General features: G+C 71.9%; 178 protein-coding genes, 3 pseudogenes and 2 riboswitches (1 of these 183 cut by a window edge). Of the genes and pseudogenes, 110 read left to right on the top strand and 71 right to left on the bottom strand.

Annotated features, from left to right (window positions below):
- Both ABT008_RS16305 and ABT008_RS16300 read left to right on the top strand, forming a co-directional pair.
- On the top strand, positions 1-48 hold the end of the coding sequence (locus tag ABT008_RS16305; RefSeq protein ID WP_350697035.1) for an LLM class flavin-dependent oxidoreductase. The gene continues 951 nt to the left of window position 1, outside the view; the window shows 48 of its 999 coding nt (coding positions 952-999); its start codon lies beyond the left edge, outside the window; it ends in the stop codon at positions 46-48.
- A gap of 10 nt (positions 49-58) precedes the next feature.
- The gene (locus ABT008_RS16300; protein ID WP_350697034.1) at positions 59-1,150 is read left to right on the top strand and encodes an alpha/beta hydrolase family protein; all 1,092 of its coding nucleotides are present in this window, start codon (positions 59-61) and stop codon (positions 1,148-1,150) included.
- A gap of 58 nt (positions 1,151-1,208) precedes the next feature.
- Here the strand turns inward: ABT008_RS16300 and ABT008_RS16295 are convergent, their stop codons facing one another.
- The 12 genes from ABT008_RS16295 to ABT008_RS16240 form a co-directional block, all read right to left on the bottom strand.
- The gene (locus ABT008_RS16295) at positions 1,209-1,853 is read right to left on the bottom strand and encodes a helix-turn-helix domain-containing protein (RefSeq protein ID WP_176093722.1); all 645 of its coding nucleotides are present in this window, start codon (positions 1,851-1,853) and stop codon (positions 1,209-1,211) included.
- Positions 1,854-1,904: 51 nt separating this feature from the next.
- Positions 1,905-2,528: a GNAT family N-acetyltransferase gene (locus tag ABT008_RS16290; protein ID WP_350697033.1), complete on the bottom strand. Its 624-nt coding sequence runs from the start codon at positions 2,526-2,528 to the stop codon at positions 1,905-1,907.
- Entirely contained in the window at positions 2,525-4,072 is a 1,548-nt protein-coding gene (locus tag ABT008_RS16285) for an ABC transporter ATP-binding protein (protein WP_350697032.1), read from the bottom strand. Before ABT008_RS16285 ends, ABT008_RS16290 begins: the two co-directional genes overlap by 4 nt.
- Positions 4,069-4,902, bottom strand: coding sequence for an ABC transporter permease (locus tag ABT008_RS16280; protein ID WP_350697031.1), 834 nt, complete (start codon positions 4,900-4,902; stop codon positions 4,069-4,071). The genes ABT008_RS16285 and ABT008_RS16280 overlap by 4 nt, the downstream gene beginning before the upstream one ends.
- Complete coding sequence (locus tag ABT008_RS16275) at positions 4,899-5,843, bottom strand: ABC transporter permease (protein ID WP_350697030.1); 945 nt, start codon at positions 5,841-5,843, stop codon at positions 4,899-4,901. The genes ABT008_RS16280 and ABT008_RS16275 overlap by 4 nt, the downstream gene beginning before the upstream one ends.
- Positions 5,840-7,387, bottom strand: coding sequence for an ABC transporter substrate-binding protein (locus tag ABT008_RS16270; RefSeq protein ID WP_350697029.1), 1,548 nt, complete (start codon positions 7,385-7,387; stop codon positions 5,840-5,842). The genes ABT008_RS16275 and ABT008_RS16270 overlap by 4 nt, the downstream gene beginning before the upstream one ends.
- Positions 7,388-7,416: 29 nt before the next feature.
- Positions 7,417-8,721 carry an MFS transporter gene (locus tag ABT008_RS16265; protein WP_350697028.1) on the bottom strand — a complete coding sequence of 435 codons (1,305 nt, stop codon included), beginning with the start codon at positions 8,719-8,721 and terminating at the stop codon, positions 7,417-7,419.
- Positions 8,718-9,746 (bottom strand): dipeptide epimerase, encoded by a 1,029-nt coding sequence (locus ABT008_RS16260; protein ID WP_350697027.1) that lies wholly within the window; start codon positions 9,744-9,746, stop codon positions 8,718-8,720. The genes ABT008_RS16265 and ABT008_RS16260 overlap by 4 nt, the downstream gene beginning before the upstream one ends.
- A complete protein-coding gene (locus ABT008_RS16255) occupies positions 9,743-10,798 on the bottom strand; it encodes a PLP-dependent cysteine synthase family protein (protein ID WP_350697026.1) in 1,056 nt (351 codons plus the stop codon). The genes ABT008_RS16260 and ABT008_RS16255 overlap by 4 nt, the downstream gene beginning before the upstream one ends.
- Positions 10,795-11,622, bottom strand: coding sequence for a Rossmann-like domain-containing protein (locus ABT008_RS16250; protein WP_350697025.1), 828 nt, complete (start codon positions 11,620-11,622; stop codon positions 10,795-10,797). The genes ABT008_RS16255 and ABT008_RS16250 overlap by 4 nt, the downstream gene beginning before the upstream one ends.
- On the bottom strand, positions 11,619-12,917 hold the full coding sequence (locus tag ABT008_RS16245) for an ATP-grasp domain-containing protein (RefSeq protein WP_350697024.1): 1,299 nt from the start codon (positions 12,915-12,917) through the stop codon (positions 11,619-11,621). The genes ABT008_RS16250 and ABT008_RS16245 overlap by 4 nt, the downstream gene beginning before the upstream one ends.
- A gap of 837 nt (positions 12,918-13,754) precedes the next feature.
- Positions 13,755-14,423 (bottom strand): hypothetical protein, encoded by a 669-nt coding sequence (locus tag ABT008_RS16240; protein WP_350697023.1) that lies wholly within the window; start codon positions 14,421-14,423, stop codon positions 13,755-13,757.
- 229 nt (positions 14,424-14,652) lie between these two features.
- Between ABT008_RS16240 and ABT008_RS16235 the strand changes: the two genes are divergently transcribed.
- The 6 genes from ABT008_RS16235 to ABT008_RS16210 all read left to right on the top strand — a co-directional run bounded on the left by ABT008_RS16235 (position 14,653) and on the right by ABT008_RS16210 (position 21,610).
- A complete protein-coding gene (locus ABT008_RS16235; protein WP_350697022.1) occupies positions 14,653-16,713 on the top strand; it encodes a hypothetical protein in 2,061 nt (686 codons plus the stop codon).
- The gene (locus ABT008_RS16230; RefSeq protein WP_350697021.1) at positions 16,710-17,279 is read left to right on the top strand and encodes a hypothetical protein; all 570 of its coding nucleotides are present in this window, start codon (positions 16,710-16,712) and stop codon (positions 17,277-17,279) included. The genes ABT008_RS16235 and ABT008_RS16230 overlap by 4 nt, the downstream gene beginning before the upstream one ends.
- A gap of 169 nt (positions 17,280-17,448) precedes the next feature.
- Positions 17,449-18,594: a helix-turn-helix domain-containing protein gene (locus tag ABT008_RS16225; protein WP_350697109.1), complete on the top strand. Its 1,146-nt coding sequence runs from the start codon at positions 17,449-17,451 to the stop codon at positions 18,592-18,594.
- A 225-nt stretch (positions 18,595-18,819) separates the two neighbouring features.
- Positions 18,820-20,049 carry a helix-turn-helix domain-containing protein gene (locus tag ABT008_RS16220; protein ID WP_350697020.1) on the top strand — a complete coding sequence of 410 codons (1,230 nt, stop codon included), beginning with the start codon at positions 18,820-18,822 and terminating at the stop codon, positions 20,047-20,049.
- 213 nt (positions 20,050-20,262) lie between these two features.
- Positions 20,263-20,430: a hypothetical protein gene (locus tag ABT008_RS16215; protein WP_236145651.1), complete on the top strand. Its 168-nt coding sequence runs from the start codon at positions 20,263-20,265 to the stop codon at positions 20,428-20,430.
- Positions 20,420-21,610 (top strand): helix-turn-helix domain-containing protein, encoded by a 1,191-nt coding sequence (locus tag ABT008_RS16210; protein ID WP_350697019.1) that lies wholly within the window; start codon positions 20,420-20,422, stop codon positions 21,608-21,610. The genes ABT008_RS16215 and ABT008_RS16210 overlap by 11 nt, the downstream gene beginning before the upstream one ends.
- 81 nt (positions 21,611-21,691) lie before the next feature.
- Here ABT008_RS16210 and ABT008_RS16205 read toward each other — a convergent pair whose 3' ends face one another.
- Positions 21,692-22,153 (bottom strand): GNAT family N-acetyltransferase, encoded by a 462-nt coding sequence (locus ABT008_RS16205; RefSeq protein WP_350697018.1) that lies wholly within the window; start codon positions 22,151-22,153, stop codon positions 21,692-21,694.
- A gap of 308 nt (positions 22,154-22,461) precedes the next feature.
- Between ABT008_RS16205 and ABT008_RS16200 the strand changes: the two genes are divergently transcribed.
- Positions 22,462-23,847 (top strand): RICIN domain-containing protein, encoded by a 1,386-nt coding sequence (locus tag ABT008_RS16200; RefSeq protein WP_350697017.1) that lies wholly within the window; start codon positions 22,462-22,464, stop codon positions 23,845-23,847.
- A gap of 84 nt (positions 23,848-23,931) precedes the next feature.
- Here ABT008_RS16200 and ABT008_RS16195 read toward each other — a convergent pair whose 3' ends face one another.
- Positions 23,932-24,702: a FadR/GntR family transcriptional regulator gene (locus ABT008_RS16195; RefSeq protein WP_350697016.1), complete on the bottom strand. Its 771-nt coding sequence runs from the start codon at positions 24,700-24,702 to the stop codon at positions 23,932-23,934.
- Positions 24,703-24,849: 147 nt separating this feature from the next.
- Between ABT008_RS16195 and ABT008_RS16190 the strand changes: the two genes are divergently transcribed.
- The 4 genes from ABT008_RS16190 to ABT008_RS16175 are packed head-to-tail and all read left to right on the top strand — an operon-like array spanning position 24,850 to position 29,173.
- On the top strand, positions 24,850-26,115 hold the full coding sequence (locus ABT008_RS16190) for an ABC transporter substrate-binding protein (RefSeq protein WP_350697015.1): 1,266 nt from the start codon (positions 24,850-24,852) through the stop codon (positions 26,113-26,115).
- Between the two features lie 4 nt (positions 26,116-26,119).
- Positions 26,120-27,082: a carbohydrate ABC transporter permease gene (locus ABT008_RS16185; RefSeq protein WP_350697014.1), complete on the top strand. Its 963-nt coding sequence runs from the start codon at positions 26,120-26,122 to the stop codon at positions 27,080-27,082.
- A complete protein-coding gene (locus ABT008_RS16180) occupies positions 27,082-27,909 on the top strand; it encodes a carbohydrate ABC transporter permease (protein ID WP_350697013.1) in 828 nt (275 codons plus the stop codon). The genes ABT008_RS16185 and ABT008_RS16180 overlap by 1 nt, the downstream gene beginning before the upstream one ends.
- 1 nt (position 27,910) lies before the next feature.
- Positions 27,911-29,173: a mandelate racemase/muconate lactonizing enzyme family protein gene (locus ABT008_RS16175; protein ID WP_350697012.1), complete on the top strand. Its 1,263-nt coding sequence runs from the start codon at positions 27,911-27,913 to the stop codon at positions 29,171-29,173.
- Between the two features lie 190 nt (positions 29,174-29,363).
- On the opposite strand, the gene ABT008_RS16170 is transcribed toward ABT008_RS16175, so the two are convergent.
- Positions 29,364-32,909 (bottom strand): ThuA domain-containing protein, encoded by a 3,546-nt coding sequence (locus ABT008_RS16170; RefSeq protein ID WP_350697011.1) that lies wholly within the window; start codon positions 32,907-32,909, stop codon positions 29,364-29,366.
- A gap of 437 nt (positions 32,910-33,346) precedes the next feature.
- Between ABT008_RS16170 and ABT008_RS16165 the strand changes: the two genes are divergently transcribed.
- The 6 genes from ABT008_RS16165 (at position 33,347) to ABT008_RS16140 (ending at position 41,321) form a co-directional block, all read left to right on the top strand.
- Complete coding sequence (locus ABT008_RS16165) at positions 33,347-34,858, top strand: sugar ABC transporter ATP-binding protein (RefSeq protein WP_350697010.1); 1,512 nt, start codon at positions 33,347-33,349, stop codon at positions 34,856-34,858.
- Positions 34,855-35,829 (top strand): ABC transporter permease, encoded by a 975-nt coding sequence (locus ABT008_RS16160; protein WP_350697009.1) that lies wholly within the window; start codon positions 34,855-34,857, stop codon positions 35,827-35,829. Before ABT008_RS16165 ends, ABT008_RS16160 begins: the two co-directional genes overlap by 4 nt.
- Positions 35,826-36,809 carry an ABC transporter permease gene (locus ABT008_RS16155; RefSeq protein ID WP_350697008.1) on the top strand — a complete coding sequence of 328 codons (984 nt, stop codon included), beginning with the start codon at positions 35,826-35,828 and terminating at the stop codon, positions 36,807-36,809. Before ABT008_RS16160 ends, ABT008_RS16155 begins: the two co-directional genes overlap by 4 nt.
- Positions 36,810-36,819: 10 nt before the next feature.
- Complete coding sequence (locus ABT008_RS16150; protein ID WP_350697007.1) at positions 36,820-38,004, top strand: substrate-binding domain-containing protein; 1,185 nt, start codon at positions 36,820-36,822, stop codon at positions 38,002-38,004.
- A 5-nt stretch (positions 38,005-38,009) separates the two neighbouring features.
- The gene (locus ABT008_RS16145; protein WP_350697006.1) at positions 38,010-38,861 is read left to right on the top strand and encodes a sugar phosphate isomerase/epimerase family protein; all 852 of its coding nucleotides are present in this window, start codon (positions 38,010-38,012) and stop codon (positions 38,859-38,861) included.
- 66 nt (positions 38,862-38,927) lie between these two features.
- Complete coding sequence (locus tag ABT008_RS16140) at positions 38,928-41,321, top strand: RICIN domain-containing protein (protein WP_350697005.1); 2,394 nt, start codon at positions 38,928-38,930, stop codon at positions 41,319-41,321.
- Positions 41,322-41,402: 81 nt separating this feature from the next.
- Here the strand turns inward: ABT008_RS16140 and sodN are convergent, their stop codons facing one another.
- Complete coding sequence (gene sodN, locus ABT008_RS16135; protein WP_350697004.1) at positions 41,403-41,807, bottom strand: superoxide dismutase, Ni; 405 nt, start codon at positions 41,805-41,807, stop codon at positions 41,403-41,405.
- A gap of 244 nt (positions 41,808-42,051) precedes the next feature.
- On the opposite strand from sodN, the gene ABT008_RS16130 reads away from it, so the two are divergent.
- Together ABT008_RS16130 and ABT008_RS16125 are read left to right on the top strand one after the other, a co-directional pair.
- Positions 42,052-42,966, top strand: coding sequence for a CDP-diacylglycerol diphosphatase (locus ABT008_RS16130; protein WP_350697003.1), 915 nt, complete (start codon positions 42,052-42,054; stop codon positions 42,964-42,966).
- A 345-nt stretch (positions 42,967-43,311) separates the two neighbouring features.
- A complete protein-coding gene (locus ABT008_RS16125; protein ID WP_350697002.1) occupies positions 43,312-44,073 on the top strand; it encodes a Crp/Fnr family transcriptional regulator in 762 nt (253 codons plus the stop codon).
- A 97-nt stretch (positions 44,074-44,170) separates the two neighbouring features.
- Here the strand turns inward: ABT008_RS16125 and ABT008_RS16120 are convergent, their stop codons facing one another.
- Positions 44,171-45,478: a hypothetical protein gene (locus ABT008_RS16120; RefSeq protein ID WP_350697001.1), complete on the bottom strand. Its 1,308-nt coding sequence runs from the start codon at positions 45,476-45,478 to the stop codon at positions 44,171-44,173.
- 375 nt (positions 45,479-45,853) lie between these two features.
- A complete protein-coding gene (locus ABT008_RS16115) occupies positions 45,854-46,393 on the bottom strand; it encodes a DUF4240 domain-containing protein (RefSeq protein ID WP_350697000.1) in 540 nt (179 codons plus the stop codon).
- Between the two features lie 102 nt (positions 46,394-46,495).
- Here ABT008_RS16115 and ABT008_RS16110 point away from each other — a divergent pair.
- From ABT008_RS16110 to ABT008_RS16030, 17 genes and pseudogenes are all read left to right on the top strand, one after another.
- Positions 46,496-47,434 (top strand): annotated as a pseudogene (locus ABT008_RS16110) (ATP-binding cassette domain-containing protein); the annotation flags it as partial.
- Complete coding sequence (locus ABT008_RS16105) at positions 47,434-48,348, top strand: ECF transporter S component (protein WP_350696999.1); 915 nt, start codon at positions 47,434-47,436, stop codon at positions 48,346-48,348. The pseudogene ABT008_RS16110 and the gene ABT008_RS16105, both read left to right, overlap by 1 nt.
- A 365-nt stretch (positions 48,349-48,713) precedes the next feature.
- Positions 48,714-49,670 (top strand): ABC transporter permease, encoded by a 957-nt coding sequence (locus ABT008_RS16100; RefSeq protein ID WP_350696998.1) that lies wholly within the window; start codon positions 48,714-48,716, stop codon positions 49,668-49,670.
- Between the two features lie 38 nt (positions 49,671-49,708).
- On the top strand, positions 49,709-50,500 hold the full coding sequence (locus ABT008_RS16095; protein ID WP_350696997.1) for an ABC transporter ATP-binding protein: 792 nt from the start codon (positions 49,709-49,711) through the stop codon (positions 50,498-50,500).
- Positions 50,497-51,318: an ABC transporter permease gene (locus tag ABT008_RS16090; protein ID WP_350696996.1), complete on the top strand. Its 822-nt coding sequence runs from the start codon at positions 50,497-50,499 to the stop codon at positions 51,316-51,318. Before ABT008_RS16095 ends, ABT008_RS16090 begins: the two co-directional genes overlap by 4 nt.
- Positions 51,319-51,351: 33 nt before the next feature.
- Positions 51,352-52,515 (top strand): ABC transporter substrate-binding protein, encoded by a 1,164-nt coding sequence (locus ABT008_RS16085; protein ID WP_350696995.1) that lies wholly within the window; start codon positions 51,352-51,354, stop codon positions 52,513-52,515.
- 112 nt (positions 52,516-52,627) lie between these two features.
- Complete coding sequence (locus ABT008_RS16080; RefSeq protein WP_161594958.1) at positions 52,628-53,419, top strand: IclR family transcriptional regulator; 792 nt, start codon at positions 52,628-52,630, stop codon at positions 53,417-53,419.
- Between the two features lie 51 nt (positions 53,420-53,470).
- Positions 53,471-54,955: an NAD-dependent succinate-semialdehyde dehydrogenase gene (locus tag ABT008_RS16075; protein WP_350696994.1), complete on the top strand. Its 1,485-nt coding sequence runs from the start codon at positions 53,471-53,473 to the stop codon at positions 54,953-54,955.
- A complete protein-coding gene (locus ABT008_RS16070; RefSeq protein ID WP_350696993.1) occupies positions 54,949-55,842 on the top strand; it encodes a nitrilase family protein in 894 nt (297 codons plus the stop codon). Before ABT008_RS16075 ends, ABT008_RS16070 begins: the two co-directional genes overlap by 7 nt.
- A gap of 106 nt (positions 55,843-55,948) precedes the next feature.
- The gene (locus ABT008_RS16065) at positions 55,949-56,512 is read left to right on the top strand and encodes an amino acid synthesis family protein (RefSeq protein ID WP_199489138.1); all 564 of its coding nucleotides are present in this window, start codon (positions 55,949-55,951) and stop codon (positions 56,510-56,512) included.
- Positions 56,513-56,542: 30 nt separating this feature from the next.
- Positions 56,543-57,904: an aminotransferase class III-fold pyridoxal phosphate-dependent enzyme gene (locus ABT008_RS16060; protein WP_350696992.1), complete on the top strand. Its 1,362-nt coding sequence runs from the start codon at positions 56,543-56,545 to the stop codon at positions 57,902-57,904.
- A 47-nt stretch (positions 57,905-57,951) separates the two neighbouring features.
- Positions 57,952-59,367, top strand: a complete 1,416-nt coding sequence (hydA, locus tag ABT008_RS16055; RefSeq protein WP_350696991.1) for a dihydropyrimidinase — start codon at positions 57,952-57,954, stop codon at positions 59,365-59,367.
- A 42-nt stretch (positions 59,368-59,409) separates the two neighbouring features.
- The gene (locus ABT008_RS16050; protein WP_350696990.1) at positions 59,410-60,417 is read left to right on the top strand and encodes an LLM class flavin-dependent oxidoreductase; all 1,008 of its coding nucleotides are present in this window, start codon (positions 59,410-59,412) and stop codon (positions 60,415-60,417) included.
- A gap of 4 nt (positions 60,418-60,421) precedes the next feature.
- Positions 60,422-61,117, top strand: a complete 696-nt coding sequence (gene npdG, locus ABT008_RS16045) for an NADPH-dependent F420 reductase (RefSeq protein ID WP_350696989.1) — start codon at positions 60,422-60,424, stop codon at positions 61,115-61,117.
- Positions 61,114-61,944 carry a nitrilase-related carbon-nitrogen hydrolase gene (locus tag ABT008_RS16040; protein ID WP_131053162.1) on the top strand — a complete coding sequence of 277 codons (831 nt, stop codon included), beginning with the start codon at positions 61,114-61,116 and terminating at the stop codon, positions 61,942-61,944. Before npdG ends, ABT008_RS16040 begins: the two co-directional genes overlap by 4 nt.
- Complete coding sequence (cofC, locus tag ABT008_RS16035; RefSeq protein ID WP_350696988.1) at positions 61,941-62,639, top strand: 2-phospho-L-lactate guanylyltransferase; 699 nt, start codon at positions 61,941-61,943, stop codon at positions 62,637-62,639. The genes ABT008_RS16040 and cofC overlap by 4 nt, the downstream gene beginning before the upstream one ends.
- A gap of 69 nt (positions 62,640-62,708) precedes the next feature.
- The gene (locus tag ABT008_RS16030) at positions 62,709-63,692 is read left to right on the top strand and encodes a DMT family transporter (protein WP_350696987.1); all 984 of its coding nucleotides are present in this window, start codon (positions 62,709-62,711) and stop codon (positions 63,690-63,692) included.
- On the opposite strand, the gene ABT008_RS16025 is transcribed toward ABT008_RS16030, so the two are convergent.
- Positions 63,638-75,970 (bottom strand): non-ribosomal peptide synthetase/type I polyketide synthase, encoded by a 12,333-nt coding sequence (locus ABT008_RS16025; RefSeq protein ID WP_350696986.1) that lies wholly within the window; start codon positions 75,968-75,970, stop codon positions 63,638-63,640. The two genes, ABT008_RS16030 and ABT008_RS16025, sit on opposite strands and share 55 nt — an antisense overlap.
- A 120-nt stretch (positions 75,971-76,090) precedes the next feature.
- Positions 76,091-76,298: riboswitch (cobalamin riboswitch) on the top strand.
- A gap of 136 nt (positions 76,299-76,434) precedes the next feature.
- Between ABT008_RS16025 and ABT008_RS16020 the strand changes: the two genes are divergently transcribed.
- The 10 genes from ABT008_RS16020 to ABT008_RS15975 all read left to right on the top strand — a co-directional run bounded on the left by ABT008_RS16020 (position 76,435) and on the right by ABT008_RS15975 (position 89,709).
- Complete coding sequence (locus ABT008_RS16020; RefSeq protein ID WP_350696985.1) at positions 76,435-78,810, top strand: ribonucleoside-diphosphate reductase subunit alpha; 2,376 nt, start codon at positions 76,435-76,437, stop codon at positions 78,808-78,810.
- Entirely contained in the window at positions 78,801-79,856 is a 1,056-nt protein-coding gene (locus tag ABT008_RS16015) for a ribonucleotide-diphosphate reductase subunit beta (protein ID WP_350696984.1), read from the top strand. The genes ABT008_RS16020 and ABT008_RS16015 overlap by 10 nt, the downstream gene beginning before the upstream one ends.
- Positions 79,857-80,976: 1,120 nt before the next feature.
- On the top strand, positions 80,977-81,660 hold the full coding sequence (locus tag ABT008_RS16010) for a GntR family transcriptional regulator (RefSeq protein WP_350696983.1): 684 nt from the start codon (positions 80,977-80,979) through the stop codon (positions 81,658-81,660).
- On the top strand, positions 81,657-82,622 hold the full coding sequence (locus ABT008_RS16005) for a tripartite tricarboxylate transporter substrate binding protein (RefSeq protein WP_350696982.1): 966 nt from the start codon (positions 81,657-81,659) through the stop codon (positions 82,620-82,622). Before ABT008_RS16010 ends, ABT008_RS16005 begins: the two co-directional genes overlap by 4 nt.
- The gene (locus ABT008_RS16000; protein ID WP_350696981.1) at positions 82,622-83,116 is read left to right on the top strand and encodes a tripartite tricarboxylate transporter TctB family protein; all 495 of its coding nucleotides are present in this window, start codon (positions 82,622-82,624) and stop codon (positions 83,114-83,116) included. Before ABT008_RS16005 ends, ABT008_RS16000 begins: the two co-directional genes overlap by 1 nt.
- Complete coding sequence (locus ABT008_RS15995) at positions 83,113-84,645, top strand: tripartite tricarboxylate transporter permease (protein WP_350696980.1); 1,533 nt, start codon at positions 83,113-83,115, stop codon at positions 84,643-84,645. The genes ABT008_RS16000 and ABT008_RS15995 overlap by 4 nt, the downstream gene beginning before the upstream one ends.
- The gene (locus ABT008_RS15990; protein WP_350696979.1) at positions 84,642-85,664 is read left to right on the top strand and encodes a sialidase family protein; all 1,023 of its coding nucleotides are present in this window, start codon (positions 84,642-84,644) and stop codon (positions 85,662-85,664) included. The genes ABT008_RS15995 and ABT008_RS15990 overlap by 4 nt, the downstream gene beginning before the upstream one ends.
- Positions 85,661-86,542 (top strand): dihydrodipicolinate synthase family protein, encoded by an 882-nt coding sequence (locus tag ABT008_RS15985; protein ID WP_350696978.1) that lies wholly within the window; start codon positions 85,661-85,663, stop codon positions 86,540-86,542. Before ABT008_RS15990 ends, ABT008_RS15985 begins: the two co-directional genes overlap by 4 nt.
- A gap of 35 nt (positions 86,543-86,577) precedes the next feature.
- Positions 86,578-88,212, top strand: a complete 1,635-nt coding sequence (locus ABT008_RS15980) for a fucose isomerase (protein WP_350696977.1) — start codon at positions 86,578-86,580, stop codon at positions 88,210-88,212.
- Entirely contained in the window at positions 88,213-89,709 is a 1,497-nt protein-coding gene (locus ABT008_RS15975; RefSeq protein ID WP_350696976.1) for an FGGY-family carbohydrate kinase, read from the top strand. It begins immediately after the preceding gene.
- Positions 89,710-89,792: 83 nt separating this feature from the next.
- On the opposite strand, the gene ABT008_RS15970 is transcribed toward ABT008_RS15975, so the two are convergent.
- From ABT008_RS15970 to ABT008_RS15960, 3 genes are all read right to left on the bottom strand, one after another.
- Positions 89,793-90,914: a M14 family zinc carboxypeptidase gene (locus tag ABT008_RS15970; RefSeq protein WP_350696975.1), complete on the bottom strand. Its 1,122-nt coding sequence runs from the start codon at positions 90,912-90,914 to the stop codon at positions 89,793-89,795.
- A gap of 343 nt (positions 90,915-91,257) precedes the next feature.
- A complete protein-coding gene (locus ABT008_RS15965; protein WP_350696974.1) occupies positions 91,258-94,542 on the bottom strand; it encodes an endo-1,4-beta-xylanase in 3,285 nt (1,094 codons plus the stop codon).
- A gap of 322 nt (positions 94,543-94,864) precedes the next feature.
- Positions 94,865-95,530 carry a Crp/Fnr family transcriptional regulator gene (locus ABT008_RS15960; protein ID WP_350696973.1) on the bottom strand — a complete coding sequence of 222 codons (666 nt, stop codon included), beginning with the start codon at positions 95,528-95,530 and terminating at the stop codon, positions 94,865-94,867.
- Positions 95,531-95,589: 59 nt separating this feature from the next.
- On the opposite strand from ABT008_RS15960, the gene ABT008_RS15955 reads away from it, so the two are divergent.
- On the top strand, positions 95,590-95,868 hold the full coding sequence (locus ABT008_RS15955) for a YciI family protein (RefSeq protein WP_350696972.1): 279 nt from the start codon (positions 95,590-95,592) through the stop codon (positions 95,866-95,868).
- 54 nt (positions 95,869-95,922) lie between these two features.
- Here the strand turns inward: ABT008_RS15955 and ABT008_RS15950 are convergent, their stop codons facing one another.
- Together ABT008_RS15950 and ABT008_RS15945 are read right to left on the bottom strand one after the other, a co-directional pair.
- Positions 95,923-96,507, bottom strand: coding sequence for a hypothetical protein (locus ABT008_RS15950; protein ID WP_350696971.1), 585 nt, complete (start codon positions 96,505-96,507; stop codon positions 95,923-95,925).
- Between the two features lie 376 nt (positions 96,508-96,883).
- On the bottom strand, positions 96,884-97,459 hold the full coding sequence (locus ABT008_RS15945) for a hypothetical protein (protein ID WP_350696970.1): 576 nt from the start codon (positions 97,457-97,459) through the stop codon (positions 96,884-96,886).
- A 342-nt stretch (positions 97,460-97,801) separates the two neighbouring features.
- On the opposite strand from ABT008_RS15945, the gene ABT008_RS15940 reads away from it, so the two are divergent.
- The gene (locus tag ABT008_RS15940; protein WP_350696969.1) at positions 97,802-100,594 is read left to right on the top strand and encodes an AfsR/SARP family transcriptional regulator; all 2,793 of its coding nucleotides are present in this window, start codon (positions 97,802-97,804) and stop codon (positions 100,592-100,594) included.
- Positions 100,595-100,968: 374 nt separating this feature from the next.
- On the opposite strand, the gene ABT008_RS15935 is transcribed toward ABT008_RS15940, so the two are convergent.
- Positions 100,969-101,247: a hypothetical protein gene (locus ABT008_RS15935; protein ID WP_350697112.1), complete on the bottom strand. Its 279-nt coding sequence runs from the start codon at positions 101,245-101,247 to the stop codon at positions 100,969-100,971.
- On the opposite strand from ABT008_RS15935, the gene ABT008_RS15930 reads away from it, so the two are divergent.
- From ABT008_RS15930 to deoC, 8 genes are all read left to right on the top strand, one after another.
- A complete protein-coding gene (locus tag ABT008_RS15930; RefSeq protein ID WP_350696968.1) occupies positions 101,144-102,136 on the top strand; it encodes a glycoside hydrolase family 11 protein in 993 nt (330 codons plus the stop codon). The genes ABT008_RS15935 and ABT008_RS15930 overlap by 104 nt on opposite strands.
- 197 nt (positions 102,137-102,333) lie before the next feature.
- Positions 102,334-103,116: a GntR family transcriptional regulator gene (locus ABT008_RS15925; RefSeq protein ID WP_350696967.1), complete on the top strand. Its 783-nt coding sequence runs from the start codon at positions 102,334-102,336 to the stop codon at positions 103,114-103,116.
- 103 nt (positions 103,117-103,219) lie between these two features.
- Positions 103,220-104,596, top strand: coding sequence for an ABC transporter substrate-binding protein (locus tag ABT008_RS15920; RefSeq protein ID WP_350696966.1), 1,377 nt, complete (start codon positions 103,220-103,222; stop codon positions 104,594-104,596).
- Between the two features lie 64 nt (positions 104,597-104,660).
- The gene (locus tag ABT008_RS15915) at positions 104,661-105,632 is read left to right on the top strand and encodes a carbohydrate ABC transporter permease (RefSeq protein WP_350696965.1); all 972 of its coding nucleotides are present in this window, start codon (positions 104,661-104,663) and stop codon (positions 105,630-105,632) included.
- Positions 105,632-106,456, top strand: coding sequence for a carbohydrate ABC transporter permease (locus ABT008_RS15910; protein ID WP_350696964.1), 825 nt, complete (start codon positions 105,632-105,634; stop codon positions 106,454-106,456). Before ABT008_RS15915 ends, ABT008_RS15910 begins: the two co-directional genes overlap by 1 nt.
- Complete coding sequence (locus tag ABT008_RS15905; protein ID WP_350696963.1) at positions 106,453-107,928, top strand: xylulokinase; 1,476 nt, start codon at positions 106,453-106,455, stop codon at positions 107,926-107,928. The genes ABT008_RS15910 and ABT008_RS15905 overlap by 4 nt, the downstream gene beginning before the upstream one ends.
- A 56-nt stretch (positions 107,929-107,984) precedes the next feature.
- Positions 107,985-109,001: a zinc-binding dehydrogenase gene (locus ABT008_RS15900; RefSeq protein ID WP_350696962.1), complete on the top strand. Its 1,017-nt coding sequence runs from the start codon at positions 107,985-107,987 to the stop codon at positions 108,999-109,001.
- A 128-nt stretch (positions 109,002-109,129) separates the two neighbouring features.
- The gene (deoC, locus tag ABT008_RS15895; RefSeq protein WP_350696961.1) at positions 109,130-109,840 is read left to right on the top strand and encodes a deoxyribose-phosphate aldolase; all 711 of its coding nucleotides are present in this window, start codon (positions 109,130-109,132) and stop codon (positions 109,838-109,840) included.
- Between the two features lie 106 nt (positions 109,841-109,946).
- On the opposite strand, the gene cobF is transcribed toward deoC, so the two are convergent.
- From cobF to cbiE, 3 genes are read right to left on the bottom strand one after another with little or no spacing between them, the layout of a single operon-like run.
- Positions 109,947-110,717 (bottom strand): precorrin-6A synthase (deacetylating), encoded by a 771-nt coding sequence (gene cobF / locus ABT008_RS15890; protein WP_350696960.1) that lies wholly within the window; start codon positions 110,715-110,717, stop codon positions 109,947-109,949.
- 14 nt (positions 110,718-110,731) lie between these two features.
- Positions 110,732-111,502, bottom strand: a complete 771-nt coding sequence (gene cobM / locus ABT008_RS15885) for a precorrin-4 C(11)-methyltransferase (RefSeq protein WP_350696959.1) — start codon at positions 111,500-111,502, stop codon at positions 110,732-110,734.
- Entirely contained in the window at positions 111,499-112,710 is a 1,212-nt protein-coding gene (cbiE, locus tag ABT008_RS15880) for a precorrin-6y C5,15-methyltransferase (decarboxylating) subunit CbiE (protein WP_350697108.1), read from the bottom strand. Before cbiE ends, cobM begins: the two co-directional genes overlap by 4 nt.
- Before the next feature lie 312 nt (positions 112,711-113,022).
- Here cbiE and ABT008_RS15875 point away from each other — a divergent pair, with 312 nt between their 5' ends.
- From ABT008_RS15875 to cobA, 4 genes and pseudogenes are all read left to right on the top strand, one after another.
- The gene (locus ABT008_RS15875; RefSeq protein WP_350697107.1) at positions 113,023-115,035 is read left to right on the top strand and encodes a magnesium chelatase subunit D family protein; all 2,013 of its coding nucleotides are present in this window, start codon (positions 113,023-113,025) and stop codon (positions 115,033-115,035) included.
- Positions 115,035-115,649 carry a cob(I)yrinic acid a,c-diamide adenosyltransferase gene (gene cobO, locus ABT008_RS15870; RefSeq protein ID WP_350696958.1) on the top strand — a complete coding sequence of 205 codons (615 nt, stop codon included), beginning with the start codon at positions 115,035-115,037 and terminating at the stop codon, positions 115,647-115,649. The genes ABT008_RS15875 and cobO overlap by 1 nt, the downstream gene beginning before the upstream one ends.
- A pseudogene (locus ABT008_RS15865) lies at positions 115,643-117,025 on the top strand (cobyrinic acid a,c-diamide synthase CobB); the annotation flags it as partial. The gene cobO and the pseudogene ABT008_RS15865, both read left to right, overlap by 7 nt.
- Positions 117,026-117,103: 78 nt before the next feature.
- The gene (gene cobA, locus ABT008_RS15860; RefSeq protein WP_350697106.1) at positions 117,104-117,949 is read left to right on the top strand and encodes a uroporphyrinogen-III C-methyltransferase; all 846 of its coding nucleotides are present in this window, start codon (positions 117,104-117,106) and stop codon (positions 117,947-117,949) included.
- A 68-nt stretch (positions 117,950-118,017) separates the two neighbouring features.
- Here the strand turns inward: cobA and cobN are convergent, their stop codons facing one another.
- Entirely contained in the window at positions 118,018-121,671 is a 3,654-nt protein-coding gene (gene cobN / locus ABT008_RS15855) for a cobaltochelatase subunit CobN (RefSeq protein WP_350696957.1), read from the bottom strand.
- A 51-nt stretch (positions 121,672-121,722) separates the two neighbouring features.
- Positions 121,723-121,801: riboswitch (cobalamin riboswitch) on the bottom strand.
- 66 nt (positions 121,802-121,867) lie between these two features.
- Here cobN and ABT008_RS15850 point away from each other — a divergent pair.
- The 3 genes from ABT008_RS15850 to ABT008_RS15840 are packed head-to-tail and all read left to right on the top strand — an operon-like array spanning position 121,868 to position 125,231.
- Positions 121,868-123,088 carry a ferredoxin-like domain-containing protein gene (locus ABT008_RS15850; protein WP_350696956.1) on the top strand — a complete coding sequence of 407 codons (1,221 nt, stop codon included), beginning with the start codon at positions 121,868-121,870 and terminating at the stop codon, positions 123,086-123,088.
- Positions 123,085-123,714, top strand: coding sequence for a precorrin-8X methylmutase (locus tag ABT008_RS15845; protein ID WP_350696955.1), 630 nt, complete (start codon positions 123,085-123,087; stop codon positions 123,712-123,714). Before ABT008_RS15850 ends, ABT008_RS15845 begins: the two co-directional genes overlap by 4 nt.
- Positions 123,715-123,716: 2 nt before the next feature.
- Positions 123,717-125,231, top strand: a complete 1,515-nt coding sequence (locus tag ABT008_RS15840) for a precorrin-2 C(20)-methyltransferase (protein ID WP_350696954.1) — start codon at positions 123,717-123,719, stop codon at positions 125,229-125,231.
- Here ABT008_RS15840 and ABT008_RS15835 read toward each other — a convergent pair.
- From ABT008_RS15835 to ABT008_RS15815, 5 genes are all read right to left on the bottom strand, one after another.
- Complete coding sequence (locus ABT008_RS15835) at positions 125,219-125,968, bottom strand: cobalt-precorrin-6A reductase (RefSeq protein ID WP_350696953.1); 750 nt, start codon at positions 125,966-125,968, stop codon at positions 125,219-125,221. The genes ABT008_RS15840 and ABT008_RS15835 overlap by 13 nt on opposite strands.
- 159 nt (positions 125,969-126,127) lie before the next feature.
- Positions 126,128-126,613: an SRPBCC family protein gene (locus ABT008_RS15830; RefSeq protein WP_350696952.1), complete on the bottom strand. Its 486-nt coding sequence runs from the start codon at positions 126,611-126,613 to the stop codon at positions 126,128-126,130.
- A 3-nt stretch (positions 126,614-126,616) separates the two neighbouring features.
- On the bottom strand, positions 126,617-126,958 hold the full coding sequence (locus tag ABT008_RS15825) for an ArsR/SmtB family transcription factor (protein WP_350696951.1): 342 nt from the start codon (positions 126,956-126,958) through the stop codon (positions 126,617-126,619).
- 779 nt (positions 126,959-127,737) lie between these two features.
- Positions 127,738-128,280, bottom strand: a complete 543-nt coding sequence (locus tag ABT008_RS15820; RefSeq protein WP_350696950.1) for a hypothetical protein — start codon at positions 128,278-128,280, stop codon at positions 127,738-127,740.
- 235 nt (positions 128,281-128,515) lie between these two features.
- Positions 128,516-129,817 (bottom strand): aspartate aminotransferase family protein, encoded by a 1,302-nt coding sequence (locus tag ABT008_RS15815; RefSeq protein WP_350696949.1) that lies wholly within the window; start codon positions 129,815-129,817, stop codon positions 128,516-128,518.
- Positions 129,818-129,941: 124 nt separating this feature from the next.
- On the opposite strand from ABT008_RS15815, the gene ABT008_RS15810 reads away from it, so the two are divergent.
- Positions 129,942-130,862, top strand: coding sequence for a LysR family transcriptional regulator (locus ABT008_RS15810; protein WP_350696948.1), 921 nt, complete (start codon positions 129,942-129,944; stop codon positions 130,860-130,862).
- Positions 130,863-130,983: 121 nt separating this feature from the next.
- Here the strand turns inward: ABT008_RS15810 and ABT008_RS15805 are convergent, their stop codons facing one another.
- The 3 genes from ABT008_RS15805 to ABT008_RS15795 all read right to left on the bottom strand — a co-directional run bounded on the left by ABT008_RS15805 (position 130,984) and on the right by ABT008_RS15795 (position 133,841).
- Positions 130,984-132,210 carry an epoxide hydrolase family protein gene (locus tag ABT008_RS15805; RefSeq protein WP_350696947.1) on the bottom strand — a complete coding sequence of 409 codons (1,227 nt, stop codon included), beginning with the start codon at positions 132,208-132,210 and terminating at the stop codon, positions 130,984-130,986.
- A 51-nt stretch (positions 132,211-132,261) separates the two neighbouring features.
- Entirely contained in the window at positions 132,262-132,714 is a 453-nt protein-coding gene (gene msrB, locus ABT008_RS15800) for a peptide-methionine (R)-S-oxide reductase MsrB (protein WP_502890439.1), read from the bottom strand.
- Between the two features lie 95 nt (positions 132,715-132,809).
- A complete protein-coding gene (locus ABT008_RS15795; RefSeq protein ID WP_350696945.1) occupies positions 132,810-133,841 on the bottom strand; it encodes a fatty acid desaturase family protein in 1,032 nt (343 codons plus the stop codon).
- A gap of 109 nt (positions 133,842-133,950) precedes the next feature.
- Here ABT008_RS15795 and ABT008_RS15790 point away from each other — a divergent pair, with 109 nt between their 5' ends.
- The 3 genes from ABT008_RS15790 (at position 133,951) to ABT008_RS15780 (ending at position 138,175) form a co-directional block, all read left to right on the top strand.
- A complete protein-coding gene (locus ABT008_RS15790; RefSeq protein WP_350696944.1) occupies positions 133,951-135,258 on the top strand; it encodes a sensor histidine kinase in 1,308 nt (435 codons plus the stop codon).
- Positions 135,210-135,845, top strand: a complete 636-nt coding sequence (locus ABT008_RS15785) for a LuxR C-terminal-related transcriptional regulator (RefSeq protein ID WP_350696943.1) — start codon at positions 135,210-135,212, stop codon at positions 135,843-135,845. The genes ABT008_RS15790 and ABT008_RS15785 overlap by 49 nt, the downstream gene beginning before the upstream one ends.
- Positions 135,846-136,048: 203 nt before the next feature.
- Positions 136,049-138,175 (top strand): Xaa-Pro dipeptidyl-peptidase, encoded by a 2,127-nt coding sequence (locus tag ABT008_RS15780; RefSeq protein WP_350696942.1) that lies wholly within the window; start codon positions 136,049-136,051, stop codon positions 138,173-138,175.
- Positions 138,176-138,295: 120 nt separating this feature from the next.
- On the opposite strand, the gene ABT008_RS15775 is transcribed toward ABT008_RS15780, so the two are convergent.
- From ABT008_RS15775 to ABT008_RS15760, 4 genes are all read right to left on the bottom strand, one after another.
- On the bottom strand, positions 138,296-139,921 hold the full coding sequence (locus ABT008_RS15775) for a cellulase family glycosylhydrolase (RefSeq protein ID WP_350696941.1): 1,626 nt from the start codon (positions 139,919-139,921) through the stop codon (positions 138,296-138,298).
- Between the two features lie 111 nt (positions 139,922-140,032).
- Complete coding sequence (gene ybiA, locus ABT008_RS15770; RefSeq protein WP_350696940.1) at positions 140,033-140,593, bottom strand: riboflavin biosynthesis intermediates N-glycosidase; 561 nt, start codon at positions 140,591-140,593, stop codon at positions 140,033-140,035.
- A 227-nt stretch (positions 140,594-140,820) separates the two neighbouring features.
- Complete coding sequence (locus ABT008_RS15765; protein WP_350696939.1) at positions 140,821-142,005, bottom strand: M14 family zinc carboxypeptidase; 1,185 nt, start codon at positions 142,003-142,005, stop codon at positions 140,821-140,823.
- A gap of 366 nt (positions 142,006-142,371) precedes the next feature.
- Positions 142,372-143,844: a hypothetical protein gene (locus tag ABT008_RS15760; RefSeq protein ID WP_350696938.1), complete on the bottom strand. Its 1,473-nt coding sequence runs from the start codon at positions 143,842-143,844 to the stop codon at positions 142,372-142,374.
- 258 nt (positions 143,845-144,102) lie between these two features.
- On the opposite strand from ABT008_RS15760, the gene ABT008_RS15755 reads away from it, so the two are divergent.
- The 3 genes from ABT008_RS15755 to ABT008_RS15745 all read left to right on the top strand — a co-directional run bounded on the left by ABT008_RS15755 (position 144,103) and on the right by ABT008_RS15745 (position 147,499).
- Positions 144,103-145,062: a TIGR03557 family F420-dependent LLM class oxidoreductase gene (locus ABT008_RS15755; RefSeq protein ID WP_350696937.1), complete on the top strand. Its 960-nt coding sequence runs from the start codon at positions 144,103-144,105 to the stop codon at positions 145,060-145,062.
- 162 nt (positions 145,063-145,224) lie between these two features.
- Positions 145,225-146,271: an NAD(P)-dependent alcohol dehydrogenase gene (locus ABT008_RS15750; protein ID WP_350696936.1), complete on the top strand. Its 1,047-nt coding sequence runs from the start codon at positions 145,225-145,227 to the stop codon at positions 146,269-146,271.
- Positions 146,272-146,380: 109 nt separating this feature from the next.
- A complete protein-coding gene (locus ABT008_RS15745) occupies positions 146,381-147,499 on the top strand; it encodes a PQQ-dependent sugar dehydrogenase (protein WP_350696935.1) in 1,119 nt (372 codons plus the stop codon).
- A 43-nt stretch (positions 147,500-147,542) separates the two neighbouring features.
- Here ABT008_RS15745 and ABT008_RS15740 read toward each other — a convergent pair whose 3' ends face one another.
- Both ABT008_RS15740 and ABT008_RS15735 read right to left on the bottom strand, forming a co-directional pair.
- Positions 147,543-149,000, bottom strand: a complete 1,458-nt coding sequence (locus ABT008_RS15740; RefSeq protein WP_350696934.1) for a pentapeptide repeat-containing protein — start codon at positions 148,998-149,000, stop codon at positions 147,543-147,545.
- 68 nt (positions 149,001-149,068) lie between these two features.
- Positions 149,069-149,929 carry a LysR substrate-binding domain-containing protein gene (locus tag ABT008_RS15735; RefSeq protein ID WP_350696933.1) on the bottom strand — a complete coding sequence of 287 codons (861 nt, stop codon included), beginning with the start codon at positions 149,927-149,929 and terminating at the stop codon, positions 149,069-149,071.
- A 134-nt stretch (positions 149,930-150,063) separates the two neighbouring features.
- Here ABT008_RS15735 and ABT008_RS15730 point away from each other — a divergent pair, with 134 nt between their 5' ends.
- Positions 150,064-151,029, top strand: coding sequence for a bile acid:sodium symporter family protein (locus ABT008_RS15730; protein WP_350696932.1), 966 nt, complete (start codon positions 150,064-150,066; stop codon positions 151,027-151,029).
- A 53-nt stretch (positions 151,030-151,082) separates the two neighbouring features.
- Here the strand turns inward: ABT008_RS15730 and ABT008_RS15725 are convergent, their stop codons facing one another.
- Positions 151,083-153,515, bottom strand: coding sequence for a glycogen debranching N-terminal domain-containing protein (locus ABT008_RS15725; RefSeq protein ID WP_350696931.1), 2,433 nt, complete (start codon positions 153,513-153,515; stop codon positions 151,083-151,085).
- Positions 153,516-153,642: 127 nt separating this feature from the next.
- On the opposite strand from ABT008_RS15725, the gene ABT008_RS15720 reads away from it, so the two are divergent.
- Both ABT008_RS15720 and ABT008_RS15715 read left to right on the top strand, forming a co-directional pair.
- On the top strand, positions 153,643-154,425 hold the full coding sequence (locus ABT008_RS15720) for an alpha/beta fold hydrolase (RefSeq protein WP_350696930.1): 783 nt from the start codon (positions 153,643-153,645) through the stop codon (positions 154,423-154,425).
- A gap of 102 nt (positions 154,426-154,527) precedes the next feature.
- On the top strand, positions 154,528-154,914 hold the full coding sequence (locus ABT008_RS15715; RefSeq protein ID WP_350696929.1) for a DUF7144 family membrane protein: 387 nt from the start codon (positions 154,528-154,530) through the stop codon (positions 154,912-154,914).
- Between the two features lie 21 nt (positions 154,915-154,935).
- Here the strand turns inward: ABT008_RS15715 and ABT008_RS15710 are convergent, their stop codons facing one another.
- The 5 genes from ABT008_RS15710 to ABT008_RS15690 form a co-directional block, all read right to left on the bottom strand.
- The gene (locus ABT008_RS15710) at positions 154,936-156,567 is read right to left on the bottom strand and encodes a hypothetical protein (RefSeq protein WP_350696928.1); all 1,632 of its coding nucleotides are present in this window, start codon (positions 156,565-156,567) and stop codon (positions 154,936-154,938) included.
- Positions 156,568-156,712: 145 nt separating this feature from the next.
- Positions 156,713-160,102 (bottom strand): beta-L-arabinofuranosidase domain-containing protein, encoded by a 3,390-nt coding sequence (locus tag ABT008_RS15705; protein ID WP_350696927.1) that lies wholly within the window; start codon positions 160,100-160,102, stop codon positions 156,713-156,715.
- Positions 160,103-160,306: 204 nt separating this feature from the next.
- Positions 160,307-161,773, bottom strand: a complete 1,467-nt coding sequence (locus ABT008_RS15700) for an FAD-dependent oxidoreductase (RefSeq protein WP_350696926.1) — start codon at positions 161,771-161,773, stop codon at positions 160,307-160,309.
- Positions 161,770-162,039, bottom strand: coding sequence for a (2Fe-2S)-binding protein (locus ABT008_RS15695; protein ID WP_350696925.1), 270 nt, complete (start codon positions 162,037-162,039; stop codon positions 161,770-161,772). Before ABT008_RS15695 ends, ABT008_RS15700 begins: the two co-directional genes overlap by 4 nt.
- Positions 162,036-163,211, bottom strand: a complete 1,176-nt coding sequence (locus tag ABT008_RS15690; protein WP_350696924.1) for an NAD(P)/FAD-dependent oxidoreductase — start codon at positions 163,209-163,211, stop codon at positions 162,036-162,038. The genes ABT008_RS15695 and ABT008_RS15690 overlap by 4 nt, the downstream gene beginning before the upstream one ends.
- A 138-nt stretch (positions 163,212-163,349) precedes the next feature.
- On the opposite strand from ABT008_RS15690, the gene ABT008_RS15685 reads away from it, so the two are divergent.
- The 4 genes from ABT008_RS15685 (at position 163,350) to ABT008_RS15670 (ending at position 167,425) form a co-directional block, all read left to right on the top strand.
- Complete coding sequence (locus ABT008_RS15685; RefSeq protein WP_350696923.1) at positions 163,350-164,246, top strand: dihydrodipicolinate synthase family protein; 897 nt, start codon at positions 163,350-163,352, stop codon at positions 164,244-164,246.
- A gap of 19 nt (positions 164,247-164,265) precedes the next feature.
- The gene (locus ABT008_RS15680) at positions 164,266-165,276 is read left to right on the top strand and encodes a proline racemase family protein (RefSeq protein ID WP_350696922.1); all 1,011 of its coding nucleotides are present in this window, start codon (positions 164,266-164,268) and stop codon (positions 165,274-165,276) included.
- A 17-nt stretch (positions 165,277-165,293) separates the two neighbouring features.
- The gene (locus tag ABT008_RS15675) at positions 165,294-166,673 is read left to right on the top strand and encodes an aldehyde dehydrogenase family protein (protein WP_350696921.1); all 1,380 of its coding nucleotides are present in this window, start codon (positions 165,294-165,296) and stop codon (positions 166,671-166,673) included.
- Between the two features lie 71 nt (positions 166,674-166,744).
- A complete protein-coding gene (locus ABT008_RS15670; RefSeq protein ID WP_350696920.1) occupies positions 166,745-167,425 on the top strand; it encodes a GntR family transcriptional regulator in 681 nt (226 codons plus the stop codon).
- 58 nt (positions 167,426-167,483) lie between these two features.
- Here the strand turns inward: ABT008_RS15670 and ABT008_RS15665 are convergent, their stop codons facing one another.
- The 11 genes from ABT008_RS15665 to ABT008_RS15615 form a co-directional block, all read right to left on the bottom strand.
- Positions 167,484-169,226, bottom strand: coding sequence for an ABC transporter ATP-binding protein (locus ABT008_RS15665; RefSeq protein ID WP_350696919.1), 1,743 nt, complete (start codon positions 169,224-169,226; stop codon positions 167,484-167,486).
- Positions 169,223-170,911, bottom strand: a complete 1,689-nt coding sequence (locus ABT008_RS15660) for an ABC transporter ATP-binding protein (protein ID WP_350696918.1) — start codon at positions 170,909-170,911, stop codon at positions 169,223-169,225. Before ABT008_RS15660 ends, ABT008_RS15665 begins: the two co-directional genes overlap by 4 nt.
- Before the next feature lie 133 nt (positions 170,912-171,044).
- Positions 171,045-171,962, bottom strand: coding sequence for an ROK family protein (locus tag ABT008_RS15655; protein WP_350696917.1), 918 nt, complete (start codon positions 171,960-171,962; stop codon positions 171,045-171,047).
- Positions 171,959-173,419, bottom strand: a complete 1,461-nt coding sequence (locus tag ABT008_RS15650) for an argininosuccinate lyase (RefSeq protein ID WP_350696916.1) — start codon at positions 173,417-173,419, stop codon at positions 171,959-171,961. The genes ABT008_RS15655 and ABT008_RS15650 overlap by 4 nt, the downstream gene beginning before the upstream one ends.
- A gap of 65 nt (positions 173,420-173,484) precedes the next feature.
- Positions 173,485-174,432, bottom strand: a complete 948-nt coding sequence (locus ABT008_RS15645; protein ID WP_350696915.1) for an amidohydrolase family protein — start codon at positions 174,430-174,432, stop codon at positions 173,485-173,487.
- Positions 174,433-174,434: 2 nt separating this feature from the next.
- On the bottom strand, positions 174,435-175,313 hold the full coding sequence (locus ABT008_RS15640; protein ID WP_350696914.1) for a creatininase family protein: 879 nt from the start codon (positions 175,311-175,313) through the stop codon (positions 174,435-174,437).
- The gene (locus ABT008_RS15635; protein ID WP_350696913.1) at positions 175,310-177,097 is read right to left on the bottom strand and encodes an ABC transporter permease; all 1,788 of its coding nucleotides are present in this window, start codon (positions 177,095-177,097) and stop codon (positions 175,310-175,312) included. Before ABT008_RS15635 ends, ABT008_RS15640 begins: the two co-directional genes overlap by 4 nt.
- Complete coding sequence (locus tag ABT008_RS15630; RefSeq protein WP_350696912.1) at positions 177,094-178,167, bottom strand: ABC transporter ATP-binding protein; 1,074 nt, start codon at positions 178,165-178,167, stop codon at positions 177,094-177,096. Before ABT008_RS15630 ends, ABT008_RS15635 begins: the two co-directional genes overlap by 4 nt.
- 172 nt (positions 178,168-178,339) lie before the next feature.
- The gene (locus ABT008_RS15625) at positions 178,340-179,383 is read right to left on the bottom strand and encodes an extracellular solute-binding protein (RefSeq protein WP_131052148.1); all 1,044 of its coding nucleotides are present in this window, start codon (positions 179,381-179,383) and stop codon (positions 178,340-178,342) included.
- Between the two features lie 22 nt (positions 179,384-179,405).
- Positions 179,406-180,569, bottom strand: a complete 1,164-nt coding sequence (locus tag ABT008_RS15620) for an ROK family protein (protein ID WP_350696911.1) — start codon at positions 180,567-180,569, stop codon at positions 179,406-179,408.
- 298 nt (positions 180,570-180,867) lie between these two features.
- On the bottom strand, positions 180,868-181,761 hold the full coding sequence (locus ABT008_RS15615; protein ID WP_350696910.1) for a LysR family transcriptional regulator: 894 nt from the start codon (positions 181,759-181,761) through the stop codon (positions 180,868-180,870).
- 135 nt (positions 181,762-181,896) lie between these two features.
- Here ABT008_RS15615 and ABT008_RS15610 point away from each other — a divergent pair, with 135 nt between their 5' ends.
- Together ABT008_RS15610 and ABT008_RS15605 are read left to right on the top strand one after the other, a co-directional pair.
- On the top strand, positions 181,897-182,757 hold the full coding sequence (locus tag ABT008_RS15610; protein ID WP_350696909.1) for an aldo/keto reductase: 861 nt from the start codon (positions 181,897-181,899) through the stop codon (positions 182,755-182,757).
- 123 nt (positions 182,758-182,880) lie between these two features.
- Entirely contained in the window at positions 182,881-184,773 is a 1,893-nt protein-coding gene (locus tag ABT008_RS15605; protein WP_350696908.1) for a glycoside hydrolase family 5 protein, read from the top strand.
- Between the two features lie 16 nt (positions 184,774-184,789).
- Here ABT008_RS15605 and ABT008_RS15600 read toward each other — a convergent pair whose 3' ends face one another.
- A complete protein-coding gene (locus tag ABT008_RS15600) occupies positions 184,790-186,010 on the bottom strand; it encodes a helix-turn-helix domain-containing protein (protein ID WP_350696907.1) in 1,221 nt (406 codons plus the stop codon).
- Positions 186,011-186,491: 481 nt separating this feature from the next.
- Between ABT008_RS15600 and ABT008_RS15595 the strand changes: the two genes are divergently transcribed.
- Entirely contained in the window at positions 186,492-186,728 is a 237-nt protein-coding gene (locus tag ABT008_RS15595) for a GntR family transcriptional regulator (protein WP_350696906.1), read from the top strand.
- Positions 186,729-186,956: 228 nt separating this feature from the next.
- Here ABT008_RS15595 and ABT008_RS15590 read toward each other — a convergent pair whose 3' ends face one another.
- Complete coding sequence (locus tag ABT008_RS15590) at positions 186,957-187,532, bottom strand: DUF5872 domain-containing protein (protein ID WP_350696905.1); 576 nt, start codon at positions 187,530-187,532, stop codon at positions 186,957-186,959.
- 99 nt (positions 187,533-187,631) lie between these two features.
- Between ABT008_RS15590 and ABT008_RS15585 the strand changes: the two genes are divergently transcribed.
- The 13 genes from ABT008_RS15585 (at position 187,632) to ABT008_RS15525 (ending at position 200,739) form a co-directional block, all read left to right on the top strand.
- Positions 187,632-188,270, top strand: coding sequence for a M23 family metallopeptidase (locus ABT008_RS15585; RefSeq protein ID WP_350696904.1), 639 nt, complete (start codon positions 187,632-187,634; stop codon positions 188,268-188,270).
- Positions 188,271-188,318: 48 nt separating this feature from the next.
- Positions 188,319-188,780, top strand: coding sequence for a hypothetical protein (locus ABT008_RS15580; RefSeq protein WP_350696903.1), 462 nt, complete (start codon positions 188,319-188,321; stop codon positions 188,778-188,780).
- Between the two features lie 98 nt (positions 188,781-188,878).
- Positions 188,879-190,414, top strand: coding sequence for an ABC transporter substrate-binding protein (locus ABT008_RS15575; RefSeq protein WP_350696902.1), 1,536 nt, complete (start codon positions 188,879-188,881; stop codon positions 190,412-190,414).
- Positions 190,415-190,432: 18 nt separating this feature from the next.
- Positions 190,433-191,377: an ABC transporter permease gene (locus tag ABT008_RS15570; protein ID WP_350696901.1), complete on the top strand. Its 945-nt coding sequence runs from the start codon at positions 190,433-190,435 to the stop codon at positions 191,375-191,377.
- Entirely contained in the window at positions 191,374-192,303 is a 930-nt protein-coding gene (locus ABT008_RS15565) for an ABC transporter permease (protein ID WP_350696900.1), read from the top strand. The genes ABT008_RS15570 and ABT008_RS15565 overlap by 4 nt, the downstream gene beginning before the upstream one ends.
- Before the next feature lie 156 nt (positions 192,304-192,459).
- Complete coding sequence (locus tag ABT008_RS15560; protein WP_350696899.1) at positions 192,460-193,473, top strand: ABC transporter ATP-binding protein; 1,014 nt, start codon at positions 192,460-192,462, stop codon at positions 193,471-193,473.
- Positions 193,470-194,504 (top strand): ABC transporter ATP-binding protein, encoded by a 1,035-nt coding sequence (locus tag ABT008_RS15555; RefSeq protein WP_350696898.1) that lies wholly within the window; start codon positions 193,470-193,472, stop codon positions 194,502-194,504. Before ABT008_RS15560 ends, ABT008_RS15555 begins: the two co-directional genes overlap by 4 nt.
- A gap of 90 nt (positions 194,505-194,594) precedes the next feature.
- Positions 194,595-195,041, top strand: a complete 447-nt coding sequence (locus ABT008_RS15550; protein WP_350696897.1) for an RrF2 family transcriptional regulator — start codon at positions 194,595-194,597, stop codon at positions 195,039-195,041.
- Between the two features lie 290 nt (positions 195,042-195,331).
- Complete coding sequence (locus ABT008_RS15545; RefSeq protein WP_350696896.1) at positions 195,332-196,354, top strand: sulfate ABC transporter substrate-binding protein; 1,023 nt, start codon at positions 195,332-195,334, stop codon at positions 196,352-196,354.
- Complete coding sequence (gene cysT, locus ABT008_RS15540; RefSeq protein WP_131052162.1) at positions 196,351-197,199, top strand: sulfate ABC transporter permease subunit CysT; 849 nt, start codon at positions 196,351-196,353, stop codon at positions 197,197-197,199. Before ABT008_RS15545 ends, cysT begins: the two co-directional genes overlap by 4 nt.
- Positions 197,192-198,028, top strand: a complete 837-nt coding sequence (locus ABT008_RS15535; protein WP_350696895.1) for a sulfate ABC transporter permease — start codon at positions 197,192-197,194, stop codon at positions 198,026-198,028. Before cysT ends, ABT008_RS15535 begins: the two co-directional genes overlap by 8 nt.
- The gene (locus ABT008_RS15530; RefSeq protein WP_350696894.1) at positions 198,025-199,035 is read left to right on the top strand and encodes a sulfate/molybdate ABC transporter ATP-binding protein; all 1,011 of its coding nucleotides are present in this window, start codon (positions 198,025-198,027) and stop codon (positions 199,033-199,035) included. The genes ABT008_RS15535 and ABT008_RS15530 overlap by 4 nt, the downstream gene beginning before the upstream one ends.
- A gap of 378 nt (positions 199,036-199,413) precedes the next feature.
- Positions 199,414-200,739, top strand: a complete 1,326-nt coding sequence (locus ABT008_RS15525; RefSeq protein WP_350696893.1) for an acyl-CoA dehydrogenase family protein — start codon at positions 199,414-199,416, stop codon at positions 200,737-200,739.
- A gap of 49 nt (positions 200,740-200,788) precedes the next feature.
- Here the strand turns inward: ABT008_RS15525 and ABT008_RS15520 are convergent, their stop codons facing one another.
- The 3 genes from ABT008_RS15520 to ABT008_RS15510 are packed head-to-tail and all read right to left on the bottom strand — an operon-like array spanning position 200,789 to position 203,444.
- Positions 200,789-201,634: an ABC transporter permease gene (locus ABT008_RS15520; RefSeq protein ID WP_350696892.1), complete on the bottom strand. Its 846-nt coding sequence runs from the start codon at positions 201,632-201,634 to the stop codon at positions 200,789-200,791.
- Positions 201,631-202,623, bottom strand: coding sequence for an aliphatic sulfonate ABC transporter substrate-binding protein (locus ABT008_RS15515; protein ID WP_350696891.1), 993 nt, complete (start codon positions 202,621-202,623; stop codon positions 201,631-201,633). The genes ABT008_RS15520 and ABT008_RS15515 overlap by 4 nt, the downstream gene beginning before the upstream one ends.
- Positions 202,620-203,444 (bottom strand): ABC transporter ATP-binding protein, encoded by an 825-nt coding sequence (locus ABT008_RS15510; protein WP_350696890.1) that lies wholly within the window; start codon positions 203,442-203,444, stop codon positions 202,620-202,622. The genes ABT008_RS15515 and ABT008_RS15510 overlap by 4 nt, the downstream gene beginning before the upstream one ends.
- Positions 203,445-203,791: 347 nt before the next feature.
- Between ABT008_RS15510 and ABT008_RS15505 the strand changes: the two genes are divergently transcribed.
- From ABT008_RS15505 to ABT008_RS15495, 3 genes are all read left to right on the top strand, one after another.
- The gene (locus ABT008_RS15505; RefSeq protein ID WP_350696889.1) at positions 203,792-204,694 is read left to right on the top strand and encodes a DUF1684 domain-containing protein; all 903 of its coding nucleotides are present in this window, start codon (positions 203,792-203,794) and stop codon (positions 204,692-204,694) included.
- Positions 204,691-205,230: a flavin reductase family protein gene (locus ABT008_RS15500; RefSeq protein WP_350696888.1), complete on the top strand. Its 540-nt coding sequence runs from the start codon at positions 204,691-204,693 to the stop codon at positions 205,228-205,230. Before ABT008_RS15505 ends, ABT008_RS15500 begins: the two co-directional genes overlap by 4 nt.
- A 179-nt stretch (positions 205,231-205,409) precedes the next feature.
- Positions 205,410-206,375 (top strand): AraC-like ligand-binding domain-containing protein, encoded by a 966-nt coding sequence (locus tag ABT008_RS15495; RefSeq protein WP_350696887.1) that lies wholly within the window; start codon positions 205,410-205,412, stop codon positions 206,373-206,375.
- A 28-nt stretch (positions 206,376-206,403) separates the two neighbouring features.
- Here the strand turns inward: ABT008_RS15495 and ABT008_RS15490 are convergent, their stop codons facing one another.
- From ABT008_RS15490 to ABT008_RS15480, 3 genes and pseudogenes are all read right to left on the bottom strand, one after another.
- Positions 206,404-207,381 carry a carbohydrate kinase family protein gene (locus tag ABT008_RS15490; RefSeq protein WP_350696886.1) on the bottom strand — a complete coding sequence of 326 codons (978 nt, stop codon included), beginning with the start codon at positions 207,379-207,381 and terminating at the stop codon, positions 206,404-206,406.
- A gap of 1 nt (position 207,382) precedes the next feature.
- Positions 207,383-208,342 (bottom strand): annotated as a pseudogene (locus ABT008_RS15485) (glycoside hydrolase family 68 protein); the annotation flags it as partial.
- A 10-nt stretch (positions 208,343-208,352) separates the two neighbouring features.
- Positions 208,353-209,438, bottom strand: a complete 1,086-nt coding sequence (locus tag ABT008_RS15480) for a LacI family DNA-binding transcriptional regulator (protein ID WP_350696884.1) — start codon at positions 209,436-209,438, stop codon at positions 208,353-208,355.
- Between the two features lie 372 nt (positions 209,439-209,810).
- On the opposite strand from ABT008_RS15480, the gene ABT008_RS15475 reads away from it, so the two are divergent.
- The 4 genes from ABT008_RS15475 to ABT008_RS15460 are packed head-to-tail and all read left to right on the top strand — an operon-like array spanning position 209,811 to position 214,117.
- Entirely contained in the window at positions 209,811-211,172 is a 1,362-nt protein-coding gene (locus tag ABT008_RS15475; protein WP_350696883.1) for an ABC transporter substrate-binding protein, read from the top strand.
- Positions 211,169-212,140, top strand: coding sequence for a carbohydrate ABC transporter permease (locus ABT008_RS15470; protein WP_350696882.1), 972 nt, complete (start codon positions 211,169-211,171; stop codon positions 212,138-212,140). Before ABT008_RS15475 ends, ABT008_RS15470 begins: the two co-directional genes overlap by 4 nt.
- Positions 212,137-212,964: a carbohydrate ABC transporter permease gene (locus ABT008_RS15465; protein WP_350696881.1), complete on the top strand. Its 828-nt coding sequence runs from the start codon at positions 212,137-212,139 to the stop codon at positions 212,962-212,964. Before ABT008_RS15470 ends, ABT008_RS15465 begins: the two co-directional genes overlap by 4 nt.
- Positions 212,965-212,968: 4 nt before the next feature.
- Positions 212,969-214,117 carry a serine hydrolase domain-containing protein gene (locus ABT008_RS15460; protein WP_350696880.1) on the top strand — a complete coding sequence of 383 codons (1,149 nt, stop codon included), beginning with the start codon at positions 212,969-212,971 and terminating at the stop codon, positions 214,115-214,117.
- A gap of 50 nt (positions 214,118-214,167) precedes the next feature.
- On the opposite strand, the gene ABT008_RS15455 is transcribed toward ABT008_RS15460, so the two are convergent.
- Positions 214,168-214,782, bottom strand: coding sequence for a DUF998 domain-containing protein (locus ABT008_RS15455; RefSeq protein WP_350696879.1), 615 nt, complete (start codon positions 214,780-214,782; stop codon positions 214,168-214,170).
- Positions 214,783-215,108: 326 nt separating this feature from the next.
- Positions 215,109-216,422, bottom strand: a complete 1,314-nt coding sequence (locus ABT008_RS15450) for a hypothetical protein (protein WP_350696878.1) — start codon at positions 216,420-216,422, stop codon at positions 215,109-215,111.
- Positions 216,423-217,052: 630 nt separating this feature from the next.
- On the opposite strand from ABT008_RS15450, the gene chvE reads away from it, so the two are divergent.
- The 4 genes from chvE to ABT008_RS15430 all read left to right on the top strand — a co-directional run bounded on the left by chvE (position 217,053) and on the right by ABT008_RS15430 (position 222,478).
- Entirely contained in the window at positions 217,053-218,189 is a 1,137-nt protein-coding gene (gene chvE, locus ABT008_RS15445) for a multiple monosaccharide ABC transporter substrate-binding protein (protein WP_350696877.1), read from the top strand.
- A gap of 96 nt (positions 218,190-218,285) precedes the next feature.
- Entirely contained in the window at positions 218,286-219,824 is a 1,539-nt protein-coding gene (mmsA, locus tag ABT008_RS15440) for a multiple monosaccharide ABC transporter ATP-binding protein (RefSeq protein WP_350696876.1), read from the top strand.
- Complete coding sequence (gene mmsB, locus ABT008_RS15435) at positions 219,821-221,071, top strand: multiple monosaccharide ABC transporter permease (protein ID WP_350696875.1); 1,251 nt, start codon at positions 219,821-219,823, stop codon at positions 221,069-221,071. Before mmsA ends, mmsB begins: the two co-directional genes overlap by 4 nt.
- A 141-nt stretch (positions 221,072-221,212) precedes the next feature.
- The gene (locus ABT008_RS15430) at positions 221,213-222,478 is read left to right on the top strand and encodes an ROK family protein (protein ID WP_350696874.1); all 1,266 of its coding nucleotides are present in this window, start codon (positions 221,213-221,215) and stop codon (positions 222,476-222,478) included.
- Between the two features lie 159 nt (positions 222,479-222,637).
- Here ABT008_RS15430 and ABT008_RS15425 read toward each other — a convergent pair whose 3' ends face one another.
- A complete protein-coding gene (locus ABT008_RS15425; protein ID WP_350696873.1) occupies positions 222,638-224,281 on the bottom strand; it encodes a glycoside hydrolase family 27 protein in 1,644 nt (547 codons plus the stop codon).
- Positions 224,282-225,285: 1,004 nt separating this feature from the next.
- Between ABT008_RS15425 and araB the strand changes: the two genes are divergently transcribed.
- From araB to ABT008_RS15405, 4 genes are all read left to right on the top strand, one after another.
- Positions 225,286-226,968, top strand: coding sequence for a ribulokinase (gene araB / locus ABT008_RS15420; RefSeq protein WP_350696872.1), 1,683 nt, complete (start codon positions 225,286-225,288; stop codon positions 226,966-226,968).
- Positions 226,965-227,657 carry an L-ribulose-5-phosphate 4-epimerase gene (locus tag ABT008_RS15415; RefSeq protein WP_350696871.1) on the top strand — a complete coding sequence of 231 codons (693 nt, stop codon included), beginning with the start codon at positions 226,965-226,967 and terminating at the stop codon, positions 227,655-227,657. Before araB ends, ABT008_RS15415 begins: the two co-directional genes overlap by 4 nt.
- Before the next feature lie 127 nt (positions 227,658-227,784).
- Entirely contained in the window at positions 227,785-228,789 is a 1,005-nt protein-coding gene (locus tag ABT008_RS15410; protein WP_350696870.1) for an ABC transporter substrate-binding protein, read from the top strand.
- Between the two features lie 185 nt (positions 228,790-228,974).
- Positions 228,975-230,516, top strand: a complete 1,542-nt coding sequence (locus ABT008_RS15405) for a sugar ABC transporter ATP-binding protein (protein ID WP_350696869.1) — start codon at positions 228,975-228,977, stop codon at positions 230,514-230,516.
- Positions 230,517-230,686: the final 170 nt, after the last annotated feature.

Here is a 230,686-nt window from a genome sequence, read left to right as displayed (position 1 = left end):
GGCGTCGACCTGCTCGGCACCGCCGTCCTACCCCTGCTGCGTCGCTGAGGAGAGCCGCATGGACGTCACCGTGCTGGTCGGCCCGGAACTCACCGCCGATCTCGCCCTGCTGGAGTCGCTCACCACGGCCACCGCCGCCGAACTCGGCGGCACCGGTCGCCTGGTGGCCGCCGACTCCGCCGCCGCGCTGGAATCGGCGCTGGCGGGCACCGCCGCTCCGGTGGTGGTGCTGCCCGGCCCGACCGCGTCCGCCCGGGCACTGATGACCGGGTCAGCACCGCACGTCGTCTGGTACGACCTCACCGTGTCCACCGCTGTCGCCGGTGCCCGTCACCTCTCCGGCCGGGGCGTGTGGGGGTTGGCCTGGGCGATCCGCCACGCGGTGCACCAGCACCGGTCTCCGGCGGTGCGCGTCGCCTACGGCGCGCACGCCGACCAGTGGGGTGAGCTGCGACTGCCCACGGCGGACACGGCCCGCCCGGTGCCGGTCGCGGTGCTGCTGCACGGCGGCTTCTGGCGGTCGTACTGGGGAGCCGACCTGATGGACGCGCTCGCCGTGGACCTGGCCGAGCGCGGCTACGCGGCGTGGAACGTGGAGTACCGGCGGCCGGACCTGCACGGCTGGGACGCCACCACCGCCGACGTGGCGGCGGCACTGGCGGTGCTGCCCGTCGTGACCGACGCCGGTGCGCTGGACCTGGACCAGATCGTCGTTCTCGGCCACTCGGCCGGTGGGCAACTGGCGCTGCGGGCGGCGGCGGACCTGGCCGACCCCGCCTCGGCGCCACGGGTCGCCCTGGCGGTGTCGCTGGCCGGTGTGCTGGACCTTGCCGAGGCGGACGGCCGTCAGCTCGGTGACGGTGCGGTCAGCGCCGCCCTCGGCGGCACCCCGACGACCGTGCCCGAACGCTACGCGGCCGGCGACCCGATGGCGCGACTGCCGATCGGGGTGCCCACGCTGCTGGTGCAGGGGGCCGGCGACAGCCCGGACCTGGTCGACATCAACCGCCGGTACGCGGTGGCGGCCCGGGCGGCCGGTGACGAGCTGACCCACCTCGAACTGCCCGGCGACCACTTCGACGTGATCGGTCCGGGCTCGGCGATCTGGCAGGCCACCATGGAGCAGGTGGGGCGCCGCCTAGGGCGCTGAGCCCGCCCGGAGTTGCCGGCTTGTTTCATCAGAGTGAACAAGCCGGGGCGGTCCGCCGTCAGAACAGTCGGGGTGTGACGACCGAGACCACGGTGGTCACCGCGTCGGTGTCGTTGTACATCGTGTGCGGCACCGTGGAGCGCAGGTGCACGCTGTCTCCCGGATGCAGCCGGTGCTCGACGCCGTTGACCTCGTAGAGCAGCTCGCCGGAGATGACGTAGGCGAACTCCTCGCCCGCGTGGCCGTACGCGTTCTCCCGCCGGCCGCCGGGGGCGATGTGCACCAGCATCGGTTCGAGCAGCAGGTCCGGTCCGCGTTCGGAGAGCATCCGGTAGGTCTGCTGACCCGAGACGTACTGCGTGGCGGTGGTCTCCGCCCTGGTCAGCGAGAAGTGGTGGGGCAGCGTGGTGACGGTGCCCCCGACCGGAGCGGTGCTGGCGTCGAAGAAGTCGCCCACCGTCCGGTCCAGCGCCTTGGCCACGCTGCCGAGCGCGGTCAGCCCGATGGACGAGATGCCGCGCTCGACCTGGGACAGGAAGCCGATCGACAGCCCGGAGCGGGACGCGAGGCCGCGCAGGGTCAGCCCGCGTTCCTTGCGGTACTGGCGGATCCGGGCACCGACCAGGTCGGCCGGGGTGTGGCCGTTGCTCCCGCCGTCGGGGCGGGCCTGCTCCGGGACCGGATGACTGCCCGTGGACCGCATGGGGACCTCCTGTCGCGCTGGCCGGAACCCGTCCGACCCCCGTGTTCGATGCTATCGAACGGAGGTGGCCCTTGGGGAAGCCCCCGACCGTGCCGAATCGGCGGCGATCTGGTCCCCGTGCGCCGGTCTGCGGCCGGGGAGCGGGATCTCGAAGTGGACGGTGGGGGAGGCGTGTGGATCACCATCGCGCGGGTCGTGCACCAGGTCGGCCACCCCGCGCCAGAACGCCTCCGCACCGGGCACCCGGGTGTCGGTGTGCAGATAGACCACCCGGTAGTCGGGTTGATCGGCGGCGAACGCGACGGCCCGCCGCACGAGGGCCCGGGCGAGCCCGTTGCGCCGGTGCTCCGGACGGACGTAGACCCGGAACAGTTGCGCCGTGCTCGCCGCCGGGTAGCGCTCCGCCAGCCAGCGCGGATGCGGCGGGCTGTTCGGTGCGGCGGCGCGTACGGCGGTGGTGGCGACCACCTCGTCACCCTTGGTGGCGACGAACAGGGCGTGCCGCTCCGGGCGCAGGTAGGTGTCGGCCAGGTCGATGACGTCGGCGTGCCAGCGCGGCTGGTAGCCGTACCCGAAGACCTGATAGAAGGTGTCGAGCATGACGCTGCGGGCGCCGTCGAGGTGCTCTGGCCCGGCGGTGCGGATGTCGTACGGTCCGGTCGTCTCGTCGGTCATGTCCTGCTCATCTCCTCGGTGTCGGGTGTGGTTGCGGGTAGCGTGATCGTCGGATCCAGCAGCGCGCGGGTCAGCGGCGACCGGGCAGCGGCGGGGAGCTCGGCGGCCCGACCGTGCTCGACGACCCGACCGTGGTCGAGCACGACGACGCGGTCGGCGAGCCGGACGACGACCTCCGGGTCGTGCGTGATGACCAGCAACGCCAGGCGGTGCGCCTGCCGCAGCTCGTCCAGCAGGGTGAGGATCCGGTCCCGGTTGACGCCGTCCAGCCCGGAGGTGATCTCGTCGCAGACGAGCAGACGCGGCCGGGTCAGCAGGGCCCGGACCAGGGCGGCACGTTGCAGTTCGCCCCCGGAGAGCCGGTCCGGCCGACGGGTGACCAGGTCCCGGTCGAGGCCGACCTGCTCCAGCAGGGCACGCGCCGCCGGTAGCACGTCGGCGGGTCCCTGCCGCCGTAGCCGTACGGCGGGCCGGGTCACCTGCGCCAGCACCGGCGCGTACGGGTGGAAGCTGGCCCGGGGGTCCTGGAAGACGTACTGCACGGCGGCGAGGTCGGCCGGGTCCCGCCGGTCGAGGGAGGCGGCCAGCCGTCGGCCGTCGAGGGTGACGGTGCCGGTGCCCGGCCGGTGCAACCCGGCCAGGCAGCGGGCGAGGGTGGTCTTCCCGCTGCCGGAGCGGCCGATCAGCGCGACACACTGCGCGTCGCCCAGTGTCACGTCGACGCCGTGCAGGACGGTGGCGCCCCGGTGCGCCGCGGTCAGCCCCTCGGCCCGCAGCAGCGCCTCGACCTGCGGCGACCCGGCGGCGGGACGGGCCGCCGCAGCGGACCGGGCGGGCTCCCCGACGACCCTGTGCGACGGACCGGCGGCGACCACCACCCCCCGGTCCAGGACGATCGCGTCGTCGGCGATCGCGCGCACCAGATGCAGGTCGTGACTGAGCAGGACGACGGTGACCCCGGTGGCGGCCAGGCGGTGCAGCTCGGCGGCCACCTCGCGGCGGTTGAGGCCGTCCTGCCCGGTGGTCGGCTCGTCGGCGACCAGGACGCGGGCCCCGGCCAGCAGGGCGTGCGCGACGACCAGCCGTTGCTGCTGCCCACCGGAGAGCTGGTGCGGATAGCGCCGCAGCGTGCCGGCGTCGGCGGGCAGCCCCACCCGGGTCAACACCGCCCGGACCGCCTCCCGGACGGCGACGCGGCGGGCCCGACGACCGGAGACCGGGCTGTGTCGGCGGGCGATCTCGTGCAGCACGGGACCGATGCGGCGCACCGGGGTGAGCGCGGCCGAGGGCTGCTGCGGGACGTACCCGACGAGCCCACCGGGCGCCGGGTTCCCGGGACCGACCACGCGACCGTCGATCTCGACCCGGCCGGTGAGGCGTACGCCGGGGCCGACCTCGCCGAGCAGCGCCCGCCCGAGGGTGGACTTGCCGCTGCCGGACGGACCGACGACGGCGAGCACCCCACCGGCCGGCACCGCGAACGACACCTCCCGCAGCAGCCGGTGTCCGTCGGCGACGGCACCCAGCCCGTCGACCCGGATCATCGGACCTCCTCCCGGATACGCGCGCCGTCCGGTTCCGCCGTCGACTCCCGGCCGGTCAACAGCGCGTCGGTGACCAGGTTGACGCCGACGGCGAGCGCGACGAGCAGCGCGGCGGGTACGACGACCGCCCACGGTTGCAGGAAGATCCCGCCCCGGTTGCGGTCGACCATGACCGCCCAGTCGGCGGCGTCCGGGGCGACCCCGATGCCGAGGAAGCTTGCCGTCGCGACGAGGTAGACGGCGCCGATGAACCGCACCCCGGCGTCGGCGAGCAGGACCCGGCGGATGCCCCGCGCGACGTAGCCCATCGCCCGCCGCCACCAGGTCTCCCGGTAGAGCCGCATCGCCTCCATCACGGTGCCGTGGGCCAGCGGCAACGCGGCGGCGCGGGTGATCCGCGCGACCTCCGGCAGGGTGACCACCGCGACGATCACCACCAGGGTCAGCGGCCCCCGTGGCGCGGTGGCGGCCAGCAGGATGAGCAGCAGCAACGACGGGATGGCGAGCAGCAGGTCCAGCGGGCGCATCAGCGCCTCGTCGAGCCGACGGTGCCGGGTGAGGGCGGCGACCAGGCCGAGCGGCACGCCCAGCAGATAGGCCAGGGCGGTGGCGGCGACCGCGACCGCGACCACGGACCACCCGCCGAGCAACACCTGCCCGACCACGTCCCGGCCGACGAAGTCGGTGCCGAGCAACCCCGCGCCGTCGAACGGTCGGGTCCGCGCGTCGGACTCGGCGACCAGCACCGGTCCGGCGACCGCGAGCAGCAGCGGCACGGCGAGCACCACGATCCCGACGACCGTCCGGGGTCTCCGCCGCCGGGCCGTCACCGGACACCGACCGTACGCGGCGCGAGCCGGAACGCCACCAGGTCCGCGACCAGGTTGACCACCACGGTGGTGACCGCCACGACCACGCAGAGCCCCTGGATGGTGGGTACGTCCCGGGCGGCGACCGCGTCGACCAGGGCGGTGCCCAGCCCGGGGATGACGAAGACCGCCTCGACCACGATGACGCCGCCGAGCAGCCAGTCGGTGGTGCGGGCGACCTGTTGCACGACCGGCGCGGCGGCGGTCGGCAGCGCGTGCGCCAGCCACCGTCGCCGGGTGGAGAGACCGAGGCGGCGGGCGTGCTGGACGTACTCCGCACGCAGGGCGTCCACCATGCCGGCGCGGGTCAGCCGACTGATCGAGCAGATCGGCCGGGCCAGCAGCACCAGCAGCGGCAGCACCAGCACACCCGGCTGGGCGAGCAGGTCGGCGCCGACGGCGGTGGGCGGGAACCAGCCCAGCCGGACGCCGAAGACCGCCACCAACAGGATGGCCAGGGCGAACTCGGGCACCGCGTACAGTCCGACCGCGAGGGTGGTGAGTGTCCGGTCGAGTCGGCCCCCCTCGCGGCGGGCGGCGAGCATGCCGAGCCCGACGGCGAGCGGCACCAGCAGCACCAGCGTGGCGACCGCGAGCAGCAGCGTCGCGGCGGCCCCGCCGACGATCAGGTCCAGCACCGGCCGCTGCGAGACCAGCGAGGCACCGAGATCGCCGTGCAGCAGCCCGACCAACCAGTCCAGGAATCGTCGCCAGGCCGGTTGGTCGAGGTCGAGCTGCGCGCGGATCAGCGCGATCCGCTCCGGGTCGGGATGGTCACCGGCGATCACCACGGCCGCGTCCCCGGGCAGCGCCTCGGTGAGGACGAACACGACGGTGGTGATGCCGGCGACCTGCCCGACGCCGAGCAGCAGCCGCTGCACGGTGTAGCGGGTCAGACTCAAGCCAGCCACACCTTGTCGAAGCGGGCCCAGTCCAGGGTGTTCGCGGGTGCCTCGGTGGACACTCCGCGCACCGTCGGGGCGGTGGCCACCAGGAAGTCGGCGAACCCCCACACCAGCAGCCCACCCTCGGCGTGCAGCATCCGCTGCATGTCCCCGTACGCGCGGCGGCGACCCGCCTCGTCGGGGGTGGAGACGGCGGTGCCGTAGAGCGCGTCGAACTCGGGCCGCATCCAGCGGGTGGCGTTCGTGGTGGAGGTGGTCAGTAGCCGCTGCGAGATGTGCGTCTCGATCGGCATGGCACCGCTGCGGAAGGTGGCCAGCACCCCGCCGTCGAGCACGTCCCGCCAGTAGGTGTCCTTGTTGCGTTGCACCGGCTCGACGGTGAGCCCGACCTGACGGGCCTGGTCGGCGAAGACGCTGGCGGCCTCCACGAAACCGGCGGCGACCGGTGCGGTGTCCAACGGGATGCGCAGCCCGCGCGCACCGGCCCGGTCCACCAGCGCACGGGCTCGGTCGAGGTCACGGGTGCGCTGCGGGATGTCGTCGGCGTAGTACTGGAAGCCCTTGCCGAACAGGTCGTTGCCGACCTGCCCGGTGCCGGACAGCACCGTCTCGACGAGCTGCTCCCGGTCGGTGAGCAGGAACATCGCCTCGCGCAGGTCCCGGTTGTCGAACGGGGGGCGGTCCACCTTCATCGTGAAGCCCAGCAGGTTGCTGTTCGGCATCCGGGTGATGGCGACGCGGTCGTTGCCGGTGTGCGTCCGCGCGGTGGTCGGGCTGACGTCGTGCGCGTAGTCGACCTGCCCGCCGAGCAGGGCGTTGATCCGGGCCGACTCCTCGTTGGCGATCACGTACTCCAACTCGTCGAGGTGCGCGGCACCCTCCCAGTAGTCCGGGTAGCGGGCCAGCAGCAGCGACCGGCCGGGGGTGAAGCTGCTGACGGTGAACGGGCCGGAGCCGATCGGCCGGTCGAACGACTCGGCACCCTCCGGCACGATGTACGCGCCGAACGCGGCGAGGACGTTGCCGAACTCGGCGAACGGCCGGGTCAGGGCGAACTCGACGGTGCGATCGTCCACCGCCCGGCTGGCCCGCAGGTCGATCAGGGCGAGGCTGGCCCTTGCCCGGAACGCGCGGTCCGGGTCGACGATGCGGGCGTAGCTGGCCAGTACGTCGGCGGCGCGTACCGGTCGGCCGTCGTGGAAGGTGGCCTCGCGCAACGCCACCCGCCAACGGGTCAGGTCCGCGTTCGGTTCCCAGCTCAGCGCCAGCCGGGGCTGGATCGACACGTCGGGGCCGTAGTCGGCCAGCTTGTCGAAGATGGCCTTGGCCCGCGACGCCTCGTTGAACAGGTTCGCCAGGTGCGGGTCGAGCGTCTCGGTGGCACCGCCACCGGCGAACGCGACCCGCAACCGGCCGCCCTGTTTCGGGGTGTCACCGGCACCGGGGCCGCCGGTGGAGTCGCCGCCGCAGCCGGTGAGCAGGGCGGTGGCCAGGGCGGCCCCGCCGCCGAGCAGCGTACGGCGGGACAGGTGGATCGACATGGGGTTTCCTCTCGAAGGTGTTGCGGTGTTCAGGCCGCGCCGGGGCGGTGAGGGGTGACGGCGGGTAGCCGCGCGTCGCCCGGGACGGTGTCCGGTGTGGTGTCGGCGACCGGTCGGGGGCCGAGCAGGTCCCGGCGGTGCAGCACCCGCACCGCCGCGGCCGAGGCCAGTCCGAGGGCGGCGCAGAGCAGCCACGCCCCGGCCGGGACCCGCTCGGCCGCGCCGTCCGATCCGGTCTGCATGAGTCCGCCGACGGCGGTGGTGGCGAGCGCCGCCACCACGCCCGAGGCGAGATAGAAGACGCCGAAGTAGGTGCCGGTCAGCCCGGTGCGGGCGAATCCGGGCAGCAGTTCCAGCACGAACGGCTGCGCCACCATCACCCCCACCGCCAGCGCCAGCGTGGTGACGAGCACCGGCAGGACGCGGACCGCCGGGGGACCGTCCAGCGGCAGCAGCGGCACCAGGAACCCGGCACCGGTCATCGCCATCCCGGCGGCGATCGCGGTGCCTCGGTCGACACGGCGACGCAGCCGCGCGGTGATGCGGACCTGCCCCGCCACGGTGACCACGGTGGAGACGACGAAGAGTGCCGCGACCGCCAGCGGCGTGCCGGTGACCGCCTCCGCCTGCACCGGCAGCACCAGATAGAGCTGGGTCTGCAACGCGAAGAGCGCGCTCAACGCCACCGTGAACGCCAGGAACCGGCCGTCGGTCAGCGACTCCCGCCAGTCCCGGCCGACGCTCTGCCCGCTGGCCGTCACCGGCTGGGCCGGCAGCACCAGCGCCTGCGCCACGGTCAACGCGGCGAACACCAGCGCGGCCCCGGCCGCCGCCGCCCGGAAGTCGACCAGCAGCAGCGCGCTGCCGACCAGCGGCCCGATCAGCGCCCCCGCGCTGGCGAACACGTTGAACAGGGCGAACGCCTCGGCCCGCCGGTCCGGGGCGGCCTGGGCCAGATAGGCGCGCACGGCCGGGTTGAACAGGGCACCGGCCAGACCGGTCAGCACCGAGGCGACCAGCAGCGCCGCCAGCGAACCGCCGACCGCGAACACCGCGAAGCCGACCGCCCGCAGCCCGCACCCGACGATGATCACCCCGCGCGGGCCGAGCCGGTCCGCCGCCGAGCCACCCAGCAGGAACAGTCCCTGCTGGCTCAGGTTGCGTACCCCGAGGACCAGGCCGACCAGGGCGGCCGAGAGCCCGATCTGGTCGGTGAGATACCCGGCCAGGAAGGGCAGCAGCATGTAGAACCCGACGTTGACGCCGAGCTGGTTGACCACCAGCAGCCGGATCGGCACCGGGAAGCCGCGCCACGACGCCCAGGTGGCCCTCACCGGGGTGCCTCCGCCGCCGGTGCCACCCCGAGCCCGGCCGCCCCCGACAGGCGCAGCACACCGTCCCGACCGCCGATGCCGGTCCACGGATCGTCGGCGAGCAGCAGATGACCGTCCAGGTCCACCCAGCGGGCCAGACCGGCCAGGTGCACCGCCGGGGCGATGCCGAGCGAACTGGCCACCAGGCAGCCGAGCATCACGTCCAGGTCCCGTTGCCGGGCCGCCTCGATCATGTCCCCGGCAGCGGTGATGCCGCCGCACCGGGCCAGCTTCACGTTCACCCCGGCGACCGCGCCCGCCAGCCGGTCCAGGTCGGCCGGACCGGCGGCGTCCTCGTCGGCGATCACGGGCGTGCCGCTGCGGGCACCCACCCAGGCCAGCAGGTCGGGGCGGCCCGGCGGGATGGGCTGTTCCACCGCGTCCAGCTTGTGCGGCGCGAGCGCGTCGAGCTGTCGCACGGCCTGTTCGGCGGACCAGCCGCCGTTCGGGTCGAGTAGCAGCCGGGCGTGCGGCGCGGCGGCCCGGACCGCCGCCACCCGGGCCAGGTCGTCCGCGTCGCCGGCCTTCACCTTGAGCACCGAGAACCCGGCGGCGACCAGGCGTCGGGCGGTCGCCGCCGCCTCCGGCACCGGCACCAGCCCGATGGTGTACGCGGTGGCCACCGGCGTCGGCGGCGGCGCTCCCACCAGCCGGTGCACGGGTACGCCCCGGGCGTGCCCGAGCAGGTCGTGCACGGCCGCGTCGAGCGCCCCGCGTACCCCCGGCGGCCCCGGGTACGCGCCCAGCTCGCCACGGAGCGTCTCCGGGTCCGGGCAGCCGGCCACCCGCTCCGCCCACCCGGCGCAACACGCCTCGATCGCCGCCCGGTCGAGTCCGAGATAGTGGCTGGTGACAACCTCGCCGTGCCCGGTGACACCGTCGTGCGTCACGGTCAGCCGCACCGCCTCCCGACTGGCCATCACCGACCGGGAGATGCGCAGCGGCTCCCGCAGCACCAGCGGGTACGCCTGCCAGGTCAGCCTCATGCCGGCACCCGCCCCCGGTCAGCAACCGGATCGGTCACCGTCCGGCACCGGCTCCACCGGGTGACCTCCACCGCGCCGGGGTGCGGGATCTCCACCGGATACCCGTGGCCCGAGCCGAGCAGCCCGTGCCGGGCGCACCAGCCGTCGTCGAAGATGCTGTCGAGATAGCGGTGCGGGCCGTCCGGGAAGACCGTCACCACCCGGGCGTCCGGCCGGGTACGGGAGGCCCAGGCGGCGACCCGGGCCACCGCCCCGGTGCTCCACCCGCCGGTGACGAAGCCGGTACGCGCCAACCGCCGGCAACTGTCTACTGCCTCCGCCGGACCGACCCAGTGCACCTCGTCGAAGGCCGGATAGTCCACGTTGTCCGGATGGATGCTGCTGCCCAGGCCGCGCATCAGCCGGGGACGGGCCGGCTGACCGAAGATCGTCGACCCGACCGTGTCCACGCCGATCAGCCGCAGGTGGGGCCAGGACCGCCGCAACGCCCGCGCCAGCCCGGCGCTGTGCCCGCCGGTGCCCACACTGCACACCAGCACGTCCACCGCGTCGACCTGGGCGGCGATCTCGTCACCGAGGCTCGCGTACCCGGCCACGTTGTCGGGGTTGTGGTATTGATCAGGCCAGTACGCCCCCGGCAGCGCCGCGAGCAGCTCGGTCAACCGGTCCCGGCGGGCCTGCTGCCACCCGCCGGTCGGATGCGGCCGGTCGACCACCTCCAGCCGGGCCCCGTACGCGCGCAGCAGCGCCCGCATCGACGGCTCCAACTCGCGGTCCACCACCAGCACCACCGGGTGCCCGAAGGCGTGCCCGGCGAACGCCAGCCCGATCCCCAACGTGCCGCTCGTCGACTCCACCACCGGCGCGCCGTCACGCAACTCGCCCCGACGCCGCGCCCCGGCCAGCATGGTGACCGCCGCGCGGGCCTTCATGCCACCCGGCGCGGCACACTCGACCTTCGCCCAGAAGCCGCCGTGCGGGTGCGGCAACGGCGCGTCGACGTACACCAGCGGGGTGTGTCCGACCAGGTTCAGCAGTTGCGGCGCGCTCACCCGGACACCCCGTAGCGGTAGAGGGTCGTCGGCCCGCCGTCGAGCCAGAAGAACGGGTACGGCTCGGCCGACACGGCGGTCAGCCCGGCGCCCAGGAACCACGGCAGCACCGCGCTGCCGGTCTGCGCGAACGCCACGAAGGGCTTCCGCTCGGCGGCGGCGTGCGCCAGCAGCGGCGCGAACGTGTCGTTGCCGAGCGTCATGCCGGAGGCCAGGATCGCGTCGCAGCGGTCCAGCACCGCCGTCGCGTCGGGCAGGTGCGGCTCGTCCCACTCGGTGCGACCCCCGGCCAGGTCGCACGGCAGATACCGGCGACCGGTCGCCCGCAGCCGCTCCAACAGCGAGTTGACCACCCCGACGACCAGCACCGTGCGGCTGCTCGCGGGCAGCAGGTCCACCACCGCCTCGGCGCGCGCCCGTGACTTGGCCAGCGACCCGCCGCCCGGCACGGTGACCGTCGCGTCCGCCGCCTCGGCGTGCGGACGCACCGACATCAGGTACGCGTCCAGCGCGGCCACCCGCACCGGCAGCAGCGGGTGGGCGAGCAGCTCCGCCACGGACGCGCCGACGCAGTCGTACGCGGTCTCGTCGGGCAGCGCACCCGGCTCGATCGCGCACGACCCGACCGCCGCGTCGACCCGCAGACTCAGCACGTGGTTGCGGTAGCCGTGCGCCCGCGAGGCGTGCCGCACGCCCTGCCGGGTGACGAACCCGACGCTGACCGTGGCCCGCGCCGGATCGGCCCCGAGCCGTCCCGCACGCACCGCCTCCACCAGCGCCGACATCGACCGGTACGCTGGTCGGGCCGGCGAGGCGGCGGTCACGCCCCGACCCCGACCCGGGCGTCGGAATCGGCCAAAGTGCTCTCGTCGAGGTATCCGACCCGGGCCTGCCCCGCCAGCCGGTCGGCGATCGTCCGCGCACCGGCACCGGCGGTGTCCACCACCATCACGTGACCCAGGTAGTCGTTGTTGCTGCTGGCGTCCCCGGCTCGGTGGCCGTCCGGCTTCACCGACCAGTCGACCACCCGGGGTTCCGTCGACCAGGTCCCGGTGCCGTCGATCCGGGCCACGACACCGGGTCGCGGCGGCAGCACGAACGCGATCGCGGCACTGCGTACGCCGGTGTCGGCCGGGGTGAGGTCCGGGTGTTCGCCGAGCGCGAGCTGCGCGTACACCATCGGCAGGTCCACGCCGGAGACCCGGCGCACCAGCTCGGTGATCTGGTTTCCGGCGGGCCGGGGGTTGACCTCCACCACGCGCGGCCCGGTGGGCGTCAGCCGCAGCTCGGTGTGCCCGACCGCGCGGTCCAACCCGACCGCCTCCAGGGCGGCCACCGCCACCTCGCCGATCCGCCGGTGGGTCGCCGGGTCCAGCACCGCCGGGAACATGTGGCCGGTCTCGACGAACCCGGAAGCACCGCCGAGACTCTTGTCGGTGATCCCGACGACCGTGGTCACGCCGTCGACGGTGACCGTCTCCACGCTCACCTCCGGCCCGGTCAGCAGCTCCTCCAGCAGCACCACCGGCACCCTCGGCTGCCGCCGGGCGTTGACCGGGAACGCGGCGAGGGCGTCGAACGCGGCGCGCAGCTCGGCCGGGTCCGCCACCTGCCGCACGTACATGCCGGCGCACAGGTCCACCGGCTTCAGCACCAGCGGATACCCCAGCTCGCGGGCGGCCTGCGCGGTGGCCGCCCAGCCGTCCGCGAGCGCGAACCGGGGCTGCGGCACCCCGGCGCGGGCCATCGCCGTCCGGGCCAGATCCTTGCGGTACGCCCGCCGCACCGCCGCCGGGTCCGCACCGGGCAGCCCGAGATGCGCGGCCACCTGGGCGACCGTATCCAGGTAGTAGTCGCACGAGGTGAGCACCCCGTCGAAGCGCAACGCCGCGTGCAGCCGCCCGGCCTGCTCCAACAGCGCGGGTACGTCGTTGGTGTCGACGGTCAACACGTTCTGCGCGGCCAGCAGCGGATGTGTGCCGCCGGGCGGCGCACCGCGCAGGTAGTGGTGCAGGTCCCGGGTCAGGAACGAGAACCGGTGACCGGCCTCCAACACCGCTCGCGGCAGGAGGTGGCTCATCGCCCCGACCCAGCTCTCCACCAACAACACGTGCGCCATCGGCGCCTCCCCACTCGGCAACAGGCGATGGCAATGGTAACGGTTTTCATTTGCCGGAGGAAGGAGGGGTGGCGTGGCGTGTCGGTAGGGTGACGCCCGTGACGACAGTCGGGTGACCGGCGACCGAGGGTGACCTGACGGCGCTGCGGGGTCTGTACGCCGAGCTGCACCTGGACGACCCAGTGGGTCTACCCCGGAGAGATCCCTTGTTCGGTCCCGATATCACCACGGATAGTCCCTGGACCTGGGGAAACAAGAGTCTGTGGTTGGCGGTACGCGAACCGCCTCGGCCAAATGTGCGGAGGGCTGGGGGGATAGTCTTCTTGCGGTGGCGGCCGGCCCCGCTCCGTCAGTGGCAAATGAGGATGCGTCACTGGACATTTTCATCGTCGGCGTCATATCGCCCGTGATATAGAGCGGGCCATAATGTGCGTTGGTGGCAGGACTGAGGCCATCGACTGAGAAGAGCGTGGTCGTGACACGATAGTTGGACAACGCGACGAGCCCGCGTACGCACGCTGGAGTGGGGCAGAATTCGGTCGGAATGCGGTGTTCGCCCAGATGCTCCACAAGGCGGCTGTCGGTCAGGCGCGATGCGCCGTTGACCAAAGCGTTCTGCCCCGATAGTCGCCTGGCAACGAGCGTGTGGGCCGGATCAGTCCCATCCGCACCGCACGCCGGTCCTGGCCGACCGCCTCAGCGGCACGACCCATGTCGAGCCAGAAACGCACCTGCCGCGCGGCGGCCAGGCCCGCCGGCTCCGCGCCTGACGCCGTCTGCAACCGAACCGGCTAAGCGGAGACCTCCGTCGATCGTGAGTAGTTACGGGAATCGAACTTACGGCTCATCGAGGACGAGCGTCCGCAGATGGTGAAGCACGGCATTAATAGGATGAACGAAAAGACTGCGGAAATGATCGGAATCAGCGTAGGGCCCCACGAACTCAGCGAGTTTCGGAAACGCAGAATACGCGATTTCCGTATCATTACGGATCGTCGGCATCAGCGACTCGTACTCAGCGATTAAAGATCTCAGATACTCTTCGGCTGACCGTAGATTCCGAATGAGAGTGGGGTCTGCCGGAAAAATCTCGTCGTCGGCTCGGACCAGATGGGCAAATCCCTCGAGCCATAGCTGGGCGTCGAGGATAACCTGCATGAACTCGTCATACTTGGCGACCACTACCCGAATGTCGGGTTTGCCGAAAGGGCTGGTCAGCGCATGGGCCCGGATCATTCTCCTGGACCTTTTCACCACGTGATATTGCTCGATCAACTCACGCAGGTGCCGCTGACGCGTCTCGCGAACAACTAGGGCGCGCTCTTCCTCGCGGCGAGCTTGCAGCAGTCGGAGGTCGGCGTCACGGTTCGTGGCCTGGTAGATCAGTGCGACGGCGCCGCCCAGCACGACGACGAGTACAAACTGGAGAAGTATCTTGTAGGTTTCAGCCCCGACGGATCGACTGACGTCGTCACTGCGGGCGATGAGCGCCCCAGCCACGGTCAAGCCGATGACGCTACTAGCCACTGTAGATCGAGTCAGTTGCTGTCGGATGTCCGCCTGCACGGTCTTTTGATCAGATGTCCGGCAGGTGAACCCAGGGCGGACCCAACGCGGCGCAGATCGGACGACGTGGACCCTGAACCGCGAAGATCGAATCAGGTTCAGTATCTTACCCCCGAGCTCGAGCCAGATAACCACCTCGCACATCGATGCTACAGCGTAGGGGGACAACATGGCGATGTCCGCGACCGAGGACGGTCCGACGTTCGACACGGAGGCGGCAGCGGCCGTGCGTGCCTGGTCCTCCCGCACCGGCGCCACCCTCATTCCCCTCGCCGAACTTAGCGGCGGGACCGACGCGCGAGTGTACGTCGCGGCGCTTGATTGGCCCTCTGGCGGCTATCACGAAGTAATCGCCAAGCGCTGTTTTGCCCGCAAGGACGGACAGTTCGAATCCGAACGCCTTGTGAAGGCAAGGAGTTCGAATCGCGATTTCGCGGCCGATCATATGACCGAACTGGCCGCAGATCCCCTAGCGGTTGGCGAAGGCGGCACCCTACTGCTGCAACGGATCGCTGGAGATGCCGAGGCAGGCGAAGGGAGTCCGCGGGTGCAGACTCTGGCTGATGCACTTCGTGATCCGGCGGATTGGCAACGCTGGCCGGAGAATATTGAGGCCATCGCCGGAGCACTTCTCGGCACATGGAACCGAGACGTGGAGCGGCCTACCGCCATCGACGCGAAGACTCTGATCCGTTCGGTCCTGGGAGACTATCGCCTCGGCCCGGACGGTCCGATTGCAGCCATGGTGAAAGAGCAGCAACCCGGGGCCCTGAACGTGGCGGAGGAGTGGCTGTCAGTCGAGGGCGAACGCGCGCCTCAGGCAAACCCGTGGACACTGTGTTCGACCGCGTCACAATTCGGAACCACGCCGGTCCTGCAAAACTGGGCCGGGCGGATCCATGGTGATCTCCATCCGGGGAACATCATGGTTCCCACGAGCCCTAGTCTACGAGGCAAGTTCTGGCTGATAGATTTGAGCCGCTTTCGCAACGATCGGCCTCTGGCACTGGATCAGACCTATCTGTGCCTCACTATACTTGCCGGTCGCCTCATGAAAGCCGATGCCGACGAGCAAGCGGAGCTGATAGATCTTCTGGTCGATCCGGATGCTGCACCGAGAGTGCTGGCACCGGACGTGACGAACATCGTTTTAGCGTTTCGGAGGGCAGCCCGGCATCGCTTCCGAGGCCGTGGCATCAGTGGGGCCTGGGAGAACCTCAACCGCTTAACGCTCTGCGCGAACGGTCTCATTCTCGCGTCGCGCACGTCGACCCCGGCGCCCCTGCGGAGATGGTACTGGCGCCTGGCATGTCGCGCTGCCGGTGAGCTGATGGACGGTCCCGGCCGAGGCCAAACGCCCTCCCATCGGAAATCCTTGCCTCATCCCGTTCACCAGAGCGAGCAGCCGGCCGGCTCGGCTGTTCCCTTGACTACCATCGAGCAACCCCGGCCGACGCGGGTCAGCCGGTTTTTTCTACGGCGGTCGATCGCGGCCGCGGCAGTGGTCCTCTGCTTGTCCAGTGTCGGAATCGGCGCGCTGACCCATCGTCTTCAGTCCGGGGGTGAACCCGGCGGCTTCGAGCTACACGTCGACGCGAACGTCGACACACTCGTAATCAACGAGCGGTACGCGAAGCCCGGTGGCAGCTACGTCACCGAACTCCGGCCCACGGACGTGCCTGACCCTCCCGACCGGATCAACTCGTGCCTGAATCGCTACCTGTGGGCCCGCGCTTCTGCCATCGGAGGCGTGGACGCTGATACGACCCTCGCTCGCATATCCATAAAGGCGCACTCGAAGGAATTGTGGGTCACCAACGCGGCGGTACACCGCGACAGCGGTCTCCTGCAACCGATGCGTGGAACCCTTCTCAGCTGCCCCAGCAGAGGAGGAAACCGACCTCCTCACATCATTGATGTCGACCTCGACTCAGGAGGTATCGTCTTCTATCCGGAAGAATCACCAGAACCCGCTACCATGAACGTCCGAATAGGACCCGGCGAAACCGAAACTTTCCTGATGAGCGCACACGTCGCGCAGGCTCACCTCACTTGGCGGCTGACCCTGACGATCAAGGACGGTTCCGACCTCCCAGTGACAATCGGACCCGAGGGCCATGTCATCGGCACCGGCGCGGAACACCCTGAGCAGAGCAAGTTCGAAACCACGGCCGGTGTCGACTCCACTACCTATCACTTCATAAACGGCGATTGGCGACCCATCCGATGAATCGCAACCTAATCCTAGCCCTTGCGCTGACGGCGTCGACGCTATCGATTGCCGGGTGCAGCGAACGCGGGGAACCCGCGGCGCCGGCTTCCGTCGCCGCTCCATCCCCATCCGTCGTTCCGTGGGGTTCAGCGGAAACTGGCCTCGTTACCCCGGCCTGCCGTCTGGTCACGAAGGCTGATGTCGAACGTGCCGGAGCCGTCTGGGGCGAACCGCAGGGGAACATCACCGACCAGGTGGAGGCGGACGGCTTCCGCGTACGGGATGATCGATGCGTCATCGGCTCACAGGTTCAGATAGAGATCCTCGAGGCCCCGACGGAGAAGGATGCGCGAACCCTTTTCGATTCGATTGTCCGAAGCGCTAACCAGGGTGTGGCGCCGTTGGCTACCCCGGACCCGGTACCGGATCTCGGTGAACAGGCTAGCCAGCTTCCCGGCTGGGTGTTCATCCGGAAGGGCAAGACAGTACTGGCTGTGAACGTCACCTACGTTCCACCCGCAGGGTTTGCTCCGCCGACTAATGTCCTGAACCTGGCCCGTGCCGCGAATGTGAATCTCTCGTAAGGTAGCAGCAGTAACACCTTAAGAATTTGATCAATCAGTGGCGCTGCTCGGTGCAGAGCGGGTCGGGTCGCAGCACGCCCTGGCAGCCTGCCGGGGATGATCGGTAGGGGTTCTCGTATGACTGGGAGTGCCGCTGATGGCACGTCGGCCGATACCTGTTGATCCGTCGATTGGTGATCGTATTCGTGCTCGTCGGGAGTTGCGTGGTTGGAGTGTGCGCTACGCGGCCAGTCGAGCGGGCATCTCTCACACCTCGTGGTCGCGGATCGAGCGTGGCCAGCAGCGCACCGACCGGTACATGGTGGTGGATCTGGCGGCGGCTCTTGAATGCTCGGTAGTGGACCTGACCGGGCAGGCGTACACGCCGGCTGATCGGCAGCTCGACGCGGCCCGTATCGACGCGGAGCGGGTGTGGCGGATCATGATGGACACGCCGATGTCCAAGCGTTCCGATGCGGTGACGACGGTCGATCAGGTGCGCCGAGAGGCGGCGCTCGTGCGTGGTCTGTACGGGCGGTGTGACTACGCGGGTGCGTTGCGGCGGCTTGTCGACCTGGTGCCGGCGATGCATGGCCTCACCGATCGGCGAGTGGCGTTGGCGGAGATGGTGCCGGTGTACGGCGTGGCGATGGGGTCGTTGCTGAACGTCAGCTACCCGGCGCATGCGTGGTTGGCGGCGGAGCGGTGTGCCGAGGCGGCCGGGATGCTTGATGACCCGGTGGCGGCCGGGGTCGCGGCGGCGAACCGGGCGCGGGTGTCGGCCTATTCGGGGGCGTACGGTCCGGCGCGGGCGCTGTGTGACGTCGCGGCTGCCGATCTTTCGGGCAGCAGCGCTGATGGGGCGCTGGACGTGACGGGATTCCTGCACCTGGCACGGGCGCATCACCTCGCCGGGCTGCGGGATCAGGCGGGTGCGGAGGAGCACCTTGCCGAAGCGGGGCAGATCGCGGCGCACACCGGGGAGACCGACAGTTGGGACCTCGCCTGGGGGCCACGGAACGTGGCGCTGTGGCTGATGGCGTTCCTGCTCGACACGGGTCGTCCGGAGGCGGCGTTGCAGACGGCATCGGGCGTGGAGCTGGCGGGCCTGCCAGCGGTGCGGCAGGTGTATTTCTGGCTCGACATGGGCCGTGCCGCCGAGGCGGTCGGCCGGGACCGGGACGCGGTGCGGATGCTGCTCGCTGCCGAACGGGTCGGATCGCAACACGCCCGCTCGTCGGTGTCGGCGCGGGAGACGGCACGGTCGCTGCTGCGTAAGGGCGCGACATCGCCGGAGTTGCGGGGGCTGTGCGAGCGGATGAGCCTGGCCGCGTAGTAGTTGGCTGTGATCGGCTCGACTGCCACCTTGTCGCACGTGGCTGCAACTTTCGCTTCAACGCCTGGCCCTTGGTCTACCCATGCCGTCAGACTGCGCGTGGGCTGGCGTCCGGGCCGGTTGCTCGGTGTCATGCACGCGGGTTGATGCGGTGTACCGTCCGGAGTGGTGGCCCGTCGGACGGTCGGCGGGCGCGGGCTCAGTCGGTTCTCTTGGGAGGCTGCCATGCTCACGACGATCGGTGATCACCTCCGCAGGCTGCGCAGCGAGTCCACTCTCACTCAGGAGCGGCTGGCGGAGCGGGCGGGCGTCAGTGTGGAGACGATTCGGAAGCTGGAGCAGAACGAGCGGACCAGCGCCCGCATGTCGACGTTGAACAAGTTGGCGACTGCGCTCGGCGTTCCGACGTCCGCGTTGATGGGTTCTGCTGCGCAGGCGCAGGCAATGCGTGAGCCTGATGCCGCGCCGCTGGGCCTTGTTGACGTCCGCCGCGCTCTGACGCCGGTCTCGGGTCTCGATGGGCGTTCCGTGGTGGACGACCCCGAGATCGGCCCACCGACTGCCGCTGACGTGCGGCGGTCGATCAAGGCGGCGAACACGATCTATCACGCCAATGACTACGCGGCAGCTCTCACGTTGATCCCCGGCCTGCTCGATGAGGCGCGGACGTTTGTCGACGTCGCCGACGGTGATGAGCGGTTGGCCGCGCATGCGCTGGCGTCGCAGGCTCACCAGTTGGCGGGTCGGCTCCTCATCCAGCTACGCCGGGTTGACCTTGCGCATGTCGCTCTTACAGCCGCACTGGATCACGCCCGTCGTAGCGGGGATCAGATCATCGGTGCCGCAGCGGTGGCACCGATGTGTTGGCTGTTGCTGCGGCAGGCCCGGTTCGAGGAGGCTGAGGTGCTGGCGGTACGGACCGCCGATCAGGTGGAGCCGAAGCTGTCCACCGCCTCACCTGCCCACCTGTCCGCCTGGGGCTTCCTGCTGATCAAGGGTGCGTCAGCGGCGGTGCGGGATGCCCGGCACGACGACGCCCGGGACATGCTCGACCTGGCGGCGGCCGGTGCGCACCGGCTCGGTGACCGGCCGCACCCGGACGCCGACGTCATCGGCAACGACTACTCGGCCGAGGGTGTGCACCTGATGCGGGTGGAGTCGGCGGTTATCGCGGGCCGACCCGACGAGGCGTTGGCTCTCGCGCAGCAGGTGCACCGGTCTCCGCAGGTGACCCCGTCGTCGAGGCAGCGGCACTACCTGGACGTCGCGTGGTCCCACGCCCAGACGGGTGCGTACGCGGACGCGACCGGGGTGCTGATGGACCTCCGGGATCGGGCACCGGCGTGGTTGCGGCAGCAGCGGTACGCCCGGGACATCGTCCAGTCGATCGCCGAGAAGCGTCGGCGGGCGATGACCAAGGAGTTGGCCGAGTTGGCGTCTCTGGTCGGGGCGTAGTCGCACAACACGTACCACCTTTCCCGCAGGTCGCATGGCGTGGCCTGCCGTGTACCTGTCCACCCTCATTGCGCCCCGTGAACATGGCATTACGGGGTGCGACCGGCGCGTGAGGTGCCGCCACCAGTTCTCAGGTGAGCCGCGCCCCTTCTGTCAGCACAGCAAAGGTCGTCTTTCGAGCGCACCTTGCCGTGCCTTTCGAGGAGGTAGCGGGTGGACGGCGTACAGCGCGAGCCGGTGCAGAGTCGAGGCGAGCAGGCGGAAGCGGCGGAGCGGGAGGCCGCGAAGCAACGCATCCTGGCGCAGGCTGAGGCGGAGCGGATACCGGTCGAGGAGACGACCCGGGCGGTGCCGGATCGGCGGTGGCGTCGTGCCCGGTGACCCGGTACCGATCGGGCGGCGGGTCGCCTACCTGCGGGCGCGGCGGAATCTGTCGCAGCAGACGTTCGCCGACCGGTTGGGTAAGTCGAAGAGTTGGGTGGACAAGGTCGAACGCGGCGTACGGTCGTTGGAGCGCCTGTCGGTCATCCGGGACATCGCCACCGTGCTGCGGGTGGATGCGGCGACTCTGCTCGGTCGTGACGTCGAGCCTGCCGATGCGGTCGAGCGTCATGAGGGTGTCGCTCGGATCAGGGCGGCGATGTCGACGTACGAGATGGCCCTCGGCCGACCGTCCACGCGCGGCGAGGTGATGCCGCCGGAGCGGGTGGCGCGGGAGGTCGCGCACGCGTGGACCACCTACCAGCACGCCCGATACCCGCACCTGATCGACCTGCTGCCGAGGCTGTTGACCACCGTGCACCGGGCGTGCGCCCAGGACCCGGAGGTGGGTCGGGCGTTGGTGGTGGAGGCGTACCGGGTCACCACGGCGTTGTTGGTCAAGCTGGACGAGCATCAGCTTGCCTGGCTGGCCGCCGACCGGGCCATGTCCGCCGCCACCGGCGACCGCCTGTTGCTGGCGTGCGCGTCGGTGCAACTCGGGCAGGTGCTCCGGACCTCGGCGCGGGCGAGGTCGGTGATGTTGGCCGCCGCCTACCAGATCGCCCCACCCGACCCCGACACCGGCGATCCGCCGGAGGTGTCGCTCTGCGGCAGCCTGCTCGTGCAGGCCGCCCTGATCGCCGCGACCTGCGGCAACGACCGCGCCGCCGCTGATCTGCTGGACGAAGCCGCCGAGATGGCCGCCCGGGTCGGCGAGGGACACGACCACCACCGCACGGCCTTCGGCCCGACCGCCGTCGAACTGGCCCGGGTCACCGCCGCCATTGAACTCGGCGACACCTCGGACGCCGTCGCGCGGCACGAGAAGGCGATCGGGCGCGACGAGTGGCGGTGGCTACCCGTCGAGCATCGCGCCGCGCATCTCGTCGACGCCGCCCGCGCCTACCTGGACACCGACGACGCCACCAACGCGGCCCGGGTCCTGATCCAGGCCGACACCACCGCGCCCGCCGAGATCCGGCACCGACCGGCGGTACGAGAGATGGTCGCCCACGTGGCCCGCGACCAGGACGCGTCGACGACGATCACCCAACTCGCCATCAGCCTCGGGCTGGTCTGACCACGCCATTCCTGTCCCGGAGCCCGACGCGCCACCCGTCTCCCTGGACCGGGGCGAGGCAGGTGACGACGGGAGGGCGGCTCAGGTCGCCGGTTCGCGGGCGTACTCGGCGATCCGGAGGCCGGGGATGACCTCGCGCTCACCGATCAGGCGGAAGTCGAGACGCTCGTAGAGCCGGCGGGCCGGGAGGTTCGCCGCGCCCGTGGCGACCACGGTCCGCCGGTCGCCGGCCGAGGCGAGGAGCGTCCGCACCAGGGCGGTGCCGGTGCCGCGACGGTGGGCCGCCGGGTCCACCACGAGCCGGTCGATGTCCAGCTCGGCGGCGTTCTCCGACCAGGCCACCGCACCGACCAGCCGTCCGTCGTGGTGGGCGCCGAGCCAGCGCAGCGGCGCGGCGCGCAGCGCGTCGAGCGTCTCGTGCAGGGGTGGGATCCGGTCGTCGCCGATGAGCGACGCCTCCACCGCGTACGCCGCGTGCTGGATCGACAGCAGCGTTCGGGCCAGTGTCTCGTCTGCGCCGGGGTCGATCTCGGTGATCCGCACCGCGCCATTCTGGTCCCCGGCGAGGCGTAGTGCAGCCACTTTCCGGTCAGCCCTACATCTGTCGTTTGACGTATGACGTTTGCATCGTTAGATTTCGATGAGCGAGCGGTCCGGTCGTCCGGCGTCGACACCACGCCCCGACCTGGTGGACCGCTCCCTCGTGGGCTCGTGTCGCCGGATCGGGCGCCGCCGTCCGGGCATCCCCACGACACACCGACGTGCTGACGCCACCACCCGACGCCGGCACCCCCAGCCGGGCGCGCGCGGGCGGTTCCGCCCGCAGGCGACCCCGACCGAAGGAGTGGACCATGACAGTCATCGGCGAGGCCCGTCCCGCCTCCCCGCCGAGACGCGGTCGACGATCCGGACTGGCCGCCGCGCTCGCCGTGGTCATGACGGCCGGCACGGTCGTGGCGGTGAGCGCCACGCCCGCGTCCGCCGCGACGGTCGACACCACCGCCTGGTACGTCCTGGTGAACCGGACCAGCGGCAAGGCGCTGGACCTGTACGCCTCGGCCACCAACGACGGCGCGCGGATCAGTCAGTGGACGCGGAACAACGGTGCCAACCAGCAGTGGCAGTTCGTCGACTCCGGCGGCGGCTTCTATCGGCTCAAGTCCCGGCACTCCGGCAAGGTCCTCGACGTGCAGAACCAGTCCACCGCCGACGGTGCTCCGATCGTCGCCTGGTCGGACAACAACGGGGCCAACCAGCAGTTCCGGTTGGCCGACTCGGACGGCGGCCACGTCCGGCTGGTCAGCCGGCACAGCGGCAAGGTCGTCGAGGTCCAGGGCGCGTCGACCGCCGACGGGGCGAACATCGTCCAGTACGCGGACTGGAACGGCAGCAACCAGCAGTGGCAGCTCGTCCGCGTCGACGGGAGCAACCCCAACCCGCCGGGCGGCACCGGATGCGGCCGTACGCCCACCCTGACCAGCGGCACCCACACGATCCAGAGCGGCGGCAAGAGCCGGTCGTTCATCCTGCGCGTACCCGCCAACTACCAGCCGAACAACCCGTACCGGCTGATCTTCGCCTTCCACTGGCGTGGCGGCACCATGCAGGAGATCTCCAACGGCGGCACCAGCGGGACCGCCTGGTCGTACTACGGCCAGCAGGAGCAGTCCAACAACAGTGCGATCCTGGTCGCGCCGCAGGGGCTCGGCAACGGCTGGGGCAACGCCGGTGGCGAGGACGTCACGTTCGTGGACGACATGATCCGGCGGATCGAGGCCGACCTCTGCGTCAACCCGAGGCAGCGCTTCGCCACCGGCTTCAGTTGGGGCGGCGGCATGAGCTACGCCCTGGCCTGCGCGCGGGCCGACGTGTTCCGGGCCGTCGCGGTGATCGCCGGTGCCCAGATCAGCGGCTGCTCCGGCGGCACGCAGCCGATCGCGTACTTCGGGCTGCACGGCATCTCGGACAACGTGCTCAACATCGGTCAGGGGCGCGCGCTGCGCGACACGTTCGTCCGCAACAACGGGTGCGCGGCGCAGAACCCGCCCGAGCCCGGTGGCGGCAGTCGCACCCACATCACCACCGTGTACTCCGGCTGCCGGTCGGGTTACCCGGTGCAGTGGGCGGCCTTCGACAACGGGCACATGCCCGGCCCAGTCGACGGGACGTACGGCGAGAGCGGCATCACGACCTGGACCAAGGGTGAGATCTGGCGGTTCTTCGCGCAGTTCTCCTGACCCGACAGGACAACGGGATCACCACGGCAGCCGTCACCGGTCGACGACCGGTGACGGCTGCCGGCGGCGAGTGGAGAGGCGGTGTCAGCGTTGCAGTCGGGTCGGCTTGCCGGAGCCCTTGCGGCGGACCAGCCACGCCTCGGTGATGTGGGTGAACATCGCGTCGGCGGCACCGGCCGGGTCGCGGGCGGCGATCCGCTCGTAGATGCGGCGGTGTCCCCGGTTGGACGCCACGCAGAGCGAGCGCTGGGTGCGACCCATGTACCGGGCGGTGTTGGCGACCTGGCTCTCCAACGAGCGGACCACCCCACGGGCGATCCGGTTGCCGGACGCCTGCATCACCGTGTCGTGGAAGGCCCGGTCGTGCTCGTGGTAGGCGACAGTGTCGTCGACGAGTTCGTCCATCCGGTCGACCAGCGCCCGCAGGCGCTCGATGGTCTCGGCGTCGGCCTGTCGGGCGGCGACGTGCGCCATGTCCGATTCGAGCAGCCGTCTGGTGACCACCAGGTCGTCCAGGATGGCGAGGCTGTCGTCCTCGGCGATGGTGGCGGCGAGGACGAGTTCGTCGAGCATGTCCCAGTTCGAGGGCTCGGTGACCGTGGTGCCGGCGCCCTGGCGTACCTGCACCAGGCCCTTCTCCTGGAGGACCTTGACCGCTTCGCGGACCACGGTCCTGCTGACCGAGAAGGTCTCGCAGAGCACGGGCTCGGGGGGCAGGGGAGACCCGGACGGATGTATCCCGCGCACGATCCGCTGCACCAGCTCGGCGGTGACGGCGCGCGCGAGGTTCTGCGGCCGGCGGGTCCAGGCCGGGGCGGCCGTGGCGTCCACGGTCGTCTCCTGCGATGGCGTCATGTCCCCTCCGATTTGCTTGCCGTGGCACGACGTCCGGTGGTCAGTGTACGTCCGACCGTTGACGTCAGACGTCATACGAGTTACGTTTTCGCACATTGTTGGCCTGCGGTGGAGCCGTCGGCCATTCCCGTTCAGAGGTGAACAACGATGAAACGCGCACTCTGGTCCGCCGTCCTCGTTGTGGGACTGGTAGCGACGGCCGGCTGTGGAAGCGCCACCGGATCGGGCGGGTCCGCCGGTGGCGCGGACGGCAAGCTGGTGGTGTGGGACTGGAAGTCCGGTGAGGCGTCCGCCGCCCCGTACCTCGACAAGGCCAAGGCGGATTTCGCCGCGAAGCACCCGGACGTCACGGTCGAGTTCGTCGCGCAGCCGTTCGACCAGTACTACACGCTGCTGGGCGCGGCGATCCAGGCCGGCAAGGGCCCGGACGTCATGCTCTTCAACGGCGGCGGCCAGATCCGGGACCGGGTCGACGCGCTGGTGCCGCTGGACGAGTATCTCGCCGAGGACCGGGAGCGCCTGGCCGGCTGGGACGCCTTCACCGAGGAGGGCCGCACCTACGCCGGTCCGGTGACGTTGCAGGGCCACCCCATCTACTACAACAAGGCGGTGTACGAGAAGGCCGGGCTCGACCCCGCCGCCCCGGCGACGACCTGGACCGAGTTCCTCAGCGACTGCGCCGCCATCGCCAAGGCCGGTGCCAAGTGCTTCGCGCTCGGCAACAAGGAAGGCGCGGGCATCCAGTTCTGGCTCTCCGCACTGGGCTCCGCCACGCTCACCGCGCAGGAGTACGACGACTGGATCGCCGGCAAGCGCGACTGGAACTCACCCCACGTCAAGCGGGTGTTCCAGCTCTGGCAGGAGGCCGGCGACGCCGGGCTGAACACCGACGGTGCCAACTCGACCGCGATGTTCAACGACGGGTTCGCCCTCTTCCAGTCCGGCAAGGCCGCCCACGTCATCGGGCTGATGTCGGACGTCGGGCACTGGAAGGACTTCAACGAGTTCCTGACGCCGGAGAAGCTCGGCGTGATGAACGCCCCGGTGGTCACCGAGGGCACCACCCCGAGCCTGCCCTACGACGGTGGGATCGGCTACGGGGTGGCGAAGTGGACCAAGGATCCGAAGGTCGCCGCCGATCTGGTCCGCTCGCTCACCTCGACCGAGGCGCTCAAGGCCTTCTACGCGGACGCGGGAGCGATCGCCGCCGACACCACGATCGACGTGTCGCAGGGCGGCCCGGCGGTGGCCGGCATCGTGGCCGAGACCGAGGACGGCAAGCCGGCGCTGCACGTGGCGCTCTCCTCGAAGACCCTGGACCTGATGGGCCGACTGTCCCAGCAACTGCTCAGCGGCTCGGCCGACGTCGACGAGGTGGTGCGGCAACTGGCCGCCTCCGACCAGGCGGGCTGAGTTCGTGCCGATCGGAAACGCGCAAGCCTCGGTCCGTCCGGCTCCGGCCGGACGGACCGACGCGGCGACCGACCGTCGCCGGGGTGCGACGCGGGCCGCCGGCCGTCTGCGCTCCGAGCGCCTCGCACCGTACGTCCTGGTCGCCCCCGCCGTGCTGATCATCGTGGTGCTGCGGCTGTATCCGCTGCTGCTCGGCGTGAACTTCTCGTTCACCGGGGACGGGGCCCGCGACGGCACGGCGGTGGGTGTCGACAACTACCGGGAACTGCTGGCCGACCCGCTGTTCCGGACCGCGCTGGGCAACGTCGGCTGGCTGGTGTTGCTGCTGCCGGTGGCGGTGGCGATCCCCGGCCTGCTGGCGACCTTCATCTACCTGCGGGTTCCCGGGCATCGGCTCTACCGCAGCGTCTACTTCTTTCCCGCCGTGCTCTCCCCGGTCATCGTCGGAGCGATCTTCAACCTGCTGCTCGCGGTGGACGGCCCGCTCAACTCCCTCCTCGGCCCGGCCGGTGTCGGGCCGATCGACTGGCTCGGCGACCCGGACATCGCGATGTTCGTGGTGGTCGGCGTGCACGTCTGGGCCACCTTCGGGATGTCCCTGGTGGTCTTCCTCGCCGGGTTCGCGACCCTCGACGCCGCCCTGCTGGACGCCGCCCGGGTGGACGGTGCCTCGCTGCCCCAGGTCATCCGGCACGTGATCGTCCCGGGGCTGTCCCGGACCATCCAGTTCGTCTTCGTGACCACGATGATCGGGATGTTGACCTCGATGTTCGGGCTGCTGTTCGTGATGACCAGCGGCGGCCCGGAGGGGTCCACCTACCTGCCGGAGTACTACATCTGGATCCAGCAGGGCCAGATGAACCGGCCCGCCCTCGCCTCGGCCGCCTCGACGGTCCTCTTCGTGATCATGCTCGTGGTGGGGCTGGTGCAGATCAAGCTGCTCAGCCGGGCCGGAAGGGAGAACTGATGTCCCGCCTGCGGCCGGGGCGGTGGTTGATCGCCGTCCCGATGCTGGTGCTCGCCCTGGCGACGATCTACCCCCTGCTGTTCACCGCGAACGTCGCGATGAAGACCCGGCGCGACTACATCCTCGACCGCTTCGCCCTGACCGACAAGCTGCGCTGGGACAACATCGAGACGGCGTGGAGCAGCGTCGGCATGAGCCGATACTTCGTCAACTCGGTGATCGTGGTGTCGTCGTCGGTGCTGCTGCTCCTGCTGCTCGGTTCGATGGCCGGCTTCGCCCTCAGCCAGATACGGTTCCGTGGGTCGCGGGCGCTGTTCCTCGGCTGCCTCGCGGGTCTCTTCGTACCGTTCCAAGTGATCATGGTGCCGCTGGCCCGGATCATGGCCGACACCGCGCTCATCGACACGTACCCCGGGTTGATCCTCGTCTACGTCGCCCAGTTCCTGCCCTTCACCGTCTTCCTGATGACCAGCTACTACCGGTCGATACCGCCGGAGATCATCGACGCGGCCCGGATCGACGGCAACAGCCTCTACGGCGTGTACCGGCGGATCATGCTTCCGCTGGGCACTCCGGCGCTGCTCTCCGTCGGCATCCTCAACGCCCTGTTCTGCTGGAACGACGTCCTGATGTCGCTGGTCATGATGCCCTCGGCCGACCAGCGCACCCTGATGGTGGGCGTGACCTCGCTGCGCGGGCAGTACTCCGACGACATCCCGACCTTCGCCTCCGGGGTGCTGATCGCCGCGCTCCCCGTCCTGCTGGTCTACCTCTTCCTCCAGCGCCAGATCGCCGACGGCGTCGCCGCCGGCTCCACGAAGGGCTGACATGCGGATCACCGGATATCGGACGCTCACCACGGTGCAGGAATGGGGACGCCCCGTCGGTGACGCCAACGGCGTCTTCGCCGACGGGGTGGTGCCGGTGTCGATCGTCGTCGTCGACACCGACGAGGGGATCTCCGGAGTCGGCCTCGGCCCGCACGTGGAGATCGAACGGATCTTCGCGGCCGTCGACGGCGAGGACCCGCGCGCCGTCACGACGCTCTACGACCGGATGCTGCGCCACAGCTTCAAGGCCGGACACGGGGGCACCGTCTTCGGCACCATCGGCGCGCTCGACACCGCCCTCTGGGACATCAAGGCGCAGGCCGCCGGCCAGCCACTCTGGCGACTGCTGGGCGGACGCGACCGGCGGGTGCCCGCGTACGCCTCCGGCCTCGACATCGGCCTGACCGACGACGAGCTGGTCGACACCTACCGCGCGTACGCCGCGCACGGGTTGCGTGCCGCGAAGCTCAAGGGCGGTCTGGACATCGCCCGCGACCGGCATCGCCTGGGCCTGGTCGAACAGGTGCTGACCGAGGCCGGGCACGGACGGCGACCCGGTCTCATGCTCGACGTCAACGAGGCGTGGACCCGCAAGCAGGCGGTCCGCCACGTCGGCGAACTCGAACGCACCCTCGATCTCATCTGGATCGAGGAGCCCGTCCGCCGCTGGGACGCCGAGGGCCTCGCCGCCGTCGGCCGGGGGGTGCGTGCCTCCGTCGCCACCGGTGAGAACCTGACCGGGCTGGAGCAGTACCGCCCGCTGATCGCCGCCGGGGCGGTCGACATCGTCCAAACGGCGGCCGTCTGGGGAGTCACCCACTTCCTGCGGACGTCGGCCCTGGCGCACGCCCACGACCTGCCGGTCAGTCCGATCGGCAACAGTCCGGTCGGGCTGCTGCACGCGGCGACGTCGGTGCCCAACCACCTGACCAGCGAGTTGCAGGACCTGCGTCCACCGCTCGGTGTCACGCTCGACCTGCACGTCGAGGACGGTGCCTTCGTCCTCGGCGACGCACCGGGCCTCGGCGTCCGCGTCGACGAGCGGACGATCCGCGCTTCCGTCCGCCCTCCGGCGGCCCGCAGCACCGAGGGGCCCGACGTCCGGCCCGGGTCGGCGGGACGACGGCTGCTGCCGGAGTACGGCGATCCGGCACCGACCCGGACGGCGTACCTGCCGACCGGTGCCACGGTCGGCGGCGCCGCCCTGAACGGCCACGGTGGGCGTGCCGGCGCACCGCTGGCCGAGTCCGACGGCCGCTGAGCCGTCCGGGTCCGCGCACGCCGTCCGGGTCCGCACAGGCCGTCCCGGGTCCGCACACGTCGCCCCAGGTCCGCGCACGCTGGTCGGGTCCGCGCACGCTGGTCGGGTCCGCGCACGACGATCGGGACCGGCTCCCGTGGTGCGGGGGCCGGTCCCGACCGGTGTCATCGGCGGATCAGCGTCGCGGTCGTCAGGCCGCGCCGAACCGCCACTGCTGGTTGGTGCCGCCGTGGCAGGTCCACTGCACCAGCCGCGCGCCGTCGGTGGTGGCCGCGCCGTTGACGTCCAGGCAGAGGCCGCTCAGCACGCTCCGGACCGTGTAGACGCCGCTGGTGCCGGTCGCCGTGACGGTGAACTTCTGCTGGTTGCCGGTGCCGCAGGTGGCCTGCTGGAGGAAGGCACCCGCGCTGGTGGACGAGCCGACGATCTCCGCGCACTTGCCGCTGTGCACCGCCTTGAGAGTGACGGCACCGTTGCCGGCGTCGACCGCCTGCCACTTCTGGTTGTTCCCGCCGCTGGCGGCCCACTGGTGGATCTGGGCGCCGTCGGCGGTGGAGACCCCGTTGACGTCCATCACCTTGCCGCTGTGCTGCGCGGTGAGGGTCCAGGTCCGCCCGGCCACCCCACCGGTGCCGCCGACACCGACCCCCGCACCGCCGAAGGTGTGCGAGTCGAGGTCGAACCAGTTGTTGCCGCTGCCCTTGAAGACCAGGTACAGGGTGTGCGTACCGGCCAGGGCGGTGACGTTCACCGGTGGTGTCGACTGGTAGTTGTCCCAGCCGCCGGTGGCCGGCACCGGCGTGGTGGCCAGCAGCGTGCCGGTGGGGGAGCCGGCCCGCAGCTCGATCGTGCCGCCGCCGGACGGTGACGACAGCCGGTAGCTGACCGTGGTGATGCCGGAGAGGCTCATCGGGGTGAAGGCCACCCAGTCGTTGTTGGAGATGTCGCCGACCCGCTTGCCGCTCTCCGCGCCGGCCTGGTCGACCACCCGGGTGCCGGACTGGCTGCTGTAGTACTCGGCCTGCTTGTGCTTGGGCTGGAGGATCACCTGTGCGTGCCCGGTCAGCGGTGCGGCCCCGCCCGCCCCGCCGTTGTCGGTGTAGCGCGCGTTGAGCACGTAGAACAGGTTCGCGCCGTCCGGATGCCCGCCGAGCAGGTCGGTGGGGATGGTGCCGGAGCAGCCGGGCAGGTCGGTGGTCTCGTGCGCGTGGTCGTCGTGCCCGAGCGCCGGGTTGAGGATCACCTTGGCGCAGTCGATCGCCGCCCCACCCGGGTCGGAGACGCTGATCTGGTAGGAGACCCGGTCACCGAAGGTGAGCATGCCGCCATGCGCCGGGGTGGTGATGGTGACCACCGGAGCGGTGTTGCCGACCGTGATCGCCACGTTGGCGAAGCCGGTCTTCCCGGTGCTGTCGGTGACCTTGAGCTGGGCGGTGTAGTTGCCGTTCGCGGTGTAGACGTGCGACGGGTTGGCCGCCGTCGACGTGGTGCCGTCACCGAAGGTCCACTGGTAGCTGATCGTGTCACCGGGGTCGGGGTCCGCCGACCCGGCGCTGGAGAACTGCACGGTCAGCGGGGCGTTGCCGCTGGTGGGCGTACCGGCGGCCTTGGCGATCGGGGACCGTCCACCCTGCACGTAGTCGATGCGGTAGAGACCGGAGTCGCTGTTGCCGCCGCCGAAGTTGGTGCCCCACTCCAGCAGGTAGAGCGATCCGTCCGGGCCGAACTCCATGTCCATCGGCTTGTTGAACCGGGTGGTGGGCAGGAAGGCGTTGGTCCGGGTGACCGCCGTCGCCGAGTCGAAGTGCACCTCCTTGAGGTAGCTGCGCGACCACTCGTAGAAGAAGTGGACCCCGTCGTAGTACGGCGGGAACTTCGTCTGCGACGGGTTCGCCGCGTTGTAGCGGTAGACCGGGCCGCCCATCGGCCCCGAGCCGCCGGAGCCCAGCTCCGGGAAGGTGGTCGAGGTGCCGTAGCCGTACCACATGTTCGGCGCGACCACCGGGCGCAGGCTGGTCAGGCCGGTGTTGTTGGGCGAGTTGTTCACCGGGTTGGCGCAGTTGAACTTGGCCCCGACCGCACCGGTGTCCGGGTTGTACGGCGCGTACGGCTGGTTGTCGCCGTGGCAGAACGGCCAGCCGTAGTTGCCCGGCGTCTTGATCACGTTCAGCTCGACGAGACCCTCGGGGCCACGGTTGGTGGTCGGCGGGTTCCGGTCCGGCCCGTAGTCGGCCAGGTAGACCCAGCCGTTGGTCGGGTCGATCGAGAAGCGGAACGGGTTGCGGAAGCCCATCGCGTAGATCTCGGGCCGGGTCTGCGCCGTCCCCTGTGGATAGAGGTTGCCCGACGGGATGGTGTAACCGCCGCTCGCCGAGGGCCGGATGCGCAGCAGCTTGCCCCGCAGGTCGTTGGTGTTGCCGGCGGTGCGGGCGGCGTCGAGCATGTGCTTGCCCGAGCGCCAGTCCAGCGGCGCGTAGCCCTGCCAGTTGGGGTCGAGGTTCGGCGGCACGTCGTCGCCGGTGCCGATGTAGAGGTTGCCGTCCGGCCCGAACTCCATGTACCCGCCGGTGTGTCCCGGCTCGGGGTAGGTGCGGTCGCGGTAGGCGGGGATGTCGATGATCGTGACCTGGCTGGACATGGTCAACGTGTCACCGCTCAGCGTGATGCGGGAGACCCGGTTGACGTCCGTGCTGCTGCCGGCCGGCGAGTGGTACAGGTAGACGTACCCGTTGGTGGCGAAGTTCGGGTCCAGCGCCAGCCCGGTGAGGCCGTCCTCACCGCCGGTGTAGACGCTGAGCGTGCCGGCGGTGACGGTGCTGCTCGTACTCGGCTTGAAGATCTTGATCTGGCCGCCGCGTTGGACGTAGATCACCCGACCGTCGGGGGTCACCGCCAGTGCCATCGGGTCGACGGTGTTGGTGTCGAGCGAGCGCTTCTCGAAGTTGCCCCAGACCGTGCCGCCGCAGTCCCCGGGCTCGTTGCCGGCGGCCCACTTCACCCCGCCGAGCACATGGTTGCGGAAGTGGGTCTCGCTGTAGGACTCGATGGCGTGGCCCATCGCGGTGGCCCAGACCCGACCGCCGCCGACGGCACGGCACCAGGAGATCGGGTGGTCCGGACCCATCGCCCGGGAACCGGGGTTGTACGTCCGTTCGTCCGCGGTGACCAGCACGTGTACGTCACCGCGCGGGTTCTTGTCGAAGTTGTACCACTCCTCGCTGCGGTTCCAGCGGTCCGGCAGAGTAGCCGTGGAGGGGTGCTTCTTGTCGGCCACGATGGCGGTGCCGGGCAGGACGCCGGGGGAGTGTTCCGGCATGTGCGCGCCGCCGTTGACGGTCTGGTCCCACCACGGGTATTCACCCTCGATGCCCATGTCGGTGGCGTTGTGGACGGCGACGATCCCCTTGCCGGAGGCGAGGAAACCCTCCACCGCCTGACGCTGGGCGGCCGAGGTCCAGACCATGCCGGAGGTCTGGAACATCACCAGGACGTCGAAGGTGGCGAGGTTGGCCGGGGTGAACACGGCCGAGTCCTCGCTGTGCACCACCTCGAAGTTGTTGGCCGCCGCCTGCTGCTGGAACATCGCGACGCCTGCGGGGATGGAGTCGTGCCGGTAACCGGCGGTCTTGGTGAACACCAGGGCCCGGAAGGCGGGAGCCGCCGCCGCCGGGTTCACGACCGCGAAGGTCAGTAACAGACCCGCGATCACTCCGATGATGGATGTCGTGCGACGCATGGCGTCTCCTCGTTGGACGGGCAGGGGATACGGGTGGCGCGCCAACGCTTGCGGTGGTGACTCACCGTCATGTCGGACTGAGGTGCCGTCCCGTGGGGGTGGGGAGCCGGAGCGCATCGTGCATCGATGTCGTCGGATGTTAACGACGCCATGGACGGTGTCTCCGTGCCGGTGCTGGCTCTCGCGCAGGTGTGTCTTCCCCGGTCCGCACCGACGGGACGGTGCCCGAAAGTCCCTGGCGGACGGGGGATTGCGAACTCATACCCGAACATCTATCTTCATACGTGTGATGTTTCGGTCGTGTCAAGCGAAAGTTTGAGCACGACAACACGAAGTGCCGCACCTGGATGACAAAACAGTATCGACCGTCCACGCTGGAGGATCTCCGGCGTCGGACGGCATCCGATCTTGGCTACTGAACGTGAGGATCATCGACGATGTCAGACCGGCGTCCGGCGCCCCTGCTCGCGCTGCGGGGAATCAGCAAGTCCTTCCTCGGCGTCCGCGTGCTCGACGAGGTCGGTCTCGATGTCGCCGCCGGTGAGGTGCACGCCGTCGTCGGCGAGAACGGTGCCGGCAAGTCCACCCTCATGAAGATCGTCTCCGGCGGGTACGCCCCGGACGAGGGCACCGTCGAACTCGACGGCGAGCCACGCGCCTTCGGCGGCCCACGCGACGCCCAGCGGGCCGGCATCGGCATCATCCACCAGGAGTTCAACCTGCTGCCGGAACGCACCGTCGCGGAGAACGTGTTCCTGGGCCACGAACCCACCCGCCGTGGCCTGGTCGACCGCCGTCGGATGCGCGACCGCACCCGGCAACTCCTGGCCTCGGTCGGGGAGACGGCCCTGCCGGCCGACGCACCGGTGAGCCGGCTCAGCGTCGCGCAACAGCAGGTCGTGGAGATCGCCAAGACACTCGCCCTGGACGCCCGACTCATCATCATGGACGAGCCCACCGCCGCGCTGGCCGACCACGAGGTGACCCTGCTCTACGCCCTGGTACGCCGGCTCCAGGAACAGGGCATCGGCATCCTCTATGTCTCGCACCGGCTCGCCGAGGTCTTCGACCTGTCCGACCGGATCACCGTCCTCAAGGACGGCCGCCGGGTGACCACCACGGACACCGCCGACACCAGCGCCGACGACCTCGTCCGACACATGGTCGGCCGCGAGCTGTCGCACTACTACCCGCCGCGCGCCGCCCCGGCCGACGTCGGCGCGGTCCGGCTCACCGTCCGGCGCGGCGGGAACCGCAGACTGCGCGACATCGAGCTGGACCTGCGCGCGGGCGAGGTGCTCGGCGTCGGCGGTCTCCAGGGCTCCGGCCGCTCCGCCCTGGCCCGAGCCCTGTTCGGGGCCGCCCCGTTCACCACCGGCGAGGTCAGTCTCGACGGCAGGCCGGTCCGGTTGCGCTCCCCGCGTGCGGCGATGCGGGCCGGGATCGCCTACGTCACCGAGGACCGCAAGGGCGAGGGCACGATCGGCCGCCAGTCGGTGCTCGACAACGCGTTGCTGGCCGGCCGCGCCGCCTTCCCGATCCGCTCCGGCCGGGCCGCGCGTACCGCCCGGGTCCGGGAACTGCTCGCCGCCGTCGAGGTCCGCGCCGCCGGTGACCACCAGGAGATCCGTTTCCTCTCCGGCGGCAACCAGCAGAAGGTCGTGCTGGCCCGGTGGCTCGCCCTGCACCCCCGGGTCCTGCTCTTCGACGAACCCACCCGAGGCATCGACGTGGGGGCGAAGTCCGCGATCCACGATCTGGTCCGCCGCCTCGCCGCAGAGGGCGCCGCCGTGCTGATGATCTCGTCCGACCTGCCCGAGCTGCTCGGCATGAGCGATCGGATCATCGTCATGCGCGACGGCCGGATCGTGGGCGAACTGCCCGCCGGCAGCCGCGAGGAGGACGTGGTCGGGCTCGCCCTCGGCACGGTACGGGAGACCGCGGCGTGACCACCCGCGCGCTGCTGCCCGTCCGACGCCCGGTGCCCGGGGTGTTCGTGGCCCTGGCGCTCACCCTGACCATCGGCTGGCTGGTCGTCCTGCTCGACGGTGGTCAGCTCGTCAACCAGTCGACGACGGTGAGCCTGCTGCACGTCGCCGCCGGACTGGGCTTCGTCGCCGTCGGGCAGACCCTGGTCATCCTCGGCGGCTCGCTGGACCTCTCGGTCGCGTACGTGGTCAGCCTGAGCACGTTGGTCGCCGCCGAGACGATGGCCGGGCGGGACAGCGCGATGCTGCCCGCGATCGGCCTGACGCTGTTGGTCTGCGCCGGGATCGGGCTGCTCAACGGGCTGCTCGTCACCGCCGGGCGGATCAACGCGTTCATCGCGACGCTCGGCGTCGGGCTGCTGCTCAAGGGATACCTCGACAACGGGTACGCCGGCCCGGCCGGCACCACCTCACCGACCCTCGTGCAGATCCTCGGCTACCAGCGCGTCGGTCCGGTGCCGCTGGCCTTCCTGCTGCTGCTCCTGGTGGCCGGGGCGGCCTGGTTCGCGCTGGCCCGGACCAGGTTCGGCCACCACCTGCTCGCCGTCGGCGGTGATGAGGAGGTCGCCCGGCTCTCCGGGGTACGCACCGACCGGGTGCGGGTCACCGCGCACGTGCTCTGCTCGCTCTGCGCCGGGATCGCCGGCATCTATCTCGCCAGCCGACTCGGCTCGGGTGCGCCCCGCGTCGGCTCGGAGGGCCTCTACGACCTGGAGTCGATCGCCGCCGTGGTGATCGGCGGTACCGCGCTGGCCGGTGGCCGGGGCGGCGTGGTCGGCACGGTCGGCGGCGTGCTGCTGCTCGCCACCATCGACGCCGTCTTCAACCAGCTCGCGGTCGACGCGTTCGCCAAGCAGGTGGTCCGGGGCGTGATCATCATCGCGGCGGTGGCCGTCTACGCCCGTCGGACCATGCGGAAGGCGGCCGGGTGAGCACGCAGACCCTCCGGCGTCGGCTCCAACCGGCGCAGTGGACCCGGCCCGGTGGCCTGGCGCCGATCCTGGCGATCCTGGTGGTGTTGCTGGTCCTGATCACCGTCCGCCAGCCCGACTTCCTCAGCCCGCCGTCGCTGATGTCGTTCCTCGGCCGCTCGGCGCCGATCATCCTGCTCGCCGCCGGTCAGTACTTCGTGATCGTCTGCGGCGAGTTCGACCTCTCCGTCGGCGCCCTGGTCACCGCGCAGGTGGTGGTGGCCGCCCGACTGATCGACAGCGACCCGACGCGGACCTGGCCGGTGGTGCTGGTGCTGCTCGTCGGCGGCGCGCTCGTCGGACTGGTCAACGGCCTGGTCACCACCCGGCTCGGGGTGCCCTCGTTCGTCACCACCCTCGGCATGTTCCTGATCCTCGTCGGCGCGGTCTACCTCTGGTCCGACGGGGCGCCGAAGGGCGGGCTCACCGAGGAGTTCCGGCAGTACGGCCGACGCGCCTTCGAGGACGTGCCGCTGCTCGGCCGCGTCCCGTACGCGCTGGTGATCCTGGTGGTCGTCGCCACGGTGGCGGTGCTGCTGACCCGCGCCGACTTCGGGCGGATCGTGGTCGCCGTCGGCGACAACCCGCGCACCGCCCGGCTCAGCGGGGTACGCGTGTGGCGTACCCGCACCGCGGCCTTCGTCCTCAGTGGCCTCGCGGCGGCGGTCGCGGCGATCCTGATTGGCGGCTACAGCGGGGTCTCCTTCCAGGCCGGTGCCGGCCTGGAGTTCGGTGCCATCACCGCCGTGGTCCTCGGCGGTGTGGCGTTGGGCGGCGGACGGGGCTCGGTCGTCGGCGCGATGCTCGGCGCCACCACCCTCGAACTGCTCTTCGCGCTCATGAACTTCTACGGCATCTCGGGTGCGCTCCGACCGGCGGTCCAGGGCGCCATCATCCTGGTCGCCGTGGCGGTCGCGGCCCGACGTTCCACGTCGAGATAAAGGGGATCCGATGAAACGCTTCCTGGCCGCGCTCGGCGCGGTGACACTGCTGACGCTCGCCGGGTGCGCCACCGACCAACCGGTGGCGAACCCGTCCGGTGCCTCGTCCGCGCCCGCCGGGGCGGGCACCGGCGAGCAGTCCTCCTTCTTCGAGCAGGCTGCCTACGACGCCGAGTTGGCCCTGTTGCAGGCCACGCCGACCGGTCCGGCGGACCGACCGTGGGAGCAGGCGCTCGACCCGGCGATGGTGGACACCGCCTCGTTCAAGAAGGCCGGACCGCACCGGATCTGCTTCTCCAACGCCGCGCTGAACAATCCCTGGCGTCAGGTCGGCTACAAGACCATGCAGGCCGAGGTGGCCGCGCAGGGAGACCGGATCGCCGAGTTCGTGCACGTGGAGGCCGAGGGCAAGGACCAGAAGCAGATCGCCGACATCAACGACCTGCTCGGCCGCGACTGCGACGCCCTGATCGTCTCGCCGAACACGACCGCCACCCTCACCCCGGCGGTGGAGGCCGCCTGCCGCACCGGCCTGCCGGTGATCGTCTTCGACCGTGGTGTCGACACGGACTGCCCGGTGACCTTCATCAACCCCATCGGCGGGTACGGCTTCGGCCACGTGGGCGCCGAGTTCGTCAGCCAGCGGATGAAGCCCGGCGGCAAGCTGCTCGCGCTGCGCATCCTGCCCGGCGTCGACGTGCTGGAGACACGCTGGTCGGCGGCGAAGGTCGCGTTCGACAAGGCGGGCGTGGACGTCGTCGGCGTCGAGTTCACCGACGGCGACCCGGCCAAGACCAAGAAGATCGTCGACGACTACCTCCAGCGGTACGGCACCATCGACGGCGTCTGGATGGACGCCGGTGCGGTCGCGGTCGCGGCGGTGGAGGCGTTCCAGGACGCCGGCAAGCCGGTGCCGCCGATCAACGGCGAGGACCAGCTCGACTTCCTCAAGGTGTGGAAGGAGGCCGGGCTCACCGCGATCGCGCCGACCTATCCGACCTACCAGTGGCGTACGCCGATCATCGCCGCCCTGCGGATCCTCGACGGCGAGCAGGTGTCCAACCCGTGGAAGCTGCCGCAGCCGACCATCACGCAGGAGAACCTGGACAGCTACCTCGACCCGGACATGCCGCCGCTGCACTACGCGATGTGCGGCTGCACCGACCTGCCCGGGTACCCCCAGCGCTGGAAGTAGGCCCGGTGTACGAGATCGGCGTCAACCCCTGGGTCTGGACCTCACCGGTCGACGACGCGGCGCTGGCCGAGCTGGTGCCCCGGATCGCCGGCTTCGGCTTCGACGCGGTCGAGCTGCCGATCGAGCAGCCCGGGGACTGGGATCCGGTCCGGACCCGGGACCTGCTCGCGGCACACGGGCTCCGCGCGGCCGGCGTCTGCGCGGTCACCCCGCCCGGCCGGGACCTCGTCGACGCCGCACCGAGGGTGGTCGAGGCCACCGTGGCGTACCTGAAGGGCTGTGTGGACAGCGCGGCGGCCGTCGGGGCGCCGAGCGTCGGCGGTCCGGTCTACGCCTCGGTGGGCCGGACCTGGCGGATGACGGCGGCCGAGCGCACCGCCTGCTACGCGGACTTCCGCCGGGCCCTGGCGCCGGTCGCCGAGTACGCCGGTGCGCGAGGGGTGTCCATCGGGGTGGAGGCGCTCAACCGGTACGAGACCAGCGTGGTCAACACGATCGACCAGGCGGTGGACCTGATCGACGGTCTGCCGTCGAACGTCGGCCTGATGATCGACACCTACCACATGAACATCGAGGAGGCCGACCCGTACGCCGCGCTCGCCGTCGCCGGCCCGTACATCAAGCACGTCCAGGTCAGTGGCACCAACCGGGGCGCTCCCGGCAGCGACCACCTGGACTGGCCCCGCCTGTTCGCCGTGCTGGCCGGCACCGGCTACCGGGGCGCGGTCTGCATCGAGTCGTTCACCGCCGAGAACGAGACGATCGCCACCGCCGCGTCCATCTGGCGTCCCCTGGCCCCGTCGCCGGACCGGCTCGCCCTCGACGGGCTGGCCTACCTGCGCGGGCTCCTGGGCTGAGCCGGCCACCACCCGCACCGCCACCACCGCACGACCACCATCCGTCCCAGCCGAAGGAGACCTCCCGTGTCCGGACCGCCTCGTCCCACCACACCCAGACGGGTGCTGGCCGCGGTGACCACGGTGGCGCTCACCAGCGTGCTCACCGCCACCGTCGTGGCCACCGCCGCCGCCCCGGCCCTCGCGGCCACCACCACCCTGTACGCCTCGCCGACGGGCAGCGGCAGCACGTGCAGCGCCGCCGCGCCGTGTTCGTTGACCGGCGCGCAGACCGCCGTCCGTGCCCTGAACAGCGCGATGTCCGGCGACATCGTGGTGCAACTGGCCGACGGGACCTACCGGCTCACCGCGCCGCTGCGCTTCACCGCCGCCGACTCCGGCACCAACGGCTACCGCGTGTTGTGGCAGGCCGCCCCGTCGGCCCGACCGGTGATCAGCGGCGCCCGCGCGGTCACCGGCTGGTCGCTCGTGGACGCCGGACGCAACATCTGGCGGGCCAACGTCGGCGCCGGGCTGGACAGCCGGCAGCTCTACGTCGACGGTGCGGTGGCGACCCGGGCGCGTACCCAGGTCAACCGGGCCGACTTCACCGCCGACAGCACCGGGATGCGGTTCACCAGCAGTGCGTTGGGCTATCTCAACAACCTGGCCAACCAGAGCCGCGTCCAGATGGAGAGCGTCAACTCGTTCACCGACCGGTACGTGTCGGTGCAGAGCATCAGCGGCAACCAGATCCGGATGCAGCAACCCGGCTGGAGCAACAACAACTTCGGGTACGACACCTTCACCAGCCCGCACCGGGCCGGGCCGCTGTACCTGAGCAACGCCTACGAGTTCCTGGACGCGCCGGGGGAGTGGTATCTGGACCCGGGAAGCGGTGCGCTGTCCTACATCCCGCTGGCCGGGCAGAACATGAGCACCGCCCGGGTGGAGCTGCCGACGGTGCAGTCCCTGATCCAGATCGGCGGCACGTACGCGGCCCCGGCCCACCACATCACGTTCAGCGGGGTCACCGTCACCGGCACGAGCTGGCTCGGCGCCAGCAGCGCCCAGGGCTACGTCGACCAGCAGACCGGCGCGTACATCGCCGGGAACTGGAGCTGGCCTGCCTTCACCTCCTGCCACAACGGCTGCCCGCAGTTCGAGGCCACCCGCCCGAACTGGCAGCAGATGCCGGCCGCCGTGCAGATCTCGGCCGCCAACAACGTCACCTTCAGCGACTCCTCGTTCGTCAACCTCGGTCAGACCGCCATCGGCATCGGCAACGACGCCAACGCCCACGGCAGCGGCGTCGGCCTCGGGGCCAGCAACATCACCATCACCCGGTCCGAGATCGCCCGCAACGTGGCCGGTGGCATCGTCGTCGGTGGCGTACGCGCCGACGCCCACCACCCGAGCGACCAGCGCATGGTCAACCGGGACATCACCATCAGCAACAACCGGTTGCACGACCTGGGCATCGAGTACCGGGGCATCGTCTCGGTGCTGACCACCTACGTCACCAACTCCACCGTCTCGTACAACGAGGTCTACAACATGCCGTACACCGGCATGTCCATCGGGTACGGCTGGGGTTCCAACGACGCCGGGGGCAGCAACCACTACGCCGACCGGGGGCTGTACAACTACCAGCCGCGCTACAGCACCGCCACCACCGCGTCCAACAACCGGCTCGTCGGCAACTACGTGCACGACGTCATGCAGCAGATGAACGACGGCGGCTGCATCTACACCCTGTCGGCGAATCCGGGCGGACTGATCGCCGACAACTACTGCCTGCGGACCAACGGTCACTTCGGGCTCTATTTCGACGAGGGCTCCCGCTACTTCACCGCCCGCAACAACGTCTTCGCCTCGACCGGCACGTGGGCCACCGCCAACTACTGGTTCGCCGAGAACATGGGCAACTTCACCGTCACCAACAACTGGTCGACCAACGGCAGCAGCAACGTCACCAACGGCGATCGCGGCAACGTGGTCAACGGCAACGTGACGGTGAGCAACAACAACTGGCCCGCCGGGGCGCAGGCGGTGATGGCGGCGGCCGGTCCGCAGGGCGGTGGCGGTCAGCAGAACGTCCAGATCGTCGGCGGGCAGTCCGGCCGCTGCCTCGAGATCGGCGGATCGAGCACCACCAACGGCACGCAGGCCCAGCTCTGGGACTGTCACGGCGGCACCAACCAGCGCTGGACGTACACCGCTTCCCGGCAACTCGTGGTGTACGGCACCAAGTGCCTGGACGCGTCCGGCCAGGGCACCGCGAACGGCACCCTGGCGATCATCTGGGACTGCAACGGGCAGGTCAACCAGCAGTGGACGGTCAACCCCAACGGCACGATCACCGGCGCCCAGTCCGGGCTCTGTCTCGACGCCAGCGGGAACGGCACCGCGAACGGCACGAAGGTGCACCTCTGGGCCTGCCACGGCGGCACGAACCAGCAGTGGAACCTGCGTAGCTGAAGACGTCGGGTGGCACGGGTCCGGCCCCGTCCCACCCGACCCCCGGCCCGGGCCGGGCGGCACGTGCCGCCCGGCTCACGGTCACTGCTTCTTGGTCTCCCAGAAGATGGTCGAGATCTCCTCGATCCGGGCCAGGAGCTGCTCGGCCACGGCCGGGTCCGCGGACCCCTTCGCGCCGCCGGCCCCGGCCAGCTTGGTCGCCTCGTTGAAGAGCCGGTGCAGATGCGGGTACGCCTCGAAGTGCGGAGCCTTGAAGTAGTCGGTCCACAGCACCCACAGGTGATGCTTGACCAGCTCGGCCCGTTGCTCCTTGATGACCAGCGAACGGGTCCGGAACTCCGGGTCGTCGCTCGCCTGGTACTTCTCACAGATCGCCTTGATCGACTCCGCCTCGATGCGGGCCTGGGCCGGGTCGTAGACCCCGCACGGCAGGTCGCAGTGGGCGCTCGCCACCGTGCGTGGCGTGAACAGACGTGACAGTCGCATGGCTTGCCCTTCTTGGTGTCCTCGGCACGAACGCTAGAACCTCAACCGGACTTCAGGTCAACGCGGCGGCCGGAGACGACGATCACGAGGCGACGGACACGATCAGGGGACCGGTCCCCCGCGTCGAGGAGGTTTCGGGTCTTCCGCCCTAATGTCGACATCGCGTCCGAATCGTCCTTCCCGGCGCCCTGGCCCGAGAAAGACACTGACGCGTCCACACGGAGCGGGCACCCGGAGGCTGATGATGGGCGACGACAGGACCGGCACGGAACTGGGCAGGCGCCAGTTCGTCAGGCTCTCGGGAACGGTCGGCGCCACGGGTCTCCTGGGCCTTGTCGCCACCGGGCGGGCGCGGGCCGACGGCGGCTCCGCCGACGGGGAAGGACCCCCGGCGACCCCGGGTACTCCCGGCACCGCTGCCTGTCCCACGCCCTCCGCGTTGTGCGGCTACCCGAGCGACACCGGCGGCCGGTACGACCTGTGGGACCGGGTGCAGGTCTGCACCGGAGCGAAGCCCGGACCGCCGTTCCCGCAGTGCCTGCGCACCACCGCGACGTACGTGGTCCTCAACGGCGGGTCCGGGTCCAACCACGACTACCTGCTCGTCCCGACCTGCCGTGTCAGCGGCATCGAGTGCCCGTTCATCACCACCGCCGCCGCCCCGAACTACTGGCTCGACGCGTGGCTCAACGCGCAACCGGGCCAGCCCGGACACGTGGTGTACCCGCACGTCGGGCTCGGCATCAACTCGGCCGACCCGATGATCCGGCAGCAGGACCAACTCCACATCCACCTGGCCGGGATCCACTCGGGCATCCAGACCCAACTGCAGAACCACGACGCGTCGATCACCAACAACCCGGCCCGGTGGCGCGACCAGATCGTGCCGATCTGGGGACTGACCAGCACCGGCGCCCCCGCCCCGCGCTCCTATCGGGTCCTGCACGTCGCCAACCTCAACGACGATCTCTTCCGGCTCCTGCTCGACAGCGTGGTGCGACCGACCGGGGCGAGCATGGCGGCCCAGGCGATGGCGGTGACCCCACGCCTGATCGGCAACGGCGGCTTCTACGTCCTGAACAGCGAGCCGGGGCTGACCGTGCCGCCGGGTCAGCCCGGTGGCACCGGCACCGTCGACTTCCTCCTCGCGTACGCCTGACTGGACCAGCCGGGTACGCATGTGTCGTGTTCAGTGGGTCCTGGACCCGACATGCTACACCAGTCCGGGTGGCCTGCCACGTCGTGCGGGACGCCCTCGCGTGGTGGGCAATATGCGGTACGAGCGGTCATTTCACGGGTTGACTCCCGTGTCGAACCGGACCCATCCTGGCCGGGTGGCCATACCTGAGGAACCGTTCGGTCCGCCGGTGCCGGTAAAACGCGCGACTGACGGGCGGCCGGGCGACTCGCTAGCGTATCAGGAACGGGCGTCAAGATCATTGATGATCCGGCGCGATCCCTGGGCACCCACCGCGCTGACGAGACATCGGGACGGTGAACGGAGATGACCCTGGCCAGCACGCGGACCGCCACGAGTGTCCTGGACGACATGCTCGTGCCGCGCGGATCCGAGCTGACGCTCCGCCTGATGAAAGGCGTGCGATCCGCTCTCTATGCGCACCCCGTGACGGCCCGGCGGGTCGCGCTCGCGGCCGGCGAGCTGTTGCAGACGGACGGCGCGGACGGTCGTGTCTATTTCATCGACAGTGGCGCGATATTCCTGGAGCACTATTCTCCGACCGGTCGCCGGACCATTATCGACATGTTGTCGAAGAACGAGTACTTCGGCGAGGACTCGCTTCCCGGAATGCCGAACCAGTACATTCCCGCCGCCGTGGTCGACACGAATCTGATCGTGCTCGAGAACGTCGTCATGCGGGACCTGCTCGACGAGGCGAACATCTGCGACGTGTGGTTGCGCAGCCAGATGTTGAAAGCACGCCGGCACCGCTCGCTGCTGTTACAACACACCACATCCGACTGCGAGGCGCGTCTGGCGATGCGACTGCTCGACCTGGCGCAGGGGTTCGGCACCGCGTCCGGCCGGAGCATCCGGATCGGCCTCAAGCTGCGCCACGAGGACTACGCCGCGATGATCGGCACGACCCGCTCCCGGGTCGGGCTGTTCCTGCAACGCTTCACCGATCGCGGGATGATCCGGAGGTCGCCCTGTGGCGCCATCCACGCCGACCCGAGTGCGATCGTCGACTACCTGATGGAGCGGATGGGCCTGGGCCCGCTGCGCCGCCCCGACGCCGTCGCGTGAGCACCGCACACCGATCCGCCGGCCGGCACCCCGTACGCCTCCGACCCCCACCCGCGACCACGATCGGCCGCAGGGGGGAGTCGGAGGGCGGGCGTGGTCACTGTCGGCCGCTCGACTCCACGACCGTCGGCGTCGCGGTGCTCGGGGTGGCCGCGCGGGCCTGCGCCCGGGCCGACCGGACGGCGTGCCGGCGACGCCGCTCCCGCGCACTCTGGTAGAGGCTGCGGCCCCAGAGCAGCAGCCCACCGCCGTCGAGCAGGAAGCTGATCACCGCGATGGTGACGAAGTCCAGCGAACCCATCATGGAGTCCTGGCCGGAGACGAAGAGCAGGAACTGGTAGATGAAGCCCCACAGCAGCGGGATCCCGACGAAGATCAGGGTGAGCAGAGCCATCAGGCGTCCGCCGATCCACGCCAGGGCGTACCAGCGGACAACCCGCATCTCCCGCCGGGGCAGCCCGGACTGGTCCACCCGGGGCGTGCGCCGCACCATCCGCGCCACCAGGTTGCGCAGGTAGTCCTCGGTGTCGGACATCAGGTTCCGGCATCCCAGGGCGGTGGCGACGATGTAGTAGCCGTCGGTCCGCAGGAACAGGAACGTCTGCCAGATGATCCGGACCAGGTACGTGAACAGCAGCGCCGTGAGCAGCAGCGCGCCCCACTCCGGCAGTTGCAGGTAGCCCTGCCGGCCCGCCCAGAGGGCGAAGACGAAGGCCGAGGCGAGCACGCCGTCCACCAGGGTTCCGGCGATGAACGCGACGAAGCGTTGCCGCTTCGGCGCCATCCAGATCGTGCTCATGTCGGTCTGGACCACCAGGATGTACATCTGGTTGCCGATGACGAGCCGCGACGGTACGCCCGCCGCCCGCGCCGCGACCATGTGCGCGGCCTCGTGGATCGCGACCCCGACCAGGGTGAGGATGAACGTCGCCCAGGTCAGCGCCGCGAAGTGGATCGGGAACAGCAGCGTCTCGCCGGGCGTCGGCAGCAGGTCGGGGTCGTCGGCGGCGAGGTACACGCCACCCGCGATGATCAGGACGCAGAGCAGCAGCACGGGGAGGCTGACCATGCGGCGGGCCACCGTCGGGCTGAGCCAGTTCAGGCTCCAACTGCGCCGGGGCCGCGACGCCGTGGCCGGGGCGGGGGCCGGGGCCGGGCCGGGCGCGGCTGCCTCGCCGTCGACCTCGACGAAACCCTCGTCGCCCAGCGCGTCCAGGAAGTCGGTGATGTCGGGCGTCTCGGAATACTTCTGTTCGTACTGGCGGACCGCCTCGCCCACCGAGTTGCCGGCGGCCAGCGAGTGGAGCAGATCCAGCCCTTCGGCGGGGATCGACAGGAACACCTGTCGCTCGACGTCGCCGATGATGACGGTGTCGCCCTCCGCTCGGTGGTCGAACGGGCGCACACGGACAAGTGTGTCTGGTGGGTAGCCGGCCATGGTCAGTCGTCCTTTTCGCTCATCTCATCCGGGTCGTTGAAGGCCGGCACCCGGAGTTGCCGTCCGGGTGCCGGCCTTCAGGTGTGTCACCGTCAGGAGACGACACACGCAGCGGCGACAGCGCTGGTCTTCACCGACTCCAGCCGGCGAACCGTGAGCTTCTTCATGAAAATCACCTCCCTCGCGACATCGGGCAGCACTACGGTGCCGGTCGCGGGAGTGATCGTCTGCTCACTTATGTGCATACGCCGATAGCGTGTGTGTGGCATTGAGCGAGTCGAACCGAACATGCTTCACAAGCGACGCCGGTCCGGTGGCGTCCTGGCCGTGTCGACCCGCAAGCTACGCGTCGGCCCAGCCGGCCGGATTCATGCACGACTCCCGGCTGATCCCCGAGCCGGTGTCCGGCCAGTCGCCGAACCGCTCGTGATGCAGGTGGGAGAAGAGGTAGCAGAAGCCCTCGCAGCCCGCGTCGGGCACCGCCGTCACCGGATTCGCCTTGACCGCCTCATAGAACTCCCGGCCCAGCGCCACGATGTATCCACGGGCGTACAGGAAGCCGTCGTCGGAACCGTCGGTGATCTCGTGGATGTCGGCGCGGTCGATGTCGTACAGCTTGCGCTCCACGACCCGGTCGAGGGCGACCAGCTCGGTGCGGGGCAGGTCGGCGGCGAGTCGGCGCAGTTCGGTGACGAACGGGTCGAGCCACCGGTCCATGGCGTACCCGTCGTCGTGCGCGGGATCGCGGCCGACCAGGGCGCGACGCAGGGCGGCCGGCTCCGGCCCCAGTGCGGCCCACGCCTGCTCCACCAGCGCCCAGAAGCGGTCCTCCTCCTCGGCCGTCGGCAGCGTCGGGGGCACCTCAAGATCACTGTTCGTCATGGCCGGACGATAGCCCCGAGCACCGACAACGAGAGCGGCCGTGACGCACGGCGTGCGATCCGTCGCACATTGACAGCGACGGTGGGGGCCGACAGACTGGCCGCCGGTATCGAGCTGGCCCCGCCGCTGATCGAGTTGGGCCGCGTCGCCGGCTGGACACCCCTGCCGCTCTCCGTCCGCGACGCCCGGCGTCGTGCGGGCCACCTCCGGCAGCGGCTGGCCGACGCGTCGCCCCCACCGGCGGCACCGGCACCGGAGGGCGTACCGGCGCTGACCGCGCGGGGTGTGGTGGTGCGGTATCCGGGCACGGTGGCGGTGCGCGGCGTCGACCTCGACCTGCACCCGGGACAGGTCGTCGCGCTGATGGGCCGCAACGGCTCCGGGAAGTCGAGCCTGCTCTGGGCGGTGCAGGGCAGCGGCCCACGCCAGGGCGGCACGGTGACCGTGCCCGGCCCGGACGGCGACACCGATCCGAAGGCGCTGTCCGCCGCGCGGGCCCGCCGCCGGGTCGGACTGGTCCCGCAGACCCCCGGCGATCTGCTCTATCTGGAGACGGTGGCCGCCGAGTGCGCCCAGGCCGACCGGGAGTCCGAGGTGCCCGAGGGGACCTGCCGGGAGTTGCTGGACCACCTCACCCCCGGGCTGCCGGACGACCGGCACCCACGGGACCTGTCGGAGGGGCAGCGGCTGGCCCTCGCGCTCGCGGTCCAGCTCACCGCCGCCCCGCCGGTGGTCCTGCTCGACGAGCCCACCCGGGGACTGGACTACCGGGCCAAGCGGCAGTTCGCCACCGTGGTCCGGCGACTGGCCGCGCAGGGTCGGGCGGTCGTGGTCGCCACCCACGACGTCGAACTCGTCGCCACCCTCGCCGACCGGGTGGTGGTGATGGCGCAGGGCGAGATCGTCGCCGACGGCACCGCCGCCGAGGTCATGCTCGCCTCACCGGCGTTCGCGCCCCAGGTCGCCAAGGTCCTGGCCCCGCAGCCCTGGCTGACGGTGGACCAGGTCACCTCGGCACTGGCCCGCGCCGAGGTGGCGTGATGAGCGTGTTGCGGGTCGCCCCGCGTACGGCCGTCATCCTGGTCCTCGCCTCGGTTGCCGCGTTCGCCACCTTCACCTGGCCGTTCTTCGTGCCCGCCCAGCCGGAGACGACGGCGCGGACCACCGAGGCGCCGCTGGTCTTCATCGTCGTCCTGCCGGTCCTGCTCGCCCTCGTCCTGGCCGAACTCAGCTCGGGTGGCATCGACAGCAAGGCGCTGGCGATGCTCGGCGTGCTGGCCGCCGTCAACGCCGCGTTACGCCCGCTGGGCGCCGGCACCGCCGGGATCGAGACGGTGTTCTTCCTGTTGGTGCTGGCCGGTCGGGTGTTCGGGCCCGGGTTCGGCTTCCTGCTGGGCGCCATCTCGCTGTTCGCCTCCGCGCTGCTCACCGCCGGGGTCGGACCCTGGCTGCCGTTCCAGATGCTGGCCGCCGCCTGGCTGGGGCTGGGCGCGGGTCTGCTGCCGTCCCGGTTGCGGGGCCGGGCCGAGATCGCCGTGCTGGCCGGGTACGGCGCGGTCGCCGCCTACGCGTACGGGCTGCTGATGAACCTCTGGTTCTGGCCGTTTAGCGTCGGCGCGGACACCCAGCTCTCGTACGTCGCCGGTGCGCCGGTGCTGGAGAACCTGCACCGCTTCGCGGTCTTCACCGCTGTCACCTCCACCTTCGGCTGGGACACCGGCCGGGCGGTCACCACCGCCGTCGCCATCGTCCTGGTCGGACCGGCCGTGCTGGCCGCGCTGCGCCGGGCCGCCCGCCGGGCCGCGTTCGACGCCCCGGTGACCTTCGCCGCGCCCGCCGCTTCGCCGGTGGGCCCGGGGTCGGGTGCACCCACCGGCGCGCAGGTCGCAGGTCCCGACGCGGTGCCGACCGCCCCGCCGGGACGAATCGGGGACGGGCCGCCACCCGAACGATGAGCGGGTGTGTCCGGACGGTGTGCGGGTCTGCCCGGACGCGTTCCGGGACTTCCGGCCCGGCGTCCGCACCGTCCTGACGCCTCGTCGCCGTGCGGGTGACGACGACCGCCGGCACGCGTGGTGCCTGCGGCGTCGCTCTGCGTGGCGGCAGGTGGTGGACGTCTGCCCGGATCGGGGTATCCGCAGGTGAGCGCGGGTTACAAGGTCGTAAATCGTGATCTGAGGGCGGCTCCGAACCGTTGACGTGGCCTCGCTCACGCTCCTATGGTGAACCACCAGTTCACTGAGTGATCCGATCCGGGCGGGCAAGCCGGCGGATCCCCACACGCCAGACGACGCTTCCGAGGGATTCGGAGAGTGCCTGCATGACCGTGACAAGAACGACCACCGCCGCGGTGGCCGCCCAGGGCGGACCCGCCGGTCAGGTGGACCCGCCGACACCACGCCGCCGAAACGCCCGACTGGCCGCCGCGAGCAGGAGCGGTCGCAACGCGGCCGGAGCCGTCCTGGTGGTGGCGGCGCTCGCTGGCCTCTGGGAGGGCTACAAGGCGTTGGGCCGGGCCGTCGGCGACGTCGTGCCCGGCACCCGGATCGCCTTCCCCGTCGCCACCGACGACCTGTCGATGCCGCACGTCTGGACGATCCTCGGCGCACTCGTCGAACCGGCCCGACGCGGCGACCCGACCACGCTCGGCGTCTATCTGCTCGGCGAGACCAGCGTGACGTTGCGCGAGGCGTTCTACGGCCTGGTGGCCGGCGCGTCGCTCGGCCTGCTGCTCGCCGTCCTCTTCCTGAACGTGGTGCCGCTGAGCAAGGGGCTGATGCCCTGGCTCGTGGCGTCGCAGACGGTCCCGCTGGTGGCCATCGCCCCGATGATCGTGATCTGGGGCGGCAAGGCCGGCGCACCGCCCTGGGTGGCGGTCACCGGCATCGCCGCCTACCTCGCCTTCTTCCCGGTCACCATCAACACCCTGCGGGGACTCAAGTCGCCGCCGAAGGTCCAGTTGGAGTTCATGCGCAGCGTCGGTGCCGGCCGCTGGCAGGTACTCGGATGGCTGCGGATGCCCGCGGCGCTGCCCTTCGTCTTCGCCGGCCTGCGCCTCGCGGCGACCGCGAGCGTGGTGGGCGCGATCGTCGGCGAGCTCTCCGCCGGCACCGGGCGCGGCATCGGCCGGGCCATCCTCACCTTCGCCTACTACTACTCCAACGGCCCGGAGAAGTTGTACGCGGCCGTCCTGGTCGCGGCGGCGGCCGGCATCGTCTTCGTGCAGTCCCTGGCACTCATCGAGCGCGTGGCGCTCCGGAACCGGCAGACCCGGTGACCACCCCTTCCGCCTCCACAACTCCTGGAGAGAAGCTGATGTCTGAGGCCGCGATCATTTCCGTGCGAGGAGTCACCAAGCAGTTCACCGGCGGAGACCGTACGGTGACGGCGCTTGAGGACATCGACCTGTCGATCGAGCGGGGCGAGTTCGTGTCCCTGCTGGGGCCCAGCGGCTGCGGCAAGAGCACCCTGCTGCGGATCCTGGCCGATCTCACCGAGCCGACCGACGGCACGGTGTCGCTCAACGGCAAGACGCCGGCGGCGTCCCGGTTGGACCGGGACTACGGCATGGTCTTCCAGCAGGCCGGCCTCTTCGAGTGGCGGACCGTGCAGCGCAACGTCGAGCTGCCGTTGCAGGTGGCGGGCGTGGACAAGGCGACGCGGCGGGCCAAGGCCCACGAGATGCTGGACCTGGTCCGGCTCTCCGACTTCTCCCGCCACTTCCCCTGGCAGCTCTCCGGCGGCATGCAGCAGCGGGTGGCGATCGCCCGCGCGTTGTCGGCGGACCCGGAGATCCTGTTCATGGACGAGCCGCTGGGCGCGCTCGACGAGATGAACCGCGAACGCCTGCAGGGCGAGTTGCTCCGGATCTGGTCGGACACCCGGACCACCGTCGTCTTCGTCACGCACAGCATCTCCGAGGCGGTCTTCCTCTCCTCGCGGATCGTCGTGATGTCCGCCCGTCCCGGTCGCATCGCCGCCAGCATCGACGTCGACCTGCCGTACCCGCGCACCGCGGCGACCCGGACCACCGACGCGTTCTTCGCCAAGGTCACCGAGGTGCGCGCGGCGCTGCACGGCGTCCCGGCCGAGCAGGCGGCCCGATGAGCGCCACGCCCCTCACCCGGACCGCCCCGTCCGCCGCCGGGGTCCGGACGGCCGTCGGCCGGTTCCTGCCGGTCGTGCTCACCGCCGTGGTGATCCTCGGCTCGTGGCAACTGGTCGTCACGATCTTCGACGTCCCGTCGTTCATCGTGCCGGCGCCGGTGGAGATCTCGTCCGCGTTCCGCTCCGAGTTCGGCACCATCATGTCGGCCTCGGTGATCACCGTGCGGGCGGTGCTCCTCGGCCTGCTCCTCGGCGCGGTCGCCGGGGTCTCGGTGGCCCTGGCGCTCAGCCGCTTCCCGGGCGTGTCCGGCCCGGTCCTGACCGCCGCCGTCATCATCAACTGCGCCCCGATCGTGGCTCTCGCGCCCATCTTCAACAACTGGTTCGGGGTCACCAACCCGATGTCCAAGGCGGGCGTGGCCGCGGTGATGGTCTTCTTCCCGGTCCTGGTCAACACCACCAGGGGACTCCTCCAGGTCTCACCCCTGCACCTGGAGATCATGCAGTCGCTCGCGGCACAGCCTCGACAGGTGGCGCTCATGCTGCGGCTGCCCAACGCGTTGCCGTACCTGTTCAACGCGCTCAAACTCGGCAGCACGCTCGCCGTGATCGGCGTGATCGTGACCGAGTACTTCGGTGGACCGAGCAACGCGCTCGGGGTGTACATCGCCTACCAGGCGGCCCTGCCCCGCTTCGAGTACGCCTGGGCCGGGATCGCCGTGGCCAGTGCCCTCGGTCTGCTGCTGTTCGGTGCCACGTCCCTCTTGGAACGCCTCCTGATGCCCTGGCACGAGTCCCTGCACGACAGCGACTCCTAAGCCCGGATCCCCCACGAACTGTTGGAGTCAGATATGGCCCTGCACCTACGGCGGACCTCGCGGAGGAACCGCCCGATCACGATCGCCGCCACCCTCACCGCCGTCCTGCTCGCCGCCTCGGCCTGCGGAGGCATGTCCGACGGCCCGAGCGAGTCCGCGGCCGAGGCCGCCAAGAACTGCGAGTCGACCACCAAGGTCCGGGTGGTGCTCCAGTGGGTCGCCCAGGCCCAGTTCGCCGGCTACTACGCGGCGAAGGAGAAGGGGTACTACGCCGAGGAGTGCCTCGACGTCACCATCCAGGAGGGTGGCGTCAACATCGTCCCCCAGCAGGTGCTCTCCGCCGGCAACGCCGAGTTCGCGGTCAGCCACGTCACCAAGACGATGGTCACCCGGGAGCAGGGCGCGGACCTGGTCAACATCGGCCAGGTGTTCCAGCGCGGCGCGTACCTCCAGGTCGCCTGGGCCGACTCCGGCATCAAGGAGCTGACCGACCTCAAGGGCAAGAAGGTCGGGAGCTGGGGCTACGGCAACGAACTCGTGCTGTTCGCCGCGATGAAGGACGCCGGTGTCGACCCGACCAAGGACGCCGAGATCATCCAGCAGCCGTTCGACATGTCGCTGCTGCTGCGCAAGGAGGTCGACGCCGCCCAGGCCAAGACCTACAACGAGTACGCCCAGTTGCTGGAGACCAAGAACCCGGACACCGGCGAGCTGTACCAGCCGTCGGACTTCTCCGTGATCAACCTCCAGGACGCCGGCTACACCAGCCTCGAGGACGGCGTCTACGCCCGGGGTGACTGGCTCAACGAGCAGGCCAACCAGGACACGGCGGTGAAGTTCCTCAAGGCCTCCTACCGGGGCTGGGGCTTCTGCCGCGACGAGCTGGACGACTGTGTGGACATCGTGCTCAACGCCGGCAGCGCGCTGGGCAAGGGACACCAGACCTGGATGCTCAACGAGATCAACAAGCTGATCTGGCCGGCCGCCAACGGCGTCGGGATGATGGACCAGGCGGCCTGGGACCAGACCATCAAGATCGCGATGGGCGGCGGGGTGCTCAAGGGTGTGCCGGACTCCGACGCGTTCCGCACCGACCTGTCCAAGCGTGCCAACGAGGAACTCGGCGCCGACGGCTTCGACGCCAACGGGAACTCCTACACACCGGAGACCGTGACGATCACGGAAGGCGGCAGGTAGGCGAGCGGCCGGGTGCCGGGCGGCTCCCACCGTTCGGCACCCGGCCGCAGCCGATGGCTTCTGCCAAGATGTGGCCGTATCTCACGGCTGACGGCGATTGATGGAGGTAGCGATGGCGCCCAGTGAGGCGGGCCTGGTGCGACGCACGATCTGGCTCCTGCGGGCGGTGGCGGCGCACCCGGAAGGTGTCGGGCTCAGCGAGGTCGCCCGCGAGGCGGGTATCCCGAAGGCCACCTGCTACCGGGTGCTCACCGTGCTGGAGCGGGAGAGCTGGCTCACCCTGGATCCGATCACCCGTCGCTACCGGGTGTCCCTCGGTCTGCTCTCCATCGTGGGCGGACTGCTCGACGGTGGTGGCGCCTACGGCCACATGCGGGAGGTGCTGCGCAACCTCGCCGAGGAGACCCGGGAGACCGCCGGCTTCGACGTGCTGCTGCCGCCGCAGGTGATGGTCGTGGCGCAGGTGCCGGGTCCGTCGCTGATCGGGCAGACGCTCAAGCCGGTACCCCGTACCCAGCCGGTCTGGGCCACCTCCACCGGCAAGGTGCTGCTGGCGGCGCTGAGCGCGGAGTCGGTGTGGGAGGACTTCACCGAGGAGTTCGCCGAGCACGCCCCGCCGGAGGTGGGCGACCTGGAGTCCTTCGTGGCCTCGCTGGACGCGGTCCGGGAGCGCGGGTTCGCCTTCGCGTACGACGAACTTGAGGTCGGGGCGGCGTCGGTCGCCGCGCCGGTGCGGCTGCGCGGCAACACGCCGTACGCGGTCTGGATCGGTGGGCCCACCTACCGGATCACCCGCGAGCGCATCGACACCATGGCGGAGTCGGTGATCAAGGCCGCCCGGCAGCTCACCGACCTGCTCAGTAACGCAGACATCGACATTCCGAGTGCCTTCGCCAGACGCTAGGGCACCCGCCGACCGCACGGCTCGTCCACGCGTGCGGTGAAGGAGGAGACAATGGCCGTACCAGCCGAGGTGTTGGCGGCGGCGCTGACGGTGGTCGACAAGACCCCCAAGGGGCTGTACGTCGACGGCGAGTGGCGCGCGGGTCGGGACGGTGCCGTCCTGCCCGTGGAGGACCCGGCGACCGGCACCACCATCGCCGAGGTGGCGGACGCCTCGGTCGAGGACGGGCGGGACGCGTTGGCCGCCGCCGCCCGGGCCCAGGCCGGGTGGGCCGCGACCCCGCCCCGGGAACGGGGCGAGGTGTTGCGCCGGGCGTTCGACCTGATCATCGAGCGCCGCGACGACCTGGCCCGGATGATGACCCTGGAGATGGGCAAGGCGTTCGCCGAGTCCCAGGCCGAGGTGAGTTACGCCGCCGAGTTCCTGCGCTGGTTCGCCGAGGAGGCGGTCCGCATCGACGGCGGCTACCTGCCGGCGCCGGGCGGCAACTCGCGGGTCGTGGTGATGCGCCAACCGGTCGGCCCCTGCCTGCTGGTGACCCCGTGGAACTTCCCGATGGCGATGGGCACCCGCAAGATCGGTCCCGCCCTGGCAGCCGGGTGCACCGTCGTGGTCAAGCCGGCCAAGCAGACGCCGTTGTCCATGTTGGCGTTGGTGCGGATCCTGGAGGAGGCGGGCCTGCCCCGGGGCGTGGTCAACGTGATCACCACCTCGCAGTCCGGCCGGGTCACCTCGGCCCTGCTCACCGACGAGCGACTGCGCAAGCTGTCGTTCACCGGTTCGACCCCGGTCGGCCGGACCCTGCTGGCCCAGTCCGCCGAGCGGGTGCTGCGTACCTCGATGGAGCTGGGCGGGAACGCGCCGTTCCTGGTCTTCGGCGACGCCGACCTCGACCTGGCCGTCGAGGGGGCGGTCCAGGCCAAGATGCGCAACGTCGGTGAGGCGTGCACCGCCGCGAACCGGTTCTACGTGCACCGCTCCGTGGCGCCGCACTTCGTCGAGGCGCTCGCCGAGCGGCTGGGCGGGCTGCGCGTCGGGCACGGGCTGGACCCGTCGACCGACGTGGGGCCGCTGATCGACGGCGTCGCGGTGACCTCGGTCGCCGAGCTGGTCGCCGACGCCACACAGGCGGGTGCGGCGGTCGTCACCGGTGGCGGGCCGGTCGAGGGAGCCGGGCACTTCTTCGCGCCGACCGTGCTCTCCGGCGTGCCGGAGGGCGCCCGGTGCGTCCGCGAGGAGATCTTCGGCCCGGTCGCCCCGGTGGTGGTCTTCGACGACGAGGACGAGGCGGTCGGCCTGGCCAACGACTCCGAGTACGGCCTGGCCGCGTACGTCTTCACCGAGAACCTGGGCCGTGGGCTGCGGGTGACCGAGCGGCTGGAGAGCGGGATGGTGGGGCTCAACCAGGGCGTCATCTCCAACCCGGCGGCCCCCTTCGGCGGTGTCAAGCAGTCCGGGACGGGCCGCGAGGGCGGGGCGGTCGGCATCGACGAGTACCTGTTCGTCAAGTACGCGGCGGTCCGGGCGCCATGGTGACCCGCTTCCTGTTGGCCGGGGTGCAGATGGCGCCGGTCTTCGGCGACGTCGCGGCGAACATCGCCGGCACCTCCGCCTGGATCCGGGCGGCGGCCGACCGGGGGGCCCGACTCGTGGTGCTGCCCGAGGCGGCCTCGGCGGGGTACGTCTTCGCCGACCGGGCGGAAGCGGCCCGGTACGCCCAGCCGGTGCCGGACGGGCCGACGGTCACCGCGTGGGCGCGGCTCGCCGCCGAGCTGGACGTCTGGATCGTCGGCGGGGTGACCGAGCGCGACGGCGACGCGGTCTTCAACTCGGCGGTGCTGCTCGGTCCGAGCGGCCACCTCGGCACGTTCCGCAAGGCCCACCTGTGGAACGACGAGAAGGAGATCTACGACCGCAACGCCGACGGCTTCCCGGTCTACGACACGCCACTGGGCCGCATCGGCATCGGGATCTGTTACGACGCCTGGTTCCCCGAGACGTTCCGCAGCGCCGCGTTGCAGGGCGCCGACCTGGTGGTGCTGCCGTCGAACTGGGTGCCGGTGCCGGGGCAGCCGACGGCGGCGCCCGCGATGGCGAACCTGATGTGCATGACCGGGGCGCACTCCAACCAGTGCTACGTCGCCGGGATCAGCCGGATCGGGGTGGAGAACGGTCAACCCTTCGTCGGCCGGTCCGTCCTGGTCGGACCGGACGGCTGGCCGATCGCCGGCCCGGCCAGCGGCGACCGCGAGGAACTCGTGCTGGCCGAGGTGGACCTGATCGGTACGCGGGCGCAACGGTGGCACAACCCGTTCAACCAACCGCTGGCCGACCGGCGGACCGATCTCTATGTGACCGGCGACGTCGACCGTGCCGGCGGTGCTGCCGTCACCGCGCTGACCTGCGTGGACGGCGACAGGTGAACCTCGCCGGATAGCCGGATACGTCCCTGAGGGCTATTGACTCGCACCCTCTGCAACGCCAGGATATGAACCAATGGTTCATCCAATGAACCACTAAGGAGTGATCGTGAGCATCCGGGTTCGCAAGCTGATCCGTCACCTCGAAGAGACGCGGCTGGAGAACGGCAGAGCGGTGCAGCCGGTGCACCGGGTCGCCTTCGCCGGCGTGGTCATCGAGAATCCCTACCCCAGCGAGTACGTGCAGGACCTGGTCACCCTCGCCGACGAGATCGGTCAGGAGATCGGCGAACTGGTCGGCCCCGCCTGCGTGGAACTGCTCGGCGCCGAGGTCGAGGCGTTCGGCAAGGCCGCGCTCGTCGGCATCGACGGTGAGGTCGAGCACGGCTCGGCGCTGATCCACAACCTGCGCTTCGGCAACGTGTTCCGCACCGCGGCCGGCGGCACCGAACTGCTGCCCGCCGCCGAGAAGGTCGGCGTGCCCGGCAGCCCGATCGACATCCCGCTCAAGCACAAGCTGGACTCCAAGACCCGTTCGCACCACCAGACGGTGACCCTCCAGGTGGCCGACGTGCCCCGGCCCCGGGAGATCCTCGTGGTCTGCGCCGCGTCGAACACCGGACGTCCGCTGGCCCGCCTCGCCGCCTTCGGCGCCGAGCTCAAGAGCAACTGACCTGAGCGCGCGACGGGACGGAGCCAGCCGATGACCATCACCGACACCGACACCACCACCTGGACCAGCGAGCGGCTCAAGGAGATCGACAAGGAGTACGTCATCCACTCCTGGTCGGTGCAGGGCAAGCTCGACCCCATCCCCGTGGCCGGCGGATCCGGTTCGTGGTTCTGGGACTACGACGGCCGCCGGTACCTCGACTTCCAGTCCCAACTGGTCAACCTGAACCTGGGCCACCAGCACCCCCGACTGGTCGAGGCGATCCGCGCCCAGGCCGAGCAGCTCTGCTACATCGGACCCGGCTTCGCCGAACGGTCCCGGGCGGAACTGGCCGAGATGATGGCCGGCATCACCCCCGGTGACCTCAAGATGAGCTTCTTCACCACCGGCGGCGCGGCGGCCAACGAGAACGCCGTCCGGCTGGCCCGGCACGTCACCGGCCGACAGAAGGTCATCGCGCGGTACCGCTCGTACCACGGCGCCACGGCGGGCGCGATGTCGCTGACCGGCGACCCGCGTCGCTGGGCGGCCGAGCCGGGGATGAGCGGTGTGGTGCGGATGCTCGACCCGTACACCTACCGCTGCCCGGCCGGGCACCCCGACCCGTGCCCGGTCTGCTCCGGCGGCCCGCACCTGGAGGAGATCCTCCGGTACGAGAACCCGGAGACCGTCGCCGCCGTGATCGTCGAGCCGGTCACCGGCACGAACGGGCTGCTCTACCCGCCGGACGGCTACCTGCGCTCGCTGCGGGAGGTCTGCGACCGGTACGGCATCCTGCTCATCTTCGACGAGGTGATGGCCGGGTTCGGGCGTACCGGCGAGTGGTTCGCCTGCGACCACTGGGACGTGGTGCCGGACATCCTCACCACCGCCAAGGGGCTGAACTCCGGGTACGTGCCGCTCGGCGCGATGACGGTCTCCACCCGGATCTCCGAGTGGCTGCGCGACAACATGTTCTGGGGCGGCCTGACGTACGCCGGGCACCCGCTCGCCTGCGCCTCCGGCGTGGCGTCCCTGCGGATCATGCAGGACGAGGGCGTGGTGGAGAACGCGCGGGCGATGGGGGAGCGGCTCGGTGCCGGTCTGGCCACGCTGGCGGAGCGCCACCCGAGCATCGGCGAGATCCGGGGCCGGGGGCTGTTCTACGGCGTGGAGCTGGTCCGCGACCGCGACACCCGGGAACCGCTCGTGCCGTTCAACGCCAAGGGACCGGCCGCCGCACCCGTCGGCCGGCTGCTCAAGGCCGCGATGCAGCGGGGCGTCTACCTGACTGCCAACTTCAACGTGCTGCGGCTGACCCCGCCCCTGGTCATCAACGCCGAGGAGATCGACCTGGCGCTCGGCGTCCTGGACGAGGTGCTCGACCTCGCCGACGAGCACTACCAGAACTGAGCGACGGCCCGGCGGGTGACGGACCCGCCGGGGAGAGGAGAGGCACGATGCCGACGACGCTGATCACCAACGGCACGGTCGTCAACGCCGACGCCGCGGTCCGCGCCGACGTGCTGGTACGCGACGGCCGGATCGTCGCCCTCGGCACCGGGACGGACTGGACCGCCGACCACGTGGTGGACGCGACGGGCAAGCTGGTCATGCCCGGTGGCATCGACGCGCACACCCACCTGGAGTACCCGGTCGACGGCTTCAGCACCCACACCGCCGACGACTTCCACAGCGGCACGGTCTCGGCGGCGTGCGGCGGCACCACCACGGTCATCGACTTCGTCAAGAAGGAACCCGACCGGACGCTGTACGACACGTACCTGCGGCGGCGGGACACGGCGGCGGCCAAGGCCGTCGTGGACGTCGGCCTGCACGCCATCGTCCCGCCCCGCGCCGCCCAGCCGGACGTCCTCGACGACCTGCGCCGGCTGGTCGGCGAGGGCGCGACGAGCTGGAAGTTCTTCATGGCCTACCCGGGCCAGATGGTCGACGACGACGAGCTGCTCGACGGCTTCGAACTGGCCCGCGACCTCGACGTGCTGCCGATGGTGCACGCCGAGAACGGGCACATGGTGGCCCGCGAGGTGCGGCGTCTGGTGGACAGCGGCCGGACCGCCGAGAACTTCCACATGCGGGCGCACGGGCACGACTCGGAGGCCGAGGCGGTGCACCGTGCCGTCGTGCTCGCCGAGAGCATCGGCACACCGCTGTACGTGGTGCACGTCTCCAGCGCGGAGGCGGCCGACGAGATCAGCCGGGCCCGGGCCGCCGGGTCACGGGTCTACGGCGAGACCTGCCCGCAGTACCTCGTGGTGGCCTACGAGGACTACGCCGACCTGGGGGAGCGGGCCGCCGCATACGTCTGCTCCCCGCCGATCCGGGAACGCAGCAACCAGGACGGCCTGTGGCGGATGCTCGCCACCGGCGCCCTGTCCACCGTCGCCACCGACCACGCCGGCTTCTGCCTGCACCAACCCGAGGACCTGCCGCCGCAGAAGCTGCGCAGCCCCGGTTACTTCCCGAAGGTGCCCAACGGCGTCCCCGGCGTCGAGGACCGGCTGATGGTCCTCTGGCAGTCCGGCGTGGTGAGCGGGGTGATCGACCCGTGCCGCTTCGTGGACCTGGTCGCCGCCCGACCGGCCAAGCTGTTCGGCCTGTTCCCCCGCAAGGGCATCGTCGCGGTCGGGGCGGACGCCGACCTGGTGGTCTGGGACCCGTCCGCCGACCACGTGATCACGGCGGCGGGCTCGCACACGCGCACCGACTACAACATCTACGAGGGCATGCGCGTGACCGGTCGACCCGTGCACGTCTTCTCCCGGGGCGAGCACCTGGTCGGCCCGGACGGCCTGCGGATCGACACCCCGGGCCGGGGCGCCTTCCTGACCCGCGACGCGCCGCGTCTCCTCTGACCCACCGAATCCCCTGCACCACGTACGAGCGGAGCTGGACAGATGACACTTCCCCTGGGTATCCACGTCGGTGAGCGACTCAGCCTGGAACAGACCTACTGGCAGGCCGAGTTCGCCGACCAGAACGGGTTCGAGTCCGTCTGGGTCGCCGAGGGACGACTCGCCCGCGACGGCATCGTCCCGGCGGCGATCATCGCGAGCAAGACGCGGAACGTGAAGATCGGCACCGGTGTGGTCAACAACAAGAGCCGCAACGCGGCCCTGATGGCGGTCACCTTCAAGACGCTGGACGAGGTCGCGCCGGGCCGGGCCATCCTGGGCATCGGCGCCTGGTGGGAGCCGCTGGCGACCAAGGTCGGCCAGCCGCTGTCCAAGCCGCTCAAGTCGATGCGCGAGTACATCGGCGTGCTCCAGGCGTTCTTCCGCAACGAGGTCGTCAACTTCGACGGCGAGTTCGTGCAGATGCAGGACGTGCGCTTCGACAGCATGTACCGGGAGAACAAGCCGGTCGACATCCCGATCTACATCGGCGCGGTCGGTCCCCGGATGCTCGAACTCGCCGGGGAGATCAGCGACGGCGTGCACATGGACTTCCTGCTGCCGCCGTCGTACATGGTGGGTGCCCGGCAGGCGATCGACCGTGGCCTGGCCAAGCGGACCGACGGCCGCGACGCCATCGACCTGACCCAGATCGTCTCGTGCAGCGTCAACGACGACGACCCGCAGGAGGCCATCGACGCCTGCAAGGCGTTCCTCACCCTCTATCTGTGCCAGCAGCCGCACATCGCGGAGCACTGCGGCGTGGAGCGGGAACTCGTCGACCGGTTGCAGGAGATCGCCGGCTGGCCCGCCACCCCGGAGGACATCAAGCGGGCGATGCACCTGGTCCCGAACAGCCTGGTGCAGAACGTCACCGCCTGCGGCACCACCGACGACGCCTTCCAGAAGCTCCAGGCGTACCAGGAGGCGGGCGTGCGCTGCCCGATCATCTCCACGCTCGGTGACAAGGAGCAGACCCTCACCCGGCTCGCCCAGGCCGCGAAGGCGTGACCCGGTGAGCACCCACCCCACCTGCCGCGTCGCCGTGGTCGGCGGCACCGGCCCGCAGGGCCGTGGGCTGGGCTACCGCCTGGCCCGCGCCGGACACCGGGTCGTCCTCGGCTCCCGCGACGCCGGACGCGCCGAGGCCGCCGCCGAGGAGCTGTCCCGTCAGGTCGGCGCCGCCCGCGTCACCGGCGCGACGAACCTGGCGGCGGCGACCGACGCCGACGTCGTCCTGCTCGCCGTGCCGTACGACGGGCACGCCGACCTGGTCACCGGACTGGCCCCGGCGCTCGCCGACACGCTGGTGGTGAGCTGCGTCAACCCGCTCGGCTTCGACCGCCACGGCCCGTACGGCGTCGCCGTGCTGGCCGGCAGCGCCGCCGAGGAGGCCGCCGCGCTGGTCCCCTCGGCCACCGTGGTCGGCGCGTTCCACCATTTGGCCGCCCCCCTCCTGCTCGACCCGGACGCCGACCTGAGCCACGAGGACGTCCTGGTCTGCGGGGACGACGTCGCCGCCAAGGAGCGCGTGATGGCCCTCGCCGTCGACGTGACCGGTGGCCGTGCCCTCGACGCCGGCCGGTTGCGGCTGGCCCGCCAACTGGAACCCCTGACCGCAGTCCTGATCAGCGTCAACAAGCGGTACAAGACCCGTTCGGGGCTGGCTCTGACCGGCCTCGCCCCGGCGGTCGGAAAGGTCCCCGCGTGAAACTCGCCGCCCTGCAACTCCGCGCCACCGACGACCGGACCGAGACGATCGGCCGTGCCGCCGACCTGATCGACGCCGCCGCCGACCAGGGCACCCGCATCCTGCTGCTGCCGGAACTGTTCGCGGTGCCGTTCGTCCAGCCCGAACCCGACCTGGACTACTTCCGGTACGCCGAGGGCCTCGACGGTCCGTCGAACCGGATGGCGGCCGAGCGGTCGAAGCGGCACCGGATGACGGTCGTCTCGTCGATCTTCGAGGCGGGCCAGGTCCCCGGCGTCTATCACAACACCGCCTGCACCTACGTCGACGGTGAACTCAAGTCGGTGTACCGCAAGTCGCACCTGCCGTTCTCCAACGGCTTCCCGGAGAAGTTCTACTTCCAGCCGGGCGGCACCGAGCCCGACGTGGTGCAGACCGGGGAGACCGGGGTCGGCACCATCATCTGCTACGAGCGGCACTTCCCCGAACTGAGCCGCGTGGTGGCCCTGCGCGGCGGGTCGGTGCTCTGCGTACCGGTCGCCTCGGCGAGCGCGCCGATGCGCGAGGTGTTCCAGTTGGAGCTGCGCGCCCACGCCGTGTTCAACGGGCTCTTCGTCATCTGCGCGAACCGGGTCGGCACCGAGGGCACCAAGGAGTACTTCGGGCTCAGCGCGGTCTACGGCCCCAACGGCGACGTACTCGCCCAGGCCGCCGACGACCGCGACGACATCGCCGTCGCCGAGGTGGACCTGGACCTGGTGGACCTGTCCCGTCGTCGCCGCCCGTTCCTGCGCGACCGCCGGCCCGAGCTGTACGGCCGGTTGACCCGGATGGAGCCGGAGACGTGACCCCGGGTCCGTGGGTGGTGGTCGTACCCGCCAAGTCCTTCGCGGCGGCCAAGACCAGGTGTGTGGGGCTGGCCGCCGCCGACCGTGCCGCGCTGGCCCGGGCGATGCTGACCGACGTGGTCGGTGGGCTGACCCGGGCCCGGCGGGTCCGCGCCGTGGTCGTCGCCAGCACCGACCCGGAGGTCACCGCCACGGCGTTGGCCTGCGGCGCCGTGGTCGCCGGCCGGATCGGCCCGCCCGATCTGAACCGGGAGGTCGACGCGGCGCTGCGGCTCGCCGGCGAGGCGTACGGCGACGCGCGTCTGGCCGTGGTGATGGCCGACCTCGCCGCCGCCCGACCGGCGGAGTTCGACGCGGCGCTGGCGGCGGCCGGACCGTACCCACGGGCCGTCGTCCCGGACGCCGACGGCACCGGCACCACCCTGCTGGCGCTGACCGAGGCCGCCGACTTCCGTCCCTACCTCGGGCCCGGCTCGCGCCGCCGCTTCCTCGCCGACGGCTATCACGACCTGCCGGTGCTCGCCCCAGGGCTGCGCCGGGACGTGGACACCGTGGCCCACCTGCTGGACCTGCGGGCCGGTCACCTCGGGGCCAACACCCGCGCGTGGGCCGCGACACCGCCGTCCGTCGGTCCGCCTCGCGTCACCCGGCCCGTTCGCCCGGCCTACCCGCACGCCGTCCGGCATCCGGCCTGAGGCCGCCTCGGCCCGGACGGTCGAGAATGGTTCACTGATCATGAGGTCGGCACCCACCGGGAGGACACGATGAGCCCGCTCACCAGCCGGGCCACCGGCGATCGCACCTGGCTGGTCGCCGTGGCCGCCAGTCTCTGGGGCTTCTCCAGCCTGCTCCGCGAACCGCTGGCCCGCGAGCTTCCCGCGCTGAGCGTGGTGCTGGCCGAACACGTCGTGCTGGTGCTGCTGGTGTCACCCTGGCTGATCCCGGCCGTACGCGCGCTGGCCCGGTCCTCGGTGCGGACGAAGCTGGCCGTGCTGGTGATCGGCGCCGGCTCCTCGGCACTGGCCACCACGCTCTTCACCGCCGCCTTCCGCCTGGGCGACCCGATCACCCCGCAGGTGTTGCAGAAGCTCCAGCCGGTGCTCGCCCTGGTCCTGGCCGCCATGCTGTTGGGGGAGCGGGTCGGCCCCCGGTTCCCGCTGTTCGCGGTGCCCGCGCTGGTCGGCGCCTGGCTGCTGGCGTTCCCCGATCCACTGTCGGCGCAGCCGCGCGGCCTGGCCGCGGCCGGACTCGCGCTCGGCGCGGCGGCGCTCTGGGCGGCCGGGACCGTCCTCGGCCGCATGGTCAGCGCCGAACTCTCCTTCCTGCACGTCACCACGCTGCGGTTCAGCGTCGGCCTGGTCACGCTGGCCACCTTCGCGGCGGCCACCGGCACCTCGGTCAGCGTGCCGATCGAGTTGGTGCCCCGGCTGGTGCTGCTCGCCGCCATCCCCGGCCTGCTCGCCCTGACGCTGTACTACCACGCCCTGCGCCGGACGCCCGCGTCCAACGCGACCCTCGCCGAACTGGCCTTCCCGCTGACCGCCGCCCTGGTCGGGCTCACTCTGCTCGACGGTCGACTCGGCACCAGCCAGTGGGTCGGCCTGGCGCTGGTGCTGGCCTCGGTGGTCCTGCTCGCGCTGCACGAGAACCGCAGCTCCCGACCGGCGGTGCGGCACCCGCAGCAGCGGGTGCCTCAGGTGGCCGGCACCTCCGGCAGCGCCGCCGGGAGGTCCGGCTCGACGCGGTGACGCAGCAGGTGCAGTGGCCCGGCGGTGATCCCCGCCCCGGCCAGCGCCGCCGCGTACGCCGTCGCCGTCGACTCGTCCACCAGGCCGTGCACCAGCGGCAGGGTGGGCGTACCGGCACGCAACAGCGACTCCAACTGGCACGAGGCGATCGTGCCGGGCAACCCGAGCGCCGCCGCGTGACCGGCGACCGCCGCCGACGGCAGGTCCACCGGGACGGTACGGCTGGTCGGTCCGACGTGCAGCAGTCCGCCGCCGACCACCAGCACGTCGCGGTCGCGCCGCATCCGGGCCAGCGCCCGGGCGGGATCCAGCGCGTGCGGGAAGGAGTCGTCCACCACGATCGTGCCGGGGCGCAGCCGGTCGACGTCGAGTGGTTCGGTGGCCGCGCTGGTGGCACCGATGATCAGGTCGGCGGCGTATGCGGGGTCGGGCACCGCCGGGGTGGTGGGGCAGATCTCGACGGCGGCGGTGAGCCCGTCGGCGCGCAGGCGCTCCACCTGGTCGGCCAGCCGGGGCGCGGTCGCCGGCAGGTCGCAGAGCAGCAGCCGCGCCGGTGGACGGGGTGCGCGGGCCAGCAGCAGCCGCAGTGAGGAGAACCCGATCGAGCCGAGACCGACCACGGCGACGGTCCGCCCGGCCAGGGTTCGCCCGGCTGCCGTCAGGGCCGCCTCGACGGTGAGGACCACCGAGACGACCGTGGCCGCGTGACCCGTGGTGACCGCCGTGGCGGTACGCGTGTGCCGCAGCACCCCGACGCCGTACCCGGTGTGGGCGGGGATCAGGCCGGCGAGGGAGACACAGGTCGCGCCGAGGCCGGCGGCGAGGTCGACCGCGGCGGCGGCCTCGGTGGCGAGCCGGTCCCCGGCGGCGGTCAACTCGTCGGCGAAGCGGGGCAGGCAGACGAAGCCGGAGGTGCCCAGCGGAGTGGACAACTCCTCCAAGAGCCGGGGCCGACCACCGGGGAAGAGCAGCTCACGGAGCTGTTCCCGGGGCAGGCTCCCGGCCGGCAGACCGGCGATCACGGCGAGCTGCGCGGGGGACGGCAGGTACCCGACGATGGCGGCGTTCAGCGCGGCCGACGTCCCGGCGCGCGGCGTCGCTCGGTCGACCGTCGCCACGCCCGTGTGCGGTTGAGTCGGCGCGGCCGCGACCTCGTGCGGCTCGGTCGGCGCGGCTGCGCCCGTCTGCGGCTGAGTCGGCGCGGCCGCGACCATGTGCGGCTCGGTCGGCTCTGCGGTCGGCTCGGTCGCCGCCGTGCTCAGGTCGGTGCGGAGCCGGTCGGCGAGGTGGTCCAGGTCGGCGGCGCTCACCGCTGTGGGGGAGCCGCGCAGGGTGACCCGCAGGCCGTCGGCCACCGGCCGGGCGGTCAGGAACAGGTCGGTGCCCAGCGGCGGCGGGGCGAGTTCGGTGTCCTCGTCCCAGGAGAGGTCGAGCCGGTCCGGTCCGGCCGTCCCCGTCGGCGGGGCGGCGGGTCGGAGCGCGTCGAAGTCCAGGAAACTGAAGAAGAACTGGGCGCCGGTCGGTGCGCCGTCGGGCCGACCGGCGGGTACCGCCGCCGCGATCGACGGCGGGTCGGCGTACTGCCGGGCGGCGGTGACCTCGGCCGCGACCCGGGCCAGGTGGACCGGGAAGGCGTCGGTGCCGGTCAGGCGCAGCGGCAGCATCGCCGCACACGGACCGAAGATCCGGTGCAGGTCCGGCAGCGGGTGGTCGCGTCCGGTCACGGCCAGCCCGAGGACCAGGTCGTCCTGGCCGGTGAGCCGGGCCAGCACCCGGTGGTACGCGGTCAGCACCGGCGCGTACAGGGTGGTCGACGCCTCGGAGGCGAGTCGGCGCAGTCCGGCCACCACCGTGGCGTCCAGCGTGAACGCGCGGACCGGGGGCGTCGGGTCGGTGGTGCCTTCGCCTGGCCGGTCGGTTTCCGCACGCAGCACCGGCGGCCGGTACGCCGACCCGAACCGTCGCGACCACCAGGCGTACGCCTCCGGGTCCGGTGCGGCGGCGGTCCGCTCCGACAGCAGCCGGACGTAGTCCCGGAAACCGGCCCGCAGCGGCGGCAGCGGATCGGCCTCCCCGTCGGCGTGGTAGGCGGCCAGCAGTTCGTGGCCCAGCAGCGCGGCACTGTAGCCGTCACCGATCAGGTGGTGCGCGTGCACCAGCAGGACGTGGTCGTCCGTCGCGACCCGCAGCAGGCGCAGCCGAAGCAGGGGCCAGGCCCACGGCTCGAACCGTCGACGGCGTTCCTCGGCCACCCGGGCGGCCAGGTCGGCCGGGCCGGTCGTGTTCTCGTACGCCACCGGCAGCCGCATCGCGACGGGCAGTTCCTGCTGCACCGGTGGCCGGGCACCGGCCGGGAAGACGGTCCGCAGCATCGGGTGCCGGGCGACCAGCACGTCCACCGCACGCTGGAAGGCGTCCCGGCGCAGCGGACCGCACAACCGCAGCCGGGCCAGCCAGGCGGTGCCGGCGCCGGGCCTGACGGCGTCGGCGAGCAGGAAGCCACGCTGCGCGGCGGTCACCGGGAACGGCGCCGTGGAGTCCGGCTGCGGTACGGCATCGAGCAACTGTCCACTGTCGATGGTCGGATCCGTCGTGACGTCGGCGTCCACGCTGGCCCGAGCGTCGGTGTGCCCATCCGCACCGGCGTCGAGGGCGGTGGCCAGGGCGGCCGGGGTCCGGTGCTCGTAGATGAGCGTCGGGCTCGCCGTGACCGCGCTGCGTTCCTGGAGTTGGGCGAAGACCTCCAGGGCCAGGATGGAGTCGCCGCCGAGGGCGAAGAAGTCGTCGTCCGGGCCGACCACCGGCAGGTCCAGCAGACTGGCCCAGATGCGGGCCAGCTCCGCTTCGGTACCGGCCGACGCGCCGATGCCGCCCGCCGATGCGCGGCGGCCCGTCAGAACGGCGGCGTCGGCGTGGCCCGGGCCCGTCGCGTCGGCGTCCGTCGAGGACGCTGGAGCGGGTGCCTGGCTGTCGGCGGCCGGGGCGGCCAGTGCCGCCAGCGATTCGCGGTCGACCTTGCCGGTGGCGGTCAACGGCAGCACGTCCAGCAGGTGTAGACGCGCGGGCACCATGTGCGCCGGCAGGTGAGCGGCCAGGTGGGCACGCAGCGCGGCCGTGGTCGGGGTGGTCTGCGGTGCGGGCAGCACGAAGGCGTGCAGCCGGGGATGCGGATCGGCCCGGTGCAGCACGGTCGCGGAGGCGACCTCCGGATGGGTGCGCAGCACCGCCTCGATCTCGCCGGGCTCCACCCGGTGACCATGGATCTTGATCTGGTCGTCGAGGCGGCCCAGGAACTCCAGGGCACCGTCCGGCGCGAGCCGACCCCGGTCGCCGCTGCGATAGAACCGCTCGCCGTCGTGGACCACGAACGCCGCCTCAGTCAGCTCCGGCTCGCCGAGGTAACCGGTGGTGAGGCCGGCGCCACCGAGGTACAGCTCGCCGGCCACGCCGGGCGGACAGACCCGACCCTCCGGGTCGACCACGCGGACCACCGCCCCGCCGACCGGGCGACCGATCGGCAGCCGGCGTACCGCGTCGTCGGGCCGCGCGTCGATCAGGTGCCAGGTGGCGTTGATGGTGGCCTCGGTCGGGCCGTACAGGTTGGTGATCCGGGCGTCGCCGAACAGGTCGAACCACCGCCGGACCGCCACCGGCGACAGCTCCTCGCCGCCCACGTGCACCCACCGCAACGCGGCCAGGTCGGGTGCCTCGCTGTGGCGGCGTACGTGCTCCTCGGCAGCGCGCAGGATCCGCTCCCACAGGGTGGGGACCGAACTCCACACCGTGATCCGGTCTGCGGCGATCCGGGACAGCAACGCCTGCGGATCACGGAGCTGGGCGCGGGTGAAGGTGACCACGGTGGCCCCGACCAGCAGCGGGGCCAGGATCTGCCGGACGGAGGCGTCGAAGCAGCTCGACGCCGTCTGGGCGAGCCGGTCCCCGGGCCGGTAGCCGAAGGTGGCCACGGCCCAGTCGAGGTACGTGCGCATCGACCGGTGGCTGACCGGTACGCCCTTGGGCCGCCCGGTCGATCCCGACGTGAAGATCACGTACGCGGTCTGGTCCGGCGTCGCCTCGGGCACCGACGGGGCGTCGTGCTCCGCGACGGCATCGGCGGTGCTCGGGTCGAAGGAGACCGGTCGTGCGGCAGCGTCGAGGCGGGCCGCGACGGCGGCCGAGTCGTCGTCGTGCAGCAGCACTCCGGCTCCGGCCCGGACCAGGTGGTCGGCGAGGCGGGCCGGCGGGTGGGCCGCGTCCAGCGGCACCCAGGCGGCACCGGCCCGCAGGATGCCGACCACTCCGACCACGGTCTGCGGACCGGGAGCGGTGAGCAGGCCGACCCGGTCACCGGGGCGTACCCCGTGCCGGGCGAGCAGCGCGGCCACCCGGTCGGCGTCGCGGTCCAGCGTCCGGTAGGTCACGGTCCGCTCGCCGGTCGTCACCGCCACCGCGTCCGGGGTACGCCGGCACACTGCCCGGATCCGAGCGGTCACGTCGTCGCCGTCGACCGCCTGCCGCTCGGCCTGGTCACCGTCGACCGGCTGCCGTTCGGCCTGGTCGCCGTCGACCGGCTGCCGTTCGGCCTGGTCGGCGTGGGCGGACCGCTGCCCGGACGGACCGGCGTCGGAGCGGTGCGCCACGGCCCGGTCGGCCTCGGCGGACCGCTGCCCGACGGGGGCGGCGTCCACGGCGGTCGCCGCTCGCTCCACGGTGGACCGTGGCGGCCGACCGGTGGCGATCGCGACGAGGTCGTCCCGGTGTTCGGCGGCGAGCCGGGCCACGGTCGCCGGGGTGAACAGGCGGCGCGGGAAGTTCCAGGACAGGCCGAGGCCGTCGCCGGACTCCCAGCAGAGCAGGCTCAACCGGGTGGCGGCGGAGCCGGAACCGGCCGCCGTGGGCCTCACTGCGACCGGACAGTCCGGGTCGAGGGTGACCGGGAACCGGGCGAAACTGAACCCGGCCGGGCTGACGGTACGCGGCCCCGCGCCCGGCCGGTCGAGCAGTCGGGCCAGGTCGAGGCTGGTCACCGAGCCGTGTCGCTGCGCCGTCGACCAGGCCACCCGGAGCCGGTCGGCGAGCTGTCCGACCGGCTCGTCGGAGTCCACGTCGAGGACCAGGGGCAGGGCGTCGGCGAACGGCCCGACGATCCGGTCGATGTCGGCCAGCCGGGCGTCCCGACCGGCCCGCGCCACCGTCACCGGCACGCGTCGCCGGCCGCCCCAGCGGGCCAGGCAGCGCAGGTACCCGGCCAGCAGCAGGTGGAACAGCGACACGCCGGCCTCGGCGGCCCGGTCCCGTAACGCCGCCACCAGCTCCGGCTCCAGTTCACTCTGCGTGGTCAGCAGGGGCGGGCCGGGGCGCGCGTCCGGGTCGCCGTCGAACGGCAGCCGCAGCGTCGTGCCGTCGGCCAGCAGGTCCCGCCAGTACGCCAGGTCCTCCGGCGCGGGCCCGGCCACCTGGCGCGCGTACGTGTCGAACCCGGGAGTCGGCGGTCGGGCCACCGGCGTACGGCCGTGGGCCAGGGCGGTGTAGTCGGCCCACAGTTCCTCGCTGAGCAGGTTCAGGCTGAACCCGTCCCCGGCGGCGTGGTGCAGCACCAGCATCAGGTGGGCCCGGTCGGGTGCCTCCCGGACCAGGACCGCTCGCAGTGGCGGCTGCCGGGTCAGGTCGACCGGGGTGTTGCACAGCCGCTCCCGTACCTCGGCGAGCGGCTCGGTGAGCGACCGCACCGCGTACCAGTCCGGGGTCGGAGCCGGGTGGGCCGGCACGGGCGGGACCACCTGGCGAGGCGTACCCGGACCGGGCGTGAACCGCACCCGCAGCATCGGGTGGCGCAACTCCAGGCGGGCCAGCGCCTGCCCGAGCAGCCCGGCGTCCAGGGGACCGGTGACGGTCTGCTGGACGAAGGCGAAGCTGGCCACGGTGGGGTGGAGCCGTTCGTTGACGTGGAAGGCCCGCTGCACGGCGGTCAGCGGGAACGGCTCGCCCTCGACCGGCGTGCGCGCCACGTCCAGCGGGGCGCGCGCCACGGACGGGATCGGCTCGGCGGCGCGTACCCCGGTGAGGTGGGCGGCCAGGTCGGCGACGGTGGTGTACTCGAAGAACAGCGTGACCGGCAGCTCCCGGCCGATCTCCTCCTCCAGCCGCTTGACCAGGTCCACCGCGGCCAGCGAGTCCAGGCCGAGAGCGAGGAACGAGGTGTCGTCGGCGATCTCGTCGGGCTGCCGGTGCAGCGGTTCGGCGAGCAGCCGCCGCAGCAGCCGGGCCACCTCGTCCCGACCCGGCCCACCGTGCACACCGTCCGGTCCGCGCGGCAGGTCGACAGCGCCGGTGTCGACAGTGCCGGTGTCGACAGTGGCGGGCTCGACAGCGACGGTAGCGACGGCGGCCCCGGCCGGGACGGTGACCGTCGGGACGCTGACCGTCGGGACGCTGACCGTCGGGACGCTGACCGTCGGGGCGGTCGCCGGATTCTCCGGCCGGGCCGCGACGACGACGTGTGCGGCGTCGACACGACGGGCGAGCGCCAGGGCACGCAGCGCGTCGTCGACCGGCATCGCCCCGGCGGCGGCGCCGACACCACCGCTGCGGGCGGCCATGCCGGCGTCGCTGATCGCGGCGAAGCCGACCGCCTGGACGGGACGGCCGGCGGCCCGGTGCGCGGTGGCGAACGCGTCGAGGAACCGGTTCGCGGCGGCGTAGTCGCCGATCGCGCCGGCCAGACCGGGTAGCACCGCGCTGACCGACGAGAACCCGACCAGCACGGTCCGATCGTGACCGTGTCGCCGCAGCGCCTCGGCGAGCAGGTGGGTGCCGCGTACCTTCGGGCCCAGCACGGCGAGCACGTCCTGGACGGACTTGGCGCGCAGGGTGCCGACCCGGACGATGCCGCCGGCGTGGAACACGGTGTCCACCCGGGGCGCGGCGGCGAGCAGGGCGTCCACGTCGGCGGCCACGGTCACGTCACACCGGTGGTAGGTCGCCGTCGCGCCCAGCGCGGTCAGTTCGGCCAGCAGGGCGGCCGGTGCGTGGTCCGACCGACCCGCCAGCAGTAACGTCGGCTGCTCCCGGCGGGCCAGCGATCGGGCCAACTCCGCGCCCACCCCACCAGCCCCACCGATGATCAGGTGTACGGCGCCCGCCGCGACGGGCCCGGCCGGTCCGTCGGCCCGGTCTGCGGTCGACACCGGGTCGAGCACTCCCTCTCCGCCCGCCGACACCGGGTCGAGGAACCGGCCCAGTCGGCGTCCGCCGCGCCAGGCCACCCCGGTCGGCGTGCGTGGGTCGGGCGTGCGTTGGTCGGTCGGCGTGCCGGTGGCTGGCGGGTCCGTGGCGAGGGCGAACATCTCGTGGCGGACGGCGGCGACCCGTGCTGCCGTACCGTCCGAGGAGGACAGGTCCACGGTGTGCACGAGCAGGCCGGGACGCTCGTCGGCGAGCGCGGTGGCCAGTCCGGCCAGCACCGCCTGCACCGGGCGGCCCCGTTCCGCCGCCGCGCCGGTGACGTGCACGTCCTCGGTGACCACCAGCAGCCGGCCCGGCCGGTCGACCCCCTCGTCGATCAGGGCGCGGACGGTGCGTACCTGCTCGGTGACGGCGGCGTCGAGCGCGGCCACGTCCGGCGTGTCCACCGCCGCCCCGGCCAGCAGCACGGCGATGTCGCCGTCCGCACCGGCCGCCGGGTCGGTGTGGACCTCGATCCCGTCGGCGGTGAGCGCGGCGGCCAGGTCGTCGACGAACGGACCCCCCACCCCCGGGCCGCGCAGCCACACCCGCCGGGCCGGTACGCCGACCGCCGCCGGAACCTCCCGCCAGGCCACGACGTGCAGCGGCACGGCGTGCGCCGCCCCCGGTGGCGGAAAGGCGCGACGCTCGAACGGGTAGGTCGGCACCGGCACCCGCTGCCGCCCGCCGTACACGGCGGGCCGGTCGAGCGGACCACCCCGGGCCCAGAGCCGCCCGGCCGTGGCCAGCAACGACGCAGCACCGCTGGGCACCGCACCGGTCGGCCCGCACTGCACCGCGATCATTCGGACCAGAGCCCGGGTGGGTTCTTCGTCGCCCTGGCCGCCGCTGTGGTGCGTCGCCTCCGCTGCGCCGATCCCGGCCGCCGTCAGGTCGGCGACGCCCAGCTCGACCACGGTGTCGTACCCGTCGTCGAGCAACCGCCGCCACGCCGTGCGCAGCTCCGCTCTGCTCGCCGTGTCGGTGGCCCACCGGACCGGGTCCGGCGGATCCCACCGCCCGGCCGCCGGGCTGAACACCGGCACGCCCCGCAGCGCCGCGAGGGCGTACCCGTCGTCGTCCCGGTCGGCGTGACCGTCCTGGACATGGGCCGGGTCGGCGAGCGCGACGGCACGCCGGACCGCGTCGGCGACGCCCAGCGTGCCCCCGGCCGCGGATGCCGCCAGCTCACCGACCCCGTGTCCGAGCAGCGCGTCGGGCCGCACCCCCCAGGCGGCGAGCTGTCCGGCCAGGGCCAGGGCCACCACCACGCGCACCGGGGCGGTGACCCGCCGGTCCGACCGGTCCGGCTCGTCGTCCAGGCACCAGGACAGCAACGGCCGCCCCGCCACCGGACCGGCGGCGGCGCAGGCCCCGGTCAGCAGGGCCCGGAAGACCGGGAGCCGGTCGTGCAGGTCGCGGACCGCCGGCAGGGCCGGCGGGGAACCGTCGCCCGGGAAGACGAAGACGATCCGTGGCCGGCGGCGGACCGGCTCGTCCCGGTACGCGGTCGCGGCAGCCGCCAACCGGTCGGCCAGCCCGGTGTCGTCGGCGACGAGCGCCAACCGGTACGGCGCGTCGTCGCGGGCCGTCCCCGCGCTGGCGACCACGTCGGCCACGTCCAGGTCGCCCCGGTCGCGCAGGTGTCCGGCGAGGTCGTGGGCACTACGCCGCAGCGCGGACGCCGACCGCGCGGTGAGCGTCACCAGGTGCGCGCCGGTGCCGGCCGGCGGCGGTACGGGCTCGCGGGGCGGTGCCTCGCGCAGCACGGCGTGTGCGTTGGTGCCGCCGAAGCCGAACGCGTTCACGCCGGCGACCAGCGGTCCGGGTGCGGTCCACGGGCGTGCCTCGGTGACCACCGTGAAGCCGGCGGCGTCCAGGTCGTACCGGGTGGACGGTCGGACGTGGTGCAGCGACGGCGGCAACTGCCGGTGCCGCAGGGCCAGCACCACCTTCAGCAGCGCCGGCATGCCGGCGGAGTTGAGCAGGTGTCCCAGGTTGGTCTTGACCGACCCCAACCAGCGGGGCGTGCCGTCGGGGCGGCGCGGGAACGCGGCGGCCAGCGACCGCGCCTCCACCGGGTCACCGAGGCCGGTGCCGGTGCCGTGCGCCTCGACGTACGAGACGGCGGCCGGGTCGAGCCCGGCGTCCGCGTACGCGCGTGCGATGACCTCCCACTGCCGCTGCGGATTCGGGGCGAGCAGGCTCAGCGACCGCCCGTCGTTACCGACGGCGGTGCCGGCGACCAGGGCCAGCACCCGGTCCCCGGCGGCGTACGCGTCGTCGGGGCGGCACAGGACGAGCGCCGCGCCGCCCTCGCCGGGCACGAAGCCGTCGGCGTCGGCGTCGAAGGCGCGACACCGCCCGGTCGGCGACAGCGCCTCGGCGGCGTCCAGCAGCCGGTAGGCGGTCTCGGTGAGATTGAGGTTCACCCCGCCGACCACCGCGATGTCGCACTCGCCGGTGGCCAGGCTGCGCGCGGCCAGGTGCAGCGCGACCAGCGCCGAGGAACAGGCCGTGTCCACCACGATCGCCGGACCGGCCAGGTCCAGCGCCTGCGACAGCCGGGCCGCCACGAGGTTGCGCAGGTTGCCGACCAGCGCCGCCGGTGCGGTGACCGGACCGGCGGCGGCCAGCAGCTCCGGGAAGGCGCTCTCGCCGACGGCGGCGAAGACCCCGACGCGACGGCCCTGCCGACGCGGCCCGGCGTACCCGGCGCGTTCGAGCGCCTCGTACCCGATCTCCAGGAACAGTCGGGCGTGCGGGTCGGTGAGCCGGGCCTCCTCGTCGGAGAGCCCGAAGAAGTCCGCGTCGAGCTGCATCGGATCGTCCAGGAAGGACCCCCAGCGGGGCCGACCGTCCTGCGGCGTCCACCGGTGCTCCGGGACCGGCCGCACCGCGTCGACGCCGTCGACGAGGCCGCGCCAGAACTCGTCGGGGGCGTCGGCACCCGGGAAGCGGCAGGCCATCCCGATGACCGCGAGCGGCGTCGCGCCGGAACGGGTGTCCGGCCGCTCCGGGGCGCGGCTCTCCGGCGGTGCCGGTCGGGTCGTGGGCGGCCCGGCCAGGATGCGGTCGGTCAACGTGGCGACGGTGGGGCAGTCCCGCAGGTCCGCCGGATCGAACGTGGTGCCGAGGGCGTCCTCCAGCCCGGCCAGCACCTCCATCGCCTTGAGCGACGAACCGCCGATGGCAAGGAAACGGTCGTCCGCCGCGATGGTGTCGGCGGGCCGGTCCAGCACCCGCGCCCAGACCGCCCGGACGACCTGCTCGACCCGTCGCCGGGACACCGGCCCCGAGCCGTCCGACGGTGGCCCGGCCACCGGGTGCGTCTCCTCCGAGGTGGCCGGTTGCGTGAAGCCGGACGAGTGCGGGTGTGGGCGCTCGGTCGCCGCCGGGTGCCAGCGGCGTTCCCGGTCGGCGAAGTCGCCGGCCAGGTAGCGTTCGCGCATCCGTCGCCGCCGCAGCTTTCCGCTGGTGGTCCGGGCGAATGCGCCGGGCGGCAGCGGCAGCACCCGTACGTCGTCGTGCCCGGCCGCCTCGGCGACCCGGGCCCGCGTGGTGTCGAGCACCACGGTCGCCCCGGCCGGCGGTCGCGCCCAGGCCACGAACACCACGATCCGCTCGCCGCCGGTGTCCGGGTCGGTGCAGCCGACCACCGCCGTCACCGTGGCAGGCAGCCCGACGGTCGCGGCGGCCACCGCCTCCAGGTCGGGGGCGTGGAACGTCCGACCGTTGACGAAGATGACGTCCTTCGCGCGGCCGGTCACGCAGAGCCGACCGGCGCGCTGGAAACCCAGGTCACCGGTGTGCAGCCAGCCGTCCAGGAAGGTCTCCCGGCTGGCCTGCGGATCCCGGTGGTAGCCGCGCGCCACGTTCGGGCCGCGTACCTCGATCAGGCCCACCCGGTCCTCGGGCAGTGGCCGGTGCCGCGCGTCGACGACGCGGACCTCGCAGCCGGGCACCGGGTGCCCCAGGTCCATCAGCTCCACGGCGTGCGGGCCCGGCCCGGTGGTCACCGCGCGGCCCCGGCTCAGCGCGGCCCGGTCCAGCACCAGCGGCTCGGCGACCTCTCCGGGCGGCGGGAAGGTCACCGCGAGGGTCGCCTCCGCCAGGCCGTACACCGGTCGCAGGGCGGACGGGGCGAGCCCGGCCGGGCGGACGTGCGCCAGGAAGGCCCGCCACACGGTGGGGGAGATGGGCTCCGCGCCCACCACCACGCACCGGACCCGGCTCAGGTCCAGCGTGGCGAGGAGGTCCGCCGGGACCCGGCGGACGGCCAGGGCCAGCGCGAAGTTCGCCGCCGAGAGCAGGGTCGCGCGGTGCCGGTGGGCGGCGGTGAACCACAGCGCCGGGCGCTTGGCGAACGCCATCGGGGGTACGCGGACCTGTGTGCACCCGATCGCGAGCGGGGTCAGGTGGGTGCCGATCAACCCCATGTCGTGGAAGTACGGCATCCAGGTGACCAGGACGTCGTCCGGCCCGGCGCCACTGGCCAGCCGGGACTGCTCCACATTGGCCAGCACGTTGGCGTGGGTCAACTCCACCCCGCGCGGCGTGCCGGTGCTGCCGGAGGAGAACTGGAGGAACGCCACGTCGGTGGGGTCGGCCGCGAACAACTCCTCCGGTGGGGTGCCGGTCCGCAGGTCGGCCAGCCGCAGCACCGGGCCGTCGAGCCCGTCGGCGATCGCGTCGGTGGCGTCGTCCACCACGGTCACCGCGTCGGTGAGCAGCTCGCGGACGGCCCGTACCCGGGTCGGCTCGGGTGGCAGCGGCACCGGGACCAGCCCGGCGGCGAGCGCCCCCCAGAACAGCGGCTGGAAGTCGTCCCCGGCGTCGGCGACCAGGATCACCGGAGTGCCCGGTGCCACTCCGGCGGCCCGGTAGCCGCCCGCCACCCGCAGCGCCTCGTCCCGCAACTGTCGGACGGTGACGGTGCGTTCGGTGCCGTCCTCGCGCACGTGCACGATCACCTGGTCGGGGGCCCGATCCGCGGCGTGGACGAGGATGTCGAGCAGTGCCCGTCGGTCGCCGGGTCCGGCCGCTGTCTGCACGCGACGATGCTAGTGGGCATGATCGAGTACCCGGCCGGCGGTCGGCGGGACGCCCGGCATCTGGCACGCGACACGCCCGGCACAGCATCTGGTGTTGCCATCTCCGCACCGCACCCATATATGGTGTGCCCCGTAGCTGGTTCGGCCGCCGCTCCACGGCGGTCGAGGCAAGAGGGAACCCGGTGGGAATCCGGGACTGCCCCGCAGCGGTGAGTGGGAACGACCGCCGTCATCACGCACTGGACCCGCCAGGTCTGGGAAGCGACGGCCAGTAGGCGCGAGCACCAGGCCCACGAGTCCGAAGACCTGCCAGCGCGCCGCACGCGACGTGTGCGGCGGTCGACGGCCGCGTGGGACGGCCGACGCCACGAGCTGGTCAGTCACGGCAGCAGTGCCGTCGGTGACCGGCGGCGTCCTCCCGCGCGGACCCGACGATCTCGGGGACAGGCGTGAGGAGGGGGAACATGACGGTGACCCAGGAGCAGGCGGGGCCGGAGCAACGCCGGCACGTCATGCAGGTCCGTAAGCGGAACGGCGACACCGAGCCGGTGGACGTCAACAAGATCGTCAAGGCGGTGGAGCGGTGGGTCGCCGACCTGGACGAGATCGACCCGCTGCGGGTGGCCACCAAGACCATCAGCGGGCTCTACGACGGCGCGACCACGGCCGAGATGGACAAGCTGTCCATCCAGACCGCGGCCGAACTGATCGGTGAGGAGCCGCAGTACTCGAAGCTGGCGGCCCGACTGCTGGCCGCGTACGTGGACAAGGAGGTCCGCGGGCAGCAGGTGGCCAGCTTCAGCCAGTCCATCCGGTACGCCCACGGTCTGGGCCTGATCGGCGACGACACCGCCGCGTTCGTGGCCCGCAACGCGCGCAAACTGGACGACGCCGTCGACCCGGCGGGGGACCTGCGCTTCGAGTACTTCGGGCTGCGTACGGTCGCCGACCGGTACCTGCTGCGGCACCCGCAGACCCGGCTCGTGGTGGAGACGCCGCAGTACTGGCTGTTGCGGGTCGCCTGCGGCCTGTCGCAGACGCCCGGCGAGGCGATCGGCTTCTACCGACTGATGTCCAGCCTGGCCTACCTGCCCAGCTCGCCGACGCTGTTCAACTCCGGCACCCGGCACACCCAGATGTCCTCGTGCTTCCTGGTCGACTCGCCGCGCGACGAACTCGACTCCATCTACGAGCGCTACCACCAGGTCGCGAAGCTGTCCAAGTTCTCCGGCGGCATCGGCATCTCCTGGTCCCGGGTACGCGGTCGGGGCGCCCTGATCCGGGGCACCAACGGCAGGTCGAACGGCATCGTGCCGTTCCTCAAGACGCTGGACGCCGGAGTGGCCGCGGTCAACCAGGGCGGCCGTCGCAAGGGCGCGGCCTGCGTCTATCTCGAACCGTGGCACCCGGACGTGGAGGAGTTCCTCGAACTGCGGGACAACACCGGCGAGGAGTCCCGGCGGACGCACAACCTGAACCTCGCCAACTGGATCCCGGACGAGTTCATGCGGCGGGTCGAGGCGGACGGCGACTGGTCGCTGGTCGACCCGTCGGACGCCCCCGAGCTGCCCGACCTGTTCGGTGAGGCGTTCGACGAGGCGTACCGGGCGGCGGAGAAGAAGGCGGTCAAGACCGTCAAGGCCCGCGACCTGTACGGCCGGATGATGCGGACGCTCGCGCAGACCGGCAACGGGTGGATGACGTTCAAGGACGCCTCGAACCGGCTGTCCAACCAGACCGGCGCCCCGGGCAACACCATCCACCTGTCGAACCTCTGCACCGAGATCCTGGAGGTCAACGACGACGCCGAGACGGCGGTCTGCAACCTCGGCTCGGTCAACCTGGGCGCGCACGTCACCGCCGACGGTGTCGACTGGGAGCGGCTGCGCGCCACGGTGCGGACCGCCGTGGTGTTCCTGGACCGGGTGATCGACATCAACTACTACCCGGCCGAGCAGGCGGCGGCGTCGAACCCGCGCTGGCGCCCCGTCGGGCTCGGGCTGATGGGGTTGCAGGACGCGTTCTTCACGCTGCGCCTGCCGTTCGACTCCGCGGCCGCCCGGGAGCTGTCGACCCGGGTGCAGGAGGAGATCTTCCTGACCGCGTTGGAGACCTCGGCCGGGCTCGCCGAGCGGTTCGGCCCGCATCCCGCGTACGCCGAGACCCGCGCCGCCCGGGGTGAGCTGCACCCGGACCTGTGGGGCGCCGAGGTCGGCCAGACCGAACGGTGGACCGCGCTGCGCGAGACGATCGGCCGGCACGGCCTGCGGAACTCGTTGCTGGTGGCGATCGCGCCGACCGCCACCATCGCCTCGATCGCCGGCTGCTACGAGTGCATCGAGCCGCAGGTGTCCAACCTGTTCAAGCGTGAGACGATGTCCGGCGAGTTCCTCCAGATCAACACCTACCTGGTCCGCGAGCTGAAGGCGCGGGGACTGTGGACGGCCGCGATCCGGGAGCAGATCAAGCGCGCCGAGGGTTCCGTACAGGGCGTCGTCGAGCTGCCCGCAGACGTACGCGAGTTGTTCCGGACCGCGTGGGAGCTGCCGCAGCGGGCGCTGATCGACCTGGCGGCCGCCCGGGCCCCGTTCATCGACCAGTCGCAGTCGCTGAACCTGTTCCTGAGCGCGCCGACCATCGGCAAACTCTCCTCGATGTACCTGTACGCCTGGAAGTCCGGGCTGAAGACCACCTACTACCTGCGGTCGCGTCCGGCGACCCGGATCCAGCAGGCCACCGTCGCCGTCACCCCGAGCGTCACGCCCGTCGTGGCGGTCAGCGACGACGAGGCGTTGGCCTGCTCCCTGGAGAACCCCGAGAGCTGCGAGGCATGCCAGTGACCACCGTCTCCGAGACCACCAGCACCAGCACCGGCGTGGGGGAGCGGCACCTGCTGCTCGACCCCGGCATGGACCTGACCCTGCGGCCGATGCGCTACCCGCAGTTCTTCGACCGCTTCAAGGACGCCATCAAGAACACCTGGACGGTGGAGGAGGTCGACCTGCACTCCGACCTCGCCGACCTGGCCAAGCTCTCGCCGGCCGAGCAGCACCTGGTGTCGCGGCTCGTGGCGTTCTTCGCCACCGGCGACACCATCGTCGCCAACAACCTCGTGCTCAACCTCTATCAGCACGTCAACTCGCCGGAGGGGCGGTTGTACCTCTCCCGGCAGTTGTTCGAGGAGGCGGTGCACGTCCAGTTCTATCTGAACCTGCTGGACACCTACGTCCCGGACGAGAAGGAGCGGTTCGCGGCGTTCGCGGCGGTGGAGAACATCCCGTCCATCGCCCGCAAGGCCGAGTTCTGCTTTAAGTGGATCGACTCCATCTTCGCGCTGCGTGAGCTGCGGACCCGGGAGGACCGGCGGGCCTTCCTTCTGAACCTGATCTGCTTCGCCGCCTGCATCGAGGGCCTGTTCTTCTACGGCGCCTTCGCCTACGTCTACTTCCTGCGCTCCCGGGGGCTGCTGCACGGCCTCGCCTCGGGCACCAACTGGGTGTTTCGCGACGAGTCCATGCACATGGCGTTCGCCTTCGAGGTGGTCGACACCGTTCGCGCCGAGGAGCCGGACCTCTTCGACGCCGAGATGGAGCAGCAGGTCAAGGACATGCTGGCCGAGGCGGTCGAGTGCGAGGTGCAGTTCGCCGCCGACCTGCTGGAGCAGGGCGTCTCCGGCATGTCGCTGGCCGACATGCGGGAGTACCTCCAGCACGTGGCCGACCGGCGTCTGGCCGTGCTCGGCATCGCCCCCATGTACGGCAGCGGCAACCCGTTCGCGTTCATGGAGTTGCAGGACGTCCAGGAGCTGTCCAACTTCTTCGAGCGTCGGGTCTCCGCCTACCAGGTCGGGGTGACCGGCTCGGTCAGCTTCGACGACGACTTCTGACCGGCTGAGCTGTGCCGCTGTCCCGGGTGGCGTGACGCCGCCCGGGACAGCGGCGTTCCGGCTCGTGTTCCGGCTCGTGTTCCGGCTCGCGTTCCGGCCGACGGATGCCTTGTCCTTGGTGGTGTCGGCGGCCCCTGTCGAGCTGAACCGTTTGCGCTATCGGCTCTCTCGACTGGGAGAGCGGCCGGCGGGCCGACGGCTCGGCGGTGTGGCGGGGCCGCGCGGTCTTGGTCGCTGACCGCTACGGCCGCCCGGCGAGCGGGGTGGGTTGTGGCCGCCCCGACGAACGGCGGGGCGGATCACCGCGATCCGTCGCCGCCGTCAGCTCGACAGGGCCCGTACCCGACATGGCAGTCAGCGGTTCGGCGCCCCCGGCCTCCGGCCCCCCGGTCCTCGGCCCCGGTCCTCGGCCCCGGTCCTCGGCCCCGGTCCTCGGCCCCGGTCCTCGGCCTCCGGTCCCCGGTCCCGGTCCCGGCCCCGGTCCCCGGTCCCGGTCCCGGCCCCGGTCCCCGGTCCCCGGTCCCGGCCCCGGTCCCCGGTCCCCGGTCCCGGTCCCGGCCCCGGTCCCCGGCCCCGGTCCCGGCCCCGGTCCCCGGCCCCGGTCCCGGCCCCGGTCCCCGGCCCCGGTCCCGGCCCCGGTCCCCGGCCCTCGGCCCCCGGTCTACGTCTGGCTTCCGTGCGCGGGCGAGCTGGCAGGGCGACGCGCGACTGCGGGGGAAGGCCGCTCGCCGTGGGCGGACCGGAACCGGTCGCGCCCGTACCCTGTCGCAATGTCTCTGCTGATCCGGCGTGACCTCGGGTCCACCGACGTGCGGTCGTGGGATCGCCGGCCGGGTCGGGCCCCTGCTGTGTCGGCAGTGACCGCAGTGCGGGGACCGGTGGCCGGGCACGGCCCCGCCGTCCGCTGAGCGGGCCGTGGCGGCCGTCGTGTTCCCGGCTCGCGCGCCCCATCCCGGCCCGCGGTGTCCGCCGCCAGTCGTCGCGGCGGCGTCCGTTCGTCCCGTCCGGGGCATCCACCAGGCGAAATGCCGGCAGGAAACATCGAGAAACTCGTTCGTCATCCGCCGTTGACCGTGGGATGAGTCGAGTGTTAACTGTTAACAGTTATCAGGAGGACAACGTGTTGGACGTCAGGCCGATCAGGGCGGAGTCCCTCGGCGAGAAGCTGGCCGGCGAGCTGCGCCGTCGCATCATCGTGGGCGACGTGCCGTCGGGCACCCGTCTCGTCGAGGAGGAGCTGGCCGATTCCTTCCAGGTCAGCCGGGGTCCGGTTCGTGACGCGATCCGCATCCTGCGGTCGGAGGGACTGGTCACCGGCTCCGGCCGCAACGCCGTCACCCGGTCGCTGAACGACGCCGACATCGAGGAGCTGATGGCCCTGCGGGAGTCGTTCGAGCTGCTGGCGGTGGAGCGGGCCATCACCGTCCGGCGCGAGGTCCTCGCCCGTCAGTTGCGTACCGCGCTGGTCGACATGGACGCGGCGGTGAACGACCGGGACCCGGTCGCCTTCACGACCGCGGACATCCGGTTCCACAGCGCGTTCTTCGCCGCCGCCGGGATGACCCGGCTCAGCGTCCTGTGGGACCAGTTCCGCCCCACCATCGAAGGTCTGCTGCACGCCTCCGGCAAGCGGCTGTCCGACCTCGCGCCCTCGGCGCGGGAGCACCACGACCTGGCCGGGCTGATCACTGCCGGCAAGGTCGCCGAGGTCAAGGCCGAGCTGCACCGACACCTGCAGACGACCTGCTCGCGGCTGCGTTCCGCGAATCCCCCGACCCCCGTCCAGAGAGAGAACGACCTATGAGATCACGCATGCTGCGCCTCGCCGCGTTGGCCGTCGCCGGCACCCTCGTGGTGACCGGCTGCGCCAACCGCGGCGGGAGCGAGACCGCCTCCGGCGAGAACTTCCCGGAGAAGGACCTCACCCTCGTCGTGCACGCCGCCGCCGGTGGCGGCTCCGACCTCACCGCCCGCACCCTGGCCAAGGAGCTGGAAGCGGACCTCGGGCGGTCGATCGTGGTGGAGAACCGGACCGGTGGCGGCGGACGGGTGGGCCTGACCTACCTCAAGGGCCGTCCCGCCGACGGGTACTCGATCGGCTTCATCCCGGTCGAGGTGGCGATGCTCGGGCACCAGGGCGCCGACATCGCCCCGGAGCAGTTCACCGTCCTCGGGCAGGTGATGAACGCGCCGGCCACGCTGTCGGTGCCGACGAACAGCCCGTACCAGAGCCTCGACGACCTGCTGGCCGCGGCGAAGCGCGAGCCGGGCACGATCACCGTGTCGAACTCCGGTGCCGGCGCCATCTGGGAGGCCGCGACCCTCGCCCTGGGCGAGGCGGCCGGTGCGACCTTCAAGCCGGTGCCGTACGACGGTGGCGCGCCGGCCGTGGCCGCCGGGGTCTCCGGCGAGGTCCAGGCCGTGATGGCCGGCGTGAGCGAGTCCGCCGCCGCGGCCGGAAACAACCAGCTGCGCATCCTCGCGGTGCTGGCCCCGGAGCGGGTCTCCTCGCTGCCGGAGGTGCCCACCGCCAAGGAGCAGGGCGTCGACGTGGTTATCGGTGGCTGGGGCCTGATGGGCGCCCCCGCCGGGCTGCCCGACGAGGTCCGGCAGCGGCTCGCCGACGCCGTCCGCAAGGCCGCCTCCTCGGAGGCGTTCAAGGACGTGATGACCAAGGCCGGCAACACGCCGCTGGCGACCTCGCCGGACGAGGCCAGCCAGTTCGCCCAGACCGAGTACGACCGCTTCGGCCAGATCTACGGCTGATGGCTATCCACCACCCGCCGATCCAGGGTGATCACGGTGCCGCCGCGCGCTGGCGCGCGGCGGCACCGGGGATGGTCTTCCTGGTGCTGGGCGCCGTGTTCCTGTGGCTGGCCCGCTCGATCGAGCTGCCCGCCCGGGCCCTGGCGGTGAGTCCCCGCATCTGGCCGGAGACGCTCGCCATCGGGATCATCGGCCTGTCGGCCCTGCAGATCGTCCTCGCCTTCGTCACCACGCCCGCCGTGGCCGACGACGAGGACGAGGAGGGACCGGCCACCCGCTCGGGGATCGTCCGGATGGTCGGCTTCGTCGCGGCCACGCTCGCCTTCGGGGTGCTCTGGTACTACCTGCACTTCCTGGTCTCCGGACTGATCTTCGTCGCCGCGCTCACCTGGATCGCCGGGGGCCGGGGGATCAAGGACCTGCTGTTCTTCCCCGCCGGGGTGACCGTGGTGATCTACGGCCTGTTCGGCCTGCTGCTGAGGGTGCCGCTGTGAACGCACTCGTCGAGGGCTTCGGTGCCCTCCTCTCCGTCCAGATGCTGCTCTGCGTCCTCGCGGGCGCCGCGATCGGCATGCTCGTCGGCGCGTTCCCGGGCATCACCGCCACCATGGCGGTCGCCCTGGCCAGCGCCTTCACCCTGACCATGGATCCGCTGCCCGGCCTGGCCGTGCTGCTGACCATCCTGATCGGCGCGCAGTTCGGCGACCGGGTCCCAGCCATTCTGATCAACACCCCGGGCACCCCGGCGTCGATCGCCACCACCTTCGACGGCTACGCCATGGCCAAGCAGGGCAAGGCCGGCCTGGCGCTGACGTCGTCGGCCTTCGCCTCGGCGGTCGGCGGTTTCGTCGGCATCGCGGTGCTGATGGTCGCCGCGATCCCGCTGAGCACGGTGGCCATGCGCTTCGGCTCGCCGGAGATGTTCGCGCTGGTGGTCTTCGGTCTCACCATGATGATCGAGGTCTCCGGCCGCCAGCTCGTCAAGGGCCTCATCGCCGGTCTGTTCGGCCTGGCGCTGGGCACCGTCGGCCGGGACCCGATGGACGGCTCGGACCGGCTGACCTTCGGCATCCCGCAACTGGTCGAGGGGATCCCGTTCATCGCGGTGATCATCGGTCTGTTCGGCATCGCCGAGGTGTTCAGCCAGATGATCTCGCGTAGCCACCAGAAGCAGAAGGCGATCACCAGCTTCGGCCGCTGGTGGCCGAACAAGCAGGAGACCCGGCAGATGGTCAAGCCGATCGCGGTCGGCTCCTCCGTCGGCACGGTGGTCGGCGTGCTGCCCGCCGTCGGCGGGGACATCGGCGGGATCGTCGCCTGGAACCAGGCCAAGCGGGTCTCCAAGGAGCCGGAGAAGTTCGGCAAGGGCTCCCTGGAAGGGCTCACCGCCGCCGACGGCTCCTCCAACGCCGGTGTAGGCGGGTCCGTGCTCACCACGCTGGCCCTCGGCGTACCGGGCGACTCGGTGATGGCGGTGATGCTCGGCTCGATGATCATCTGGGGCATCCAGCCCGGCCCGGGCCTGTTCACCTCGCAACCGGACCTGGTCTACTCGATCGCCGGCATCATGTTCTTCGCCACCGTGCTGACGCTGGGGCTGAGCCTGCTGCGCATGCGCGGCGTCGCCAAGCTGTTGGAGTTGCCCAGCCGGTTCCTGTGGACGGTGATCCTGGCCTTCTGCATCGTCGGCACGTACGCGGTGAACAACAGCGTCTTCGACGTCGGCGTCATGGTCCTGTTCGGCGTACTCGGCCTGCTGCTGCGCCGGTACGGCTTCCCGGCCGGCCCGATCGTGCTCGGCCTGATCCTCGGCCCGCTCGCCGAACGCAACTTCCGCCGGTCGATGGAGCTGGGCGGACTGGAGACCATCTACACCAGCCCGATCGCGGTGGGCCTGCTCGTGCTGGCCGTGCTGGCCGTGGCGGTGCCCCGCATCCGCAGCCGGATGAAGGCGCGTCGGCAGGGCCCCACCGACCGCGACACCCCGACCGATCCGCCGGTCCCCGCCGGAGCGAGCCGGTGACGGCACGACACTTCGTGGTCCGGGACGTGCCCGGCCAGTGCCACGGCAGCACCGTCTGCGTCACCGAGGACACCTTCGTGGTCGCCTGGTTCCAGGGCGACCACGAAGGAGCCGCCGACTCGCGGATCTGGCTCAGCCGGGGGACCGGCGACCGATGGAGCGCCCCGACGGTGGTCAGCGGCGACCTGGCGCCCTGCTGGAACCCGGTGCTGCACCGGCGTACCGGTGGGGACCTGGTCTGCTGGTTCAAGGTCGGCGCGACCATCTCGACCTGGGTGACCCACCAGGTCGTCTCCACCGACGGCGGCCGGACCTGGTCGACGCCCCGACCGCTCGGCGACGCCGAGCCCGGTGGCCGGGGACCGGTCCGCACCCCGCCGCTGCGCCTGCGCTCCGGTCGACTGCTCGCCGGGGCCTCCACCGAGACGTGGGGCGAGCGCCCCCGATGGGACTGCTTCGTCGAGCGCAGCGACGACGACGGAGACACCTGGCAGCGGTCCCCGGACATCCGGCTCGACCACGCCACCTTCCCCGGCGCGGGCGCCATCCAACCCGCGCTCTGGCAGACCCCGACCGGAGAGGTACGCCTGCTGGCTCGCAGCACCGCTGGCCGGCTCGTCACCGCCACCAGCGTCGACGACGGCCGCACCTGGTCGCCCGGCTCGCTGTCCACCGTGCCGAACAACAACTCCGGCATCGCAGTGACCCGCCTCGGCGACCGCGTCCATCTGGCCCACAACCCCACCACCGGGGACTGGGCCAGCCGGGCGCCCCTGACCGTCTCCGTCTCCACCGACGAGGGGGAGACCTTCCGGCCCTGGCTGACCCTGGAGAAGTCGCTCGGCGAGACGGCGGACGAGGGCTACCGGCCCGCCGACTCGGGGGTGCGGACCACCGGTGGCAACGAGTTCTCGTACCCCTGCCTGATCCCCGTCGGGGACCGGCTCGCTGTGACGTACACCTGGCAGCGGCGCGGCATCGTGCTCGCCCTGCTCGATCCCTCGGAGCACATCTCATGACCACGGCCCACCCCGGAGCCAACCTGATCAGCGCCCTGCCGACCCTGTTCGACCCCGACGGCGCGGTCGACCTCAAGGCCACCCGGGCGGCCTACGACCAACTCGCCGCGCACCCCGTCGACGGGGTGTTCGTGGCCGGCACCACCGGTGAGTTCACCACCCTCACCGACGACGAGCGGCTGGACGTCGCCGCCGCCGCCAACGACGCTTTCGGGCCCGAGCGCACCTACTGGCACGTCGGGCACGCCAGCACCCACCAGGCGGTACGCCTCACCCGCGCGGCCGTCGACCGGGGAGCGGCCCGGCTCGCGGCGCTCACCCCGCACTACTTCCCGGCCACCGAGCGCGCTCTGCTCGACTACTACGAGGCGGTGGTGACCGCCGCCGCCGGACGGCCGGTGTACGCGTACCTCTTCACCGCCCGGACCACCACGACGGTCTCGCCACGGTCGTTGGCCCGGCTGGCCGGGACGGGTCTGGCCGGCGTGAAGATCAGCGGCGAGCCGACCCCGGTGCTGGCCGAGTACCTCGCCGCGCTCGGCGACCGGGACCTGCCGGCGTACTCCGGTGCCGACGCGGAGTTCACCGAGGTCGTCGCGGCCGGCGGCGCCGGAGTGGTCTCCGGGGTCAGCTCGGCGCTGCCGGCACCCTTCCTGGCGGTCCGGGACGCCCTGCGCAGCGGGGACGCCGACGCGCTCGCGGTGGCCCGGGAACGGTCGCTGCGGGCGGTGGCCGCCACCCGGCAGGGCAACCTCGCCCACCTCAAAGCCGTCCTCGAACTGCGCGGGCTGCCGGCCGGCGGCATGCGTGCCCCGCTCGACCCGATCTCGGCCGACGACCGTCGCGCGCTCGAAGCCGACGTCGCCGACCTGCTCTGACCCCGACACCGCCGCCTCACTCCAAGGAGCCCCGCGTGAGCAGCTACGCCTTTCCCGAGTTGACCGACCAGCCCGCTGCCGAGCCCGGCGTGGTCTGGACCATCGCCAGCGGCGACCTGCGGCCCAGCGCCAACGTCACCTGCTGGCCGGTGCAGCGGCAGTTCGAGGCCGACCTGGAGCGGGCGGTCACCGCCCTGGGCCACCGGGTGCAGCGGGCGCACCCGGTCGACGACACCGCCGGGCACGGCTTCATCGCCAGCCAGCGCCAGGGCATCGAGGTGTTCAAGTCGATCCCGCCGGACGCGCCGTTGATCGTCGCCGAGGCGGTCTGGCAGTACAGCCACCACGTGCTGGCCGGGCTGCGCACCCACCGGGGCCCGATCCTGGTGGTGGCGAACTGGAGCGGTGAGTTCCCCGGCCTGGTCGGCCTGCTCGGCCTCACCGCCAGCCTCACCAAGGCGGGCGTGGCGCACTCCATCCTGTGGAGCGAGAAGTTCACCGACGACTGGGCGGTGTCGCGGCTGCGAACCTGGCTGGAGACCGGGAAGCTGGAGCACGACCAGAGCCACGTACGGGACCTGCCGGAGCTGCCGGCCACCGAGGAGGTACGGCTCGGTCGGGCGCTCGCGGCGCAGCTCGTCCGGGACAAGGCGATCATCGGCGTCTTCGACGAGGGCTGCATGGGCATGTACAACGCCATCATCGACGACGAGCTGCTCAACCCGCTCGGCGTCTACAAGGAACGGCTGTCGCAGAGCGCCCTGGTCGCCGAGATGGCGACGGTCACCGCCGCCGAGGCGCAGGCCGTACGGGACTGGCTGGACGCGGCCGGGTTCACCTTCCACACGGGCACCGACGAGGCCACCGAGCTGACCGACGCCCAACTGCACAGCCAGTTCAAGATGTACGTGGCCGCGCTGCGCATCGCCGACGACTTCGGCCTGGACGCGGTCGGCATCCAGTACCAGCAGGGGCTCAAGGACGTCGTACCCGCCAGCGACCTGGTCGAGGGGCTGCTGAACAACGTCTCCCGCCCGCCGGTGACCAGCCGCGACGGTGCCCGGGAACTCTACGCCGACGCGCCGTTGCCGCACTTCAACGAGGTCGACGAGGGCGTCGCGGTGGACTCCCTGGTGACCAACCGGATCTGGACCGCGATGGGGCTGGACCCGGCGACCACCCTGCACGACATCCGCTGGGGCGAGGAGTACGACGGCCGGTTCGTCTGGGTCATGGAGATCTCCGGCTCGGTCCCGGCCTCGCACAACGGCGGCTACGACAAGAGCTGGAGCATGCGGCAGCCGCCGATGTACTTCCCGCTCGGCGGCGGCACCCTCAGCGGCGTGTCCAAGCCGGGGGAGATCGTCTGGTCCCGGGTCTTCATCGCCGACGGCGTCCTCCACGTCGACCTGGGTCGGGGCAGCGCGGTGGAGTTGCCGGCCGAGGAGACCCAGCGCCGGCTCGACGCCACCACCCCGCAGTGGCCGATCATGCACGCCGTCCTGCACGGCGTCGACCGCGACCAGTTGATGGCCCGCCACAAGGCCAACCACCTCAACGTGGTGTACGCCCCGGACGCCGCCACCGCCGACCGGGCGCTCGCCGCCAAGGCCGCCATGTTCGCCGAACTGGGCCTGGTGGTGCACCTCTGCGGTGAGGTGAACCTGTAGATGGCACCGTTGCTGATCGGCATCGACCTGGGCACCGGGAGCAGCAAGGGTGTGCTCACCGACGCCGCCGGCCAGGTGCTGGCCACCGCCGTCCGCCCCCGGCCCCGGTCGATGTCGCTGCCCCGGCCGGGCTGGGCGGAGGTCGACGCCGAGGCGGTCTGGTGGGGCGACGTGGTGTCCATCGCCGCCGAGCTGACCGCCGCCGCCCAGGGCGCGCAGATCGCGGCGGTCTGCGTCAGCGGTGTCGGCCCCTGCCTGGTGCTCTGCGACGAGCAGGACGAGCCGGTCCGCCCGGCGATCCTCTACGGCATCGACATGCGGGCAACCGCCGAGATCGCCGAGTTGACCGAGCGCTTCGGCGCCGAGGAGGTGCTGGACCGGTCGGCCACCCCGATCACCACCCAGGCGGTCGGCCCCAAGGCGCTCTGGGTACGCCGCCACGAACCCCAGGTGTGGGAGCGGGCCACCCGGTGGTACAACTCCAGCTCGTACGTGGTGCGGAAGCTGACCGGCGAGTACGTCCTGGACCACCACACCGCCAGCCAGTCGGTGCCGCTGTACGACATCGTGGCCCGGCAGTGGCACCGGCCCTGGTACGACGAGATCATGGGCGATCTGCCCGCGCCCCGGCTGGCCTGGTCGGCGGAGATCGTCGGCGAGGTGACCCCGGCGGCGGCCGAGGCGACCGGGCTGCCGGTGGGCACGCCGGTCTGTGCCGGCACCGTGGACGCCTGGGCCGAGTCGGTCAGCGTCGGCGTCCGCCGACCCGGTGACCTGATGCTGATGTACGGCTCCACCATGTTCTTCGTCCAGCAACTCCGGGGCGTGGCCCGGCATCCGCAGCTCTGGAACACCGTCGGCGTGGCACCCGACTCGTACTGCCTCGCCGCCGGCATGGCCACCTCCGGCAGCCTCACCACCTGGCTGCGTGACCTGGTGGGCGAGGTGCCGTTCGAGACGCTGGTCGAGGAGGCGGCGGTGGTGCCGCCGGGCTCGGATGGTCTGCTGTTGCTGCCGTACTTCGCCGGGGAACGAACCCCGATCTTCGACCCGGACGCCCGGGGGGTGATCGCCGGACTGACCCTGCGGCACGGGCGGGGACACCTGTTCCGCGCCGGGTACGAGGGGATCGCCTTCGGCATCCGGCAGATCCTGGAACTGCTGGACACTCCGGAGAACCCGGTCGCGCGGCTGGTCGCGGTGGGCGGCGGCACCCAGGGTGGACTGTGGACCCGGATCGTCAGCGACGTCACCGGCCGGGAGCAGGAGGTGCCGGAGGTGACCATCGGGGCCAGCTACGGCGACGCCCTGCTGGCCGCCATCGGTGCCGGTCTGGCCGCCCCGGACACCGACTGGACCCGGCCCGGGCAGATCGTGCGCCCCGATCCCTCGGTGGCCGCCACCTACGACGGCCTCTACGCCGGCTACACCTCGCTGTACCGCAACACCCGGGCCGAGGTGCACGCCCTGGCGCGGTTGCAGGGCGGGGCCGGGTAGCGCCGCCGGGGGCGCTCGGCGACGGTGGTCCACGCTCCGTGCCGGAACGTGGACCACCGCCGGGTCAGCGATCGCGTCGACGATCAGAACTCACACTGCTGGGGGAACTTGGCGCAGGTGGAGATCGAGGCACCCCGGGCCGGGATGTCGCTCCACCGGTTGGCGTCCACGCCGGCCAGCGAGCCGTCGCTGAACGAGTTGACGATGGCCCAGAGCCCGTCGACGTTCTGCTTGATGAGGTAGCCGCTGCTCTTGTGGCCGATGCCGCCGCGCGACTCGAAGAACATCGCGTTGCTGCGCCAGTTGGCGTACTCGCCGCGCGGCCCGGGGCCGTTGAGCATGGCGGCAGAGGTGACGCCCTCCGGGATGTTGATGTACGGGTAGCGGGTCACGTTGACCACACCGCTGCGACCCGCTGCGTCCGCGGCCACCACACCCATCCGGCGGACGGTGTCCCACTGCTGCGAGGTCAGCATGCCGGGGTCGAGGGAGATGCCGACCGAGAACGTGGTCATCTCGTCGGTGTCACCGACGACGTACGTGCCCTGGTGGTGCAGGTCGATGATGTGGTGCGGCTTGAAGTCGGCCCAGACATACCAGAACGCCTGCGACTCGACGGCACGGTGCCGGGTGTAGTTGGCGAAGGTCTGCTCGGACAGCGGCGCCTGACCGAGACCGGCCCGGACCGCGTTGAGCCGGTCGAAGATCGGCCGGTCCACACCCCAGTCGCGGTTGAGGTCGATGTTCTGGACGCTGTCCTGCCGCCGGTACGCCTCGGAACCGTCCGGGTTGTAGATCGGGACGACCGCGAAGCTGACCTGCTGCAACACCTCCCGCGCGTGCTTACCGCCGGAGACGAGCGTCTTCAGGAAGTCCAGCGAGGCCTCGGCGCCGTACGGCTCGTTGCCGTGGATCCGGCCCTGAATCCAGATCCGGGTGCTTCCGGTGCCGATGAAGGCGACCTCGAGCGGGCGGCCCTGGCCGCTGCGGCCGACCTCCTGCACCCGCAGGGCGCCCTTGCTGCGGGCCTGCAACGCGTGCATCTCGGCCGAGACCTCGGCGGCGCTGAGCATCGAGGAGCGGTTGACGGTCTCCTGGTTCGGCGGCACGAACGGCCCGTTCGCCTGGGCGACCCCCGGCACGACCATGGGGGCGAGGAGGAGCGCGGCGGCGAGGATCACCTGACGGCGACGTGGTCTGGACACTGGGTGACGTCCCTTCTGAGGTGGTCGCGGTAGCGTCCAGCAAGACGATCGTGTGCGACTCCGCGCGCCTGTTCGCGCCGCTGTGCTGGCTGGGCTGCGACCTTCCTGGTCGGAAGGCTCCGCGGTGCGCTCATTCAACAAGGGGGCGTTTTCGCAGGTCAAGGGTGGTGGGCAAGTTCCGTCGTCTGTTCAGGCTCGGGCACCCGCGACTCCGTCGAATGTCCTACGTGGCCTGGACCCCGCGCGGTCGGTACACCTGGACACGGGAGTGGCGGCCACCGCTGGAGCAGTGGCCGCCACTCGCCGGACCGGCCCCGGTGTCCGCCGGGGCCGGTGTCGGTTCCTACAGGTTGGCGCAGTATCCGACGCTGTGGGTGCTGGCGCCGGGCTTCAGGGTCCGGTTCCAGTCCACCCCGCTGATCCGGTAGCCACCGTCGGCCAGGCGTTCCCGGGTGAAGTTCCACGCGGTGTAGATGTCGCCCTCCAGGTCGACGATCGCGCTCCAGGCCACCGGCTTGTCGCCGGTGTTGGTGGCGGTGATGGTGGCGCAGTAACCCCCACCGCTGTCGGAGTTCCACCGGGCGACCCGGGTGAGCGTGACGTCCACGGTCGAGCCCTCGACCAGCCGGCCCACTCCCCAGCGGGCGGTGCTCTGGTAGCCGACGCCCTCCTGCTCGGCCCAGTTGCGGATCGACGTGCGCGTACCGCCGGAGGCGTCGTTGACCTGGAAGTCCAGGCCGTGGAACGTGTCGAGGCCGCCGTACTCCAGCAGGCTGATCGCGGCCTCGACGGTGTAGCCCGTCGGGGTCCGTACGGCCGCGCTGGTCAGCCGTCCCGCCTGGAACGCCTCGTCGCCGGTGCCGAACGACACGACGTTGTCGGCGTTGATCCGGATCTGGGTGTCGTCGTAGCGGTAGGAGCCGTTCTTGGCGTTGCCGGCGTCGACGTAGATCTCCACCGAGTCCTGGGTCCACGGGTCGGACCCGGAGACGTCCACCTCCGGGTCGGTGACCTCGGCCAGCACGTAGAGCGTCTGGTCCCGCCACAGCGTACGGACCTGCGCCACCGCCCCGTCGGTGCCGGAGACCTGCTTGGCCGTGGTCACCGTGCTCGCCTGGGTCCAGACCTCGTCCACCGTGCCGTCGACCACCGGCGCGCTCGGTGCCCGGCGCACCTCCAGGTACGACAACTCCTCCACCAGGGTCAGCGTGCCGACCGCACCCGGGGTGTTCCAGCCGGAGGTGGTGCCGTCGTCGGTGACCCGCACGTCGAGGGAGAGCGTGTCCCCCCGGGTGGCCTCGGTCAGCGGCAGGTGGGCGACCAGGTGGTAGCCGCCGTCCCGGACCGCCGCCACGGCCGGCACGTCACCGGTGCCGTCCCGCCGGACCCGGTAGGTCTCGCCGTCCAGGGCGAACTCGACCCGGTCGTCGGCGGAGACCGTGGCGTCGGTGACCGTGACGTACGCGGTGAGGTGGTCCGGTGCCCAGCGCAACTGGAACCGGGCCGCCTCCTCCACCGGGTGCAGTGGCAGCGTGCGCCAGGTCAGGTCCGTCGGAGCGGCGGCGGTCAGGGGCACGTCCCCGGCGAAGACGGTGGCGGTGCGCAGCCGGGCGGGCAGCTCGCCGTCGACCGCGCCGTGATAGGCGGGCTTGGCGCGCAGGTTGTCGTCGAACAGCAGCGGCGCGCCGTTGCCGGACCGCCAGGAACGCCCGTCGGTCAGCCCCCACACGGTGACGGCCAGCAGGTCGTCGGTGTGCTCCCGGAAGATCCGGAACGCGTCCCGGTAGTAGTAGCCCTGCTCGATCAGGTTCGCCTGGGTGACCGGGGTGCCGGTGGTGACGTCGAGTTCGGTGACGGCCTGGGTCACCGGCAGGTCGGTGAACGCGTCCAGCGCCGCCTCCAGGCTGCTCACCGGCGTGGCCAGCGAGACGTGGAACTGGTGGCCCACCCCGTCGACCGGTACGCCCCGGGCGATCAGCCGCTCCACCAGCGCCTTGTAGCGGGCCTGCTTACCGCTCTGCTCGGTGTTGTAGTCGTTGATGAACAGGGTCACCGGGTCGGTGCCGTCGACCGCGTACACGTCGTTGAACGCCTCGTCGGCGTACTCGAACGTCAGGTCGATGAAGGACTCGCCGAGGATGCGGTACCACTCGCTGCGGCGCAGGCCGTCGGCGTACTCGCCGCTGTCGCTGACCACCTCGTTGACCGCGTCGAAGGCGTACAGCGGGTTGGTGGCGGAGCCGAAGGCGCCGTACCGCTCGCTCATCGACCGGGCGACGGCGAAGATGTGCGTGCGCAGCCGCTCGCGCAGCACCTGCTGGTCGGCGGCGGACGTGCTCAGCGGCTGACCCGCCGAGTCCTGGAAGAACCAGGCCGGCGTCTGACTGTGCCAGACCAGCACGTGACCGTAGACCTTCAGGTCGTTGTCGCGGGCGAAGTCCATCATCGTCAGCGCCTGGTCGTGCGGGCGGAAGGTGCCCTCGTCGTCGTACCAGGCCTCCGGCTTCATGTGGTTCTCCGCCGTGATCTGGTTGAAGTGCCGGGTCAGCAGCTGCGCGGCGGCACCCTCGGTCTCCCGGCCGTCGATCGCCACACCGACCGGGAAGTCGGTGGTCTCGTGGATGCCGGTGAGGTCCTCCACCACCGGTGGCTCGGGCACCCGGACGACGATGTCGTCGGCGAGGAAGTCACTGGTGTTGCCGGGTACGTCCGCACCCTGCCAGCGGGTCTCGAAGTACAGGTACGCGCTGTCCGCGGCCGGTACGGTGAAGCGGGCCGTCACCTGCGTCCACCCGGTGTTGGTGACGGTGGTGAACTGGGCCAGGGTCGCGAACGACTGGCTGCCGCCGCTGGTGCTGGCCAGGCTGAGCCAGACCTCGTCGGTCGGCTGGCCCTCGGCGAAGCGCAGCCAGGCGCTGAACTCGTAGGTCACGCCGGGCTCGACCAGCCCGGTCACGTCCCGGCCGAGCCCGGCGCCCTGGTTGACCCGGTCGCTGACCAGCGCCGCCGCCTCCCCGCCGTGCGCGACGTCGGTCAGCGTGACGCTCGGGGCGCCCGGACCGCCGTCGCGCGGCCCCCAACCGTCCAACCCGTCCTCGAAGTCGGTGTCGACGACCACGGTGCCCGGCGCCGGTCCGGTCCCGCCGTCCGGCGCGGTGACCAGCACGTCGTCCAACAGGAACGGGGTGGTCCCCTCCGCCTCGACATAGAGGGTGGCCGCGCTGAGCCCGGTGGGCAGCGTGTAGTCGCCGCCGATCCGCACCCACTCGCCCGCCGTGGCGGGCACGCTGTCGCCGATCCAGGTGTACGTGTTGTCACCGCCGGCGGCCGGCGTCGACTCCACGGTGAAGTGCACACCGGCGGTGCCCTCGGTGCCGGCCGGGAGCTTCACCCAGGCGCTGACCGAGTAGCGCGTACCGGGGGTGAACAGGGCGGTGGCGCTGGTCGCCGGGCCCTGCCAGTTGGCCGTACGCCCGGTGACCGAGAGGCTGTTGTCGCTGTCGTGGCCCTCCGCCGCGATGGCGAGGGTCACGTCGCCCCGCGCACCCCACGGAGCGTACGAGCCGGACTCGAAGTCGGAGGAGAGGACGGTCTGCGCGGCGGCGGCCGGACCGGGTGCGACGGCCACGGCCGCGACGAGTGTCGTGGTGCAGAGGACGGCGAGAAGTCGCGATCGCTGTCGCGATCGGCGGGAGGATTTCCAGAGGCGCATCGGTGATCCCTTTACGCGATTGTGGCTGGTGGCGGGGTGCTTCGCTGGAGGCGTACCGGATGCATCCAAGCGCGTGCATGTTATGTCGGGCCGATTGTCGTGACCAGAACTTCCGGAAACTTTCGGAAAAGGGAGCGGTAGTGATCGGCCTGTCGGAGGTTGACAGCGATGTGTTAGCAGGGGTCCCTTCCTATGCACGAGGCGTTAGTAGGGGACCCTTCCTTGCACCGGATCGCTGCTAGCGCTGCGCGGCTGAGGCCGTGAGCCGTCGGGGGTCCACCACCACGACGACGCCGGGTTCGACCCGGATGGCACCCGCCTTGACCAGGACCCGCAGCGCCCGGTTGACGGTGACCCGGGACAGTCCGACCTCCTCGCCGAGCCCCTGCTGGGCGCCGGGTAGGTGGATCCGGCTGCCCGGTGCGGGCCGGTGCTCGGCGATCCAGTCCGCGATCCGGGCCACCGGCTGCGGCGCGGCGCGGCGGACCCGGTCCCGGCGGTCCCGGTTGACCTGCCCGGAAAGGTGCCGCAGCACGTGGTCGCGCAGTGCCGGCACCTCGTCGATGAGAGCCCGGAGGGCGTCCGCCGGCAGGAACCGGACCCGGCATCGAGTCACCGCAGTCCAGGTGGCGGTGTGCGGGCCACCGTGCAATGTGGCGGCCTTGTCCACCACGCAGGGGCCGGTGGCCGTGGCGAAGCGGACCCGTGTCCCGTGGCGGGTGTCGTACCCGGCGACCACGGTGCCTCGCTCCGCGACGATCAGGTGCCCGGCCGGGTCGCCGCACCGGGCCAGGACGGTGCCGGCCAGCACCTCGCGCAGCGGGCACTGGGCGGCGAGCCGCTCGATGCGGTCGGCGTCGAGCATCGAGAACAACGGCACCGCCGACAGGTTCTCGGTGGCCACGTTCCGCAGAGTATCCCGCGATACAGCCGACCGTCGGTCCGGTCCGTAGCGTCCCCGCCGTGATCTGTGTGGAACTCTCCTTCACCGCCGACCCGGCCCGCCTGGCGGCGCGTCCCGACCACCGGCAACGCCTGCGCGCCTGGCACGACCAGGGCACGTTGCTCCTCGCCGGCCCCTGGGACGACGACTCCGGCGCACTGCTGGTCTTCGCCGCCGAGGCCGCGACGGTGCGCCGGCTGATGGCCGAGGACCCGTACTTCACCACCCCGGGTGTCCGCGTCGTGTCGCTGCGCGCCTGGCGACCGCTGGTGGGCTCGGACCGGCCGGGCACGCTCTGACCCACGGCAGCGGCGCGCCGCCGTGGGCGGGGCCGCCGCATCAGGCGGTACGGGTCACAGCCCGGCCGCCGCGTCGTACCGGCGGCGCAGGTCGGCCATCTCCCCGGGCTCGAGCGCCTCCTTCTGCGCCAGGTCGGCGTACTTCGCCGGGAACATCTGCCGCAGCCGGTCGATGAAGATGACGTCCTCGGTCGCCTCGACCACCTGGATGCCGGGTGGGTTGGTGGAGCGGTCCATGATGACCGGACCAGCCAGCTTGACCGCCCAGTCCCAGGTGCGCTTCTCCTCGGCCACCCCGCAGAGGTGGAAGCCGTAGACGGTCCGGACGTCGGCGATCGAGGTCACCTCGGCCGGCTCGAAGCCGTACACGTGGACTCCGCAGACCACCGCCGGTGGCGTCTCCTGCCCGTCGGCCGCCTGCTGGGGCGCGTGGCCGGCGTGGTTGTGCTGCCCCGGGTCCGCCTGTTCCAGCGTGGCGCGCATCCAGGTCATGAGCTGCCCGCGCAGGTCCGTCGGCTTCGTGTCCGTCTCGGCGGCGTTGACCAGTGCCACCGCCGTGGCCGAGACGGTCAGCACGATCACCGCCACCCACACGAAGCGGTTCCGGTACCACCCCGCCACACTCTGTCGGGAAATCATGACTGCTTCTCACCTCGTCGCCGGTTCTGGTGCGTCGGCAGATCGCGTCGGACGCCCCCGACATCTCCGCCGCGACGCCTCGCGGACTCGTACCGGGGGACACACGTTCGGCGGGGACACCTGCCCGGAAATGTGCCCGTCGTCGTGGTGATGGCCTGGCGATGCGGCGCGCGACCGTCTGCCGATGCGGCGCGCTGCCGGCATAGCGCTGCTCCCGTGCGCTGGCCGTTCCCAGCGCGTTTGCCCCCGCGCTGCGGCGATAGGAGCCATTCCAGCACGCCCGGACCCGGTCCGGCAACATCGACCGTCGCCGAGGTCCGACCGACTTCGTCGACCGCTCCGGGGTGCGCCCCGGTCACCCGAGGGCCGGGTACGCCTACCGGCCGCCCGCGCGTGGCGCCGGGTGACCGAAGGCCAGGGCCAGGAACGGCCGTGCCTCCAGGTCGTCCCACCCGCCGGACGACGTCGCCGGGTGCGGGCTGCGGAACAGGTGACCACCGAGGCCCGACCGCATCGCCAGCAGGTACGCCGCGTGCAGGCTGGCACCGGTCCGCAACAGCAGGTCGAGGTGGTCGTCGATGTCCGGCCCGGTTCGCGCGGCGTCCCGGATCCACACCGGCGCCACCAGGCACGGTGCGGTGGCCGAGGCACTGGAGGCCAGCGCGGCCATCGCCCCGGCCGCCGGCAGCCCGGCAGCCGCAACCAGCTCGCCGTCGCGGTACTCGTGGAGGCCCGGCGCGGTGTCGCTGACCGCGCGGGCGAACACCAGCCAGCGTGCGGTGTGGACGTCGTCCGGTGTGACCGGCAGTCCTGCGTCGGCGCCCGCCTGGCAGACCCGCAGCACGTCGGGGCGGGGCAGAGGATCGGTGACGAAACGAAGGACCGGCTGTCGGGTCCGCAGGAGGTGCTCCAGGTCCTGGGTACGTGGCCGGGGCGGCAGGGTCCTGCTCATCGTCACCTCCGCAGAGATCGAGACGCGGATCCGCCAGCACCGGTCGGAGCGTGGCACGGGCGAGGCGTTCCGGTCCGGACCGTCGGTCATCCCGACGCCGACGGGTCCCGGACCAGAACGCTTGCTGGTGCGTGCAGGGGCACCCCGTGGACGCCCCTGGACACACCGATTGAAAGATCGTCGAACCGGCGGCCGATGGTACGGTTTCCGGCGTATCCGTCGCGCACAATTGGCGTACAAACGAATTGTGCGCGACTACCGTCGATCGGTCGGTCCGGCCGTGCGGCGACGCGGTTCGGATGTGGTGCGGTCCAATGGCCAAGCCGTCGGCTGAGGTGACTGATGCTTCTCCGCTTCGACCTTCTCGGCCCGTTGTCGGTCTCCCGGGACGGGCACCCGATCGACCTCGGCTCGGTCAAACAACGGCTGCTGCTGGCCCTGCTGCTGACCCGACCCGGTGAGGCCGTACCCGCCGACGAACTGGTGAACGTGCTCTGGGGCGACCAGCCGCCGGCCTCCGCCGGGGCCAACATCCGCACCTACGTGCGCGGGCTGCGGCAGGCGATCGACTGCGACGGCCGGATCGTCACCACCGCCGCGGGCTACCTGCTGCGGGTGGAGCCGGACGAGCGCGACCTGGACCGCTTCGACGCCGCCGTGGCGCGCGGGCGCACCGCCGTGACCTGCGGTGATCCGGTACGCGCCGAGGCCGAGCTGGCGCAGGCACTGGGGCTGTGGCGAGGCCCCGTCCTGGCCGGGCTGCCGCTGCCCCGGGTGCTGTCGCGCTGGGTGGGACAGGTGGCCGAGCGGCGCCTGCTAGCCGAGGAGGACCACGCCGGCACCCAGCTCGCGCTCGGCGCGGCGGCGCAGGTGATCCCCCGACTGCGGGCCCTGCTCGAACGGCATCCGTTGCGGCAGCGCGCCTGGGCGCACCTGATGACCGGCCTGTACCACAGCGGGGATGCGGCCGGGGCCACGGCGGCCTTCCGGCAGGCCCGGCAGGTGCTCGCCGAGGAGACCGGGATGGACCCGGGGCCCGAGCTGACCCGCCTGCACGACGACATCCTGCACCACCGCTGCCCGCCGCCCGGCCCGCCACCGCCTGCCGAACCCGCGCCCGCCGCCGGTACCCGCCCGGCGCAGTTGCCGCTCACCACGCCGGACTTCGTCGGCCGGCGGGAGCAACTCGCCCGCCTCGACGCGGTCGTCGGGCACCCGGCCGGCGGACCGACCTCCGTGGTCGTCACGGTGGTGTGCGGGATGGCCGGTGTCGGCAAGACCACCCTGGCGCTGCACTGGGCGCACCGGGTCGCCGACCGTTTCCCCGACGGGCAGCTCTACGTCAACCTGCGTGGCTACGACGAGGGCGAGACGGTCTCCCCGGCCGACGCTCTGCTCGGCTTCCTGGAGGCGCTGGACGTACCGCTGGCCCGCATACCCAGCAGCCAGCACGCCCGCACCGGCCTGTACCGCAGCCTGCTGGCCGACCGCGAGATGCTCATCGTGCTGGACAACGCCCGTGACGCCGACCAGGTGCGCCCGCTCCTGCCGGGCGCGGGCCGCTGCGCGGTCGTGGTGACCAGTCGGGACCAGCTCAGCGCGCTGGTCGCCGCCGAGGGCGCCCGACTGCTGACTCTCGACGTGCTGACCGACACCGAGTCGACGCACCTGCTGCGCAGCCGGGTCGACGGCAGCCGTCTGGACGCCGAGCCGACCGCCGTGGCCGAGATGATCGAGGCCGCCGGCCGGCTGCCGCTCGCGCTCTCCATCGTGGCGGCCCGGGTGGCCACCCGACCGACGTTCCCGCTGGAGGCGGTCGTCGCCGAGCTGCGCGTGCCGGAGACCCGGCTCGCGATGCTCGCCGACGGTGACGTACGGCGGGTGTTCTCCTGGTCCTACGAGGCACTGAGCCTGGACGCGGCACGCCTGTTCCGCCTGCTCGGCCTGCACCCGGGGCCGGAACTGAGCGGCTCCGCCGCCGCCGCGCTGCTCGGCTGGCCGCGTGCCGCGGTCGCCCCGGTGCTCACCGAGCTGACCCGGCTGCACCTGCTGACCGAGCACCGCCCCGACCGGTACGCCTTCCACGACCTGTTGCGCTCGTACGCCGCCGAGCTGGCCCAGGCGGACGAGCCGGCCGACCAGCGGTGGGCCGCCCACCGTCGGCTGTACGACCACTACCTGCACAGCGCCGAACCGGCCGGTCGCCTGGTGCAGCCGCAGTGGCCGCCGGTCACCGCGCTACCCGCGCTGCCCGGCAACGTCCGCGTGCCGATGGTCGACCAGGACGCCGCGCTGGCCTGGTTCACCGCCGAACGGCACGTGCTGCTCCGGGTGGTCCGGCAGGCCACCGCCACCGGCTTCGACGCGTACGCCTGGCGGCTGGCCTGGGCGTTGACCACCTTCCTCGCGCCGGGTGGGCTCTGGCAGGACCAGTCGACCGCCCAGCAGGCCGCGTTGGAGTCGGCGGAACGTCTCGGTGACCTGGAGGCGCAGGCCACCGCCAACCGCCTGCTCGGCCGGGCCGCCTACCGGCTTGGCGAGTACGACACCGCGGGCGAGCGCCTCCAGCGCGCGATCACGCTCTACGAGAAGCTCGGCGACCAGGACGGCCTGGCGCAGACGCTGCACAACTACACCGAGCACTGCTTCGTCCTCGGCCGACGGGACGAGGCGTTGACGCACGCCCACGAGGCGTTGCGGCTCTACCGGCTCGCCGGCAACCGGGCGGGCGAGGGGCGGGCGCTGAACGCGATCGGCTACCTCCACGCCGTGCTGGGCAACCACCGGCAGGCCATCGACGACTGCACCGAGGCGCTCGCCCAGCAACGGCTGATCGACGACCGCAACGGACAGGCGGCGACGCTGGACAGCCTGGGCTTCGCCTACCACGGCCTGGGGGAGTACGAGTCGGCGGTGAGCTGCTACGAGCAGTCCATCGAGTTGTTCCGCGACTCCGCCGACCGCTACCACCAGGCGGAGACCCTCACCCGCCTCGGCGACACCTGCGCCGCCATGGACGACCTCGACGGTGCGGTGGCGGCCTGGCGACTGGCCGCCGCCATCTTCGAGGACCTGGGCGACCCGGCCGCCGAGGGTGCCCGACGCCGACTGGCCGACCTGCGGCGTTCCGAGTAGGCGCCGGTCAGCCGAGGAAGCGGTGCAGGGCCTCGGTCAGCCCGACCGGGTTCTCCTCGGCCACGTGATGGCCGGACTCGACGTCGATCCGTTCATCGGTGAATCCGTCGAACATGCACGGCATGTACCCCGACAGTTGCCCGATCCTCGTCCGGAAACCCACTGGAACTTCCGATGGTGGGGGCCGGGCGTGTCTGCGGCGACACCGATAGTTGCGGTCTATATTCACCGAGGTGACGCGCTCACAACGCGGTTGAACAGGATCAACATCGCGGTGGGCGGCAGTTCCGGCGGGCCGGAGATGTCGGGAGTGTTTCCGGAAGTTGTTGACGTGTCCAGGGAAATCGGCCAATACTGATGGCCATCGACGCAGCTCAATCGTCGTCGACCTCGCCACCAGTTCCGCCGGTCACCGTGCGGCACGACCGGTACGCCACCACCACCGAATGCGATACGCGCCGACCGTCGACGGCGGTCGCCCGGGCCGCCGAGAGGCGGTCGGCGCGTAGCGCACTGCTGGCCTCCGGCCAGCCGTCCCGAGGAGGAAGAATGCCCGACGGCCTCGTGCAACCGAGACGCCGCAGACGCCTCCGGTCGCTCATCGGCGCGGCCTGCGCCGTGGCACTGATCACGACCGGCACCGTGGCGATCACGACAGGCCCCGCCCACGCCCAGACCGTGACGTCCAACCAGGAGGGGAACCACAACGGGTACTTCTTCTCCTTCTGGAAGGACAGCGGCAACGTCTCCATGACGATGGGGAACGGCGGCCAGTACAGCACCCAGTGGAGCAACGTCAACAACTTCGTCGCCGGCAAGGGCTGGAACCCGGGCACGCGGCGCAACGTGACCTACTCGGGCACCTTCAGCCCGAACGGCAACTCGTACCTGACCCTGTACGGCTGGACCCGTAGCCCGCTGGTCGAGTACTACATCGTGGACAGTTGGGGTAGCTGGCGGCCGCCGGGCGCCAACTCCATGGGCACGATCAACACCGACGGCGGTACGTACGACATCTACCGCACCCAGCGGGTCAACCAGCCGTCGATCGACGGCACGCAGACCTTCTACCAGTACTGGAGCGTCCGGACGTCGAAGCGGGTGGGCGGCACCATCACCACCGGCAACCACTTCGACGCGTGGGCCGCCCGGGGCATGAACCTGGGCAACCACTACTACCAGATCATGGCCACCGAGGGGTACCAGAGCAGCGGTAGCTCCAACATCACGGTGAACAGTGGGGGCGCCACCAACCCCACCACCCCGCCGCCCGGCAACGGCGGCTGCTCGGTCAGCGTGAGTCGGGCCGAGGACTGGAGCGACCGGTTCAACGTGAACTTCTCGGTCAGCGGCAGCAACAACTGGACCGTCTCCATCCGCACCAACGGCAGCCAGAGTGTGCAGAACAGCTGGAACGCCTCGGTCAGCGGCTCCAGCGGCACGCTCACCGCACGGCCGAACGGTAACGGCAACAACTTCGGCGTCACGCTCTACAAGAACGGCAACAACACCACGCCGACCGCGAGTTGCTCCGCTAGTTGACGTGATCGACCCGTGACGGGGTGTCGGCCAATGGCCGGCACCCCGTTCGTCGTTGTGCACCACTGCCCGGCACCCGCGAATGGGCCTGCGCGAAGTTTCCTCAGGTCAGGGGCTTGACCGCGTGACCGTCCGGCCCTATGTTCAGTGATGTCCACAGACTAATGCGGACATCACTGAACAAGCGACGAGGAGCAGGCGTGGCGACGACGCAGGAACTGAACCCCGCCGCCCTCAGGGCACTCACCCGACAGGTCTCGCCCGCCGAGGCCGAGGCGCTGCACGAGCAGATCTCGCAGCTCATGCGGCAGCGCATCGAGTCGGGGGAGTGGCCGGAACACCTGAAGCTCCCCGCCGAACCCGAGCTGGCCGCCGCGCTGAACGTATCCCGGGGCACGGTCCGCCGGGCCATCCGTACGCTGATCGAGGCCGGCCTGCTCAAGCAGACCCGGGGCAAGGGCACCTTCGTCCGGGGACAGATGCTGGAGCAGGAGTTCGCCCAGGAGCTGATCTCCACCGCGCAGAGCCTGGACCGGGAGGGCGTCGAGTACCACACGCAGGTGCTCTCCGCCCGCGTCGTGCAGGCCCCCTCGCACATCGCCGCCCACCTCGGCCTGCGTGCCGACGACCTCAGCGTGTTGGCCATCCGCCGGACCCGATCGGTCGGCGGCGAGGTGGTCTATCTGCTGGACAACTACCTGCCCACCGCCCTGTGTCCGGACCTGTCACCGCAGGTCCTCCAGGAGCGGTCACTGTTCGGAGTGCTCGAACACGACTACGGCGTGACCGTCGACTCGGTCCGGCGTACCTTCTCCGCGATACTTCCCGACGACGACGTCAGCACCGCGATGTCGCTGCGTCCCGGGGTCCCCGTCCTCTACCTCGAGCAGATCTCCTACCAGGCCAACGGAAACTCCGTCGAGTACTCCGACGTCTGGGTGCGCGGCGACCGCGTACGGATCTCCTCCTGGATCAAGCGGTAGGACGCCCGCCCCTCCCACGTCCTTCCCCCTCCACACCCCACCCCCACTCGTGCCGACGGTGGTTCGCCACCGCCGTCGTCGCACGCTGCCCTGAGGAGACATCATGCGCAACGAGGCTCCCTTCCGGCTGTCCAGGCGCGGCCTGCTGACCGGCGTGCTCGGGATCGGTGGCGCCGTGGCGCTCGGCGCCTGCGCCGGCCGCGAGGGCGAGACCGGCACCGCGAACGCCGCGGCGGCCGGCGAGACCTTCGACGGCTCCGGCATGTCCTGGGACCGCTTCAAGGGCGAGACGCTCAACCTGCTGCTCTGCGAGCACTGGTGGACCTCCGCGGTCAGCAAGCGCTTCGCCGAGTTCGAGGCACTGACCGGCATGACGCTCAAGGCCAACACGCTCTCCGAGGACAGCTACTACCAGCAGGCCCTGGTGGCCCTCTCCTCCGGCGCCACCACCTACGACGCCCTGATGGTCGGCAACCTGCAGGCCGGGCAGTACATGAACGCGGGCTGGCTGGAGCCGCTGGACGCGTACTTCGGTGGCGGCGACCTGGTCAACACCGGCTGGTTCGACCCGAACGACTTCTTCGAGCCGGCCCGCCGGGCCAGCAGCCTCAACGGTGAGCTGATGGCGTTGCCGCTGTCGGCCGAGGCCGGCGTGGTGATCTATCGCAAGGACCTGGCGGCGCAGGCCGGGATCACCGGCTTCCCCACCCAGGAGAGCCTGGTCGACGCCAGCGCGAAGCTCGCCGCGAGCATGGAGCGCCCGTTCGCCGGTCGCGGTCGGCGCGGTCTCGACATCGTTTGGACCTGGACGAACTACTTCCTCACCCAGGGCGGCGAGTTCTACGCCGGCAACACCCCGGCGGTGGACAGCCCCGAGGCGGTCGCGGCGACCGAACTGTACGTGCAGCAACTGCTCAACCGGTACGGCCCGAAGGGCGCGTCCAACATGAGCTGGCTGGAGGCCACCGGCTCGGTCAACGAGGGCCGGGCGGCTCTCTACACCGACGCCAGCGGACTCCTGTCGGTGGTGCTGGACAAGAGCAGCAGCCAGCACACCGACCAGATCGCGGTGTCCCGCTGGCCCGGCAGCGCGTCCGCCCCGGCCGCACCGAACTACTGGTACTGGATGGCCGGCATCCCGAAGGCGTCGCGCAAGAAGGAGCAGGCCGCGCTCTTCTACGCCTGGGCGATGAGCAAGGAGACCGCCACCGCGGTCAGCGCCGAGTCGGGCAGCCCGTCGGCCCGCGAGTCGGTCTGGTCGAACGAGGACTTCCTCGCCTTCTACCCGGGCGACATGTCGCAGGAGATCGTCGCCAACCTCCAGGCCGTGGCGCCGGAACGGGTGCCGTACGCCCGGCCGACCTTCCCGAGCGAGGCCGACGCGCTCTCCCTCGAACTGATCAAGGTGCTGGTGGACGGCAAGGACCCGAAGCGGGCCATGTCGGACGCGGCGGCGGCGATGGCCCGGGCCGGCCGATGACGCCCCGCTCCACCCCCACCGCCGTGGACGACTGCCGGAGCAGTCCAGGCCGAACGAGGTTGTGATGTCCGCAGATCGAACAGCCGTGCTCGCGCGGCAGGCCGCCGACCCGACGCCGCCGACGCGTCCGGGCACCACCGGTGGCCCGCCGCGCCGCCCCCGCGAGGACCGGGGCCGGCGACTCTTCCTCGTCGGCATGCTCGCGCCGATGACGGTGCTGCTGCTCGCGTTCACGCTCTATCCGTTCGTGTCGGTGCTGGTCGGGTCGCTGCGACGCAACGACCTGACCCGCCCGGACGAGCAGGGGTTCGCCGGACTGGCCAACTTCGCCGACGCGCTCTCCGAGCCCGGTCTGCTGCGGGCGGTGCTGCTCACCGTCGGCATGGTGGTCGTCGCCGTGGTCGCCGAGTTCGCCCTGGGCACGCTCGCCGCCTCGCTGCTCTGGCGGCCACTGCGCGGCAGCCGGCTCTACCTGGCCCTGCTGGTGCTGCCGTTCGGCGCCACGCCGGTGGCGGCGTACCTGTCCTGGCGGTTGATGCTCAACCCGGACGGTGGGCAGATCAACGCCACCCTGGGTGCGCTCGGCCTGCCCACCCCGGGCTGGACCTCCGAGCCGATGCTGGCCGTGGTGGCCCTCGTGGTGGTCGACATCTGGCAGTGGGCGCCGTTCATCACCCTGGTCATGCTCGCCGGGCTCAAGTCGCTGCCGGACGAGACGTTCGAGGCGGGCGCCCTGGACGGCGCGAACGCCGTGCAGCGGCTGGTCCGCATCGCGCTGCCGATGCTCAAGCCGCTGGTGGCCTTCGTCGTGACGATCCGTGCGATCGACGCGATCCGCACCTTCGACTCGATCTGGATCATCACCGGGGGAGGGCCGGGCGCGGCGACCGAGACGCTCGTCGTGCGCATCTACCGGACCGCCTTCAACGACCTGCACATCGGCGAGGCGTCCGCGCTCGGCCTGCTGCTGCTCGTCGTCCTCTTCATCCTCGGCAAGCGGTTCGCCGCGCCCGCGCTGCAACGGTTGGAGCACTAGTGCACGAGACGCGCAAAGGCCGGGTCCTGCGGACCGTGGCGATCTGGGGCCTCATCCTCTGGTCGGTCCTGCCGTTCGCCTTCATGCTCCGCGTCGGCTTCGCCGCCCCCAGCGACATCCGTGGCGGTGCGCCGGACTGGCTGGCCCCGCTCTACATGTTCAACTTCGTCGACCTGTTCGGCGACGCGGACTTCATGTCGGCGATCGGCCGCTCCGTCCTGGTCGCCGTGGTCTCCTCGGCGATCGCCATCGCCGCCGCCACCCCGGCCGCGTACGCCTGCGCCCGGATGAAGTTCCGGGGCCGCGCCGACTTCGAGTTCTGGGTGCTGTCCACCCGGATGCTCCCCGCGGTCGTCGTGGTCATCCCGTACTTCGTGCTGTTCCGCCAGCTCGGCGGCATCGACACGGTGTGGGCGCTGACCGTGATGCACACGGTGGTCAACCTCGCGGTGACGTTCTTCCTGCTGCGCAGCTTCTTCGCCGACCTGCCGGCGGCGGTCTTCGAGGCCGCCGACCTGGACGGCTGCTCGGAGACCCGCAAGTTCGTCAGCGTGGCGTGGCCGATGGTGCGCAACGGCGTCGCCGCGGCGGCGGTGCTGAACTTCATCTTCTCCTGGAACGAGTTCGTCTTCGCGCTGACCCTGGCCAGCGGCGAGGCGAAGACGGTCTCGGTGGCGATGCTCGGGTTCATGCAGTTCCAGTCGGTGGCGATCGGTCCGATGATGGCCGCCGGGACGCTGGCCGTGCTGCCCGTAGCCGTCGTGCTCTTCGTGTCGCAGAAGCAGCTCGTCACCGGTATGAGCTTCGGGGCGGTCAAGGGATGACCGACGTCGTGTGTGTGGTGGACGCCGGCACCACCGGGATCCGCTGTGCCCTGGTCGACGAGCGGGGCGAGGTGCACGGCCAGCACAGCCGGGAACTGGCCGTCGACCATCCGCAGCCGGGCCGGGCGGAGCAGTCCCTGCCGGCGATCTGGGAGGTGACCGTCGGGGAGCTGCGCGCCGTGCGGGCCATGGCCGACCAGGCCGGGCACCGGGTGGTCGCGCTGACGCTGGCCACCCAGCGGGCCTCCGTCGCCGGACTCGACGCCGACCTGCGGCCGGTCACCCCGCTGGTGCTGTGGATGGACCAGCGGGGCGCGAGCGAGCTGGACGCCATGCGGGCGGCCTTCGACGCGCAGACCTACAGCCGGGTGTCGGGGATGCCGTTGAGCACCATGCCGGCCCTGGCCACCCTGGTCTGGCTCCGGGCACACGCCCCCGAGGCGTACGCCGCGTCGGCCGTCTTCGTCGGCGTCCAGGAGTGGCTGCTGACGAGGTTGACCGGCGGCCGACCGCAGGTCGACCGCAGTTGCGCCTCCTGGTACGGCCTGCTCGACCTGCACGCCGGACGGTGGAGCGAGGACCTGCTGGCCGCCTTCGACCTCGACGGCGACCGCCTGCCCGAGCTGTGCGCGGCCACCGACGTCGCCGGTGCCCTGCACGACGAGATCGCCGAGGAGACCGGCCTGCCGCGTGGACTGCCCGTCTACGTGGGCGGCGGCGACCAGCAGTGCTCGGCGGCCGGTGGCGGCGGAGTCCGTCCCGGCGCCGCCACCGTCAACCTCGGCACCTCGGCGACGATGGTCTTCCCGGCCGCCGTCGGCGACGTCGCCGACCCCGCCGGGTTCGTCCGCGCCGCCCACGTCGTCGAGGGCTGCGTCTCGGTCGAGGGCACCATCCCGGCCTGCGGGTCGGCCCTGCGCTGGCTGCGGGAACTGCTGCGCTACGGCGACGACGACACGGCGTACGAGCGGATGTCGGCCGACGCCCGGCAGGTCGAACCCGGCGCTCGCGGCCTGCTCTTCGCGCCCACCATGGCCGGCGTCGGCACCCCGCACTGGACGGCGGCCGGCGGCCGGATCGACGGCCTCGACTTCAGCCACGGACCGGGCGCCCTCGTCCGGGCCACCATGGAGGGCATCGCCCTCCAGGTCCGTGACGTGCTGCGACACCTGCCGCCGGAGCTGGCCGGACCGACGTTGACGGCGATCGGCGGCGGTGCCCGTTCGGGCGTCTTCGGCCAGATCCTGGCCGACGTCACCGGCCGCGCCATCGAGGTACCGGCCGGCGACCCGCAGGCCGCACCGCTGCGCGGTGCCGCCCTCACCGCCTGGGTGGGCCTCGGTCGGTACCCGGACCTGGCGCACGCCGCCGGGTCCCGGCCCGCCGCCCGCCGCCACCTGCCCGACCCCACCACCGTCCCTGTCTACGACGCCCTGTACCGCCGGTACCTCGACCTGGCGGACCTGGCGTGACACGCGACATCCGAGGAGAACGCGAGATGGAAGCCCACCCCACGGAAGAACCGTCGATGCGGGCACTGATGCTGACCGGTGACCGCACCTCGGTCGTACGCAGTGTGCCGCGCCCGGTGCCGGCCCACGACGAGGTGCTGGTACGCGTGACGTCGTCAGCGGTCTGCGGCAGCGACCTGCCGCACTACCGCAAGCCGGCGGCGGAACTCGACAACCGCCTGCACACGGTGCCCGGCCACGAGGCGGTGGGCGTGATCGCCACAGCCGCCGCCTCCGGCGCCGGACCGGCCGAGGGCACCCGGGTCATCGTCTACCAGCACTCGGGCTGCGACGAGTGCGTCTTCTGCCGCAGCGGCGAACCGATGTTCTGTGCCGACCGGCGGACGCTCGGCAACCACCGGGGCGGCGCCGACGCGGAGTACGTCACCGCTCCGGCGACCGGCGTCCTGCCGGTGCCCGACGACGTCGGCGACGGGCTGGCGACGCTGATCGCCTGCAACTTCGGCACCGCGTACTCGGCGGTGCGCAAGTCCGGCGTCGGCGTCGGCGACCGGGTCGCCGTGTTCGGCCTCGGGCCGGTCGGCTGCAGCGTGGTGGCCCTCGCGGTGGCCGCCGGGGCCGAGGTCTATGCCGTCGACCCCATCGAGGGGCGGCGGGACCTGGCCAAGACGCTCGGGGCAGTGGTCGTCGACCCGCGCGGGCAGGATCCGGTCGCCACCGTCGCGGCGGTCACCGAGGGCCGTGGGCCGGAGATCGTCTTCGAGTGTTCGGCGAACCCGGCCGCGCAGGCGCAGGTGATGAAGCTGGCCCGGCCGCACGGCACGGTGGTGCTGCTGGGCGCGAACAACAGCATGGAGATCGACCCCGGCGTGGACGTGATCCGCAAGGAGCTGCGGGTGCTCGGTAGCTGGGTCTTCACCCAGCCGGAGTTCCCGGCCGTGCTCCGGGCCGCCCGTGGCCTGCCCGCGCTCGCGCACCTGCTCGCCCCGCCCTTCCCCGCCGACCAGGCGGCCGAGGCGCTGGCCGCGGCCGACGCCGGCCACGTCGGGAAGGTGTTGATCGACTGGTCGTGACCCGACCGAGCGGTGTCCCGCTCCCGTTCACCCGGTCCTTGACCATCCCCAGATCCGCCACTGCGGCGGCCGAGGCGCGCGACGCCGGCCGCCGGGTGCCGCACGTCCGCACAAAGGAGATCCTCGCCATGACGTCCGCCACGACGGCCCTGCCGGCCGACCTGACCCCGGCCGCCCTCGCGCCGTACATCCAGCACACCCTGATCGAGGTGGGCACCACCCGGGACCGCATGATCAAGCACGCCGAGGAGGCGCTCGCGCACGGCTTCAACGCGGCGATGGTGCCGGGTTCCTGGGTGCCGGTCGTCGCCGAGGTGCTGCGCGGCACCGACGTGCAGGTGGCCTCCGCCCTGGACTTCCCGACCGTTGGCGTGACCACCAGCGCGGGCAAGGCGTTCGAGGCGGAGAGCCTGGTCCGCGCCGGTGCCGCCCAGATCGACATCGGCGTGCAGGTCGGCTGGCTCAAGAGCGGCATGTACGACGAGTTCCGCGAGGACATCGCCGGTGTCGTCCGCGCCTCCGGCGTGCCGATCAAGGTGATGCTCGAACTGCCGTTGCTGACCGCCGCCGAGCGGGAGACCGCCGTCGAACTGTCCATCGAGGCGGGTGCGGCGTACCTGAAGAACGCCAGCAGCGGTGCTGTCGAGGTCGCCAACCCGGAGAGCATCGGCTACCTGGTGTCCCGGGCCGCCGGCCGGAGCCGGGTCAAGGCGTCCGGCAGCATCAAGTCCTACCCGCAGGCCGTCGCGTTGCTGCGGGCCGGGGCCGAACTGCTCGGCACCAGCGCCGGCATCGCGATCGTCACGGACACCGCCACCGCCACGACGGTCAGCTACTGACCCGCCGGTGACGACGTGACCGCCCGGGCGTGGGCCGGCGAGAGGCACCCTCGCACCCGCGCCCGGGCCCGTCGTGTGTCGCCACGGTCACGCCTCGGCGGCCCGGTCACGCCTCGGCGACCGGGTCCCGGCGACGCAGCAGGTACGTGTCCATGATCCAGCCCTTGCGGCGGCGGGCCTCCCGGCGGGTCTCCACGATCCGCTCCGCCACCTCCGACAGCCGTCCGGCGACCAGGATCTCGTCGGCGGTGCCCAGGTAGGCGCCCCAGAAGATGTCGAAGTCCTCGTCCAGGTAGTGGGTGAAGGAGCAGTTCGCGTCCAGCATCACCACGATGTCGTCGACGTCTGCGGGCAACCGCTCGGCCAGCCGCCGGCCGGTGGTGACCAGGAACGCCCGACCCACCCGGTTGAGCCCGATGCGGTGCCGTGCGGCCAGCGTCGCCACGCTGCTGACCCCCGGGATCACCGTGTGCTCCAGCGCGACCCGCCCGCGCGCCTGGATCTCCTCCACCACCGCCAGGGTGCTGTCGTAGAGAGCCGGGTCGCCCCAGACCAGGAACGCGCCGCAGCCCCCGTCGGGCAGGTGCGCGGCGACGGCCTCCTCCAGCAGGTCGGCGCGGTGCCGCCGCCACTGGTCCACGGCCGTGACGTACCCGTCGGCCCTCCGGTCCCGGTCCGGGTCGCGCACCTCGACCACCCGGTGCTCCGGCCGGGCGAAACGGGCCAGCAACTCCTGCCGCAACGCGATCAGGTCGTGCTTCTCCGCGCCCTTGTCCAGCAGGAAGAACACGTCGGCCCGGCGCATCGCCTCGGCCGCGGCCAGGGTGAGCTGACCCGGGTCGCCCGCCCCGATGCCGATCACAAGGATCGTCCGCACCGCGCTCACCCCGCTCATCCCGCCGACCCGGTCGGACGCTTGGCGCTGCGGTCCCGGCCGGGGGAGTAGAGGTAACTGTCCGGAAAGGAGTCGGCGGCCAGCGCGGCCCCGACGATGATCACTGCGGTCCGGCGGATGCCGTGCGCCTCCACCTGGTCGGCGATGTCGGCCAGGGTGCCGCGCAGCACCACCTCGTCGGGTCGGCTGGCATTGGCGACCACGGCCACCGGGCAGTCCGACCCGTAGTGCCCGACCAACTCCCCGGCGATCTGCCGGGTTCGTGCCACCGCCAGGTGCAGCACCAGCGTGGCGCGGCTGCGGCCCAGCTCGGCCAGGGTCTCCCCGGGTGGCATCGGCGTCGACCGGGCCTGGGTACGGGTGAGGATCACCGTCTGCCCGACGGTCGGCACGGTCAGCTCCCGGCGCAACGTGGCCGCCGCCGCCGCGTACGACGGCACACCCGGCACGATCTCGTACGGCACCCCGGCCGCGTCCAGCCGCCGGGTCTGCTCGGCGACCGCGCTGAACACGGCCGGGTCACCGGAGCAGAGGCGGGCCACGTCGTGCCCGTCGCGATGCGCCTCGACCATCGCCGCGACGATCTCGTCCAACGTCAGCTCGGCGGTGTCCACCAGCCGCGCGTCGGGCGGACAGGTGGCGAGCAGGTCGGCGGGGACCAGGCTGCCGGCGTACAGGCAGACCTGGGCGCGGGCCAGGACGCGCTGCCCGCGTACGGTGATCAGGTCGGCGGCGCCCGGTCCGGCGCCGATGAAGTGAATCGTCATGGCTTGCTCACCGCCCACTGCACCAGCGCGCGGGCGGGTTTCCACCCGGTGAAACCGCCCAGCGGCTCGGCGCGTTCGATCGACAACCGGGTCAGGTCCCCACCGCGCCGGGCCATCTGGTCGGTGAGTTCGCGTTCGCCCTCCAGGGTGACCGCGTGGGCGACGAGTCGCCCGCCGGGCCGCAGCGCGTCCCAGGCCGCGTCGAAGATCCCCGGCGCGGTCAGCCCGCCGCCGACGAACACCGCGTCGGGTGCGGGCAGGTCCGCGAGGGCCTGCGGCGCCCGGCCCCGGACCACCCGCAACCGGGGTACGCCCAGGTTCTGGGCGTTGGCGACGATCCGGTCGGCGCGGTCGTCGCGGCTCTCCACCGCCACCGCCGACATACTGGGGTCGCTGCGCAGCCACTCGACGGCCACGCTGCCGCTGCCGGCGCCGACGTCCCAGAGCAGGTCGTCGCAGGTGGGACCGAGACGGGACAGAGCCAATGCGCGAGCCTCTCGTTTGGTCAGGGCGCCGTCGTGCGCGAAGGCGTCGTCGGGCAGACCGGGCACGGTGGACAGCACCCGGGTGCCGGGCGCGGCGGCGACCCGCACCGCGACCACGTTCAGCGGTGCGCCGGGCGGGGCGGACCACTGCCCGGCCCGGCCGTCGACGCGCTGCTCCGTGTCGGCGTCGAGCGCGGCCAGCACGGTCAGCTCGCTGTCGGCGTACCCGGCGTCGGTGAGCAGCCGGGCCAGCGCGGCGGGGGTGGCGGCGTCGGTGCTGAGCACCAGCAGCAGCCGGCCCGGGGCGAGGTCGCGGCGGACCTCGTCCAGGTCACGGCCGACCGCGCTGCGGACGGTGACCCGCTCCACCGGCCAGCCCATCCGCGCGCACGCCAACACGATCGAGGAGGGATGGCTGACCACGCGCACCCGGTCGGCGCCGAGCAGCCGGACCAGGTGCGTGCCGATGCCGAACCACATCGGGTCGCCGCTGGCCAGTACGCAGATCCGTCGGTCGGCGTGCGTCGCGAGCAGGTCGGGCAGGGCCGGCAGCAGCGGCGTCGGCCAGGCGACCCGCTGCGCCGACACGCTGTCCGGCAGCAGGTCCAGGTGCCGCTGGCCGCCCAGCACGACCTCTGCCTGCCGCACCGCGTCGCGTCCACGCTCGCCGAGCCCCGCCCAGCCGTCCGCGCCGACGCCGACCACGGCGACCGGGGATGTCATGGACCTCACGCGGCGCAACGGTAGTCCAGCAATCCGCGACCCTGCCGCCCCGGGGGGTCGGTGTGACATCATCGGCGACGACGGCGCGGTGGGGAACACCGGTGAGTCGGCCCGAGTGGGGTCGGCGAATCCGGGGCGGTCCCGCCACTGTGACCGGTCCGGCATCGCGCCGGCCACCGGAAGCCAGACACTCGCTGCGTCGTACCACGTCGGCCGCTGCGTCGGCGTGGTCGGTGACCGGCCGTGGGCGAGGACCCACGCGAGGTGAAAGGTGTGGCCGTGCGGTCGTACCCCTTCTCCGCCGTCGTCGGCATGGACGACATGGCGTTGGCGCTGAACCTGTGCGCGGTCTCCCCGGCGATCGGCGGTGTGCTGGTCCGAGGCGAGAAGGGCACCGCGAAGTCGACCGCCGTGCGGGCCCTGACCGCGTTCCTGCCCCCGGTCGACGTGGTGACCGACTGCCGCTTCTCCTGCGACCCGGTGGCACCCGACCCGGACTGTCCGGACGGGCCGCACCCGGCCGACCCACCGGCCCGTACGCGTCCGGCCCGGCTGGTGGAGTTGCCGGTCGGCGCCGGTGAGGACCGCCTCCTCGGCGCGCTGCACCTGGAACGGGCACTGCGCGAGGGCGTCACCGCGTACGACCCCGGTCTGCTCGCCGCCGCCCATCGTGGCCTGCTCTATGTCGACGAGGTCAACCTGCTGCACGACCACCTGGTGGACGTGCTGCTCGACGCGGCGGCGATGGGCCGCGCCACGGTGGAGCGCGACGGCGTCTCGGTCACCCACGCGGCCCGGTTCGTGCTGGTGGGCACCATGAACCCCGAGGAGGGGGAACTGCGCCCGCAGTTGCTGGACCGCTTCGGCCTGACCGTCGAGGTCGCCGCCAGCCGGGACCCGCAGGTGCGCGCCGAGGTGATGCGTCGACGGCTGGCGTACGAGGCCGACCCGGACGGTTTCGCCGCCCGGTACGCCGACGCCGACGCGGCGCTGGGCGCACAGGTCGCCCGGGCCCGGACCCTGCTGCCGACGGTACGCCTCGACGACGCGACGGTGACCCGCATCGCCGCCCTCTGCGCCGCCGCCGAGGTCGACGGGATGCGTGCGGACCTGGTCATCGCGCGGACCGCCATCGCCCACGCGGCCTGGTGCGGGCGCACCGAGGTGAGCGTCGGCGACGTCCGGGTCGCCGCCCGGCTGGCGCTGCCGCACCGCCGCCGCCGCAACCCCTTCGACCCGCCGCAGCAGGACGCCGCCGACCTCGACCGGGCGCTGCACGACGCCGGACTGGACGAGCCCGGACCGCCCGAGGACGAGCCGGATCCGCCCTCGGACGGCCCACCGGGCCCGGACGACCCGGACGGCCCGCCCGACGGCGGCGGCCCGGGTGACCCCGAGGCCGACGCCGCCGACGAGCGCCCGTACCGCTCCCGCCCGGACACCCCGCCCGCCCCGGGCACCGAGGGGGAGCGGACCGTACCCGCCCCGGTGCCGGCCGGCGCGCCGTACCGGGCCCGGCTGTTACAGGTCCCCGGCAGCGGCCTCGGCGTCGCCGGCCGCCGCTCGCCGGCCCGCACCACCACCGGCCGCACCGTCGGCGCCCGGCGTCCGGACGGCGCGACGACCGGCCGGCCCCACCTGGTGGCCACCCTGCACGCCGCCGCACCGCACCAGCGGGCCCGGGGCCGCCAAGGCCCCGGCATCCTGGTCCACCCCGGCGACGTGCGGCTGCCGGTGCGGCAGGGCCGCGAGGGCAACCTGATCCTGTTCTGCCTGGACGCCTCCGGCTCGATGGGCGCCCGCCAGCGGGTCGGCGCGGTCAAGGCCGCGGTGCTGTCCCTGCTGCTCGACGCCTACCAGCGCCGGGACAAGGTCGGCCTGGTCACGTTCCGCGCCACCGACGCCGAGGTGGCCCTGCCGCCCACCGCCAGCGTGGAGGTGGCCGCCGCCCGACTGGCCACGCTGCCGACCGGGGGCCGCACCCCGCTGGCGGAGGGGCTGCTGCGCGCCCGCGAGGTGCTGCGGGTGGAACGGATCCGCGACCCGCGACGGCGTCCGCTGCTGGTGCTGGTCACCGACGGCCGTGCCACCACCGGCCCGGACGCCGTGGGTCGGGCCCGGCACGCGGCCCGGCTGCTCGCCGCCGCCGGCACCAGCGCCGTGGTCGTCGACTGCGAGCAGGGCCGGGTACGCATGCGACTCGCCGCCGACCTGGCCACCACGCTCGGCGGGCAGTACCTGCCGCTGGAGGGGGTCGCCGCCGACGCGCTCACCGACGCGGTCCGCGCCCACACCGCCGTCCGCACCGAGAGGGGTGTCGCCTGATGCCACAGGGCCAACCGGTCACCGTGCCGGACGACGGGCTGACCACCCGGCAACGCCGCAACCGGCCGCTGCTGATGGTCCACACCGGACCGTCGAAGGGCAAGTCCACCGCCGCCTTCGGGCTCGCCCTGCGCGGCTGGAACCAGGGCTGGTCGATCGCGGTGTTCCAGTTCGTCAAGAGCGCCAAGTGGACCGTCGGTGAGGAACACGCGCTGCGCGCCCTCGGCACGGTGCACGAGCAGACCGGCCAGGGTGGCCCGGTCTCCTGGTACAAGATGGGCGCCGGCTGGAGCTGGAGCCGCACCCAGGGCACCGAGAGCGACCACGCGGCGCAGGCCGCGGAGGGCTGGGCCGAGATCAAGCGTCGTCTCGCCACCTCCGCCCACGACCTGTACGTGCTCGACGAGTTCACCTACCCGATGAAGTGGGGCTGGGTGGACGTCGACGAGGTGGTGCAGACGCTGCGGGAACGCCCCGGCCACCAGCACGTGGTGGTGACCGGGCGGGACGCCGACCCCCGGCTGGTGGACGCGGCGGACCTGGTCACCGAGATGACCAAGATCAAGCATCCGATGGACTCCGGTCAGAAGGGCCAGCGGGGCATCGAATGGTGACCCTCCCGCCCCGGCTGATCGTCGCCGCCCCCGCCTCCGGGCAGGGCAAGACCACGGTGGCCACCGGCCTGATGGCGGCGCTGCGGCGACGCGGCCTGACCGTCAGCGGCCACAAGGTCGGGCCGGACTACATCGACCCCGGCTACCACGAGCTGGCCACCGGCCGCCGAGGTCGCAACCTCGACCCGTTCCTCCAGGGCGAGCAGCGGATCCTGCCGCTGCTGCGGCACGGTGCCACCGTCGGTGCACCCGCCGACATCGCGATCGTCGAGGGCGTGATGGGTCTGCTCGACGGCGCGGTCGGCCGGGCCGGGTTCGCCTCCACCGCCCACGTGGCGCGGCTGACCCGTACCCCGGTGCTGCTCGTGGTGGACGTCTCCGGCGCCTCGCGCAGCATCGCCGCGCTGGTGCACGGCTTCGCCACCTTCGACCCGCAGCTCACCGTCGCCGGGGTGGTCCTCAACAAGGTCGGCTCGGTGACCCACGAGGCCGAGGTCCGCGACGCGCTGGCCGTCACCGGTGTGCCGGTGCTCGGGGCGCTGGGCCGGGACGCCACCCTGGACACCCCGAGCCGGCACCTCGGCCTGGTGCCGGTCGCCGAGCGGGCCGCCGCCGCCGCGCGTACCGTCGACGCGCTCGCCGCCCACGTCGCCGCCGGGATCGACCTCGACCAGGTGGTCGCGGTGGCCCGCCGGGCACCCGCGCTGCCCGGCCCGGCCTGGGACCCGGCGGCCGAACTGGCCGGCCTCACCGTCGAGGGGACCGTCGCGGTCGCGTCCGGACCGGCCTTCACCTTCCGGTACGCCGAGACCGACGAACTGCTCACGGCGGCCGGCCTGCGGCTGGCCACGGTCGACCCGCTGCACGACACGACGCTGCCCGAGCGGACCGCCGGGCTGTACCTCGGCGGCGGCTTCCCCGAGGTGTACGCCGCCGGTCTGACGGACAACGCACCTCTGCGCCGGGCGGTGGCCGACGCCGCCACGCGTGGCGTCCCGACGGTCGCCGAGTGCGCCGGGCTGCTCTATCTGGCCCGCGACCTCGACGGTGCACCGATGACCGGGGTCCTGCCGGTGCGGGCCCGGATGACCGACCGGCTGACGTTGGGCTACCGGGACGCACGGGCCGCCACGGACAGCGTGCTCGCCGACGTCGACCAGCAGGTCACCGGCCACGAGTTCCACCGCACCCGCGTCGACGCCGACCCCGACAGCACGCCCGCGTGGCGGTTCCGGCCCCGACCGTCCGCCGCGCACGGCACCGCCGCACCGGTGCCCGACGGCGTCGTGTCCGGCACCGTGCACGCCTCCTACCTGCACGTGCACTGGGCCGGACACCCGAGCCTGGCGGCCCGCTTCGCCACCGCCGTCCACCGGCACACCACCGGCGCGGCACCGCGTACTCCCACCGCCGCCTCGGCCGTCGCGGGCTCCGCTGCCACCGGCTCGGCTGTCGTGGGCCGGGCGGCTGGGGTGATCCCGACCCCGCGTGTGTCCGGGTCGACCGGTCCCGTCCCGGCCGATCCGCCCGCCGTCGGTCGGGTCACGCTGGTCGGGGGCGGCCCCGGCGACCCGGGTCTGCTCACCCGCCGGGCTCTGGACCGCCTCGCCGAGGCCGACGTGGTGGTGGCCGACCGGCTCGTGCCGCACGCGGTGCTGCGCGACCTGCGGCCCGGGGTCCGGGTCGTCGACGTGTCGAAGGTGCCGCGCGGCGCGTTCGTCCCGCAGGAGCAGATCAACCAGGTCCTGGTCACCGAGGCCCGCGCCGGACACCGGGTGGTCCGGCTCAAGGGCGGCGACCCGTTCGTCTTCGGCCGGGGCATGGAGGAGATGCTGGCCTGCCGGGCCGCCGGGGTGCCGGTGGAGGTGGTGCCCGGGGTGACCAGCGCCGTCGCCGTACCCGAGATGGCCGGGGTGCCGGTCACCCACCGTGGTCTGACCCAGGGCTTCACCGTGCTCGCCGCCCACCTGCCACCCGACGACCCGGGCAGCACCGTCGACTGGGCCGGAGTGGCCCGCTCCGGCACCACGATCGTGCTGCTGATGGCGGTGCAGACGCTGCCCGAGGTGACCGCCGCGCTGCTGCGGCACGGCATGGACCCGGCCACGGCGGCGGTCAGCGTGGAGAACGGCGGCACCGATCGGCAACGCGTACTGCGGGGACGCCTGGACGACATCGCCGCCGTCGCCGCCGCCCACCACCTGTGCGCACCCGCCGTCACCGTGATCGGCGCGGTCGCCGCGTTCGCCGACGTCACCCAGCTCGCCGACGCCAGCGCCCGCCCCGGGCGCGACCTCTGAGCCCGCCCCGGCACGACGTCTGAGCCCGCCCCGGGGGAACCGGCGTGGTCCCCCCGGGACGGCAGCACTCAGCCGGACTCCTCCAGGTCGCCCTCGACCTCCAGGTACGCCTGCCGCAGCGCGTCCATCAGCGCCGGATCGGGCTTGGCCCAGAGCCCACGGTCGGCGGCCTCGGTGAGCCGCTCGACGATCCCGCGCAGCGCCCACGGGTTCGACCGGCGCAGGAACTGCTGGTTATCCGGGTCCAGGACGTAGCTCTCCGCGAGCTGCTCGTACATCCAGTCCGTGACCACGCCGGCCGTGGCGTCGTACCCGAACAGGTAGTCCACGGTGGCGGTCATCTCGAACGCGCCCTTGTAGCCGTGCCGACGCATGGCGGCGATCCACCGTGGATTGACCACCCGGGCCCGGAACACCCGCGCGGTCTCCTCGGTCAACGACCGGGTCCGGGTGGCGTCCGGGGTGGTGCTGTCCCCGATGTACGCCCGGGGCGCCTGCCCGGTCAACGCCCGCACCGTGGCGATCATCCCGCCGTGGTACTGGAAGTAGTCGTCGGAGTCGGCGATGTCGTGCTCACGGGTGTCGGTGTTCTTCGCCGCCACCGCGATCCGCCGGTACGCCGACTCCATGTCCTCCCGGGCGGGCCGCCCGTCCAGGTCACGGCCGTACGCGAAGCCTCCCCACACGGTGTAGACCTCGGCCAGGTCGGCGTCGTCGCGCCAGTTCCCGCTCTCGATCAGCGGCAACAGTCCGGCGCCGTACGCGCCGGGCTTGGAGCCGAAGATGCGGGTGGTGGCACGCCGGTCGTCGCCGTGCCGGGCGGCGTCGGCGCGGGCGTGCGCGGCGAGGTAGTTCTCCTCGTCCGGCTCGTCCAGCGCGGCCACCTCCCGGATCGCGTCGTCCAGCAGGAGCACCACGTGCGGGAAGGCGTCCCGGAAGAAGCCGCTGATGCGCAGCGTGACGTCGATACGGGGGCGGCCCAGGTCGGCCAGCGGGACGATCTCGACGCCGGTGACCCGCCGGGACGCCGGATCCCAGACCGGTTGCGCGCCGATCAGCGCCAACACCTCGGCGATGTCGTCGCCGGAGGTCCGCATCGCCGAGGTACCCCAGGCCGACAGGCCGACCGAGCGGGGCCACTCGCCGGTGTCCCGGCGGTAGCGCTCCAGCAGACTGGTGGCCATCGCCTGCCCGGTCTCCCAGGCCAACCGGCTGGGGATCGCCTTCGGGTCGACGGTGTAGAAGTTTCGGCCGGTCGGCAGCACGTTGACCAGTCCACGCAGCGGCGACCCACTCGGTCCGGCGGGCACGTAACCCCCGTCGAGGGCGTGCAGGACGGCGTCGAGTTCGCCGGTGGTGCCGGCCAGGCGCGGCGCGACCTCGGTGGCGGCGAACGTCAACACGCGGCCGACCTCCGCGCCGTGCGGATGGTCGTCGCCGAGCACCTCGACGCGTACCCGGTCGACCGCCTCGACGGACCAGTCGTGCCGCTCCATCTCCTCGACCAGTCGTCGGGCCACCGCCTCGATCCGGTCCACCTCGGCGGTGTGTTCGGCGCCGCCCTCGTCGAGGCCGAGCGCGGCCCGCAGACCGGGCACGGCGTCGGCCTGCCCGCCGAAGACCTGACGGGCGCGCAGGATGGCCAACATCAGGTTGATCCGCGCCTCGCCGGTCGGGGCGTGCCCGAGCACGTGCAGGCCGTCGCGGATCTGCGCGTCCTTGACCTCGCAGAGCCACCCGTCGACGTGCAGCAGGAAGTCGTCGAACTCGGCGTCGTGTGGGCGCTGCTCCATCCCCAGGTCGTGGTCGAGCCGGGCGGCCTGGATGAGCGTCCAGATCTGCGCCCGTACGGCCGGCAGCTTGGCCGGGTCCATGGTGGCGATGTTGGCGTGCTCGTCGAGCAACTGCTCCAGCCGGGCGATGTCGCCGTAGCTCTCCGCCCGCGCCATCGGCGGCACCAGATGGTCCACGATGGTGGCGTGCGCCCGCCGCTTGGCCTGCGCGCCCTCGCCCGGGTCGTTGACCAGGAACGGATAGATCAGCGGCAGCTCGCCGAGCACCGCGTCCGGCCCGCAGCTCGCGGAGAGGCCGAGGTTCTTGCCGGGCAGCCACTCCAGCGACCCGTGCTTGCCCAGGTGCACCACGGCGTGCGCGCCGAACTCCTCGTCCAGCCACCGGTAGGCGGCCAGGTAGTGGTGCGTCGGCGGCAGGTCCGGATCGTGATAGATGGCCACCGGGTTCTCGCCGAAACCGCGTGGCGGCTGGATCATCAGCAGCACGTTGCCGGCACGCAGCCCGGCCAGGACGATCTCGCCGTCCGGGTCGGCAGACCGGTCGACGAACAGGTCACCCGGGGCAGGACCCCAGTGCTCGGTCATCGCCTCCCGCAGGTCGTCGGGGAGCGCGTCGAACCAGCGGCGGTAGGTGGCGGCCGGGACACGGACCGGGTTGCCGGCCAACTTCTCCTCGGTGAGCCACTCCGGGTCCTGGCCGCCGGCCGCGATCAGGGCGTGGATCAGGCGGTCCCCGTCGGCGTCCTGGCCGTCACCGCTGGGAAGCAGGCCGGGCAGCGCGTCCGGGCCGTCGACCGGACCGACGTCGTACCCCTGCCCGCGCAGCGTCCGCAGCAGGTGGACGGCGCTGGCCGGAGTGTCCAGACCGACCGCGTTGCCGACCCGGGAATGCTTCGTCGGGTACGCCGACAGCACCACCGCGATCCGCCGCTCGGCCGGCGGCACGTGCCGCAGCCGGGCGTGCCGGACCGCGATGCCGGCGACCCGGCGGGCGCGCTCCGGATCGGCGACGTAGTGCGGCAACCCGTCGGCGTCGGTCTCCTTGAACGAGAACGGGACCGTGATCAGCCGGCCGTCGAACTCCGGCACCGCCACCTGCGTGGCCGCGTCCAGCGGGCTGAGCCCGTCGTCGCTCTCCGCCCAGGATGCCCGGTCCTGGGTCAGCGCCAGCGCCTGGAGGATCGGCACGTCCAGCTCGGCGAGCGCGCCGACGTCCCACGCCTCGTCGGCACCCCCGGCGGAGACCTCCGCCGGCCGGGTGCCCCCGGCCGCCAACACCGTGACCAGCAGCGCGTCGGCCCGGCCGAGCGTGGCCAGCAGGCCCGGCTCGGGGGCGCGCAGGCTCGCGCAGAACACCGGCAGCGGTACGCCACCGGCCTGCTCGACGGCCGCGCAGAGCCCCTCCACGAAGGCGGTGTTGCCGCTGAGCTGGTGGGCCCGGTAGTAGAGGATGCCCACCGTCGGCCCGGTCACCGTCGGTGCCGGACGCGACATGACGCCCCAGTCGGGGTGCGCGAGCGGCGGCGCGAAGCCGTGGCCGGTCAACAGCACCGTGTCGCTGAGGAACGCGTGCAGCTCGCGGAGGTTGTCCGGACCGCCCTGCGCGAGGTAGGCGTGCGCCTGCGCGGCGATGCCCTGGGCCACCGTGGAGCGGGCCATCAGGTCCGCGTCGGGCAGTTGTTCACCGCCGAGGGCGACCACCGGCACGTCGCCGCCGAGCAGCGTGTCCAGGCCACGCTGCCACATCCGGTAACCGCCGAGGATGCGGACCACCACGAGGTCCACGCCGGCCGTCAGGTCGGCCAGCGCCTCCGGTTCCTCGCCGACGCGGGCCGGGTTCGCCAGCCGGTACGCCGCACCGCTGGACCGGGCGCTGAGCAGGTCGGTGTCCGAGGTGGACAGTAGTAGGATCACGCCGTCACCGGGCATGGTTGACTCCTCCCCGGGTCCGCGCCCGTGGCCGTCGGTCGCGGTCGACCGGAGTGTCTGGCTCGCGGGCCGGCACGGGGCCGGACCGGTGACAGTGGCGGGACCGCCCCGGACTCGCACCGGGTTCCTCCGCGCCGACCGCGTGATGCTGATCTCGGCGCGTTCCGTGCCGAGACTCTGACTCTACGATGAGCACGTGCCCGCTGTCTCCTCCCCGTCCGGCCGTTCCGGCGCCGACCGGTGTCCCGGGGCGCTTCGGGCCCACCAGGCCGCCGACGGACTGCTGGTGCGCGTACGGCTTCCCGGCGGTCGGCTGAGCACGTCACAGCTCCGCCGGTTGGCGGCCACCGCCCGAGGCGACGCCGACGGCACGCTGGAGCTGACCTCACGGGCGAACGTGCAGCTCCGCGGCATCCCCGACCAGCAGGCGGTGGACCGGATCGCCGCCGTCCTGGTCGACTCGGGGCTGCTGCCCAGCGCCAGCCACGAGACGGTCCGCAACATCGTCGCCTCGCCGCTGAGTGGTCTGGACCACAGTGGCCGGCCCGACGTACGGCCGGTGGTGGTCCGGGTCGACGAGGCGCTCTGCGCCTGTCCCGAGCTGGCCGACCTCAGCGGCCGTTTCCTGATCGCCGTCGACGACGGCCGGGGTGACGTCGCCGCCCTCGGCGCGGACCTGTGCTGGCTGGCCGAGACCGGCGCGCTGCTGGTGGCGGGACGCGACGTCGGGCTGCGGGCCGACGCCGACCAGGTAGCCGCAACGATCGTCACCGCCGCCCGAGCCTTCCTGCGGCACCGCGCCGGGCGGCGGGACGTGTGGCGGGTGGCCGATCTGCCGGAGGCACCCGCCGCCGTGGTCGCGGCACTGGGCGGGCCGCACGCCGAGCCGGTCGACCCGCCGCGTGGCGGCCCGCCGCCGGTCGGTCCGCATCCGGCCGGCTTCGTGATCGCCGCCGCACCGCTGGGTCGGCTCACCGCCGCGCAGGCCGAGGCGGTCGCGACGCTGACCGACGGACCGGTGGTGGTGACGCCGTGGCGGACCGTCGTCGTGGTCGCCGCACCCGAGGCGGCGGTGCCGGCGCTGGTCGGGGCCGGGCTGGTGGTCGATCCCGCCTCGCCCTGGGTCGGGGTGACCGCCTGCGCCGGCCGACCCGGTTGCGCCAGCGCGCTGGCCGACGTCCGCGCCGACGCCACCGCCGCCCTGGCCGACGCCACGGCCGCCCTGGCCTCCGCCGCGTCGCCCGTTGCCGACGCGCTTCCCCTGCACTGGGCCGGCTGTGATCGGTGCTGCGGCCGACCTTCCGGTCCGGCGGCCCTGGCGGTGGCCACCGGCGCCGGTTACCGTGTCGCCGGTCCCCGAGAGGATCACCACGGCCCGCTGTCCGAGCGGGTGGCACAGGCACGGAGACCACGATGAGTTACGACTACGTCCGCGAGGGCGCCGAGATCTACCGCCGCTCGTTCGCCACCATCCGCGCCGAGACCGACCTGTCCCGGTTCCCCTCCGACGTCGCCCGGGTGGTGGTGCGGATGATCCACGCCTGCGGCATGGTCGACCTGGTCGACGACGTGGACGCGCACCCGGAGGTGGTCGCCGCCGGGTACGCCGCACTGGCCGCCGGTGCGCCGGTGCTCTGCGACGCGGCGATGGTCGCCGCCGGAATCACCCGCAGCCGGCTGCCCGCCGACAACGAGGTGGTGTGCACGCTGCGTGATCCGGCGGTGCCGGAGTTGGCTCGGCAGTTGGGCACCACCCGCAGCGCCGCCGCCATGGAGTTGTGGCGGGACCGGCTCGACGGCGCGGTGGTCGCCATCGGCAACGCCCCGACCTCCCTGTTCCGGCTGCTGGAGCTGATCGACGAGGGCGCGGGTCGGCCGGCGGCGGTGGTGGGCGTACCGGTCGGGTTCATCGGCGCGGCCGAGTCCAAGCAGGCGCTGGCCGACCATTCGGCCCGGATTCCGTACCTGGTCGTGCAGGGTCGTCGGGGTGGCAGCGCCGTCACCGCGGCGGCGGTGAACGGCATCGCGAGCGAGGTGGAGTGACCATGGTGGAGCCCGGCACCCTCTACGGCGTCGGGGTCGGACCCGGCGACCCGGAACTGTTGACCGTCAAGGCGGCCCGTCTGATCGCCGAGACCGACGTGGTCGCGTACTACTCGGCCCGGCACGGTCGCAGCATCGCCCGGTCCATCGTGACCGGGCTGTTGCGGGAGGACCACGTGCACGAGGCGCTGGTGTACCCGGTCACCACCGAGGGCACCGACGACCCGGCGGGCTACGAGGGCGTGATCCGCCGCTTCTACGACGACAGCGCCGAGCGGCTGGCCGTCCACCTCGCCGCCGGACGCGACGTGGTGGTGCTCTGCGCGGGCGACCCGATGTTCTACGGCTCCTACATGTATCTGCACGAACGGCTCGCGCACCGGTTCCCGGCCGAGGTGGTGCCGGGGGTGACCTCGGTCAGCGCCGCCTCCGCCGTGCTGGGTCGACCGCTCGTCGAACGCGACGAGGTGCTGACCGTCCTGCCCGGCACGCTGCCCGCCGAGGAACTCGCCCGGCGGCTCGCCGACACCGACGCCGCCGCCGTGCTCAAGCTGGGCCGGACCTTCGACAACGTCCGCGCCGCCCTGGACGACGCGGGTCGGCTGCCCGAGACGTGGTACGTGGAACGGGCCACCTCGCGGCGCGGACGACACGCCCCGCTGGCCGACGTGTCCGCCGACGACGTGCCGTACTTCTCTCTGGCGCTGTTGCCCAGCCCGACAAGTGCCGCCAGCCGGGACGACCTGCCTGCCTCGGCACCGGCGTCGCCGGGGGAGGTGGTCGTGGTCGGGCTCGGCCCGGCCGGACCGCGCTGGCTCACCCCGGAGGTGGCGCGGGCGCTGCGCGAGGCCGAGCACCTGGTGGGCTACGGCCCGTACGTGGACCGGGTGCCGGTGCGTCCCGGCCAGCAGCGGCACACCTCGGGCAACCAGGTGGAGACCGAACGGGCCGCGCACGCGTTGGAGTTGGCGCTCGGCGGGGCCCGGGTGGTGGTGGTCTCCTCCGGCGACCCCGGGGTGTTCGCGATGGCCAGCGCGGTCTACGAGGTGGCGACCGGCCAGGCCCGGTTCGCCGGGGTGCCGGTGCGGGTACTGCCGGGTCTGACGGCGGCGCAGGCGGCGGCGAGCCGTGTGGGTGCCCCGCTCGGGCACGACTTCGCGGTGCTGTCGCTGTCGGACCGGCTCAAGCCGTGGCCGGTCATCGAGGCGCGGCTGGCCGCCGCCGCTGCGGCCGACCTGGTCCTGGCGCTCTACAACCCGGCCTCGGCCAGCCGTCGTTGGCAGGTCGGCGCGGCCCGGGAGACGCTGCTGCGCCACCGTGACCCGAAGACGCCCGTGGTCCTGGCCCGGGACGTGGGCCGGGCCACCGAGTCGATCACCGTGGTCACGCTCGGCGATCTCGACCCGGAGACGGTCGACATGCGGTGCTTGCTCATCATCGGTTCGTCGACCACCCAGGTCAGTACCCGGGGCGACGACTCCGTGGTGGTCTGGACGCCCCGCACCTATCCCGGCTGAACCGGCAGCGCCGACACCCAGTCCACCGCCTCGTCCACCCTGGACACCGTCGTGGGGTGGACGGCGGGGACCGGCCGGTCGATCATCACGACCGGTAGGCCGAGCTGCCGGGCCGCGTCGAGTTTCGCCTCGGTGAGCCGGCCGCCGCTGTCCTTGGTCACCACCACGTCGATGCGATGGGTGCGGATCAGCTCCAGTTCACCGGCGAGCGTGTAGGGACCCCGGCTGCGCAGCAGTCGGATGTGCTCCGGCAGCGGCTCCTCCGGCGCGTCCACGACCCGGGCCAGGATCCACAGCCCGGTCGACGGGCGGAACGCCGCAAGGCTCTGCCGTCCGGTGGTGAGCAGGACCCGCCGCCCGAGCGCCGGAAGTTCCCGGACCGCAGCGGCCACGTCGGGTACGCGGTGCCAGCGGTCACCCGGACGGGCCGTCCAGCCCGGTCGTTCCAGCCGCAGGTGAGGTACGCCGACCCGGGCGGCGGCGGTGACGGCGGAGGTCCGGATCCGGGCCGCGTACGGGTGGGTGGCGTCGATCAGCACCTCGACGCGGTGCGTGTCGAGCCACCGGGCCAGCCCGTCGGCACCGCCGAACCCGCCGACGCGTACCTCACCGACCGGCAGGCGGGGATCGGCGACCCGCCCGGCCAGCGAGGAGATCACCGACAGCCCCGGTCGTTCGACGAGCCGAGCGGCGAGATCACGTGCCTCGGCGGTGCCCCCGAGGATGAGTACCCGCACCCGCTACCCCCTCGCACTCGTACCCGGGGGAGTAGTGAACCACGCGGCCTCGATGAAAGGAGGGGTCCCCTGCTAACGCCTACGGTATAGAAGGGGACCCCTCCTAACATCGGACCGCGCCGGTGCCGGCTCCCGCGCCGGTGCCGGCTCCCGCGTCGGTCAGGAGGCGACCAGGCCGTCGATCTGGTTGATCGCGCCGGTGGCACCCTCCACCATGCCCATGTCCAGCACCTGCTGGAGCGCCTCGGCGGACGGGTACGTGCTCACGTACGTCGCTCGGGTTCCGCCGTCGTGCGCGGTGAAGGTGAAGACGCTCTTGGAGACCGGCATGTCCGGGTTGGGGGTGAGGTCCTCGTGGGCGAAGCCGTCCTCGAAGGCGAAGCTGCGTGTCGCGTCCACGGCGGTGACCAGCCAGTATCCGGCGAAGCGTTCGCCCTCGGGGCTGGTCATGTAGTAGGTCACCCGCCCGCCGGGTGTGAGGTCGTGGTCGACCACGGTGGCCGGATAGGTCGGCGGCCCCCAGATCTTCTCCAGTTGGCGTGGGTCGGCGTACACCTGCCAGATCCGCTCCACCGGCGCGGCGAAGTCGGCGGTGATGGTCAGGCTCAGGTTGTCGAGGTCCTGCTTGACGTCGGTGACGGGCACTGTTCAGTCCTCCTGGTCGGTCTCTGATGCGATGAGCATGTCGATGCGGGCGATGCGGCCGCGCCAGACCTGTTCGAGCTCGGTGAGCATGGACGCCACCGACCGCACCGCCTGCACGTCGCCGCTGGCCAGTTGCTCGCGACCGCTGCGTCGCTTGGTCAGCAGGCCGGCCCTCTCCAGCACGGCGACGTGTTTCTGCACGGCGGCGAAGCTCATGTCGTACTTGGCGGCGAGCGCGGAGACGGAGTGCTCCCCGGCCAGCACACGGCGCAGGATGTCGCGCCGGGTGCGGTCGGCGAGCGCGTGGAACAGGGCGTCCGCCCGGTCCTCACTCGTCTCCGCCACAAACCCAATATACAACCGATCGGTTGTACGTCGTCAAAGGGCTTGCGGATTTGTCGGCGCGTGTCGCGGCGCGGCACCTCGCGCCTTCCCGCTCAGCCGACGTCGACACGCACCCACCACGGCACGGTCCGACCCCGCGAGATGGTGTCGACGACGGGGGGTGGGCCGCCACGCGTGCTCCACGCCGATGATCGACCGCCGGTCGCGCTCCGCCGAGCAAAAGCGCCGGGCGTGCAAGGAGGGGTCCCCTGTTAACGCTTGATGGCGTTAACAGGGGACCCTTCCTTGCGTCTGGGCGGGCCGGGGGGTGCAGAGATCGGGAGGTGGGTCGATTTGTTGCTGCCATAGCGACAACAAATCGACCCACCTGCGAACGTGCCTGCGTGGGTCTTCCCCGCCAGTCGCCAGTTCGGGAACTTTGTCCGTTCTGATGAAGGCGGTGGCCCCGGAGCTGGCCCGATCACCACAGCGGCTGGTCCGACCGATCAACTCACACGGCGGAGCGGGCTCAGCGGCGAGGCAACCGTGCCAGCCAGTTGAAACACGTCTACCAGGCCGACCGAGTGCCGACTGATCCAGAAGCCCGGCTCAGGGCGGCCCCGGCTCAGGGCGGCCCCGGCTCAGGGCGGCCCCGGCTCAGGGCGGCCCGGCTTATGGCGGCCCGGCTTACGGCGGGCCGCCTCATGGCGCGCCGGCTCACGCGGCTCGGCGACGCGCTCTAGGTCGGCTCCGAGCAGTCATCCTGCAACTGGGCTGGTGCGCTCGGGGCGGCCGGGTGGTCAGGGCGTCGAGGCGGCGGGGGGTTCGGGCTCAGGGGCGCGGCGTCGTTGCAGCGTCCGCGCGGCGACCACCGGCAGGACGCGCAGGATGAGCGCCAGGATCACGGCCAGAGTGACGGCCTGCCGTACCGACAGACCCTGCCACGCCAGCACGGCACCCGCGCCCACTCCGGTCAGCAACGCCCCGCGTGCGACCCGCAGCGCGACGACGAGACCCGAGGGTTCCTCCCCAGCCCGGTCGGGCTTGGACCACAGGGTGCTCACCGCCGCCGTGACCGCGAACAGTACGGCGATCAGCAGCGCCCAGAGGGCGACCCGACCGACGCCGGCGTCGTCGGTCAACGACGGTGCGGCGAAGGTGGCCGCCAGGAGGATGAAGAGGGTGGGTACCCACGTCAGGAGGAAGGCCGCCAGCCCGGTCTGCAACGCCCGGCGCCCCCGACCGACCTGCGGTTGCACCTGACTTCCGATGCCGGCGGTCACCTCGTCGGGGGCCCATACCAGCTGGCCGACCCTGCGCGGCTCGGGCGTTGGCTCAGACATGCCGGCAAGCCTAGTGTGGACGATCTCCACGGCCGGGATCGGTGTCCTGGCCACTGCGCGGGGAGTTTCAGCCACTGCGGTCGGCACTCCGGCCGCAGTGGCTGGGGTCCCGACCGCAGTGAGCGGTGTCCCGCCCGCCGAGCGGATGGGTCCCGGCCCTCGTGCGCGGTGTTGTCAACCGGCCCTGATCGGCGTCCTCGCCGCCGTGTTCAGCGTTTCCCGCTGCCCAGCGGCATTACCGCTCGCGCAGGACCGCCGTGAGTGCGGCGTCGAGGATGTCCAGGCCAGCGTGCAGGTCGTCGTCGCTGATGGTGAGCGGTGGGGCGATCCGGAAGATGCCGCCCATGCCGGGCAGTTGGACGATGTTCATGTGCAGACCCCGGTCGAGGCAGGCCGAGGTGACCCGGGCGCCCAGCGCGTCGGCTGGCGTCCGGCTCACCTTGTCGGTCACCAGTTCGATGCCCTGGAGCAGGCCCCGGCCCCGGATGTCGCCCACCACCTCGTGCTCGTCCCGCAGGGTCTGGAGCCGCTCGGTGAGCTGATCTCCGAGCTGCGCGGCCCGTCGGACAAGGTCCTCCCGCGCGATGACGTCGAGGACGGTCAGCGCGACCGCCGCCGCCAGCGGGTCGGAGACGTGGGTGGTGTAGAAGAGGAATCCCCGCTCGTGGCAGACCTGCTCGATCTCGGCGCTGGTCACCACGGCGGCCACCGGCAGTCCCGCGCCGAGGGTCTTGGACAGGGTGAGGATGTCTGGGGCCACGCCGTCGCGTTCGAAGGCGTACATCGCGCCGGTGCGGCCGAGACCGGTCTGCGCCTCGTCCAGGATGAGCAGCATCCCGCGCTCGTCGCACATCTGCCGCAGTCGGCGCAGGTATCCGGGCGGCAGGTCGATGATGCCGCCCGAGGAGAGGATCGGCTCGACCAGGCAGGCAGCGAGGCTTCCGGCAGACTGCTGGTCGACCAGGGCGAAGCCGTACGCGAGTTCGGCCTCCCAGTCGTGCGCGCCGGTGGCCGTACGGAACGGCGACCGGTAGGCGTTCGGTGTGGGCAGGACGAGGTTGCCCGGCATCGGCGGACCGTAGCCGCGTCGCCCGGCGGAGTACGTCGCCGACGCCGCCCCCTGCGTCATGCCGTGCCAGGACCGGTCGAACGAGACGATCTCGTACCGGCCGGTGTGGAGCTTGGCCATCTTGATCGCCGCCTCGTTCGCCTCGGCGCCGGTGGTGAGCAGCAGCGTCTTGCCCAGCGAGGGAGGCAGTGTGGCGGCGAGCCGTTCGGCCAGTGCGAGCAGCGGCGGGCTGAGCATGCCGCTGTAGAGGTGGTCCAGCGAGGCGACCGCGGACGAGACGGTGGAGACGATGTCCGGGTGCGCGTGGCCGAGTATGGCGCTCATCTGTCCCGAGGTGAAGTCGAGGATCGGCCTGCCCTCGCGGTCGAAGACGTACGCCCCACGGGCGCGCTCGATGATCCGGGGGGTGAAGCTGGCCCCGTAACGGATCAGCAGGCGGTCCGCCTGGTCCCAGAACGTCGTGTCCATCAGCGGTCCTCTCGTACGCGCCGGGCGGGGGAGCCGGTCCCTGCCGGTCATCCTGCGACGGCCCGACGGAGGCGACAAGCAGACAAAGATCGCTGATCATTCGTCGTCGCCGTACGGTCGACCCATGCTCAACCCTCGACGTCTGGTGGTGCTGCGGGCGGTCCTGGCCGCCGGATCGATCAACCAGGCCGCCCGGAACCTCAACTACGCCCCGGCCACGATCAGTCAGCACATGACCGAGCTGGCCAGGGAGACCGGCCTGGTCCTCTTCGTGAGGCAGGGACGGGGCATCGTCGCCACCGACGCCGCCCGGCACCTCGCCGACCAGGCGCAGACGCTGGTCGCCGACTTCGAGCGGTTGGAGCGGGTCGTCGCGGACCTGCGCGGCGGCCAGGGGGAGCACCTGGCGATCGCCTGTTTCGCCTCGGCGGCCGAACGGTGGATCCCGGAGCTGGTGCGGACCGTTCGGCAGCACCGACCGAACCTCACCGTGGAGATCAGCCTCAACGAACCGGTCGACGGTCGGGGCCGTCGGCAGCCGGACCTGGACATCCGCACCGAGCCGGCCGGCGGCGTCGAGGTACGGCTCGACGGTTACCACCGGCACGAACTCGCCGTGGAGGAACTCGTCGCCGTGCTGCCCGCCGGGCACCCGCTCGTGGAGGCCCCCGAGATCGCGTTGCGGGATCTCGGGGGCGAGCCGTGGGTGGACCACGACATCTACGACAGCCCGATCGGGCAGATCATCTCCAGCGCCTGCCGGACCGCCGGGTTCACGCCCCGGTTCGCCGCCCGGCTGGACGACCATCGGGCGGCCCTGCGCCTGGTGGCGGCCGGTGTCGGTGTCACGCTGCTGCCGTGCCTGGCCGTGGTGGACCTGCCCGAGGGCGCGGTGTCGAGACCGGTGGTCCGTCCCGTCGTACGGCGTCGCATCGTCGTACACGTGCGCCGGGACCGCCGCCGGCACGAACTCCTCGCCCGGGCGGTGGCGCGCCTGCGCGCCGACGCCGAGTCCGACCCCTGCACCGCGAGCCCCGACCACTGACCAGACCGCCGGGAGACCGAGGGGACGCCACTGGCGGAACGTTCCCCGGGCGGCGTGGGCGACCAGTACGCGCGCGACCGGCGCCCGAGGGCACCGGTCGCGGCGATGGGGCGACGGTCGATCAGCGCAGCGGCCGGAATCCGGCGCGCAGCTCCTCGGCGAAGGCCATCGGCCGTTCCCAGGCGGCGAAGTGCCCGCCCCGGTCGAGCCGGTGGTAGTAGACGAGGTTCGGGTACGCCTGCTCCACCCAGCTGCGCGGTGCCTCGTACAGCTCGTCCGGGAAGACGCTGACCGCCACCGGCACCCGTACGCCCTTGGTGGCGAAGAACGAGAGTGCGTTCTCCGCGTAGAGCCGGGACGACGAGACGCCGGTGTTGGTCAACCAGTACAACGTGATGTTGTCCAGTACGTCGTCCCGGCTGAGGCCGCCCGGCCCACCCGCGAAGACCCGCGAGATGAGGTCCAGGCTGCGCGCGTCGTGGTCGAGCAGGAACGCGGCCAACCCGACCGGCGAGTCCGCCAGCGCGGTCAGGGTCTGCGGCCGGGTGCCCATCATGAGGGCGTACGCGACGTGCTTCCACACGAAGTCGAGCTGCTCGCAGGCGCGCCGCTCCTCGGCGGAGAGGTTCGACGGCAGCGAGCCGAGGGCGTCGTTCGCCCCGCTCATGTCGGACTGGAACAGCTTGTCGAGATCCGCCGGTACGGCTCCCGGCATGTTGGTGTGGATACCGGCCAGCTCCGGCGGGGCCTGCACCCCCATCAGGTCCGAGATGATCGCGCCCCAGTCGCCGCCCTGGGCGACGAAGCGGTCGTACCCGAGACGCCGCATCAGCTCGGTCCACGCGCTGGCGATGTGCTCCGGACCCCAGCCCGGCATGGTCGGCTTGCCGGAGAAGCCGTGCCCGGGCATGGACGGGATCACCACGTGGAAGGCGTCCGAGGCGCTTCCGCCGTGGGCGGTGGGATCGGTGAGCGGGCCGATGACCTTGAGCTGTTCGATCACCGAGCCGGGCCAGCCGTGCGTGATGATCAGCGGCAGCGCGTCCTCGTGCGTCGAGCGGACGTGGATGAAGTGGATGTCCAGCCCGTCGATCTCGGTCATGAACTGCGGGACGCTGTTCAGCCGTGCCTCGACGCCACGCCAGTCGTACTCCCGCTCCCAGTAGCGCGCGACCGCCTGGATCGTCGCGAGCGGCACGCCCTGCGACTGGTCGGCGACGGTCTCCTGCTCCGGCCACCGCGTGGCGGCGATCCGGTGGCCCAGGTCGTCCAGCTCCGCCTGCGGGATCTCGACCGTGAACGGCCGGATCTGCGCGGTACGCGGTCGAGCTTCGGTCTTGACGGCCATCTCTGCCTCCTTCTCCCGCTCTCGCGGGTGGACGGGAGTCCTCGGACGGGGTCAGCGCCGGGCGGCGAACCGGTCGAGGTACGCCCCGTAGCCCTCACGCTCCAGGTCGTCGCGGGGCACGAAGCGCAGCGCGGCCGAGTTCATGCAGTAGCGCAGCCCGCCGGTCTCGATCGGACCGTCGTCGAAGACGTGGCCGAGGTGGCTGTCGCCGTGCGCGGACCGGACCTCGGTGCGGGTGACGCCGAGGCTGCTGTCCGGGATCTCGACCAGGTTCCCGGACTCGACCGGCTTGCTGAACGTCGGCCAACCGGTGCCGCTGTCGTACTTGTCGACGGAGGCGAACAGGGGTTCACCGGACACCACGTCGACATAGAGACCGGGGTCCAACTTGTCCCAGTACTCGTTGGCGAAGGGCGTTTCGGTCGCGGACTCCTGGGTGACCCGGTACTGCTCGGGCGTCAGGTCCGAGATCACCTCGGGGCTCTTGCGGTAGTCCTGAGACACCATCTCTCCTCCCGGCGGGCAGTTGCCCGATGGTCGGGGAATCTCCGAACCCGCTGCTTACCCCGCCCCCCGACGCCTACGCCCCGGCCGGGGAGTCACCGGGAGGCGTGTGCGGCCCGGGCGGGGGCACCCACCTCGTACAGGTGGCGCAGCGCCTGCCGGTACGAGTCGACCAGGCCGGTCTGCTCGTAGCGGACACCGATCTCGGCACAGTACGCCTGCACGATCGGCTGGGCCCGGCGCAGGTTGGGCGTCGGCATGCCGGGGAACAGGTGGTGCTCGATCTGGTAGTTCAGGCCGCCGAGGGCCGCGTCCACCAGCCGGCTGCCGTGGACGTTGCGCGAGGTCAGCACCTGCTTGCGCAGATAGTCCTCGGAGCCGGTCGGATGCGGCATCCCCTTGTGGTTGGGCGCGAAGGTCATCCCGAGGTAGACGCCGAAGATCGCCTGGTGCAGCAGCAGGAAGACCACGGCCTGCGGCGGGGTGAGGACGAGCAGCAGGGCCGTGAGGTAGCCGGCGGCGTGCAGGGACAGCAGGGCGGCCTCGACGCCCGGCCGCTTGACGGTGCCGTCTCGCAACGCCTTGACGCTGGACACCTTGAGACTGACGGCGAGCAGCGCGAGCAGTGGGAAGAACAGGACGGCCTGGTGCCGGACGACGAATCCGCGCAGCCCACGGCGACCGAGGGACGCCTCCGTGGTCCAGACGAGCACCTCCGGGGCCACGTCTGGGTCGAGATCGTCGTGGTTGGGGTTGTTGTGGTGGCGGGTGTGCTTGTCCATCCACCACCCGTAGCTCATCCCGACGCCGAGGTTGCCGGCCACCAGCCCGGCGACCGCACTCGGACGCCTGGTCCGGAACACCTGGCGGTGTGCCAGGTCGTGTGCCACGAGCGCGACCTGGGCGAACGTGACGGCGAGGAAGACTGCGGTGAACATCTGCCACCACGACGAACCGAGGGCGAAGAAGGCCGTCCAGCCACCGACGAACATGAACGCGACGACACCCAACCTCAGGGCGTAGTAGAGGGGCCGGCGTCGCATCAACCCGGCGTCGGTGATCCGGCGGGACAGGACGGCGAAATCGCTGCCGCTCGTCGGGCGCGGTGGCGTCGTGGCGGTCGTCATGGTCCCAGCAGACCGCATCCGGGACGCCCCCGTCAGGAGTTCTGCCCCCACCCTACGACGGGGTGCTAGCACCACCGAGAAGTGCCTGACACACAGGCACAATGTGACGATGGACCGGGTCGGCGGCGACGGGCGGGCGTACGCGTGGGCGTGGCGGGGCCTGCGTGCCGTACTCGTCGGTCTGGCCGCCGTCGGTCTGGCCGTGACCAACCTCGTGCTGCTCGGCGTCTCGCTGGTGGCTCTGGTCCTGGTCCCGGTGCCGTTCCTCGGCATGGCGTTGCTGCCGTGGACGATGACGGTGGTCCGCCACCGCGCGGATCTCGAACGCCGGCTGGCCACCCGCGCCGGTGTCCCGGTGTCCCGGCCCTACCGTCCGCCCCCGGCACGGGGTGTCCCCGGCGGGTGGCGGCGGTTCCGCTGGATCGTCACGGACCCGGCCACCTGGCGCGACCTCGCCTGGCTCCTGCCCGGCGCGGTGGTGTCCACCGCCCTCGGCCTGATCTCCCTGGCCGTGCCGCTCTACGGCGTGCTGGGCCTGACGCTGGTGCCGGTGTGGATCTGGCTCGGCACCGACTGGTACGGCTACGGCCTCGTCTGGTCCGTCGACACCGTCGTGGAGGGGCTGGTCTGTGTGCCGCAGGGCGCCGCCATCCTCGCCGGTGGGCTCTGGTTGGCCCCGTGGCTGCGCCGCGTCGACGCGTACTTCACCCGGCTGCTGCTCGCCCCGACCAAGGCCGCGGACCTGCGACTGCGCGTCACCGAACTGACCGTCACGCGTGCCGACACCGTCGACGCCCAGGCCGCCGAGCTGCGTCGCATCGAGCGTGACCTGCACGACGGCATCCAGGCTCGCCTCGTCTCCCTGGGCATGATGATCGGCCTGGCCGACGAGCTGATCGACCGTGACCCGAGCGCGGCTCGTGAGATGCTCGCGGAAGCGCGGGAGTCCAGCGGTACGGCCCTGGTCGAGCTGCGCCATCTCGTCCGCGGCATCCATCCGCCGGTGCTGGCCGAGCGCGGGCTCGACGGCGCGGTGCGGGCGTTGGCGCTGGGCCTGCCCGTCCCGATCACGGTCGATGTCGACCTGCCCGGCCGACTCGACACGCCGGTCGAGTCGGCCGCCTACTTCGCCGTGGCCGAGACGCTGACCAACCTGGTCCGGCACAGTCGGGCGCGGACCGGGGCGGCATCCCTGCGGCACACCGACGGCACGCTGACCATGGTGGTCGCCGACGACGGGACCGGTGGTGCGGACCCGGGCGCCGGTTCCGGCCTACGGGGCATCGAACGCCGCCTGGCCGCCTTCGATGGCACGATGACCGTGTCGAGCCCGGTCGGCGGGCCCACCGTCGTCACCATGGAGTTGCCGTGCGCGTTGTCATCGCCGAGGACCACGCACTCCTCCGGGACGGGTTGACCCGGATCCTGCGGGCCTTCGACTTCGACGTCGTCGCGGCCGTCGACAACGGACCTGCCCTGCTGCCCGCCCTGGTCAGCCTCCGGCCTCAGGTGGCGGTCGTGGACGTACGGCTGCCGCCGACGTTCACCGACGAGGGCCTGCACGCCGCGATCGCCGCCCGTACCCGTCTTCCCGGGCTGCCGATCCTGGTGTTGTCCCAACACGTCGAGCCGCTGTACGCCCGGGAACTGCTCAGCACCCCGCACGGCGGCGTGGGCTACCTGCTCAAGGACCGGGTGTCCCACGTCGGCGAGTTCGTCGACGCGGTCCGTCGGGTCGCCCAGGGCGGGACCGCGATGGACCCCGAGGTGATCTCCCGACTGCTGGCCCGCCGGGAGCCCCTCGCGGTGCTCACCCCCCGGGAGCGGGAGGTGCTCGGTGAGATGGCGGAGGGCCGCTCCAACGCCGCCATCGCCGGCAAGCTGCACATCACCGAGAAGGCCGTCAGCAAGCACATCAACAACATCTTCACCAAGCTCGACATGCCGCCCTCCGACGACCACAACCGGCGGGTCCTCGCCGTATTGGCATACCTCAACCCCTGAGGGGGCGACGTTCTGTCGTACTCGGACCTGCGGAGTTCCGTCAGGTGTCTCAAGCGTCCACTCTCCACGGACCGTTACCGTCTGCTCACCAAAGGATCGAGTCGGTGCGTGCCGTCGACGACAGTCGGCCGGGACCGCCGACCGCGCCGGGTGCTCCGTTGCTCGTTCGGGCCACCCGGACGAGCAACGGAAAGGGGCTCACGATGGTGCGACGAAGCGGGCGCCGACGGGTCACCGCCCTGGTGGCGGTGCCGTGCGCGGCGGCACTCGTCCTGTCCCTGACGGTCGCGACACCTGCGGTCGCCGCCCCGGAGGAGGTCGGGCCGGTCTTCGTCGACGGCCAGGCCCAGATCGTGCCCGAGTTCGCCGACTCCACCGGCTGGATCCGGCAGCAGTTGTGGGTGGAGACGGAGTTCGACTCCGACGGCGACGGCCGACGCGACCGGATGCACGTGGACGTCACCCGACCGGGGCAGACGGACGACGGCCTCAAGGTGCCGATCGTGTACGAGACGAGTCCCTACTACGCGGGCACCGCCTCCACCCAGGCGCAGTACTTCTGGAACGTCCGGCACGAGCTGGGGGAGGAGCCGCCGGCCCGGGTCTCCCCGCCCGCCATCGCCCACCGCGCGACCCGGACGGCGGTCTCCACCAGCGAGGTCGCCACCTGGGTGCCGCGTGGCTTCGCCGTGGTGCACTCCGACTCGCCGGGCACCGGCCTGTCGCAGGGCTGCCCGACCGTGGGCGGCAGCAACGAGTCGCTGGCGCCGAAGGCGGTCATCGACTGGTTGAACGGGCGGGCGAAGGGCTACGCCAGCGTCGACGGTGACGTGGAGGTCTCGGCCACCGGCTGGTCCACCGGCAAGGTCGGCATGACCGGTACGTCGTACAACGGCACGCTGCCACTGGCCGCCGCCACCACTGGCGTGGACGGACTCGAAGCGATCATCCCGATCGCGCCGAACACCTCGTACTACCACTACTACCGCGCCAACGGGCTGGTCCGAAACCCGGGGGGCTGGGTCGGCGAGGACATCGACTACCTGTTCGACTACGTCCACAGTGGTTACCCGGACCGCCGGGCGTACTGCGTCGAGCAGGTCCGGGTCAACGAGCTGAACCGCTTCCAGGACCGCCGCAACGGCGACTACAACGACTTCTGGGCCGGGCGCGACTACCTGCACGCCGTCGGCGGCGTACGCGCGGCGACCCTGATGGCACACGCCTTCAACGACTGGAACGTGATGCCCGAGCACAGCGTACGGATCACCGACGCGCTCAAGGCCCAGGGCACTCCCGTGCAGATGTACTTCCACCAGGGCGGGCACGGAGGTGCACCGCCGCTGGAGATGCGCAACAAGTGGTTCAGCCGCTACCTGTACGGCCTTCGCAACGGCGTGGAGGACGACGCGCGGGCCTGGGTGGTCCGCAACGAGACCGGAACCAGCACGCTCACCCCGTACCCGGACTACCCGAACCCGGCCGCGCAACCGGTGACCATGGTGCTCGGACCCGGCGGCGACACCAGCGGCGGGCTGACCTCGCTGGCGCTGCCGGGCGTCGGCGTGGAATCGCTGGTGGACGCCGGTGACACCGCCTGCAACGCCGGTGCGCTCGCCACCACCGTCTCGGACCAGCGGCTGCTCTACGTGACGCCGGAACTCACCGCCCCGGTGCACATCTCCGGCACCGCCACCGTGACGCTGCGGATGCGGTCGAGCAAGCCGGCGGTCAACCTGTCGGTGGCGCTGGTACGCCTGCCCTGGACCAGCGCGTCGGGCTGCACCTCCAGCACCCAGGGCAGCACCACCAGCATCATCACCCGGGGCTGGGCCGACCCGCAGAACCGCCACTCGCTGACCGGCAGCGAGCCGCTCGTGCCGGGGGAGTTCGTCGAGGTGACCGTACCGTTGCAGCCGGACGACCAGGTCGTGCCCGCAGGCTACCGGATCGGCCTGATGGTCTTCTCCACCGACCGGGAGTTCACCCTGCAACCGGCACCGGGCACGGTGCTCGGCGTGGACCTGGCGGCGTCGCGGCTGCGGCTGCCGGTGGTCGGCGGGCCGCTCGCCATGCCGATCTGCGTGGGCACCGACACCCGGGCGACCGTGGTGGTCGGCGGCGTCGACAGCCGCGTGGCCAACCGTGCGCTGGCCGGCACCTGCACCATCAACGACCACATCCTCGACGGGGAGCCGTGGCCGAACCGTGGTCAGTTCGTGCGGCACGTCAACGAGGTGGTGGACCGGCTGGTCACGGCCGGGGTGCTGACGCCGGGCCAGCGCGGGCCGATCGTGTCGGCGGCCGCCCGCTCCGGCGTCGGCGGCTGACCGCTGTGTAAGGAAGGGTCCCCTGCTAACGCCTGGTGTATAGCAGGGGACCCCTCCTAACACGCGGGCGATCGCGAGGGCGGGGTAGCCCGCCGGGGCTGCCCCGCCCTCGCGCCGTCGTCAGCTGGTCGGGAAGTTGTCCGGGGTACGGATCCGGTCGCGGACCCAGACCCCGGCGGGCTTGAGCACACCGGTCCCGGTGTACGAGCTGCCGTTGCAGGTGCCGGCGTTGAAGACGGCACCACTGCGGAAGTCGTCGGAGAAGTTCCAGTTCACCCAACTGATCTTCTTGGTGGCCATCAGGTCCAGGTACTGCTGGGCACGGGTGAAGTCGTTCGCCCCGTCACCGGAGGCGGTCTGGGTGCCGAACTCGGTGACGAAGATCGGCAGCCGGTCGGCGGTCCGGGACAGCGCGTTCAGGTACGTCGTGCCGTGCGAGGCGGCGTAGAAGTGGAACGTGTACATGATGTTCGACGCGTTGACCGGGCTGTTGACGATCTCGGTCTCCGAGGCGCCCTCGGACAGGCCCAGCGAGGACCAGGCGCGGGTGCCGACCAGCACCACGCCGTCCGGGTCCTGCGCCCGGATGACCGGGATGATCTGCTCGGCGTAGCTCTTGATCGACGCCCAGCTCACCCCGTTCGGCTCGTTGGCCACCTCGTACAGGATGTTGGTCTTGTCCTTGTGGCGCTGGGCGATCTCGGTGAAGAAGGTGCGGGCCCGGGCCAGGTTGTGGTTGGGGTCGCCCGGGGTGAGCATGTGCCAGTCGACGATGGCGTACATGCCGCGGGCGGTGGCCCGTTCGATGTAGTCGTGCACCCGGTCGGTGAAGCCGCGCGGGTCGGTCTCGTAGCCGCCCTCCTGGATGTACATGGAGATGCGCAGCACGTCGGCGTTCCAGTCGTAGGCGAGCGCGTCCAGCGAGGCGTTGTTGACGCACTGCGAGTACCACTGGATGCCGTGGGTGCTCATGCCGCGCAACTGGATCGGCCGGCCGTACCGGTTGCAGAGCTGCACGCCGCAGACCCGCAGTTGACCGTTGATCGAGGCAGGGGTGCCGGTCACCGTACCGGGTGCGGTGGTCGCGGAGACCGTCGTGCTCGCCGCCGAGACGTTGCCGGCGGCGTCGCGGGCCCGGACCGAGAAGGTGTACGCGGTGGCGGGGCTCAGGCCGCCGACGGTGGCGGTGGTGGTGCCGACGACGCTGGTGGCGAGCGTGCTGCCCCGGTAGACGTCGTAGCCGGTGACCCCGACGTTGTCGGTCGCGGCGTTCCAGGCCAGCGCCACGCTCGACGTGCTGGTGCCGGTGACCCGGAGGTTGCCGGGCACGCTGGGCGCCTGGGTGTCGGCGCTGCCGCCGCTGCACGAGCCGCCGTTGACGGTGCAGTTGCTCGGCGTGCCGCTGCCGGTGACGATGAAGCCAAAGGTGGTCGACGCACCGGCGGCCAGGGTGCCGTTCCAACTGCGGTTGGTGAAGCTGTGCCGGTTGCCGCTGCTGGTCAGCAGGGCGTCCCAGTAGCTGCCGAGGGTGGAGCCGGCCGGCAGGTCGAAGTCGACCCGCCAACTGGTGATGGTGGTGGCGGTGTCGTTGCGGACGGTGAAGCGGGCCTCGTAGCCGCCGCCCCACTCCTGGACCTTGGCGAAGTTCGCGGTCGCGGCCTGTGCGCCGGGGGCGGCGACCAGGACGCCGGCGATGGCGAGTGTGGCGGCGAGGACTCCGGACACCGCAGTACGCAGTCTGGACATTCCACTCCCTCTGTCGTCGTGGGGTAGCTGCCGACACGCGTCGAAACAGGACTGTAAAGATGTCTTACAGTCGGGTCAACCCATCGACGGGGACGCACGTCCACGCGAGGTTCACGGGAGCTCGGTCCGCAGGCGCTCGCGAGCGGACCCGAGGGCGAAGCCCAGCAGGTTGAGACCCTGCCATCGGGCCGGGTCGGCGGCCCGGGGATCGTCGGCGGTGAGCCCGATGCCCCAGATCCGGTCGACCGGGCTGGCCTCGACCAGGATCCGGTCGCCGGTGCCGAGCAGGAAGGCGCGCAGGTCGGGGTGCTGGCCGAACTTCGCGACGCTGGCGTCGACCACGATCGTGTACCGGTGGGCCTCCCAGGTGGCCTGGTCGAAGCCCCGGACCTGCCGCCCGAGCGACTTGGCCCGGCGCGGATCGGGACCGGTCAGGATGCGGGCGGCCACGTCGTCGGCGCCGAACAGCGTCGCCTTGGACCACATCATGTAGTGCTCGGCGGTGGCGAACTCGTGCCCGTCCACGGTGAACCGGGCGGGCCACCACTGGCTCAGGCAGCCCACCCCGACGCTGCCGTCCCGCTGCGGCCGGTGACCCCAGAACCGCAGATACCGCAGGTCGGCCCCGGAGGAGACGAGGTCGATCAGTTCCGCCACGCTGGACACGTTCACGGCGGCCAGTCTTCCCGTCCACCGCGTCGACCGCAGCCCGGTTTCCGGCGTGGCGGCCCCGGCCATGCGCGTCCGGCGTCGGTCCTGGCCATGCGCGTGCGGCGTCGCCCCGGCCATGCACGCCCGGCGTCGGCCCTGGCCATGGGTGCGCGGCGTCGCCCCCGCCACACGCGTCCGGCGTCGCCCCGGCCCTCTCGGCCGGGACGACGCCGGTCAACTCGGCGGGGTCAGCTCCGCGGGACGTTCATCCGGACGGGGATGAGGTCGTAGCGCGCGGGGTCGATGTTGTCCAGGGTGCCGTCGGTGATCGAGTCGACGATGCCGAAGAGCCCGTCCTCGACCTGCTTGGTCAGCATGCCGTGCTGCTTCTGGCCCCACGACTGGGTCTGGCCACGCGTCTCGAACAGGATGGTGGCGCTACCGCGCAGCGCGAACGAACCCAGCGCGGTGCCGGGCAGGTTCGTGTTCTGCGGGTAGAGCGTGACCTTGCTCTGCGGGGAGTTGCCGGACTGGAGCGCGTCGTAGACCGCGACGTTCACCCGGCGCGACGCGTCGTAGTCGAACTTCGGCCAGTTGCCGTGCTGCGCCGGGTCCGTGATGAAGCGTCCGGAGATCGACAGGGTGGTGTAGTCGTCCATCCCCACACCGGTGTAGCAGGCGGCCTGGTTGTGCAGGTCGGCGAAGACGTCGACGGTGCCGAACTCCCGCTCCAGCGAGCGGTAGACGTCCCGGGCGGTCTGGGCCTCCGGGGTGATGTACCAGCCGACGGAGGCGCTGTTGCCCGGGAAGTCGCCGGGGCTGGGCACGTAGTCGAGGTTGGGGTTGAAGTCGCGGTTCACGTCGAACCCGCCGACCCGGGTGTTGTAGTTCCAGGCGGTCCGGGCGTCGGCCAACTGCGGGAAGTCGGCGACGACGTCGGCCCAGGTGCGGGCGTTCTGTCGGGTGTCCAGCTCGCTGCCGTCCGGGTTGAGCTTGGGGATGGCCACCACGGTGACCGCCTTGCGGATCTCCTCGGACCGCTTCGAGTTGTTGCCCAGCGTCCGCAGGGCGTCGAGCACGGCGGCCGTGCCGTGCATCTCGTTGCCGTGGATCTGGCTCTGGATCAGGACGACCCGGTCGCCCTCGCCGACCCGGGCGGTCCAGATCTCGCGACCGTGGTTCGAATGGCCGGCCACGTCGACGCGGACCTTGCCGTTGCTGGTGTGCTCGATCTGCCGAAGGCTCCGACGGAGTTCCTCGTGGCTGATGAAGCCCTGCACCGACTTGTTGCCGGTCTCGTTTCCGCAGTGCGATTCGAGGGGTTGGGCGACCGCCGGCCCGGTGAGTGCCACCACGGCACCGGGGGCGCCGATGAGTAGTGCGGCGGCGACCGCGACAGAACGCTTGACCCGACGTGTTGGCGATGCCGCCATAGCTGAGCGCATGAATGTCCTCCACAGTGATCGGGTGGATCTAGTCCGTCACCTAAGCACAGGTCAGAGCCGGTAGCAATGCACGGCAGAGAGATCGGCCACCGTTTTCGGCCGAATGTCGGAACCGTATTACCGAAAGCATTCCGATCGATTTTCGGGAGGGCTCGCCGAGTGGCGGCGGGAAGTCTCAAGAATTCCTCAACAGTCGACCGGGAAGCTGCACTCCGAGCGTGTGGACGACTATTTTCGCGCGCACGGTCAGGAGTGGCCGGGAGATGGTCCGACGATTGTCGGAAAGCGGTTCGGCGATTGTAGAACCAGTTTCCTGCAATTGTTTCCGATGCCTCGACAGATGTCGGAGGCAGCTCAGTCGGCCGACGGTTTCGGGGTGCCGCAGAGCGTGGTGCCGGGCGGGATGACCTCTTCGGCGCTGTGGATGCGGTACGGCGGCGGCCCCAACCGGCCGGACGGGTCGATCGGCGTGACGTTCAGCAACCGTAGGAACTTGTTGATCACCTTCGCCACCGGGGCCAGGATCGTGTAGCCGACGCCGTACGAGGCCCGGATGCCGATGCCCACGCCACGGCACACCGCCAGCGGCGCGCCCAGCGCCGACCCCATCGTCGTCCCGTACGCCGTCGACACCTCGAAGAAGAGACCGGCCTTGAGCACGAATGCGCTGAACCCCAGGTCGAACCGGACCCGATGCTCGGTGAGCAGGCCCGTCACGCCGACCGGCACCCCGCGCAGCGAGTTGATCAGGCTCTCCTTGCGCTGGAAGTTCTTGCTGACGTGCGGGCCGAACGTACCGCCCGCGTACCCGTACCCGAGCGAGCCGGCCAGGGAGAACTCGCCGTTGCCCTTGAGCGTCCCGGCCTTCGCGCCGAACGCCGTGGTGACCTTGACCGTCTGACTGATCGTCAGCGCCAGCGGCACGCCGACCACGGTGCCCATCGGGATGGCGAACTCGACCGGGATCGGCAGCACCGCCCTGATGTTCTGCCCACCCTGGATGCCCGCCTCGAACGCGTACCGGATGCCGAAGCCGCCGGTGATCGACAACTCGGCCCGGGTCACGCTGCCACCCCTGATGTCCAGATGGAAACTCGCCCTGGGCTGGTCGAAGGTGAGCGCCACCCGGCCGGACACCTTGGTGCCGTCGCGGTCGTAGTGGAAGCTCACCTCGGCCCCGCTGCGCAGGCTGACCCCGGTGGAGAAGTTCGCCACGACCGATCTGACCTCGCCGCCGCCCCGGACCGGTGCCGGCTGTGCCGGCCGTGGCGGCAGCGGCGCGACCCGCAGCGGCCCGTGGCGACCGGCCCGGCCCGACGGGGTGGCCAGCGCCGCGTCGGCCCCCTCCTCGTCGAGCGCCCAGATCGGCTCTCCGGCCTGGTAGGCGACCGGATCGTCGATCGCGATCTCCTGCCGGGCCAGCGTGCCGTCGCGGATCACGTCGGTGACGGTCACCGGCCCGATCGTGACCAGCAGGTCCCCACCCTCGCGCCGCAGGTCGAGCACCCGGCCGACCCCACGGCCGGTGACGAACATGACCTTCCCGGGCGCGAGGTCGTCGGCGCGGGGCGCGGCAGCGTCGATCCGCCAGGTGAGGCCGTCGGCGGTGACCGAGCGGACCGCGCGGCCACCGCCGCCGACGAGGACCACGTCCGGCTGGTACGTCAGGTCGGGGTGCGGCACGGGTGCCATCCCGTACCGCAGCGCGGACTCGCTGTACGGGTCCTCGTCCACCACGCCGAACGCGTCGACCGGTGACCTGCCGGTGCAGGCCGTGGCGGTCAGCAGCAGCACCACCGTGAGGACGGCCGAGACGAGCTTGCGCACCAGGGACTCCTCGCCGCCGGGGGTACGACCCGCCGTTCCGGGCGCCGAGCGGCGGCGTGGTCCGGTCGGGTCGGGTCAGCGGCGGTGCGATCGACAGTAGAGGCCGATCGGCGCGGAGGAATCCGGAGTTTCCCCACCTATCGGGAGCACCGCACGGGCCGGTCGCCGGCCTCCGGGGGGTGTTCCGATTCCTCCGCCCGGGCGGCCGGACAGTGCGACAGTGGTCGGGAGGGCACGGGTCGCGGGGCGGGGGAGTCGATGCGGATCGGGTACAAGCTGGCCAGCGAGGGCTTCGGGCCTACCGAGATCATCCGGCAGGCGGTCCGGGCCGAACAGGTCGGGTTCGACTTCGTCGAGATGAGCGACCACTTCCACCCGTGGCTGGACGACCAGGGCCACTCCTCGTTCACCTGGACGGTGCTCGGCGCCGTCGCCGCGCGTACCGACCGGATCGGTCTGGCCACCGGGGTGACCTGCCCGACGGTGCGCTACCACCCGGCGATCATCGCGCAGGCCGCCGCCACCCTCGCGATCATCTCCGACAACCGGTTCACGCTCGGTGTCGGCGCCGGTGAGCGCCTCAACGAGCACGTCGTCGGCCAGGGGTTCCCGAGCGCACGCGGGCGGCACGAGCGGTTGCGCGAGGCGCTGGACATCATCCGGCTGCTCTGGTCCGGCGGCTACCACTCGTACGAGGGCAAGCACCTGCACCTGGAGGACGCGCGGGTGTTCGACCTGCCGGACCGTCCGCCGGTCATCGCCGTCGCCGCCAGCGGTGGCGCGTCGGTGGCCATCGCCGCCGAGCTGGGCGACGGGCTGTTCGCCACCGAGCCGGTGGCCGACCTGGTGCAGAACTACCAGCGGCTCGGTGGTCAGGGGCCGCGCTACGCGGAGGTCCCGATGGCCTGGGCCACCGACGAGGAGCAGGCGGTGCGGGCCGCCTGGGAGACCAGCCGCTGGGCGGTGACCGGCTGGAAGGTGATGAGCGAGCTGCCGAACCCGGTCAACTTCGAGGCCGCCGCGCGGACCGTCACCCCGGACGACATCCGCGCGCAGTTCGCCGTCGGCCCCGACCCGGACACCTACGTCCAGGCGGTCCGCACGTACGTCGACGCCGGTTTCGACCACATCGTGCTGCAGAACGCCGGCCCCGACCCGGACGGGTTCCTCGACTTCTTCCGCGACGTCCTCGCCGAGCGCCTGCGCGCACTCGGCTGACCGCCGCACTCCCGTACGCGCGCCGCGTACCCGCTTCGTCGCGGGGTGTCGCGGCGCGTCGTCGTGCTCTGCCCCGGTGCGCAGGCGCGGCTAGGCTCGATCATGCCGCCTTCGCCCGACCCCGTGCGCGGCCCGCGTCGACCCGTCCTACCTGGGAGAGCTGTGACCCTCGTCAGCGCCTACACCGCCTCGTCCGCGACCGCGCCCCTCGCGCCGGGTCAGATCCGCCGGCGGGAGGTGGGACCGCGCGACGTGCTGATCCAGATCGCCTGGGCCGGGATCTGCCACTCCGACATCCACACCGTGCGCGGCGACTGGGGCACCGTGCCGTACCCGCTGACCGTCGGGCACGAGATCGTCGGCGTCGTCACCGAGGTCGGTGCGGAGGTGACCCGGCACGCCGTGGGTGACCGGGTCGGGGTCGGCTGCATGGTCGACTCGTGCCGGGAGTGCGCCAACTGTCAGGCCGGTCAGGAGCAGTACTGCCTGCGCGGGTTCACCGACACCTACAACGGCACCGACCGGGACGGCTCGGTCACCCAGGGCGGCTACTCGACGCACATCGTGGTGGACGAGCACTACGTGCTGCGGATCCCCGAGTCGATCCCGTTCGAGAAGGCCGCGCCGCTGCTCTGCGCCGGCATCACCACGTACTCGCCGCTGCGGCACTGGAAGGCCGGGCCCGGCCGCCGGGTCGCGGTGGTCGGCCTCGGCGGTCTCGGCCACATGGCGGTGCAGCTCGCCGCCGCGATGGGCGCGGAGGTGACGGTGCTGTCCCAGACGCTGAACAAGCGCGACGACGGGCTGCGCCTCGGTGCCACGCACTACCACGCCACCAACGACCCGGAGACCTTCACCCGGCTGCGGTACGGCTTCGACCTGATCGTCAACACCGTGAGCGCGCAGATCGACCTGGAGGACTACCTCAACCTGCTCGCCCTGGACGGCACGCTGGTGACCGTCGGCGCGCCGCCGGAGCCGATGCCGGTCCGCATGTTCACGCTCTTCGACAACCGGCGCTCGCTGGCCGGGTCCACCATCGGCGGGATCCGCGAGACCCAGGAGATGCTCGACTTCTGCGCCGAGCGGGGGATCGCCCCCGAGGTGGAGGTTATCGACGCCGCACAGGTCAACGACGCCTGGGAGCGGGTCCTCGCCGCCGACGTGCGCTACCGGTTCGTGATCGACGTCTCCACGATGACGTCCTGAGTCGTGGTGCGCCGACGCGTGCTCGGCCCGCCTTTTCCTCAATTTTCGCCGCCACCTGGTTCGCTGCTCGCAGGACCGGGACGACGCAGCAGACCGCCGAAGGAGACGAATGCGATACCGAGTGTGGGCCGGATCGGCCCTGGCCGTACTGCTGGTGGCCGGGACCGCCGCGTGCGGCGACGGTGACACCGACGCCACCGGCCCCGGCCCGGATCCGGGCCCGGTGGCCACCAGTACGGCGAGCAGTTCCCCGTCGGCGGCGCCCGACCTCGACGCGGGGGAGGAGTTGGCCCGGGGCATCGACGTGCCGTGGGGGCTGGCGTTCCTGCCCGGCGGCGACGCGCTGGTCGCCGAGCGCAACACCGGCCGGGTGCTGCGGATCTCCCCGGGCGGCGGCACGCCCGACGAGGTCACCACGGTGCCCGGCGTGAGCGCCGGTGGTGAGGGCGGGCTGCTCGGGCTCGCCGTGTCGCCGGGCTTCGCCGACGACGACCTGGTCTACGCCTACTTCACCGCCGCCGACGACAACCGCATCGTCCGGTTCCGGCTCGACGGCGGCCAGCCGGAGGTGGTCTTCTCCGGCATCCCCAAGGCCAGCTTCCACAACGGCGGACGCATCGCCTTCGGCCCCGACGGCATGCTGTACGTCGGCACCGGCGACGCCGGGGACACCGGCAGTTCGCAGGACCCGGCCAGCCCGGCCGGCAAGATCCTGCGGCTCACGCCGGACGGCGAACCGGCGCCCGGCAACCCGACCGCCGGTTCCCCGGTCTACAGCCTCGGGCACCGCAACGTGCAGGGCCTGGCCTGGGACCCGGAGGGCCGACTCTTCGCCACCGAGTTCGGGCAGAACGACGTCGACGAGGTCAACCTGATCGAGGCCGGGCGCAACTACGGCTGGCCCGAGGTCGAGGGTGAGGGTGACACCGCAGGCGGGCGCTACACCAACCCGCTGGTCACCTGGTCCACCCGCGAGGCGTCGCCGTCCGGCATGGCGATCACCGCCGGCAACGCCTACGTCGCGGCGCTGCGCGGCGAGCGGCTCTGGGTGGTGCCGCTCGACGGCGACCGGCTCGGCGAGCCGTCCGCGCGGCTCGACGGGTACGGGCGGCTGCGCACCGTGCAGGTGGCCCCGGACGGGGCGCTCTGGGTCACCACGTCCAACACGGACGGGCGCGGCGACGTCCGCGACGGCGACGACCGGGTGCTGCGCTTCCCGGCTCGCTGAACCGGGACCCGGCGGGCCCGAGGGGTCCGCCGGGGATGCGGTGTCAGGCCACCGCGCCGTGCAGGACCACGTGATCCGGCGGCGCGGTGCCGAACACCACGTCACCGTGGAAGACGGCCCGCCCCGACGGCCCGTCCAGGCTGAACGAGACGCGGTCGAACCGGCTGCCGTCGAGGCGGGTGGTGCCGTGGAACTGGGCACCGGTGAAGTCGACGTGTCCGGCCTCACCGCCGCGCAGGTCGAGGTCGACCAGCGTGGCGCCGCAGAGCCGCAGATGCACCCCCCGCCACTGTCCCGGCCCGGGACGCAGCCGGTCGGCGAGCAGCCGCTGCGCCAGTCGCCGTTCCCGCAGCAGGGTGTCCTGCCCGGCGGTGCGGCCCGCGGCGTCCAACGGGAACGGCACGGGCACCCGCAGGAAGGCGCAGAACGCCGTCACGACGCGCTGCCGCAGCTCGGGCCGGTCGTCCCCGAGACGGGCCAGGATCCGCAGCCCGGCCGCGCGCACCACCGGGTCGGTGTCGGCCAACTGCCGGGTGTAGGGCGCGACCGAGGAGTCCGGCGTCAGGGGACCGCCCGTGGCGTGCACCGTCCAGCCGAACGGCCACTCCGACTCGCCGTCGTCGGTCCCGCCGGCCCAGTGGGCGCCGGTCAGGTCACCGCCGGGGTGGGTGAGGTGGGCCCGCCCCGCGAACCGGGCACCGGTGAAGGTCGCCCGGGCCCCGAAGCGAGCGTGGTGGAACCAGGCCGGGCCGTCGAAGCGTACGTCCCGGAACGACACGTCACCGACGAACCGCGCGCCGTCGCCGCCCTCCTCCCAGTCCTGGTAGTCCTCCACCAGGACCGCGACCGGCCAGTGCGGGTCGTCCTCGTTCGGCTCGTCCCACGGCGCCGGGGTGATCTGGTCCACCGTGTCCCACGCCTCGTCCTCCTCCCACCAGGTCTCGGCGCCCCGGCCGAACCAGGCCATGCCGGCGAACACCGCGCCGGTGAAGTCGGTCCGTCCCCGGAACCGGGTCCGGCCGAACGCGGCGTCGCCGGTGACCCGCAGGCCGGTGAAGGTGGCGTCGTCGGCGAAGACCGCGCGCGAGAACCACGCGTCCGTGTCGACGACGGCCCCCTCGAAGGCGGTGACACCGTGGAACCGGGTGTCGGCGAACCGGGCAGCCCGCAGCCGACAGGCCCGGAAGTCGGCGTCGTGCAGCGTCGCGCCGGACAGGTCCACGCTGATGCCGTCCCAGGGCGGGGTCCTCGGGGACGGGCCGGAGCCGCGCAGCCGATCGGCGAGCAGGCGCAGCGCCGACCGACGTTCCTCGGCGTCGACGCCGTCCGGCGCGGGCGCGGTACGCAGCCACGCGCAGATCGTGTCGGTGATCGGCTGTCGCCGTGCGGGGTCGGTCGCGCCGAGGGCGACCAGTGCCTGCGCCGCCGCGAACCGTGCGCCGGGCGCGGCGGTGGTGAGCCGCCGCACCGCCTCGCGGTACGCCGTCGAGGTGTCGTCCACGGCGCGAGCCTAGTACGGCGACGCCCGTCGTGATCATGGTCGGCCCGGCCGCGTGACTGTGGCGCCGCTCAGGACGCGGGTGCGGTGCGGGCCCCTGCGGTCAGGATCGCCTCGGCCAGGGCGGCCACCGTGTCGGCGGGCGCGCTGTCGCGGTGCAGCAGGACGAACTCCACCTCACCCAGCGGCGGCAACCGGTGTCCGGCCGGGGCCGGCACCAGCCCAGGCGGGACCAGCTCGGCGGAGTGCGCCATCACCCCGAGACCGGCGCGGGTCGCCGCCACCAGCCCGCCCAGGCTGGTGCTGGTGCAGGCGAGCTGCCAGGCGCGACCGGCCGCGCCCAGCGCGTCCAGGGCCTGCGCGCGGGAGATGCTCGGCGGCGGGTACGCGACCAGTGGCACCGGCTCGTCCGGGCCGAGCCGGTGACCGGGGGCGGCCAGCCAGACCAGCCGGTCCCGCCAGACCAGCCGGCCCCGATCCTGCCCGGCCAGGCGCTTGGCGAAGACCACGTCCAGTTGCTGCGCGTCGAGCCGGTGGTGCAGGGTGCCGCTCAGGTCGACGGTCAGTTCCAGGTGCACCAGCGGATGCCGGTGCCGGAAGTCGCGCAGCACCCGGGGCAGGTGGGTGGAGATCAGGTCGTCGGAGACCCCGAGCCGCAACCGGCCGCGTACCGGTCCGGCGGCGAAGTGGCGTCGGGCCCGGTCGCCCGCGTCCAGGATGTCCCGGGCGAAGGTCACCATCGCCTCGCCGTCGACGGTGAGGTCGACGCTGTGCGTGTCCCGCACGAACAACGCGCGGCCGGTCTCGGCCTCCAGCCGCCGGACGTGCTGACTCACCGTGGACTGGCGCAGCCCCAGTCGGGCCGCCGCCCGGGTGAAGCTCAGGGCCTGGGCCACCGCCAGGAAGCTGCGGAGTTGAACGGGGTCGTACACCCGGCGAACCTATCACGTTACGTGATCGCAGTCAGCGTGATGATCGCCTTTTCCACTGATCCATCCGGGCCGACAATGGTCGGGCAGCCGCCCCGAGGTGGGCGGACGGCAGGAGCGACCGGAGGGGAGAGGCGATGCGCTGGCCGCGTCGGCTGCCGATCGACCCGTTCATCGCGGCACTGTTCGGCACCGTGGCGCTGGCCGCCCTGCTCCCGCTGCGGGGCACGGCCGCCGAGGTGGGGCGGATGGCGGCCCAGCTCGCGGTGGCATTGCTCTTCTTCCTGCACGGCGCCAAGATCGCCCCGAGGGCGGCGCTCGCCGGTGCCCGGCACTGGCGGCTGCACGCGGTGGTGCTGCTCGCCACGTTCGTCCTCTTCCCGCTGCTCGGGCTCGCCGCCGCGCCGCTGCGACCGGCGGTGCTGACCCCCGAGCTGTACCAGGGGCTGCTCTTCCTCTGCGCGGTGCCGTCCACGGTGCAGACCTCGATCGCGTTCACCGCCATCGCCCGGGGCAACGTGCCGGCGGCGGTCTTCACCGCCTCCTTCTCCAACATCGCCGGCATCGCGCTCACCCCGCTGCTGGTCACCCTGCTGCTCCAGGGCTCCGGCGAGGTACGGGTCAGCGCCGGCTCGATCGGCACGGTGGTGCTGCAACTGCTCGTGCCGTTCGTGGCGGGGCAACTCTCCCGCCGGTGGACCGCCGGCTGGATCGAGCGGCACCGCTCACTGACCGGCCGGGTCGACCGGGGCGCGATCCTGCTGGTCGTCTACTCGGCCTTCAGCGCGGGCGTGGTGGCCGGGGTCTGGGACGAGGTCTCGCCGGGACGGCTGGCCGTCCTGATCGCCGTCGTCGCCGGGCTGCTCGCACTGGTGCTGGGGCTGCTCTACGCCGGTGGCCGGCTGCTCCGCTTCGACCGGCCCGACCGGGTGACGATCCTGTTCTGCGGGGCCAAGAAGAGCCTGGCCACCGGGCTGCCGATGGCCGCCGTGCTGGTGCAGCCCGAGGCGCTCGGCCTGCTGGTGCTGCCCCTGATGATCTACCACCAGATCCAACTCGTCGTCTGTGCGTGGATCGCCCGCCGCTGGGCCGACCGGATGTAAGGAGGGGTCCCCTACTAACGCCTCGTGTATAGGAAGGGTCCCCTCCTTACACCTCAGGGCGTATGGCGTGGACGAAAGGGGCGGCCCCGGCCCAGCGCGTCGGTGTATCCCCACCGACCGGGGATGTCGAGCAGCTCGATCTGGCCCATCTGCTCCGGCACCCCGGCCTCCACCGCCAGGTGGTTCGCGTACGGCTCCAGGCCGAGCAGCGTCCGCAGCACCATCAGGGGCGTACCGCTGGACGGGGCGTACGGGCTGTCGGCGAGCCCGTATGGCACCGGGACCTTGGTGGCGGCCCGGTCGTAGCCGGTGAGGTACGCGGGCAGCCGGCCGTCGAAGTAGCGGCTCGCCTCCAGCATCCCCTCGGCGATGCGCGCCGCCTCGGCGCGGAACCCGGCTCGGCACAGGCCCCAGGCGATGATCGAGTTGTCCCAGGGCCAGACCGCGCCGGTGTGCCGACCGAGCGGGTTGTAGCCGGGTTCGGTCTCGGCCACGGTACGGATGCCCCAGCCCGACCAGAGGCCGGGACCGAACAGGTGCCGCACCACGTCGTCGCGCCGTGACATCGGGACCATGTCGCTCCAGAGCAGGTGGCCCATGTTCGAGGCCAGCCCGTCCACCGGTCGGCCGTCGACGGAGAGCGCCACCGCGTAGTGCCCCCGCTCGGGCAGCCAGAAGTCCCGGTCGAAGCGGTCCTGCAACTCGGCGGCCTCGCGGTCCAGTGTGTCGGCCCACTCCAGGTCCCCCCAGAACAGGCGCGCCATCCGGGCGGCCCGCCGTTTGGCGTCGTAGGTGTAGCCCTGGACCTCACAGGTCGCCTGCGGGAACCCGGCCGGACGCCCGTCGGCGAAGCAGATCGCCTGCGCCGAGCTGCGCCAGGTGCCGCCCACCTGCTCGGTGCGGCCGGTCTGGCACCCGGCCCAGACGTAACCGGTGCGATGTGGGTCGGCGGGTCCGTCGAGCCAGGCGATGGCCGCCCGCACCTCGTACTCGTACCCGCGGACCACGTCGGCGTCGCCGGTCCACCGCTCGTACTCGTCGAGCAGGATGACGAAGAGCGCGGTGGTGTCGACGGCGGTGAAGTTGGCCGACTCGGGGGTGTCGTTGAAGGCGGCCGAGTCGCCGTACCGGCACTCCTGGACGATCTTGCCCGGCTGTTCGCCCCGGAACGGGTCGTCGCGCGCGCCCTGGGTCAGCGCCAGGATGCGCAGGGTCCGGGCCGCCCGTTCCGGCAGGAAGGGCAGCGCCTGGAAGCTGCTGACCAGGCTCTCCCGGACCAGCAGGGTCATCGACCAGGGCAGGCCGGTGGCGGGTAGCCCCTCGAGGTAGTTGAGGCCGGGATAGTGCAGCGCGGCGAGGTCGTGCACGGACCGCTCGTACGCCTGCTGCAACGGCGCGTAGTCGGCGCGTAGCCGGGGTGCCGACGAGGTCAACCGGGCGATGTCGGTCAGGAGTCGGGTGTCGGAGCGCCCGGTCGAACTGTTCAGCCGCTCCCGCAGGTCACGGCTGTGCAGGTCGCGGACGAGGGTGAGCACCCGCAGCCGGGTGCTCCAGGCGCTCTTGGCGTCGATCGTGACCGTGAAGGTCAACCCGTCCTCGTCGACGACGGCCGGTTCGCTGGCCGTGACCACGGTCTCCCGGTGCAGGCTCTCCCGCTTGTAGTGCAGCCGCAGGGTGTCCCGCTCCACCGTCGCGACCACCGGTCGGTCCCGGCGGAGGCCGCTGCGGACCTCGGGGACCTCGGCGAAGTCCGCGGCGACCGCCAGCCGCATGGTGTAGCGCACCGGTGCGGGCGCGTGGTTGAGCAGGGTGATCTCCTCCTGGAACTCCTTGTTCACCCGGCGTCGCCGCATGATCGAGGTGGTCGCGCTGACGTAGTGGGTGGGCTCGCCGGGCACCAGCCCGAACCGGGACTCCCAGGTGTGCACCGCGTCGTGGGAGAGCACCGAGAGTTGCTCCCCGTCGAGGGTCAGGTCCCAGGTCGACAGGAACCGCGTGTCGAAGAAGTAGAGGCCCATCGGCGTGGTCGGTGTGGTCCCGACGTTCCCGTTGGCTTCGCTGATCATGAACAGGCTGCCGGCGAAGATGCGGGTGGCCTGCTGGAGCCCGACCAGGCCGGGCTCGGCGAAGGTCGTACCCGGTTCGGCCGGCTCGGTGGCGCCACTGTAGGCGGCCACCGGCAGCAGCCGGCGGAAGAGGTGCATCAGGGCGAGGTCGCCCTCGACCGAGAGCACTCCCCGGAACAGCATCGAGACGAAGTGGTCGTGGCCGGCGAGGAGGCGCTCGAAGGAGGCCCGGCTCATCTCCACCCGGCAGTCGGCGTGGCTGCCGTCCCGGTACGCGTGGGCGCGGCCGTCGGCGAGCGTGACGAACCAGGTGTCGTCCCCGTCGAAGTCGAGGCGGAGCACCCCGGTGGGCGTGGTGGGCAGGCGGCCGGGCGGAGTCTCGGCCAGGCTCGCGAAGAAGCTGTCGAGCAGTCCGTCCACCTGCCCCTCCCCGTCCGCCCGCCGCGCCGGTAACACGGTAAATCGGACATACAACATATAATTGTCTTCTGGTGCGGGGTCGTGCTTCAGTGGAAGTGCGGACACATCGGTCCGGGGAGGTGCGACGGTGGACGGACGGATCGCGGCAGGGATGCGCTACCACACGTACGGGCCCGGACGGGGCGACACATTCCTGCTCGTCCACGGCTGGTGCGGCGACCACACGTACCTGGAGCCCGTAGCCCGTCACCTGGCCGCCCGACCGGCGCGGGTGGTCGCCGTCGACATGCCCGGCCACGGCGACAGTCCACCCTCGCCCGACGGGTACGGCGTCGACCGGATGGGCGGTCACCTGCGCGCCCTGGTCGAGGCGCTGGATCTGCGCCGGGTCACGGTGATCGGGCACAGCCTCGGCGGGGTCTGGTCGTTGGCCGCCGCGGCCGCCGACCGGAGTCGCTTCACCGGGCTGGTGATGCTCGATTCCGCAGTGGCCGGGCCGCCCGGGGCCGCCGAGTCGATCGACCAGGTGGCCGAATCGCTGCGCGACGACACGTCGGGCGCGGCCCGGGAGAAGATCGTCCGCTCGTACTTCCGGCCCTACTCCGAGCCGCGCCTGGTGGAGCGGGTGGTCCGGGCGATGGGCCGGCCCGCCACCGAGATCGCCTACGAGCCGATCGCCGGCCTGGCCGCGTACGTGCGGCAGGGCGCGGACGTGGCGGCGTTGACCACCTGGGCTCGGCCGTTGCTGATGGTCGGCACCGACGCGCCCTTCGCCGACTACGCCCACCTCACCCGACTCGTCCCCGAGGCGCACATCGGGCAGACCGCCGGCTCCGGGCACTTCGTGCAACTGGAGGTGCCGGCACAGGTGAACGCGATGATCGACCGCCATCTGGAGATCACCCGCTGAACGCGCCGCGCACGGGACGGGGACGACCGGCGTCGGAGCGGGACGCACCGACCGGACGGCGCGCCACGGGCCGCCGCCGGGTCGGCCGATGACGGGGGAGCGGTGAGGACGGACGACGTACGGGCGCGGGCGCTGCTGCTGGCGGGAGTGCTGCTCGGCGCGGCCGGGATCTTCGACGCGGTCGCGGCCGGCGCCGACCTGACCGGTGACCGGTACGTCTCGATCGGCGAGGGCGTCGTCCACCAGCACGACATCACCGGGTGGGTCTGGCTGCGACTGGTCGCCGCGGTGGGCACGGCACTGGCCGGGGCGCTCGTACCCCTCGGCCGCCGGTGGTCGACGGTGCTCGCGCTGGCCGCCGTGGCGGTCTTCGTCGTGCTGCACCTGTTCCTGTTCACCTACCACCCGGTGCAGACGGTGCTGGTGCTCGGGCCGGCACTGGCCGCCGCCCGGCTGGTGCTCCTGCACCGCTCCGGCCCCGCCCGCTGAACCGCGCCGGACCCGGCCCGGTCAGCGGGTCGGTAGGCAGACCTTCCCGGTGAAGGCGGGGTCGGGCTGCCGGAACGCGGCCCAGGCCGGGTTGGCCGCGATGGCCAGCGGCGGCGCCTGCCACGCGGCGCCGAGCCGCTGCAACAGCGGGTACTCGTCGCGCTCCTGCTGGATCGGCTCGCCGGAGAGGAAGGCGACCAGCCGGTTCTCGACCAGCGCGCGGTTCAGCAGGCCGCCGTGGACCCCGGGCATCTGGAACACCGGGATGTCGGAGTAGTCGCCGGGTGGCGCCTCGGCCGCGGTGCTGGTGGGGACGAAGGCGACCATCCGTACGCCGGGCACCGGGCACATGAGCTGGTTCCGGTAGAACGGCGCGTTGTCGACCAGCGAACGGATGAACGGCTCGTCCGGGCCGGTGCCCGGTCCACCGCCCTTGTGCAGCACGCCGAACATGACCCGCAACTGCCACCCGGTGACCACGCCCCAGCCCCGGTCCTGGTGTGGCGGCGGATAGTAGGCGCGTCCCGCATTGATCAGCGGGCTGAACATCGCCAGCGCGTCGACCGCCGGATGGGCCCCCTCGTCGAGGTAGGTGCGGGCGACCATGGCACCCTCGCTCTCGCCGATCAGCGCGATCGGCCGCCCGGTACGCCCGTGCAGCCGCTGCACCTGCTCGCCGAGCAGCCGTACGCTCTGCGCCACCGAGATCGTGGTGTCCGGCGGCCCGTACGGCAGGGGTGTGCCGTCCGGGGCCAGTCCCCGGTAGGAGAACCGCTCCACGCGGTGGTCGACCGGTTTCTCGCCGCCGTACGCGGAGCCGTAGCCGGCGAGGACGATGACCGCCTGCGGTACCTCCGGCGGCAGTGGGTGGTCGAGCACCACCGCCTCGGCCCGCAGGTCCTTGCCCGGGACCGCGTGCACCAGCGGCGGGATGAGCAGCGGCACCGCCAGCGCGAGTACGGCCGCGACCGGGGTCGCCGGAAGCCACGCCAACCGGACCCGGGGCGCGCACAACGCGGCGTGCACCGTCCGGTCCCACAGCAACCCGTTCACCACCCCCGCGGCGGCGGCCACCGGCACCGTCCACCAGCCCGGCACGCTCCAACACAACGCACCGGCCATGGTCAGCACCACGAAGTTCAGCAGCGACCAGCCGACCAGGGACAGCGACGGCACTCCACGCCACCAGGGGCCCACCACGGCGGCCCGTTGCAGGAACGGTGCCAGCAGGAACATCGGCAGCAGGGAGGCCAGCAGCACCCAGGACAGCGCCACCACCGACGCGGCCACCGAGATCAACGCCCACGGTGCCACGATCACCGCCACCAGCAGGGCCAGCCCCAGGCTGCGCCGCAGCAGCCACCGCACCGGCGGTCGGGGCACCCCGTCCGGCCAGGCCAGCACCACCAGCACGGTGTGGAACACGCCCCGCGCCGCCACCACCACGCCGAACCAGAACAGGAACTTCGGCCAGGACTCGTGGTAGACGTACAGCCAGCGCAGGTCGTGGTAGGTGTCGTACGGCCAGACGGCCGAGGTCTGCGGCGCGAGCCCGGTGGCGGCGACGAAGCCCAGGGCGACCAGGACGGTGGCCTCGACGGTCGGCGACACGGCGGTGAGCAGCAGCAGTCCCGCCCGCCTGCGCTGCCGCATCCTGCCTCCCCGCCGTCTCCTCCCTGGCAGACTCCACCGGGAACGGCCGTCGTGTCGGGCAGTTCGGCAACTTCGCGGCGCGCAAGTGCCCGGCAGACCGGGTGACGACGCCCCGGCGGGGCGCCGCCACCCGGCAGGACACGCCCTAGCCGAGCGCCGGGTACGGTGCCTCGACCTCGGTGACGATCTCCTCGCCGTCGACGGTGCCGGTGACCCGGACGGTGGCGGTGCCGGCCGGCACCGCCGCGCTGCGCGTGTTGAACTGCTGGAAGGCGGTCTTGCCCGGGGCGACACCGGTCACCGTCCGCGAGCCGAAGGCGGTGACCAGCTCGATGGTGAGCGGCACCTGGTCGGCGTTGCGGGCGGAGACGGAGACGTAGGCGTTGCCGCCGATGCGCTGCGTCTTCGCGGTGACCTCGACGTCGAACGAGGTCCCGGGGTCGAGTTCGGCCCTCGCCCGGGTGGCGTCGGCGACGATCCGGTCGCGTTGCGCGGCGGTGAAGACGTCCGCGTCGACGAACGCGTCGGCGAGGCGGGTGACGGTGGTGACGAACTGGCTGTGGCTGGCGAACGGCGCCTCGTCCCAGAGCAGGTCGAGGAAGGTCGGACCGTCGGTGCCGGGTGACGGCACGCCGGTGACCGGCACGTCGTACGCGGGCAGGCCGTCGTTGCGCTTGTGGTTGGGTACGCCGGTGTCGATGCCGCCGAACACGACCGTCGGTTCGACCCGTCGGAAGTACGACGAGACGGCCTGGGTGTCGGCGACGTAGTACGGCCGCAGGGTGAACCCGTGCGTGGCGAAGAGCTGGTCACCGGCGGCCGTGGTGCTGCTGGGGGTGATGGCGGCCCGGGTGTAGTCGCCGTCGCGCTTGAGGTGGCGGTACAACGACAGCTCCCGGAAGGCGCCGCCACCGGGGTTGCCGAGGATCTGCAGCAGCACCGGTCCCCAGAACACGGCCTGGGTGTCCGGGCGGTCGATGGCGCGCTCGATCCGGATGCTGAACGGCATCCGGATGTCGACCGTGTCGCCGGAGCGCCAGGTCCGGCTCAGCGTCAGGTAGCTGCCCGGGGTGGCGCTGTGCTGGTGCGCGACCCCGTTGACGCTGACCTGGAAGCCCTTGCGCACCCAGGCCGGTACGCGGAGCTTGACCTCCAGCGGGCCACTGCCGTTGACGGTCAGCCGGACGTGGTCCTGCCGGGGGTAGTCCGTCTCCTGCACGACCGTGAGGTCCTTCTCTGACCAGGTCAGGGTCGACGGCACGTACAGGTTGACCCAGAGGGTGGAGTCGTCGGCGGACTTGAAGTAGATCGTCTCCTGGTACTTGGTGTGGTTCTCGATGCCGGTCCCGCCGCAGCAGGTGCCGGTGTTGCCGTAGCCACGGGCGGCCCCCGGGGTCAACGGCTGGAAGTAGGTGACCTGCGGGTTGCTGACGGTGGTGGTGTCGGCGCGGGACCCGGCGATCTGGTTGATCAGACCCCGCTCGTAGTAGTCCAGGTACGCCGGGTCCTGCTCGTGGAAGAACAGGTTGCGGGCGAGTTTGATCAGGTTGTAGGTGGTGCAGGTCTCGGCGCCGCCCTGGGCGATCGAGTTGGCGATGTTGTCCCGGTTCTGGAACAGCTCGATGTTGTTGTTCGAGCCGGGGTAGTTGCCGCCGGTGCCGCCGTTGGCGTACGCGCGGTGCGGGACCACCATGCCGAAGAAGTTCTTGGCGGCCTGGAAGTACTCGGTGTCCCCGCTGTGCTCGTAGACGCGCAGGTAGCCGACGAACTGCGGCACGTGCGAGTTGGCGTGCAACCGGTCGGGCCGGCGCCGCCCCGGGTTGGTGGCCGGGGTGGTGACCAGGATGTCCCGGTTCTCCACGCAGGCGTCAAAGAGCGACTCGCGGTTGTCGAAGAGCTTGGCGGTCTCCAGATGCCGACTGTCGCCGGTGAGCGCGTAGATCTCGGGGAACACCTCGTTCGCGCCGCCGGTCTCACCGGCGATGTAGAGGTCCCACATGTAGTTGAGGTTGTCCCGGGTGATCGGCCCCGGGTAGCCGGGGTGGTTCTTGTCGCCGATCGTCAACGCCAGGTGCGCCCAGGTGGCCATCTTGGTGACGACGTCGAGCGCCGTGGCGTTGTCGGTGTGGTAGTACGCGTCGAGCAGACCCCGCATGATCTTGTGTTGGGTGTACCAGGGGGCCCAGGTGTTCGTGGCCGCGTTGCTGCCGTACACCGCCCATCGGGGCGGTCCGAGCCGCAGCACCGCGTCCTCGGGGATGGCGCCGAGGTAACCGGGGTGGGTCGGTACCCACAGCTCGGTGCCCCCGCTCTGGGTGGCGACGATGCCACCGTCGCGGCCGTTCGGCGACGAGTCCTCGATCGTCGACCCGCCCTCCTCCTCGAACCGGTACCAGGCGATCGAGCCGCCACCGGTGCTGCCGGCGGGGGAGTCCTGGAGGGAGGCGACCTCCTGGGCGCTCAGCGCCCGGTCGAAGATGTGGAACTCGTCGATGGTGGCGTTGAGCATCGGGTCGCCGTACTGCGACCGTCCGATCCACCGGTTGCCGGGGTTCCCCAGGTTCGCCGGGCTCAACGTCATGTTGGTGTTCTGACCGGCCTGGACGCCGTTGACGTACAGCGTGCCGGTGTTCTGGGTGAGCGTGACGGCCAGGTGCACCCACTGGTTGACGGGCAACGCGGTGGTGCCGTTGATCTGCTGTTCGCCGCCGCTGCCGCTGACCGTGATGGCGAACCGGGGCGCGTTCCCGGTCGACCCGGCGCGCGGGGCGAGGAACATGTTCACCGTGCTGTTCTGGCCGAAGTCGAACAACCGGCTCCAGTTCTGCGTGGCCGCCAGGTTGACCCACGTCGCGATGGTGAAGTCGGTGAGCTGGCTGATCGCCTCCTGCGGCAGCGTTACGTGCTCGGCCCGGCTGGGACCGCCCAGCCGCAGGCCGCTGCCGAACCGGCCGGCGACCCGGTCGATCTCCGGCTCCTCCGGCTCCTGCGGGTCGCCGCCCGGATCGCCGGTGCCCATCCGGGCCGTGATGGCCGCCTGGCAGGCGGCGAGTTCGCCGACCATCCAGTCGAGCTTGTTCTTGAAGATCGGTTCGCCCAGGTCGGCGTACCCCTGAGCGAGGGCGGTCATGAAGTGCCCGGCCCAGTGGCCGCTGAGCAGCCCGCCGTCCTCCCAGCCGCCGGGTGTGGTGACCCCGGCCGGGTTGGGCCGGCCCGCCTGGTTGTTGAACAGCACCAGGAAACGCCGCTCGTCGAGCTGCCGCAGGTAGTTCTTCATCCGGTCCCGCTTCTGCTGGAGCAGACCGTCGCCGAGCCGGACGTCACGGAGCTGGAACGGCCGGACCGGTGCGGTGCCGCCCGGACCGGGGTCGGCGACGACGCTGCCCGGGCCGGGCGAATCGGGGCTCGAACCCGGGGTCGGCGCCGCCTGTGCGGCGGCCGGGAACGCGGCCGCAGTGGCGACCGCGGCCACTCCGGCGGCGGACACCTGCAGGACCTGACGTCGACTCACGGGGATCTCAACAGATTCAGCCACTTAGGATCGTCCTTCCAGGTGGGGTACGGCTCGACCGGTGCGGTGGCGCAGAGACGGATTGTCAGCGAGTGTGAGCGTTAACTTTTCGCTCGTCAATCCCTACGACCCGGTAAAGTGCGGACTTCGACACCTGCGGGAAACGAGGTGATGTTAGCGCTCACACACACGGTCAACTGGGATTCCGGGCACTGTGGAGACGCCCTCTCAGCCGTGGTCGACGTCGGATCCGTCGTCCTCGGAGGCGGCCAGCCGTCCCAGCGACAGCGGCGCGGCGATCGGTCGTTCCGCGAAGGCGCGCAGGTCCGCCTCGGTGACCGTCCGACCGGCGTACCGGGCGGTCAGGCAGGCGGTGGCGAAGCCGCACACGCGCCCCTGGCACCACCCCATCCCGGGCCGGGCCAGCAGCTTTACCGTGCGGGCCTCGGTGGCGCCCAACCCGGTCACGGCCTGCCGGATCTCGCCCGCGCCGACCTCCTCGCACCGGCAGACCACAGTCTCGTCGGCGCAGCGCGCGAGCACGTCGGCGGGGACCGGGTAGGCCCGGTGCAGCGCGGCGGCGAACCGGCGCAGGGCGGGGCGTCGCCGACGCGCCGCCCGGTCCCCGGTCGGCGGTCCGTGGCCGAGCGAACCCGCCGCCGAGGCACCGGCGATCCGACCCTCCACCGTGGCCAGGTCGGCGCCGCCGACGCCGGTGGCCTCACCGGCCGCCCACACCCCGGCGACGCTCGTCGCCTGGTCCTCGTCGACGGAGAGCACCAGGCTCCGGTCGGCGTCGACCCGGGTCGCGCACCCGAGCTGAAGTGCCAGGTCGAGCTGCGGCGTGAACCCCCAGCCGACCGCCAGCACGTCGCAGTCGATCCGCCGCTCGGAGCCGGTGCGCACCCGGCCGTCCCGGCCCCGCCGGCCGACGATGACACCGGTCAGCCGGTCCGTGCCGGTCGCCCGCAGCACCACGTGCCGGTGCCGGACCGGCACCCGGTGCCGCAGCAGCCGGGCGGCGTACCCGGCGGCCTCGCCGAACTTGCCGGCCACGCCGAGCAGCGCGCGGGGGTGCCGGGCGAGGGCGAGCGGACCGTTCGCCTCCAGCACTGCCGCCACCCGCGCGCCGTACCGGGCCAGACCGTCGGCGACCGGCAGCAGGAACGGGCCGGTGCCGGCCACCACCACCCGCCGTCCGGGTACGACGAGGTGGCCCTTGAGCAGAGCCTGCGCCCCGCCCGCCGTGAGCACGCCCGGCAGGTCCCAGCCGGGGAAGGGCAGTTGCCGGTCGTACGCGCCGGTGGCGAGGACGAGTCGGCGGGCGGAGACGGTGACCGGGTCGGGGGTGCCGTGCTGCCGGGGCTCGGCGCCCACCAGGCAGCGCAGCACCCAGCCGTCGCCGTCCGGCGTCACCGACCAGACGTGGTGCCCGGCCAGCCGGACGACCCGACCGGCGTCGGCCAGCGCGGCGAGACGGTCCAGCGTGGAGGTGAACCGCCGCCACCCGTGGTGCAGGGTGGTCGGCCGGAAGCGGCCGACGCCGGGAGCGGGGGAGCGCCAGTACTGCCCGCCGGGGCGTACGCCCGCGTCGATGATCGCCACCCGGGCCCCGGCTTCGGCCGAGGCCAGCGCGGCGGCCAGTCCCGCCGGCCCGGCCCCGACGACCGCCACGTCCACGTCTGTGCCGGTCATCGTCCGGTGCCCTGCTGGGTGCGGACGTCGTCGCCCGGGGCGGCCGGCACCAGGCAGGCGCGCAGCGACGGTTGCCCGTTGACGGTCACCAGGCAGTCGAAGCAGATCCCGATGCCGCAGAACAGCCCCCGGGGCCGCCCGCCGAGCCGGGTGTCCCGCCAGGACCGCACCCCGGCGGCGGTGAGGGCGGCACCGACGGTCCAGCCGTCGCGGCAGGGCACCGGCGTGCCGTCCAGGAGGATCTCGAACTCGTCGGGGTGGTTCACCGGGACACCTCCGGGTCGAACCGGTCCGGGCGGAACGGGGTCAGGTCCAGCTCGGGCGGCGTGCCGAGCAGGCTCTGCGTGACCAGACGCGCGGTGCCCGGGGCCAGGCCGATACCGGCACCCTCGTGACCGCACGCGTGGTGCAGCCCGGGAGCGCGAGGATCCGCGCCGATCACCGGCAGGTGGTCGGGACAGTACGGCCGGAAGCCCCGGTACGCGCGGATCACCGCGACATCGCGCAGCACCGGGAAGAGGCGTACCGCACCGGCGGCGAGCTGCCGCAGGGCCGGGACCGAGACGCTGCGGTCGAAACCGACGCGTTCCCGGCTGGCGCCGATCAGCACCGTGCCGGCCCGGGTGCCCTCGACCACCGTGGACGTCCGCAGCGCGGCCGAGTCGCTGGCCACGTCGGCGACGTAGTCGGCGAGGTACACCTTGTGCCGGATCAGCGCCGGGAGCGGCTCGGTCACCAGGATGTAGCCGCGTCGGGGCGCGATCGGCAGCGCGACACCGGCCAGCGCGGCGACCTCACCGGCCCAGGTGCCGGCGGCGTTGAGCACGGCGGCGGCGGGGATGTCGCGTCGGGGCGTCCGCACGCCGACCACCCGTGGACCGTCCCGCAGCAGGCCGGTGACCGGCTCGTGCGGCAGCACGGTGGCGCCGTCGCGGCGGGCCAGCCGCAGCAGGTGGGCGGCGGCGAGCATCGGCTGCACCTGCATGTCCTGCGGGTACCGGTAGCCTCCGGTGAGGTCGTCGCTCAGGTGTGGTTCGTGCTCCCGCAGCCGGTCCCGGTCGACGGCGACCGCCTCGACACCGAGGTCGCGTTGCCGCGCGGCGAGCCGGGCCAGGCCGTCCAGGGACGCCCGGTCGGTGGCGACCACCAGCCCGCCCTTGGTCTCCATCTCCACCAGCTCACCGAAGGTCGTGTCGCGCACCGGCAGGTCGGCCAGGGCGCGCCACTGCCGGTGCGAGTGCAGCGCGAGGTCGAGTTCCGGGCCCGGTTCCTTGTCGGAGACGAGGATGTTCCCCTCGCCCGCCCCGGTGGTGCCGCCGACGATCGGACCACTGTCCACGACGGTGACCGACAGGCCCGCCCGGCTCGCGTGGTACGCGCAGGCCGCGCCGACGATGCCCGCGCCCACCACGACCAGGTCCACCGCTCCGCTATGCACGCGACCACCGGACCGATCGGCCGGTGCCGCAGGGGCGGGGCGCAGGCATGGCACCTCCGACGTCGAGGGCTGGAGGGCGGTGGGACGCCGTTGTAGTGTGTGACATTGTACTGGCCGACACGGATAAGGAGCACCCCGATGCCCCCTCGGTCGAGACCATGGCACGGCGTCCTGGTGGCCACCACGGTGCCGCTCGACGACCGACTCGCGGTCGACGTCGACCGGTACGCCGAGCACGTCCGGTGGCTCGCCGACGAGGGCTGCGACGGGGTCGTGCCGAACGGCTCGCTCGGGGAGTACCAGACGCTCACCCCCGAGGAGCGCAGCACACTGGTCCGGGTCGCGGTCGACGCGGCACCCGACGGTTTCACCGTGATGCCCGGCATCTCCGCGTACGGCGCGATCGAGGCGCGGCGGTGGGCCGAGGACGCCGCCGAGGCCGGGTGCGCGGCGGTGATGCTGCTGCCGCCGAACGCCTACCGGGCCGACGAGCGGGCCGTGGTCGCGCACTACCGCGAGGTCGCCGAGGTCGGCGTGCCGGTGGTGGCGTACAACAACCCGATCGACACCAAGGTCGACCTCACCCCGGAGCTGCTCGCCCGCCTGCACGGCGAGGGCCTGATCGTCGGCGTCAAGGAGTTCACCGGCGACGTCCGCCGCGCCTACCGGATCGCCGAGGCGGCACCCGGCCTGGACCTGATCGCCGGTGCTGACGACGTCACCCTGGAACTCGCCGTGGCCGGCGCGCCCGGCTGGATCGCCGGGTACGTCAACGCGCTGCCCCGGGCCTGCGTCCGGCTCTTCGACGCGGCGTCCGACGGTGACCTGGCCACCGCGTTGCCGCTCTACCGCGCGCTGCACCCGTTGCTGCGCTGGGACTCGCGGACCGAGTTCGTGCAGGCCATCAAGCTCTCGATGGACGTGGTCGGACGCTACGGTGGGCCGTGCCGCCCGCCCCGGGTGCCCCTCACGCCGGAACACGAGCGCATCGTCCGGGAGGCCACCGAGAAGGCGGTGGCGGCCGGCGGCCGGTGACGGGAAGGGCGGTAGGGCGATGCGCAGCACACGGGTGTTCCACGCGGTCGACTCGCACACCGAGGGCATGCCGACCCGGGTGATCACCGGCGGGATCGGCGTGGTCCCCGGCGACTCGATGGCGCAGCGGCGTCGGTACTTCGTCGCCCACCTCGACCATCTGCGCACCCTGCTGATGTGCGAGCCGCGTGGGCACGCCGCGATGAGCGGGGCGATCCTGCAACCGCCCACCCGGCCCGACGCCGACTGGGGCGTGCTCTTCATCGAGGTCAGCGGCTGCCTGCCGATGTGCGGACACGGCACCATCGGGGTGGCCACCGTCCTGGTGGAGACCGGCATGGTTACCGTCACCGAGCCGACCACCGTGATCCGGCTCGACACCCCGGCCGGGCTGGTGGTGGTCGACGTGGCGGTCCGCGACGGGCACGCCGAGTCGGTGACCCTGCGCAACGTGCCCTCCTTCGTGTCGGAGCTGGACGCCACGGTCGACGTGCCCGGGTACGGTCCGGTCACCCTGGACCTGGCCTTCGGCGGCAACTTCTACGCCGTCGTCGACCTCGACCGGCTCGGGATCGCCTTCACGCCGACCGATCCGCAGGTCCGGCAGCGGATGCTCGACGCCGGGCTGGCCATCATGGACGCGGTCACCGACCAGCTCCGGCCGGTGCATCCGGAGGACCCGACGATCGCCGGCTGCCACCACGTCTACCTCGCCGCACCGGGCTCCGACGCCCGGCACTCGCGGCACGCCATGGCCATCCACCCCGGCTGGTTCGACCGCTCACCCTGCGGCACCGGGACCTCGGCCCGGATGGCCCAACTGCACGCCCGGGGCGAGTTGGCGCTCGGCGCCGACTTCGTCAACGAGTCGCTGATCGGCAGCCGTTTCGTCGGCCGGCTGCTGGACCGCACCACCGTGGCCGGTCGACCGGCCGTGGTCCCGACGGTCACCGGCCGCGCCTGGATCACCGGCACCGCCCAGTACCTCCTCGACCCCACCGACCCGTTCCCCGCCGGCTTCCAGCTCTGACCAGCACTGGAGTTCTCATGTCCGTCGTCGTGTCCGCCTGCCCCCAGCGTCCCGAGGACGTCGTCGTCTCGGTGCCCGCCGCGACCGCCGAGAACGTCGGCACGGCCGCCGAGGCGGCCCGCGCCGCCCAGCGCGGCTGGGCGGCGGCCCCTCCCGCCGGGCGGTCGGCGGCGTTGCACGCCGCCGCCGACGCGGTCGCCGACGCCACCGCCGAGCTGGTCGACCTGGTCGTCCGGGAGGTGGGCAAGCCGGTCACGGAGGCGCGCGGTGAGGTGGCCCGGACGGTGGCGCTGCTGCGGTACTACGCCCAGCAGGTCTACGACCCGACCGGGGCCGTGCACGACCCGAGCGGCGGCCGGGGGCTGGCGTACACCCGACGTCGCCCGCGCGGTGTCGCCGGCCTGGTCACGCCGTGGAACTTCCCGCTGGCCATCCCGGTGTGGAAGGCCGCCCCGGCGCTGGCCTTCGGCAACGCCGTCCTGCTCAAGCCGGCACCGCAGGCGACGGCCTGCGCGATACGGCTGGCCGAGCTGGTCACCCCGCATCTGCCCGACGGGCTGCTGACGGTGCTGCCCGGCGACGCCGAGACGGGCCGTGCGGTGGTGGACGCCGGGGACGTCGTCTCGTTCACCGGCTCCGCCGAGGTGGGCGCGAGCGTCGGCGCGACCGCCGTGGCACGGGGCGTGCCGGTGCAGTGCGAGATGGGTGGGCTCAGCCCGGCGGTGGTCCTCCCGGACGCCGACGTCGAGTCCGTCGCCCGGCAGGTCGCCTACGCCGCGTTCGGGTATGCCGGCCAGAAGTGCACCGCCACCAAGCGCGTCATCGTGGTGGGTGACCCGACCGCGTTCACCGACGCGCTGGTGACCGCCGTGGCGGCGTTGGCCTGTGGCGATCCCGCCGCACCGGAGACCGTGGTGGGGCCGGTGATCGACCAGGCCGCCCAGCGCCGGGTGCGGGACGCCGCGCAGAGCGCCGTCGCCGCCGGTGCCCGACTGCTCACCGGTGCCCGTACGCCCGAGGGGCCGGGCTGGTTCGTCGCCCCCACGCTGCTGGCCGACGTCCCCGTCGACCACCTGCTCCAGCGCGCGGAGGTGTTCGGTCCGATCTGCACGCTGAACCGGGTGGACAGCCTCGACGCGGCGCTGGCCGCCGCCAACGACGGCCGGTACGGGCTGGCCGCCTCGGTCTTCACCGCCGACCTGGACGCCGCGCTGCGCTTCGCCGACGGGCTGGCGGCCGGACAGATCAAGGTCAACGCGCCGACCGCCGGAGTGGACTTCCACCTGCCGTTCGGCGGCGAACGCGCCTCCAGCTACGGACCCCGCGAACAGGGCAAGGCGGCGCAGGACTTCTACACCGCCCTGCACACCGTGACCGTCGTACCCGCCGGAGGCTGAACCGCCCCGGGTGTCCCGGGGCCCGCCGCCGTGGCGTCGCCTACCATCTGCGGCGAGAAGGAGACGTGGTGGTGACTGACGCCTTGGAGCTGCCGGCCCTGGGGGCGCGTACGAGCCTGCGCGGGCAGGTTGCGCACGCGCTGCGGGCCGCGCTGGTGGCCGGCCAGATGCGCCCCGGCGAGGTCTACTCCGCACCGACGCTCGCCGCCCGACTCGGCGTCTCCGCCACACCGGTCCGCGAGGCGATGCTCGACCTGGTCAAGGAGGGCCTGGTCGAGACCGTGCGGAACAAGGGTTTCCGGGTCACCGAACTGTCCGACCGGGAACTCGACAACCTGACCGAGATCCGCCAGTTGATCGAGGTGCCGACCACTGTGCGGGTGATCGGCGTGGCCACCGCCGAGGACATCGCGCGGCTGCGGCCGATCGCCCACCGGATCGTCGAGGTGGCCGAACGCAAAGACCTGATCGCCTACATCGAGCACGACCGCCGGTTCCACCTGGAACTGCTCGCGTTGGCCGGCAACAGTCACCTGGTCTCGCTCGTCGGTGAGCTGCGGGCGAGGTCGCGGCTGTTCGGCCTGACCCGGCTCGCCGAGACCGGGGAACTGGTGCCGTCGGCCCGCGAGCACGTCGAGATGCTCGACCTGATCGAGGCGGGCGACCGGGCCGGACTGGACCGGCTGATGCGCGTGCACATCGGCCACGTCCGCGGCCGGTGGGCCGGCCGGGCGGAGCCGACCGCCGACTGAGCGTCGCCGCCGGACGACTCTGACCGCCGCCGGGAGACCCAGACCGGCGGCCGTACGGTCAGCGCTGCCAGGCGGCCCAGAGTTCGGCGTACCGGCCGCCCGCGGCGACGAGTTCCGCCGGGGTGCCCAGCTCGACGATCCGCCCGTGCGCCATCACCGCGATCCGGTCACAGCTCTGCGCCTGGGTCAGCCGGTGCGCGACCACCACGGCGGTGCGGCCCCGCACCAGGGCGGCACTGGCCAGCTCCAGTTGCCGGGCACCGGCGCTGCCCGCCTCGGCACTCGCCTCGTCCAGCACCACGATCGGCGGGTCGAGCAGTGCGACCCGGGCCAGCGCCACCTGTTGCGCCTGCCCGGGGGTGACCGGGTGGTCGCCCTCACCGACCGGGGTGTGCAGCCCCTCCGGCAGCGCGGCGACCCACTGGTCGGCCCCGACCAGCCGCAGCGCGTCCCACAGCTCCTCCTCGGAGGCGTGCGGCGCGGCCAGGCGCAGGTCCTCGGCGAGCGTGCCGGCGAAGACGTGCACCTCCTGGGTGACGACGCCGACGGTGCGCCGCAGCTCCGCCGGATCCAGGTCGGCGATCGGCCGACCGCCCAGCAGCACCTCGCCCTCGGCGGCCGGGAACACCCCGCCGAGGATGGCCGCCAGGGTCGTCTTGCCGGCACCGCTCTCGCCGACCACAGCCAGCGACTCGCCCTCGGCGATCTCCACCGAGACGTCGTGCACGACGGTGGGCCCGCCGGGGTAGCGGTGCCCGATCGACTTGGCGCCGATCCCGCCCGCCGGTCGATCGCCGGTGCCCGCGCGGGACTCCGGCACGTCGAGTCCGGTGATACCGACCAGTCGGGCCAGCGCGGCGCCGGCCGACTGGACGTCGTTGAACGAGATCAGCAGCATGCCGAGCGGGCCGAAGAGCCGGTGGAACAGCAGCGCGGCGGCGGTGACGTCACCCACGCTGCTCTCGCCCGCGCGGACCAGCAGGAAACCGGCGAGCAGGACGGCGGTGAGTCCGATCGCCTCCGCGTAGTTCATCATGTTGGCGAACCACAGGAATCCGCGTACCGCCCGCAGGCGCGCGGTGACCGCGTTGCGCGACGCTCCGTCCACCCGCTGGCCCTGCCGCTGCGCCATGCCGTAGGCGTGCACCGTCCGGGCGCCGGTGAACGTGGTCAGCAGGCTCTGCGTCCGCACCGCTGCCGCCTCGCGCTCGGCGGCGTAGAGCCGCTTCGCCTGGGGCACGAACCGGCGCAGGCTCAGCACGTGCACCGGGAAGACGACCAGGAACGCCAGCGCGATCCGCCAGTCCAGGGTGGCGAAACCGGCGAAGGTGATGACGACGGTGACCAGGGCGGTGAAGATCCCGGCGGCCAGCCGGACCGAGTCGGTGACCTGTTCCACGTCGTCGGTCACCCGGGCGGCGACGTCGCCGGAGCCGGCGCTCTCCAACCGCGCCGAGTCCATCCGCAGGGCCCGGTCGAGCACCTCTTCCCGCAGGTCGGCGCAGGCGCGCATGCCCCACTCGGTGACCAGCCACCGGGACACGCCGGTCAGTACGGCGGCCAGCAGGCCGGTGCCGAGGATCCAGGCCGACGTCGTCAGCAACGCGTCGACGGTGCCGCCCGCGACGACCAGGTCGACCAGTCGGCCGAGCAGGATCGGCACCACCACGGCCGCGGCGCTGGCCGCCACGGACGTCAGGACCGACGCCCAGGCCAGCAGCGGATAGCGGCGCAGGTTGCGCCAGAACACGGCCAGGGTCTCCCGGCCGGAGGCGACCGGCAGGATCGTCGTCGCGCTCATCGCAGGACCACCTCGGCGTACGCGGACTGGGCGAGCAGGTCCCGGTGCGATCCGACGGCGGCCACCTGCCCGGCGTCCAGGAAGACGACGCGGTCGCACCGGTCGAGCAGCGGCGCGCTGGTGGTGACCAGCACGGTGGCGCGCTCGTCCCCGGCCCGGCGGGAGCGGATCCCCTCGGCGATGGCGTGCTCGGTGACCGCGTCGACCGCCGTGGTCGGGTCGCGGAACACGGTGACCGGCCGGTCGGCGAGCAGCGCCCGGGCCAGGGCGATCCGCTGCCGTTGCCCGCCGGAGAGGTTCAGCCCGTGGTCGAGCAGTTCGCGGTCCAGGCCGGTGCCGCCCTCGGCGAGCAGGTCGTCGACGGAGGCCGCCGCCATGCTCTGCCGCAGCGCCGCGTCGTCCCGCTCGTCGCCGCTCTGCAACACCTCGCGCAGGGTGCCGCCGAACAGGTCGACCGCGTGCGGCTCGACGAGCACCACCTGCCGCAGCGAGGCCGCGTCGAGGTCGCCGACCGGCGTACCGGCCAGGGTCACCTCGCCCCGCTCCGGCGCCCGTGCCCCGGCCAGGAGGTCGGTGACGTCGTCGGCGGTGGTGGTCTGCCCGGTGACGACCCCGAGCACCTCGCCGGGCCGCACCTCGAGACTGGCGCCGTCCAGGCCCGAGGTGTGCACTTCGGCGAGGACCAGCGGACCGGGCTGCGCCGCCCGTACGCCGGAGGTGGCGCGCTCGGGCGCGGCCAGCACCTCGGCGACCCGGGCCGCGCTGGCCCGCGCGGTGGCCAGCCGGAAGACGCAGTCGGCCAGGTTGAGCACCGGGTCGGTGATGAACGCGGCCAGGCCGACGATGGTGATGAGCTGCCCGACCGTGATCCGCCCCTCCAGGGCGAACCACCCGGCCAGGGCGGCCACGACGGTGATCAGCAGGCCGGTGGTGAACGTCGACACGCCGACGAACGCGGCACCGGCCTTGACCGCGCCGACGTTGGCGCGCAGCGAGGTGCGGCTGGCGGTCCGGTAGCGTCGCGACGCCTCGTCGACGCCGCCGAACCCGCGCAGCGGCCGGAGCCCGCGCAGCAGGTCCGACGCGGTCGCGGCGGCCCGGCCGATGGCCTGCTGCTGGGCCGAGGTGTGGCGTTCCACGACCGGCCCGAGCGCGTGCAGGCCGAGCACCAGCACCGGGATGCCGATGACCAGCCCGAGTCCGAGCGTCCAGTCGATCCGCAGCAGGACGATCGTGGAGACGACCAGCCCGAGCAACGCGGACACCACCCGGCTGCCCAGCTCCAGCGAGTCGGCGGCGGCCTGGGTGTCGGTGGTGGCGATGGAGAGCAGCTCACCGCTCTGGCGGCTGGTGCGGATGCCCTGGCCGCCCAGCAGTCGCCGGACCACGCGCATCCGCAGGACGTGCGACTCCTCGGTCACCGCCCTGGACAGAAACCAGAACCCGGACCGCCAGCCCATGGTCAACGCGGTGAACAACACGAAGATCCCCAGGACCGACCAGATCATCGCCGAGGTCGACCCGGTGCTCACCGCCTGGTCGATGACCAGGCCGATGGCCACCGGGACCAGCGCCTCACACACCTGGTGCAGCGACCAGAAGGCGGTGCAGAGCGCGGTGTCCCGGCGCTGCCGCCAGAACATCTCGCCGAACAACCGGCCGGTCGGGCTGACTCGCGCGGTCACCTCACCCGCCGTCGGTCGGTGCGGCGGATCCCCGCCGTCGGCTGTGCCATCTCGCCTCACTCTCCACAAGTTAGGTGAGGCTAACCTGTGGTCGTGGCTCGACGCCATCCGGTACGGGGTGTCGTCCCGGCGGTCAGCCGGGGACCGCCACCGCTTCCCGGGCGAGCGTGACCGCGCCCAGCAGGGCGGCGTCGTCGGCGAACCGGGACAGTACCACCTCCGGCCGATGCGGCAGCACCTCGGTGAGCCGGTCGACCAGCAGCTCCCGGATCAGGGCGCTACCGGCCACCCCGCCCACCAGCACCACCCGCTGCGGGTCCAACAGCAGGCAACTCGTGACCAGGTGCCGGGCCAACTCGTCGAGTCGGGCGGTCAACGCCTGCCGCTCCGCCCCCGGTCGTTCGGCCGCACCGGCGAGGGCCGCCGCGCCGCCGGAGAGGCCCAGTTCGGCGGCGAGCCCGTCCAGGGCCCGGCCGGAGAAGTCCAACTCCAGCATGGTGCCCGGCCACGGACCGCCGGAGACCGCGTACCCGATCTCACCGGCCGCGCCCCGGTGGCCGGAGACCACCGCGCCGCCGACCGTGATCGCCGCGGCCACTCCGGTGCCCAGCCCCAGCACCAGGCCCGGGTCGGCGTCACGCAGCGCGCCGAGCCGCAGTTCGGCCAGGGCCGCGGCGTTGAGGTCGTTGTCCACCGCCACCTCGGTGACGCCGAGCGCCTCGCGGACCGCGTCGGCCAGTCGCAGCCCCTCCCAGCCGGGGACGTTCGGCGCCAGCTCGATGCCGTCCGGCCGGATCACCCCGGGAGAGGCCACCCCGGCGGCCAGCAGCGGACCGCCCACCTCGGCCACCAGCCGGGCGGCCAGGTGCAGCGCCCGTTCCAGCGCCTGCGGCGCACTGCGCTCGGCGTACGTGGGGACCCGCTCCCGGGCCAAGATCCGACCCTGCCGGTCGGCGACCCCGACGGCCATCTTGGTCCCGCCGAAGTCGATGCCGAGCAGCAGCCCGTCGGTGTGCGCGCCCGACTCGGGTCGCGCCAACTGCACGCTCATCGGGCCGCCATCTCGGCGGCGACCGCGTCCAGCGCGGTGTCGGCCCGGTCGAGGCGGTCGCGGACCGCCGCCAGCCGTGCCCGTGCCGCGTCGAAGCCGCCCCGCAGCGTCGCCACCTGGGCGCGTACCGCGGCGGCGCCCGGCCCGTCGGCCTGGGCGCGGCCCAGCACCAACTCCGGCCGGACGGCGGCGGCGATCAGGTCGTCCACGGCGGCGTCGTCGAGCCCGCCGGGCACCAGCCCCTCGGCGGCGGCCCGCACCTCGTCGGCGGTCCAGCCCTGCGGGTCACCACCGCGCACCAGCCGACCCACCACCGAGTGCGCGGCCCGGAACGGCACACCGTGCCGGGTCAGGGCGTCGGCGGCGGCGGTCGTGGTGGCCCCGGAGGCGACGATCTCGGCCGCCGACGGCGGCGTCAACGGCGCGATCTCGGCGAGGAAGCCGCCGAGCAGGGCGAAGAACCGGTCCGCCCGGTCGTTGCTCTCCCAGAGCCGCACCTGCACGTCGGTGGTGGCGTTGTTCGAGTCCTCCCACCAGGCCGCGCCCACGTTGTTCAGCACCGAGGCGGCGTCGGCGGCGGCCTGCCCGGCGTACGAGACCAGGTGCTCCAACACCACCGGGTTGCGCTTCTGCGGCATGATGCTGCTGCCCTGGGTGAAGTCACCGGGTGTGGTCACCCACTGCCAGCTCAGCCAGTCCATCAGGGTGCGGGCCAGCCGCGCCCCGGTGGCCAGCGCCTGGGCGTTGAGGGTGCCGACCCGCACCAGATGGTCGGCACCGGCCACCGCCTCGTACGAGTTGGTCACCAGACCCGCGAAGCCGAGCAGCTCGGCCACCCGGGCGGGGGAGATGTCCAGGTCGGTGCCGGCGAAGGCGCAGGAGCCCAGCGGCGAGACGTTGAGCGCCTCGATCAGGTCGGCGTAGGCAAGCGCCTCCCCGGCCAGCGCCTCGGCGTACCCGGCCAGGGCGTGCCCGATGGTGGTGGGCTGGGCCGGACGCCGGTGGGTGTAGCCGGTGATCACCACGTCCGCGTACCGGTCCGCGGCGTCCAACGCGACCGTGCCGGCGTCCAGCACCCGGTCGAGCACCCCGGCCACCTGGTCGCGCAGCAGCATCCGGAACACCCCGGCGTCGAGGTCGTTACGGCTGCGCGCCATCTGCACGTCCAGCTCCGAGGTGGGTACCCCGCAGGCCGCCGCGAGGCGCTTCTCGACCAGGTAGTACGTGTCCTCGAAGGTGCCGTCGAAGGGCGGCGCGTCGGCCTGGTCGGCGCGCAGCTCGGCGAGTCCGCGCAGCAACCGGGCGCCCCGCTCGGCGGGGATCAGCCCCTGCTCGGTCAGCATCACCACGTGCGCCTGGCTGGCCCGCACCATCGCCGGGAAGAGATACCCGACGTGGTGGTCGTAGGTGGGACGCAGGTGGTGCCGCTGGTAGGTGGTCAGCGCGGGAGTGCTCATGACGGAGTTCCTTACTTCCTCTCCAGGCCGGATCGGCGCGGGGGCCGTCCCGGACGGTAAGCCGGTCAGTCGTCGAGCCCGAGCAGGCGCTCGGCGTTACCGGCGAAGATCGCGCGCAGATGCTCGTCGGGCAGGCCCAGCTCCCGGCAGATGCGGAGCTGGTCGTCGAGGTAGCGGGTGACGTACCCGCGCGGGAACCACGACGAGTCGCTGCCGAACACGATCCGCTGCGGGCCGATGGTCTCGTAGCAGCGCCGGAACAGGTCCTCCAGCGTCAGCTTGTACGGCATCCAGCGCACCCACTGGTTGGAGCCGGAGGTGTCGACGTGCACGTTCGGGCAGCCCCAGGCGGTGAAGAGCAGCTCCTGCACGTACTGCACGCCGAAGTGCGGCACCACCACCGGCAGCTCCGGGAACCGGCGGGCCATCCGGGCCAGCTCCTCCGGACCGCCGTGCCGGCCGAAGGTGAGGCCACCGGCGCTGCCGTAGTGCCCGATGTGGATCAGCACCGGCACACCGAGCCGCTGCGCGGTGCCCCAGAGCGGATCGAGGTCCGGCCCGTCGAGCGGGCCGCGCAGCAACGGCGCGAACAGCTTCAACCCGCGCAAGCCGCGTTCGGTGACCGCCCGTTCCAGCTCGGCGGCGGCGTCCGGCGCGTACGGGTCGTGGTGGGCGAAGCCGAGCAGCAGGTCCGGGTGCCGGTCGACCACGTCGGCCACCGCGTCGTTGCCGCCGCCGGTGACGAACACCGCCCGGCGTACGCCGACCCGGCGCAACTCGTCGGCCCATCGGTCGGCCTCGTCCGGCCAGTGCGCGGCGGGCGGCTCCGGTTCCGGGAACGACCACGCCTGCCGCCACGCCCGCGCGTACGGGGCGGAGGCGGCGGCGCGGGCGGCCCGCTCGGGTGCCCCGCCGGGGTGCATCCCGGCGGCTTCCTCGCAGGCGTGGATCGTCTCGTCGGCGCCGATGCGGAAGTGCAGGTGGAAGTCGACGACGTCCAGTCCCCGGTCCACGGTCACCCCTCCCCCCGAGACAGCGGCGGATCAGCGGACAGCGGATCAACGGTCGGCGGATCGGTGGGCAGGGGATCGGCGGTGGGCGGCGCGGGTGGCGGGGCGGCGACCCAGGCGGCCACGATCTCCCGCAGCCGGGCACCGGCGATGTGCCGGACCCGTTCGCCGCTCTCCACGTCGGCCAGTGAGATGTGCCCGGACCAGCCCTGCCACGGGTCGGGCCGGGATTCCACCAGCACGTACGGGTGCGGCACCGGCAGCTTCGGCTTCGGCGGCAGGTCCTCGACCGCGTCGAGGCGTACCGCGTCGGGGTCGAAACCGAGCACGCCGGAGGTCTCGTACGCCCCGCCGTGGCCTCGCGCGGGCAGTTCGCCGTAGAGCTGGGTGGTCTCCGCCGGGGTGACCAGCTGGAACCAGTTGACCAGCAGCAGACTGGCCTGCCGACGGCCGGAGACCCACTCCATCGCGGCCCGCGCGGTGGACATGTTGGCGTCGTGCCCGTTGACGATCAGCAGCCGGGGGAAACCGGCCGCGACGATCCCCTCGATCACGTCGGCCAGGTAGCCGACCGCGATCTCCGGGCGGATCGCCACCGTCCCCGGCCACGGCCGGGTCTGCCCCGGGCAGGCCGCGTACGGCACGGCGGGGAAGAGGACCCCACGCGGGCCCTCGCCGGTCGCGCCGCTCTCGGCGGCGAACCCCTCGGCCAGGATCAGGTCGGTGCCCAGCGGCAGGTGCGGGCCGTGCCACTCCACCGCGCCGACCGGCAGCACCGCGAAGTCCGCGGCGGCGGCCACCGCCGCCAGTTCGCCACCGGGCACCCGGCCGATCGGCAGCAGGCCCGACTCCGGCCAGCTCACCGTCACCTCGGTACGCGTCACGCCGTCCACTTAGCCGCCTCCCGGGACGCCGACCGGCCGCTCTGCAACCGACCGGAGACCACCATCACCACGAAGATCAGCGCCACCTGGAGCATGCCGTACGCGGCGGCGGTGCCGACCTCGAACGAGTACATCCGATTGTTGATCTCGACCGAGATCGGTGCCGTCTGCGACGTGTAGATCAGCACCGAGGCGACGAACTCGCCGACGCCGTTGACGAAGGCCAGCAGCGCGCCGGCCGCCACCCCGGGGATCATCAGCCGCAGGGTGACCGTGCCGAACGCCCGCCACCACGAGGCGCCCAGGTTGCGGGCCGCCTCCTCCAACGAGGGGTCGATCTGCGCCAGCGTGGCCGAACTGGACCGGAACACCAGCGGCAGGAACCGCACGAAGTACGCCAGCGGCATGATCCAGAAGGTGCCGATCAGCACCTGCCCGAAGCTGAACGCGTTGCCGGTGCTGAACGCCGAGATCAGGTTGATCGCCACCACCGTGCCGGGCAGCGCCCACGCCAGCATGACCGCCACGTCCAGCAGCGCCCGACCCCGGAAGTCCAACCGCCGCACCGCGTACGCGATGAGCACGCCGACCACCACACAGGCGACCGTGGCGATCAGGCTCATCTGCAACGAGTTGAGGATCGGCTGGAACGCCCTCGGGTCGGAGAAGATGGTGACGAAGTTCTGCCAGGTGTACGCCGACGGGATCACCTCGGTCGTCCACGACCCGTCCTCGGAGAACGCCACCAGGCCGATCGTGCCCACCGGCGCCAGCAGCACCACCGTGGCCAGGATCGAGGCGGCCAGCGCGGCCCACTTGCCGAACGGGTTGGTGATCTCCCGCCGGTGCGCGGCGACGCCCTTGGACTGCGAGCGGTAGCTGCGCCGTCCCTCGTACCAGCGCATGCCGAGCAGGAACAGGATCGACACCACCGCCAGCACCGAGGCGTACGTGGAGGCCATCGGCAGGTCGCCGTTGGTGCGGTTGATGTAAATCTGCATGGTCATCGTGCGGTCCACCCCGAACAGCAGCGGAGCGGTGTACGACGCCAGCGAGGTCATGAACACCAGCAGCGAGGCCGAGACCAGCGCCGGGGTGAGCATCGGCAGCAGCACGGTACGCCACACCCGCACCCGACCGGCGCCCAGGTTGTACGCGGCCTCCTCCACCGACGGGTCCATCCCGGCCAGAGCGGCCGAGGCGGCGAGATAGAAGAACGGGTACATGGTGAAGGTGTGCACCACCAGCACACCGGCGATGCCGGTGAACGGCAGCACCGGGCTCTCGGTGCCGAACAACTGCTGGAGCCCGCGCGGCAGGATGCCGGTCTCGCTGTAGAGCAACTGGAACGAGATGGCGCCGATCAGCGGCGGCAACGCGGCCGGCACCAGGATGATCGCCTCGATCAACCGGCGACCGGGGAAGTGGAAGCGCTTGAGCAGGAACGCCATCGCCACGCCGACGATCCCGCAGAGCAGCACGCTGGCCGCCGAGATGCCCAGCGAGGTGAGCAGCGACGAGCGGGCCACGCCCTCGCCGCGCAGGAACTCGGTGTAGTTGGCCACCCCGTCCACCCCGACGCTTTCGGCGAAGGTGGCGAACATCGGCTGGACCACGTACCCGAACAGGATCAGCGCCAGCGGGAACACCAGCGCGTACGGGAACCAGCGGGAGCTGGCGCCACCGGCGAAGCGTCCGCCCAGCCGGGGACGGCGACCCCGTCCGGGCGGGGTCGGGTCCTCGGTGATCGGCGGGACGGTGGCGGCGCTCGGTGCGGCCGTCACGGGTGCACCACCCACATGCGTTCGCGGTTGAGCCGCAGCCCGATCTGGTCGCCGACGGCGACGCCGGACGGCACGTCGATGGCGGCCACCTGAACCGACTCGCCGGCCACCTCGACCACCAGGTTGGTGGCCATGCCGGTGAACTCCAGTTCGGTCACCCGGCCGGGCAGCGCGCCCGCCTCGGTGGCCGAGGTGAGGCCGATGTGCTCCGGGCGTACCGAGACCAGCGCGCTCTCGCCGGGACGCAGGCCGTGCCCGACCGGCGCGGCCACCACGATCTCGGTGCCGTCCGGGCGGCCGACGGTGACCGTCTCGTCGGTGACCGCCGTGACCGGCAGCGACAGCACGTTGCTGCGGCCGATGAAGCGAGCGACGAAGGCGTTCGCCGGCCGGTGGTAGATCTCCTGCGGGGCGCCGATCTGCTGCACCCGGCCGGACTCCATCACCGCGATCCGGTCCGACATCGCCATCGCCTCGGCCTGGTCGTGGGTGACGTAGATGGCGGTGGTGCCGCTCTCCTTCTGGATGCGGCGGATCTCGGTGCGGGTCTCCTCGCGCAGCTTCGCGTCGAGGTTGGACAGCGGCTCGTCGAGCAGCAGCGTACGCGGGCGGATGACCAGTGCCCGGGCCAGCGCGACACGCTGCTGCTGACCGCCGGAGAGCTGGTCGATGCGCCGCTCGCCGTACCCGCCCAGGTGCACCTCGCCCAGCGCCTCCTCGACGCGTCGCCGGGACTCGGCCCGCCCCACCTTGCGGATCTTCAGCCCGTACGCGACGTTCTGCGCCACCGACATGTGCGGGAACAGCGCGTAGTTCTGGAACACCATGCCGGTGTCGCGCTTGTTCGGTGGGCGGCGGGTGACGTCCTCGGCGCCGAAGCGGATCCGGCCGGAGGTCGGGAAGTAGAACCCGGCCACCATGCGCAGGGTGGTGGTCTTGCCGCAGCCGCTCGGGCCGAGCAGGGTGAAGAACTCACCGGCGGCGATGCTGATGTCGACATCGTCGACGGCCGCGGTGTCGCCGGCACGGGCGAATCGCTTGCTCACCGACTCCAGCGTGACATCGATCATGATGTCCTCCTTCTCGTGCTGCCGGTCGTAGGTAAGAAAGGTGCTGCCGGCCTGCGATGTAAGGAAGGGACCCTTCCTAACGTCTCCGGTATAGGAAGGGTCCCTTCCTAACATCGGTCGGCCGGGCGGCGACCGGGCCGGGTACGCGTACCCGGCCCGGCCGCCGACGCGGTCAGCCCTTGTTCTTGATCTGGCTGTTCCAGTGGTTGATCCACTCGGTCTCGTGCTCGGCGATCACGTTCCAGTCGACGTTCATCGGGCGCAGGTCGAGCTGGGCCAGCCACTCCGGCTGGTCGGCGATCTCGATGGCGGGGATCTGGAAGAAGTCCTTGGCCAGGTCGGCCCGGAGCCCGTCGTCGAAGAGGAACTCGATGAACTTCTGCGCGCCCTCGGAGTTGCCGCCCTTGACCGCGGCGAGGCCGTCGACCAGCACCGGCGCACCGGAGGTGGGCATCACGTAGCCGAAGGGCATGTTCGACTGGTTGGCCTGCAGCAGCACGTCCTGCAGGTTCCAGGCGCTGAGCGTGCCCTGCTGGCGGGAGAGCTTCAGGTACAGGTCGGCCGGGTTGGCCGCGTACGAGCCGGTGTTGGCGTCGAGGCGCTTGAGCCAGTCGTACCCGGGCTGCGGGTTGCTGCCGTCGGGGGAGAGGCGCTGGATCATCGAGGCGTAGATCGACCGCATGGTGCCGGACGCGGCCACGTCCCGGATGATGATCTTGTCTTTCCACTGCGGGTCGAGCAGGTCGTCCCAGTCCTTCGGGGCCTGCTCCGGGGTCAGCGCCGCGTTGTTGTACATGATGACCTCGGGCAGCAGGATCTCCCCGAACCAGCGGCCCTCGGCGTCCTTGTACTGCGCGTCCATGTCCCCGGCGAACGACGGCTGCCAGGGGGCCAGCAGGTCCTCGGCGGCGCCCGCCGACAGACCCTGCTGGGTGCCGCCCCACCAGACGTCGGCCTGCGGGTTGGCCTTCTCGGCCCGGACCCGCTCCAGGATCTCCTGGGCGCCGATGTTGAGGATCTCGACCTTGCCCTGGTACTCGGGGTACTTCTCGGTGAACTTCTCCACCACGAAGTCCGTGACCTTCTTGTCCCGGGCGGTGTAGATGGTGAGCTGCTGAACGTCACCGGCGGCGTCGTCCGAGCCGCCACCGCCACAGGCGGTGCCGACGGCGAGCACGGAGGCGAGCGCCCCGGCCAGGAGAAGTCGTCGTTTCATGAGGTACCTCCGAGGGAAGGGATCAAGGGGTGGGTAGGAGCTGGGGTGTGCCGGCCGCCGCGGCGGCGAGGGCGTAACTGACCGCACCGTGCAGCACCGCGCGGTCGCCGAGGACCGCCCGGCGTACCTCGGTGGCGGCGGGCGCGGAGGCGTCGACCAGCGTCTGGAGCCGCGCCACGGCGTCGTCGTCGAGCTGGGTGGCGGCGCCGCTGAGCAGGACCCGGCCCGGGTCGATCACGCAGGCGCAGGAGACGATCAGCCGGGACCAGGCGGTCAACACCTCGTCGAGGTACGCGGCCGCCCGCGCGTCGGTGCGGGCCAGCTCGACCAGGGCGGCCACCGGTGCGTCCGGCCGCCGGCCGGGAGCGAGCGCGACGACCCGTTCGGCGACGGCGTTCTCCGACCACCGGGCCTCGAACGGGCCGATCCCGTCGTGTCCCCGGTCGCTCGGGTCCAGCGGCAGGAAGCCCACCTCACCGGCTGCGCCACCGGCGCCCCGACGGACCTGCCCGTCCAGGACCAGTCCGGCGCCGATGCCGTCGGCGACGTGCAGCAGCAGCAGGTCGGCCACGTCGTTGCCGGCCCCGGCGGCGTGCTCACCGGCCGCCATCAGGTTGACGTCGTTGTCCACCACGACCGGGACGCCGAGGTGGTGTTGCACCGATTCGCCTATCTCCCGGCCCTCGACCAGCCCCACCGAGGGGGCGAGCCGGACCGTGCCGCCCGAGGAGACGCCCGGCGCTGCGATCGCCACCCCGCGCAGCGCGGGCAGCCCGTCGCCGGCCAGTTCGGGTACGGAGCGGCAGATGGTCTCGACGATGTCGCCGGCGAGCCGGACCGCCCGGTGGGCGATGACGGTGCCGTCGCTGTCGGCGATCTCGCAGCTGATCCGGGTGGGCTCCAGCGACACCGCGGCGACCAGTTCGGCGCGCGGGTTGAACTCCAGCATGGCCCGGGGGCGACCGGCCCGGGAGGTGCCCGGGCCGCGTTCGAGCAGGTAGCCCTCGGCGATCAGCTCGCGGACGAGGGGAGTGAGCGTGGCGGGGCTCAACCCGGTCAGCTCGGTCAGCTCGGCACGGGAGAGCAGCCGCACCTGGCGGGCGGTGGAGATCACCGAGAGGCGCTTGATCTCCTTCGACCGCTCCCGGCTCACCGGGCTCGTTGGTGGCGTCACCACGTCAGTCACACTTCCTTCCTACGGCGAACGAACTATTGCGTCAAGTAACGAGTTGGTCTCGGACGCTCGGCGACACCGCTCTGAGCTGGCCAGATGTCCGATTCGTGGAGGTGGTTCGAGGGGTGCTGGGGCGAGTGCCACTGCGCCGTGGAGGCGGAGATTATTTATTCCGCGTACAAATGAAGCGGGGCGCAGCATCCGGTCGTCCTGGTGTCGTCAGGCGTGACCATCCAGTGTGTACGGACCGGTTCGATGGCGTGCGGCGGGTCGGCGCGCGACACGTACCGCCGCGCCGACCCGGCGTCGGTCAGACCGGCCGGCTCGTCGCGGCGGCCCGGATGCCGTCCAGGCCGAGCAGCGCCGTCGCGGCGGTGCTGGGGTGCCGGCCGCCCGCAGTCGCCACGGCGAGCTGCCAGTGCGGCGGGTCGGTGAGCGGCACGAAGCGCGCGGCGGTCCGCTTGCCCCGGAACACCTGGGGTACGACGGCGACGCCGAGCCCGTGACCGACCAGGTCGAGCAGCCAGTGCACGTCGTTGACCTCGAACGCGACCCGCCGCTCCACCCCGGCGGCGGCCATCGCCTGGTCCACCGCGTCGCGACTGATCCAGCCGGGGGAGAAGTCGACGAACGTCTCACCCGGCAACTCGCGCAGGTCGACCGCGGTGCGGTCGCGCAGCGGGTGGGTGGGCCCGCAGGCCAGCACCAGCGGCTCGGCCCGGAACGGGGCCAACGCGACCCCGGGCACCACGCTCGCGGGCGCGGAGACGAACGCCAGGTCGAGGTCGCCGGTGCGGACCCGTTCGATCAGGTCGGGCGAGCCGCCCTGACGCAACCGGATCTCGACGCCGGGGTGGGCGGCGTGGAAGCGGGCCAGCGTCGCCGCGAGATCGACCGCGCCGAGACACTGCAGGGTGCCGATGGCCAGCGTGCCGCGCAGCAGCCCGCGTACGGCGGCGACCGCGTCCTTGGCGGCGGCCACGTTTGCCAGGGCGTGCCGGGCCTGGGTGAGCAGCGCCCGCCCCTCGTCGGTCAGCTCCACGCTGCGGGTGTTGCGGACGAAGAGGCTGGCGCCCAGCTCACGCTCCAGCGAGCGGATGGAGGTGGAGAGGCCGGACTGCGCCACGTGCAGCCGCTCGGCGGCACGGGTGAAGTGCCGTTCCTCGGCGACCGCCACGAAGTACTCGAGCTGGCGCAGCTCCACGATTCATCACCGTCACCGATTGCTGGAATCAGATTCTTCTGTTGGACAGCTTAGCTATCGGGGTAGAAGGTGGAATCCGGGCGTTGCGGGCCACCGCCCGCCCGCCGAACCGCACCGCTTCGAGGAGGAGCCTGTATGCAGACCCGCCGTATCGGTGACGTCGCCGTCGGCGCGATCGGCCTCGGCGCCATGCCGATGTCGATCGAGGGCCGTCCCGACGAACAGCGCTCGATCGCCACGATCCATGCCGCGCTGGACGCCGGGGTCACGCTGATCGACACCGCGGACGCCTACCACCTGGGCCCCGCCGACGCCGGTCACAACGAGTCGTTGATCGCCAACGCCGTGGCGAGCTACGGCGGCGACACGTCCGACGTGCTGATCGCCACGAAGGGCGGCCACGTACGCCCCGGCGACGGCCTCTGGACGCTGAACGGTCGGCCCGAGCACCTCAGGGACGCCGTCGAGGCGTCACTCAAGCGCCTCGGGGTCGAGGCGATCGGCCTCTACCAGTTCCACCGCCCCGACCCGAACACCCCGTACGCGGACTCCATCGGCGCGTTGCGAGACCTGCTCGACGCCGGGAAGATCCGGATGGCCGGCATCTCCAACGCCGACCCCGACCAGATCAGGCAGGCCAACGAGATCCTCGGCGGTCGACTGGTCAGCGTGCAGAACCAGTTCTCTCCCGCCTTCCGTTCCAGCGAACCGGAGCTGGCGCTCTGCGCCGAACTCGGCATCGCGTTCCTGCCCTGGAGTCCGCTCGGCGGCATCTCCAACGCCGCCGAGCTGGGCTCCCGGTTCGCGGTCTTCGCCGAGGTCGCCCACGAGCGCGGGGTCAGCCCGCAGCAGGTCTGCCTGGCCTGGATGCTGGCGAAGGCGCCCACGGTCATCCCGATTCCCGGCTCGTCGCGCCCGGAGACGATCCGGGACTCCGTCGGCGCGGCCGACCTGGAACTCTCGGCCGAGGAACTGGCCCGACTCGACCCGGCCTGACCGACCGACACCGCGAGCCCCGTCCTCTGGCATCGGCGTGGAGGACGGGGCTCGCGGCCGGTGCGCGCCCATCATCGACCGTCTACTATCTACGGTGATCAGGTCGGCGTCGGGGAGGTCGCCATGCGCAGGTCGATGCCGTGCCTCGTCGCCGTGTCCGGCCTGCTGGCCGGTGTCGCGCTGGCGGTCGTGCCGGACAGCGCCCGTCCTTCGACGGCTGCGGGCAGCGTGACGGCCGCCGACGATCTGGCCGCCTCCTGGACCGGCCCGCTCAGCACCCGGGGTCGGTACGTGGTCGACGCCCACGGCAACCGCTTCAAGCTCAGGTCGGGCAACTGGCACGGTGCCAGCGGCACCTGGACCGGCAGCGGCGCCCCCGCCGACCCGGCCAACCACCACGCCGGGGAGATGGCCGACCAGATCCCGATCGGCCTGGACCGCGCCCCGATGGCCGACATCCTCGCCGGCTTCCACGAACTCGGCCTCAACAGCATCCGGCTGCCGTTCTCCAACGAGATGATCCGCGACACCCGCCCGGTGCCGGACGCCGCCGTCCGCGCCAACCCGCAGCTGCGCGGCCGGACCCCGCTCCAGGTGTACGACGAGGCGGTCCGGGCGCTGACCGCCGAGGGATTCGCGGTCATCCTCAACAACCACACCAACACCTCGCGCTGGTGCTGTGGCGTCGACGGCAACGAACGCTGGAACGCGAGCCAGAGCACCGCCCAGTGGGAACAGGACTGGCTCCTGATGGCCCGCCGGTACGCCGGCAACCCCCGGGTCGTCGGCGCCGACCTCTACAACGAGGTACGCCGCACCGTCCTCGACGACCCGAACTGGGGACTCGGTGACCGGCACGACTGGCACGCCGCCGCCCAGCGGGCCGGTGACCGGATCCTCACCGAGGCCAACCCCCACCTGCTGATCATCATCGAGGGCATCAACTGGTACGGCCTGCCGGTGGACGGGTTCCCGCACGGGCGCCCCACCCTCGAACCGGTCGGTCGGCTCTCGCACACCCTCGTGCGCTCCCACAAACTGGTCTACTCGGCGCACTTCTACGGCTACACCGGCCCGAACCACAGCGGCGCGACCGGCATCGGCGAGACCAGCGACCCCCGATACCAGGACCTCACCCGTGACCAACTCGTGGAGACCGTCCGGCGGCAGGCGACGTACGTGGCGCTCGACGCCGACCGGCACTTCACCGCACCGGTCTGGATCAGCGAGTTCGGCGTCGGCGGCCGGGACAACACCAACCAGCGGTCCCGCGACTGGTTCCACCACTTCGTCGACTACCTGATCGCCACCGACGCCGACTTCGCGTACTGGCCCCTGGTCGGCTGGCACGACAACCGGCGCGGCAACGGCTGGGCGCTGCTGCACTGGGACGCCACCGGCCACCGGATGGGCCTCTACGACGGCGACGACTGGCGGGCCGACGCCTGGCGTCGCCTGGTCACCGGTGGCCGTACCGGTCCGATCGCCCCGGTGCGGGAATGGTCGATGCTGACCCTCGACCACGCCGACCTGAACCAGTCGGTGCGGATGCGCGCCGCACCGGACTGGGACTCCGGCGCCCGCAAGGCGGTCTGCCCCGACGACCAGCGACTGATCGGCCTGAGCCGCACCGGCAACCGGGGCCTGTGCACCGACGCCCCGGACACCGGCGGCCACGTGGTGGTCCGCGACGAGTCGTACGTGGACGTCGACTGGGCTTCCGGCTTCACCAAGCTGCAATGCCCACCGCACAGGACCGTCGTCGGGTACGCCGTCCGTGGCGCCAACCTGTCCTCGGTGCTCTGCCGCGACGCGGGCACCACCGTCGGCGGCACCCGCCGGACGGTCTGGTTCGACCGTGGCGACAACCGGCCGGCCGGCAATCCGGGCGGCGACTTCGCCAGCGGGCACCACAAGGGGCAGTGCGCCGTCGGCGAACACCTCGTCGGGGTCGCCTACCGCGCCTGGATCTGGTCACCCGGCAAGGAACCCGACGCCCTGCTGTGCCGTAGCTGACCGGACCGGGTGCGGCTCAGCTCACCCCGAGGGTGACGGCCAGCGAGACCACCGTCGCGGGCGCGTCGGGATGGCGGATCGTGTCGGCGAGGACGTCCCGGGCTGCGGGCCGGTGGCGCACCTCAGCCGTCGCGGTGCGATCGGCGTCGAGCAGCACCCGGGCGGCGTTGACCGGATCGTCGGTCTGGAGGTAGGCCCGCGCGGCGTCGATCAGGTGGGCGGCCCGGACCCCGGGCGGCAGCCATCGCCAGCCGTCGCGCCCGACGGCGTCCACGTGCCGGGCGACCGCCTCGTCGGCCGCACCCCGCTCCACGTCGACCGCTACCCGGGCGAGCGCGACGGCGGTCGGCCCGAAGCAGGTGTGATGGTGGTCCTGGCCGTCGCCGAGCACGTCGGCCAGTTCGGTGGCTTCGTCGACGCGGGCGGCGGCGGCCTGGTCGTCACCGCGCCGCGCCGCCGCGAGAGCGGCCTGCACCAGCAACGTCCCGCACAGCGACAGCGGCGACCCGTCGGCCTCCTCCGGGTCGGTCGGCGCGATCCGGTACGCGGCGGCGAGTGCCGCCGTACCCGCCGCCCTCGCTCGACCGGTGGCACACAGCACGTGGCCCAACTGCACGGTCGCGGCGGCGACCAGCAGCGGATCGCCGGTGGCGACGGCCATGGCCCGGTCGGCGGCGAGCCAGGCCAGCTCGGTCTCGCCGAGCTTGACCAGCAGCGCCGCCGTCACCCGGTACGCCTCCACCAGCGGCACCCGCCCGGCCTGCGGATCGTGGGCGTGGCCGCGCTGCGCGCCGGCCAGCAGCTCGGGCACCATGCCGACCAGGGCCGGGTACCGCGCATGCTGAAAACTGGTCCAGGCGTGCGCTACGTCGCGCGCCAGCCGGGCGGCAGACGGCACGTCGCGGCGCGCCGCCGGTCGATCCAGCGCGATGTCGTACGCGGACAGCGCCGCCCGGATCCGCTCCACGCCCTCGATCCACACCGCCACGTCGGCGGGGCGGGTGTCCCGGCCCAGCAACACCGCCCGGTCGATCCGCAGCACGACGGCGATCTCCTGGAGCGTGGAAACCTTGTCCAGCGCCCGCACCCCGCGCTCGATCTTGTCCACCCAGCTCTTGGACTTGCCGAGCCGATCGGCGAACACCTGCTGGGACAACCTCCGCCGCGCCCGCCAGTACGCCACCCGCCGCCCGACCGGCACCTCACTCTCCACGCCGCTTCGCTGTATCTGGGTCACGACGATCCTTTCCGGGGCAGCCGGAAGCGAACAGTCCGGCGGTGGAAGGGCGTGGCCGCCCGTGGCTGGTGGCCGGGCGGCCACGCCCGCTCCGCCGCCGCAGCTCAGTTCAGCGGTACGACAGCGGAGTGGTCCGATGGAGCGGTCGGGCACACGAAGCCCACCCGACCAGGTTTAGCTAGAGCAGTTGCCACGCAAGGAGCGACACCGTGTGGGGATCGCCCGTCGTCCGACGCGGCACAGCATGGGAGGTGCCCACCTGGGGTCGAGGTCGTGCGTCGTGCAGCCCCAGGTGGGTATGCGGATCGGTGCCGAGGAGTTTGCCGAAACCAGGGACCCGACCCAGCGAGAAACCTACTCCAACTTGTAGGAGTAGGTCAAGGGTGGCCTGCCTGTACCTAGATCATGAAACTTGCTGGAACAGGTTCCTTCGTGATCGGATTGGCGTGCCGAAGCCAGGAGATCCGATGGAGATCGATTTATGCCGACCGAGAGAGTCGATTACCGGCGCATAGCGAACGAGATCACTGGAAAGATCAAGTCTGGTGAGCTCGCGCCCGGCGAGAAGCTGCCGTCAACGCGTCAACTTGCCGAGCAATACGACGTGCACATCTCCACGATCAGCCGCGTCATGTCGCTTCTCAAGGACAGAGAGCTGGTGGAGGGGCATCCGGGGAAGGGCGTGTATGTCGCCGAGTCGGATCGCAGATCCGAGTAGCCATCGCCACTGCTCTCGGTCCGAGCAGACACAGCACCTGGGCTGACGCCTGGTGCGGCTGGGTGGGTAGATCTGTTGTCGCTCCAGCAGCAACAAATCTACCCACCTTCACGGGCTTACCGCGCTCCGCGCCGTCGAGATGTTAGGAAGGGTCCCCTGCTATACACCAGGCGTTAGCAGGGGACCCTTCCTTGCACCAAATGTGCGCGCCCGAGGCACCAGTGCGAATCAGCGGCGGTCTAGTTCCGACTGGAGGCGTTGCAGGAGCGTCTTGCGGGCCTTGCCGCCGCGTTCGCGTCGCAGTGCCGCCCGGAGCTGGTTCTTGTCCAGGCCGGGTACGAGTCGACTGGCCTCGGGGACCGTCAGCTCGGTGAGCCGCTCGGCCGAGGTGGCGGACCGGCCTCGGGGCGAGGTCACCTCCTTGCGGGCACGTTTGGCCGGTCCGGTGTTGGCGACGAACTGCCGACCGGTTCGCGACGCCTGCCGCTTCTTGGCCTCGGTGTCGCGCTTCTGCTCGTCCGAGAGCTTCTCCCACGCCTTCTTCGGCAGGTAGCGGGCCGTTTCGTTGCCCTTGCGTGCCCGGGTCGAGCCGGTGCTGGTCTGCCACTTCTCCGCGCCCCAGCGCTCCAACGACCGCTGCCGCGAGTCCTTCGGCCCCAGGAAGCCGCCGCCGCGCCGCTCGTACTCCTTGGTGAGCAGTTGCGACTTGCGGGCCGACCACTGGCCGGGGCGTCCGCCCCGGTCGGAGGCCATGATCTCGGCCTTGATCTGCTCCCGGAGCTCCGGTTTCGTGTACCGCGCCATGCCGGGTCGTTACCCGAACCCGGCCCTGGTGAACGTGGCCGTCGCGGTCCGGCCCGGCAGCAGCGGGGCCACTCGTCGGGCTCTGCCATGCTTGGCAGGGTGACGACCGGCCATCCCCGCACCCATCGTCGTACCCGCCGCCCCTGGCGGCTCCTGCTCGCGCTCGGCGCCGTCGCGGCCCTGGGCGCGGTCGCCTACGTGGTGGTGCCGCAACTGCTGCCGCCGGGGCCGCGTCCGCTGTTCCAGATGCCCGTGGGCTGCGGCGAGACGTGGCAGGTGGGCACCTACCCCGGCCACGGCGAGTACGACGTCGACTTCTTCCCGCTCCAGGGCGACCAGTGGGGGCAGCCGGTGCTCGCCTCGTACGCGGGCACCGTCACGGTGTCCGGCATCAACGGGTCGCTCGGTGGCCGTACCCCGGAGAACCCGGAGGGCCCCCGGGGTCGGGGCGGCGGCTACTGGGTGAAGATCGACCACGGCGGGCGGTGGGAGACGCAGTACCTGCACCTGCTCGAACCGCCGCTGGTGGAGGAAGGTCAGCGGGTCGCCCAGGGCGAGCAGATCGGGCGGATCGGCAGCACCGGCAACTCCGGTGCCCCGCACCTGCACTACGAGCAGCGGGTGGGCTGGCAGAAGGTGGAGACCTGGTTCGACGGTGTGCCGTCCGGCATCACCAGCGACGACGCCGAGTACACGATGAAGCTGACCAGCAACAACTGCCCCGACGGGCAGCCCTGACGGAGCTGCGAAGGCAGCCGTGTCGGACCCCTCTGCTGGGATACCGGCATGGGTGTTCTGTACGACTACTTCCGCGCGGCTGATGACGCCGCGGCGGTCACGCTGATGGTGGAGATCGACGGCGGGCCGGTCGTCGTGGCTGACGGGCGGCTCGGCGTCGACGCGATCGACTGCAAGGGCATCGACCCGTCGGTGACGCTGGGGGAGCTGGTGGCTCTCGTGCGCGGTGAGGCGGACGCCGACGACCTGGTGAAGGACCGGCTGCTGTGGAGCGGCGCCGAGGACGGCCCCTGGTTGACCGCGCTCGACGACGCGACCCGGGACACGCTGGCGTCGATCACCGCCGACCAGACGCCCGAGTTGTCTGCGCAATGGGGACGCAGCGAGGAACTCGCCTGGGACGGGCCGCTCCCCGACGACCAGATGCAGCCGGTGATCGAGGAGGTCAGCGCGCTCGCCCGACGGGCCCGGGACGCCGACGAACACCTCTACTGCTGGTCCTGCCTCTGATCCCGCCGCCGTACGCGTCCTGCCGTCACGGCCGTTTGCGGTTAGCGTGAGGTTCAAGGACATCTTTCAGTAGCCGGGAAAGAATCCAGGGGAGGACCATGTCCAGCACCAGATTCCGGTTGGCCGGCGCCACCTTCACCCTGATGCTCGTCGCGGTCGCGGGCTGCACCACGGGCGAGGGGGTCGACGTCGACGGGGCCGACGGGGCGAGCGCGGGCGGTGTCCTCAACGCCGCCATCGGCGGTGAGCCCGACCAGCTCGACCCGCACAAGACCTCCGCCTACTACAGCTTCCAGGTCCTGGAGAACGTCTACGACACCCTGGTCGAGCCGGACGCGAACCTGGAGATGCAGCCCGCGCTGGCCACCGAGTGGACCACCAGCGACGACCAGCTCACCTGGACGTTCACCCTCCGCGAGGGGGTCAAGTTCTCCGACGGGTCGCCGCTGACCGCCGAGGACGTCGTCTACTCGTACACCCGGATCATCGACGAGAAGCTGAACACCGCGTACAAGTTCGCCACCGTCAAGTCGGTGACCGCGCCCGACCCCACCACCGTGGTCGTCGCGCTGACCGCGCCCACCCCGAACCTGCTCGCCAACCTGGGCGGCTTCAAGGGCGTGGCGATCGTGCAGAAGGCCAACATCGAGTCCGGTGAGGTGACCACCAAGCCGGTCGGCAGCGGCCCCTTCGCGATCGGCTCCTACAGCAGCGGCGACAGCATCCGGCTGGTCCGCAACGACAACTACTGGGGCGAGAAGCCCAAGGTGGACGGGGTGACCTTCACCTTCGTCAGCGATCCCACCGTGGCGCTGCAGAACCTGCGCGGCGGTGAGGTGCACTGGACCGACAACCTGCCCCCGCAACAGGTGCCCGCGTTGCTCGACGCCGACGACCTGACCGTGCGTTCGGTGCCGTCCACCGACTACTGGTACCTCGCCCTCAACCAGGCCCGTAAGCCGTACGACAACGTCGCCGTGCGCCGGGCGATCGCCTTCGCCCTGGACCGGGAGGCGATCACCAAGGCCGCCAAGTTCGGGCTGGCCACCGTCAACCAGACCGCCATCCCGCAGAACAGCGCCTACCACTACGAGTACGCGCCGTACACGCACGATGTGAACCAGGCCCGGCAACTGCTGGACCAGGCCGGTGTCAGCGGGCTCACCCTGGACCTGATGGTCACCACCGAGTATCCGGAGACCGTCACCGCCGCCCAGGTGATCGCCTCGCAGTTGGCCGGCATCGGCGTCACCGTCAAGATCCGTACGCTGGACTTCGCGCAGTGGCTCGACGAGCAGGGCAACGGCAACTTCGACGCGTTCATGCTCGGCTGGCTGGGCAACATCGACCCGGACGAGTTCTACTACGCCCAGCACCACAGTGGCGGCACCTTCAACTTCCACAAGTACGCCAACCCCACCGTGGACCGGCTGCTCGACCAGGCCCGCACCGAGACCGACCAGGGCGTCCGCAAGCAGCGGTACGAGCAGGTGGCCAAGCAGATCGTCGACGACGCCAGCTACATCTACCTGTACAACCCGGACGTGGCGCAGGGCTGGTCCAGCGGTCTCACCGGTTACGAGGTACGCACCGACCGGGCGATCCGGTTCCGCGACGCGGCGCTGGCGAAGTGACCGGGGCGGGGACCGCAGGTGGCCCGCTTCGTGATCCGCCGGCTGGTGCAGTCCGGTGTCGTGCTGATCGGCGTGACCCTCGTGGTGTTCCTGCTGATCCAACTGGTGCCGGGTGACCCGGTACGCGTCGCGCTCGGCACCCGGTTCGACCAGGAGACGTACGAGGCGCTGCGGGCCCGGTCCGGGCTGGACCAGCCACTGGTCCCGCAGTACTTCGACTATCTCTTCCGGGCGCTGACCGGCGATCTCGGCGTCAGTTTCCGCAGTGGTCGGCCGGTCACCGCGATCCTGCTGGAACGGCTGCCGGCGACACTGTCGCTGGCGCTCACCGCGGTGCTGTTCGCGGTGCTCGTGGCGTTCCCGCTCGGGATCGTCTCGGCCATCCGCAGCGGCTCGCTGGTCGACCACGCGGTACGTGTGTTCAGCCAGTTCGGGGTCTCGGTGCCCGACTTCTGGATGGGCATCATGGGCATCCTGCTCTTCGCCGGGGTGCTCGGGTGGCTCCCGCCGTCGGGGTACGTGGCGTTGACCGAGGACCCGGCACGGTGGGCCTCGCACGTGGCTCTGCCGGCCGCCACGATCGGCCTGGTCACCGCCTCGATCCTGACCCGCTTCATCCGTTCCTCGATGTTGGAGGTGCTCTCCGAGGACTACGTCCGCACCGCCGAGGCGAAGGGCCTACGGGCGCGGGTGGTGGTGCTGCGGCACGTCCTGCGCAACGCGCTCATCCCGGTGGTGACCGTGGTGGCGGTGCAACTGGCCAGCCTGCTCGGCGGTGTGATCGTGATCGAGGTGCTGTTCGCCTGGCCCGGCATCGGCCGGCTCACCTTCGACGCGGTCCGGGCCCGGGACTACCCGGTGCTGCAAGGCGCGGTGCTGCTGGTCGCGGCCCTGTTCCTGCTGGTCAACCTGCTGGTGGACGTCCTCTACGCCCGCCTCGACCCGAGGATCAGGGTCCGATGAGCGGCCGGCTCGGACGACTCGTCCCGCCCTGGGTCGGCGTCCGCTCGCGAGGCGGCGGCGACGGGCAGGTACGCCGCGCGCTGTCGGCGCTGTGGCGCGACCCGCTGGCCCTGAGCGGCAGCGCGGTGCTCGTGCTGCTGGTCGTGGTGGGGGTGGCCGGTCCCTGGCTGGCGCCGTCGGGCGTCAACGACGTGGACACCGACCGGATGCTCCAGCCGCCGAGCTGGTCGCACCCGTTCGGCACCGACGAGCTGGGCCGCGACGTGCTCAGCCGGGTCATGATCGCGGCCCGGGTCTCGCTCCAGGTCGGGTTGGTCAGCGTCGGCATCGCCCTGGCCGTCGGGGTGACTCTCGGGCTGCTCGCCGGCTACTACGGCGGCTGGCTGGACAACATCCTGATGCGCTGCATGGACGTGCTGTTCGCGTTCCCGGTGCTGCTGCTCGCGGTGGCGATCGTGGCCGTGCTCGGCCCCGGGCTGCTCACCGCGATGATCGCGATCGGGGTGGTCTACACGCCGATCTTCGCCCGGGTCACCCGAGCCGGGGTGCTGTCGGTGCGGGAGCAGGTCTTCGTCCGGGCGGCGGTCTCCATCGGCGCGTCGGACCTGCGCATCATGGGTCAGCACGTGCTGCCGAACATCGCGGCGCCGCTGATCGTGCAGACCTCGCTGTCGCTGGCCTTCGCGATCCTGTCCGAGGCGGCACTCTCCTTCCTCGGTCTCGGCGTGCAGCCGCCGGAACCGGCCTGGGGTCGGATGCTCGACGACGGCCGGGAGTTCGTCACCGACGCGTGGTGGCTGGGCGTCTTCCCGGGGGCCGCCATCTTCCTCACCGTGCTGGCGTTCAACCTGGTCGGCGACGCGCTACGGGACGTGCTTGACCCCCGCCAGCTCACCGTCGCCGAGGCCCGAAGGAGCACGTCATGAGTGAGCGTCAGCGAGTGAATCATCAATGCGGTGCGGTGGTGCCTCATGGCGGCGCGGAGCGTAGCGGAGTGCCGGCATGAGCGACCGTCAGCGAGTGAATCATCAATGCGGTGCGGTGGTGCCTCATGGCGGCGCGGAGCGTAGCGGAGTGCCGGCATGAGCGACCGGAGTGCCGGCGTGAGCGAGCGGGGTGAGGTGTTGCGGATCGAGGACCTCACCGTGACCATCGGGACCCGGCGGGGGCCGGCGCGGGCGGTCGTCGGGGTGGACTGGTCGGTCCGGGCGGGGGAGACGCTGGCCCTGGTCGGCGAGTCGGGCTCCGGCAAGAGCATGAGCGTGTTGGCCGCGACCGGGCTCGCGCCGCGCTCGGCCCGGGTGACCGGGCGGGTGCACCTGCTCGGCACGGAACTCACCGGGCTGCGGGAGGCGGAGCGCCGACGGATGCGTGGGCGGCACGTGGGCTTCGTGTTCCAGGATCCGATGACGTCGCTCAACCCGGTGTTGACGGTGGGTCGGCAGGTGGCCGAGGCGAGCGAGGAGCATCTCGGCCTGAGTCGGCGGGCCGCCCGTACCCGCGCCATCGAGCTGCTCGACCTGGTCGGCATCCCGTCGGCCGCGCGGCGGGTGGACGCGTACCCGCATCAGTTCTCCGGCGGGATGCGGCAGCGGGTGGTGATCGCGATGGCGTTGGCCTGCGAGCCGGATCTGCTGATCGCCGACGAGCCGACCACCGCGCTGGACGTCACCACGCAGGCGCAGATCGTCGAGCTGGTGGCGGACCTGCGGCGGCGACTCGGCACGGCGGTCGTCTGGATCACCCATGACCTGGGCGTGGTCGCCGGCATCGCGGACCGGGTGGCGGTCATGTACGCCGGTCGCATCGTCGAGCAGGGGCCGGTCGACGCGGTGTTCGGCCGGCCGGCGCACCCGTACACCAGCGCCCTACTGGCGGCGCGGCCGGACCCGGCGGCGGGCGGCGGCGAGCTGGTGACCATCCGGGGTGCCCCGCCGAGTCCGCTGGACCTGCCGGCCGGGTGTGCCTTCTGGCCCCGCTGCCCGGTGCGGGGTGACGCCCGCTGTGAGCACGAGTCGCCGCCGTTGGTGCCGGTGTCGGCGGGACACGAGGTCCGCACGTTCTATCCGCAGCGGCACGACGGGGAGGCCCGATGACGGCGGAGCGGACCGAGCCGCACCTGACCGGCCACCGGCCCGGCGGGCCGGCCGACGTGGTCGCCGCACTCGATGACCTGACGGTGTGGTTCCCGACCCCGGCGGGTGTGGTCCGGGCGGTGGACGGGGTGTCGCTGCGGGTACGCCGGGGCGAGACGCTGGGTCTGGTGGGCGAGTCCGGCAGCGGCAAGTCGACCACCGGGTTGGCGTTGCTGCGGCTGGTCGAACCGACCTCGGGCACGGTGCGGGTGGCCGGGCAGGACGTGACCCACTGGTCGCGGCGGCGGTTGCGCGCGCTGCGTCGCCGGGTGGCCATGGTCTTCCAGGATCCGCAGGCGTCCCTCGACCCTCGCCGGACGGTGGGCGCGAGCATCGCCGAACCGCTGGCCGTGCACCGGCTCACCGATCGGGGCACGGCCCGGCGGCAGCGGGTCGAGGAGCTACTCGACATGGTCGGGTTGCGCCGGGACGTCGCCGACCGGCATCCGCACGAGCTCTCCGGCGGTCAGCGGCAGCGGGTCGGCATCGCCCGCGCCCTGGCCGGTGAGCCCGACCTGATCGTGTTGGACGAGCCGATCGCCTCGCTGGACCTCAGCGTGCAGGCCCAGATCATGAACCTGCTGCGGGGGCTGCAACGGGACCTGGGGCTGACCTATCTGTTCATCGCGCACGACCTGGCCGCCGTGGAGCACATGAGCGATCGGATGGCGGTGATGTATCTGGGGCGGATCGTGGAGTCCGGCACGCCGGCCCGGATCTGGCAGCACCCGGCGCATCCGTACACTGCGGCGCTGCTGTCGGCGATCCCGGTGGCGGATCCGCAGGTCGAGCGGGCCCGTCGGCGGGTCATCCTCGGCGGCGACATCCCCAGCCCGGTGGACCCGCCGGAGGGCTGCCGCTTCCGGACCCGGTGTCCACAGGCCCGGCCGGAGTGCGCCGGGACCGATCCGCCGCTGGTCGAGGTCGCCTCGGGGCACCGGGCCGCCTGCCTGTTCGCCGGGGAGGCGGTACGGGCGATGCGCGGCGAGTAGTCCACCCGGCCCGACACCTTGACGGGCCGCGCCTAACTGTCCACCATTCCTATATGTTTGATGGATTATGTAGGGCACGGGTGGGGTGACGTGTACGTCTCAGCGCGATCGGACTACGCCGTACGGGCGATGCTGGCGGTGGCGCAGTGCCACCCGGCGGTGGTGAAGGCGGCGGTGCTGGCCGCGAGCCAGGACATCCCGTACTCGTTCCTCCAGGGCATCCTGCTGGACCTGCGCCGGGCCGGCCTGCTGCAAAGTCTGCGCGGCGCGGACGGCGGCTACGCGTTGACCCGCGCGCCGGACGGGATCACCGTGGGCGACGTGCTGCGCGCCACCGGCGGGGCGTTGACGACGGTCCGTGGCGCGCCCGCCGACGTCGCCACCTACCACGGCGTGGCCGTCGGGCTGGGGGAGGTGTGGCTGTCGGTGCACCGGGCGATCGAGGACGTGGTCGACCACGCCACTCTGGCCGATCTGCTCGCGCCCGTGGATGGGCGGGGACGGGACGTCGTTGATCGGCCGCCCCGGGTGGCGTGACGGATCGGCGCGTCGAGCCGGTCGGGCAGCCCCGTTCGGCAAGGCTTGAAAACCTGTCGAGTTAGTGGGATATTCGGTGCGCGGTCGGCACGGTCGATCAGGCCTACCGCGTCCGATGTGGAGTCGGGCGCGACGGGGAGATCGGCGTCGTGTCGGCCGGGCATCGGCGCCCGGTTCGTGACCGCGTCCACCACTGCATTCGGTACACGACAGCTCAAAACGGGCATATTCCCTATTTAATTGGTCGGATTTATATAGTGCGGTCACGCACTGGAGGAGGACGGGTTCCGATGAGGCACCGGATCAGAGCGGCCATCGCTCTCGCCATGGTCACCGGCGTGGCGCTGTCGGGCTGCGGCGGCGGTGACGCGGCCGGCGGCAGCTCCGCCACGTTGAGCATCGTCGGCTTCGCGGTACCCGAGGCGGCCAACAAGGCCATCGCCGCCGAGTGGAACAAGACCGAGGCGGGCGAGGGGGTCCGGTTCCGGACCTCGTACGGCGCCTCCGGCGACCAGAGCCGCGCCGTGGTGGCCGGCCTGAAGACCGACTACGTGCACTTCTCCGTGAGCAGCGACGTGACCCGCCTGGTCGACGCCGGACTGGTCGACCAGACCTGGGACGACGGCCCGACCAAGGGCATCGTCTCGTCCTCGGTGGTGGTGCTCGCGGTCCGCGAGGGCAACCCGAAGAACATCCAGGGCTGGGACGACCTGATCAAGCCCGGTATCGGCATCGTCACCCCGAACCCGGCGTCCTCGGGTGCCGCCCGGTGGAACGCCCTGGCCGCCTGGGGGCACATCGCCGCCAACGGTGGCACCGACGCCCAGGCGCAGGAGTACGTGACCAAGCTCTTCGGCAACGTCGTGTCACTCCCGAACAGCGGACGGGACGCCACCACCACGTTCCTCGGCGGCACCGGTGACGTGCTGCTCGCGTACGAGAACGAGACGATCCTCGCCCGGCAGAACGGCGAGAAGCTCGACTGGGTCCTGCCGGAGACCACCATGCTGATCGAGAACCCGGGTGCGATCCTCAAGGACGCCGACCCGAAGGCGAAGGAGTGGCTGGACTTCGTGCTCGGCCCGCAGGGGCAGCGACAGTTCGCGCTGACCGGCTTCCGGCCGATCATCGACGGCGTCGACACCAGCGGCGTCGAGGGCGCGATCGACCCGAACAACCCGTTCCCGGCCCCGCAGAAGCTGCTGACCGTGGAGAAGGACTTCGAGAGCTGGTCGGCGCTGTCGGAGAAGTTCTTCGACGAGAGTGACGGCATCGTGACCAAGATCATCGCGGCCTCCGGGAAGGCCAAGTGACCTCGGCGACCCTGGTCCCGGACCGGCCGGCGGGCAACCGCCGGTCGGCCCGGGCCGGCCTCCCGCTCACCTGGGTCTCCGGTCTCGGGCTCGGCGTGGCGATGGTGTGGTTCAGCCTGCTGGTCCTCATCCCGCTCGCCGCCGTCGTGGTCACCGCCAGCGAGGGCGGCTGGGGCGGGTTCTGGCGGACGGTGACCAACGAACAGACCGCCGCCACCCTCCGGTTGACCATCGGCACCGCGCTGCTCGTCACGCTGGTCAACGTCGTGATGGGCACGCTGATCGCCTGGGTGCTGGTGCGGGACCGGTTCTTCGGCAAGCGGGCGCTGGAGATCCTCATCGACGTCCCGTTCGCCCTGCCGACGATCGTCGCGGGCCTGGTGCTGCTGTCGTTGTACGGGCCGGACAGCCCGCTCGGCGTCAACATCGCCAACACCCGGATCGCGGTCTTCCTCGCCTTCCTCTTCGTCACGCTGCCGTTCATCGTGCGCACCGTGCAACCGGTGCTCTCCGAACTGGACCCCGACGCGGAGGAGGCGGCGGCGTCACTGGGTGCGAGCCGGTTCACCACCTTCCGGCGGATCATCCTGCCCAGTCTCACGCCGGCCATCGCGGCGGGCGCCACCTTGTCGTTCGCCCGCGCGGTCGGCGAGTACGGCTCGCTGGTCCTGCTCTCCGGCAACCTGCCGATGCGTACCGAGGTGGCCTCGGTGCGCATCCTCAGCAGCATCGAGAACGACAACCCCGACAGCGCAGCAGCGGTCGCGGTGGTGCTGCTGGCCGTCTCGTTGGCCGTCATCGTCGTGCTCGACGTCATTCAGCGGAGGGTGATGCGCCGTGGCTGAGCGTTCCACCGGCACGCGGACCCAGGTCGGCCGACGTCCCGGCCGGTACGTCCTGCGGTTCGTCGTGACGACGTACCTCTTCTTCCTGGTGGCCTGGCCGTTGTACCTGGTCGGACGCAACGCGTTCGCGGACGGCTTCGTCAACCTCAACGACATCCTGACCGACCCCGACGTGGTCCACGCGCTGCAACTGACCGTGCTCGTCGCGGTCGTCGCGGTGGTCATCAACACCATCTTCGGCGTCGGCATCTCGCTGCTGCTGGTCCGCTACGACTTCCCCGGCAAACGGACACTGAACGCCCTGCTCGACATGCCGTTGTCGGTGTCGCCGATCGTCGTCGGCCTGGCGCTGATCCTGGTGTACGGCGGCCGAGAGGGCTGGTTCGGCCCGACGCTCGAAGCGGCCGGATTCCAGATCATCTTCGCCGTGCCGGGCATGGTGATGGCCACCGTGTTCGTGGCGTTGCCGTTGGTCATCCGGGAGGTCGTCCCGGTCCTCCAGGAGGTTGGCGACGAGCAGGAACAGGCCGCCCGCAGTCTCGGCGCGAACGCCGTGCAGACGTTCCGCCGGATCACGCTGCCGTCGATCAAGTGGGGCGTGATCTACGGCGTCGTGCTCAGCCTGGCCCGCTCGCTCGGCGAGTTCGGCGCCGTCAAGATCGTCTCCGGCAACGTGCTCGGCGCGACCCGGACGGCCACCCTCGTGGTCGAGGAGAAGTACCTGAACTTCGACAAGGGCGGCTCGTACGCCACCGCCTTCCTCCTCGCCCTCGTCGCCGTGGCCTGCATCATCGTCGTATCCGTCCTCAGGCCGAAGGAAGACCGTTGAGCATCGAGATTTCCCAGGTCGGCAAGCGTTTCGGAGACTTCGTCGCGCTCGACGACGTGTCGGTCAGCATCCCCGCCGGTCGGCTCACGGCGCTGCTCGGTCCCTCCGGCGGCGGAAAGTCCACGCTGCTGCGGATCGTCGCGGGGCTGGAACGCGCCGACACCGGGCGGGTCGAGATCGACGGTGTGGACGCCACCAACCTGCCGCCGCAGAAGCGCAACGTCGGTTTCGTGTTCCAGCACTACGCGGCGTTCAAGCACCTGACCGTCCGGCGCAACGTGGCCTTCGGGCTGGAGATCCGCAAGCGCGCGAAGGACGAGATCACCCGCCGGGTCGACGAGTTGTTGTCCCTCGTCCACCTCGGACAGTTCGCCGAGCGGCTGCCGTCGCAGCTCTCCGGCGGCCAGCGCCAGCGGATGGCACTGGCCCGCGCGCTGGCCGTCGAGCCCACCGTGCTGCTGCTCGACGAGCCGTTCGGCGCGCTGGACGCCAAGGTCCGCAAGGAACTGCGCGACTGGCTGCGTCGGCTGCACGACGAGGTGCACGTCACCACCGTCTTCGTCACCCACGACCAGGAGGAGGCCCTGGAGGTCGCCGACGAGATCGTGGTGATCAACGAGGGTCGGGTGGAGCAGATCGGCTCGCCCGACGACCTGTACGACCGCCCGGCCAACGAGTTCGTGATGCGTTTCCTCGGCCCGGTCACCCAGCTCGGCGACGAGTTGGTGCGCCCGCACGACCTCCAGCTCTCCGCCGACGGCGCGGACAGCGCCGGAGTGGTCGGCCGGGTCACCCGGGTCACCCGGATCGGCTTCGAGATCCGGGTCGAGGTGACCACCTCCGGCGGCCAGCCGGTGATCGTGACCCTCACCCGCAACGAGTTCCACGCGCTCGGGATCCAGGTCGACTCGCCGGTGCGGATCCGTATCACCCCGGGCAGCCCCACCACCACGGTCGCCGCGCCCGCCCAGCGCGCGGAGGAGCCGACCCTCGCGCCGTCGCACTAGCAAACGCCTCGTCGACCCCGACGCGTACCGCGCAAGGTCATGCCCGACGCGTACCGCGCAAGATCGTGCCCGACGCGTACCGCGCAAGATCGTGCCCGACCCGCACCGCGCAAGGTCATGCCCGACGCGCACCGCGCAAGATCGTGCCCGACGCGCACCGCGCAAGATCGTGCTCGTTCTCGGATCAAGTGGCCTCCCCGCGACCATGAGGCCACTCGATCCGGGATCGAGTGCTGTCCGGGCCGGCGGTGAGATCGCGTCGGAACGGCAGCGTGGTCTGGTTGTGCGGCGGAATTGACGTTGGGTGCCGGCGAGGGTGAGACTAAACCTATTCAACCGATAGGATTCGCGGTCTTCGGTGGGAAGGTGGTCGGCGGGATGACGCGTGTGATCCGGACGGACGAGGAGGCCGTCGAGGTCGCCCGGAAACTGGCGGCCGTCCTCGCCGACGAGGCCGGCGTCCGAGACCGGGAGCGTCGACTGCCCGAGCCCGAGGTGGCCGAGCTGTCCGCCTCCGGTCTGCTGGGCATCACGGTGCCCGCCGAGTTCGGTGGGGCCGAGGTCTCGGTCGGCACGCTGACCGAGGTGTTCCGGACGCTGGCGGCGGCCGATGCCAGCCTCGCCCAGATCCCGCACAGCCACGTCGTCTTCCTCCAGGCGCTGCGCCTGCAGGGCACCGAGGAGCAGCAACGGCGCTACTTCGCCGCCGCGCTGGCCGGGCAGCGGTTCGCCAACGCCCAGTCCGAGCGCGGTGGACGGACCGTCGCCGACGACGCCACCACGCTGCGCCGCCGGACCGACGGCGGGTACGTGCTGGACGGCGAGAAGTTCTACTGCACCGGTGCGCTGTTCGCCGACTGGCTGGTGGTCCGTGCCGTGCTGGCCGACCCGGCCGAGCCCGACGGTCCCACTGCGCCCGACGGTCCCACTGCGCCCGACGGTCCCACTGCGCCCGACGGTCCCGCTGCGTCCGGCGACCCGGGCGCGAACGGCGGCCCGGCGGCGAGCGGCGGCCCGGCGGCGAGCGGCAGACCACCCGCGAAGATGCTGGCCTACCTGCCCCGGGACACCCCGGGGGTGACGGTGCGCGACGACTGGGACGGGATGGGGCAGCGCACCACGGCCAGCGGGACGGTGCTGCTGGAGCAGGTGGCGGTGGACGAGACGCAGGTGGTGCCGTACACGCCGATCTTCGGTGCGGCGACCACCTACGGTGCGCGAGCCCAGGTGCTGCACGCCGCGCTGGACACCGGGATCGCCCGGGGCGCGCTGGACGCCGCGGTGGCGCAGGTGGCCCGGGCCCGGCCGTGGTTCGAGTCCGGTGTCGAGCGGGCCGCCGACGAGCCCCTGCTCATCCAGCAGGCCGGCGAGCTGGACATCCTGGTACGCGGCGCGGAGGCGCTGCTGCGCGAGGCGGCGACCGCGATCGACGCGGCCGAGGCGGACCTGACCGACGACAGCACGGCTCGCGCCTCGGTGGCGACGGCGGTGGCGAAGGTGGCCGGCGCCCGCGCCTCGGTGGAGGTCTCGTCGGCGCTGTTCGACCTCGGCGGCACCCGCTCCGCCGCCGACGCGCTGAACCTGTCCCGGTACTGGCGCGACGCGCGTACCCACACGCTGCACGATCCCACTCGGTGGAAGGTCCAGCACATCGGTCGCTGGCTGCTCGACGGCACCCCGCCGCCGCGTCACGGTCAGCTCTGACCGGCCCGGGGTAGCGGCGGAGCGGCGACGGCGACGGGCGGTCACCCGGTCACGTCCAGGCCGCGAGGACGCGTCGTTCCAGCAGCCCGAGCAGGGTGTCGGCGAGCTTGCCCAACACCGCCAGCAGCACGATCGCGAGCAGGATCACGTCGGTGCGGCCGGTGTTCTGGCTGTCGATGAGCAGGAAGCCCAACCCCATCGACGAGGCGATCAACTCGGCCGCGACCAGGAAGAGCCACGACTGCGCCATCGCCAGACGCAGCCCGGCCAGCACCGGCGGCGTGGCGGCGGGCAGCAGCACCGTGCCGAGCAGCCGTACGCCGGAACGCCCGTACGCCCGGCCCAACTCGACCAGGTGCGGGTCGACGTGCCGGAGCGCGGCGGCCACGGTGGTGAAGACCGGAAAGAACGCCCCGATCGCGACCAGGGTGATCTTCGGAGTCTCGCCGATGCCGAACCAGAGCAGCAGCAGCGGCACCCAGGCCAGCGACGGGATGGCGCGGACCGCCTGGATGGTCGGGCCGACCAGCGAGCGGACCGCCCGGGAGAGCCCCACCAGGGCACCCAGCACCAGTCCGGCGACGGAACCGGCGGTGAACCCGAGCAGGACCCGCTGCACGCTGATCGCCAGGTGCTGCCACAGCTCACCCCGGGCGAGGAGTTCCCGCAGCGCCAGCAGCACGTCGTACGGGGGCGGCAGTTGCGCGCGCGAGTAACCGCCGGAGGTGGCCAGCAGGTGCCAGCCGACGAGCAGTGCCACCGGAGGCAGCAGGCCGGCGACGGCGTACCCCACCCGGGAGGTCCAGGCCCGGCCGGGTCCGGCGGTGGCCGGGACCGGCGGCGCGGCCGGGCGGGCCGGTGGCGGCTGCACCGCCACCGGACTGCCCGCGCTCACGGCTCGGCCCGCGCCTGGGCGAAGCGGGGCTCGAAGATGCTGTCCAGCGCGGCGCGGGCCTCGGTGTCGGTGCGGACGTTGCCGTCGGCGACCAGGATGGGCAGCACCCGCTCGAAGACCTGCCGTTGCGCCACCCCGGGCACCGGGTCGACGTCGAACCGGGTGCGTTCGGCGAGCACCACCCGGGCCACGGCGGGGGAGACCTTCGACTCGCGGGCCAGCAGCTCCACCGCCTGCTCCGGGTGGGCGACGATCCACTGGCGGGCCCGCTCGTAGGCGTTCACCACCCGCTGCACCAGCTCGGGGTGGCCGGAGACGAACTCCTCGCGGGCGTTGAGCACCCCGTAGGTGTTGAAGGCGACGTTGCGGTAGAGCAGGGTGGAGCCGGCGTCGACCTGGGTCTGGGCCATGTGCGGGTCGAGGCCGGCCCAGGCGTCCACGTCGCCGCGCTCCAGCGCGGTCTTGCCGTCGGCGTGCTGGAGGTTGACCACGGTGACGTCACCCGGTGCCAACCCGGCCTCGTCGAGCGCCTGCAACAGGAAGAAGTACGGGTCGGTGCCCTTCGTCGCGGCGACCTTGCGACCCTTGAGCTGTGCGACCGACGTGATCGGGGAGCCCTTGGCCACCACGACCGCGGCCCACTCCGGCTGGCTGAACACGCCGACGGTCTTGATCGGCGAACCGTTGGCCCGGGCCACCAGCGCGGCGACACCGGCGGTCGAGCCGATGTCGAGCGCGCCGGCCCGCAGGTTCTCGTTGGCCTTGTTGCTGCCGGCGGACTGCAACCAGCTCACCGACACCCCCTCGTCGGCCAACTCCTCCTCCAGCCAGCGCTGCTCGCGTAGCACCAGGCTCGCCGGGTTCCAGTACGCGTAGTCCAGGCGCAATCCGGTGGTGCCGCCGGCTGCCGAGCCGCCGCTGTCCTCCCCGGCGACACAGCCGGTGAGCAGCAGGGCGGCGGCCAGTACGACGGCGACTGTCTTTCTCATGAACTCCTGCTTCCTTCGGGGGAGACGCCGAGACGGTCGAGTAGTTCGGTGCGCAGGGTGGCCGAGGCCGGCGAGCCGAGGGCCCGGGGCCGCGCCCCCGGTACGGCGGTGACGTGCTGGATGGTGGAGCCCCGCCCGGCGGGACCGGCGGGGCCGAGGACGACGATCCGGTCGGCAAGCCGCAGCGCCTCGTCGACGTCGTGGGTGACCAGCAGCACCGTGCTGCCGGCGGCGCGCTGCACCTGGTCGACCAGGTCCTGCATGCGCAACCGGGTCAGCGCGTCCAGGGCGGCGAACGGCTCGTCCAGCAGCAGGACACCGGGTCGCCGGGCGAGCGCACGGGCGAGCGCGGTGCGCTGGGCCATCCCGCCGGAGACCTGCCGGGGGCGATGCTCGGCGAAGGCGCCCAGCCCGACCACCTCCAACCAGGCCCGGACGTCGGCGCGGGCGGTCGTCCGGTCGTGGCCGGGCGCGAGACCGAAGGCCACGTTTCCGGCCAGGGTCCGCCACGGCAGCAGGCGGGGGTCCTGGAAGACCATCGCGGTACGCGCCGCCACGCCGCGTACCGGTCGACCGTCCACGGTGATCTCGCCGGCGCTCGGTCGGTCCAGCCCGCCGACGAGGCGCAGCAATGTCGACTTGCCGCATCCGGAGGCGCCGAGCAGCGCGACCACCTCACCGGCCTCGATCCGCAGGGTGACGTCGTCCAGCACGTGGTGGGTGCCGCGACGGCCGACGAAGGCGCGTCCGACCTGGCGTATCGAGACCGGCGCGGGTGCCGTGTGCAGCCCCGGCGCGAGTCGCGCGGCACTCGTCGACATGCCACCTCCTTGCCTCGTCCGGTGGGTCGGCCCACAATACCCATATAACCAACCGGATGAGTAGGGTATATCTCGTGCGGCCGGGAGGGGCGATCCGGAGCACGGGGTGGGCACCGTCCACCGGGGCCTCCGCCCGGTCTCGGGCTGGCTCCCGGCGGAGGATCGACGTAGGGGGAGTGGCCTGTGAACGCGGTCCCTGGCAGGGTGACGGTGTGGACACCCCGCGCTACCGTCCTGGCGCCGATCGGGCAGCGTCGCCCGGCGCCCCGGCACCTTCCGCGCACCTGGTCGCCCGAGGCGGTCGGGCCGGCGCCGGCCGAATCCATTCTCGACGGAGGGAACCCGACATGACCCGGCCCCACCCGCTTTCGGCGGCGACATCGGACGCGCCCGAGGCCGCCGAGGCGCAGGTCGACGCGTTCACCCTGGAATGGCAGCAGTGGCACCGCCGCCACGAGGAGAACCTCGCCGACCCGCACGGCTTCCTCGCCGTGACCGGGCTGTACTGGCTCACCGACCGCCCCGAGCGCGTCGCCGACCTGCCCGGACGGTGGCACACCGGCGCGGACGGCGTGGTGGTCGACCTCTCCGACGGTGAGGCGCTCCTCGTCGACGGACGGCCGGTGACCGGCCGGCACGCGTTCGGCCCGATCCCGGAGCGCGGCGGCGTCACCGTCGGGCTCGACGGCGGCGTGCTGGAGATCGCCCGACGGGGCGGGTACGACATCCTGCGTCCACGCCGCCCCGACCATCCGCTGCGGACCGCCTTCCGGGGCACCCCGGCGTACCCGCCGTCGACCCGCTGGGTCCGGCCCGGACGGTTCGTCCCCTTCGACAGCCCCCGACCGACCACCGTCGGCGCCGCCGTCGAAGGACTCCAGCACGTGTACGACTCTCCCGGCACGATCGAGTTCGCCGTGGACGGTGTGCCGTTGCGCCTGACCGCCTTCAACGGCTGGTCGCCGGGAAGCCTGTCGGTGCTGTTCACCGACGAGACCTCCGGCGTGACCACGTACGCCGCCAACCGGGCCCTGACCGTCGACCCGCCCGACGAGCAGGGCCGGGTCACCGTGGACTTCAACCGCGCCACGAACCTGCCCTGCGCGTACACCGACTTCGCGACCTGCCCCCTGCCGCCGCCGGAGAACCGACTGCCGATCGCCGTCGAGGCCGGCGAGAAGATCCCGTACGAGCGGCAGGAGGACGACGTACCCCAGCCGCAGCGCACCATCCCCGGGAGGAACCCGTGACACCGCCCACCGACGACCAGCCACCCCTCGACGCCGAGGCCGACGAGATCCGGACGCTGCTGCGGCACCAGGCCAGCACGGTCACCGTGGTCACCGCGCCGGGGACACCGGCGGTCGGGTTCACCGCCACGTCCTTCACGTCGGTGTCGTTGTCGCCGCCGGTCGTGTCGTTCTGCCTCAACCTCGGCTCGTCCAGTTGGCCCACGGTCGCCGCCGCCCGGCACGTCGGTGTCCACCTGCTCGCCCACCACCAGCAGGACCTCGCCCGCACCTTCGCCACCAGCGGCATCGACCGGTTCGCCGAGCCGACCCGGTGGCGGGTCGGTCCCGAGGGCGTACCCCTCCTCGACGACACCCTCGCCTGGCTGCTGTGCCGGGTGATCGACCGGGTGACGGTCGGCAGCCACGCCATCGTGCTGGCCGAACCGGAACTCGTGCACAGCCCGGCGGCCGGTTCGCCGCTGCTCTACCACCGGGGCCGCTACACCGGCCTGGTGCCCGGTGCCGACGGCTGGGTCGGGCCGGTCGCCGCCTGACCACCGGCGCCGCACCCCGCGCCCGCACCGCCCGAAGGCGTCAGGGATTCTCTCCTTCGTAACGCCGGCATGGGATCGTTGGACCCCCGGTGTGCCGGTGCCGGGCCGCGCGCGGGCATCGACGCCCGCCCACCGCGACGCCGCGGCAGCCGGCCCGGTCGAGTCGACGAGGTGAGTTCATGGCCGTCGTCCTGGACACCGCGCAGCTACCGGTCGTCGACCGGGTCGAGGCGGTGCACGCCACGATGGCGTACGCCTCCGCGCCGTGCCACGTGATCCACGAGGACCCGAGCGGAGACGTGTACGCCCGGATGGCCGTCTGGGATCTCGGGGACGTCTCGGTCTTCACCACCGAGGCGTCCGGCATCCGGCTGCTGCGCACCGCCCGGCAGACCCGGCAGGACGTGACACCGGTGGTGGCGCTCTCCGTGCAGGAGCGTGCCGACGGGCGGCAGGAACAGGGGGGACACCGGGCATTGGTCCCCCCTGGCGGGCTGATGGGGATGGACCTCTCCGCCCCGTACGACTTCTCCTGGTCCGGCGACGGCGCCGCCGGGTGCCTCCAGATCCCCATCGACCGGCTCGCGTTGCCGGTGGACGTGATCCGGCGGGCCCTGGGCAACCTGCCGGCCAGTCCGCTCTATCCGCTGGTCACCCGGCACGTCGTCGACGTGGTGGGGCGAGCGGACCGGCTCGGCGCCGACCCGGCGGCACCGGTGCTGGGCGCGGCCAGTGTGGAGCTGGCCCGGGCCCTGCTCACCTCGGCGGCGTACGCCACCGCGCGGCACGCCCACGTCGACGGGGCCGGAACGCTGCTGACCCTCGTCCGGGCGTACGTCCGGCAGCACCTGGCCGATCCCGACCTGCGACCGGCGACCATCGCCATGGCCCACAACGTCTCACTGCGCCACCTGTACAAGGTCTGCGCCCAGGCCGACTTCAGCCTGGAACAGTGGATCATCGGGGAGCGGTTGAAGGGTGCCGGTGAGGAGCTGCTGCGGCCGCAGAGCCGCAACCTGACCATCGCGGTGGTGGCTCGCCGGTGGGGGTTCAGCGATCCCACCCACTTCGCCCGGCGTTTCCGCGCGGCCTACGGCCTCACCCCGGGACAGTGGCGGCGGATGCACGCCGACCTGCCGCGCTGAGACGCCGCCGGCTTGCCGCCGTCCGGTCTCAGGACTCCGCCGGGAACCGGCTCGCCAGTTCGTGCCGGTACGGCGGGTCGGCACCGGCTCGGGTGCAGGTCACGGCGGCCACCTCGACGCCGTACCGCAGCGCGGCCCGGACGTCGTCGTCGGACCACGCGGGCGCGGCGGCGGACAGGGCGGCGAGCAGTCCGGCGGTGAACGCGTCACCGGCGCCGATCGTGTCGGCCACTGCGACAACCGGTGCCGGCTGCCGGAATCCGCTCGTTGCGGAGGCGGCGGCCGCGCCTCCGGCGCCGAGGGTGACCACGGCGAGCGTCACGCCGAGGTCGCGCCAGTGCCGCAGGACGTCCTCGGTCGACCGGCCCGGGTAGAGCCAGGCGACGTCCTCCTCACTGGCCTTGAGCACGTGCGCGATCCGGGCCAGCTCGTCGACGCGGACCCGAGCCGCGTCCGGGCTGCCGATCAGGCCGGGCCGGATGTTCGGGTCGACGCTGACGAACGCGCCCTGCTCGCGTGCGGCCCGCAGGGCGTCGGTCAACCGGTCGGCGCCCGGGTGCAGGAAGGCGGCCAGCGAGCCGGTGTGCACGATGCCCCGCCCGGTGACCGCCGGGGCCAGTTCGTCGGTGCGCCACTGCCAGTCGGCGGTGCCGTCGACATAGAAGTCGTACGTGGCCACACCGGTCCCGGTCAGCGTGGCGATCCCCAGGGTGGCCGGCTCGTCGGCGTCGACGGCGTGCCGCAGGTCGACACCGTTGGTCTCGGCGTGCGCGCGCAGCCGTCGGCCGAAGCGGTTGGTGGAGAAGCGGGCGAGCATCACGGTCGGTACGCCCAGCCGGGCCAGCCCCACGGCCACGTTGAGCGGACTCCCGCCGGGGTGGGCGGCGTACCGGCCGTCCGGCTGCTGCACCAGGTCGACGACGGCCTCACCGATCACGGTCACCGCCGGTGCGGCGGACGACGCGGGTCCGGCGGCCGGCGGCTCCGCGTCGTCGGCGACCGTCACCTCAGGCACCGCCGGTGGCCGGCAACGGTTCGCGTGCCACCAGACCGGCGTCGGGTTCGTAGCGCACCGGCACCGGGTCGCTGATCTCGCCGACGAACGTGCCGTCGCCGTGCTCGACGAAACCGAGCAGTGCCCAACCGTCCTCGGTCGACACCAGCCGGGGCGCGTACAGGTGCGGCTGCGCGATCGGTCGGGCGGCGGCGATGTCCCACGGTCCGCGTACGGTGGGCGCGGTGGCCATCCAGAGCCGCTCCTGGGAGTCGCCGGGTGCGGTCGCCGGGTTGGTGCAGAACAGCAGCAACGGCTGCCCGTCCACCACGGCGACCTGCGGCACTTCGAGGTGACCGAATCCGGCCGGCGTGGACAGCGGCGGTTGCACGGTCCAGTTCAGCAGGTCGGGCGAGGTCGCGTGACCGACGACGCCGCGTTCGGCGGCCGGTCCCTGGTTGCCACGCGCGGTGATCAGCATGTGCCAGCCGTCGCCGTCCGGGTCGGCGAAGACCCACGGGTCGCGCCAGGCCTGCTCGTACCACGCGTCCAGGTCGAGCAGCTCGTACCAGGTGGGGTCGGCCTCGATCAGCGGGGTGTCGCCGTGCCGGTGCCAGGTGACCATGTCGTCGGAGACGGCCAGACCGATGCGCTGGACCAGGCCGTCCTCGGCGCGGCCGACGCCGGTGTAGAAGAGATACCACCGCTGGTCCGGCCCGCGTACGGTGCTGCCGGTCCAGGTGGCCAGGTCGTCCCAGCCCGGCGAGTCGGCGGGCACCAGCGCGTCCGGGAGCAGCCGCCACTCGCGCAGGTCGGTGGAGACGGCGTGGCCGATCGTGGCGCGGCGGTGGCGACGGTCCGGGTCGAGGAGGGCCCGGGAGGCGCGCAGGAAGAACGCGTGCCACCGGCCGTCGTCGTCCTGGGCGTACCAGCTGTCCCACACCCAGTGGTCGGGCAGACGAAGCATGGCGGGGAAGGTATCACTAAATCGGTTTAGCCCGCGACCTCGGGGTGGAGTCGCTCTCGGTGCGCGGCAGCGGCGTCCGCGCGGCCGGAGCCGCGACCGAACGGCGGCGGCGCAGCGGCATCGGGACCAGGGCCGGGCCGGAGTCGTCCTTGTCCAGCAGCAGCTCCACCGCCCGGCGGCCCATCTGCTCGTGCGGGATGGCGGCGGTGGACAGCCCCGGGCGCAGCCAGGAGGCGATCGGGTCGTCGTCGAAGGAGATCACCGAGATGTCGTCGGGGATCGTCAGGCCGGCCTCCCCGAGCGCCTGGTACGCGCCGAAGGCCAGCCGGTCGTTCATGCAGATGATCGCGCTCGGTCGGTCCGGGCGGCCGAGCAGGGCCTGCGTCGCGGTGTAGCCGTGCTCCGGCAGCCACTCGGTGCAGAAGCCCTCGGCGAACAGCGCGACACCGGCGGCGGCGAGAGTGCCCCGGATGCCGCGCAGTCGCGCCTCGGCGGCGAGCGAGATCTCCGGGTCGCGTTCCTTGGGTCGGTTGCGGCCGATCAGGGCGATCCGGTCCCGGTGCCCCCGGGCGAGCAGCGTCTCGGCGATCGTGGCGCCGGCCAACTCGTCGTCGGGCAGCACGCTGGGCAGCTCCTCCGAGCTGGTGGCGTTGAGCAGCACCACCGGGCCGTTCAGGATCGCCTTCGGCACGGTCAGTCGGCGGGTGGCCATCGCCGCATAGATCACGCCGTCCACCTGACGGTCGAGGATCGCCTCGATCGCGTACTGCTCGAACGCGGCGTCGCCCTGGGTCTCGGTGATCAGCAGGACGTGGTCGCGCTCGCGGGCGGCATCCAGCGCGCCCCGGATCAGGCCACCGGCGAAGCGCGTGGTGGCGACGATGTCCGAGACGAAGGCGATGGTCGCCGTCTTGCGGGTACGCAGACTGCGAGCGGCCACGTTGGGGCGGTAGCCGAGTTCCTCCGCCGCCGCGAAGACGCGCTGGTGCGCCTCTGCGGAGAGCCGGGTGCCCTCGCGCCCGTTGAGCACCATCGAGGCTGCGGTCTTGGACAGCCCTGCCCGTCGGGCGACATCGGCCAGTGTTGCCCTGTTGCGGCCCATCAGTCCTCCGTTCGCGGTCGTCCGTACGACGCCGCCGTTGCCCATCATGCTGGGTCGAGTCGCGTTCCGGCTCACCGGTGGCGGGTCGGGTGTCGGCGAAGGCCCCTGGTGAACCGCTTGTTTCCGGACCGTTGCCAACTCGTCCTTGACAGGCCGGGGTGCCGCGCGCATGCTCTGCTAAATCAGTTTAGCGACGTTGTTTCGCCACTGCGGAGGGCGCTGTCGACAGCGACCTCCGAGGTCATACCGGATACCGCGAGCCGAGGTGCGGTGCGCGACGCGCAGGCGTGGCGTGCACCGACCGTGGTGGCGAGCGTACTCGTTGGTCGCCGACCCGCGAGGACGTGCGGATGAGTCAAGGGAGCCATTGACGTGCGGGAGTTGTCCACCAGATTCACCCGTCGCCGGCTGGCACTGATGGTGCCACTACTCGCCGTCGGTCTGACGGCCACCGCCTGTAGTGCGCCGGGTTCGGAGCCGACCGCGCCGGAGGACTCCGGCGCCCCGGTCAGCACCGAGCTCGGAACCGACCCGATCACCCTGGAGATGTACGCGGAGACCGGCTTCCCGCTGGCCAAGGCGCTCGCCGACGAGTTCACCAAGCAGCACCCGAACGTCACGTTCAACATCCGCGAGGACCAGTTCACGGTCATCGTGGAGAACGCGCCCCGGGTGCTCGCCTCGGACAACGCGCCGGACATCATCCGGCTGCCCACCATGGTCGACCTGGTCAAGGACGGCCTGCTGAAGAACCTCGACCCGTACTTCGACGCGCACGGCTGGGACAAGTTCCCCGCCTCCCAGCTCGTCCAGCTCCGGCTGACCGAGGGCGGCGCGGAGCGCGGCAGCGGCTCGCTGTACGGCATGGGCCTCGGCTACAGCGTGACCGGCGTCTTCTACAACAAGAAGCAGGCCGAGCAGGTGGGCATGACCCAGCCGCCGACCACCATCGCCGAGTTCGAGGACCTGCTGGCCAAGGCCAAGTCCGCCGACCTCCAGCCGATCATGCAGTTCAACAAGAACACCGCCGGCATCAACTTCCCGTACCAGGCGTTGCAGAACCAGTTCGGCGACCCGGCCCCGATCGCGGACTGGATCTTCCAGAAGCCGGGCGCCACCTTCGACACCCCCGCGTCGCTGAAGGCCGCCCAGACCATCGAGAAGTGGGCCAAGGCCGGCTACTTCCCGAAGGACGCCAACGCCATCGACTACACCGCGATGATGGGCGAGTTCCAGAAGGGCAACGGCCTGTTCATGTTCAACGGCGACTGGGAGTCGGCGAACCTGGACAAGAACATGGCCGGCGACGTCGGATTCTTCCTCTTCCCCGGTGAGACCGCCGAGGCCAAGAACGTGGCGATGTCCGCGCCGAACACCTTCGGTGTCGGTGCCCGGGCCAAGAACGCCGACGCCGCCGCCTTCTTCCTCAACTGGGTGCACACCAACGACAAGGCCCGTGAGATCTCGGTCAACGTCGGCGGCTCGCACCCGGGTGGCCCGGCCGAGCTGGCGCTACCGCCGGTGACCGAGGGCACCGTACTGGCCGAGACGCTGAAGGCGTCCCAGCAGCTCGGCGCCGACAACGGCGCGGTGGACTTCACCGCCAACGCCACCGGTGGCATCTTCGCCGCCGCCATCACCCCGGAGATGCAGAAGCTGATCGCCGGCCAGCAGAACCCGGAGGGCTACGTCAAGGCGGTCCAGGCCGAGTACGAGAAGGAACTGTCCCGATGACGTCTGCCCTCGGCAGCGTTCCCGCCGGGTCGGGCACCACTGCCCGACCCGGCGGGGCGGACCCCCGTCCCGCCGCGCGGCCCCACCGGAAGCGGTGGGGCCGCGCGGTGCGGTGGAGCGGCTGGCTCTGGGTCCTGCCCGCCCTGGCCATGTACGGCTTCTTCGTCCTGCGCCCGCTCGTGCTGACCGTGCAGTACTCGCTCTATCGCTGGAACGGCATCGGCGCGGCCACCTGGGTCGGGCTGGACAACTACGTCACCGTCTTCACCGACCGCGACCTGCTGAAGATCATCGGCAACGCCTTCGTTCTGATCATCTTCTTCAGTTTCATCCCGGTCGCCCTCGGCCTGCTGGTGGCCAGCCTGGTCCGGCGGATCACCACCGGCCCCGGCGGCACGCTGGTCCGGACCGTGCTGTTCCTGCCGCAGGTGATCCCGCTGGTGGCGGCCGGCATCGCGTGGAGCTGGGTGCTCTCCAGCAACGGTCTGGTCAACCAGGTCCTACGGGCCATCGGGCTGGACGGCATCACCCGGGCCTGGCTCGGCGAGTTCAGCACCGCGCTGCCCTCGGTGGGCGTGATCGGCACCTGGATCATGCTCGGCCTCTGCACGATCCTGCTGGTCACCGGCATGAGCAAGATCGACCCGTCGCTGTACGAGGCGGCCCGGATGGACGGCGCCGGTCCGATCCGTGAGTTCTTCGCGGTGACCCTGCCCAGCCTCCGCCAGGAGATCGGCGTCTGCCTCACCGTGACCATCATCGCGGCGCTGGCCAGCTTCGACATCGTCTACATCTCGACCAGCGGCGGTCCGGGCATCCAGACCACCGTGCCGGGCCTGGAGATCTATCGCCTGGCCTTCTCCCAGCGTCAGGTCGGGCTCGCCTCGGCCCTGGGCGTGGTGCTGATGCTGCTGGTGCTGATCTGCGTGCTGCCCATCCAGCGGCTGACCCGGGGGGAGAAGCCATGAACATGACCACCCGCAGTGAGCGGCTGACCGGACGGATCTTCCTGATCGCCCTGGTCGTGGTCACCCTGCTGCCGTTCCTGAGCATGCTCTCGGCGGCCCTGCAACCACGCGGCACCGTACCCACCGGTCTGGCCTGGCCCTCCGATCCACAGTGGGGCAACTTCGTCGACGCCTTCACCGCCGCGAACATGGGTGCCCTGCTGGGGTCCAGCATGCTGATCGTGGCCGGGGTGGTGCCGTTCGGGGTGATCATCGCGACCATGGCCGGGTTCGGCCTCGGGCACCTGCGGGTGGCCGGCGGCCACATCGCCTTCGGGCTGCTGCTGCTCGGCCTCACCCTGCCCTTCGAGGCGGTCGTGACCCCGCTGTACTACCAGATGCGGGACCTCGGCCTGCTCAACACCCGGTGGGCCATCATCCTGCCGCTGATCGGCCTCTACATGCCGTTCGCGGTCTTCTGGATGCGCGCCCACTTCACCAACGTGCCGCGCGAGCTGTCCGAGGCGGCGCGGGTCGACGGCAGCAACACCTGGCAGTTGTTCTGGCGGGTGCACGTGCCGCTGGCCCGCCCGGCCATCGCCTCGCTGACCATCCTGCTGTTCCTCTGGACCTGGAACCAGTTCCTGCTCGCCATCGTCATGGTCGACGACGCCACCAAACGGACCATGGCCGGTGCCCTCGGCGCGTTCCAGGGACAGTGGGGAACCGATCTGGTCTTGCTCTGCGCCGGATCGTTGCTCATCCTCACTCCGACGCTCATCGTGTTCCTGATCTTCCAGCGCCAGTTCATCAAGGCCCTCCTGCAGGGCTCCGTGAAGGGATGACGGGTTGAACGACACCCCGATCCACGGCCACGCCGACGAGGGCTTCGGGCCCGTCGCCGACGTGTTCCGGGACAACTTCGTCCACCGTGGGGAGGTCGGCGCCGCCGTCGCCGTCTACCTGCGGGGCAGCAAGGTCGTGGACCTGTACGGCGGGCTGGCCGACCCGCGCTCCGGTCGACCCTGGACCGCCGACACCCCGGCCGTCGTCTTCTCGGTGACCAAGGGGATCATGGCGATCTGCGCCTACCTGCTGGTTCAGCAGGGCCGGCTCGACCTGGAGGCCCCGGTCACCCGGTACTGGCCCGATTTCGGTCGGCACGGCAAGGCCGAGATCCCGGTGCGCTGGCTGCTCACCCACCAGTCCGGACTGCCCACGCTGGACCGCTCCTTCACCCGCGCCGAGGTGCTCGCCTGGGACCCGGTGATCGAGGCGATCGAGGAGCAGGCCCCGCTGTGGCAGCCGGGCACCGCCCACAGCTACCACCCGATCACCTACGGCTGGCTCATCGGCGAGGTGATCCGCCGGATCACCGGGGAGATGCCCGGCAGCTACCTCGCCCGCACCCTCGCCGAACCGCTCGGTCTGCGTACCTGGGTCGGCCTGCCGCCCGCCGAGCGCGACGCGGTCGCCTGGATGCTGGCGCCGCTCGGCGAACCCTTCCCGCCCGGCGACCCGGTCGCCGAACGCGGGATCACCATGGGCGGCGCATTCGCCTTCCCCGCCGACGCCGACGGCCTGGTCAGCTTCAACGACCCGGCCATCCAGGCCGCCCAGGTCCCCGGCGCGGGCGGGATCAGCACCGCCGAGTCACTGGCCCGCCTCTACGCCGCCTGCGTCTCCGACGTCGGCGGCGGACCGCTGCTCACCACCGCGTCCGTCGACGACGCCGTCACCGTCCGCGTCGCCGGCCAGCAGGTGTACGGACTTCCCGACGTCGGACACCGCTGGGGCACCGGCTTCCTCGTCCACTCGACACCGCGCCCGATGCTCGGCGAGCGCAGCTTCGGCCACGACGGCGCGGGCGGACACCTCGCCTTCGGCGACGACCACCACCGGGTCGGCTTCGGTTACGTGGTCAACCAGATGGGCGGCATCGTCGACGAGCGGGCCAACCTGCTCGCCGCCGCCCTGCTGTCCTGCTTGACCGACTAGGCGGACCGGGTCGACGTCGCGGCCGACGAGCCGTGGCGTCGACCCCGCCGTCACCGGTCCGGCGCAGTGCGGTCCGGCCGACCTGACCGGCCCGTGCGGCGCAGTGCGGTGACCACCAACAGGGGTGCGAACGCCTCCGCTCCGGCCGCCACCCGCTCGGCCAGACCGACCCGCCCGCCGTCGACCGCCATCTCGGCCACGAACCAGGCCACCGGCAGCAGCAACCCGACCGCCAGCCCCACCCACGGCGCCCGTTGCGCTACGGTCCCTTGACCTGCTGCCAGTGCCAGGGCCGGCCAGAGCGCCAGCGCGCCGAAGGCGACGGCGGCGGCGAGCGTGTGGGGCACCGACCCGCCGCCGTCGGCCGGAAGCGGGAACACCGCCACCGCCAGCGTCGCCACCCCGCCGAGTGTGAGCAGGGCCCGCCCGGCGGGCGCGAGGGTGCGCAGCCCGGCGGCGGTCACACAGTGGCACAGCCCGAGACCGGCCAGCGCGACCGTCATGATCCACCGGTCGGTCGCGCCGACGGCGGCGAGCGCGCTGATCGTCCCGGTGACCTGGTCGAAGCCGCCCGGTTGCCGGGCCGCGCCCAGGGTCCACCCACCGATCAGGAGGATCGGCGCGGCCACGGCGGAGACCAGCGCCCATCCCGGTACGACTCGCATCACCGCACCGTACGTGCCGTCCCGCCGCTCCCACGCCACCGGCACCTACCAGGCCGCGCCGTTCCTCGGCCTTCCTCGGCGTTGGTTCCGTCGATCATGGAGTCGTGGTGTGCACAAAAGCCGTCTGTCGGTGTAATTCGGCAGCCACAACTCCATGATCGACGAGGCAGTGCCGTGGGACGTTCAGGGGATAGCGCCCCCGTGGGCGGACGGCGGACGGCGGGAGGGCGGGGGACCCGCTCGGGTCGCGTGGACCCGAACGAGGCTCGCCGGCCGCGAGATCAATCGCGGCCGGCGAGCCCGGACGGTGCCTCTTGAGCGGGGTGTCAGCCCTTACGCTGGGCCAGCAGCCACTGGAGGATGCTGCGGTCCTCGTACGTCGGACCGTAGGCGGCGTGGTAGTCGGGCAGCGAGAACGCCTCGTTGCCGTACTCGGTGTAGTGCAGCAGCTTGGCGATCTGCGCGGGCGTCTTGCCCTGGGCCTCGTAGGCCGCGCGCAGGGCCGCGTGCGAGTTGCGGGCGAGCGAGATGTTGAGCAGGTGGTCGTTGACGCCGTGGGTGATCCAGAGCGGCACCTCACCGGCGGCGATGGCCTTGGCCTGGTCGGCGCCGATCTGGAAGCCGCCGGTCACCAGACCACCGGCGAACAGGTCGGGCCGCTTGGCGAACGCCTCCCACAGCAGCCGGGAACCGTACGACACGGTGGTGGCGTACACCCGGTCGGTGTCCACCGCGTGGTCCTTGACGAACTGGTCGACCAGCCGGATCAGCAGGTCACCCTCGGCGGGCAGGCCGACCCGCTGGTTCTGCGGGGCGAGCACGATGACGTCCTCGCGGCTGCCGGTCCAGTTCGACTGGAGCCAGGCGGTGGCCGGGATGTCGGCGGCGATCTGGACGCCCAGGTTGTCGCCGTCCCAGCCCATGCCGTGCCCGGGCAGGACGACCATCAGCGGGTACTTCTTGCCGGGCTGGTAGTTCTTCGGCAGGTGGTAGTGGTACGGCAGCACCATGCCGTTGCTCAGGTACGAGCCGTACGTGAAGTCGTCGACGAGCAGGTTCACCGGCTTCTCGGTGACCCCGCGCGGGGTCTTCGGGGCGGCCTTGGCCTGCACCGGACCCTTGCCCTTGCCCTTGCCGGGCTGGGCGTGCACGTCCTTGCGCTGCGTCACCCGGGTGGGCAGCTCGGTGTTGACCTTCACGCTGCACAGGAAGGTCGGGCACTTGGAGACGATGACGGTCCAGCCGAGGTTCTCGGCGGGGTCCAGCTCGACGATGACGTACCGGCCGTCCACCGAACGACGGTCCGCGCGGGTGGTGGGCGCGTTGTTCGTGTAGGTGTGGGTGACCTTGCGGTCGGCCAGCTTGGGCAGGTCGTCCATCGGGTTGAAGCGGAAGTTGTAGACGGTGTCGGAGACCGAGAAGGTGGAATTGTCGAGCTCGCGGGGGTTCACCGTCTGCGGGTACTCGACGGCGACGGCGGAGACCTTCTGGCCGTACGTGTAGACGGTGGTGATCGGTGTGACACTGCGGATGCCGCCGGCGTTGTCGCCGGGGCCCTTCGACGCGGCGTACGCGGCCGTGCCGGAGGTGGCGAGAAGTGCCACCGCCGCCATGGCGGTGAGCGTCCTTCGCAGTCTCATCGGCTCTCCTTGTTGGACGCGTCCGGCTGCCGCGGGCAGGTCCCGTGGCAGCGCCCCGGACCGGTTGCGGTGGTGTGGGGGAGGACGGGCGCTAAACTGATTTAGCAGAGCATCGGCGTCCGGCTGGTCGATGTCAAGACTGTGCTGGTGACGGCGCGGGAACCGACCGTGCGCCCCGGGTGTCGTCGGTGCTCGCGTCGCGGGCTTCGGCGCCGCTGCGCCGAACGTGTCCCCGCGCGTCTGGTCCACCATGGAGCGCGGGCCTGTCCGGTCACGGTGTGTGACCGCCTGGTGGGCTTCCGTCGACCGGGTGATCCGTTTCCCTTTGTGGGTCGACAGATGTGATGGGGCGGCGCCTCGCCCGTCGCACCTGGGAGCGAGTTGGCGTATTCTCTGCTCTCGATGGACGTTATTCGGGTGGCTCGTGCGAACGCTCGACTTCCTTCGATGTTCAACGCCTTGACCTGCGGTGATTCGGCCGACCGGTGGAGCCTCGGCTTCGTTACGAGAACGTGACCGCTGGATTTCCGGCGAGGTGTTGACCCGGACAATGTGAGCGCTAACACTTGGGCCCCGAAGTGCGATCCGCGCAGCCGGTGCGACGGCGCGAGTTCCAGATTGGGGAAGCCAGTGAGCAGAAGAATTCTGGCCGCTCTCGGTAGCGCCGCCCTGGCGCTGAGTATGGCGGCGTGCAGTGGCGACGGTGCCGGAAGCGGCAACACCAGCGACGAGAAGCCGTCCGACCTCACCATCGGCGTCTCGATGCCGACCCAGACCTCCGAGCGGTGGATCGCCGACGGCAACTCCGTCAAGGAGAAGCTGGAGGCCAAGGGCTACAAGGTCGACCTCCAGTACGCCGGTGACGACATCCCGACCCAGTCGCAGCAGGTCGACCAGATGATCACGCGCGGTGCCGACGTGCTGATCATCGCCGCGATCGACGGCACCGCCCTCAGTGGACAGCTCCAGGCGGCGGCCGACGCGAAGATCCCGGTCATCTCCTACGACCGGCTCATCCGGGACAGCCCGAACGTCGACTTCTATGTCAGCTTCGACAACTACAAGGTCGGCGTGGCCCAGGCCAGCGCGCTCCTGGTCGGCCTCGGCCTGCAGACCAAGGACGGCGGCAAGGGCGAGGAGACCGGGCCGTTCAACATCGAGCTGTTCGCTGGGTCGCTGGACGACAACAACGCCCACTTCTTCTTCGACGGCGCGATGGACACCCTCAAGCCGTTCATCGACGCCGGCACCCTCAAGGTGAAGTCCGGGCAGACCAAGATCGAGCAGGTGGCGATCCTGCGCTGGCAGCAGGAGGCCGCGCAGAAGCGGATGGAGGACCTGCTGACCTCCAGCTACAACGACAACAGCAAGGTGGACGGCGTGCTGTCGCCGTACGACGGCATCTCGCGCGGCATCATCACCGCGCTGCAGAACGCCGGCTACCGGGGTGCCAACGAGATCCCGGTGGTCACCGGGCAGGACGCCGAGATCGCCTCGGTCAAGCTGATCAACGACGGCATCCAGAGCTCCACCATCTTCAAGGACACCCGCCTGCTGGCCGAGCAGGCCGTGGTCGCCGGTGAGGCGTTCCTCCAGGAGAAGACGCCCGAGGCCAACGACAGCGAGACCTACAACAACGGGGTCAAGGTCGTCCCGTCGTACCTGCTGCCGGTCGAGACCGTCTTCAAGGACGACATCCAGAAGGTGCTGATCGACTCCGGCTACTTCACCGCCGAGGAGGTCGCCTCCGGCCAGTCCAGGAACTGACGGCGGCACCCGGGGGCCCGGCGCGGTGTCCGCTGCCGGGCCCCACCCTCTCGACCCAGTACAGACCTCACGAAACAGATCGCCAGGACGGTGCAGATGGACGACCACATCCTCGAGATGCGTCACATCACCAAGACGTTCCCCGGGGTGGCGGCGCTCCAGGACGTCTCCCTCGCCGTACGCCGAGGGGAGATCCACGCCATCTGCGGCGAGAACGGCGCCGGCAAGTCCACCCTGATGAAGGTGCTGTCGGGCGTCTATCCGTCCGGCAGCTACGACGGCGAGATCCTCTTCGACGGCGCACCGGCGAACTTCCGTGGCATCCGGGACAGCGAGGACCGGGGCATCGTCATCATCCACCAGGAACTCGCCCTGGTGCCGTACCTGTCGATCGCCGAGAACATCTTCCTCGGCAACGAGCGCCGTGGCCGTAGCGGCCTGATCGACTGGAACCGCACCAACGCCGAGGCCGCAGAGTTGCTCGCCTCGGTCGGGCTGCCGGAGAACCCGGTGACCCCGGTGGTGCAGCTCGGCGTCGGCAAGCAGCAGCTGGTCGAGATCGCCAAGGCGATCTCGAAGAAGGTCCGGCTGCTCATCCTGGACGAGCCGACCGCCGCGCTCAACGACATCGACTCGGCGCACCTGCTCGACCTGATGCGGCGGCTGCGCGACCAGGGCATCACCTGCATCATGATCTCGCACAAGCTCAACGAGATCACCGCCATCGCCGACTCGACCACCGTGCTGCGCGACGGCCGCACCGTGGAACGGCTGGAGATGGCCTCCGGCGAGGTGACCCAGGAGCGGATCATCCGTGGCATGGTCGGCCGCGACCTGGACAGCTTCTATCCCGACCGGGTCTCGTCGCCGGGCGCGGAGGTGCTGCGGATCGAGGACTGGTCGGTGCGGCATCCGACGCAGGACCGGCTGGTCGTCCAGAACGCCGCCCTGAACGTGCGCGCCGGCGAGGTGGTCGGCATCGCCGGGCTGATGGGCGCCGGGCGGACCGAGCTGGCGATGAGCGTCTTCGGCCGGTCGTACGGCCGGGACATCTCCGGCCGACTGTTCATGCACGGCCGCGAGGTCCGGGCACGGTCCGTCGCGGAGGCGATCCGCAACGGCATCGCGTACGCCACCGAGGACCGCAAACGGTACGGCCTGAACCTCATCGACGACATCCGGCACAACGTCTCGGCGGCGGGGCTGCGCAAGCTCGCCCATCTCGGCTGGGTGCACGACAACGAGGAGACCAAGGTCGCCGAGGCCAGCCGGCGCGACATGCACATCAAGGCGCCGAGCGTGATGTCGGTGGTGGGCAAGCTCTCCGGTGGCAACCAACAGAAGGTCGTGCTGTCGAAGTGGCTCTTCACCGACCCGGACGTGCTGATCCTGGACGAGCCGACACGGGGCATCGACGTCGGCGCGAAGTTCGAGATCTACACGATCGTGAACCAGTTGGTCGCCGCCGGTAAGGCGGTGATCATCATCAGCTCGGAGCTGCCCGAGCTGCTCGGCATGTGCGACCGCATCTACACGATGTCGGCAGGGCGGATCACCGGCATGGTGCCGGTCGGCGAGGCCACCCAGGAGAAGCTCATGGAACTCATGGCGAAGGACAAGGAAACCGTCGGATGACCAGCACCAAGCCCTCCTCGGTGTCGAAGGGCCCGTCGACCGAGAGTGCTCCCGCCGCCGCGCTGCACGTGGGCAGCAGCGACCCCCGTACGCTCATCATGAACAACCTGCGACAGAGCGGCATCTTCGTCGCCCTCGTCGTCATCGTCGCGCTCTTCGCGTTCCTCACCGACGGACTCTCGCTGAGCCCGGGCAACATCACCAACATCGTCCTTCAGTATTCGTACATCCTGGTGCTCGCGATCGGCATGGTCATCGTGATCATCGGCGGGCACATCGACCTGTCGGTCGGCTCGGTGGTCGCGTTGACCGGCGCGGTCTCCGCCGTGGTGGTGATCCGGCAGGGCCAACCCTGGTGGATGGGCGTGGTGGCCGCGCTGCTGGTCGGACTGGCGGTCGGCGCGTGGCACGGCTTCTGGGTCGCGTACGTCGGCATTCCCGCCTTCATCGTGACCCTGGCCGGCATGCTGCTGTTCCGTGGTCTGACCCTGCGGGTGCTGGACAACATCTCGCTGTCGCCGTTCCCGGCCGAGTACAACAGGATCGCCGCGGGCTTCCTCAACGGACTCATCGGTGGTGACGGGTACGACGCCTTCACACTGCTCATCGGCGGCATCGCGGTGGCCGGTTACGTGGTGAGCTGCTTCCGGACTCGGGTGGCGCGCATCCGCTACCAGCAGCCGGTGGAGTCCTTCGCGCTGTTCGTCGCGCGGATGGCGCTGGTCGGCGCGGTGGTCATGTACTTCGCCTGGCAGCTCGCGCACGCCCGGGGCCTGCCCATCGTGTTGATCATCCTCGCCGCCCTGGTGCTGGTGTACGGCATGCTCACCCGGCGGACGGTCTTCGGCCGGCAGGTGTACGCCATCGGCGGCAACCTGCCCGCGGCGATGCTGTCCGGCGTCAAGGTGAAGACCGTCAACTTCTGGATCTTCGTCAACATGGGCTTCCTGTCGGCCGTGGCCGGCATCATCTTCTCCTCGCGCTCCAACGGCGCACAGCCCGCCGCCGGCAACATGTTCGAACTCGACGCGATCGCGGCGGCCTTCATCGGCGGCGCCGCCGTCACCGGTGGCGTCGGCACGGTCGTCGGCGCGATGGTCGGTGGCCTGATCATGGCGGTGATGAGCAACGGCATGCAGTTGATGGGCGTGGACCAGTCGATGCAGTCGGTGGTGAAGGGCCTGGTGCTGCTCGTCGCCGTCGCCTTCGACGTCTACAACAAGCGGCGTGCCGGCGCGAGTCGTTAGGCCGTGTGTCGACGTCCTCGGCGCGTCCGAGGACGTCGACACCGGGCTCTGGCGCGGGTCGACCGGTCCACGGTCGACCCGCGCTTGACGTCGTCCCACTGCTTGGACACACTCCCTCCCGTCGGCCGTACACCGTCGCTGATGCCGGAGGTCGTGGTGGTCCAGGAGGAGATCCGTCGGCGGAACGCCGGCACGCTGCTGCGGCACGTGCACCTCGACGGCCCGACGTCGCGCGCCGGGCTGGCCGAGCGGATGGGCCTCAACCGCAGCACCATCATGGCGTTGACCACCGAGCTGAGCCGGGCGGGCCTGGTCCACGAGGAACTGCCGACCGACACCGGCCGCGCCGGTCGCCCCTCGCTGATGGTCCGGCCCTCGGCCGACCGGTGCTACGTGTTGGCCTTCGACGTGGCGGTGGACCGGCTGGTGGCCGCTCGGGTCGGCCTGGGCGGGGCGATCCTGGACCGCCGCGAGGCGGTTCGCCCGCGCGCCGGGCCGGACCTGCACCGTGTGGTGGCGGTGCTGGCCCGCTTCGGTCGCCAGCTACACCGTGCCGCGCCGCCGCAGGCGCGATGCGTGGGCATCGGCGCCTCGTACTGCGGGATGATCCGGCCCGGTGACGGGATGGTCCGGTTCGGACCGGACCTGGGCTGGGTGGACCAGGACTTCGGCGCGGAACTCGGCCGCCGCCTCGGGCTGGGCCTGCCGGTCGCGGTCGGCAACGAGGCCCATCTCGGCGCCCAGGCCGAGCAGTGGCGCGGCGCGGGTGTCGGCTTCGACAACCTCGTCTACCTGCACGGTGACGTCGGCGTCGGTGGCGGCATCATCGTCGGCGGGCGGCTGCTCGGTGGCCACGGCGGTTACGGCTGCGAGCTGGGCCACATGGTGGTGAACCCGTACGACGGGCGGCCGTGCGGCTGCGGCTCGTCCGGCTGCCTGGAGGCGGAGGTGGGCGAGCGGGCCCTGCTCGACGTCGCCGGTCGTCCCGCCGAGATGTTCGGCCGGGCGGCCATCCGGTCGGTCGCCGACGACGCCGACCGTGGTGACCCGGCCGCGCGCGAGGCGTTCCGGCGGATCGGGGACTGGCTCGGCATCGGCGTGGCCAACCTGATCAACCTGTTCAACCCCGGCATGGTCGTCTTCGGCGGGATGCTGTGCGACGTGTACCCGGGCGCGGCGGCCCAGGTGCGCAGCCGGATAGCCCGCAACGTGCTGCCGGTCGCCCGGGAGAGCGTGCGGCTGCGTACGGCCGCGCTCGGTGACGACGCGACCCTGGTCGGCGCCGCCGAACTCGGGTTCGCCCCGTTGCTCGACGACCCGTTGGGGATGTTCGCGCCGGGCAGCACCGCCGGTCGGTGTGCCACGCCGACGACTGCCCGCCGTGAGCCGCCCGCCCGCTGCGGCTGAGCGCCGGACGTTTCTGCACCCCGACGCTGCGCCTCGCGTGTCGGGACGTATCCGCTGAGGGTGTCGACGCCGGGCGCGGCGGACCGGGCGGGTGTCGGGGCACCCGCCCGGCCCGTCACCCGGTCGCGCCGGGCGACGGGTCCGCGCCGATGGTCCGGGTCAGGCCCGGCTCCACCGTTGGTTGGCGGCGGTGTGGCAGTTCCAGACCAGGACCGTGGTGCCGTTCGCGGTCCCGTTGTTGTTCACGTCCAGGCAGAGGTTCGGGAACCGGACGCTGCTGACGGTGCCGTTGCCGTTGAAGGTCCACTGCTGGTTGGTGCCCCCGTTGCAGTCCCAGATCTGCACCGGGCTGCCGGCGGTGGCGGTGGTGGAGATGTCCAGGCACTTGCCGAGTACCTGGAGGCTCTGGCCGTTCTGGGTGAAGCTCTGGTTGCTGTTGCTGTGGCAGTCCCAGATCAGCGTGGCGGTGCCGTTGGCGGTGCCGCCGTTGTTGACGTCGAGGCACCGGCCGGAGGACTCGCTGCGCAGCCGGAAGGTGGTCGGCGGGTTGGTCGTGCCGCCTCCGCTGACCCGGAAGACCGCCGTGCCGTGCGCCGGCACGCTGGCGGAGATCGCGCCGGTGCTGGTCGAGGTGCCGTTGGTCCAGGCGTCGCGGAGCGTGAACGAGCTGCCGGACTTGCCGATCGCCGCCGCCGTGGTGGACACGGTGGTGGTGGCCGAGCCCTGGTTGAGCAGGGCCACCGCGACGTCGCCGTTGGCCAGCCGCTTGGCCAGCACCCGGCGGGTGCCGTCGTGGGACACCTGCACGGCCTGTACGCCGAGCGGGTCCTGGTTGATGGCGATGAGCTGCTGGTTGCGCAGGATGGCCAGGGTCGCCGCGTTGGCGTTGCGGATGTCGTTGCCGGCGATCAACGGCGAGGCCATGATCGACCAGAGCGCGAAGTGGCTGCGCATCTCGGTGTCGTTCATGCCCCCGTTGCCGACCACCATCATGTCCTGGTCGTTGAAGGCGCCCGGTGCGGCGTACGGTGCGAGGGGCACGGTGACGTTGATGATGTTCTGCACGCCCATCGGGTAGCCGTTGGTCTGCCCGGTGTTCCACGAGTTGGTGATGTCCTCGGTGGTCCGCCACATGTTGGCGATGTCGCCCCAGTTGCGCTGCGGGCCGGTCTTCTCGTGGATGCTGTTCGGGTTGATGCTGTAGACGATCGGTCGGCCGGTGGCGGCCAGCGCGTCACGCATCAGGGAGAATCCCGCCACCTGGTCGTTGATGGTGCCCCACGGGGAGCACCAGTCGTACTTGAGGAAGTCCACGCCCCAGGCGGCGAACTGGCGGGCGTCCTGGTATTCGTGTCCGAGGCTTCCGGTGGAACCCGGCCACGCGCCGAAGTACTGGGCGCAGGTCTTCTCCCGGGGCACCTGGTAGATCCCGAAGAGCAGACCTCGGGCGTGCAGGTAGTCGCCGAGCGCCTTCATGCCGCTGGGGAACCGGCCGGCATGGGCCTGGAGGTTGCCCTGGGAGTCGCGGTTCGGGTCGAACCAGCAGTCGTCGACGACGACGTACTTGTAGCCGAGGTCGCGCATCCCGGTGGAGACGATCGCGTCGGCCATCTGATGGATCAGGGCCTCGTTGATGTTGCACCCGAAGGTGTTCCAGGTGTTCCAGCCCATCGGTGGCGTACGCGCCACCCCGTTGTTGAGCGCCTGGGCGGGTTTCGGCGAGTGGAGCCCGTCGACGACGACGGCCGTGAGCGTCAACATCAGGACGCTCAGGACGGCCAACCATCGTGGTCGTGCGCGCATGCGGACCTCCTTCAAGGTCACGGGAGCCAACAGGTGTCGTTCGTCGATGACCGACCACGACGTGCCCGTGCGGCGGTGGCGGTACGGGGTGCGTGGTGCGTCGCCCGTGGGCGCACCGGTGGTGGCAGGGCACCGGCCGGGCGAGGGTGCGCCGGTGACCGGCGGCAGCGGGCCTGGTCGCCGTCGACCGTGGCCGCACGGAGTCCTCAGCCGGCCACGCTCAGCATCGATGTCGCGAATGTTATCGCTGACATTCAATTCTGTAAATCACTTGGAGTGGGGGTCGGAGTGGCTGCGGGAGGTCCGCTGTGCATGCCGTCGGCGGCCGTCTGGGTGATCGCGCACGTCAATGGGGAAATGCGTCTCGCGATCGGGTGGCGTACGCGTGGGTGGGGAGCGCTGACGCCGCCTCGCCTTGATCGTCTGATGAATCCGCGATGTTAACGCTCATTCCAGGGTCCACCGAACGGGTCGGTTTCCGGGACCGGACGGTCCTGTGCCGACTGTCGCGCGGTGGAGTGGGCCGCTTTCCACGCGCCCTCCTGGCGTACGGATGTGCGCAGCTCGTACGCGGCTGCCGGGCCCGTCCGGCGGGGTGTGTCAAGGGCTGGCGTGGGGGACGCCGCGCCACGATCGCGGATCGGTCGTCGCGCGCATCCGTCCGCCTCCGCGCGGTCCGGCCGGCAGGCCGTCCGAGCAGGCCGAAGAGGGCTCGGAGTGCGGTGTGCGGCGGTCGGTCGTGCCCCCGTCCCGCCCTCCGGTGCGGCCCGGCCTCGCGGGGCGCGTCGGTGGGGTTCGCGTCCGCTCGCACGCGGGCCCGTGCGCCGATCCGCCGGAGGCGGCGTGACCTGGGATGGGGGCACCGCCGCGCGCCACCCTTCGGTAACCTGTTGACGTTGGTCTATCCCTCGGTGTGCTCCGTTACGGAGCTGTTGCCGGCAGGTGTCTTGACGGCGCAGGATGTGAGCGTTAACACTGAGGTCCGTCATCGGCCGGAGGTGAAGATGAGCGGAGTGGACGAAGCAGGCGACCGGTACGTCGTCGGCGTCGACTACGGCACGCTGTCGGGACGGGCCCTGGTGGTCCGGGTCCGCGATGGTGCCGAGTTGGGGACTGCGGTGCACGAATACCGCAGAGCGGTCATCAGCACCGCCCTACCGGACGGCGGTACCCCGCTGCCGCCCGACTGGGCGCTGCAGGACCCCGAGGACTACCGCGACGTGCTGCGCCACGCCGTTCCGGCGGCGGTGGCCGCTGCCGGGGTCGACCCGGCCGACGTCGTCGGCATCGGCATCGACTTCACCGCCTGCACGGTGCTGCCGACGCTCGCCGACGGCACCCCGTTGTGCGAGGTGCCGGAGCTGCGCCAGCGCCCGCACGCCTGGGTCAAGCTGTGGAAGCACCACGCCGCGCAGCCGCACGCCGACCGGATCAACGCGCTGGCCCACGAGCGGGGCGAACCCTGGATCGGCCGTTACGGCGGCAAGATCTCCGCCGAGTGGCAGTTCGCCAAGGGCCTGCAGATCCTGGAGGAGGACCCGGAGGTCTACCGCCGGGCCGAGCGCTTCGTCGAGGCCGCCGACTGGATCGTGTGGCAACTGTGCGGCGTCGAGACCCGCAACGTCTGCACCGCCGGCTACAAGGGCATCCTCCAGGACGGCACCTACCCCTCGGCGGACTACCTGACCGCGCTCAACCCCGACTTCGGCGACTTCGTGGCCAAACTGGACGGTCCGCTGATGCCGCTGGGCGCGAAGGCGGGCGGGCTCACCGCCACCGCCGCGGCCTGGACCGGGCTGCCGGAGGGCGTGGCGGTCGCCGTCGGCAACGTCGACGCGCACGTGACCGCGGCCTCCGCCCAGGCGATCGAGCCGGGCCGGCTGGTGGCCATCATGGGCACCTCGACCTGCCACGTGGTCAACGGCACCACCCCGGCCGAGGTGGCCGGCATGTGCGGTGTCGTCGACGGTGGCATCAGCGACGGCGCGTGGGGCTACGAGGCCGGGCAGAGCGGGGTAGGCGACATCTTCGGATGGTTCGTCAACCACGCCGCCCCGGCCGGGCTCGACTCGCACGAGCGGCTCACCGAGCTGGCCGCCGCCCAGCCGGTCGGCGCCCACGGCCTGGTCGCGCTGGACTGGTGGAACGGCAACCGGTCGCTGCTGGTCAACCACGACCTGAGCGGGATGATCGTCGGCCTGACCCTGGCCACCCGGCCGGAGGACGTCTACCGCGCCCTGCTCGAAGCGACCGCGTACGGCACCAGGATGATCGTGGAGGCGTTCGTCGACGCGGGGGTACCCGTCGACGACCTGGTGATCGCCGGTGGGCTCACCTCGAACAAGCTGCTCATGCAGATCTACGCGGACGTCACCAACCGGCCGCTGGGCATCATCGGTTCCGCCCAGGGCCCGGCGCTCGGCTCGGCGATCCACGCCGCCGTCGCCGCCGGTGCGTACCCCTCGGTCCGGGAGGCGGCGCAGACCATGGGCCGCGTGCACGAGGCCGTCTACCAGCCGGACCCGGAGCGGGTACGCGCCTACGACGCCCTCTACGCCGAGTACCGCGCGCTGCACGACCACTTCGGCCGTGGTGCCAACGACGTGATGCTGCGCCTGCGGGCGATCCGCAACGCGGCGGTCGAGTCGGCCGGGACGCCGCAGGAGACCGTGGAGGTGCCGGCATGAGCGACGACCTGACCGCCCTGGTGACCGAGTTGCGCGCCAGCGTCGCGCGACTGCACGGCGAGCTGACCCGCTACGGGTTGGTCGCCTGGACGGCCGGCAACGTCTCCGCACGCGTACCGGGCCACGATCTCATGGTCATCAAGCCCAGCGGCGTCGACTACGACGACCTCTCGGCCGAGAACATGGTGCTCTGCGACCTCGACGGCGTACCGGTCGAGGGGGAGCTGTCGCCGTCCAGCGACACCGCGGCGCACGCGTACGTCTACCGCGCCATGCCCGAGGTGGGCGGCGTCGTGCACACCCACAGCACGTACGCCACCGCCTGGGCGGCACGCGGCGAGTCGATCCCCTGCCACCTGACCGCGCAGGCCGACGAGTTCGGCGGGGAGATCCCCGTGGGCCCGTTCGCGCTGATCGGCGGCGACGACATCGGCAAGGGCATCGTCAGCACGCTCACCGGGCACCGATCGCCCGCGGTGCTGATGCAGAACCACGGCGTCTTCACCATCGGGCGCAACGCCCGCTCCGCGGTCAAGGCCGCGGTGATGTGCGAGGACGTCGCCCGGACCGCGCACCTGGCGCGCGCGCTCGGGCAACCGGTGCCGATGGCGCAGGCCGACATCGACGCGCTCTACGACCGCTACCAGAACGTCTACGGACAACGCCCCTCGCCTCCGGCGAACTCCTGACCGGTCGCGGGTCCCGGCGACCCGCGATCTGATTCGCACCACCCGCACAGGATCCGCACCACCGACTCAGGCCGCCCGTGCAGCACGGCGGGCGGCGTGGACAACCGCACCCACTCGAGGAGATCCGATGAGGAACATGCGAATGCCGATGGCGCGTCGTCGCGCCATCGCGGTCGCCGCCGCCGTGCTGCTCGCCGGCAGCGTGGCGGCCTGCGGTAACAGCGACACCGGTAGCGACGCCGGTGGCGACGACGGCAAGCTCGTCCTGGGCTTCTCCCAGGTCGGCGCGGAGAGCGGCTGGCGGACCGCCAACACCAACTCCATCAAGGAGTCGGCGGCGGAGGCGGGCATCGAGCTGAAGTTCGACGACGCCCAGCAGAAGCAGGAAAACCAGATCAAGGCGATCCGCAACTACATCCAGCAGAAGGTCGACGTGATCGCCTTCTCGCCGGTGGTGGAGTCCGGTTGGGACACGGTGCTCAAGGAGGCCAAGGACGCCGGCATCCCGGTCATCCTGACCGACCGCGCGGTGGACTCGGCGGACAAGTCGCTGTACAAGACCTTCCTCGGCTCGGACTTCGTCAAGGAGGGTCGTCTCTCCGGTGAGTGGCTGGTCGAGGAGAAGAAGGCCGCGACCGGCGACGTGAACATCGTCGAGCTCCAGGGCACCACCGGCTCGGCGCCGGCCAACGACCGCAAGAAGGGCTTCGCCGAGGCGATCGCCGCCGACCCCAAGCTCAAGGTCATCGCCTCCCAGTCGGGTGACTTCACCCGGGCCGGCGGCAAGCAGGTCATGGAGCAGTTCCTCAAGGCCCACCCGAAGATCGACGTGCTCTTCGCGCACAACGACGACATGGGTCTGGGTGCCCTCGAGGCGATCACCGCGGCCGGCAAGGTGCCCGGCCAGGACATCACCATCATCACCATCGACGCGGTCAAGGACGGCATGCAGGCCCTGGCCGACGGCAAGTTCAACTTCATCGCGGAGTGCAGCCCGCTGCTCGGCCCACAGCTGATGGACCTGGCCAAGAAGGTCAAGGCGGGTGAGGAGGTGCCGCCGCGGATCGAGACCGAGGAGACCACCTTCACCCAGGAGCAGGCCAAGGAGGCCCTGCCCAACCGCAAGTACTGATCGACGCCCGGGGTCGCCGCTGAGGTGGCGACCCCGCAGCGTCGCCCATTTCCCGACGGACTGGGCGCCTGGCCCGACACCCCCGTGCCACGTCCGCCCGGTCGGCCCCACGGCTGACCGGGCGGACGCCACGGGGGCTCCGTGGCCCTTCCGTACCGCGAGAACCCAGAAGAGGATCTGATGGGATGACGGATAGCCGTCCGGTCCTGACGATGACCGGGATCAGCAAGTCCTTTCCCGGGGTGCGCGCACTCCACAACGTCGACTTCCGGCTCTTCCCCGGCGAGGTGCACGCCCTGATGGGCGAGAACGGCGCCGGCAAGTCGACCCTGATCAAAGTGTTGACCGGCGTCTACGGCATCGACGAGGGCACCATCACCCTGGGCGACGAGCAGGTGGCCTTCAGCGGGCCGATGCAGGCCGCCTCGGCCGGCGTCAGCACCGTCTACCAGGAGGTCAACCTCTGCCCCAACCTTTCGGTGGCGGAGAACATCTTCATCGGTCGGGAGCCGCGCCGCTTCGGCGCCGTCCGCTGGGGCGAGGTCAGGCGACGGGCCCGGGAACTGCTGACCCGCCTGGACCTCGACATCGACGTCACCGCGCCGGTCGCGAGTTTCTCGCTGGCCGTGCAGCAGATGGTGGCGATCGCCCGGGCGATCGACGTGCAGGCCCGGGTGCTCATCCTCGACGAGCCGACCTCCAGCCTGGACGCCGGTGAGGTGGCACAGCTCTTCCGGATCATGCGGCAGTTGCGCGACGAGGGCATCGCCATCCTCTTCGTCACCCACTTCCTCGACCAGGTCTACGGCATCGCCGACCGGATCACCGTGCTGCGCAACGGCACGCTGGTGGGGGAGTACCCGACCGCCGAGCTGCCGCAGCTCGCGCTGGTGGAGAAGATGATCGGCAAGGAGCTCGACGTCCTCGAACGCATCGAGGAGCACCCCCGGCGGGAGCTGGCGGTCCTGGAGGGCGGCACGCCCTTCGTCGAGGTGTCCGACCTCGGGCGCAAGGGCGCGGTAGCCCCGTTCAGCCTGACCATCCACGCCGGCGAGGTGGTCGGCCTGGCCGGCCTGCTCGGCTCCGGCCGTACCGAGGTGGCCCGGCTGTTGTTCGGCGCGGACCGCGCCGACCGGGGCCAGGTGGCGGTCAGCGGCGACGCGACCGGCCTGCGCAACCCGGTGCAGGCCATCGACCACGGCATCGGGTTCTGCTCGGAGAACCGCCGCGCGGAAGGGATCATCGGCGACCTGTCGGTCCGGGAGAACATGATCCTGGCCATGCAGGCGGCCCGTGGCTGGCTGCGGCCCATCCTGCGGCGCCGGCAGGACGAACTGGTCGACAAGTACATCAAGGCGTTGAGCATCCGCCCGCCCAACCCCGACGTGCCGGTGCGCAACCTCTCCGGCGGTAACCAGCAGAAGGTGCTGCTGGCCCGGTGGCTGATCACCGAGCCCCGGCTGCTCATCCTGGACGAGCCGACCCGTGGCATCGACATCGGCGCCAAGGCGGAGATCCAGAAGTTGGTCGTCCAGCTCTCCGACGGCGGAATGGCGGTGCTGTTCATCTCCGCCGAGCTGGAGGAGGTGCTGCGACTCAGCCACAAGATCGCGGTCATGCGGGACCGGGAAATGGTCGCGCACCTGACCAACGACGACACGGTGGACGCCGACCGGGTCATGCAGACCATCGCCAGCGGCACCCAGCGGGAAGGGGCCGAGTCATGAGCGAGCGGAGCGAGCGAATCGTCGGGCTCAGTGCGGTGGTGCCTCATGGCGGCACGGAGCGGAGCGGAGTGTCGTCATGAGCGAGCGGAGCGAGCGAATCGTCGGGCTCAGTGCGGTGGTGCCTCATGGCGGCACGGAGCGGAGCGGAGTGTCGTCATGAGCGAGCGGAT

This window comes from Micromonospora sp. NPDC002389 (assembly GCF_040296095.1).
Taxonomy (GTDB): domain Bacteria; phylum Actinomycetota; class Actinomycetes; order Mycobacteriales; family Micromonosporaceae; genus Micromonospora.
Note: the sequence above shows the minus strand (reverse complement) of the source record. Positions and strands in the feature narration are given on the sequence as shown.

Excerpts from the sequence above, each read along its gene's own strand:
- ABT008_RS16300 (WP_350697034.1), top strand. The coding sequence starts at position 59 with ATGGACGTCACCGTGCTGGTCGGCCCGGAACTCACCGCCGATCTCGCC.
- ABT008_RS16295 (WP_176093722.1), bottom strand. The coding sequence starts at position 1,853 with ATGCGGTCCACGGGCAGTCATCCGGTCCCGGAGCAGGCCCGCCCCGAC.
- ABT008_RS16290 (WP_350697033.1), bottom strand. The coding sequence starts at position 2,528 with ATGACCGACGAGACGACCGGACCGTACGACATCCGCACCGCCGGGCCA.
- ABT008_RS16285 (WP_350697032.1), bottom strand. The coding sequence starts at position 4,072 with ATGATCCGGGTCGACGGGCTGGGTGCCGTCGCCGACGGACACCGGCTG.
- ABT008_RS16270 (WP_350697029.1), bottom strand. The coding sequence starts at position 7,387 with ATGTCGATCCACCTGTCCCGCCGTACGCTGCTCGGCGGCGGGGCCGCC.
- ABT008_RS16260 (WP_350697027.1), bottom strand. The coding sequence starts at position 9,746 with ATGAGGCTGACCTGGCAGGCGTACCCGCTGGTGCTGCGGGAGCCGCTG.
- ABT008_RS16245 (WP_350697024.1), bottom strand. The coding sequence starts at position 12,917 with ATGGCGCACGTGTTGTTGGTGGAGAGCTGGGTCGGGGCGATGAGCCAC.
- ABT008_RS16235 (WP_350697022.1), top strand. The coding sequence starts at position 14,653 with ATGGCGATGTCCGCGACCGAGGACGGTCCGACGTTCGACACGGAGGCG.
- ABT008_RS16230 (WP_350697021.1), top strand. The coding sequence starts at position 16,710 with ATGAATCGCAACCTAATCCTAGCCCTTGCGCTGACGGCGTCGACGCTA.
- ABT008_RS16220 (WP_350697020.1), top strand. The coding sequence starts at position 18,820 with ATGCTCACGACGATCGGTGATCACCTCCGCAGGCTGCGCAGCGAGTCC.
- ABT008_RS16200 (WP_350697017.1), top strand. The coding sequence starts at position 22,462 with ATGACAGTCATCGGCGAGGCCCGTCCCGCCTCCCCGCCGAGACGCGGT.
- ABT008_RS16195 (WP_350697016.1), bottom strand. The coding sequence starts at position 24,702 with ATGACGCCATCGCAGGAGACGACCGTGGACGCCACGGCCGCCCCGGCC.
- ABT008_RS16190 (WP_350697015.1), top strand. The coding sequence starts at position 24,850 with ATGAAACGCGCACTCTGGTCCGCCGTCCTCGTTGTGGGACTGGTAGCG.
- ABT008_RS16180 (WP_350697013.1), top strand. The coding sequence starts at position 27,082 with ATGTCCCGCCTGCGGCCGGGGCGGTGGTTGATCGCCGTCCCGATGCTG.
- ABT008_RS16175 (WP_350697012.1), top strand. The coding sequence starts at position 27,911 with ATGCGGATCACCGGATATCGGACGCTCACCACGGTGCAGGAATGGGGA.
- ABT008_RS16170 (WP_350697011.1), bottom strand. The coding sequence starts at position 32,909 with ATGCGTCGCACGACATCCATCATCGGAGTGATCGCGGGTCTGTTACTG.
- ABT008_RS16165 (WP_350697010.1), top strand. The coding sequence starts at position 33,347 with ATGTCAGACCGGCGTCCGGCGCCCCTGCTCGCGCTGCGGGGAATCAGC.
- ABT008_RS16150 (WP_350697007.1), top strand. The coding sequence starts at position 36,820 with ATGAAACGCTTCCTGGCCGCGCTCGGCGCGGTGACACTGCTGACGCTC.
- sodN (WP_350697004.1), bottom strand. The coding sequence starts at position 41,807 with ATGCGACTGTCACGTCTGTTCACGCCACGCACGGTGGCGAGCGCCCAC.
- ABT008_RS16130 (WP_350697003.1), top strand. The coding sequence starts at position 42,052 with ATGGGCGACGACAGGACCGGCACGGAACTGGGCAGGCGCCAGTTCGTC.
- ABT008_RS16125 (WP_350697002.1), top strand. The coding sequence starts at position 43,312 with ATGACCCTGGCCAGCACGCGGACCGCCACGAGTGTCCTGGACGACATG.
- ABT008_RS16115 (WP_350697000.1), bottom strand. The coding sequence starts at position 46,393 with ATGACGAACAGTGATCTTGAGGTGCCCCCGACGCTGCCGACGGCCGAG.
- ABT008_RS16105 (WP_350696999.1), top strand. The coding sequence starts at position 47,434 with ATGAGCGTGTTGCGGGTCGCCCCGCGTACGGCCGTCATCCTGGTCCTC.
- ABT008_RS16100 (WP_350696998.1), top strand. The coding sequence starts at position 48,714 with ATGACCGTGACAAGAACGACCACCGCCGCGGTGGCCGCCCAGGGCGGA.
- ABT008_RS16095 (WP_350696997.1), top strand. The coding sequence starts at position 49,709 with ATGTCTGAGGCCGCGATCATTTCCGTGCGAGGAGTCACCAAGCAGTTC.
- ABT008_RS16090 (WP_350696996.1), top strand. The coding sequence starts at position 50,497 with ATGAGCGCCACGCCCCTCACCCGGACCGCCCCGTCCGCCGCCGGGGTC.
- ABT008_RS16085 (WP_350696995.1), top strand. The coding sequence starts at position 51,352 with ATGGCCCTGCACCTACGGCGGACCTCGCGGAGGAACCGCCCGATCACG.
- ABT008_RS16080 (WP_161594958.1), top strand. The coding sequence starts at position 52,628 with ATGGCGCCCAGTGAGGCGGGCCTGGTGCGACGCACGATCTGGCTCCTG.
- ABT008_RS16075 (WP_350696994.1), top strand. The coding sequence starts at position 53,471 with ATGGCCGTACCAGCCGAGGTGTTGGCGGCGGCGCTGACGGTGGTCGAC.
- ABT008_RS16070 (WP_350696993.1), top strand. The coding sequence starts at position 54,949 with ATGGTGACCCGCTTCCTGTTGGCCGGGGTGCAGATGGCGCCGGTCTTC.
- ABT008_RS16060 (WP_350696992.1), top strand. The coding sequence starts at position 56,543 with ATGACCATCACCGACACCGACACCACCACCTGGACCAGCGAGCGGCTC.
- hydA (WP_350696991.1), top strand. The coding sequence starts at position 57,952 with ATGCCGACGACGCTGATCACCAACGGCACGGTCGTCAACGCCGACGCC.
- ABT008_RS16050 (WP_350696990.1), top strand. The coding sequence starts at position 59,410 with ATGACACTTCCCCTGGGTATCCACGTCGGTGAGCGACTCAGCCTGGAA.
- ABT008_RS16030 (WP_350696987.1), top strand. The coding sequence starts at position 62,709 with ATGAGCCCGCTCACCAGCCGGGCCACCGGCGATCGCACCTGGCTGGTC.
- ABT008_RS16020 (WP_350696985.1), top strand. The coding sequence starts at position 76,435 with ATGACGGTGACCCAGGAGCAGGCGGGGCCGGAGCAACGCCGGCACGTC.
- ABT008_RS16015 (WP_350696984.1), top strand. The coding sequence starts at position 78,801 with ATGCCAGTGACCACCGTCTCCGAGACCACCAGCACCAGCACCGGCGTG.
- ABT008_RS16005 (WP_350696982.1), top strand. The coding sequence starts at position 81,657 with ATGAGATCACGCATGCTGCGCCTCGCCGCGTTGGCCGTCGCCGGCACC.
- ABT008_RS16000 (WP_350696981.1), top strand. The coding sequence starts at position 82,622 with ATGGCTATCCACCACCCGCCGATCCAGGGTGATCACGGTGCCGCCGCG.
- ABT008_RS15985 (WP_350696978.1), top strand. The coding sequence starts at position 85,661 with ATGACCACGGCCCACCCCGGAGCCAACCTGATCAGCGCCCTGCCGACC.
- ABT008_RS15975 (WP_350696976.1), top strand. The coding sequence starts at position 88,213 with ATGGCACCGTTGCTGATCGGCATCGACCTGGGCACCGGGAGCAGCAAG.
- ABT008_RS15950 (WP_350696971.1), bottom strand. The coding sequence starts at position 96,507 with ATGATTTCCCGACAGAGTGTGGCGGGGTGGTACCGGAACCGCTTCGTG.
- ABT008_RS15945 (WP_350696970.1), bottom strand. The coding sequence starts at position 97,459 with ATGAGCAGGACCCTGCCGCCCCGGCCACGTACCCAGGACCTGGAGCAC.
- ABT008_RS15940 (WP_350696969.1), top strand. The coding sequence starts at position 97,802 with ATGCTTCTCCGCTTCGACCTTCTCGGCCCGTTGTCGGTCTCCCGGGAC.
- ABT008_RS15930 (WP_350696968.1), top strand. The coding sequence starts at position 101,144 with ATGCCCGACGGCCTCGTGCAACCGAGACGCCGCAGACGCCTCCGGTCG.
- ABT008_RS15920 (WP_350696966.1), top strand. The coding sequence starts at position 103,220 with ATGCGCAACGAGGCTCCCTTCCGGCTGTCCAGGCGCGGCCTGCTGACC.
- ABT008_RS15915 (WP_350696965.1), top strand. The coding sequence starts at position 104,661 with ATGTCCGCAGATCGAACAGCCGTGCTCGCGCGGCAGGCCGCCGACCCG.
- ABT008_RS15905 (WP_350696963.1), top strand. The coding sequence starts at position 106,453 with ATGACCGACGTCGTGTGTGTGGTGGACGCCGGCACCACCGGGATCCGC.
- ABT008_RS15900 (WP_350696962.1), top strand. The coding sequence starts at position 107,985 with ATGCGGGCACTGATGCTGACCGGTGACCGCACCTCGGTCGTACGCAGT.
- deoC (WP_350696961.1), top strand. The coding sequence starts at position 109,130 with ATGACGTCCGCCACGACGGCCCTGCCGGCCGACCTGACCCCGGCCGCC.
- cobM (WP_350696959.1), bottom strand. The coding sequence starts at position 111,502 with ATGACGATTCACTTCATCGGCGCCGGACCGGGCGCCGCCGACCTGATC.
- cbiE (WP_350697108.1), bottom strand. The coding sequence starts at position 112,710 with ATGACATCCCCGGTCGCCGTGGTCGGCGTCGGCGCGGACGGCTGGGCG.
- ABT008_RS15875 (WP_350697107.1), top strand. The coding sequence starts at position 113,023 with ATGGACGACATGGCGTTGGCGCTGAACCTGTGCGCGGTCTCCCCGGCG.
- cobO (WP_350696958.1), top strand. The coding sequence starts at position 115,035 with ATGCCACAGGGCCAACCGGTCACCGTGCCGGACGACGGGCTGACCACC.
- cobN (WP_350696957.1), bottom strand. The coding sequence starts at position 121,671 with ATGCCCGGTGACGGCGTGATCCTACTACTGTCCACCTCGGACACCGAC.
- ABT008_RS15845 (WP_350696955.1), top strand. The coding sequence starts at position 123,085 with ATGAGTTACGACTACGTCCGCGAGGGCGCCGAGATCTACCGCCGCTCG.
- ABT008_RS15840 (WP_350696954.1), top strand. The coding sequence starts at position 123,717 with ATGGTGGAGCCCGGCACCCTCTACGGCGTCGGGGTCGGACCCGGCGAC.
- ABT008_RS15820 (WP_350696950.1), bottom strand. The coding sequence starts at position 128,280 with ATGTCTGAGCCAACGCCCGAGCCGCGCAGGGTCGGCCAGCTGGTATGG.
- ABT008_RS15815 (WP_350696949.1), bottom strand. The coding sequence starts at position 129,817 with ATGGACACGACGTTCTGGGACCAGGCGGACCGCCTGCTGATCCGTTAC.
- ABT008_RS15810 (WP_350696948.1), top strand. The coding sequence starts at position 129,942 with ATGCTCAACCCTCGACGTCTGGTGGTGCTGCGGGCGGTCCTGGCCGCC.
- ABT008_RS15805 (WP_350696947.1), bottom strand. The coding sequence starts at position 132,210 with ATGGCCGTCAAGACCGAAGCTCGACCGCGTACCGCGCAGATCCGGCCG.
- ABT008_RS15795 (WP_350696945.1), bottom strand. The coding sequence starts at position 133,841 with ATGACGACCGCCACGACGCCACCGCGCCCGACGAGCGGCAGCGATTTC.
- ABT008_RS15790 (WP_350696944.1), top strand. The coding sequence starts at position 133,951 with ATGGACCGGGTCGGCGGCGACGGGCGGGCGTACGCGTGGGCGTGGCGG.
- ABT008_RS15780 (WP_350696942.1), top strand. The coding sequence starts at position 136,049 with ATGGTGCGACGAAGCGGGCGCCGACGGGTCACCGCCCTGGTGGCGGTG.
- ABT008_RS15775 (WP_350696941.1), bottom strand. The coding sequence starts at position 139,921 with ATGTCCAGACTGCGTACTGCGGTGTCCGGAGTCCTCGCCGCCACACTC.
- ABT008_RS15765 (WP_350696939.1), bottom strand. The coding sequence starts at position 142,005 with ATGGCGGCATCGCCAACACGTCGGGTCAAGCGTTCTGTCGCGGTCGCC.
- ABT008_RS15755 (WP_350696937.1), top strand. The coding sequence starts at position 144,103 with ATGCGGATCGGGTACAAGCTGGCCAGCGAGGGCTTCGGGCCTACCGAG.
- ABT008_RS15745 (WP_350696935.1), top strand. The coding sequence starts at position 146,381 with ATGCGATACCGAGTGTGGGCCGGATCGGCCCTGGCCGTACTGCTGGTG.
- ABT008_RS15730 (WP_350696932.1), top strand. The coding sequence starts at position 150,064 with ATGCGCTGGCCGCGTCGGCTGCCGATCGACCCGTTCATCGCGGCACTG.
- ABT008_RS15710 (WP_350696928.1), bottom strand. The coding sequence starts at position 156,567 with ATGCGGCAGCGCAGGCGGGCGGGACTGCTGCTGCTCACCGCCGTGTCG.
- ABT008_RS15700 (WP_350696926.1), bottom strand. The coding sequence starts at position 161,773 with ATGACCGGCACAGACGTGGACGTGGCGGTCGTCGGGGCCGGGCCGGCG.
- ABT008_RS15685 (WP_350696923.1), top strand. The coding sequence starts at position 163,350 with ATGCCCCCTCGGTCGAGACCATGGCACGGCGTCCTGGTGGCCACCACG.
- ABT008_RS15680 (WP_350696922.1), top strand. The coding sequence starts at position 164,266 with ATGCGCAGCACACGGGTGTTCCACGCGGTCGACTCGCACACCGAGGGC.
- ABT008_RS15675 (WP_350696921.1), top strand. The coding sequence starts at position 165,294 with ATGTCCGTCGTCGTGTCCGCCTGCCCCCAGCGTCCCGAGGACGTCGTC.
- ABT008_RS15665 (WP_350696919.1), bottom strand. The coding sequence starts at position 169,226 with ATGAGCGCGACGACGATCCTGCCGGTCGCCTCCGGCCGGGAGACCCTG.
- ABT008_RS15655 (WP_350696917.1), bottom strand. The coding sequence starts at position 171,962 with ATGAGCGTGCAGTTGGCGCGACCCGAGTCGGGCGCGCACACCGACGGG.
- ABT008_RS15650 (WP_350696916.1), bottom strand. The coding sequence starts at position 173,419 with ATGAGCACTCCCGCGCTGACCACCTACCAGCGGCACCACCTGCGTCCC.
- ABT008_RS15630 (WP_350696912.1), bottom strand. The coding sequence starts at position 178,167 with ATGATCGATGTCACGCTGGAGTCGGTGAGCAAGCGATTCGCCCGTGCC.
- ABT008_RS15625 (WP_131052148.1), bottom strand. The coding sequence starts at position 179,383 with ATGAAACGACGACTTCTCCTGGCCGGGGCGCTCGCCTCCGTGCTCGCC.
- ABT008_RS15610 (WP_350696909.1), top strand. The coding sequence starts at position 181,897 with ATGCAGACCCGCCGTATCGGTGACGTCGCCGTCGGCGCGATCGGCCTC.
- ABT008_RS15605 (WP_350696908.1), top strand. The coding sequence starts at position 182,881 with ATGCGCAGGTCGATGCCGTGCCTCGTCGCCGTGTCCGGCCTGCTGGCC.
- ABT008_RS15595 (WP_350696906.1), top strand. The coding sequence starts at position 186,492 with ATGCCGACCGAGAGAGTCGATTACCGGCGCATAGCGAACGAGATCACT.
- ABT008_RS15590 (WP_350696905.1), bottom strand. The coding sequence starts at position 187,532 with ATGGCGCGGTACACGAAACCGGAGCTCCGGGAGCAGATCAAGGCCGAG.
- ABT008_RS15580 (WP_350696903.1), top strand. The coding sequence starts at position 188,319 with ATGGGTGTTCTGTACGACTACTTCCGCGCGGCTGATGACGCCGCGGCG.
- ABT008_RS15575 (WP_350696902.1), top strand. The coding sequence starts at position 188,879 with ATGTCCAGCACCAGATTCCGGTTGGCCGGCGCCACCTTCACCCTGATG.
- ABT008_RS15565 (WP_350696900.1), top strand. The coding sequence starts at position 191,374 with ATGAGCGGCCGGCTCGGACGACTCGTCCCGCCCTGGGTCGGCGTCCGC.
- ABT008_RS15560 (WP_350696899.1), top strand. The coding sequence starts at position 192,460 with ATGAGCGACCGGAGTGCCGGCGTGAGCGAGCGGGGTGAGGTGTTGCGG.
- ABT008_RS15555 (WP_350696898.1), top strand. The coding sequence starts at position 193,470 with ATGACGGCGGAGCGGACCGAGCCGCACCTGACCGGCCACCGGCCCGGC.
- ABT008_RS15545 (WP_350696896.1), top strand. The coding sequence starts at position 195,332 with ATGAGGCACCGGATCAGAGCGGCCATCGCTCTCGCCATGGTCACCGGC.
- ABT008_RS15525 (WP_350696893.1), top strand. The coding sequence starts at position 199,414 with ATGACGCGTGTGATCCGGACGGACGAGGAGGCCGTCGAGGTCGCCCGG.
- ABT008_RS15515 (WP_350696891.1), bottom strand. The coding sequence starts at position 202,623 with ATGAGAAAGACAGTCGCCGTCGTACTGGCCGCCGCCCTGCTGCTCACC.
- ABT008_RS15510 (WP_350696890.1), bottom strand. The coding sequence starts at position 203,444 with ATGTCGACGAGTGCCGCGCGACTCGCGCCGGGGCTGCACACGGCACCC.
- ABT008_RS15505 (WP_350696889.1), top strand. The coding sequence starts at position 203,792 with ATGACCCGGCCCCACCCGCTTTCGGCGGCGACATCGGACGCGCCCGAG.
- ABT008_RS15495 (WP_350696887.1), top strand. The coding sequence starts at position 205,410 with ATGGCCGTCGTCCTGGACACCGCGCAGCTACCGGTCGTCGACCGGGTC.
- ABT008_RS15480 (WP_350696884.1), bottom strand. The coding sequence starts at position 209,438 with ATGGGCCGCAACAGGGCAACACTGGCCGATGTCGCCCGACGGGCAGGG.
- ABT008_RS15470 (WP_350696882.1), top strand. The coding sequence starts at position 211,169 with ATGACGTCTGCCCTCGGCAGCGTTCCCGCCGGGTCGGGCACCACTGCC.
- ABT008_RS15465 (WP_350696881.1), top strand. The coding sequence starts at position 212,137 with ATGAACATGACCACCCGCAGTGAGCGGCTGACCGGACGGATCTTCCTG.
- ABT008_RS15455 (WP_350696879.1), bottom strand. The coding sequence starts at position 214,782 with ATGCGAGTCGTACCGGGATGGGCGCTGGTCTCCGCCGTGGCCGCGCCG.
- ABT008_RS15450 (WP_350696878.1), bottom strand. The coding sequence starts at position 216,422 with ATGAGACTGCGAAGGACGCTCACCGCCATGGCGGCGGTGGCACTTCTC.
- mmsA (WP_350696876.1), top strand. The coding sequence starts at position 218,286 with ATGGACGACCACATCCTCGAGATGCGTCACATCACCAAGACGTTCCCC.
- mmsB (WP_350696875.1), top strand. The coding sequence starts at position 219,821 with ATGACCAGCACCAAGCCCTCCTCGGTGTCGAAGGGCCCGTCGACCGAG.
- ABT008_RS15430 (WP_350696874.1), top strand. The coding sequence starts at position 221,213 with ATGCCGGAGGTCGTGGTGGTCCAGGAGGAGATCCGTCGGCGGAACGCC.
- ABT008_RS15425 (WP_350696873.1), bottom strand. The coding sequence starts at position 224,281 with ATGCGCGCACGACCACGATGGTTGGCCGTCCTGAGCGTCCTGATGTTG.
- araB (WP_350696872.1), top strand. The coding sequence starts at position 225,286 with ATGAGCGGAGTGGACGAAGCAGGCGACCGGTACGTCGTCGGCGTCGAC.
- ABT008_RS15415 (WP_350696871.1), top strand. The coding sequence starts at position 226,965 with ATGAGCGACGACCTGACCGCCCTGGTGACCGAGTTGCGCGCCAGCGTC.
- ABT008_RS15410 (WP_350696870.1), top strand. The coding sequence starts at position 227,785 with ATGAGGAACATGCGAATGCCGATGGCGCGTCGTCGCGCCATCGCGGTC.
- ABT008_RS15405 (WP_350696869.1), top strand. The coding sequence starts at position 228,975 with ATGACGGATAGCCGTCCGGTCCTGACGATGACCGGGATCAGCAAGTCC.